199 protein-coding genes, 2 tRNA genes, 5 pseudogenes and 1 riboswitch are annotated in these 195,028 nt (G+C 64.9%); of the genes and pseudogenes, 114 read left to right on the top strand and 92 right to left on the bottom strand.

Annotated elements, in window-relative coordinates; translation table 11 throughout:
* The 4 genes from I6F17_RS13045 to flaF all read left to right on the top strand — a co-directional run.
* The coding region (locus I6F17_RS13045) for a flagellin (RefSeq protein WP_276573261.1) at window positions 1–580 on the top strand (580 nt) is incomplete at its 5' end.
* A 329-nt stretch (window positions 581–909) separates the two neighbouring features.
* Window positions 910–3,189, top strand: a complete 2,280-nt coding sequence (locus I6F17_RS13040) for a DUF1522 domain-containing protein (protein WP_225128817.1) — start codon at window positions 910–912, stop codon at window positions 3,187–3,189.
* 220 nt (window positions 3,190–3,409) lie between these two features.
* The gene (locus tag I6F17_RS13035) at window positions 3,410–5,701 is read left to right on the top strand and encodes a DUF1522 domain-containing protein (RefSeq protein ID WP_128264467.1); all 2,292 of its coding nucleotides are present in this window, start codon (window positions 3,410–3,412) and stop codon (window positions 5,699–5,701) included.
* Between the two features lie 294 nt (window positions 5,702–5,995).
* The gene (gene flaF, locus I6F17_RS13030; RefSeq protein WP_018642830.1) at window positions 5,996–6,364 is read left to right on the top strand and encodes a flagellar biosynthesis regulator FlaF; all 369 of its coding nucleotides are present in this window, start codon (window positions 5,996–5,998) and stop codon (window positions 6,362–6,364) included.
* A gap of 157 nt (window positions 6,365–6,521) precedes the next feature.
* On the opposite strand, the gene I6F17_RS13025 is transcribed toward flaF, so the two are convergent.
* The 4 genes from I6F17_RS13025 to I6F17_RS13010 form a co-directional block, all read right to left on the bottom strand.
* Entirely contained in the window at window positions 6,522–6,881 is a 360-nt protein-coding gene (locus I6F17_RS13025; RefSeq protein ID WP_036027927.1) for a hypothetical protein, read from the bottom strand.
* A 158-nt stretch (window positions 6,882–7,039) separates the two neighbouring features.
* A complete protein-coding gene (locus tag I6F17_RS13020; protein ID WP_225128819.1) occupies window positions 7,040–7,537 on the bottom strand; it encodes a hypothetical protein in 498 nt (165 codons plus the stop codon).
* 11 nt (window positions 7,538–7,548) lie between these two features.
* Window positions 7,549–7,917, bottom strand: a complete 369-nt coding sequence (flgJ, locus tag I6F17_RS13015) for a flagellar assembly peptidoglycan hydrolase FlgJ (protein ID WP_225128821.1) — start codon at window positions 7,915–7,917, stop codon at window positions 7,549–7,551.
* Complete coding sequence (locus I6F17_RS13010) at window positions 7,917–9,041, bottom strand: flagellar basal body P-ring protein FlgI (RefSeq protein WP_036013113.1); 1,125 nt, start codon at window positions 9,039–9,041, stop codon at window positions 7,917–7,919. The genes flgJ and I6F17_RS13010 overlap by 1 nt, the downstream gene beginning before the upstream one ends.
* Before the next feature lie 283 nt (window positions 9,042–9,324).
* Between I6F17_RS13010 and I6F17_RS13005 the strand changes: the two genes are divergently transcribed.
* Window positions 9,325–9,738: a flagellar assembly protein FliX gene (locus I6F17_RS13005; RefSeq protein ID WP_036043758.1), complete on the top strand. Its 414-nt coding sequence runs from the start codon at window positions 9,325–9,327 to the stop codon at window positions 9,736–9,738.
* A 12-nt stretch (window positions 9,739–9,750) separates the two neighbouring features.
* On the opposite strand, the gene I6F17_RS13000 is transcribed toward I6F17_RS13005, so the two are convergent.
* Window positions 9,751–10,122 (bottom strand): helix-turn-helix domain-containing protein, encoded by a 372-nt coding sequence (locus tag I6F17_RS13000; protein ID WP_025037390.1) that lies wholly within the window; start codon window positions 10,120–10,122, stop codon window positions 9,751–9,753.
* A 163-nt stretch (window positions 10,123–10,285) separates the two neighbouring features.
* On the opposite strand from I6F17_RS13000, the gene I6F17_RS12995 reads away from it, so the two are divergent.
* A complete protein-coding gene (locus tag I6F17_RS12995) occupies window positions 10,286–10,897 on the top strand; it encodes an NAD(P)-dependent oxidoreductase (RefSeq protein WP_036043760.1) in 612 nt (203 codons plus the stop codon).
* Between the two features lie 217 nt (window positions 10,898–11,114).
* A complete protein-coding gene (gene dksA, locus I6F17_RS12990) occupies window positions 11,115–11,480 on the top strand; it encodes an RNA polymerase-binding protein DksA (protein ID WP_085966600.1) in 366 nt (121 codons plus the stop codon).
* Between the two features lie 268 nt (window positions 11,481–11,748).
* Here the strand turns inward: dksA and I6F17_RS37935 are convergent.
* A pseudogene (locus I6F17_RS37935) lies at window positions 11,749–12,037 on the bottom strand (helix-turn-helix domain-containing protein); the annotation flags it as partial.
* A gap of 16 nt (window positions 12,038–12,053) precedes the next feature.
* Here I6F17_RS37935 and I6F17_RS12980 point away from each other — a divergent pair.
* The 3 genes and pseudogenes from I6F17_RS12980 (at window position 12,054) to I6F17_RS12970 (ending at window position 15,167) form a co-directional block, all read left to right on the top strand.
* A pseudogene (locus I6F17_RS12980) lies at window positions 12,054–12,654 on the top strand (NAD-dependent epimerase/dehydratase family protein).
* A gap of 83 nt (window positions 12,655–12,737) precedes the next feature.
* A complete protein-coding gene (locus I6F17_RS12975) occupies window positions 12,738–13,517 on the top strand; it encodes a fumarylacetoacetate hydrolase family protein (RefSeq protein ID WP_036043766.1) in 780 nt (259 codons plus the stop codon).
* Window positions 13,518–14,024: 507 nt separating this feature from the next.
* On the top strand, window positions 14,025–15,167 hold the full coding sequence (locus I6F17_RS12970; protein ID WP_036043768.1) for a PcfJ domain-containing protein: 1,143 nt from the start codon (window positions 14,025–14,027) through the stop codon (window positions 15,165–15,167).
* 134 nt (window positions 15,168–15,301) lie between these two features.
* Here the strand turns inward: I6F17_RS12970 and flgH are convergent, their stop codons facing one another.
* From flgH to flgF, 4 genes are read right to left on the bottom strand one after another with little or no spacing between them, the layout of a single operon-like run.
* On the bottom strand, window positions 15,302–16,066 hold the full coding sequence (gene flgH / locus I6F17_RS12965; protein ID WP_036043770.1) for a flagellar basal body L-ring protein FlgH: 765 nt from the start codon (window positions 16,064–16,066) through the stop codon (window positions 15,302–15,304).
* A gap of 4 nt (window positions 16,067–16,070) precedes the next feature.
* Window positions 16,071–17,201, bottom strand: a complete 1,131-nt coding sequence (gene flgA, locus I6F17_RS12960; protein ID WP_225128823.1) for a flagellar basal body P-ring formation chaperone FlgA — start codon at window positions 17,199–17,201, stop codon at window positions 16,071–16,073.
* A gap of 10 nt (window positions 17,202–17,211) precedes the next feature.
* Complete coding sequence (flgG, locus tag I6F17_RS12955; RefSeq protein WP_036013098.1) at window positions 17,212–18,000, bottom strand: flagellar basal-body rod protein FlgG; 789 nt, start codon at window positions 17,998–18,000, stop codon at window positions 17,212–17,214.
* A gap of 16 nt (window positions 18,001–18,016) precedes the next feature.
* Entirely contained in the window at window positions 18,017–18,778 is a 762-nt protein-coding gene (gene flgF, locus I6F17_RS12950) for a flagellar basal-body rod protein FlgF (protein ID WP_036043772.1), read from the bottom strand.
* Window positions 18,779–19,160: 382 nt separating this feature from the next.
* Between flgF and fliL the strand changes: the two genes are divergently transcribed.
* The 5 genes from fliL to I6F17_RS12925 all read left to right on the top strand — a co-directional run bounded on the left by fliL (window position 19,161) and on the right by I6F17_RS12925 (window position 22,879).
* Window positions 19,161–19,658: a flagellar basal body-associated protein FliL gene (gene fliL, locus I6F17_RS12945; protein ID WP_225128825.1), complete on the top strand. Its 498-nt coding sequence runs from the start codon at window positions 19,161–19,163 to the stop codon at window positions 19,656–19,658.
* Window positions 19,659–19,677: 19 nt separating this feature from the next.
* Complete coding sequence (gene fliM, locus I6F17_RS12940) at window positions 19,678–20,880, top strand: flagellar motor switch protein FliM (RefSeq protein WP_036027916.1); 1,203 nt, start codon at window positions 19,678–19,680, stop codon at window positions 20,878–20,880.
* Complete coding sequence (locus tag I6F17_RS12935) at window positions 20,877–21,323, top strand: DUF6468 domain-containing protein (RefSeq protein WP_057030304.1); 447 nt, start codon at window positions 20,877–20,879, stop codon at window positions 21,321–21,323. Before fliM ends, I6F17_RS12935 begins: the two co-directional genes overlap by 4 nt.
* Window positions 21,324–21,332: 9 nt before the next feature.
* Window positions 21,333–22,094: a flagellar protein FlbB gene (locus tag I6F17_RS12930; RefSeq protein WP_036013086.1), complete on the top strand. Its 762-nt coding sequence runs from the start codon at window positions 21,333–21,335 to the stop codon at window positions 22,092–22,094.
* Window positions 22,095–22,681: 587 nt separating this feature from the next.
* Window positions 22,682–22,879, top strand: a complete 198-nt coding sequence (locus I6F17_RS12925) for a hypothetical protein (RefSeq protein ID WP_074448248.1) — start codon at window positions 22,682–22,684, stop codon at window positions 22,877–22,879.
* A 21-nt stretch (window positions 22,880–22,900) separates the two neighbouring features.
* On the opposite strand, the gene I6F17_RS12920 is transcribed toward I6F17_RS12925, so the two are convergent.
* Window positions 22,901–26,992 (bottom strand): VCBS domain-containing protein, encoded by a 4,092-nt coding sequence (locus I6F17_RS12920; protein ID WP_225128828.1) that lies wholly within the window; start codon window positions 26,990–26,992, stop codon window positions 22,901–22,903.
* Window positions 26,993–27,390: 398 nt separating this feature from the next.
* Here I6F17_RS12920 and I6F17_RS12915 point away from each other — a divergent pair, with 398 nt between their 5' ends.
* From I6F17_RS12915 to I6F17_RS12905, 3 genes are all read left to right on the top strand, one after another.
* Window positions 27,391–28,017, top strand: coding sequence for a FecR family protein (locus I6F17_RS12915; protein ID WP_346657033.1), 627 nt, complete (start codon window positions 27,391–27,393; stop codon window positions 28,015–28,017).
* Window positions 28,018–28,082: 65 nt separating this feature from the next.
* Complete coding sequence (locus tag I6F17_RS12910; RefSeq protein WP_225128833.1) at window positions 28,083–28,988, top strand: tetratricopeptide repeat protein; 906 nt, start codon at window positions 28,083–28,085, stop codon at window positions 28,986–28,988.
* Window positions 28,989–29,207: 219 nt separating this feature from the next.
* Window positions 29,208–32,927 (top strand): tetratricopeptide repeat protein, encoded by a 3,720-nt coding sequence (locus tag I6F17_RS12905; RefSeq protein WP_225128961.1) that lies wholly within the window; start codon window positions 29,208–29,210, stop codon window positions 32,925–32,927.
* Between the two features lie 186 nt (window positions 32,928–33,113).
* Here I6F17_RS12905 and fliP read toward each other — a convergent pair whose 3' ends face one another.
* Together fliP and I6F17_RS12895 are read right to left on the bottom strand one after the other, a co-directional pair.
* Entirely contained in the window at window positions 33,114–33,872 is a 759-nt protein-coding gene (fliP, locus tag I6F17_RS12900; RefSeq protein WP_036013079.1) for a flagellar type III secretion system pore protein FliP, read from the bottom strand.
* Window positions 33,869–34,843, bottom strand: coding sequence for a flagellar biosynthetic protein FliO (locus I6F17_RS12895; protein ID WP_225128834.1), 975 nt, complete (start codon window positions 34,841–34,843; stop codon window positions 33,869–33,871). Before I6F17_RS12895 ends, fliP begins: the two co-directional genes overlap by 4 nt.
* 351 nt (window positions 34,844–35,194) lie before the next feature.
* Here I6F17_RS12895 and flgB point away from each other — a divergent pair, with 351 nt between their 5' ends.
* The 10 genes from flgB (at window position 35,195) to I6F17_RS12845 (ending at window position 44,582) form a co-directional block, all read left to right on the top strand.
* Window positions 35,195–35,599: a flagellar basal body rod protein FlgB gene (gene flgB, locus I6F17_RS12890; RefSeq protein WP_036013075.1), complete on the top strand. Its 405-nt coding sequence runs from the start codon at window positions 35,195–35,197 to the stop codon at window positions 35,597–35,599.
* A gap of 19 nt (window positions 35,600–35,618) precedes the next feature.
* Window positions 35,619–36,044, top strand: a complete 426-nt coding sequence (gene flgC, locus I6F17_RS12885) for a flagellar basal body rod protein FlgC (RefSeq protein ID WP_036013073.1) — start codon at window positions 35,619–35,621, stop codon at window positions 36,042–36,044.
* A 16-nt stretch (window positions 36,045–36,060) separates the two neighbouring features.
* Complete coding sequence (gene fliE, locus I6F17_RS12880) at window positions 36,061–36,369, top strand: flagellar hook-basal body complex protein FliE (protein ID WP_036043790.1); 309 nt, start codon at window positions 36,061–36,063, stop codon at window positions 36,367–36,369.
* Window positions 36,370–36,501: 132 nt separating this feature from the next.
* Window positions 36,502–36,765 carry a flagellar biosynthesis protein FliQ gene (gene fliQ / locus I6F17_RS12875; protein WP_025037372.1) on the top strand — a complete coding sequence of 88 codons (264 nt, stop codon included), beginning with the start codon at window positions 36,502–36,504 and terminating at the stop codon, window positions 36,763–36,765.
* A gap of 180 nt (window positions 36,766–36,945) precedes the next feature.
* On the top strand, window positions 36,946–37,716 hold the full coding sequence (gene fliR / locus I6F17_RS12870) for a flagellar biosynthetic protein FliR (protein ID WP_036043795.1): 771 nt from the start codon (window positions 36,946–36,948) through the stop codon (window positions 37,714–37,716).
* Window positions 37,717–37,729: 13 nt separating this feature from the next.
* Window positions 37,730–38,809 (top strand): flagellar biosynthesis protein FlhB, encoded by a 1,080-nt coding sequence (gene flhB / locus I6F17_RS12865; RefSeq protein WP_036043797.1) that lies wholly within the window; start codon window positions 37,730–37,732, stop codon window positions 38,807–38,809.
* A 155-nt stretch (window positions 38,810–38,964) separates the two neighbouring features.
* Complete coding sequence (locus tag I6F17_RS12860) at window positions 38,965–41,553, top strand: PAS domain-containing protein (RefSeq protein WP_036013067.1); 2,589 nt, start codon at window positions 38,965–38,967, stop codon at window positions 41,551–41,553.
* 215 nt (window positions 41,554–41,768) lie between these two features.
* Window positions 41,769–42,797, top strand: coding sequence for a TIM44-like domain-containing protein (locus tag I6F17_RS12855; RefSeq protein WP_225128836.1), 1,029 nt, complete (start codon window positions 41,769–41,771; stop codon window positions 42,795–42,797).
* 144 nt (window positions 42,798–42,941) lie between these two features.
* Window positions 42,942–43,622, top strand: coding sequence for a lectin (locus I6F17_RS12850; protein ID WP_225128838.1), 681 nt, complete (start codon window positions 42,942–42,944; stop codon window positions 43,620–43,622).
* A 252-nt stretch (window positions 43,623–43,874) separates the two neighbouring features.
* Entirely contained in the window at window positions 43,875–44,582 is a 708-nt protein-coding gene (locus I6F17_RS12845) for a glutathione S-transferase (protein WP_225128840.1), read from the top strand.
* Window positions 44,583–44,604: 22 nt separating this feature from the next.
* Here the strand turns inward: I6F17_RS12845 and I6F17_RS12840 are convergent, their stop codons facing one another.
* The 3 genes from I6F17_RS12840 to I6F17_RS12830 form a co-directional block, all read right to left on the bottom strand.
* The gene (locus I6F17_RS12840) at window positions 44,605–45,279 is read right to left on the bottom strand and encodes an isoprenylcysteine carboxylmethyltransferase family protein (RefSeq protein ID WP_225128842.1); all 675 of its coding nucleotides are present in this window, start codon (window positions 45,277–45,279) and stop codon (window positions 44,605–44,607) included.
* Window positions 45,280–45,395: 116 nt separating this feature from the next.
* Entirely contained in the window at window positions 45,396–45,569 is a 174-nt protein-coding gene (locus tag I6F17_RS12835; RefSeq protein WP_167361693.1) for a hypothetical protein, read from the bottom strand.
* A gap of 301 nt (window positions 45,570–45,870) precedes the next feature.
* A complete protein-coding gene (locus I6F17_RS12830) occupies window positions 45,871–46,341 on the bottom strand; it encodes a hypothetical protein (protein ID WP_225128844.1) in 471 nt (156 codons plus the stop codon).
* A gap of 210 nt (window positions 46,342–46,551) precedes the next feature.
* Between I6F17_RS12830 and I6F17_RS12825 the strand changes: the two genes are divergently transcribed.
* A complete protein-coding gene (locus I6F17_RS12825; protein ID WP_225128846.1) occupies window positions 46,552–48,207 on the top strand; it encodes a fumarate hydratase in 1,656 nt (551 codons plus the stop codon).
* A 157-nt stretch (window positions 48,208–48,364) separates the two neighbouring features.
* Here the strand turns inward: I6F17_RS12825 and I6F17_RS12820 are convergent, their stop codons facing one another.
* From I6F17_RS12820 to I6F17_RS12800, 5 genes are all read right to left on the bottom strand, one after another.
* Window positions 48,365–49,282, bottom strand: a complete 918-nt coding sequence (locus I6F17_RS12820; RefSeq protein ID WP_225128848.1) for an SH3 domain-containing protein — start codon at window positions 49,280–49,282, stop codon at window positions 48,365–48,367.
* A 16-nt stretch (window positions 49,283–49,298) separates the two neighbouring features.
* The gene (locus I6F17_RS12815) at window positions 49,299–49,595 is read right to left on the bottom strand and encodes a hypothetical protein (protein WP_036013050.1); all 297 of its coding nucleotides are present in this window, start codon (window positions 49,593–49,595) and stop codon (window positions 49,299–49,301) included.
* A 105-nt stretch (window positions 49,596–49,700) separates the two neighbouring features.
* Window positions 49,701–50,255, bottom strand: coding sequence for a septation protein IspZ (locus I6F17_RS12810; RefSeq protein ID WP_225128851.1), 555 nt, complete (start codon window positions 50,253–50,255; stop codon window positions 49,701–49,703).
* Window positions 50,256–50,480: 225 nt separating this feature from the next.
* Entirely contained in the window at window positions 50,481–50,738 is a 258-nt protein-coding gene (locus I6F17_RS12805; RefSeq protein WP_338107446.1) for a hypothetical protein, read from the bottom strand.
* Between the two features lie 81 nt (window positions 50,739–50,819).
* Window positions 50,820–52,217, bottom strand: a complete 1,398-nt coding sequence (locus tag I6F17_RS12800) for a carotenoid oxygenase family protein (protein WP_225128853.1) — start codon at window positions 52,215–52,217, stop codon at window positions 50,820–50,822.
* Between the two features lie 106 nt (window positions 52,218–52,323).
* Here I6F17_RS12800 and I6F17_RS12795 point away from each other — a divergent pair, with 106 nt between their 5' ends.
* The gene (locus I6F17_RS12795) at window positions 52,324–53,055 is read left to right on the top strand and encodes a TetR-like C-terminal domain-containing protein (RefSeq protein ID WP_225128854.1); all 732 of its coding nucleotides are present in this window, start codon (window positions 52,324–52,326) and stop codon (window positions 53,053–53,055) included.
* A gap of 175 nt (window positions 53,056–53,230) precedes the next feature.
* On the opposite strand, the gene I6F17_RS12790 is transcribed toward I6F17_RS12795, so the two are convergent.
* The gene (locus I6F17_RS12790; protein ID WP_225114263.1) at window positions 53,231–53,464 is read right to left on the bottom strand and encodes a hypothetical protein; all 234 of its coding nucleotides are present in this window, start codon (window positions 53,462–53,464) and stop codon (window positions 53,231–53,233) included.
* On the opposite strand from I6F17_RS12790, the gene I6F17_RS12785 reads away from it, so the two are divergent.
* Window positions 53,430–53,735, top strand: coding sequence for a DUF6321 domain-containing protein (locus I6F17_RS12785; RefSeq protein ID WP_225128963.1), 306 nt, complete (start codon window positions 53,430–53,432; stop codon window positions 53,733–53,735). The genes I6F17_RS12790 and I6F17_RS12785 overlap by 35 nt on opposite strands.
* Here I6F17_RS12785 and I6F17_RS12780 read toward each other — a convergent pair.
* A complete protein-coding gene (locus I6F17_RS12780) occupies window positions 53,732–54,337 on the bottom strand; it encodes a hypothetical protein (RefSeq protein WP_036043820.1) in 606 nt (201 codons plus the stop codon). The genes I6F17_RS12785 and I6F17_RS12780 overlap by 4 nt on opposite strands.
* A gap of 162 nt (window positions 54,338–54,499) precedes the next feature.
* Between I6F17_RS12780 and I6F17_RS12775 the strand changes: the two genes are divergently transcribed.
* Complete coding sequence (locus tag I6F17_RS12775; RefSeq protein WP_036013055.1) at window positions 54,500–55,063, top strand: SET domain-containing protein; 564 nt, start codon at window positions 54,500–54,502, stop codon at window positions 55,061–55,063.
* A 1,082-nt stretch (window positions 55,064–56,145) separates the two neighbouring features.
* Here I6F17_RS12775 and I6F17_RS12770 read toward each other — a convergent pair.
* Window positions 56,146–56,544 (bottom strand): hypothetical protein, encoded by a 399-nt coding sequence (locus tag I6F17_RS12770; protein ID WP_109143195.1) that lies wholly within the window; start codon window positions 56,542–56,544, stop codon window positions 56,146–56,148.
* 33 nt (window positions 56,545–56,577) lie between these two features.
* On the bottom strand, window positions 56,578–56,808 hold the full coding sequence (locus tag I6F17_RS12765; protein ID WP_192893150.1) for a hypothetical protein: 231 nt from the start codon (window positions 56,806–56,808) through the stop codon (window positions 56,578–56,580).
* A 100-nt stretch (window positions 56,809–56,908) separates the two neighbouring features.
* Between I6F17_RS12765 and I6F17_RS12760 the strand changes: the two genes are divergently transcribed.
* Both I6F17_RS12760 and I6F17_RS12755 read left to right on the top strand, forming a co-directional pair.
* Entirely contained in the window at window positions 56,909–57,730 is an 822-nt protein-coding gene (locus I6F17_RS12760) for a helix-turn-helix transcriptional regulator (RefSeq protein WP_225128865.1), read from the top strand.
* Between the two features lie 40 nt (window positions 57,731–57,770).
* On the top strand, window positions 57,771–58,592 hold the full coding sequence (locus I6F17_RS12755) for a helix-turn-helix transcriptional regulator (protein WP_050991976.1): 822 nt from the start codon (window positions 57,771–57,773) through the stop codon (window positions 58,590–58,592).
* Here the strand turns inward: I6F17_RS12755 and I6F17_RS12750 are convergent.
* Window positions 58,580–59,380 (bottom strand): thioesterase family protein, encoded by an 801-nt coding sequence (locus I6F17_RS12750; protein ID WP_225128867.1) that lies wholly within the window; start codon window positions 59,378–59,380, stop codon window positions 58,580–58,582. The two genes, I6F17_RS12755 and I6F17_RS12750, sit on opposite strands and share 13 nt — an antisense overlap.
* Before the next feature lie 171 nt (window positions 59,381–59,551).
* On the opposite strand from I6F17_RS12750, the gene I6F17_RS12745 reads away from it, so the two are divergent.
* Entirely contained in the window at window positions 59,552–60,217 is a 666-nt protein-coding gene (locus tag I6F17_RS12745; RefSeq protein ID WP_036043828.1) for a DsbA family oxidoreductase, read from the top strand.
* Between the two features lie 4 nt (window positions 60,218–60,221).
* On the opposite strand, the gene I6F17_RS12740 is transcribed toward I6F17_RS12745, so the two are convergent.
* The 3 genes and pseudogenes from I6F17_RS12740 to I6F17_RS12730 all read right to left on the bottom strand — a co-directional run.
* Window positions 60,222–61,391 carry a GNAT family N-acetyltransferase gene (locus I6F17_RS12740; protein ID WP_225128878.1) on the bottom strand — a complete coding sequence of 390 codons (1,170 nt, stop codon included), beginning with the start codon at window positions 61,389–61,391 and terminating at the stop codon, window positions 60,222–60,224.
* 155 nt (window positions 61,392–61,546) lie between these two features.
* Window positions 61,547–62,983, bottom strand: coding sequence for a cytochrome c oxidase accessory protein CcoG (ccoG, locus tag I6F17_RS12735; RefSeq protein ID WP_128264502.1), 1,437 nt, complete (start codon window positions 62,981–62,983; stop codon window positions 61,547–61,549).
* Between the two features lie 35 nt (window positions 62,984–63,018).
* A pseudogene (locus I6F17_RS12730) lies at window positions 63,019–63,168 on the bottom strand (transcriptional regulator); the annotation flags it as partial.
* A 48-nt stretch (window positions 63,169–63,216) separates the two neighbouring features.
* On the opposite strand from I6F17_RS12730, the gene I6F17_RS12725 reads away from it, so the two are divergent.
* A complete protein-coding gene (locus I6F17_RS12725) occupies window positions 63,217–63,645 on the top strand; it encodes a YeeE/YedE family protein (RefSeq protein WP_225128880.1) in 429 nt (142 codons plus the stop codon).
* A 5-nt stretch (window positions 63,646–63,650) separates the two neighbouring features.
* Window positions 63,651–64,118 (top strand): DUF6691 family protein, encoded by a 468-nt coding sequence (locus tag I6F17_RS12720; RefSeq protein ID WP_225128882.1) that lies wholly within the window; start codon window positions 63,651–63,653, stop codon window positions 64,116–64,118.
* A 57-nt stretch (window positions 64,119–64,175) separates the two neighbouring features.
* Here the strand turns inward: I6F17_RS12720 and I6F17_RS12715 are convergent, their stop codons facing one another.
* Together I6F17_RS12715 and I6F17_RS12710 are read right to left on the bottom strand one after the other, a co-directional pair.
* Window positions 64,176–64,499: a hypothetical protein gene (locus I6F17_RS12715; RefSeq protein WP_036013014.1), complete on the bottom strand. Its 324-nt coding sequence runs from the start codon at window positions 64,497–64,499 to the stop codon at window positions 64,176–64,178.
* Window positions 64,500–64,601: 102 nt separating this feature from the next.
* Window positions 64,602–65,006, bottom strand: a complete 405-nt coding sequence (locus I6F17_RS12710) for a hypothetical protein (RefSeq protein WP_036043835.1) — start codon at window positions 65,004–65,006, stop codon at window positions 64,602–64,604.
* A gap of 151 nt (window positions 65,007–65,157) precedes the next feature.
* Between I6F17_RS12710 and I6F17_RS12705 the strand changes: the two are divergent.
* Window positions 65,158–65,370: pseudogene (locus tag I6F17_RS12705) on the top strand (hypothetical protein).
* 220 nt (window positions 65,371–65,590) lie between these two features.
* On the opposite strand, the gene I6F17_RS12700 reads toward I6F17_RS12705, so the two are convergent.
* A complete protein-coding gene (locus I6F17_RS12700) occupies window positions 65,591–65,833 on the bottom strand; it encodes a PilZ domain-containing protein (RefSeq protein ID WP_225128884.1) in 243 nt (80 codons plus the stop codon).
* A gap of 194 nt (window positions 65,834–66,027) precedes the next feature.
* Here I6F17_RS12700 and I6F17_RS12695 point away from each other — a divergent pair, with 194 nt between their 5' ends.
* Window positions 66,028–66,321, top strand: coding sequence for an HdeA family protein (locus I6F17_RS12695; protein ID WP_225128886.1), 294 nt, complete (start codon window positions 66,028–66,030; stop codon window positions 66,319–66,321).
* Between the two features lie 114 nt (window positions 66,322–66,435).
* On the opposite strand, the gene I6F17_RS12690 is transcribed toward I6F17_RS12695, so the two are convergent.
* Window positions 66,436–66,900 (bottom strand): PaaI family thioesterase, encoded by a 465-nt coding sequence (locus tag I6F17_RS12690; RefSeq protein WP_225128888.1) that lies wholly within the window; start codon window positions 66,898–66,900, stop codon window positions 66,436–66,438.
* A 362-nt stretch (window positions 66,901–67,262) separates the two neighbouring features.
* On the opposite strand from I6F17_RS12690, the gene I6F17_RS12685 reads away from it, so the two are divergent.
* From I6F17_RS12685 to I6F17_RS12675, 3 genes are all read left to right on the top strand, one after another.
* Window positions 67,263–67,559: a hypothetical protein gene (locus I6F17_RS12685; protein WP_036013030.1), complete on the top strand. Its 297-nt coding sequence runs from the start codon at window positions 67,263–67,265 to the stop codon at window positions 67,557–67,559.
* 98 nt (window positions 67,560–67,657) lie between these two features.
* Window positions 67,658–67,912, top strand: coding sequence for a hypothetical protein (locus I6F17_RS12680; protein WP_036013009.1), 255 nt, complete (start codon window positions 67,658–67,660; stop codon window positions 67,910–67,912).
* Between the two features lie 270 nt (window positions 67,913–68,182).
* Entirely contained in the window at window positions 68,183–68,434 is a 252-nt protein-coding gene (locus tag I6F17_RS12675) for a DUF2798 domain-containing protein (RefSeq protein ID WP_225128890.1), read from the top strand.
* Between the two features lie 521 nt (window positions 68,435–68,955).
* Here the strand turns inward: I6F17_RS12675 and I6F17_RS12670 are convergent.
* Together I6F17_RS12670 and I6F17_RS12665 are read right to left on the bottom strand one after the other, a co-directional pair.
* Window positions 68,956–69,126, bottom strand: a complete 171-nt coding sequence (locus I6F17_RS12670; RefSeq protein WP_225128892.1) for a hypothetical protein — start codon at window positions 69,124–69,126, stop codon at window positions 68,956–68,958.
* A 153-nt stretch (window positions 69,127–69,279) separates the two neighbouring features.
* Window positions 69,280–69,480, bottom strand: coding sequence for a hypothetical protein (locus tag I6F17_RS12665; protein WP_036043863.1), 201 nt, complete (start codon window positions 69,478–69,480; stop codon window positions 69,280–69,282).
* Between the two features lie 324 nt (window positions 69,481–69,804).
* On the opposite strand from I6F17_RS12665, the gene recA reads away from it, so the two are divergent.
* Both recA and I6F17_RS12655 read left to right on the top strand, forming a co-directional pair.
* Window positions 69,805–70,893 carry a recombinase RecA gene (recA, locus tag I6F17_RS12660; protein WP_027577058.1) on the top strand — a complete coding sequence of 363 codons (1,089 nt, stop codon included), beginning with the start codon at window positions 69,805–69,807 and terminating at the stop codon, window positions 70,891–70,893.
* A gap of 98 nt (window positions 70,894–70,991) precedes the next feature.
* Window positions 70,992–71,987, top strand: coding sequence for a hypothetical protein (locus tag I6F17_RS12655; RefSeq protein ID WP_225128894.1), 996 nt, complete (start codon window positions 70,992–70,994; stop codon window positions 71,985–71,987).
* Window positions 71,988–72,116: 129 nt separating this feature from the next.
* On the opposite strand, the gene gcvP is transcribed toward I6F17_RS12655, so the two are convergent.
* The 3 genes from gcvP to gcvT all read right to left on the bottom strand — a co-directional run bounded on the left by gcvP (window position 72,117) and on the right by gcvT (window position 76,662).
* Entirely contained in the window at window positions 72,117–74,981 is a 2,865-nt protein-coding gene (gcvP, locus tag I6F17_RS12650) for an aminomethyl-transferring glycine dehydrogenase (RefSeq protein ID WP_225128966.1), read from the bottom strand.
* A gap of 154 nt (window positions 74,982–75,135) precedes the next feature.
* The gene (gene gcvH, locus I6F17_RS12645; RefSeq protein WP_036043840.1) at window positions 75,136–75,504 is read right to left on the bottom strand and encodes a glycine cleavage system protein GcvH; all 369 of its coding nucleotides are present in this window, start codon (window positions 75,502–75,504) and stop codon (window positions 75,136–75,138) included.
* A gap of 9 nt (window positions 75,505–75,513) precedes the next feature.
* The gene (gcvT, locus tag I6F17_RS12640) at window positions 75,514–76,662 is read right to left on the bottom strand and encodes a glycine cleavage system aminomethyltransferase GcvT (protein ID WP_225128896.1); all 1,149 of its coding nucleotides are present in this window, start codon (window positions 76,660–76,662) and stop codon (window positions 75,514–75,516) included.
* Window positions 76,663–76,808: 146 nt separating this feature from the next.
* A riboswitch (glycine riboswitch) is annotated at window positions 76,809–76,899 on the bottom strand.
* Window positions 76,900–77,133: 234 nt separating this feature from the next.
* On the opposite strand from gcvT, the gene alaS reads away from it, so the two are divergent.
* Both alaS and I6F17_RS12630 read left to right on the top strand, forming a co-directional pair.
* Window positions 77,134–79,815 carry an alanine--tRNA ligase gene (gene alaS / locus I6F17_RS12635; RefSeq protein ID WP_225128898.1) on the top strand — a complete coding sequence of 894 codons (2,682 nt, stop codon included), beginning with the start codon at window positions 77,134–77,136 and terminating at the stop codon, window positions 79,813–79,815.
* 7 nt (window positions 79,816–79,822) lie between these two features.
* Window positions 79,823–81,046: a cyclic nucleotide-gated ion channel gene (locus I6F17_RS12630; protein ID WP_225128900.1), complete on the top strand. Its 1,224-nt coding sequence runs from the start codon at window positions 79,823–79,825 to the stop codon at window positions 81,044–81,046.
* Between the two features lie 82 nt (window positions 81,047–81,128).
* Here I6F17_RS12630 and I6F17_RS12625 read toward each other — a convergent pair whose 3' ends face one another.
* Window positions 81,129–82,343 (bottom strand): NADP-dependent isocitrate dehydrogenase, encoded by a 1,215-nt coding sequence (locus tag I6F17_RS12625; RefSeq protein ID WP_036043844.1) that lies wholly within the window; start codon window positions 82,341–82,343, stop codon window positions 81,129–81,131.
* 335 nt (window positions 82,344–82,678) lie between these two features.
* Here I6F17_RS12625 and I6F17_RS12620 point away from each other — a divergent pair, with 335 nt between their 5' ends.
* Window positions 82,679–83,872 carry a TrmJ/YjtD family RNA methyltransferase gene (locus I6F17_RS12620; protein ID WP_225128912.1) on the top strand — a complete coding sequence of 398 codons (1,194 nt, stop codon included), beginning with the start codon at window positions 82,679–82,681 and terminating at the stop codon, window positions 83,870–83,872.
* Between the two features lie 20 nt (window positions 83,873–83,892).
* Here the strand turns inward: I6F17_RS12620 and I6F17_RS12615 are convergent, their stop codons facing one another.
* Window positions 83,893–85,071: an MFS transporter gene (locus tag I6F17_RS12615; protein ID WP_225128914.1), complete on the bottom strand. Its 1,179-nt coding sequence runs from the start codon at window positions 85,069–85,071 to the stop codon at window positions 83,893–83,895.
* A complete protein-coding gene (gene wrbA / locus I6F17_RS12610; RefSeq protein WP_036043848.1) occupies window positions 85,071–85,697 on the bottom strand; it encodes an NAD(P)H:quinone oxidoreductase in 627 nt (208 codons plus the stop codon). Before wrbA ends, I6F17_RS12615 begins: the two co-directional genes overlap by 1 nt.
* Before the next feature lie 103 nt (window positions 85,698–85,800).
* Between wrbA and I6F17_RS12605 the strand changes: the two genes are divergently transcribed.
* Window positions 85,801–86,709, top strand: coding sequence for a LysR family transcriptional regulator (locus tag I6F17_RS12605; RefSeq protein WP_225128916.1), 909 nt, complete (start codon window positions 85,801–85,803; stop codon window positions 86,707–86,709).
* Window positions 86,710–86,899: 190 nt separating this feature from the next.
* Entirely contained in the window at window positions 86,900–88,171 is a 1,272-nt protein-coding gene (locus I6F17_RS12600) for a tetratricopeptide repeat protein (RefSeq protein ID WP_225128919.1), read from the top strand.
* A gap of 91 nt (window positions 88,172–88,262) precedes the next feature.
* Here the strand turns inward: I6F17_RS12600 and I6F17_RS12595 are convergent, their stop codons facing one another.
* On the bottom strand, window positions 88,263–88,910 hold the full coding sequence (locus I6F17_RS12595) for a TetR/AcrR family transcriptional regulator (protein WP_225128921.1): 648 nt from the start codon (window positions 88,908–88,910) through the stop codon (window positions 88,263–88,265).
* A gap of 247 nt (window positions 88,911–89,157) precedes the next feature.
* On the opposite strand from I6F17_RS12595, the gene I6F17_RS12590 reads away from it, so the two are divergent.
* Genes I6F17_RS12590 through I6F17_RS12580 form a run of 3 tightly spaced genes read left to right on the top strand, consistent with a single transcriptional unit; the run spans window position 89,158 to window position 91,796 of the window.
* A complete protein-coding gene (locus I6F17_RS12590; protein WP_027576569.1) occupies window positions 89,158–89,700 on the top strand; it encodes an OsmC family protein in 543 nt (180 codons plus the stop codon).
* A 35-nt stretch (window positions 89,701–89,735) separates the two neighbouring features.
* Window positions 89,736–90,869, top strand: a complete 1,134-nt coding sequence (locus tag I6F17_RS12585; RefSeq protein ID WP_225128923.1) for an acyl-CoA dehydrogenase family protein — start codon at window positions 89,736–89,738, stop codon at window positions 90,867–90,869.
* 48 nt (window positions 90,870–90,917) lie between these two features.
* On the top strand, window positions 90,918–91,796 hold the full coding sequence (locus I6F17_RS12580; protein WP_036043855.1) for a sulfurtransferase: 879 nt from the start codon (window positions 90,918–90,920) through the stop codon (window positions 91,794–91,796).
* A 117-nt stretch (window positions 91,797–91,913) separates the two neighbouring features.
* Here the strand turns inward: I6F17_RS12580 and I6F17_RS12575 are convergent, their stop codons facing one another.
* On the bottom strand, window positions 91,914–93,860 hold the full coding sequence (locus tag I6F17_RS12575; RefSeq protein ID WP_225128936.1) for a sigma 54-interacting transcriptional regulator: 1,947 nt from the start codon (window positions 93,858–93,860) through the stop codon (window positions 91,914–91,916).
* 160 nt (window positions 93,861–94,020) lie between these two features.
* Here I6F17_RS12575 and I6F17_RS12570 point away from each other — a divergent pair, with 160 nt between their 5' ends.
* The 5 genes from I6F17_RS12570 (at window position 94,021) to I6F17_RS12550 (ending at window position 98,348) form a co-directional block, all read left to right on the top strand.
* Window positions 94,021–95,400: a CmpA/NrtA family ABC transporter substrate-binding protein gene (locus I6F17_RS12570; protein ID WP_225128939.1), complete on the top strand. Its 1,380-nt coding sequence runs from the start codon at window positions 94,021–94,023 to the stop codon at window positions 95,398–95,400.
* Window positions 95,401–95,578: 178 nt separating this feature from the next.
* A complete protein-coding gene (ntrB, locus tag I6F17_RS12565) occupies window positions 95,579–96,418 on the top strand; it encodes a nitrate ABC transporter permease (protein WP_036043475.1) in 840 nt (279 codons plus the stop codon).
* A 5-nt stretch (window positions 96,419–96,423) separates the two neighbouring features.
* Window positions 96,424–97,347 carry an ABC transporter ATP-binding protein gene (locus I6F17_RS12560; RefSeq protein WP_225128940.1) on the top strand — a complete coding sequence of 308 codons (924 nt, stop codon included), beginning with the start codon at window positions 96,424–96,426 and terminating at the stop codon, window positions 97,345–97,347.
* A gap of 13 nt (window positions 97,348–97,360) precedes the next feature.
* Window positions 97,361–97,849: a cyanase gene (cynS, locus tag I6F17_RS12555; protein WP_025037304.1), complete on the top strand. Its 489-nt coding sequence runs from the start codon at window positions 97,361–97,363 to the stop codon at window positions 97,847–97,849.
* Between the two features lie 115 nt (window positions 97,850–97,964).
* Window positions 97,965–98,348, top strand: a complete 384-nt coding sequence (locus tag I6F17_RS12550) for a hypothetical protein (protein WP_225128942.1) — start codon at window positions 97,965–97,967, stop codon at window positions 98,346–98,348.
* Between the two features lie 15 nt (window positions 98,349–98,363).
* Here the strand turns inward: I6F17_RS12550 and I6F17_RS12545 are convergent, their stop codons facing one another.
* Window positions 98,364–98,687 (bottom strand): DUF1476 domain-containing protein, encoded by a 324-nt coding sequence (locus I6F17_RS12545; protein WP_036043479.1) that lies wholly within the window; start codon window positions 98,685–98,687, stop codon window positions 98,364–98,366.
* 321 nt (window positions 98,688–99,008) lie between these two features.
* On the opposite strand from I6F17_RS12545, the gene purC reads away from it, so the two are divergent.
* From purC to I6F17_RS12530, 3 genes are read left to right on the top strand one after another with little or no spacing between them, the layout of a single operon-like run.
* Entirely contained in the window at window positions 99,009–99,776 is a 768-nt protein-coding gene (gene purC / locus I6F17_RS12540) for a phosphoribosylaminoimidazolesuccinocarboxamide synthase (RefSeq protein ID WP_172782948.1), read from the top strand.
* A 13-nt stretch (window positions 99,777–99,789) separates the two neighbouring features.
* Window positions 99,790–100,032, top strand: a complete 243-nt coding sequence (gene purS, locus I6F17_RS12535) for a phosphoribosylformylglycinamidine synthase subunit PurS (protein WP_225128944.1) — start codon at window positions 99,790–99,792, stop codon at window positions 100,030–100,032.
* A 5-nt stretch (window positions 100,033–100,037) separates the two neighbouring features.
* Window positions 100,038–100,223 carry a hypothetical protein gene (locus I6F17_RS12530; protein ID WP_036043481.1) on the top strand — a complete coding sequence of 62 codons (186 nt, stop codon included), beginning with the start codon at window positions 100,038–100,040 and terminating at the stop codon, window positions 100,221–100,223.
* A gap of 19 nt (window positions 100,224–100,242) precedes the next feature.
* Here the strand turns inward: I6F17_RS12530 and I6F17_RS12525 are convergent, their stop codons facing one another.
* Window positions 100,243–101,259 (bottom strand): magnesium and cobalt transport protein CorA, encoded by a 1,017-nt coding sequence (locus I6F17_RS12525; protein ID WP_225128946.1) that lies wholly within the window; start codon window positions 101,257–101,259, stop codon window positions 100,243–100,245.
* A gap of 167 nt (window positions 101,260–101,426) precedes the next feature.
* Between I6F17_RS12525 and purQ the strand changes: the two genes are divergently transcribed.
* Window positions 101,427–102,128 (top strand): phosphoribosylformylglycinamidine synthase subunit PurQ, encoded by a 702-nt coding sequence (purQ, locus tag I6F17_RS12520; RefSeq protein WP_036043486.1) that lies wholly within the window; start codon window positions 101,427–101,429, stop codon window positions 102,126–102,128.
* A complete protein-coding gene (locus I6F17_RS12515; RefSeq protein ID WP_225128949.1) occupies window positions 102,125–103,099 on the top strand; it encodes a tripartite tricarboxylate transporter substrate binding protein BugD in 975 nt (324 codons plus the stop codon). The genes purQ and I6F17_RS12515 overlap by 4 nt, the downstream gene beginning before the upstream one ends.
* Window positions 103,100–103,146: 47 nt before the next feature.
* Here I6F17_RS12515 and I6F17_RS12510 read toward each other — a convergent pair whose 3' ends face one another.
* Entirely contained in the window at window positions 103,147–103,545 is a 399-nt protein-coding gene (locus I6F17_RS12510; protein ID WP_074448244.1) for a RidA family protein, read from the bottom strand.
* Window positions 103,546–103,683: 138 nt separating this feature from the next.
* Between I6F17_RS12510 and I6F17_RS12505 the strand changes: the two genes are divergently transcribed.
* The 3 genes from I6F17_RS12505 (at window position 103,684) to I6F17_RS12495 (ending at window position 105,736) form a co-directional block, all read left to right on the top strand.
* Window positions 103,684–104,289 (top strand): TetR/AcrR family transcriptional regulator, encoded by a 606-nt coding sequence (locus I6F17_RS12505; RefSeq protein ID WP_225128968.1) that lies wholly within the window; start codon window positions 103,684–103,686, stop codon window positions 104,287–104,289.
* 143 nt (window positions 104,290–104,432) lie between these two features.
* Window positions 104,433–105,170, top strand: a complete 738-nt coding sequence (locus I6F17_RS12500; RefSeq protein ID WP_225128952.1) for a tetratricopeptide repeat protein — start codon at window positions 104,433–104,435, stop codon at window positions 105,168–105,170.
* A 140-nt stretch (window positions 105,171–105,310) separates the two neighbouring features.
* Complete coding sequence (locus tag I6F17_RS12495; RefSeq protein ID WP_225128954.1) at window positions 105,311–105,736, top strand: GFA family protein; 426 nt, start codon at window positions 105,311–105,313, stop codon at window positions 105,734–105,736.
* Between the two features lie 13 nt (window positions 105,737–105,749).
* On the opposite strand, the gene I6F17_RS12490 is transcribed toward I6F17_RS12495, so the two are convergent.
* Entirely contained in the window at window positions 105,750–106,712 is a 963-nt protein-coding gene (locus tag I6F17_RS12490) for a DMT family transporter (RefSeq protein WP_225128956.1), read from the bottom strand.
* 76 nt (window positions 106,713–106,788) lie between these two features.
* The gene (locus I6F17_RS12485) at window positions 106,789–107,268 is read right to left on the bottom strand and encodes a PaaI family thioesterase (protein WP_025037294.1); all 480 of its coding nucleotides are present in this window, start codon (window positions 107,266–107,268) and stop codon (window positions 106,789–106,791) included.
* Window positions 107,269–107,454: 186 nt separating this feature from the next.
* Between I6F17_RS12485 and purL the strand changes: the two genes are divergently transcribed.
* On the top strand, window positions 107,455–109,665 hold the full coding sequence (purL, locus tag I6F17_RS12480) for a phosphoribosylformylglycinamidine synthase subunit PurL (protein WP_225131923.1): 2,211 nt from the start codon (window positions 107,455–107,457) through the stop codon (window positions 109,663–109,665).
* A gap of 124 nt (window positions 109,666–109,789) precedes the next feature.
* On the opposite strand, the gene I6F17_RS12475 is transcribed toward purL, so the two are convergent.
* A complete protein-coding gene (locus I6F17_RS12475; protein ID WP_085974758.1) occupies window positions 109,790–110,977 on the bottom strand; it encodes an acyltransferase in 1,188 nt (395 codons plus the stop codon).
* Window positions 110,978–111,152: 175 nt separating this feature from the next.
* On the opposite strand from I6F17_RS12475, the gene I6F17_RS12470 reads away from it, so the two are divergent.
* The gene (locus I6F17_RS12470) at window positions 111,153–111,326 is read left to right on the top strand and encodes a DUF1328 domain-containing protein (RefSeq protein ID WP_007612121.1); all 174 of its coding nucleotides are present in this window, start codon (window positions 111,153–111,155) and stop codon (window positions 111,324–111,326) included.
* Between the two features lie 104 nt (window positions 111,327–111,430).
* Here I6F17_RS12470 and I6F17_RS12465 read toward each other — a convergent pair whose 3' ends face one another.
* Complete coding sequence (locus I6F17_RS12465) at window positions 111,431–111,790, bottom strand: DUF427 domain-containing protein (RefSeq protein ID WP_036043505.1); 360 nt, start codon at window positions 111,788–111,790, stop codon at window positions 111,431–111,433.
* Window positions 111,791–111,987: 197 nt separating this feature from the next.
* Here I6F17_RS12465 and I6F17_RS12460 point away from each other — a divergent pair, with 197 nt between their 5' ends.
* Entirely contained in the window at window positions 111,988–112,224 is a 237-nt protein-coding gene (locus I6F17_RS12460) for a BolA family transcriptional regulator (RefSeq protein WP_036012929.1), read from the top strand.
* Between the two features lie 42 nt (window positions 112,225–112,266).
* The gene (locus tag I6F17_RS12455) at window positions 112,267–113,460 is read left to right on the top strand and encodes a low temperature requirement protein A (protein WP_225131934.1); all 1,194 of its coding nucleotides are present in this window, start codon (window positions 112,267–112,269) and stop codon (window positions 113,458–113,460) included.
* 11 nt (window positions 113,461–113,471) lie between these two features.
* On the opposite strand, the gene egtD is transcribed toward I6F17_RS12455, so the two are convergent.
* The gene (gene egtD / locus I6F17_RS12450) at window positions 113,472–114,443 is read right to left on the bottom strand and encodes an L-histidine N(alpha)-methyltransferase (protein WP_225131924.1); all 972 of its coding nucleotides are present in this window, start codon (window positions 114,441–114,443) and stop codon (window positions 113,472–113,474) included.
* Window positions 114,444–114,491: 48 nt separating this feature from the next.
* The gene (egtB, locus tag I6F17_RS12445) at window positions 114,492–115,787 is read right to left on the bottom strand and encodes an ergothioneine biosynthesis protein EgtB (protein ID WP_225131925.1); all 1,296 of its coding nucleotides are present in this window, start codon (window positions 115,785–115,787) and stop codon (window positions 114,492–114,494) included.
* 239 nt (window positions 115,788–116,026) lie between these two features.
* Between egtB and grxD the strand changes: the two genes are divergently transcribed.
* Genes grxD through I6F17_RS12425 form a run of 4 tightly spaced genes read left to right on the top strand, consistent with a single transcriptional unit; the run spans window position 116,027 to window position 119,502 of the window.
* Window positions 116,027–116,353, top strand: coding sequence for a Grx4 family monothiol glutaredoxin (grxD, locus tag I6F17_RS12440; protein WP_018647423.1), 327 nt, complete (start codon window positions 116,027–116,029; stop codon window positions 116,351–116,353).
* Window positions 116,354–116,356: 3 nt separating this feature from the next.
* Window positions 116,357–116,908 carry an O-acetyl-ADP-ribose deacetylase gene (locus tag I6F17_RS12435; protein ID WP_225131926.1) on the top strand — a complete coding sequence of 184 codons (552 nt, stop codon included), beginning with the start codon at window positions 116,357–116,359 and terminating at the stop codon, window positions 116,906–116,908.
* Window positions 116,909–116,954: 46 nt separating this feature from the next.
* A complete protein-coding gene (locus tag I6F17_RS12430; protein ID WP_225131935.1) occupies window positions 116,955–118,241 on the top strand; it encodes a serine hydrolase domain-containing protein in 1,287 nt (428 codons plus the stop codon).
* A 1-nt stretch (window position 118,242) separates the two neighbouring features.
* Complete coding sequence (locus I6F17_RS12425) at window positions 118,243–119,502, top strand: serine hydrolase domain-containing protein (RefSeq protein ID WP_225131927.1); 1,260 nt, start codon at window positions 118,243–118,245, stop codon at window positions 119,500–119,502.
* Between the two features lie 112 nt (window positions 119,503–119,614).
* Here I6F17_RS12425 and I6F17_RS12420 read toward each other — a convergent pair whose 3' ends face one another.
* From I6F17_RS12420 to I6F17_RS12390, 7 genes are all read right to left on the bottom strand, one after another.
* The gene (locus tag I6F17_RS12420; RefSeq protein WP_225131928.1) at window positions 119,615–120,682 is read right to left on the bottom strand and encodes a threonine aldolase family protein; all 1,068 of its coding nucleotides are present in this window, start codon (window positions 120,680–120,682) and stop codon (window positions 119,615–119,617) included.
* A gap of 87 nt (window positions 120,683–120,769) precedes the next feature.
* Window positions 120,770–121,387, bottom strand: a complete 618-nt coding sequence (gene rpsD, locus I6F17_RS12415; RefSeq protein ID WP_036012915.1) for a 30S ribosomal protein S4 — start codon at window positions 121,385–121,387, stop codon at window positions 120,770–120,772.
* Between the two features lie 222 nt (window positions 121,388–121,609).
* Entirely contained in the window at window positions 121,610–122,377 is a 768-nt protein-coding gene (locus tag I6F17_RS12410; protein WP_036043534.1) for a hypothetical protein, read from the bottom strand.
* 215 nt (window positions 122,378–122,592) lie between these two features.
* Window positions 122,593–123,366, bottom strand: coding sequence for an aldolase/citrate lyase family protein (locus I6F17_RS12405; RefSeq protein WP_225131929.1), 774 nt, complete (start codon window positions 123,364–123,366; stop codon window positions 122,593–122,595).
* 60 nt (window positions 123,367–123,426) lie between these two features.
* The gene (gene murI / locus I6F17_RS12400; protein ID WP_036043538.1) at window positions 123,427–124,224 is read right to left on the bottom strand and encodes a glutamate racemase; all 798 of its coding nucleotides are present in this window, start codon (window positions 124,222–124,224) and stop codon (window positions 123,427–123,429) included.
* Window positions 124,225–124,361: 137 nt separating this feature from the next.
* Window positions 124,362–125,168: a cyclic nucleotide-binding domain-containing protein gene (locus I6F17_RS12395; protein ID WP_036012905.1), complete on the bottom strand. Its 807-nt coding sequence runs from the start codon at window positions 125,166–125,168 to the stop codon at window positions 124,362–124,364.
* 229 nt (window positions 125,169–125,397) lie between these two features.
* Window positions 125,398–126,477, bottom strand: coding sequence for a preprotein translocase subunit SecD (locus tag I6F17_RS12390; RefSeq protein WP_225131930.1), 1,080 nt, complete (start codon window positions 126,475–126,477; stop codon window positions 125,398–125,400).
* Window positions 126,478–126,703: 226 nt separating this feature from the next.
* On the opposite strand from I6F17_RS12390, the gene I6F17_RS12385 reads away from it, so the two are divergent.
* Together I6F17_RS12385 and I6F17_RS12380 are read left to right on the top strand one after the other, a co-directional pair.
* The gene (locus I6F17_RS12385) at window positions 126,704–128,611 is read left to right on the top strand and encodes an acyl-CoA synthetase (protein WP_225131931.1); all 1,908 of its coding nucleotides are present in this window, start codon (window positions 126,704–126,706) and stop codon (window positions 128,609–128,611) included.
* A gap of 168 nt (window positions 128,612–128,779) precedes the next feature.
* Entirely contained in the window at window positions 128,780–130,606 is a 1,827-nt protein-coding gene (locus tag I6F17_RS12380; RefSeq protein WP_225131932.1) for a caspase family protein, read from the top strand.
* Between the two features lie 19 nt (window positions 130,607–130,625).
* Here the strand turns inward: I6F17_RS12380 and I6F17_RS12375 are convergent, their stop codons facing one another.
* Both I6F17_RS12375 and purB read right to left on the bottom strand, forming a co-directional pair.
* Window positions 130,626–131,798, bottom strand: a complete 1,173-nt coding sequence (locus I6F17_RS12375; RefSeq protein WP_036012899.1) for a M20 aminoacylase family protein — start codon at window positions 131,796–131,798, stop codon at window positions 130,626–130,628.
* Window positions 131,799–131,966: 168 nt separating this feature from the next.
* Window positions 131,967–133,274 (bottom strand): adenylosuccinate lyase, encoded by a 1,308-nt coding sequence (gene purB, locus I6F17_RS12370; protein ID WP_225131933.1) that lies wholly within the window; start codon window positions 133,272–133,274, stop codon window positions 131,967–131,969.
* A 555-nt stretch (window positions 133,275–133,829) separates the two neighbouring features.
* Here purB and I6F17_RS12365 point away from each other — a divergent pair.
* Window positions 133,830–134,417, top strand: a complete 588-nt coding sequence (locus I6F17_RS12365; RefSeq protein WP_225130785.1) for a TetR family transcriptional regulator — start codon at window positions 133,830–133,832, stop codon at window positions 134,415–134,417.
* A 34-nt stretch (window positions 134,418–134,451) separates the two neighbouring features.
* Here the strand turns inward: I6F17_RS12365 and I6F17_RS12360 are convergent, their stop codons facing one another.
* From I6F17_RS12360 to I6F17_RS12345, 3 genes and pseudogenes are all read right to left on the bottom strand, one after another.
* The gene (locus I6F17_RS12360; protein WP_225130787.1) at window positions 134,452–134,751 is read right to left on the bottom strand and encodes a hypothetical protein; all 300 of its coding nucleotides are present in this window, start codon (window positions 134,749–134,751) and stop codon (window positions 134,452–134,454) included.
* A 110-nt stretch (window positions 134,752–134,861) separates the two neighbouring features.
* Window positions 134,862–135,512 (bottom strand): response regulator transcription factor, encoded by a 651-nt coding sequence (locus I6F17_RS12355; RefSeq protein WP_225130790.1) that lies wholly within the window; start codon window positions 135,510–135,512, stop codon window positions 134,862–134,864.
* A 7-nt stretch (window positions 135,513–135,519) separates the two neighbouring features.
* Window positions 135,520–136,889: pseudogene (locus I6F17_RS12345) on the bottom strand (histidine kinase).
* Between the two features lie 198 nt (window positions 136,890–137,087).
* On the opposite strand from I6F17_RS12345, the gene I6F17_RS12340 reads away from it, so the two are divergent.
* The 5 genes from I6F17_RS12340 to I6F17_RS12320 all read left to right on the top strand — a co-directional run bounded on the left by I6F17_RS12340 (window position 137,088) and on the right by I6F17_RS12320 (window position 141,435).
* Window positions 137,088–137,858 carry a MotA/TolQ/ExbB proton channel family protein gene (locus tag I6F17_RS12340; RefSeq protein WP_036043554.1) on the top strand — a complete coding sequence of 257 codons (771 nt, stop codon included), beginning with the start codon at window positions 137,088–137,090 and terminating at the stop codon, window positions 137,856–137,858.
* A complete protein-coding gene (locus tag I6F17_RS12335; protein ID WP_036012886.1) occupies window positions 137,855–138,541 on the top strand; it encodes a hypothetical protein in 687 nt (228 codons plus the stop codon). The genes I6F17_RS12340 and I6F17_RS12335 overlap by 4 nt, the downstream gene beginning before the upstream one ends.
* Window positions 138,534–139,139: a hypothetical protein gene (locus I6F17_RS12330; RefSeq protein WP_036027815.1), complete on the top strand. Its 606-nt coding sequence runs from the start codon at window positions 138,534–138,536 to the stop codon at window positions 139,137–139,139. Before I6F17_RS12335 ends, I6F17_RS12330 begins: the two co-directional genes overlap by 8 nt.
* 118 nt (window positions 139,140–139,257) lie before the next feature.
* Window positions 139,258–139,998, top strand: a complete 741-nt coding sequence (locus tag I6F17_RS12325) for a metallophosphoesterase family protein (RefSeq protein ID WP_036043558.1) — start codon at window positions 139,258–139,260, stop codon at window positions 139,996–139,998.
* 3 nt (window positions 139,999–140,001) lie between these two features.
* Complete coding sequence (locus tag I6F17_RS12320) at window positions 140,002–141,435, top strand: bifunctional serine/threonine-protein kinase/universal stress protein (protein WP_036043560.1); 1,434 nt, start codon at window positions 140,002–140,004, stop codon at window positions 141,433–141,435.
* A gap of 27 nt (window positions 141,436–141,462) precedes the next feature.
* Here I6F17_RS12320 and I6F17_RS12315 read toward each other — a convergent pair whose 3' ends face one another.
* The 5 genes from I6F17_RS12315 to rpe are packed head-to-tail and all read right to left on the bottom strand — an operon-like array spanning window position 141,463 to window position 143,418.
* Complete coding sequence (locus I6F17_RS12315; RefSeq protein ID WP_225130793.1) at window positions 141,463–141,618, bottom strand: hypothetical protein; 156 nt, start codon at window positions 141,616–141,618, stop codon at window positions 141,463–141,465.
* A gap of 54 nt (window positions 141,619–141,672) precedes the next feature.
* The gene (locus I6F17_RS12310) at window positions 141,673–141,852 is read right to left on the bottom strand and encodes a hypothetical protein (protein ID WP_036012879.1); all 180 of its coding nucleotides are present in this window, start codon (window positions 141,850–141,852) and stop codon (window positions 141,673–141,675) included.
* Window positions 141,853–141,857: 5 nt separating this feature from the next.
* Window positions 141,858–141,998, bottom strand: coding sequence for a hypothetical protein (locus tag I6F17_RS12305; protein WP_193375097.1), 141 nt, complete (start codon window positions 141,996–141,998; stop codon window positions 141,858–141,860).
* On the bottom strand, window positions 141,995–142,669 hold the full coding sequence (locus tag I6F17_RS12300) for a hypothetical protein (RefSeq protein WP_225130794.1): 675 nt from the start codon (window positions 142,667–142,669) through the stop codon (window positions 141,995–141,997). Before I6F17_RS12300 ends, I6F17_RS12305 begins: the two co-directional genes overlap by 4 nt.
* A gap of 47 nt (window positions 142,670–142,716) precedes the next feature.
* The gene (gene rpe / locus I6F17_RS12295; protein ID WP_036043562.1) at window positions 142,717–143,418 is read right to left on the bottom strand and encodes a ribulose-phosphate 3-epimerase; all 702 of its coding nucleotides are present in this window, start codon (window positions 143,416–143,418) and stop codon (window positions 142,717–142,719) included.
* Between the two features lie 255 nt (window positions 143,419–143,673).
* On the opposite strand from rpe, the gene I6F17_RS12290 reads away from it, so the two are divergent.
* Window positions 143,674–144,426, top strand: coding sequence for an EF-hand domain-containing protein (locus I6F17_RS12290; protein WP_225130795.1), 753 nt, complete (start codon window positions 143,674–143,676; stop codon window positions 144,424–144,426).
* A gap of 13 nt (window positions 144,427–144,439) precedes the next feature.
* Here the strand turns inward: I6F17_RS12290 and I6F17_RS12285 are convergent, their stop codons facing one another.
* From I6F17_RS12285 to I6F17_RS12275, 3 genes are read right to left on the bottom strand one after another with little or no spacing between them, the layout of a single operon-like run.
* On the bottom strand, window positions 144,440–144,652 hold the full coding sequence (locus I6F17_RS12285; protein ID WP_036043565.1) for a KTSC domain-containing protein: 213 nt from the start codon (window positions 144,650–144,652) through the stop codon (window positions 144,440–144,442).
* A gap of 48 nt (window positions 144,653–144,700) precedes the next feature.
* Entirely contained in the window at window positions 144,701–145,699 is a 999-nt protein-coding gene (locus I6F17_RS12280; protein ID WP_225130796.1) for a P1 family peptidase, read from the bottom strand.
* 55 nt (window positions 145,700–145,754) lie between these two features.
* Complete coding sequence (locus tag I6F17_RS12275) at window positions 145,755–148,568, bottom strand: PAS domain S-box protein (protein WP_225130797.1); 2,814 nt, start codon at window positions 148,566–148,568, stop codon at window positions 145,755–145,757.
* Window positions 148,569–148,801: 233 nt separating this feature from the next.
* Here I6F17_RS12275 and I6F17_RS12270 point away from each other — a divergent pair, with 233 nt between their 5' ends.
* Complete coding sequence (locus I6F17_RS12270; protein ID WP_036027801.1) at window positions 148,802–149,188, top strand: response regulator; 387 nt, start codon at window positions 148,802–148,804, stop codon at window positions 149,186–149,188.
* 93 nt (window positions 149,189–149,281) lie between these two features.
* Here I6F17_RS12270 and I6F17_RS12265 read toward each other — a convergent pair whose 3' ends face one another.
* From I6F17_RS12265 to I6F17_RS12245, 5 genes are all read right to left on the bottom strand, one after another.
* Entirely contained in the window at window positions 149,282–150,400 is a 1,119-nt protein-coding gene (locus I6F17_RS12265; RefSeq protein WP_036012868.1) for a branched-chain amino acid ABC transporter substrate-binding protein, read from the bottom strand.
* 151 nt (window positions 150,401–150,551) lie between these two features.
* Window positions 150,552–151,289, bottom strand: coding sequence for an ABC transporter ATP-binding protein (locus tag I6F17_RS12260; protein WP_025037253.1), 738 nt, complete (start codon window positions 151,287–151,289; stop codon window positions 150,552–150,554).
* Complete coding sequence (locus I6F17_RS12255) at window positions 151,286–152,119, bottom strand: ATP-binding cassette domain-containing protein (RefSeq protein ID WP_036043573.1); 834 nt, start codon at window positions 152,117–152,119, stop codon at window positions 151,286–151,288. The genes I6F17_RS12260 and I6F17_RS12255 overlap by 4 nt, the downstream gene beginning before the upstream one ends.
* Window positions 152,116–153,435, bottom strand: a complete 1,320-nt coding sequence (gene livM, locus I6F17_RS12250) for a high-affinity branched-chain amino acid ABC transporter permease LivM (RefSeq protein ID WP_225130798.1) — start codon at window positions 153,433–153,435, stop codon at window positions 152,116–152,118. Before livM ends, I6F17_RS12255 begins: the two co-directional genes overlap by 4 nt.
* A gap of 12 nt (window positions 153,436–153,447) precedes the next feature.
* Window positions 153,448–154,365, bottom strand: a complete 918-nt coding sequence (locus I6F17_RS12245) for a branched-chain amino acid ABC transporter permease (RefSeq protein WP_036043577.1) — start codon at window positions 154,363–154,365, stop codon at window positions 153,448–153,450.
* A 262-nt stretch (window positions 154,366–154,627) separates the two neighbouring features.
* Here I6F17_RS12245 and I6F17_RS12240 point away from each other — a divergent pair, with 262 nt between their 5' ends.
* Together I6F17_RS12240 and I6F17_RS12235 are read left to right on the top strand one after the other, a co-directional pair.
* Window positions 154,628–154,789 carry a hypothetical protein gene (locus I6F17_RS12240; RefSeq protein WP_167361691.1) on the top strand — a complete coding sequence of 54 codons (162 nt, stop codon included), beginning with the start codon at window positions 154,628–154,630 and terminating at the stop codon, window positions 154,787–154,789.
* 230 nt (window positions 154,790–155,019) lie between these two features.
* The gene (locus I6F17_RS12235) at window positions 155,020–155,559 is read left to right on the top strand and encodes a hypothetical protein (RefSeq protein ID WP_225130799.1); all 540 of its coding nucleotides are present in this window, start codon (window positions 155,020–155,022) and stop codon (window positions 155,557–155,559) included.
* Here I6F17_RS12235 and I6F17_RS12230 read toward each other — a convergent pair.
* From I6F17_RS12230 to I6F17_RS12220, 3 genes are all read right to left on the bottom strand, one after another.
* The gene (locus tag I6F17_RS12230) at window positions 155,521–155,913 is read right to left on the bottom strand and encodes a carboxymuconolactone decarboxylase family protein (RefSeq protein WP_024340834.1); all 393 of its coding nucleotides are present in this window, start codon (window positions 155,911–155,913) and stop codon (window positions 155,521–155,523) included. The two genes, I6F17_RS12235 and I6F17_RS12230, sit on opposite strands and share 39 nt — an antisense overlap.
* Window positions 155,914–156,058: 145 nt before the next feature.
* On the bottom strand, window positions 156,059–156,841 hold the full coding sequence (gene pcaD, locus I6F17_RS12225; protein ID WP_225130801.1) for a 3-oxoadipate enol-lactonase: 783 nt from the start codon (window positions 156,839–156,841) through the stop codon (window positions 156,059–156,061).
* Between the two features lie 96 nt (window positions 156,842–156,937).
* Window positions 156,938–158,293 carry a 3-carboxy-cis,cis-muconate cycloisomerase gene (locus tag I6F17_RS12220; RefSeq protein WP_225130803.1) on the bottom strand — a complete coding sequence of 452 codons (1,356 nt, stop codon included), beginning with the start codon at window positions 158,291–158,293 and terminating at the stop codon, window positions 156,938–156,940.
* Window positions 158,294–158,465: 172 nt separating this feature from the next.
* On the opposite strand from I6F17_RS12220, the gene I6F17_RS12215 reads away from it, so the two are divergent.
* The 11 genes from I6F17_RS12215 to adhP all read left to right on the top strand — a co-directional run bounded on the left by I6F17_RS12215 (window position 158,466) and on the right by adhP (window position 167,574).
* Window positions 158,466–158,912: a carbon monoxide dehydrogenase subunit G gene (locus I6F17_RS12215; RefSeq protein ID WP_036012850.1), complete on the top strand. Its 447-nt coding sequence runs from the start codon at window positions 158,466–158,468 to the stop codon at window positions 158,910–158,912.
* A gap of 149 nt (window positions 158,913–159,061) precedes the next feature.
* Window positions 159,062–159,547 carry a (2Fe-2S)-binding protein gene (locus I6F17_RS12210; RefSeq protein WP_014494194.1) on the top strand — a complete coding sequence of 162 codons (486 nt, stop codon included), beginning with the start codon at window positions 159,062–159,064 and terminating at the stop codon, window positions 159,545–159,547.
* A gap of 27 nt (window positions 159,548–159,574) precedes the next feature.
* Window positions 159,575–160,381 carry a xanthine dehydrogenase family protein subunit M gene (locus I6F17_RS12205; RefSeq protein ID WP_225130805.1) on the top strand — a complete coding sequence of 269 codons (807 nt, stop codon included), beginning with the start codon at window positions 159,575–159,577 and terminating at the stop codon, window positions 160,379–160,381.
* A 62-nt stretch (window positions 160,382–160,443) separates the two neighbouring features.
* Window positions 160,444–161,367, top strand: a complete 924-nt coding sequence (locus I6F17_RS12200) for a MoxR family ATPase (protein WP_036012845.1) — start codon at window positions 160,444–160,446, stop codon at window positions 161,365–161,367.
* A gap of 130 nt (window positions 161,368–161,497) precedes the next feature.
* On the top strand, window positions 161,498–162,700 hold the full coding sequence (locus tag I6F17_RS12195) for a VWA domain-containing protein (protein ID WP_036027787.1): 1,203 nt from the start codon (window positions 161,498–161,500) through the stop codon (window positions 162,698–162,700).
* A 10-nt stretch (window positions 162,701–162,710) separates the two neighbouring features.
* Window positions 162,711–163,034, top strand: coding sequence for an XdhC family protein (locus I6F17_RS12190; protein WP_025037240.1), 324 nt, complete (start codon window positions 162,711–162,713; stop codon window positions 163,032–163,034).
* Window positions 163,035–163,036: 2 nt separating this feature from the next.
* The gene (locus I6F17_RS12185) at window positions 163,037–163,738 is read left to right on the top strand and encodes an XdhC family protein (RefSeq protein ID WP_057029513.1); all 702 of its coding nucleotides are present in this window, start codon (window positions 163,037–163,039) and stop codon (window positions 163,736–163,738) included.
* Window positions 163,735–165,339: a molybdopterin-binding/glycosyltransferase family 2 protein gene (locus tag I6F17_RS12180; RefSeq protein WP_225130808.1), complete on the top strand. Its 1,605-nt coding sequence runs from the start codon at window positions 163,735–163,737 to the stop codon at window positions 165,337–165,339. Before I6F17_RS12185 ends, I6F17_RS12180 begins: the two co-directional genes overlap by 4 nt.
* A gap of 203 nt (window positions 165,340–165,542) precedes the next feature.
* Window positions 165,543–165,932: a DUF4189 domain-containing protein gene (locus tag I6F17_RS12175; protein ID WP_036043591.1), complete on the top strand. Its 390-nt coding sequence runs from the start codon at window positions 165,543–165,545 to the stop codon at window positions 165,930–165,932.
* 66 nt (window positions 165,933–165,998) lie between these two features.
* Window positions 165,999–166,409, top strand: coding sequence for a DUF2000 family protein (locus tag I6F17_RS12170; RefSeq protein WP_225130810.1), 411 nt, complete (start codon window positions 165,999–166,001; stop codon window positions 166,407–166,409).
* 139 nt (window positions 166,410–166,548) lie between these two features.
* Window positions 166,549–167,574, top strand: a complete 1,026-nt coding sequence (adhP, locus tag I6F17_RS12165) for an alcohol dehydrogenase AdhP (protein WP_225130812.1) — start codon at window positions 166,549–166,551, stop codon at window positions 167,572–167,574.
* 67 nt (window positions 167,575–167,641) lie between these two features.
* Here adhP and I6F17_RS12160 read toward each other — a convergent pair whose 3' ends face one another.
* Genes I6F17_RS12160 through I6F17_RS12150 form a run of 3 tightly spaced genes read right to left on the bottom strand, consistent with a single transcriptional unit; the run spans window position 167,642 to window position 168,864 of the window.
* On the bottom strand, window positions 167,642–168,055 hold the full coding sequence (locus I6F17_RS12160) for a GFA family protein (RefSeq protein ID WP_225130815.1): 414 nt from the start codon (window positions 168,053–168,055) through the stop codon (window positions 167,642–167,644).
* Window positions 168,056–168,070: 15 nt separating this feature from the next.
* Complete coding sequence (locus I6F17_RS12155; RefSeq protein WP_036027779.1) at window positions 168,071–168,532, bottom strand: SRPBCC domain-containing protein; 462 nt, start codon at window positions 168,530–168,532, stop codon at window positions 168,071–168,073.
* Window positions 168,529–168,864, bottom strand: a complete 336-nt coding sequence (locus tag I6F17_RS12150) for a metalloregulator ArsR/SmtB family transcription factor (RefSeq protein WP_036012825.1) — start codon at window positions 168,862–168,864, stop codon at window positions 168,529–168,531. The genes I6F17_RS12155 and I6F17_RS12150 overlap by 4 nt, the downstream gene beginning before the upstream one ends.
* Before the next feature lie 108 nt (window positions 168,865–168,972).
* Here I6F17_RS12150 and I6F17_RS12145 point away from each other — a divergent pair, with 108 nt between their 5' ends.
* The 6 genes from I6F17_RS12145 (at window position 168,973) to I6F17_RS12120 (ending at window position 174,961) form a co-directional block, all read left to right on the top strand.
* Entirely contained in the window at window positions 168,973–169,668 is a 696-nt protein-coding gene (locus tag I6F17_RS12145) for a TetR/AcrR family transcriptional regulator (protein WP_085969158.1), read from the top strand.
* Window positions 169,665–170,468 (top strand): efflux RND transporter periplasmic adaptor subunit, encoded by an 804-nt coding sequence (locus tag I6F17_RS12140; protein WP_036027776.1) that lies wholly within the window; start codon window positions 169,665–169,667, stop codon window positions 170,466–170,468. The genes I6F17_RS12145 and I6F17_RS12140 overlap by 4 nt, the downstream gene beginning before the upstream one ends.
* A complete protein-coding gene (locus tag I6F17_RS12135; protein ID WP_036027774.1) occupies window positions 170,465–171,397 on the top strand; it encodes an ABC transporter ATP-binding protein in 933 nt (310 codons plus the stop codon). The genes I6F17_RS12140 and I6F17_RS12135 overlap by 4 nt, the downstream gene beginning before the upstream one ends.
* Window positions 171,394–172,557 carry an ABC transporter permease gene (locus tag I6F17_RS12130; protein WP_225130817.1) on the top strand — a complete coding sequence of 388 codons (1,164 nt, stop codon included), beginning with the start codon at window positions 171,394–171,396 and terminating at the stop codon, window positions 172,555–172,557. Before I6F17_RS12135 ends, I6F17_RS12130 begins: the two co-directional genes overlap by 4 nt.
* Window positions 172,558–172,586: 29 nt before the next feature.
* Window positions 172,587–173,894 carry an adenylate/guanylate cyclase domain-containing protein gene (locus tag I6F17_RS12125; RefSeq protein WP_225130818.1) on the top strand — a complete coding sequence of 436 codons (1,308 nt, stop codon included), beginning with the start codon at window positions 172,587–172,589 and terminating at the stop codon, window positions 173,892–173,894.
* Between the two features lie 152 nt (window positions 173,895–174,046).
* On the top strand, window positions 174,047–174,961 hold the full coding sequence (locus tag I6F17_RS12120) for a PhzF family phenazine biosynthesis protein (RefSeq protein WP_225130821.1): 915 nt from the start codon (window positions 174,047–174,049) through the stop codon (window positions 174,959–174,961).
* A gap of 117 nt (window positions 174,962–175,078) precedes the next feature.
* Here the strand turns inward: I6F17_RS12120 and I6F17_RS12115 are convergent, their stop codons facing one another.
* Complete coding sequence (locus I6F17_RS12115) at window positions 175,079–175,540, bottom strand: DUF488 domain-containing protein (protein WP_225130823.1); 462 nt, start codon at window positions 175,538–175,540, stop codon at window positions 175,079–175,081.
* Window positions 175,541–175,547: 7 nt separating this feature from the next.
* Window positions 175,548–176,384: a DUF72 domain-containing protein gene (locus tag I6F17_RS12110; protein WP_225114390.1), complete on the bottom strand. Its 837-nt coding sequence runs from the start codon at window positions 176,382–176,384 to the stop codon at window positions 175,548–175,550.
* Window positions 176,385–176,481: 97 nt separating this feature from the next.
* Between I6F17_RS12110 and I6F17_RS12105 the strand changes: the two genes are divergently transcribed.
* From I6F17_RS12105 to I6F17_RS12090, 4 genes are all read left to right on the top strand, one after another.
* Window positions 176,482–176,862, top strand: a complete 381-nt coding sequence (locus tag I6F17_RS12105; RefSeq protein ID WP_225130825.1) for a hypothetical protein — start codon at window positions 176,482–176,484, stop codon at window positions 176,860–176,862.
* Window positions 176,863–177,004: 142 nt separating this feature from the next.
* A complete protein-coding gene (locus I6F17_RS12100; RefSeq protein ID WP_036043631.1) occupies window positions 177,005–177,208 on the top strand; it encodes a hypothetical protein in 204 nt (67 codons plus the stop codon).
* A 241-nt stretch (window positions 177,209–177,449) separates the two neighbouring features.
* Window positions 177,450–178,577, top strand: coding sequence for a glycosyltransferase family 2 protein (locus I6F17_RS12095; RefSeq protein WP_036043634.1), 1,128 nt, complete (start codon window positions 177,450–177,452; stop codon window positions 178,575–178,577).
* 6 nt (window positions 178,578–178,583) lie between these two features.
* Window positions 178,584–180,086: a glycosyltransferase family 39 protein gene (locus tag I6F17_RS12090; RefSeq protein WP_225130826.1), complete on the top strand. Its 1,503-nt coding sequence runs from the start codon at window positions 178,584–178,586 to the stop codon at window positions 180,084–180,086.
* Window positions 180,087–180,149: 63 nt separating this feature from the next.
* Here the strand turns inward: I6F17_RS12090 and I6F17_RS12085 are convergent, their stop codons facing one another.
* On the bottom strand, window positions 180,150–182,042 hold the full coding sequence (locus I6F17_RS12085; protein WP_225130827.1) for an adenylate/guanylate cyclase domain-containing protein: 1,893 nt from the start codon (window positions 182,040–182,042) through the stop codon (window positions 180,150–180,152).
* 56 nt (window positions 182,043–182,098) lie between these two features.
* Window positions 182,099–182,623: a FecR domain-containing protein gene (locus I6F17_RS12080; protein ID WP_036043640.1), complete on the bottom strand. Its 525-nt coding sequence runs from the start codon at window positions 182,621–182,623 to the stop codon at window positions 182,099–182,101.
* A gap of 662 nt (window positions 182,624–183,285) precedes the next feature.
* On the opposite strand from I6F17_RS12080, the gene I6F17_RS12075 reads away from it, so the two are divergent.
* Complete coding sequence (locus tag I6F17_RS12075; RefSeq protein WP_225130829.1) at window positions 183,286–184,365, top strand: tlde1 domain-containing protein; 1,080 nt, start codon at window positions 183,286–183,288, stop codon at window positions 184,363–184,365.
* 7 nt (window positions 184,366–184,372) lie between these two features.
* Here the strand turns inward: I6F17_RS12075 and I6F17_RS12070 are convergent, their stop codons facing one another.
* Window positions 184,373–185,002: a glutathione binding-like protein gene (locus I6F17_RS12070; RefSeq protein ID WP_036043646.1), complete on the bottom strand. Its 630-nt coding sequence runs from the start codon at window positions 185,000–185,002 to the stop codon at window positions 184,373–184,375.
* Between the two features lie 13 nt (window positions 185,003–185,015).
* On the bottom strand, window positions 185,016–185,609 hold the full coding sequence (locus I6F17_RS12065) for a cysteine hydrolase family protein (protein ID WP_225130831.1): 594 nt from the start codon (window positions 185,607–185,609) through the stop codon (window positions 185,016–185,018).
* Between the two features lie 125 nt (window positions 185,610–185,734).
* Between I6F17_RS12065 and I6F17_RS12060 the strand changes: the two genes are divergently transcribed.
* The 6 genes from I6F17_RS12060 (at window position 185,735) to I6F17_RS12035 (ending at window position 189,672) form a co-directional block, all read left to right on the top strand.
* Entirely contained in the window at window positions 185,735–186,574 is an 840-nt protein-coding gene (locus I6F17_RS12060; RefSeq protein ID WP_225130832.1) for a LysR family transcriptional regulator, read from the top strand.
* 196 nt (window positions 186,575–186,770) lie between these two features.
* Window positions 186,771–186,840 (top strand) — tRNA-Phe (locus I6F17_RS12055).
* Window positions 186,841–186,844: 4 nt separating this feature from the next.
* A tRNA-His gene (locus I6F17_RS12050) sits at window positions 186,845–186,910 on the top strand.
* Window positions 186,911–187,247: 337 nt separating this feature from the next.
* On the top strand, window positions 187,248–188,411 hold the full coding sequence (locus tag I6F17_RS12045; protein ID WP_225114397.1) for a slipin family protein: 1,164 nt from the start codon (window positions 187,248–187,250) through the stop codon (window positions 188,409–188,411).
* A 161-nt stretch (window positions 188,412–188,572) separates the two neighbouring features.
* Complete coding sequence (lepB, locus tag I6F17_RS12040; protein ID WP_225130833.1) at window positions 188,573–189,316, top strand: signal peptidase I; 744 nt, start codon at window positions 188,573–188,575, stop codon at window positions 189,314–189,316.
* A gap of 68 nt (window positions 189,317–189,384) precedes the next feature.
* A complete protein-coding gene (locus tag I6F17_RS12035; RefSeq protein WP_225130834.1) occupies window positions 189,385–189,672 on the top strand; it encodes a GIY-YIG nuclease family protein in 288 nt (95 codons plus the stop codon).
* Window positions 189,673–189,900: 228 nt separating this feature from the next.
* Here the strand turns inward: I6F17_RS12035 and groL are convergent, their stop codons facing one another.
* Window positions 189,901–191,541 carry a chaperonin GroEL gene (gene groL / locus I6F17_RS12030; RefSeq protein WP_057029537.1) on the bottom strand — a complete coding sequence of 547 codons (1,641 nt, stop codon included), beginning with the start codon at window positions 191,539–191,541 and terminating at the stop codon, window positions 189,901–189,903.
* A gap of 45 nt (window positions 191,542–191,586) precedes the next feature.
* On the bottom strand, window positions 191,587–191,901 hold the full coding sequence (locus I6F17_RS12025; RefSeq protein WP_025037205.1) for a co-chaperone GroES: 315 nt from the start codon (window positions 191,899–191,901) through the stop codon (window positions 191,587–191,589).
* 378 nt (window positions 191,902–192,279) lie between these two features.
* Between I6F17_RS12025 and I6F17_RS12020 the strand changes: the two genes are divergently transcribed.
* Complete coding sequence (locus I6F17_RS12020; RefSeq protein WP_036046235.1) at window positions 192,280–192,567, top strand: usg protein; 288 nt, start codon at window positions 192,280–192,282, stop codon at window positions 192,565–192,567.
* A gap of 7 nt (window positions 192,568–192,574) precedes the next feature.
* On the opposite strand, the gene I6F17_RS12015 is transcribed toward I6F17_RS12020, so the two are convergent.
* Window positions 192,575–194,704: a tetratricopeptide repeat protein gene (locus I6F17_RS12015; protein WP_036046231.1), complete on the bottom strand. Its 2,130-nt coding sequence runs from the start codon at window positions 194,702–194,704 to the stop codon at window positions 192,575–192,577.
* Window positions 194,705–195,028 lie beyond the last annotated feature (324 nt).

The following is a 195,028-nucleotide window of genomic DNA, read 5'->3' as shown; positions in this document are numbered from 1 at the left end:
GATCGGCGGCACGCTGACCTCGTCGCTGACGTTCTCGACGGCTTCCAGCCCCGTCCAGGACGTCGTCGCGCAGACCTCGCGTGCCAATCTGGTGTCTCAGTTCAACAACATCCTGAACCAGATCGACTCGACCGCGCAGGACTCCTCGTTCAACGGCGTCAACCTCTTGAACGGCGACCAGCTCAAGCTGGTGTTCGACGAGACTGCAAAGTCGAGCCTCAGCATCACCGGCGTGACCTACAACTCCAAGGGTCTGGGCCTCGCCTCGCTGACCAGCGGTGTCGACTTCATCGACAACGCTGCCACCAACAAGGTGCTGACCAACCTAAACGCCGCCTCGAGCACGCTGCGCTCGCAGGCCTCGAGCCTCGGCTCGAACCTGACGATCGTGCAGGTTCGTCAGGACTTCAACAAGAACCTGATCAACGTGCTGCAGACCGGCTCGTCCAACCTGACGCTCGCCGATACCAACGTCGAGGCGGCCAACAGCCAGGCGCTGTCGACCCGTCAGTCGATCGCGGTCTCCGCGCTGTCGCTGGCCAACCAGTCGCAGCAGAGCGTGCTGCAGCTGCTCCGCTAAGTCGCGGACGACATCGCAAGACGATTACGGCGGCGGGGCTTCGGCCCCGCCGCTTTCTTTTTGTGCACTGTTCGGAGATTTCGAGAGAGCAGGCGCCGCTCGAAAAAGTAACCAGCGGTTATGGTTAATGGATCGTAGTCGCCAGGAATTGCCAATGATTTCAGATGGATTGCGCGCCGTGCGCGCACGGTCCGCCCGCTTATGGTGAACCGGCGCTTATGCGGGCTTCATGCGTTTCACCCTTTGTTAGCCATGTCACGGCACGCTGGCCCCGTCACTCGATCCGGAAGCGATCGAACGAAGACGCGTAAGCCAGAAGGGTAAGAGTCATGTCCGGTATTGTTCTCTCTGCGTCGGTTCGTCAGAACCTGCTCTCTCTCCAGTCCACCGCCGATCTTCTCGCCACCACACAGAACCGTCTGTCGACCGGCAAGAGCGTCAACTCGGCCCTGGACAATCCCACCAACTTCTTCACGGCCCAGTCGCTCGACAACCGCGCCAGCGACATCAACAATCTGCTCGATGGCATCGCCAACGGCGTGCAGGTGCTGCAGGCTGCCAACACCGGCCTGACCTCGCTGCAGAAGCTGATCGACAGCGCCAAGTCGATTGCCAACCAGGCGCTGCAGACCACGGTCGGTTACTCTACCAAGTCGAACGTTTCGACCACGATCGCCGGTGCGACGGCGGCGGACCTGCGCGGCACGACTTCGTTCGCCAGCGCGACGGCGAGCAGCAACGTGCTGTATAACGGCACCGCCGGCGGCACCACGGCCGCGAACGGCACCAGCACGCTCGGCGCCACCATCGGCGTCTTCGCCAGCACGGGCGCAACGGCCGGCGACGGCACCACGGCGCTGGGCGGCACCATGACCCTGATCGCCACCAACGGCACGACCGCGACCGGCCTCGCCGGCAACGCCCAGCCTGCCGACGGCGACACGCTGACCGTGAACGGCAAGACCATCACCTTCCGCAGCGGCTCGGCTCCGGGCGCGTCCTCCGTTCCGGCCGGCTCGGGCGTCAGCGGCAACATCGTCACCGACGGCAACGGCAACAGCACCGTCTATCTCGGCACCGCCGGCGCGCCGGCAGCGAACGTCAACGATCTGTTGAGCGCGATCGATCTGGCAAGCGGCGTCAAGACGGTCTCGATCACCTCGGGTGCGGCGACGATTGCCACGAGCAACGGCCAGACCGCTTCGACCGTCGCTGCGGGCGCCGTAACGCTGAGGAGCTCGACAGGTGCGGATCTGAGCGTCACCGGCAAGGCCGACCTGCTCAAGGCTCTCGCCCTGACGACGTCGACGGGTGCAGGCAACGCCACTGTCAACGTCAACCGGACCACGAGCGCGGCCTCGCTGGGTGCGACCATCACCGACGGTTCGACGCTGAACGTCAACGGTCACGTCATCACCTTCAAGAACGCGCCGGTTCCGGGCTCCACCGGTGCTCCCAGCGTTCCGAGCGGCTTCGGTGTCAACGGCAACGTCGTCACCGACGGCAATGGCAACTCTACCGTCTATCTGCAGTCCGGTACGGTCAACGACGTGCTGAAGGCGATCGACCTCGCCACCGGCGTGCAGACCGCGACCATCAGCGCCGCCGGCGTTGCCACGCTTGCGACGGCCACCGGCCAGTCCAACTCGACGATCAATACGTCCGGTCAGCTCAAGATCTCGACCGGCGTCAACGCTGATCTGTCGATCACCGGCACCGGCAATGCGCTGAACGTGTTCGGCCTCGCCGGCAACACCGGTAATGCGACCGCGTTCACCGCGGCACGCACCTCCGGTATCGGCGGCATCGCCGGCAAGACCCTGACCTTCACCTCCTTCAACGGCGGCACGGCGGTCAACGTCACCTTCGGCGACGGCACCAACGGCACGATCAAGACGCTCGATCAACTCAACACCAAGCTGCAGGCCAACAACCTGTCCGCAACGATCGACGCCAACGGCCTGCTGACCATCACCGCCTCCAACGACTATGCGTCCTCGACGCTCGGCTCGACGGCTGCCGGCGGTGCGATCGGCGGCACGCTCACCTCGGCCCTGACCTTCTCGACCGCTTCCACGCCCGTCCAGGATGGCGTTGCCCAGACGGCGCGTGCCAATCTGGTGACTCAGTTCAACAATATCCTCAACCAGATCGACACCACCGCGCAGGACTCCTCGTTCAACGGCGTCAACCTCTTGAACGGCGACCAGCTCAAGCTGGTGTTCGACGAGACCGCCAAGTCGAGCCTGAACATCACGGGCGTGACCTACAATTCCAAGGGTCTCGGCCTCGCCTCGCTGACGGTCGGCGTCGACTTCATCGACAACGCCGCCGCCAACCGGGTGCTGACCAACCTCAACGCCGCATCGAGCACGCTGCGCTCGCAGGCCTCGAGCCTCGGCTCGAACCTCTCGGTGGTGCAGATCCGTCAGGACTTCAACAAGAACCTGATCAACGTGCTGCAGACCGGCTCGTCCAACCTGACGCTGGCCGACACCAATGTTGAGGCGGCCAACAGCCAGGCGCTGTCGACCCGCCAGTCGATCGCGGTCTCGGCGCTGTCGCTGGCCAACACGTCGCAGCAGAGCGTGCTGCAGCTGCTCCGCTAACAAGCGGCTGAAATCACTGACTAAAATCGAGCGGCGGGGCCTTGGCCCCGCCGCTTTTTCTTTGCGTCCGGGGGCGGGCAGGGGCGTTCATCGGCGGTTAACCCTATCCCTTAAACCGCCGTTAACCATACTTTAAAGGACACCTCGTAAAACTGGACAAAAGGCCGGCTTTCCAGCCCGCGCGGCCGATTCGTATCCGGTTCAAGAGGAAGACTCGCCAATGTCCAACATCGTTCTCTCGGCGTCAGTTCGCCAGAACCTGTTGTCGCTGCAGTCGACGGCCGACTTGCTGGCCACGACGCAGGAGCGGCTGTCGACCGGCAAGAAGGTCAACACGGCGCTCGACAATCCCACCAACTTCTTCACGGCGCAGGGGCTGGACAACCGGGCGAGCGACATCAGCAACCTGCTCGACGGCATCAATAACGGCGTCCAGGTGTTGCAGGCCGCCAACACAGGCATCACCTCGCTGCAGAAACTGATCGACAGCGCCAAGTCGATCGCCAACCAGGCGCTGCAGACCACGGTCGGCTATTCAACCAAGTCGAACGTCTCCACCACGATTCCCGGCGCGACCCCGGCCGACCTGCGCGGCACGACCTCCTATGCGAGTGCGACCGCGAAGAGCAACGTGCTCTATACCGGCGCGGCCGGCGGCGTGACCCCGGTCACGGGAACTGCCGCACTCGGCGCCTCGCTCGGTTCGAGCGCCGGCACCTTCACAGGTACGGCCGCGCTCGCGGCCGACGGCACCACCGCGCTGTCCGGCACGGCGACGCTGGTCGGCACCACGGCATCGACCACCTTCGGCACGCCGCCCGCGGACGGCGACACCATCACGGTGAACGGCAAGACCATCACCTTCCGCACCGGCGTTGCTCCGAGCGCCCAGCCGACCGGCTGGGGCCTCGACGCCAGCGGGCACATCGCCACCGATGGCAACGGCAATTCGATCATTTATCAGGGAACGGCGGCGGCGCCCCTAGCGACCGTCAACGACGTCCTCACCGCCATCGACCTCGCCAGCGGCGTCAAGACCGCAACCATCAGCGCAGGCGCGGCGACATTCGCGGTCAGCGGCTCGGCCGGCCCTGTCGGCACGCTTCAGGTCGCATCCTCCATCACGGCGGGCGCGGTTACGTTGAAGAGCTCGACCGGCGCCGATCTGAGCGTGACGGGCAAGGCCGACTTCCTCAAAGCGCTCGGCCTGACCTCTGCGACCGGCGCGGGCAATGCCAACGTGACCGCGAACCGCTCGACGACCGCGGGTTCGCTCGGCACCCTGGTCCAGGACGGCTCGACGCTGAACATCGGCGGCAAGACCATCACCTTCAAGAACGCGCAGACGCCGCAATCGACAGCGAGCGTGGCCACCGGCTATGGCGTCAGCGGCAACGTCGTCACAGACGGCAACGGTAACTCGACGGTCTACATCCAGAGCGCGACGCTGACCGATCTGCTTAACGCGGTCGACCTCGCCACCGGCGTCAAGACCGCCAGCATCTTCAACGGCGCGGCAACCATCTCGACCACCGCGGGCCAGATCCCGTCGTCGGTCAACAGCAGCGGTCAGCTTGCGCTCTCGACCGGCATCAATGCCGACCTGTCGATCACCGGCACCGGCAATGCGCTCAGCGCCTTCGGCCTCAGCGGCAACACGGGAACGGCGACGGCCTTCACCGCGGCGCGCACTTCGGGCGTCGGCGGCATCAGCGGCAAGACCCTGACCTTCACCTCCTTCAACGGCGGCACGCCTGTCAACGTCACCTTCGGCGACGGCACCAACGGCACCGTCAAGACGCTTGACCAACTCAACGCGCAGCTTCAGGCCAATCACCTGACGGCCACGATCGATGCCAACGGCGTGCTCACGGTGACCACCGTCAATGAATACGCCTCTTCGACGCTCGGCTCGACGATCGCGGGCGGCGCGGTCGGCGGCACGATCACCGGCGTTCTCGCCTTCACCACCGCGCAGCCGCCGGTCCAGGATCCCGTGGCGCAGACCGCGCGCTCCAACCTGGTCAACCAGTTCAACAACATTCTGGCCCAGATCGACACGACCTCGCAGGACTCCTCCTTCAACGGCGTCAACCTGCTCAATGGCGACACGCTGAAGCTGGTCTTCAACGAGACCGGCAGCTCCACGCTGAGCATCAACGGCGTGGTGTTCAATGCGGCGGGCCTCGGTCTCAGCAATCTCGTCAACGGCGTCGATTTCATCGACAACGGTGCCACCAACAGGGTGTTGGCCAGCCTGAACGCGGCCTCGAGCACGTTGCGTTCGCAAGGCTCCACGCTCGGTTCGAACCTGTCGATCGTGCAGGTGCGTCAGGACTTCTCCAAGAACCTGATCAACGTGCTGCAGACCGGCTCAGCCAACCTGACGCTTGCCGACACCAATGAGGAAGCGGCGAACAGCCAGGCGCTGTCGACGCGCCAGTCGATCGCGGTCTCCGCGCTGTCGCTGGCCAACCAGTCGCAACAGAGCGTGCTGCAGCTGCTCCGCTAATTCCGCAGCGCAACTTCGCTATTCGAGATTACGCGGCGGAGCTGATGCTCCGCCGTTCTTTTGAGGAAGATCGCTAAGACGAGATTAGCCGAGATCGACGCGCATCACGCCAGGCGAGTTTACATCGTGCGTGCGTAGATCTAGCGTTGCGCTGACGAAGGACTCCGTGCCCCGTAATTCTGCGGAGTACTTCCAAGCACGATACGTAAGCAAATCTTAAGCGGTGCTGCCTAGGGTTGGGAAAGAAATCCTTAAGCGCGTACAACGCGCTAGGTAACCTCCAGGGTGTGATTGATGTCGAATTCCGCTGCCTCGGCTTATGCGCGTGTTGCAACCACCACCGCATCTCCTCGCGACATCGAGGCGCAGACTCTGCTCAAGGCCGCCAACAAGCTCCAGGACGCGGTGAACAACGCCGATCCGCTCAGCGAGCAGACCATGCAGGCCCTGATGTTCAACCGCAAGCTCTGGACCATCTTCCTGAGCGAGGCGATGCGCGACAGCAATCCGCAGCCGATCGACGTCCGGCAGAAGATCGCCAACATCAGCGTGTTCGTGTTGAGCCAGACCGCCGCGCTGCAGATGAGCCCGCAGTTCGATCACTTCCGTCCGCTGATCGAGATCAACCGCAATATCGCGGCAGGGCTGTCCGGACGGCCGTGACGGAATTCGTGATGGTCGCATCACGAGCACATCGGCGAAACTCGCAATTTAGGCAGGAGCTGATCGCGGCCAGTGGTCTTGCCTCGGCACGCGAACTCCGCGCTGACCGATGACGGCCAGACGCAGAGCAGAAACATCGGCATCGATCGCGTGATCGTTAGGCGCTGAGATCCGTGCTGAGCGGACGCGAGGGCTCGGACTTCATGTCCAGTGCGTGGAAATAGGCACGCCGGCGGAGCATCGCCTCGTCAGGGAACTGGTTCACCACCGTGTCGGTCTTGTCGTTGACGACCTGAAAGACGAAGGACGCGGCCGCCTGGTCGAACACGACCTGGCGCGAGATGTTCTCGTGGTTCGGCAAATCATTGCGCACCGGCGCGCTCGTATCGCTCGCGGCGACCGTTTGTCTCACCGGAAGATCAGTTTGCACAGCCTCGTTCGCCGCCGAATTCGACGTCGGTACGATCTGCACGGGGGCCGGGATCCCCACCGGCCTGATGCTGAAATCTGTACTCATGGCAGCCTCCTGGTTGCCTTACGTGAGTCAAATCCCAACCCCTCTAATCACGCAAGCATGGAACACCAGGACTGAACACCCGGTAAGGAAACGTGCCTAACCGCGCGACGCCATCGCCGCGCGGTTTTTCCTAAAATTGTCGGTTGTTCTTGTGCTGCTCAGAGCGAGCGGCTGACCGCAAGCGGCGTTATATGGCGCGGACCTGGCGCTGCGCTGCGCCCGGCGGCGGTATAGGTGTTCGGCACGTTGCGCTTCTGGATCTCGGCGTTGACGCCGCGCACGACGCTTTCGGAAACCGCGTGCGCGGTCGCGAGCACGGTGAGATTGACCTGGAGCATCGCGCGGAACGAATCGTGATGGCGATGCAGCGTCGAGAGCAGCTCCGGCGCGGACTTCGCGAGCTGGTCCTGGTTTGCCTTCAGCTGGCCGACTGCGCTGACGTAGCTGCGCGACAATTCCTGCTTCTTGCCCTCGAGCGTCATCGCCTCGCGGACCTTGCCGGCGCGGACGAGCTCTGTCTCGCGCTCGATCAATCCGAGCAGGGCGCTCATCGCGTCCATTAGGCCTTCGGCGAGCTTGCGCGCCTCGCTGCTGACGGGCGCGCTGCCCGGGCGCTGGGCCTGCATCGGCTGACGTGAGGCGTTGAAATGGTTCATCTCGTTTGACCTTATGCCGTGCGGATCGTTTTCGCCTGCTGCAGGATGAGGGTACGGTAGACGTCGCTGGCGATGCCGACGCCGCCGGCCTGGGCGAAGTTCTTGGAATATTGCTCGGTCAGCATCGAGCGCCATACGCCGGTGCCGGGCGTGTCGCCGAACGGGCCTTCGCCTTTCAGGCCCGAGGTCATCTGCGCGAACATGCTGTTGAGGAACATTGCCTCGAAGTCGGTGGCGGTCTTCTGGGCCTTGGCCTGTTGCTGCGGCGAGACCTTTTGCAGCGCGGCGGCGAGCTCGAAGTCCGGCCGGCCGTTCCGGCTCTCGACCGAGAAGGCCGAACTGGCGGCGAGGCGCGGGGTGTTGATCGCGCTGGTCTGCATCACATCACCTCGATGTCGGCTTCGATGGCGCCGGCGGCCTTGATCGCCTGGAGGATGCTGATCATGTCGCGGGGGCCGATGCCGAGGCCGTTGAGGCCGTCGACGAGCTGCTGGAGCGAGACGCCGTCCTTGACGAGCGCCAGCTTCTTGCCGTCCTCGGTGACGGTGACGCTGCTGCGCGGCGCGACCACGGTGCGGCCGCGTGACAGCGGATTGGGCTGGCTCACCTGCGGGCTCTCGGAGATGGTGACCGTGAGGTTGCCCTGCGCCACCGCGACGGTGGCGACGCGGACGTCGCGGCCCATCACGATGATGCCGCTGCGTTCGTCGATGACGATCTTGGCGGCGAGATCAGGGTCGACCTGGAGCTGCTCGATCTCGGTAAGGAAAGCGACGACGTTGCCCTTGAACTCGGGCGGGATCGACAGCTGCACCGTCGAGGGATCGATCGGCTCGGCGGTCTTGACGCCGAGATAGTCGTTGATTGCGGCCGCGATGCGCTTGGCCGTCGTGAAGTCGGGGTTGCGCAGCGCCAGGCGGACGTTCGGCAGCCGGTTGAGCGCGAACTCGATCTCGCGCTCGATGATGGCGCCGTTGGCGATGCGTCCCACCGTCGGCACGCCGCGCACGATCTTGGCCGCCTCGCCCTCGGCCTGGAAGCCGGAGATCGCGAGCGAGCCCTGCGCCACCGCATAGACGTTGCCGTCGGCGCCGAGCAGGGGGGTGACCAGCAGGGTGCCGCCCTGGAGGTTCTTGGCGTCGCCGAGCGCGGACACCGTGACGTCCATGCGCGTGCCCTGAGTGGCGAAGGCCGGCAGGTTACCCGTGACCATGACGGCGGCGACGTTGCCGGTGCGAATGGTGGCGCCGCGGATATTGACGCCCATGCGCTCGAGCATCGCCTGCAGCGACTGCTTGGTGAAGGGGATGTTGTTGAGCGTGTCGCCGGTGCCGTTGAGGCCGACGACGAGGCCATAACCGATGAGCTGGTTCTGCCGCACGCCCTCGATATTGGCGAGGTCCTTGATGCGCGAGGTCGCCGCCGCCGTGGTGACCGACAGCGCCAGCGCCGACAGCGCGGCGCAGGCCAACCCAACAATCCTCACCCAACGAACGCCTGGCATCTCTGCTCCCCAAGGCCCCTAGAAAAGGCTCCTCAAATCGGACAGGACTTGCACGACACTCCCATGACGAGCTGGTCCGGCGCTTTCCTTGCGAGCGCTGTGCCAACGCCTGATGGCGAGGTAGGTGGCTGAATAGCTTGAATAAATCTGTTGCGACCGCTGTCAGCACTGGTTCGCCCTGAGGAGCGAAACTGCCGGCTGTCGGCAGATTTTGCCGGGCCGTTTACGCACCGTTAACCATAAGACAGCGAAGGTGAGGCATCGATCACCCGGATTCTTTCCGATGCGCATCTACGGACCGAACGGTACGACGCTTGGCACGCCGGCCAGCCAGGCCAAGCGGACGGGCTCCGGCAGTTTCGTGCTGCCCGACACCTCATCGGCGCAGGAGACGCGGAGCGCTGCCGCACCGAAGGCGGCCGCCAACATCGATGCGCTGCTAGCGTTGCAGGGTGTCGAGGAGGATCCGGTCGAGCGCCGCAAGCGCTCGGTCGCCCGCGGCAGGACTGCGCTGGACGTGCTCGACGATCTCAAGATGGGCCTGTTGTCCGGCAACCTCGACGCCTCGACCGTGATGCGGCTGCGTGATGCGGCGGCCAACCTGAAATCGTCCTCAGGCGATGCCGGTCTCGATGCGGTGCTCTCCGAGATCGAGCTGCGGGTCGAGGTCGAACTGGCGAAGGCCGGGCAGGCGTAGTCACGGAGGCTCTTACGCCGCTTCCTCCTTCAACTGCGCATCATAGCGGCGCTGGGCGGCGAGCACGTCTTTCAGATTCTGCTCGGCCCAATCGCGTAAGGGATCCACAGCCGCCGCCAGTGTCAGGCCGAGCTGGGTGATCGAATATTCCACCGTCACTGGCACGGTCGCGATGGCGCGGCGCCTGATCAGGCCGTCGCGTTCGAGCGACTTGAGCACCTGGCTCAGCATCTTCTGCGAGATGCCTTCAATCGTGCGGCGCAACTGATTGAAGCGCATCGGCTCCTCGCGCAGGAGCAAGAGGATCAGCACCGCCCATTTGTCGCCGACGCGATCGAGGATTTGGCGGGTGGGGCAGTTCGCTGCGTAGACGTCGGGTTTCATCGTCGGTTCTCGGGCATCCATACCGTTGCTTGGGGTCCGCGTGCCGGTTGTAGGCGATCAGTTACCTCTGCGTAATCAGGTAAGCACAAAGTGCTCTCTTAACACCAGCATTCTTTGCGATATCTAGTTTCCGTCAGTTACCAAAGAAGCAAAGGAGCCTTCCATGAAAATCGCAGTCGCCGGCGCCTCGGGCCGGGCAGGGTCGGAAATCACCAAGGAACTGTCCCGCCGCGGCCACACGGTCACGGCCATCGCCCGGAACCCGGAAAAGATTGCGACCCTGCCGAACGTCACGCCAACCAAGGGGGATGTGCTGGACCAGGCGGGCCTCACCAAGCTGTGGGCCGGTCACGACGTCGCCGTGAGTTCCGTGCACTTCCTGGCCAGTGATCCACTTAAGCTGATCAGCGCGGCGAAGGACTCCAAGGTCGGTCGCTACCTCGTGGTGGGCGGCGCCGGGAGCCTCGAGGTTGCCCCGGGCGTGAAGCTGGTCACGACTCCCAATTTTCCGGCCCAATACAAGGCCGAAGCGGAGGCGGGCTCGGCCTTCCTAGACCTGCTGCGGCAGGAAAAGGACCTGAACTGGACCTTCATCTCACCCTCGGCGCTGTTCGAGGAGGGGGAGCGCACCGGCAAGTTCCGGCTCGGGACCGACCAGCTTCTCGCAGATGCGAACGGCAAGAGCTGGATCACCTTCGCCGACTACGCCATTGCGCTCGCCGACGAGATCGAAAAGCCGGCCCACCTGACGCAGCGCTTCACGGTCGGCTATTAAGGACCGCCAGCCGCCCGCAAGCCCTTAAGGATAAACCTTCCTGTGCAAGGGCTTGGGGGCGCGGACCGGGCGGTGAGGGAAATATTGTCTGTCACGGGAGGCCACTATATAAGGCCCGGCTCAACGGACCCCGGTCCGTCCGCGAGTCGTTACTTAAGAAGATAGGCCTCCCTTGGAAAAGTTGAAAAACTACCGACCGACCGACAAAGAGCCTTTCATGAACGACCGGCAGAAGGAGTACTTCCGTTTGAAGCTCCTCGCCTGGAAGGATGAGATCCTCAAAGAATCCAAGCTCACCCTGCAGGCTCTGCAGGAGGAGAACGTGAACCACCCCGATCTCGCCGATCGGGCCTCGTCCGAAACCGACCGTGCCATCGAACTCCGCGCCCGCGACCGCCAGCGCAAATTGATCGCCAAGATCGATGCCGCGCTCCAGCGTATCGAGGACAACACCTACGGATATTGCGAGGAAACCGGCGAGCCGATCTCGTTGAAGCGGCTCGAGGCCCGGCCTATCGCGACGCTCTCGGTGGAAGCGCAGGAGCGCCACGAGAAACGCGAGAAGGTCTATCGCGACGAATAAGGTCCGAGCCGCAGAGATGCGGCTCTTTGTTTTTGGAAGCAAGGCGCGCCACTTCGCGCCGTGCCCGGCATATTGCCCGTGGCTTGCCGTCGCTCCCACCATGGCGACAGCGCGATCGCGAAAAGTGAATCGCGATCAACGGGCTAGACCGGATTGCTCCGAGCTCACGTGAGTTCGGATGAGAAACAGCCTTCACTTCAGGTGCGGGAGATTTTGCGAGTCGCATCAACGAGATCGACTCTGAAGTTGAGGCGCTGATCCAGCTGCATCAAGCATCGCTGCAATCAGGCCTGCTGCGACGTATCGCGAGACGGGCATCCCCATAAAGCCTGGACCAGCTCAATATTTCCTTAAACGCCGGCCACAGGCCGTAGGCCGCATCGGTCAGCTCGTACTCGACCCTCAACGGCCGTTACGCGAAGACAGTGCGCGACACGATGCCGTCCTGCTCGAGCTCGCGCAGCTGCGTCGTCAGCATTGCTGGGTGATGCCGCCGATCGACGCAAGGCGCCGAAACGAACCGCGCCGTTCATCAGCGCAAACAGGATCTCCAGCTTGAGGGGAATGCGGGTCATGAGCACTGTTCTGGTCACCGGCGGGTCGGGCTTCGTCGGCATCCATGTCGTCCTGCAACTTCTGGCCGCTGGCCATGCCGTGCGAACGACGGTGCGCCGGCCGGAGCGCCAGGCCGATGTGCCGCGGGCATTTTCGGGTCCGTGCTGGGGCCGGACTTTTCCGGCTCGATCGAGATCGTCAGATCGCTGCTCGACGGCGCCATGCGCCGGCCGTGCCGCGGGTCTATTTCGGCGTGGTCGACGTCCGCGACGTCGCCGAGCTGCACCTGCGGGCGATGACTGCGCCGGAGGCGAAAGGCGAGCGTTTCATCGCGATCTCCGGCGAGACCATGTCGATCCTCGACATCGCCCGCGTGCTGCGGCGGGAACTCGGGCCGCGGGCGCGCCGGGTTCCGCGGCTCCAGGCCCCGGACTGGCTGGTGCGGCTGGCCGCGCGCCGGATTCCGCTGCTGCGTGCGGTCGTGCCGATGCTCGGAAAGGTCAGGCATTCCACCAGCGCCAAGGCCGAGTCGCTGCTCGGCTAGCAGGCGCGCTCCAATGAGGAGGCGATCCTTGAGACCGCCGAGAGCCTGATCCGGCTCGGCTTCATGAAGGGGTGAGGGCACGCCACCTGCGCTTGTCAGGCCGGAGCGGGGATGCTGAAGTGCCGTCCTTCGACTGCGTAGCGTGGGAGGCGGCGCCGATGGACAAGATTCTCGAAGCCGCAAAGGCGATCGCGCTGGCGCGCCGCAACCACGCCCCGCTCGCGGCGCTGGAGCGGCCCCCTGCGGACGAAGCCGAGGGCTATCAGGTCCAGCGCACCCTGCACGATCTGCTGCTGCCGCATGTCGGCCCGCTCGTCGGCTACAAGATCGGCTGCACCAGCCAGGTGATGCAGGACTATATCGGCATCCCGCACCCTTGCGGCGGCGGCGTGTTCCAGAAGGGCGTCCATGACAGCGGCGCCAAGCTCGCCGCCTCCAATTATGTCCGCGTCGGCGTCGAATGCGAGATCGCGGTGCGGCTGAAGCGGGACCTTGCCGCCGGCGAAGCGCCGTTCACGGCCGAATGGGTCGGCGAGGCGGTCGAGTCCTACCACCCCGCGATCGAGATCGTCGACGACCGCTACGTGAAATGGGAGACGATGGGCGCGCCGACCTTGATCGCCGACGATTTCTTCGCCGCCGGCTGCGTGCTGGGCCCATCGGTCCCGCGCTCGTCGGTGCCGGACCTCAAGGCGGTCAAGGGCCGCGCCATCGTCAACGGCGAGGAGGTCAGCCACGGCACCGGTGCCGACGTGCTCGGCCATCCCCACAACGCGCTCGCCTGGCTCGCCAACCATCTCGCCGCCGAGGGCAAGGGGTTGCACGCAGGGCAGCTCGTGCTCACCGGCAGCCTGGTGAAGACGCTGTGGCTGAAAGCCGGCGACAAGGTGCGGATGGAGCTGGACGGGCTCGGCGTGGTGGAGGCAGAGTTTACGTGAGGGGCATTGGTCCTCTCCGCAGTCATTCCCCGCAAAGGCGGGGAATCCAGTACGCCGCGCAGAATCGATTTAACCACTGACGTCTCGGAATACTGGATCGTCCGCCTTCGCGGACGATGACGGGGCACACGCTTCTGCTTTCATTTTTCCGACGTTGCGAGGAGCCCTCGCGACGAAGCAATCCAGGCTGTCTCCGTTGAGGGATTCTGGATTGCTTCCGCCTTCGCCAAGGCTTCGGCGGACAAGTCGCTGCGCTCGCAATGACGGAGTGTGTTGTCGCGGCGTTGCAATAATGTCGCGGACCTGCCTCGCAGTACGCAGTTTCTGACACATCCCGACAAAGGCATCTTGCGCCCGCCGGCAATCGGGTCTATGAGCCCCGTCCCATTCAACCTGCGCGTTCAAAATTGAGGAGACCAGCCGTGAGTACTTTGTGGCGATCGACACATTCCGTGCCGACGCTCTCAGTGCGTCCGGCTGACAGTCATCCAATCATGTTGAACGACAATGGCACAGTCATTGATTCAGCGCCGGCGGGACGCCGAGCGCACGCGGGTTGAAGCCTACGAGCTGTCGCTGCGGCACGTGTCGCAGCGGACGCGTCCTCCACCGGATTTCGAGAACGCGATCAAAGAGGCCAGGCGTGGCTTCGAGGCGGACATCCTTCGCGATGCTTCGGCATGGAAGCCGCAGCTGAAAACTCGCGACGCCGCGCGTCTTCGTCTTGGCGCCGCCCGCTATCTCTTTGCGCGCTATCCTGTCGCTGAGCATCTGGAGCAGATCTGGATCGACAGCGCGGGACTGAGCCGCGACGAGATCATGTTGCGCAAGCGATGGTATGTCGTGGCGGCCGGCGGCGATTCGCTCTACGCCGCCGGTGCGGCCGAATGGCTGTCTCGCAAGGAGGTCCATGCCTTCCTCAATCCGTTGGGGAAGGTCGGCTTCGAGGCTGCGATCTGGCAGGCGATTGCGCGTTCCTATGCGACCGATCCCGCTGTTGCGATGCGGATCGCGCGCACCAGGATCACGCAGCAGCGCGCTCAGCATCGCTTCTGGCGCGAGGTGGTGCGCTTCTTCTGCGCGTATGCCACCACGGTCGAGGACATGGATGACTTCCATGACTACCTCGCCGATTGCCACCGGCGTGATCCAGAGTACACCCTCAAGGGGCGTTCACTGATCTCGCTTGGGCGGCAGATGCGCGAATGGCATCGCGATCTCGATGCGATTGCTCGTATCGAGGCCGCACGAAACCGTGCGCGGGGGCTGGCAGCAGGCCCCGAGCAGAGCGAGGACCGTTGGCCCGGTGCAGCGATCGCGGATTGGTCATGGACAAAGTCGTCCAAGGACCGCGCCAAGCGCGAAGAATATGTTGTGATCCAGTTGAGGACGGCAGCCGATCTCGTGGCTGAGACGCGCAGCATGCGTCACTGCGTCGCCACTTACGCGACAAAGTGCATTGCCGGGCATGCCTCGATCTGGTCACTCCGTCGCCGTGCCTCGGGTGACGTCCAGCGGCTGCTGACCATCGAGCTTGATACCCGTTCCCGGGCGGTTCAGGTGCGTGGGTTTGCGAACCGTCCGCCGTTTGCCGAGGAGTGCAAGATCCTCCAGCGATGGGCGCAAGCACGCGGGATCATGCTGCTGTGAGAGAAGCCTGCGCCGCTTCGGCGGCGCAGGCAAAATACATGCGGCCCTCGCCAGGGGAGCTAGCGAGGGCCGCGTAGTACATCGTCGTTCGCGCCTTTAGTTCGCGAGCACGATGTGGGAGCTCTTGAAGGGGCTTAGAAGGGCAGCAGCACGTCCATGACCTGCTGGCCGTAGCGCGGCTGCTGCACGTCGGTGATCTGGCCGCGGCCGCCATAGGCGATGCGGGCCTGGGCGATCTTGGTGGAGTCGATGGTGTTGTCGCTCTGGATGTCTTCGGGGCGGACGATGCCGGCGACGATCAGCTCGCGAATTTCGAAGTTGACGCGGATCTCCTGCTTGCCTTCGACCACCAAATTGCCGTTCGGCAGCACCTGGGTCACCACCGCGGCGACGTTGGTCTGCAGGGCTTCCTTGCGGTCGACGCTGCCCTTGCCCTCGCTCGAGGAGGTCGAGTCGGCGGTCAGGATGCGGCCGGGGAGGATCTTGTTGGCCTGGGTGATCGTCTGGGAGCCGATGAAGTCCGTGATCCCGGAATCTTCCTTGTTGCTGCGGCTGCGCGAGGTGTCGTTCTCGATGTTGGCCTTGTCGGTGATGTTCACGGCCACCGTCAGGAGATCGCCGACCTGGCGGGCGCGCTGGTCCTTGAAGAAGGCGCGGCTGCCGTTGCGCCACAGCGAGTTCGGATTGTAGGAGGCGACCTCGGGCTTGGGCATCGGCATCTGCACCGGCTTGTAGCCGGGCTGCGTCGTCGGGTTGTCGATCGCCGACAGCTTCGGCTGCTCGCCGATCTGCGACAGGCGGTCGATCGAGGAGCAGCCGCTCGCCAAGGCGCAAATTGCAAGCAGCAGGGCAGAGATCGCGATGCGACGAAGGCGGGAAACCGAACTGAACGTGGACATGAATCTACTCTGACTTGGCTGGAGCTTGCGAGAGGCGAACTTGCGGAATCTGGGCTTGGGCGATCTCGGCTGCGGACGAGGGGGCCTGGACCAGGCTCTGCGCCAGGGCAGCGGCCGCCGGCACGGCGTCGCGCTTGACCGACGAGGTCTGCTCGACCGCCGGCGCCATCGGCGCGGACTGGCTGGCGCCCTGCACCGTGACCTGGCCGCGGCCGGTGACGATTCCGGTCAGCGTGCGCTTGGAATGCAGATTGAGCACGCTGACAGTGTCGCCCTCGGCGCCGCTCTCGATTGCCTTGCCGCGCGTGGTGAGATAGAGGCCGGGCACCTGGTAGATGATGGTGACAGCCTGGTCGCGCACCACGAAGTCGGGCCTGACGAGGTCGGCGGCGCGGATCGGCGTGCCCGCGCGCATTGCTCGGCGCAGCTGCATGCCGATGCTGCGGTCGCGCGAGGCAGGCTCGCCGGCGACCTCAGCCTTCGGCCGGCGCTCCAACGACAGGTCGGAGGATTTCAGGAGATCGGCGCGGTCGATGTCGCGGGTCAGCACGGCCACCTCCACCGTCTCGATCGCGGTGCCGGTGAAGCGCAGCTTGGTCGGCGCGGCGTTGCCGTCGTTGGCGATCTCGAAGGCGATGTCGAAACGGCCGCTGCGGGCATCATAGCGGGTTGCGACCGGCTGCAGCGCGCCGCTGTTGGAGGCGTCCAGCCGCATCTCGGCGACGCTGCGGTCGAAGGTGACAGTGATGTTGGCGGCGTCTCCGAGGCCGAAGCGGCGCTCGAGCGCGCCGGCGACCGCGTTCTCGATATCCTTGCTCGCGAGCGTGCGAGCGAGGCGGGTGACCTGGACCTCCTTGATGTCCCCGGTCATGACGCCGATCACCTGTTTGGCCCGCAGCACCGACAGCACCTGGCCGACCGTCAGCGTGCCGGTGGTGCCGAGATCGGGCGAGCGGTAGACCGGGATCAGCGCGGCCGATCCGGCGTTGTCGATGAGATCGCCGATCCGCACCACGTCCGAGGTCACCGTGACGCTTGCGCGCAGCGTCGGCGCGGCGATGAAATCGTTGGCGGCTGCTGCCGGCAAAGCCAGCGCGACAAGAGTGGAGATGGCGGCGAGGGTGGCGCGGATCATCGTCATCACCTCAGCGGAACAGCGCCGTGGTCGATTGCATCATCTGGTCGGCGGCGCTGATCACCTTGGCGTTCATCTCGTAGGCGCGCTGGGCGGCGATCAGGTCGCTCATCTCCGAGACGACATCGACATTGGCCTGCTCGAGGCTGCCTTGCGTGAGCTTGCCGTAACCTTCGGTGTTCGCGGTGCCGTCCTGCGGCGCGCCGGACGAGGGCGTCTCGGTGAACTGGTTGTTGCCGACCGGCTGCAGGCCCGCCTTGTTGATGAAGCGCGTGACGCCGATCTGGCCGACGATCGAGGAGGTGGTTGAGCCCGGCAACGTCACCGAGACCTGGCCCTGCTCGCTCACGGAGATGCCCGAGGCGTTGTTGGGAATGGTGATGGTGGGCTGCACCGGATTGCCCTGCGCGGTGACGACGCGGCCCTGATTGTCCATCTGGAAGGTGCCGTCGCGGGTGTACTGGAAGGTGCCGTCGGGCATCAGGATCTTGAAGAAGCCCTCGCCCGAGATGGCGAGGTCGAGGTCGTTGCCGGTCTGCGACAGCGTGCCTTGCGTCATGCTGCGCGGCGTGCCGACGGTCTTGACGCCGCCGCCGATGTCGACGCCGACCGGCAGGATGGTGCCCTGGTCCGACGACTGGGCGCCGACGCGGCGGACGTGCTCGTAGATCAGGTCCTGGAACGCCGCCGTCTGCTTCTTGAAGCCGGTGGTGCGCAGGTTGGCGATGTTGTTGGAGATCACCTGAACGTTGAGTTCCTGTGCCGCCATTCCGGTCGCTGCGGTGTGAAGCGCCTGCATCTCAGTTCTCCTTCAATCAGGCCGGAACGTCGGCGAGCTTCTCGATCGCCGATTTGTGGAGGTCGCTCTGCTGCTGCAGCAGGTTGGCGACCGCGGCGTAGCTGCGCATCACCTCGACCATGCGGGTCATCTCGCCGACCGCATTCACGTTCGACTTCTCGACATAGCCCTGCTGCAGGGTGGACTTGGTGTCGGGCTGCTGGTTCGCCGAGCCGGCGGCATAGAGATTGGCGCCGAGCTTGGTCAGCTTGGCCGGATCGTCGAACGACACCATGCGGATCTTGCCGCGGATCGAGTCGGTCCGCGCCGTGCCCTCGAGCACCGTGACAGTGCCGTCGGGCGCGACGTTGATGTCGTGGTCGGTCGGCTGAAAGGTGATCGGGCCGGCATTGCCGAGCACGAGATTGCCGTCGGCGGTGACGAGCTGGCCGGTGCTGTTGAGCGAGAACTTGCCGTCGCGGGTATAAAACTCGCCGCCGTTGGCCTGCACAGCGAAATAGGCGCCGCCGTTGATCGCCATGTCGAGCGGATTGTTGGTCGGCTCCAGCGGCCCCTGGCCGATGTTGCGGAAGGTGCCGCGGTCCTGGACATAGGAGACCCGGCGGTCGCGGCCGATGAAATTGTCCTCACGCGCGCTCGAGTTCAGATACTCCTCGAACAGCGAATGGTCGGACTTGAAGCCGTTGGTGTTGGCATTGGCGACGTTGTTGGCGATGACATCCATCTGCCGTTCCAACGTCATCTGCCGTGACAAGCCGATCAGACGCGCGTTCTGCATCGGAAATCTCCCCTGAGCGGATCTGCCATTTCGCTCTCCCAAGCGCCTTGGCGGACCCTGTGGCCGAGACCGTCGGGCTCTCCCAAGCCGTGAGGTCTCGGGCCTGTCTCAGCGAAAGCCGTGCCAATCAGGAAAATCACGTAACTTCAATGTGTTGGCGACTTTCGAGGGGCGCGAGCAGGCGGCAGAAAGGTTCTGTTAGCCATGTTTGCCCGGCAGATTTTTCCTAGCGGCGGCCAATCGAAAGATTCCGTTAACCATTATTACCGTAGCGTTTGCGCATCAGAGGAGCGCATTGCGCTGGGGCATTCGTATCGCGTCATTGTCTGCCAGGAGGCTTCGCTCTTTCGACCCCTTTGAGAGATGAACGGGCGCGGCAACCATGGCAGAGAATGAGGAAGGCGGCACAGCCGCTGATGGCGCGGAAGCCGCTCCGCCGAAGAACAAGCTCAAGCTCATCATCATGGTCGTCGGTGCGCTGGCCGTGCTCGGCGGCGGCGCCGCGACCTGGTTCTTCTTCTTCCGCCATGGCGAGAGCGAGCATCATGCCGAGGCCGCGCCGCCGCCGAAGCCGCCGGCTTTCGTCGACGTCCCCGACCTGATGGTCAACCTCGCCGGTTCGCCCGGCGAGCGCGTGCAATATCTGCGGCTGAAGATCGTGCTGGAGCTGAAGGAAGAGAAGCAGATCGAGGCGATCAAGCCGACGATGCCGCGCGTCACCGACATCTTCCAGACCTATGTGCGCGAGCTGCGCCCGTCCGACCTCAACGGTTCGGCCGGCATCTTCCGCCTCAAGGAGGAGCTGACCAAGCGCGTCAACGCGGCGGTCGCCCCGATCCAGGTCAGCGCCGTGCTGTTCAAGGAAGTCGTGGTCCAGTGAGCATGACGGACTAGGGATCATGGCGGGCAACGACCAAGTCGACCAGGATGCAATTGCCGCCCAGTGGGAGGCCTCGCTCGACAGCGAGGATCCCGCCGAGGCGGCAAAGGCTGCTGCCGAGAACGAGCTATCGGAGACCATGGCCCTGCAATGGGCCGCCATGGTCGAGGACGGCAGCCGCGATCTCGGCACCGGCAAGAATTCCGGCGAGCGGGTGCTGTCCCAGGAGGAGATCGACAATCTCCTCGGCTTCACCGTCGGCGACGTCACGCTCGACGACCATTCCGGCATCCGCGCGATCATCGATTCGGCGATGGTCTCCTACGAGCGCCTGCCGATGCTCGAAATCGTCTTCGACCGCCTGGTGCGGTTGATGACGACCTCCTTGCGCAATTTCACCTCCGACAACGTCGAAGTCTCGCTCGACCGCATCACCTCGGTGCGCTTCGGCGATTACATGAACTCGATCCCGCTGCCCGCCGTCCTCACCGTCTTCAAGGCCGAGGAGTGGGAGAACTTCGGCATGGCGACGGTCGATTCCAACCTGATCTATTCGATGATCGACGTGCTGCTCGGCGGCCGCCGCGGCACCAGCCAGCTGCGCATCGAGGGCCGGCCCTACACCACGATCGAGACCGAGCTGGTCAAGCGGCTGGTCGAGGTGGTGCTGGCCGACGCCGAGCAGGCGTTCCGGCCGCTGTCGCCGGTGACCTTCTCGATCGACCGGCTCGAGACCAATCCGCGTTTCGCCGCGATCAGCCGTCCCGCCAACGCCGCAATCCTGGTGCGCCTGCGCATCGACATGGAAGACCGCGGCGGCAATATCGAGCTGCTGCTGCCTTACGCGACCATCGAGCCGATCCGGGGCGTCCTGCTCCAGATGTTCATGGGCGAAAAGTTCGGCCGCGACCCGGTCTGGGAGGGCCACTTCGCCACCGAGATTGTGCAGGCCGAGATCGCCGTCGACGCCGTGCTCTACGAGGCCGACATTCCGCTCAAGCAGCTGATGCGGCTCAAGGTGGGCGACACGCTGCCGCTCGACATGCGCGCCGACGCCAACGTCACCGTGCGTTGCGGCGACGTCACGCTGACCGAGGGGCGGATGGGCCGGGTCGGCGACCGCGTCGCGATCCGTGTGACGAAACCCTTGCGCAAGCCAAGTACGACACTTGCGATGTTCGAGAAGGTGGACGAGCAGAACAAGATGATGGAGGCCCCATGAACCACTCCCTGGGAATGGCGATCGAGACGTTGGTGGCTATCCTGCTGATGCTGACGATCGTCTACTGCGTCACGCTCAACAAGCGCTTGAGGCGGCTGAAGGCGGACGAGCATTCGCTGAAGGCCGTCATCGCCGAGCTGATCACCGCGACCGAGATCGCCGAGCGCGCGATCGGCGGGCTGAAGCTCGCCGTGCGCGACGTCAACGAGAACCTCGGCAGCCAGCTCGCCGCCGCGACGCAGATGTCGGATCAGCTCTACAAGCAGCTCGGTGAGGCCGACAACGTGGTGCGGCGCCTGTCCAAGATCGCGATCGCCGCGCGCCCCGTCACCAATCCGGAGACGGTCGCCGCGCCCGCGGCCAAGCCGTCGTCCGCGAAGGCAGTGGCGGCGGCCGCCGAAGCCTTCTCCGAGCGCCGACGATCCAACGGCCTTGCCGCATGAAGCCTGGGTATGAAGTCATTTCGTAACATCCGCGTCATTCCCGTCGTCCTGGTCGCCGTCGCCGGCCTCGCCACGCTGAAGGTGGCGGGCCTTGCGATCAACGGCGGCTATGTCTTCGACTACAAGCCGAACCAGGGCAAGAAATCCTGGGCGGAAGAGAACCTGAATTTCCCGACCGGCCGCGAGGATCCCGACATCACCGGCTCGACCCCTGCGCCGAAGGAAGCACCCAAGCCAGCAGCGCCCGAGACCAAGATGGAGGGTGGCACCGTCGTCAAGATCGACGAGGGCCAGCCGCAGGTCTCGGCCGCGGAGCGCGCGATCCTGGAACGGTTGCAGGCGCGGCGGCAGGAGATCGAGGCGCGGCAGCGTGAGATCGACATCCGCGAAAGCCTGCTCAAGTCGGCCGAGAAGCGCATCGAGACCAAGGTCGAGGAGATGAAGGCGGTGGAAACCCGCATCTCCGCGACCCAGGCCGAGCAGAAGGCCGCCGAAGCCCAGCGCATGAAGGGCCTCGTGACCATGTACGAGGGCATGAAGCCCAAGGATGCCGCGCGGGTGTTCGACCGGCTCGAAATGGGCGTGCTGATCGAGATCGCCTCGGCGATCGCGCCGCGCAAGATGTCGGACATCCTGGGCCTGATGTCATCGGAAGCCGCCGAGCGGCTGACCGTCGAGATGGCCCGCCGCGCCAATGGCGGCGGCGATCAGTCCGCCTCGGCCGGCGAATTGCCCAAGATCGACGGCAAGCCGACGCAAAAGCCGAATTGAGGGCTCGAGGAGAAGCGCGCTTTCAATCCGCGCGCTGTCGACTGAAGCCCAGAGAAATGCCTCGTGCGCCTAATTCGCGAAGGCCTGTTGCACCCTGCGAACAGGCGGGCGCAACTGCTGCTCCATCTGGGCGAGGATATTGACCTGCTGCTTGATCAGCGCCGCCTTTGAGACGCGGGTCACGAGCTGCAGGGTGCTGTGGCAACAGGCGCATTCATATGTCTTCAGGGCATATCCTCTGGCAATCGGGACGATCGCGACGACCGCTCTTGCTCTGCTACACACAATGCAACCGGCTTCTCCGCTCATTGATTACCCCCAGAGCTAACCAATGCGATTTGCATCGCCGAGATTCACATCTGATTCAGAGTCGCGCGCGAACCGCAACGAGCCGAAGGTTGTGAGTGCGCGCGCTCAGCAACCCGTCAAGGTGGAAATCAGAATCCCGTGGCGGATGCAGCCGGAGCAGGCGGCATCCTCCGGGACTGCGATGACTTGACGCGCGCAGGTGTGAAGTGGCGTACAGTGGTGCTCAAGGCGCCGTCCTACGCTTCGGTCATTCGCAGTCGGCAGCGCAGGAGGAGGCCATGAACTACTCGTCCGCAGCAGAACGCGTCATCGAGGCCGTCAACCGGATGCTCATAGCGGCGATGACATCCGCATGGACATCGGCGCTAAGCCATCAGCATGCCGCGCCGCCGGATGGCGAGGCCGGCAACGATGATCAATCTTCTCTTGGCGAAGAGAGCTCCTCGGCGCCCGATGGCGCCGGCACGCAACACTGAAGAGCCCATTGGCTCGGGGCGTCACAAGATCAGATCGTGCAAGCCGTGGCCGTGAGCCGGACTCGGGCCATGAGGCGGATCAACATCGGGCGGAGATGGTTCAGGCGTGAACGCCAGTTCGAGCCCGTGGAATCCTCCAGCGTGGCCGGGATGACCGGCGAGGTCTAGATGATCCGGCACCACGCTGTGCTGTGAGCCCTGCGAAGCGTTATCCTTGAACTTGAACGACTCGCCGAGCTGCTGCGTCTCGCTTGCAAGCGAATGGTTGGCGCCCCCGCTCGACGACTTCAGAAGGCTCGGATTGAGCGTCGCCTCTGCCATTCCATCGTTGGCACGACCGTGGGCATGCGCCGCCTCGTCGGCGTTTCCTTGAGGCGAGGCGCCGTGATTCCCGGCATTGTTCCCCGGTGCAAGCCCGCGCCCGGCGTGCTGTTCGGCGGCATTCTGGTCAAAATTCAGCGCGGCGATGGCAATGTCAGGCATGTGGCCGCTTCCAGCAATCGTGCCACTTTTGGCCAGCAATGCTGTGTCGGGACCGGCCAGGTGGTCGAAGACAAAACTGGCCTCCGTCGGTGCGGCGACGTATTGCGACATCGTAGACGGTTCGCTGCCCGAAGGAGCTACCGCAACAATACGGAGTGTTTCGGTCGAGGGCGTTTGCATCGGGTCCGAACTGGAGATGCTCGAATATTCAGTTTGTTCGATCTGGTCCGAAGGCGTATCCAGGTTGTGGAGCGGCTCGCTTGACTGGATGTCCGGACTCTCTGCGAGGAGCGTGCCGTCGCCGCTTCCGGAGTCGGACGAGATTTCGGAAGTGATCGTCATTACCCCGGCCGCATCACTCTGCAGGGTTGCGGTGAGGTCGGTCAGCTCGCTGGCGACCGCCACTACAGGCGCCGCTGGCGCCAGGATGAAGTCCGAGGCATCGACGGTTGCAATCCCCTGCAAATGGATTTCGAGCAGACTGGAATCGCCGATGTGCAGGGTCTGGTCCGTTGAGTTGACGTACACGATGGTTTCGTTCGACGCGCTGTCATAGATCCAGGCGATCGTATGTGGCGGCACCGTCGTGTTGGTTGAGCTCAACGCCAGGATGGCAAACCCGAGCGCGCCAAAGGCGGTCAGGTCGATCCTGTCCGCTCCCGATGCGAAGTCGGTGATGGTGTCGAACTGACCGGCACGGGAATCGGCGACGAACAGATATGCGAAACGATCGTTGCCATTGCTGCCGGTGAGTTGGTCCGCACCAAACCCGCCGGTTATGGTATCGGCGCCGTTGTTGCCGTTTACCGTATCGTTTCCCGAGCCGCCGTAGATGGCATCATTGCCATCGTTGCCCTTGATCGTGTCATTGCCCGAACCGCCATAGAGAACGTCCGTCTTGCCGGTCCCATTGACCGTATCACTGCCGGCTCCCGCATAGATGACCTGACCTGTGTCGCCGCCGCCGGCGATGGTTTCGCTCCCCGGCGTTCCGTACACGTTCGGGGGATCGGAGATCACGACGGATCCGGTGGCCAGGTTGTCAAAATCGTTGGGGTCAGCATCGCTAGCGCCATGAATGGCAACGGTCACCGTCTGCGTCGTGCCGTCGATCGCAGTTACCGTGAATGTGTCGGTCAGGGTGTCGCCGGAATCGAGAGCCTCAACCACGCTGTTGTTGTTGTCGAGGGTGTACGTCCATGCGCCGGCTGCGGTCATCGTGAAGGTGCCGTATCCGTCGTCGCTCGCGGTCGGTGAAGAGATCGCGGTGAACGTATTCGGCGCGTTGTCGACGTCGGTATCGGTCAGCGTGCCAGTCGCGATGGGAGCGCCGGGCGAGAAGGTTCCTGCCTCGATCACTGAGCCGGTCGTGGTGCCGGAAATGAGGGCCGCGTCGTTGCTGCCGTGAATGGTGATCGTCACCACCTGCGGCGTGCCGTCGAGGGTCGTGACAGTAAAACTGTCGGTGAGTGTGTCCCCGACATTCAGCGCCTGCACCGCGCCGCTCGCATTGTCGAGCATGTAGGTCCACGCGCCGGCGGCGGTTAGCGTAAAGGTGCCATAACCATTCGTGCTTGCCTTGGGCGAACTCACCGCTGTGAAGGTATTGGACGCATTGTCGACGTCGGCGGCAAACAGCGTGCCGGTTGCGCTCGGGCTGCCCGGTGTCGCATTAGCAACGCCGCCGGCCTCGGTCACCGCACCGGTCGTGGTGCCGGAAACGATGGCGGCATCGTTGGTGCCATGGATGGTGACCGTCACCACTTGGGCGGTTCCATCCAGAGTGGTCACCGTGAACGTGTCGGTCAGCGTTTCGCCGGTATTGAGCGCCTGCACCGCAGCGTTGGCGTTGTCGAGCGTGTAGGTCCACACGCCGGCAGCCGTCATGGTGAAGGTGCCGTAGCCGGCGGCGCTCTGCGTCGGCGAACCGACGGCCGTGAATGCATTTGCGATCGTGTCCACGTCGGTATCGGTGAGGGTGCCGGTCGCGATGGGCGTGCCGGGGTTTGCACTGGCGACGCCGCCAGCCTCGATGACGGCGCCGGTCGTGTCGCCGGAGATGACCGCTGCATCACCGGCTCCCTGGATGGTGATCGTCACCACCTGGGGCGTGCCTCCGATTGTGGTCACCGTGAAGCTGTCGGTTAGCGTTTGGCCGGCATTGAGCCTCTGCACTGCGAGGTTCGAATTGTCCACGGTGTAGGTCCACACGCCGGCAGCCGTCATCGTGAAGGTGCCATAGCCGCCGGTGCTCGTGGTTGGCGAACTCACGGCCGTGAACGTATTTGGTGGGTCGTCGACGTCGGTATCGGAAAGCGTGCCGGTCGCAATCGGCGAGCCGGGCGTTCCATTGGCAATGCCGCCAGCCTCGACGATCGAGCCGGTCGTGGTGCCGGAGATGATTGCGGCGTCGTCGACACCGTTGATGGTGACTGTGAACGTCTGACTCGCAGAACCGAGGCCGTCGGAAACCGTGATGACGAAACTGTCGGTCGTGGGCGCCTTCAGCGCGTTGATCGCGATGCTGTCAGGCACGAACGTGTAAGCGCCGCTCGTACTGTTGACGTAGAGCGTTCCGTACGGACCGGGCTTTGACAGGTCGTATGTCACTCCGCCGAGGACCGTCTCGCCGGCGGTCGCCCCTATGACGCCAAAGGTCAGCTTGGCGCTGCCGCTGGTGCTGCTGGCAGCGAAGATTCCGCTCGTCGCAGTGAATGTATCAAACACCACCGTATCGAGCTCGCTCGGCCCCGCTCCGGTGCTGAGTGTCGGCGGTATGGGGTCGAAAACGGGAATGACGAATGGCGACACAGGCGCCAGCAAATTCTGCAGCGAGGGCGCGTCGGGCTGAATGAAATTGATCGGCTGCAGCGATTGGGTTTTGACGAAGGGAGGCGTGCTCGAGCCATGCGGCCCCTGTCCGTCCAGATTGGCGAGCACGTCCTGCTGTGCGGCGCGCAACTCGTCCATGCGAGCCGCCGAGTTCGCGACCTGATTGACACTGATGGTGGATCCCACTTTCTTGACGATGATCGTTTCGCCGGGATCATCGACGATGATGTGCCGTGGGATCGGCTCCTTGGTCACGAGCTCAAATGCGCCGTGCGCAAGGTCCTTGTAAGTGATGGAGTCGTCATCCAGGAATGTGACGTCCGGGTCCGCGGCCTCGGCATTTTCCGCAACCGAGAAAGTCAATGCTGCAAGCGTCAGCATTCCGAAACCGCCCGCGTGACTTCGGGCGCGAATGCCTGCAATTGGCGTATTCAGCTGGAGAGACCCGGTTTCTGCCAGCCGACCTGGTACGAAACTGAAGCTGCCTCGGGTCACGTCGAACAGGGCTGCAGGTGGCGTGCCTTCGACGTCGAAGACGAATTCGCTTAGCGCGAGGCGAGTGTCGCAGGAGATGTTGAAGAAAGTACCGTCGATAAAGCGAATCGTGGTCTGTCCGTCGGCGTCAGTCTCTATCACGTCAGCCCGGTAGACAGGCGCGCCGGCTACGGCCTGTGTGGCGACGCCACTGGCTCGCGTGAGCGTACCGCAGCCGAGCGCTGTATGAATATGGCCAATGATTTGGACTGGCAGGGCCGCGGCGGCCCTATTGCCAACCTGGACATCGGATGCAACCAACATGGCTCGACCTCGCCTGGGTGATTAATTCAGGCTCGGCGTGCTGCCATGGTCTTTCGGGGCGGCCCTCGCCAAGGGACAAATATCCTGGGCGCTGGCAGCCGAAGGCTTGCCCGCCGAAATCATCAAGTCTGGTCCAGAGAGACGCATGGCACGGGGGACGGCGGCGCGTAATGCCATTCCCGGCGCGTATCCCTCCCGCTAAAGTGATTAAATTGACCAACGAGAGCTTATTTAATTTGTGGCGCTTCCGTAGCGTTACGGTAAATTAGGACGATTAAAATTATTAAACAAGAAATTTATTTATTGCGACCGGCTTCGCGGTTCAAGAAATGAGCCGCCGCTAGGCGATAGGATCTTCTCGGAAAGGGCGGATCATGTGCAGACCTACGACAGCCGCTTTGGCGACCGGCTTGGTCTTGGCGCTAGCCAATTTCTCGCCGAGTGCGGCTCAAGCGCAAGTCGCTTCCACCGGGCCCGCCGTCGCCAACTCGTCTTCCAAACCGATCGGGAAGGTGGCGACGGCCACAGGCTCCGTCACGATCGAACATGCGGGCGCAGTGATCGTTCAAGCGAATGTCTCGAGTGAGCCCGGCCAGGCCAAGAGGGGTGATCCCGTATATCTTGGTGACGTGGTGCTGACCGGAGACGACGGCCGGGTCGGAATAAATCTTAGCGACGGCAGCTCGTTCAATTTATCGAGCAACGCCCGTATGGTGCTGGATCACTATGTGTATGAGCCGGCCGGCAAGTCCAACGCGACCCTGTTCAGTCTTGCCAAGGGAACGTTCACTTTTGTTGCGGGCAATGTTGCGAAGACCGGCGATATGAAGGTCGATACGCCCGTTGCCACGTTGGGGATCCGAGGTACGACGCCGCACATCGAGATTTCTGATGACGGATCGGCCAAATTTTCGACGCTGATCGAAGAGGGCAAAAGCAAGGTCCTGAAGAAGCCGCCGGCCGGCGCGGCGCCGGAGCCCGATCGAAGCGCCAATCGCAGGCTCATTATCTGTCGGGGATGCTGAGAAGTTTGCTCGGCCGAAGCCGCCGTGATGCCGGCGCAGCGTCCGGCCCGGCAGAGAGACGCAACATGAGTGCTTCGTTTCGCTCGCGGAGTTCGGCGCTTGGTGTGAAAATCGCACGGGCCAGTGTCATCAGGGCAGGGATGCTCATTCTGATCGTTGGACTCTCCGGTTCGTCAGGCTTGGCGCAGACGTCGAAGAAGAGCAGCTCACTCAAGAATATCGAGCTATGTAACGGGTCAGATCGGGTCTCGCCCGAAGCTCGCATCGATGCCTGCACGGCCTTCATCGATGCGGGCGAGGGGAGCGCAAATGGCTTTGCCGTCGCCCACAACAACAGGGGCAATGCCCATAGCGCCAAAGCCGACTACGAAGGCGCGATCAAGGATTTCGTCGCAGCGACCCGGCATAACCCGAATTATGCGAAAGCCTTCAACAACCTCGGAGTGGCCTATCTGAGGACGGGCTCGCACGACCTCGCCCTTGGCGCTTTTCAGGAGGCGCTGAAGCTCAACCCCAACTATGCCACTGCCTTTGCCAACCGTGCGGCAGCGTTCTTGAAGAGGAATGCGTACGACCGTGCAGCGCAGGACTATGACGAAGCAATTCGCCTTGACCCGAAGCTGGAGGCGGCCTGGAGCGGACGCTGTTGGGCCCGGGCCATCCTCGGCGCCTTGCAGGCTGCGATGGAGGATTGCGAGATGGTGCTTCGATCGGGAGCGGGCAACGCCGCGACATACGATTCGCGAGCCCTGATAAATCTGAAAATGGGACAACTCTCCGCGGCTATCGACGACTACAACGCGGCGTTGCGGTACGCGCCCAAGCTGGCGAGCGCGCTGTACGGTCGCGGGGTCGCCAGATTCAAGCTCGGTGACACCGATGGCGGCAATAGGGATATCTTAGAGGCCAGAAGAATCGAGGCTGGAATCGCCGAAGACTTTGTCCGCTATGGGGTGCCGCAAAGGGACTGACCAGCCGCGACGGCACCGTCGTGCAGCCGTTAACAACCGCTTAACCGCCTGCGTCTCAAATTCAAACTGGCGGACCGGCCCCCGCTCCATCCGGCACGGCGAGCTGTTCCCGCAAATCAAGACATAGCATTAACAAGTCCTTAATTGGCGAGACCTACAGTCGACGGCACCGCCGGCGCCAGTGCCGGCATGACCGCCGAACCGGAAGAAATGTCGCCAATGGCGCGAGAGGCTGCCGCTGGATTTGTGTCGCGAGCCCGCGCATCGGCGCGGGGCTTGTCGCGTCACGCCCGCGCCGCGGCCTTGCTGGCGGCCTGTCTCCTGCTTGGCCTTGCGGCGCCCGGCCGGGCGGCCGATCCGATCAGGGGCGAGGCGACGTTTTCAGCCGGTGGCGGCTTTGCCCGTCTCGTCATCAAGCTCGGCGAGGACGTTCCCTCCGAGGTGACGACCGCGGGCTCGATCCTCGTCATCCGCTTCGACCGGCCCGTCGATGTTCCCGTCGAGCGCATTCCGGAAGGCGCGCCCGATTACGTCAATTCCGCCCGCCGCGACCCTGACGGCGGCGCCATCCGCCTGTCGCTGGCGCGGCGCGTCGCCGTCAACACCATGAACGCCGGCGAGCGCACCTTCATCGACCTGCTGCCCGAGGGCTGGAAGGGGCCGCCGCCGAGCCTGCCCATGGACGTGGTCAAGGAGCTTGCCGAACGGGCACGCGCGGCCGAGCGTGCGCTGCGCGCCCAGCGTGCCGCCGCGGAGTCCAGGAAGCGTCCGCCGATCCGCGTGCGCGCCTCGGTGCAGCCGACCTTCGTGCGCTTCGTGTTCGAGATGCCCGACGGGGTCGGCGTCTCCTCCGTGCTCAACGAGCAGAAGCTGACGCTCGTCTTCAACGCCAATCTCAATTTCGACCTGGCGGACGCGGTCCTCGCCGCGCCGCCGAACGTCGCCTCGATCAAGCAGAAGTCCGATATCGACCAGACCAATGTCGAGATCGCGCTGATCGGCGATGCCGACGTGCATTCGTTCCGCGACGAGAAGAACTACGTCGTCGACGTCTCCTTCCAGCCCGACAAGGGGAAGTTGGCGGCAACGCCCGAGGCGACGATCGCGCAGATGAAGCCGGTCCGCGGGCCGGCGGCTGCCGCTGCACCTGCACCTGCACCGGAAAAGCCCGCCGCCGAGAAGAAGGACGCCCATCGCGAGATCCCACCGCCGACCTCCGAGACGATCGCGCGCGAGGCCAGGATCGACATCAAGCCCGAGGTGAAGGTGGAAGCGCCCGCCACGCCGCCGCCCGCCGAAATGCCGAAACCGGCAGCCTCTCCCGCGGCCGAAGCGGCCCAACCGCCCAAGGAAGCTGCGAAGCCGGCGCCGGCGGCTGCGGCTGCGCCCGTCGAAGCGCCCAGGGAGGTCGCGAAGGAACCGGTCAAGGATGCCGCCAAGGATGCTGGCAAGGATGCTGCCAAGGCTGTGCCGGCGGAGGTGCCGGTCGCGCCCGCGATTGCCAGCGTCGATGCGCGCCGCGACAGCGACGGCTTGCGCGTGACGTTCCCGTTTCAGGTCGCAACGCCGGCGGCGGCGTTCCGCCGCGGCGACACCGTGTGGCTGGTGTTCGATACGCCGAAGCCCGTCGATATCGAGGCGATCCGCACCAAGGGCGGCGCGATGATCGGCGAGGTCGGCCGGGTCCCGCTCGACAAGGCGCAGGCGGTACGCATCCGTCTCACCCGTCCGCTGGTCTATTCGCTGACGAGCGAGGAGGTCGGCAAGGAGAGCAACTGGATGTTGACGCTCGCCGACAAGATCCAGGCGACGCCGCTGCCGCTGATGATGTCGCGCAACATCACCGATCCCGCGCTCGCCAATATCGCGATCCCCTTCGCCAATCCGGGCCAGCTGCACAAGCTCACCGATCCCGATGCCGGTGACACGCTCTATGTCGTCACCGCGCAGCGGCCGGTGCGCGGCTTCATCAAGCGGCAGGACCTCGTCGATCTCTCGCTGCTGGAATCCGCGCACGGCATCGCGATCCGGCCGAACTCCGACGAGGTCGGCGTCGAGGTCGGCTCCGACAAGGTGATTCTCGGCAAGAAGGGCGGCTTGACGCTGTCGCCGGTCGACATCTCGGCCGAGCGGGCGCCGACCGCCGTGCGCCCGATTTTCAGTCCCGAAGGCTGGCGCAAGGGCCAGTCGGAAAACTTCATGGCGCGCCAGGGCGAACTGATGACGGCGATCTCGGCGGTCGAGCCGGCGCTGCGTTCGCTGCCGCGGCTCGATCTTGCGCAATTCTACATGTCGCGCGCCATGTATCACGAGGCCAAGGCCGTGACCGACGTGATGCTGAGCGATCCGCTCAACAAGGAGGAGAGCGGCGCGCTGATCATGCATGCGATCGCCAACATCCTGATCGGCCGGCCGGCGCAGGGCCTGAAGGATCTCGCCAATCCTGCGATCGGCAATAGCCACGATTCCCAGCTTTGGAAGGCGCTCGCCTATGCGCGCCAGGGCAAATGGGCCGATGCGCGCGAAAAGTTCAAGAACGTCGAATTCGCCATCGCCTCGCTGCCGCTCGACATCCAGCGCATCGTGACGATGGACGCGATGCGCGCATCCCTCGAGGTGAAGGACTATGCCGGCGCCTCCAAGCGCCGCAACGAGCTCGAGGTGGTCGGTGTCCCGCCCGAGGCCGCGCCAGGCTTCGCCGTGCTGCGCGGCCGGCTCGCCGAGGCGCTCGGCCACGACAAGGATGCGCTCGACGATTACAAGCTCGCGGTCGCCTCGAACGACCGTCCGGCTGCGGCCGAGGCCAAGCAGCTCGAGATCGCGCTGCGACAGAAGCGCGACGAGATCGGCAAGGAAGAGGCGCTGCGCGAGCTCGAGACGCTGTCGATGACCTGGCGCGGCGATGCGATCGAGGTCAAGACGCTGCAGATGCTGTCGCGCCTCTATGCCGAGAACGGGCGCTACCGCGATGCGCTCACCGCTGCGCGCACCGCGACGCGGCTGCAGCCGAACGCCGAAGCTTCGCGTCAGGCGCAGGATCTCGCCTCCGAGCTGTTCACGCAGATATTCCTCGGGCCGAAGGGCGACGAGCTGCCGCCGGTCGAGGCGCTCGGGATGTTCTACGAGTTCCGCGAGCTGACGCCGATCGGCCGCCGCGGCGACGAGCTGATCCGCCGTCTCGCCGACCGTCTCGCCTCGATCGATCTGCTCGATCAGGCCGCCGAGCTCCTGCAATACCAGATCGATCATCGCCTCGAAGGCGCCGCGCGCGCCCAGGTCGCCGCGCGCCTCGCCATGATCTATCTCGCCAACCGCAAGCCCGACCTGGCCATCACCGCGCTGCGCGCGAGCCGCATCAGCGATCTCTCAGGCGAGCTCCGGCAGCAGCGTCTGCTGCTGGAGGCGCGTGCGCAGAGCGACGTCGGCCGTCACGATCTCGCGCTCGACATCGTCTCCAACGTCGCGGGGCGGGAAGTGCTCCGCCTGCGCTCCGACATCTTCTGGGCGGCGCGACGCTGGCGCGAGTCCGCCGAGCAGATCGAGCTCTATTACGGAGACCGCTTCCGCGACTTCAAGCCGCTCAATGCGGTCGAGAAGAGCGACATCATCCGCGCCGCCGTCGGCTACGCCCTCGCCGACGACTCGATCGGCCTATCGCGCTTCCGCGAGAAATACGCCCCGCTGATGAGCGAGAGCGCCGACCGTCTCGCCTTCGACATTGCGAGCAAGCCGGCCGCAGCCTCCAGCGCCGAATTCGCCGAGATCGCCAAGCTCGCTGCCAGCGTCGACACGCTCGACGGCTTCCTGCGCGAGATGAAGCAGCGCTTCCCCGACGCCAGCGCCCGCGCGCCCGGCGCGCCGCAGACCAAAGATACGAGCGACCACACCGGCTCGCTGCCCACGATCCCGGTCGTGCGGCAGATCAAGATGACGCGGTAGGACTGTCTCCGCGCGAAGCGCGGCCCGTGATCGCGCCACAAACTCGTCATTGCGAGCGCAGCGAAGCAATCCAGACTCATTCCGCGGCGGCAGTCTGGATTGCTTCGTCGCAAAGGCTCCTCGCAATGACGAGGAGGGAGCGGGGCTGTCGCTGAGAGCGGAAAGGACGCAGCAGCGAACGAAGCCTTACCCCCCGTAACTCTGCACCAGGCTGCCCGCCACCAGCGACCAGCCGTCGACCAGCACGAAGAAGATCAGCTTGAACGGCAGCGAGATCGTCGCCGGCGGCAGCATCATCATGCCCATCGACATCAGCACGGAGGCGACGACGAGGTCGATGATCAGGAACGGCAGGAATAACAGGAAGCCGATCTCGAAGGCGCGCTTCAGCTCGGAGATCATGAAGGCGGGGACGAGAATGCGTAAGGCGAGATCGTCGGGCGTGGCCGGCGGCGGCTCGCCGGAGAGGTCCAGGAACAGCTTCAGGTCCTTTTCGCGCACGTTCTTCTGCATGAAGCCGCGCAGCGGCACGGAGGCGCGCTGGAATGCGTCCTCGACGCCGATCTGGTTGGCGACGAGCGGGCGGATGCCCTCGTCGTAGGATTTCTGCAGCACCGGGCCCATCACGAAGAAGGTGAGGAACATCGCGAGCGCGATGATCACCGAGTTCGGCGGGGCGGTCGCGGTGCCCATCGCGGTGCGCAGCAGCGACAGCACCACCACAATGCGGGTGAACGACGTCATCATGATCAGGATCGACGGGGCGATCGAGAGCACCGTGAGCAGCGCGATCAGCTGGATCGCGCGCTCGGTGACGCCGCCGCCACCAGCGCCGCCGCCGAGATTGATGCTGATGTCCTGGGCATGCGACGGCATCGCGAGCGAAGCCGCGCCGACCAGGACAGAAAGGAAAAGAACTCTACGCGGGAGGGCGGGCAACCTCACGAAGACGGCTTCGGACGGCCGAGCAGGGAGGCCATCTCGTCTTCGAGATTTTCAAAGCTGGTTTTTTCCGCAGCCGGCTTCGCCGGCGCGGCGGGCGGTGCCGGCGGCTCGCTGCGGGCGGCGCGCGCCGGAGCGGGCGGCGGCTCCGGCGCAACCGGAGGCGCGACCGTTTCGCCGGCCGGGCGGCGCAGGGCAGCCTCGAGCCGCTGCGCCATTTCGGCGAGATTCTGCTCGGCGCTCGAGGGCGCGGCAGCCGCTGCCGGCGGCGGAGCCGGCGCGGCCTGCGGCACGGGCGGAGGAGGCGGTGGTGCAGCGGCGCGCTCGGCCCGCACCGGCGGCATCTTCATCGGCTCGCTGCCGCGCGGCGGACGCGGCATCAGCGGCGGCTCGCCGCGGGCGATGCGCGGCGGCAGCGGCTCGGGCCGCGGTTCGCGCTCGGGACGTGGCGCGATCGGCTCCGGCGTAAAGCCGCCCAGAGCCGGCTCGCTGCGGCGTTCGGCCAGTGCAGGCGCAGGCCGGCGCACCTCGTCGGCGAAGGATGGCCGCGCGGGCCGCGGCGGCGGCTCGGGCATTTGCGGCTCGGGATGATCGAGCAGCTCGGGCCGCGGCGCTTCGTCGGCCCAGCCGCCGGCATCGGGCATGGGGGCAAGGCGCGGCGGTTCGGCGGCACTCGGACGTTGCGGGATCTGGTCGCGGCTGGGCGCGGCGCGAACGATGTTGGGCTCGACGACGATGTCGGTTGGGCCGCCGATCATCAGCAGATGCTCGACATTGTCGCGCCGGACCAGGACCAGCCGGCGCCGGCCATCGACCGCGGCGGCGTCGATCACGGCGAGGCGGGGCATCCGGCCGCGCTGAGTGTTGGCGCCGATGCGGCTACCGGCGAATCGGCGAACCAGCCATGCAGCGACGCCGATCAACGCCAGAACGACGATGAACGCGACGATGAAGGTGATAGGGCTGCCTTGCATACTTGTCCCCGACAAATGGCGCTTTTTTCGTGCCCATGGTCAGTCGAATCGACCACCGGCGGACGATGCCCCAAACTGCGATTTCTTAACGTTCCACGGCAAGTTTTGCCGTCCCCAACTCTTAATAACCCATGAATCGCCCGATCCAAAACGACTTCTTGCCCTGTGCACGTCTCGCCAAACGGCTGGGTTAATGCCACTTTTCGCCGCGTCGAATGGCGGGGCGCAAGAATCAGTTTCGGCTGGGGACATGCATCACGACCGGTCCTTAACCAGCTGTTAACCATACAGGCGGCAAATTCTGCCTAGCGGCGGTCCCTAGGGTCCGTCGGGGCGGAGGGAGCCGCGGCGATGTCCATCAACGATATTCCGGAACTGTCGGTGCTTCGCACTAAGATGCAGTGGCATCAGGAGCGCCAGCGCGTCCTGTCCGAGAACGTCTCCAATTCCGACACGCCGAAATTCCGGCCGCGCGACCTGGTCGAGCCGAAGTTCGACAAGGCCGGCGCCGTCACGGGGTCCATGGGGCCCTTGGTCCTGACCCGGACCAGCGCCTCGCATTTGGCGCCGTCGGGGGCCCCTTCCGCCTTCGACCAGAACAAGAATGCGGGCTTCGAGACCCGCCCCGCCGGCAATGCCGTCAATCTCGAGGAGGAGATGATGAAGGCCGCCAGCAACCAGATGGACTACGCGGCGGTGACCTCGCTCTATTCGAAGAGCCTGCGCCTGCTCAAGACCGCGATCGGCAAAGGTTAGGCCCTAAAGGAGGCGGATCATGGCAAATGACAGCAGCGACTTCGCCCGCTCCATGGCAATCGCGACCTCGGGCCTGCGCGCGCAGGCCGGCCGCATGCGGGTGATCTCGGAGAACATCGCGAATGCGGACTCGACGGCGCAGACTGCCGGCGGCGATCCCTACCGGCGCAAGGTGCCGACCTTCTCATCCGCGCTCGACCGCACGCTCGACGCGCAGGTCGTCACCCTCGGCAGGATCAAGCCCGACCAGTCCGCCTTCCGCGTCAGATACGAGCCGAACAATCCGGCTGCGGATGCCAGCGGCAACGTCAAATATCCCAACGTGAACTCGGTGGTCGAGATGACCGACATGCGCGACGCGCAGCGGTCCTACGAGGCCAACCTCAACATCATCAGTGCGACGCGCCGGATGATCCAGCGCACGCTCGACATCCTCAAGAGCTGAACAGGACATTTGAGCCATGGCATCACCGACAATTGCCGCCAATGCTTACGCCAGCCTCGCCCGCGTGCTGGAGAACACCGGCGCCGGCAAAGGCAGCGAACCGAACGGGCAATCCTTCGCCGCGCTGCTGAAGGACGCCGTCGGCAGCGTCGTGGAATCCGGCCGCAAGTCCGACGCGCAGACGGTGGCAATGGCCTCCGGCAAGGCCAACGTGATGGACGTGGTTACGGCGGTCGCAGACACCGATGTCGCGGTGTCCACGCTGGTCTCGGTCCGCGACCGCGTCATCGCGGCCTATGAAGACATCATGAAGATGCCGATCTGACCAGGCTGTCATTCCGGGGCGCGACGAAGTCGCGAGCCCGGAATCCATAACCACGATCGGGAGTATGGATTCCGGGCTCTCGCTACGCGAGCCCCGGAATGACGAAAAACAATTCAGAGTGAGAAATCGAAAATGACCGGACCCGAGACCCTCGACGTCGCGCGCGATGCGATCTGGACCATCGTGATCGTGTCGTCGCCGCTGATGGTGGTCGGCCTCGTGGTCGGCGTCATCGTGTCGCTGTTCCAGGCGCTGACGCAGATCCAGGAGCAGACGCTGATCTACGTGCCGAAGATCCTCGCCATCTTTGCCACGATGCTGTTGGCGCTGCCGTTCATGGCCGATTCGATGCACGCCCACATGCTGCGGATATCGTCGCGAATCATCGGCGGCTGAGGCACTATGCGTCGTGCGGTGGATTTGACATTCGCCCTGGGGGCTCCGCGAGTCGCGTTGGCGAATGTCAAATCCAATAGCCGCACGACTATTGATATTTGCGAATGCCTCTTTGGCTCCAACATTCGCAAAAGTGCCTGCCGCGATGGCATGCGAATGTTGGAGCCGAGGCATTCGATTATGCGCATCGACGTCTCGCTGCTGCCGGCGCTCGCCGCTTCCTTCATGCTCGCCTTCGCCCGGGTCGGCGCGATGGTGATGCTGTTGCCCGGCCTCGGCGAGACCAACATCCCGACGCGGATCAAGCTGTCGATCGCGCTGCTGCTCACGCTCATCATCCTGCCGCTGCATCGCAACGCCTATCAGGTCGACATGGGCTCGCTGGCACCACTATTGGTGCTGATGCTGCATGAGATCGCGATCGGCATCGTCCTGGGTGCGACCGCGCGCGTGACATTGTCGGCGCTCCAGGTCGCGGGATCCGTGATCGCGCAGCAGATGGGGCTCGGCTTCGTCACCTCGGTCGATCCGACGCAGGGCCAGCAGGGCGTGCTGGTCGGCAACTTCCTGACCATGCTGGGGGTGACGCTGCTGTTCGCCACCGACAGCCATCATCTCGTCATTGCGGCGCTGAACGACAGCTACAAGATCTTCTCGCCGGGCGAGACCGTGTCGAGCGGCGACGTCGCCTCGCTTGCGACGCGTGCCTTCGCCGCCGCGTTCCGCCTCGGCTTGCAGCTTTCCGGGCCCTTCCTGGTGTTCGGCCTCGTCTTCAACATCGGGCTCGGGATATTGGCGCGGCTGATGCCGCAGATGCAGGTCTATTTCGTCGGCGTGCCGCTGTCGATCTTCGCGGGCTTCCTGGTGCTCGCCGTGGTGCTCACCGCGATGATGGGCACCTTTCTCGACTACTTCATCGGTGTCATGCACCAGATGATGCCGCTCAAGTGACGGGGATCGATCGATGGCGGAAGACAACGATCCCGAAAGTCAAACAGAAGACCCGACGCAAAAGCGCCTCGACGATGCGCTCGAACGCGGCGACGTCGCCAAGAGCCAGGAGATCAACACCTGGTTCATGATGGCGGGCGGCACGCTCGTCGTGGCGACCTTCTCGGGCTCGGTCGGCAGCGGGCTATTGACGCCGATGCGCAACCTGCTTGCCAATTCCTGGATGATCAAGACCGACGGCAAGGCCCTGCTCGCGCTGATGCAGCAGATCGAGCTCGCCGTGCTTGCTGCGGTCGGCGTACCCCTGTTGATGCTGGTGCTGGCGGCCATCGCCGGCAACATGCTCCAGCACCGTCTGGTGTGGTCGGCGGAGTCGCTCAAGCCCAAATTCAACAAGATTTCGCCCGGCGCCGGCTTCAAGCGCATCTTCGGCAAGCAGGCGGCCGCCAATTTTCTCAAAGGCATCGGCAAGCTGGTCGCTCTCGGCGTGGTCATGACCATGATCCTGTGGCCGGAGCGGCACCGCATGGAGGCGATGGTCAGGCTCGATCCGGCCGCCATGCTCGGCGCCAGCACCAGCATGACCATCCAACTGCTCGGCGCGGTGGTCGCCGCGCTCGCGATTGTCGCCATCGCCGACTACTTCTTCCAGTACCGCAGCTGGTTCCAGCGGCAGAAGATGTCGCTCCAGGAGATCAAGGAAGAGTACAAGCAGTCCGAAGGCGACCCGCACATCAAGGGCAAGATCAGGCAGCTGCGGCAGCAGCGCGCCAAGAAGCGCATGATGGCGGCGGTTCCCAACGCCTCCGTGATCATCACCAACCCCACCCACTATTCGGTGGCGCTGTCCTACGAGCGCGGCATGACCGCGCCGATCTGCGTCGCCAAGGGCGTCGACAATCTCGCCTTCAAGATCCGGGAGATCGCCCGCGAGCACGACATTCCGATCGTGGAGAACGTGCCGCTGGCCCGCGCGCTCTACGCCACCGTCGACATCGACCAGGAAATCCCGACCGAGCACTACCATGCCGTCGCCGAAGTCATCGGCTACGTCATGCGCCTGAAGCGCGGATTCAGCGCCGGGCGGGGATAAAATGCCCGAAAAGTACCGGAAATGGCCGTAATCTGGGAATCAGCGTACCTTTTGCCGCTGCTGCCCTTGCACCTCAGGGTCCGATTCAGGCAGGGAGGACCCCACGCGCCCGGTGGCGCGTTGATTCTCTGCCGACAGGCTGCGCCAGCTCGAGAATGACCGCCGAGACCGACCACGACCTCACACGCGAGCCCGTTGCGGCGCACGAGCCGTCGCCGCGCTCGGGCAGCATTGCGCTGGTGCTGCTGGTGGCCGCCGGCCTCGTCGCCGTGGCCGTTGGGCTGATGACGCTCGGGCGCGCGCAGGCGCAGCCCTATATCCTCGGCATCCTCGCCGTGCTGGCGATGGTCGGCCTGTTCAACCTGTTCGCCTTCGCCGCCGGCATCATCCGCTTCGCCGACCGCAATCTCGACGATCCCGTCATCGGCCGCATCTCCGATCACGCCTTCGACGGGCTCGCGGTCACCGACGCGCGCGGACACGTGGTCTATTCCAATGCCGCCTATCTGACGCTGACCGGCGCCACCGGCCCGCAGGACGTCCGCCCGGTCGAGCGCGTCTTCATCGGTAACCCCGACGTCTCGGAAGCCGTGTTCCGGCTGCTCAAGGCCGCGCGCGAGGGCAAGCGGCAGCAGGAAGAGGTGCGCATCTCCGGCCATGACGGCAATCAGGGCCGCTGGCTGCGCATGCGCGTGCGCCCGCTCGGCACCGGCAAGCGCGAGGCGAAATACGCGGTGTGGTCGATCGCCGACATCACGCGCGACCGCGAACGCCAGGAGGACGTGTTCCAGGAGCTCCAGCACGCGATCGAATATCTCGATCACGCCCCGTGCGGCTTCTTCTCGGTCAATCCGGCCGGCGAGCTGGCCTATGTCAACGCGACATTGGCGAACTGGCTCGACTACGACCTCGCCGAGATCGGCTCCGGCGGCCTGAAGCTTACCGATATCGTCTCCGGCGACGGCGCTTCGCTCTTGACCTCGATCGTGGCGGTGCCGGGCGAGGTGAAGACCGAGGTGTTCGACATCGACCTGCGCATGCGCACCGGCAAGACCATGCCGGTGCGGCTCTATCACAAGCTCGCCTTCGGCGCCGACGGCGCGCCGGGGCCCTCGCGCACGCTCGTGATCAGCCGCGCCCGCGACGAGCGCAGCGACCCTGATCGTGCCGCCGAAGTGCGCTTCATGCGCTTCTTCGACCACACGCCGATGGCGATCGCGACCGTCGATCGCGCCGGCAACGTGGTGCGCGCCAATGCGCGCTACGCTAAGCTCAGTCAGGCGCTGGGGCTCGACACCTCTTCCAAGTCGATCTTCCGCGCGGTCAATTCGCGCGACCGGCACCTCCTGATCGCAGCCATCAACCAGGCCGCCGAAGGCAAGGCCGATATCGCGCCGGTCGAGGTGGCGCTGGAAGGGGCCAAGGAACGCTGGGGCCAGTTCTTCGTGACGCCGGTCGATTCGGCCGAGACCGAGGCGGAAGCCGCCATCGTGCACATGCTCGAGACCACCGAGCGGCGCGCGCTGGAAAACCAGATCAACCAGTCGCAGAAGATGGAGACGGTCGGCCAGCTCGCCGGCGGCATCGCCCACGACTTCAACAACGTGCTGTCCGCCATCATGATGGCGAACGACTTCCTGCTGAACGCGCACAAGCCGACCGACCCGTCGTTCCAGGACATCATGCAGATCAAGCAGAACGCAACGCGCGCCGCCACCCTGGTGCGGCAGTTGCTGGCGTTCTCGCGGCGGCAGACGCTGCGGCCGCAGGTGCTCGATCTCGGCGACGCGCTGTCCGATCTCACCATGCTGCTGCGCCGGCTGATCGGCGAGAAGGTCAAGCTCGACCTCGTCCACGGCCGCGACCTCTGGCCGGTGAAGGTCGACGTCTCCCAATTCGAGCAGGTGATCGTCAACCTCGCGGTGAACGCGCGCGACGCCATGCCCGATGGCGGCAAGCTGATCATCCGCACCGCCAACGTCACCAGCGACGATTCGGGCAAGCTCGCCTACAAGGGCATGCCGGCCGCGGATTATGTCCGCATCGAGGTCGCCGACACCGGCACCGGCATCCCCGCCGATATCCGCGACAAGATTTTCGAGCCGTTCTTCTCGACGAAAGAGGTCGGCAAGGGCACGGGCCTCGGGCTCTCCACCGTCTACGGCATCGTCAAGCAGACCGGCGGCTTCATCTACGTCGATTCCGAGCCGGGGCAGGGCACCTCGTTCCACATCTTCCTGCCGCGCCACATCGCCGAACCGGAGGTGCAGGTCGAGCAGCCCGCAGCCGCGATCGGCGCGACCAGCGGAGCCGCGAAGGAAGCCGCGCCCGCTGCGGCGGCAGAGGCGAAGCCGCGTACCGACCTCACCGGGCAGGGCACCATCCTGCTGGTCGAGGACGAGGAGGGCCTGCGCGCGCTCAATGCCCGCGGCCTGCGCTCGCGCGGCTACACCGTGGTCGAGGCCGAGAACGGCGTCGAGGCCATGGAGGTGCTGGACGAGCAAAGTGGCGCGATCGATCTCGTCGTCTCCGACGTCGTCATGCCGGAGATGGACGGCCCGTCGCTGTTGAAGGCCATGCGCGAGAAGAACCCCGACATCAAGTTCATCTTCGTCTCCGGCTATGCCGAGGATGCCTTCGAGAAGAGCCTGCCCGAAGGCCAGCAGTTCGACTTCCTGCCAAAGCCCTTCACGCTCAGCCAGCTGGTCGCGGCGGTGAAGGAAACGATGACGAAGCAGGGGTGAGACCTGCCGCGGCTGGTGGGCCAGCTCGGCTCGCGGCCCCGGGGAAAAGCGGAAATCGGGTCGTAAACCCGGCGGTAAGCATCCTCCAATGGTTCCCGTAAAACCCCTGTCATATATGGGCTTTTGCCACATCCCCGCGACTGAGGGCCGCAGCCGCAAGTTCCGAAACCGGCTTCACTTTTCGGGAAGTCTGACCATCTTAGGGGCACGTCCCCATGCCGGGGATTTGGGAAACGCACATGACTTTCTCGCTTCGCTCCCGGAAATTCTTCAACACGATTGCCGTCGTGCTGGCGCTTGCGCTGCCGACCGCGCTGACGATCTCGTCGGCCGACGCCCGCGCGGGCGGCGGCATGTCGTCGGGTTCGCGCGGTACGCGCTCCTATTCGGCGCCGCCGTCGACCACGACCGCGCCGGGCTCGGCCTCGCAGTTCAACCGCACCTACACCCAGCCGGGTGCAGGCATGAACTCCGCGGCTGCCGCGCCTGCGCGTGGCGGCCTGTTCGGCCGCGCCGGCGGCTTCATGGGCGGCCTTGCGGCCGGCTTCCTCGGCGCCGGCCTGCTCGGCATGCTGTTCGGCGGCGGCCTGTTCGGCGGCCTCGGCGGCCTGTCCTCGATCATCGGCCTGATCATCCAGATCGCGCTGGTGGTGCTCGTGGTCCGGCTGGCGATGTCCTGGTGGCAGCGCCGTCACGCTCCGCGGGCGGCTTACGCCAATGCTGAGGCCGGCGCAGCGCCCGGACCGCAGACGAACTACCGCAGCGGTCTCGGTGGCAGCGGTCTCGGTGGCGGGCTTGGCAGCGGACTCGGCGGCTTCGGCTTCGGCGCCAACAACGCGCCGCTCGAGATCAAGCCGGACGACTATGAGGCGTTCGAGCGCCTGCTCGGCGACGTCCAGGCCGCCTGGTCGAACGAGGACGTGGCCAAGCTGCACACGGTCGCGACGCCGGAAATGGTCTCCTATTTCGAGCAGGACCTCGCCCAGAACCGCGCCCGCAACGTGGTCAACAAGGTCACGGATGTGAAGCTGTTGCAGGGCGATCTCGCGGAAGCCTGGCGCGAAGGCGAGACCGACTACGCAACGGTGGCGCTGCGCTTCGCACTCACCGACAAGACGCTCGACCGCAACACCGGCGCAATCGTCGCCGGCAGCGAGCAGCCGGGCGAGGCGACCGAGATCTGGACCTTCGCCCGCCGGCCGGGCACAGGCTGGGAATTGTCAGCGATTCAGCAGACCAACTGATCGCGGACGAGATGAGGAACCAGGGCGTCGTGCTTCGGCACGGCGCCCTTTTCTTTTGGGCCTCTCGCAGCACGGCATCGGAATAAGCGGGGGCGCCTCGGGTTGAAGTCAGGCGGCGAACAAAAACAACGTTGGGAGGACAGGATGATCCGTATCGAGAGATCCATGACGATTTCCGGTGTTGCGCTGGCCATGGTCTTGCTTGCTGCCCCATCGGCGCTGGCGCAGTCGGCCGACATGACCTTCTTCGTGACCTCGAACGGGCCCGGCAAGGGCGCCGATCTCGGCGGTCTCGAAGGAGCCGACGCGCAGTGCCAGAAGCTTGCACAAGCCGCCGGCGCCGGCACAAAGACCTGGCGCGCCTATCTGTCGACGCAGGCCGCCGACGGCAAGCCGGCAGTCAACGCCAAGGATCGCATCGGCAAGGGGCCGTGGCAGAACGCCAAGGGCACGGTGATCGCCAAGGACGTCGCCGAGTTGCACGGCGCGACGAACAATCTCACCAAGCAGACCGCGCTCAGCGAAAAGGGTGAGGTCATCAATGGTGCCGGCGACCAGCCGAACCGGCACGACATCCTCACGGGATCGCAACTGGACGGCACCGCGTTTGCCGGGCCGGACGATCGCACCTGCAAGAACTGGACGTCGAGCACGCAAGGCGCCGCGATGGTCGGCCATTTCGATCGCCGGGGTCTGCGCGACGACGAGCCCTCGAAATCCTGGAACAGCTCTCACCCCTCGCGTGGTCCCGACGGCGGCTGCTCGCAGGCCGATTTGAAGACCACCGGCGGCGACGGGCTGCTGTACTGCTTCGCGGCGAATTGAGGCGCTGAGTTCTCTCCACCGTCGCGGAGCTCTCTCCATTCGTCATTGCGAGGAGCTCTTGCGACGAAGCAATCCAGAGTGTCTCCGCGGAGGCATTTCAGGATTGCTTCCGCCTTCGCCAAGGCTTCGGCGGACAAGTCGCTTGCGCTCGCAATGACGGCGTATGTTGAACCGCCGTTCCGCCTCACGCTGACGGAACCTTCAGCCACGTGCTACATTGGTCCGATCGCCTCCACGCTCACGGACCTCCCCATGAAATACGAGCTCTACTACTGGCCCGAGATCCAGGGCCGCGGCGAATATGTGCGGCTGGCGCTGGAGGAGGCGGGCGCCGCTTACGTCGATGTCGCGCGCGGTCCGCGCGGATCGGCTGTGATGATGAAGATGATGGACGCGCAGAAGGGCACGCCGCCCTTTGCGCCGCCGTTCCTGAAAGCGGGCAAGCTCGTCATCGGCCAGACCGCCAACATCCTGTTCTATCTCGGCTCCCGCCATGGGCTTGCGCCGAAGACGGAAGCCGGCAGGCTCTGGGTGCACCAGCTTCAGCTCACGATCACCGACTTCGTCGTCGAGATCCACGACACCCATCATCCGCTCGGGCCCTCGCTCTATTATGAGGATCAGAAGGCGCCGGCTAAGAAGCGCACGGCCGACTTCTGGGACGAGCGCGTGCCGAAATATCTCGGCTATTTCGAGCGGCTTCTCGTCGCAAACGGCGGCGCCTACGTCACCGGTCGCCGCCCGACCTATATCGACCTCTCGCTGTTCCAGATCGTCGAGGGGCTGCGGTATGCCTTCCCCAAACGCATGAAGGCGTTCGAGAAGGATGTCCCGGGCCTCGTCGGCCTGCACGACCGCATCGCCGCGCGGCCCAACATCAAGGCCTATCTCGCAAGCGAGCGCCGCATTCCCTTCAACGAGCAGGGCATCTTCCGCCGCTATCGCGAGCTGGATCGATAGCGGCTTCGTGCAGTTGGCGCGTTCACCAGACGCCGGGGATAAGGCGATAGCGCACCCGCGCCGTATAATCGGCATAGCCGGGCAGGCCCTCGCGCAGCGTGCGCTCCTCGATCGGGATGCGGAGCGCGAGCAAGGCGAGGAGGAGCGGCATCATCGCAAGTCCCCACCACGATCCCAGCAGCAACGGCACGCCGGTGAAGAACAGGATCATGCCGCTGTACATGGGATGGCGGACATAGGCGTAGGGACCGGTCGAGATCACGTGCTGCGCGCGCTCGGCTTGCAGCTTCACCACGGGCGCGGCGAACGAGTTCTCGCGGAACACCCACATGGTGAACAGTGTCGAGCCCAGGAACAGCCCGAGGCCGAACACCTGCAACGCCGTCGACATGTCGGAGGATTGAACGCGCCGGTCGAGTCCCATCAGGACAAGCCAGGCCAGGATGGCGACGATGAACAGCGCCATGAACATCTTGTCGGCGGCGGGCTGATCCTTTTGCAGCACCGGCCGCAGGCGTTCGGCGAGCAGCGCCGGATCGGTCCGGTAGAGCCACCAGCCGCAGAGTGGGCCGAGCAGGGCGGAGGTTGCGAGGAAGGCCCAGGCCGACGGCCAATGCAGCGTCCCGGCGCACGCGAACAGCAGCGCGCCCATGCCGACGATGAACACCGTGTTCCGCAATAGCAGCCGTGCGAACATGCGCAGGTCCCGAGTGAACGGCGCATGATCCTGGTGCAGCTATCCGGCAAAGATGCGGCCGGACACGCCAAAAGCCCGATCGACCGGATCGGGCGCTTCGGTCTCGGGACGCCTGATCAGGCGAGCTGGTCGATCCGCGTGCCCTGACCCGGCGGCAGCGGCGCCGGCGGCTGCGGCTTGAAGGTCGGATTCTCGTCCTTGACCTTGGTCTGATCGTCCTGCGGCTTGGTCGTGTCGTAGTTCGGAACCACGATCGCGATCGGCGGGGGCGCAACGGTAGAAACCTTCATCCGCAAATCCTCACACATGGAAACAATCAAGCCTGCCCTGCGAGGAGCGAAATTTCCTTCAAGCCAATCGTTAAAATATGAGGGAATTGGCGCGGTGAAGGCTGTGCACGCGTGGCATCCGCAAACCGAGACGACGAGGCCTCTCCTCGTCATTGCGAGGAGCCCTTGCGACGAAGCAATCCAGCCTCTCTCCGCGGCGACAGACTGGATTGCTTCGCTTCGCTCGCAATGACGGAGTATGCGGCGGACGCCATCGCGTGATACGCACCCTGCAAGGGTGCGGAAAGAGCTGGCGCGTGCCCTATTCGTCCTTGCCGCGCGTGATGGCGATGGACGCCTCTGTCTTGGTGCGGATGCATTCCATGTTGAGCCGGCGGTAGCGCATGGTGACCTTGTCGCCGCGCAATAGACCCATCCGCTTCAGGCAGCGCGTCGCGCCCGCCGTGGTGTCGTCCTTGGTCACGGTGAAGACGATCGCCGCCATCGAGCCGACCAGCGCGTAGAATTCCGGCTTCGGCTTGCGATCACCCTTGGCGTAGAGCTCGATGGAATATTTGTCGCCGCGGCAACCCACGGACAGCTCCTTGGCCGCCGGGTGCGTCAGGTAAACGACGTTGGCGGCGCGAAAATTCACCTTGAGGCGATCGACCTGGCTCGCCAGCTCCTTGGCGCTGTCGTCGCAGCGATCGGCGCGGGCAGGCGAAGCGAGGGCCACAAGGCCGGTGAAGGCGGCGACCAGGATCGCGCCGCGGACGTTCAAGTTCAATGTCATGATGAAAAGCCCCTTAGCGCGCGCATTCAAGCGTCGGCGGACCAGAAGCGCAAGGGTGGGCAGAGGCATTTCCACGAGCTGTGCCAATGCCTTCCGTGCCGAACCTACCCCTCCCATGCGCACCGCTCCCTTTCTTTTCTGGCTAGAATGCGCTTAGAACGCTTCTATGCTGAGAGGCCCGCCAGGGCTCCAAACCCCGAGATTTGCCCCATGAACGCTCCCACCGCCTTCCCCGACCAGTCCAAGCCCGTTCCGCCCTACAAGCACACCCCGCTGTTCCCGCTGGGCAAGGACGAGACGCCCTATAAGAAGATTTCGTCCGAGGGCGTCACGGTCGAGAAGGTGCTCGGCAAGGACATGCTGGTGGTGTCGCGCGAGGCGCTGCGGGCGCTGTCGGAGGCGGCCTTTGGCGACATCAACCACTATCTGCGCCCCGGCCATCTGAAGCAGCTCCGCGCGATCCTGGAGGACGGCGAGGCGAGCCCGAACGACAAGTTTGTCGCGCTGGACTTCCTTAAGAACGCCAATATCGCGGCTGGCGGCGTGCTGCCGATGTGCCAGGACACCGGCACCGCCATCATCATGGGCAAGAAGGGCTGCAACGTCATCACCGACGGTGACGACGAGGCGGCGCTGTCCGAAGGCGCGCGTGACGCCTACCTGCGCCGCAATTTGCGCTACTCGCAGGTCGCGCCACTCTCGATGTACGAAGAGAAGAACACCGCCAACAACATGCCGGCGCAGTGCGAGATCTACGCCGAGGGTGATGACGCCTACAAGTTCATGTTCATGGCCAAGGGCGGCGGCTCCGCCAACAAGAGCTTCCTGTTCCAGGCCACGCCCTCGGTGCTGACCAAGGACCGGCTGCTCGCGTTCCTGAAGGAAAAGATCCTCACCCTCGGCACCGCCGCGTGCCCGCCTTATCACCTCGCCATCGTGATCGGCGGTACCTCGGCCGAGCTGTGCATGAAGACGGTGAAGCTCGCTTCGGCGCGCTATCTCGATGCGTTGCCGACGCACGGCTCGCCCGACGGCAACGCCTTCCGCGACGTCGAGATGGAGAAGGAAATCCACAAGATGACGCAGTCGCTCGGCGTCGGTGCGCAGTTCGGCGGCAAGTATTTCTGCCACGACGTGCGCGTGATCCGCATGCCGCGCCACGGCGCCTCCCTGCCGATCGGGCTTGGCGTGTCCTGCTCGGCCGACCGCCAGGTGCTCGGCAAGATCACCAGGGACGGCGTCTATCTCGAGGAGCTCGAGCACAATCCCGCGCAATACCTGCCGCAGGTCGAAGAGTCGCTCGGCGGCGAGGTCGTCAAGATCGACCTCAACCAGCCGATGAAGGACATTCTGGCGACCTTCTCGAAATATCCGATCAAGACGCGGGTCTCGATGACGGGCACCATGATCGTCGCGCGCGATAGCGCCCACGCCAAGCTGCGCGAACGGCTGGAGAAGGGCGAGCCGCTGCCGGACTATTTCAAGAACCACCCGGTCTATTATGCCGGCCCCGCCAAGACGCCCGAGGGCTACGCCTCCGGCGCGTTCGGTCCGACCACCGCGGGCCGTATGGATTCCTTCGTCGACCAGTTCCAGGCTGCCGGCGGCTCGATGGTGATGGTCGCCAAGGGCAACCGCGCCCCTAGCGTGCGCGAGGCCTGCAAGAAATACGGCGGCTTCTATCTCGGCTCGATCGGCGGCGCCGCGGCGAACCTCGCCGAGCACTGCATCAAGAAGGTCGAGGTGCTCGAATATCCCGAGCTCGGCATGGAAGCGATCTGGCGCATCGAGGTCGTCGATTTTCCGGCGTTCATCATCATCGACGACAAGGGCAACGACTTCTTCAAGGAGTTGAATTTGGGCTAGTTGCTTCACCCGCACGCGCGCGGGGGAAGATGCTCGTGCCGTAACAATGATCGTCATGCCCGGGCTTGTCCCGGGCATCCACGTTCTTAGTGCCGCAAAGAAGCCGTGGATGGCTGAACAACAAGCCCGGCCATGACGAAGCCAATGCTTCAGCGCCTCAACTGCAATTCGTGACCTGGTTGGAGCACAGCGCGCGCCACCAGCCGCGGACGCCGTCGTGGCTCTCGACCAGACCCCAGAGCCCACTGCAGGCGAAGATGCGCTTCGGGCCGCCGTCGGTGTCGAGCGGCCCGCCGAGCTCGCGCTGGGCCGGCATCCATTTGGCATCGATGAAGGGCGCCTGAAACAGCCCGCCCATGCGCGTGGCGCCATTGGCATAGTTCGCGCCGACCTTGTTCGAGGCGACCCAGCCGCGCCCGGCATAGGGCCTCGGCGCGCTGCGCGGATATCGCGTCTCGTCCTCATAGTCCTTGCCCGGCGGCCTCGCGCCTTCGATCAGGAACCAACCGTCCTTGAAGCCGATGATGCGGAATTCGGTGAGCCAGCCGCCCTCGGGCGTGTTCTCGGCGCCGCCGAGCTTGAGCCGGTAGGGCGGCGGCAGCGTGCCGAACACGCGCGCTTTCACGGAGGGTTTGGAGCGCACGTTGAGGCCGCTGGAGTCCTTGTCGACGGACCAGGCGCCGAGATCGCAGGGCTCGGTGCCAGCAGGCAGCGTTGCGCGCTTGGCGGTGAGCTCGGCGTGCAGCCTGGCGAAATCATCGTCGTCGTTATCAGGGGCCGGCCCGGTGCGCGGCTTCAGCTCGGCTGACGTCGCCTGCGTCGCGTCCGCCGTCAGCGTGACGACCAGAACCTGGCGCGCCGCAAAGGCGCTTCCCGGTGTCTTCGGATCGTTCGATGTCGCGGGATAGACCGCGAGATAGCCGGTCGACCCCTCGGTTCGATAAGCGGTGCCGGCAACATAGCCTGCCGGCACCAAGGCGAGCGCGCTCGCGCGCCACGCCGGTTCGCGGTCATCGGCGCGTGCGGCCTGTGCTGCGACGGACAGGACCGCCGCGATGAGTAGGAGCGCACGCATCGGTGCAGGGCGCGGTTTACGCCCGCGCTCCCGTGAACGGGAAGCTGCCCATCGGGCCGATGCCCATCTCGCCGCTGATGCTATCACCGGAGACCGTGCCGGTGAATTCGAGCGTGAGCGGCATCGGCTTGTCGATCGAGACCTTCCAGGAGACGTTGTCGCCGGAGACCGTGCCGTCGAAGATCTCGGTGGTATTGCCTTCCGCGCCTTGCGTGCCGGTGAGCGTGCCGCCCGCAGCCTTCAGGCTCAGCGTCGCCTGGCGCTCGCCCATCGGCGTCGTCATGGTCAGATTCCAGTTGCCGTCTACGGCCATTCCCGTCTCCCGAACAGATTGCGGCGGTCCGCGACGATCCGCGGCCGTCCCTAGCCGAGCCTATAGCCCAACTCGCAGCTCCTGCCTAACGCTCCGGTAGGGCATTTAGGCGCGGGCAGCGGCACGTCGGCGGTTGGTTACGATCAGCCGCAGAACGAAGTACTGCACGGCAAAAGCCAGGATCTTGGCGCCGCCTGCGACCACCATAAGATAGAACGCCCAGAGCTTCAGATCGCCGGTGGCGGCGACTGCCATCATGCCGGCGCCGATCACGAACATCAGCGCCGCCCAGGCATAGCCCGCGATGGTGACATATTCCGGGACGGTCTCGACGATGACGGGCGGCATGTAGCGCAGCATCCAGCCGCGCTTGAGCATGATCGCGCCGATCGCGAAATGTGCGATCGAGGGTTTTGCCAGCATGAAGCGCGGATCATTGGTCAGCAGTGTGATACCGCCGAGCACGATGACCAGAGCGAGGCTCGCATAGGTCATGTAGTGGAGCGGCTGTCCCTTGAGGCGCGCATAGATCACCTGCGCGAACGCGCCGGCAATCGCCACCGCCGTTGCGAGGATCACGTTGTCGGTGAGGAGATAGACGGCCAGGAAGATGATAACGGAGAGGAGGTCGGAGGCGAGGCGTGCGAATACGTCCTTCATCGTCATTCCTGTTTCGCGGTCGTGGGCAGGGCGCAGACGGGCGCACCCTACTTGATCCGGCGATGCCCGGCATATCACTTTGTGAAGACAACCGCGCTGGTACGAGATGGCGCATCGCAGCCCCCCGAGCAGAATGCCAGGCGGGGACCAGCAGCGCGGGATTCGGAACCGCAACAAGCAGAGCGCGATGCGCGAGACAGGGAGCCGCGCCGGACCACCCGTCTCTTACAATGTCAAGACGACGTAAACGACCTCCAGAAAATGAAGTGCTGCAACGAGCTGGCTGGTCATCTCGTCGACCAACCCCGTCCAGGGCAGGCGCGACACCATCGGGAGTGCGGCCGCGAGCAGAAGGCCGGCAGCGAGCAGGACGCCGCCTTCGAAGAACGTGAGGCTTCGCCGGCGCAGCCGTATCGCCAAGCATGCAAGTACGGCGCCGGCCGGGGCGATGACAGCGGTGGAATACGCGGTGATCGAGAGCATGTGCATCGGGCTTTCTTTGACCACGCAATATCCACGTGGGTTCCGGGATTGCCACCGCCTCGCGCCCCCATTGACGAGGGGCTACGCCGCGCCGACCCAATTGCCGTGGAAGCCGTCGGGGACGCGGTGGCCGAGCTGCACCAAGGCCGCGGGGCCGGCCTCGATGTCGGTGGCATTGAACACGGCGAGATCGCTGCGGTTCTCGCGTGCGCGCCAGACCACCGCGAGCAGCCAGCCGTCGCCTTCGGCAGCATCCTTGGATCGCTCGACGAAAACAGGCTCGGAGATGGTGTCGCCGGCCGGCAGCAGGTATTGGCCGAGCCGCCTGCCGTTGCCGTCGACATGGACGATGCCTGCGAGCGCGCCGAACATCGGCAATTTCGGATTGGCACAGGCGTACCAGCCGTGACGGCTCTTCAGCCCGGCGCGGCGATCGTCGATGCGCGGGAATTCCCCGGTGAGATCGTCGAGATACGTCTGCTGGAAGCGGTCGGTATTGCCTGCGAGATCGAAGGTCCAGCGGCAATGGCGGGCGCGCGATTTCTCGGGATCGGTGGGGCGGCCATCCGGATGCGGAAACAGCGGCGCTTCCTCGAACTGCATGACGTCGGCGACGATGCGGCTCCCGTCCTCCCACGCATTCATGACATGGAAGACGTAGCAGGCTTCGGCACGAAACCAGACGATGTCCTTGGCCGTGCCGCTGCGCTTCATCACGCCGACATAGGCGCCTTTCTCCGGCTCCCAGGCATAGGGCGGCTTTCCGCTCATCGCGCGCTCCATGCTGCCCGTGATCGGCAGGATCGGAAACAGCACATGGTTCGCGGTGACGATGAAGTCGTGCACCATGCTGGCATAGGGCGCCTCGAACCGCTCGAAGCGCGTCGCCTTTCCTGTTGCGTCGATCGATCCGTAGGAGAGGGCAGGCGTCAGCGGGCCCGCCGCGTTGTAGCCGAAGAACACCAGCTCGCCGGTGACGGGATCGATCTTGGGATGCGCGGTGAAACTGCCGGCGACGCGGCCCTGGTAGTTGTGATAGCCGCGCGTCGCCAGCGTGCCCGGCTCGATCTCCGTCGGCAGATGCGCTTCTTCCAGCGCCAGCAGCTTGCCGGCGTGGACGACGATGTTGGTGTTGGCGACGCCGCCGTCGGTCAGGTTTGCCGGCGCATCCGGCAGCTTGCGGCCGAAGCCGCCGAACAGCGCGCGGCCGGCGTCGTGCTCGGCGAGCCATTTCGGCGTGCGGACCCACCGGTTGCGGTAGCTGGCGCGCCCGTTCTCGAGATGGAAGGCGTGCAGCATCCCGTCGCCGACGAACCAGTGCGCGCCGGGCGAATCGAACTGCGGATTGGGGCCGTTGCGATAGAGCGTGCCATTCAGCTCGCGCGGCAATTCGCCGACGATCTTCAGGAAGGGCGCGTCGGCCTCGAACGGGATGGGCGCGATATTATTGCTGCGCTCGGCCATGGCGTCATGCTGCACGGCGAATCCTCCCCTATCTTTACATCGTAAAGATTGGATAGACCCGATCGCAGCTTCCGTCAAGCGAAATCTTTACACTGTCAATATTGCGTCATATAGCTTGCAAATGGCCAAGACAGACACCAACGGCGAGGCGGCGCGCAGCCCGCGTACCCTAAGAAAAACCACCTCGACCGCGGCATCGCGCGCCTCGCGGCGCGCCAGAAGCGCCAAGACCGAGACGCCGTATCATCACGGCGCGCTCCGCGAAGCGCTGCTCCAGGCCGCCGAACGGGTGCTGGAGCGCGACGGGCTTGCCGGCCTGACATTGCGCGCGGTGGCGCGCGAGGCCGGCGTCTCGCATGCCGCCCCCACCCATCATTTCGGCGACCTGACGGGCCTGCTCAGCGAGCTCGCGGCCGTCGGCTTCCGCCAGTTCAACGTGGTCATGGCCGCTTCGTGCGATGCCGCCACCACGCCGCTCGAAGCCGCGCTGGCGCGGCCGAAAGCCTACATCGCCTATGCGCAGGCCCATCCCGGCATGTACGGCATCATGTTCCGCACCGAGCGGCTGGATTATTCGAGGCCGTCGCTGCACGAGGCGGCCGAGGCATCCTTCGCGGGCCTTACCAATGCGATCGGCATGATGCGGCAGGAGCAGATCAGCGGCGACGCGCTGACGCTGAACCAGGGCGCCGCGATCGCGCGAGCCTGGTCGCTGGTTCACGGCTTCACCATGCTGCTGCTCGACGGACGGCTGAAGGACATTCTCGCGCGGCTGCCGGAGGGAACGACGGCCGAGCGGCTGCTCGAGGCGATGCTGACCGCTCCAGTGACCGGTAAGCTGCCCGGCTCCTGATCACCAGGTGTGATGCAACTCTTGCTTTATTCAAGCGTTGATGCGCCATGGCAAAGGCATCGCGCTCTCCCTGGAAACGTGCCAACCCCCGTAAACGCGCGGGTCAGGCATCCAAGCATCTCAGTCCTGCACAGAAATCGGCGGCGAAGGCACGCGCCCGCCGCGCCGGGCGACGCTATCCCAACCTCGTGGACAACATGCGCGTGGCAGCGAAGAAGACCTCCAAGAGGAAGACGCCTTCCAAGTCGAAATCCTCCAAGGCAAAGTCTGCGAAGAAATCTGTCAGGAAAACCGGCAAGCGTAACGCAAAGAAGACCTCAAAGTCCTCGCGCAAGCGCGTCGCCTCCGCGCGCGAAAAGGATCCGCGGGGCGGGCTGACAGCAGCTGGCAGAAAGGCTTTCGCCCGCAAGCAGGGTTCCCATCTGCGACCAGGCGTCACCAAGAAACAATCCGAGATGACCCCGCAGGAAATGCGCCGGAAGGGAAGCTGGGCGGTTCGCTTCTACGGCCGCGCCAAACTGCCACCGCTGGTCGATGCCAAGGGTCAGCCGACCCGGCACGCATTGTCGGCACATGCCTGGGGCGAGCCTGTTCCGAGGACGGTGGCAGCGGCCAGGCGCATTGCCGCGAAGGGCGAGCGCCTGCTGGCGCGCTACCGCCGCATCAAGGACAATGCCTAGCGCATTGTCGCGAGCTCGACGGCGCGGCCGCGTGTGCCGATGATCTTGACCTCGTCCTTGCCGCAAGCGAAGCCGCGGGCGAGATCGTCCGCGGCCTTGCGCGCGAGCTCGTTGGCGTTCGGGTTGGCGGCGGCGTCGACATAGGCGACGTGGCAGACCGGGCCCGGCGGCAGCCGGGTCACGACCAGCATGGCCTTGGTGTTCGGCCGCCCCTGCTTGTCGGGATCGGAATTGTCGGCGATGTGCCAGCGCTGGATGATCGCGAACGGCCTTGCGCCGTCGGCGCGCCATTCGATGGTCGTCTCCGACGAATTGAACGGGGCGAACCAGACTTTTGCCGCCGGTTCCTCAGCTGCTGCCTTGCGGTTGCGTCCGACCGCGACGATCTCGCGAAGGTCGTCCTCGGCGATCAGCACGATCAGGCCGTCCTTGCCCGGACAAACCCGCGTGCTGCTGCCGTCGAGCGCGCCGGGCTTGCCGATCTGCCGGCAATCTTTTGGTGCCGTCGAGGTGTAGCTGCTGCCCAGGGATTGGGCGTCGGCGCTGTTCAGGCCGATGCAAGCCATCAGGACGGCCAAGCCAATAGTAGTGATACGGTTCATGTGAGGCTTTGATGGACTGGGAACTTCGTTCCATCAGACGTCTTGATTGTGGGCAAGGTTCAAACAGGGTTGGGATATACCTGACAGAAGCGCGGAATCGTTCTACAAGAGCGGCTTCGCTTGGGCTCCTCCTGCCTCGTTCGCGTTCTCATTTTCTCGATCATGCCAGCCACCTCGAACAAACCTTATCGCGTCGGCCGCTCCAAGACCGGGCTCGGCCTCTTCGCCACCAAGCCGATCAAGAAGGGGACCCGGATCATCCGCTATTTCGGACCGATTCTGGACTCGCGGATTCCCGAGCACGACGAGATCGAGAACAAATATCTGTTCGAGCTCAACGGGCGCTGGACCATCGACGGCTCGGTGCGCAAGAACCTCGCCCGCTACATCAACCATTCCTGCCGGCCCAACGCCGAGTCCGACGTCCGCCCGCGCGAGCGCAAGGTGTTCATCCGCGCCATCAGGAACATCGAGCCGGGCGACGAGATCAACTACGATTACGGCACCGACTATTTCAAAGCCTATCTGAAGCCGATCGGCTGCAAATGCGATTCATGCGAGAAGAAGCGCAAGAAGCTGCGCGCTGAGGCGCGGGCGGAATCCGCCAAGGTGAAGGCGCGGGCCGAGCGCAAGGCGCAGAAGGCGGGGGCGAAAACCACCGCTACGAAAAAGAAGAAGCTGAACGGCAAGCACTTCCCCGGCAAGGTCGGCCGCGCCAAGGCGTAGCCTCGCGCGGCGGCCGCCGGCTTTCACGAGTCCCCCTGATTGATCCTCAGACTGCCGGCTGAAATGCAGCGGAGTCTCCACGCACTCCGTCATTGCGAGCGCAGCGAAGCAATCCAGAATCCCACCGCGGAAAGGCTCTGGATTGCTTCGCTGCGCTCGCAATGACGCTGTTGATACAGCGCGCTCTGACCGTCACCCTGAGGCGGCCGCCTCTTCGGCGGCCCTCGAAGGGCGACGGCCCGCTTGCATCGGGGTCGTTCATCCTTCGAGGCTCGCTGCGCGAGCGCCTCTGGCCCCGTCGGATGAATTGAGTTCTTGCGAAACCCATCGCTTTCCGCGCCACTCGCCGTACTCGCTGCCTACCGGCGAGGCGTCGGGCAAAACACCCAAAATCTGTCAATCTCGTCGCACAGAAATATATCGCTTTTCCGAATTTCGGATTTATGGCATAGGTCCGCCATCCCGGCCCTGCCAGAGGGGCGCTTCGCGATCGTCACGAGATGCGGGCCGGGGTGCGGTGGACGCGGTAGCGCCGGCGCGATTTGCGTGAGGACAGGGCGGGCAACCGTGAGTCGCACGCGACGCGGTACGACACGGCGCGGTCACAGCGGTTTGGTCGATGGTCTGGGGTGCGCACACTAAGCCCCGGGCGCCGAGGCCAAATCGTCCGCGGACGGAGAAGTCGTGTGGTCCTGACGCCCGGGGTCTGTGCGTCAAGCCTTACGGTGATGCGGCGGCCCGACCGGGTGCGCGCATCAGAAGCCGCAAGGCGACGGGGGCAATAGTGCAACGTTCCCCGAGGAGAGCACGAAGGACACCGTTAAAACCATCCGCGCAGGGAAGGCCGGGCGACCGGCAACACCTGTGGTCCACCCCGTGTGCATTTCCTTGTACACGGACTCGGGTGCCGCCGGCGCCCGGCCTTCCCTGCGCCCTCCGGCAACCGAAGGGCGCAAGCAACGAAGCAAAGCTCGGGCGACATCCGCCGCGAGAACGCGAGGTCATGCATGCATCCGGGTACGATCCGATATGACGAAGCCTTCGCGTTCCCCGGTTTGCGCCGCGGAGCTGGCACGCAAGGATCACGCCGCCACGGCGCGCCCGCTCTTCTTCAAGCCGACATATTGCAGCTCGGCGAACACGCCGGTGGCGATGGCTTGCGCGACGACCATGAGCTGGCCGGCGAGGTTCGGCGACACCGCGCCCGAAAGCAGCAGCGCGATGCTGCCGACGGTCCAAGCGGCATTGCCGATCACGACCAGCAGCACCAGCGACTTCGCGACCGTGGCCCGCGAGGCGAGCCAGCCGACCAGGGCGGTGTAGGCAATCAGGAACAGGCCGCTCTCGCGCAGCAGCGCTTCGGGCAGGTTGAACAGCGCAGCGAATGCGCTCGCGCCGAAGGTGAAGCCGAGCGCGGCGACGCCGCTGAAGACGGCGTCGGCGAAGAGGGCGCGGCGCAGGAAGGTGGATGCATCGATCATCTCAGGTCTCCTTGGTTGGGCTGGGGTGGAACTTTAGCGCCGACCGCGCCACCAGGCGCGGAGCAGACGGGCGAGCCGGAACGGGCAGAGGCTCCTGCCGACGCCGTGCTCGAAGGCGATGACCTGCGCGACCACATAGTCGCCGGTCGAATGCAGCAGCGGCTCCGGCATGTTGAGGCTGCGCGCCAGCATCCGCGTTGCGAACGCCATGGCCCAGGGCAAGACGTGGTCTGCGACGGTCCGGTAGAGCAGCAACGCGATCATGGTCATCTCCTGTTGCGACCAAAGATGCGCGTGCTCGTCCCCCATTTCGATTACCTCGGTGGTAATGGAAGCGCCTAAATTCGCGTGCTAGCTTTTGACCATGAACGCATATGCATCCACCGCACGCACCGAACGCAGCCAGCCGGTCCATATCGGCGACCATTTGCGCGAATGGCGGCAGCGCCGCCGCATGAGCCAGCTCGATCTCGCCGGCGAAGCCGAAATCTCGGCACGGCATTTGAGCTTCGTCGAGACCGGCCGCGCCGCGCCGTCGCGCGACATGGTGCTCAGGCTCGCCGAGCGGCTCGACGTGCCCTTGCGCGAACGCAACGTGCTGCTGGTCGCAGCCGGTTTCGCTCCGGCCTTTCCGCAGCGCCCGCTGGAGGATCCCGCCTTGAAATCAGCCCGTCAGGCGATCGACCTCGTCTTGAAAGCGCATGAGCCCAATCCGGCGCTCGCGGTGGACCGGCACTGGAACCTGGTCTCCGCCAATCGCATGGTGGCGCCGCTGCTCGATGGCATCCCGCAGCACCTGCTCGGCCAGCCCGTCAACGTGCTGCGGCTGGCCTTCCATCCCGAGGCGCTGTCGCCGCGCACGGTCAATCTCGCCGAATGGTGCGGGCACCTCCTGGAACGGCTGCATCGGCAGTGCGAGGCGACAGCGGACCCTGAGCTGATCAAGCTCTACAATGATCTGAAGAGCTATCCGATTCCGGCGCGCTCGGCCCCGCTGTCGAGCGACAACGTCGCGATCCCGTTTAAGCTGCGGCATGGCGGGGAGATCCTCAGCTTCTTCTCCACGACCATGGTGTTCGGCACGCCGGTCGACATCACCTTGTCGGAGCTGGCGCTGGAGACGTTCTTCCCGGCGGACGAGCGCACCGCCGAACGGCTGAAGCAGATGGCGGCCGGGCTGCGCTAGCGCCGTTTACAGGACGGAGCAGCGCTCGCATAATCGGCGGATGGACACACGCGCGTTCCGGCGATTGCGGCCGGCCAATCCCGTCGGTGATCTCCTGCGCGGCTGGCGCACCCGTCGTGCATTGAGCCAGGCGGAGCTGGCGTTCGAGGCCGGCATTTCGGTCAAGCATCTGAGCTATGTCGAGACCGGAAAGGCGGCGGCCAGCCGGGACATCCTGCTGCAGCTCGCGTCCGCGCTCGATCTGTCCTTGCGTGATCGCAATGCGCTGCTCGAGGCCGGCGGCTTCGCGCGGCAATATGGCGAGCGCGAGCTATCGGCGCCGGAGCTTGCCGAGGCGCGGCGTGCCATCGATCTTCTGCTTCTCCGTCACGAGCCGTTCCCCGCAATCGTCACCGACCGGCGCTGGAACGTAATGCAGGCCAATCGCGCCGCCTCGCGCCTGATGACCATGCTGCTTGGTCCTCTACGCATGCAGCGGCCGCTCAACCACATGCGCATGTTCCTCGCTGCCGACGAACTCAAGCCTTTCGTCGAGAACTGGTCGATTGTCGCAGCCGCGCTGCTGGCGCGGGCGCGGCACGAGGCGATGGCCGCGCCGCTCGATGAGGCCCTGCAATCGACCTGGCGCGAATTGATGCGGCTGCCGCAGCTTCCCGCGGCGACCGAGGACAACACCGCCCCGGGGCCGCTGTGCGAGGTGCGCCTGCGCAAGGGTGATATCGGCATTGGTCTGGTCGGTGCGGTGCTGACGCTCGGCACCCCCCAGGACGTGACGCTGCAGGAGCTTCGCGTCGAGATGTTCATGCCTGTTGATGCCGCGTCCGAGGCCGCTCTGATCGCGCTTGCAGCTCAGGACGCCTGAGCCTGCACGGCTTCGCGCCGCTCGAAGCTCATGGCCTGCATCACCTTCGCGAACGGCCCGTTGCGGTCACTCAGCGTCGCCGTGGTGAGGCCCGCGCCATGGGCGCCGACGCGCGTCGCGGCGCGGATCAGGATCCATTCGCCCTCGGGCGGACGGAAGAAATAGAGGCTGATTTCCGGGTTGATGAAGGTCCATTGACGCATGTCGACGATCTGCGCGACGCCGCTGGAGAAGTCGGCGGCCTGCACCGCCTGGAGCAGCGGCGTGTTCGGCTCACCCTCGACCAGCGGCGCATCGAGCCGCATCCAGGCCGCGGCCGGGCCCGGCTTCTCCAGGGCGCCCTCGATGAGCCGCACCGACACGTTCTGGAAATAGCGGCTCCATTTCTGCGCGAAGGCGGGCGGCGGGCTGCCGGCCTCGGGCCCCTTGTCGACGGGGGTGGGCCTCGCGAACGGATCGATGGGCGACTCGCCGCTCGGCGACGTGAGCAGCGCCGTGCAGCGGCCGATCTCGGTCTCGCCGTCCATCAGCCGCACCTGCAGTGTCTTGGCCTTGCGACCGTCGCGCAGCAGCTCGCTGACCGCCCTGAACAGGCGCAGGCCCGCCGGCCGCCACAGATCGAAGGTCAGGCGCCGCACAGCAAAGCCGGATCTGGCGGCGAGGCGCTCGACCTCGCGGGTCATCAGCGCGGTGGTGGCGCTTCCCTGCAGCATGTCCGGCGACCACGGCCCGCCGGCATGCTCGGTGGCCCGGAACAGTTCGCCGTCCGGCTTGAAAATGGCGCTCATCGCGGTCTCCCCTTTGGGCTTGATCGTGGCCGTAAGTATCGGGGCGGGGAGAACCGGTCACAATAACCGCAGAGGTGAAGTCGTGAGCCATGCAGGACGGGTGCCTTGCGCCGCCCCCGGTTCGGCCTATGTTCGGGCGGACCCTCGAAGTGCCCGAAGGAGGCGCCTGACATGAGCACGCTGAAACCGCTCCAGATCGACGTCGTCTCAGATGTGGTCTGCCCCTGGTGTTATATCGGCAAGCATCGCATCGAGAGCGCGCTGGCGCTGGTGCCTGACGTTCCGGTCAAGCTCAATTTCCGTCCCTTCTTCCTCAATCCCTGGGTGCCGCGCGAGGGCATCAGCCGCGAGGCCTATCTCACCCAGAAGTTCGGCTCGGTCGAAGCCTATAAGGGCATTGCGGGACGCGTCGTCGCGGCCGCGAGCGAGGAGGGGCTCGTCTACAAGCCGGAGCTCGTGGCGCGCCAGCCCAACACGACTGACTGCCACCGCCTGATCCTCTGGGCGGAAGCGATCGGCAAGGCGCCTGAGATGAAGCAGCGCCTGATGGAGCTGTACTTCCGCGATGGCGGCGATCTCACCGATGTGAACGTGCTGGTGCAGGCGGCCGCCGACATCGGCCTCGATGCCGACGACGTGCGCAAGCGCCTCGCCACCGACGAGGACGTCGCGCGCGTCTCGGCAGATGCGCAGGAAGCCGCCGACAAGGGCATCTCCGGCGTGCCGACCTACGTCTTTGCGCAGAAGTACGCGGTCTCCGGCGCGCAGGATCCGAACCTGCTTGCCCGCGCCATCCGCCAGGTCTCCGAGGAGATCAACGCGCAGGCGGCGGAGTAGCTTTTTATTTTCGGAGCCGGCGAACCACGCCGCGCGCGGCCTCGTGCGCGGCGTTGAGGCCGACCAGCGCGCCGTGAATGAGCGCCACGACCGTATCGTGCCGCCGCAGCGGGATCAGCACATCGCCGATGGCGAGGCGTCCGCGCCAGATCGGGTTGATCATGGGGTGATCGGCATTCGCCGTCGAGTCCGCGCTGGCGACGGCGGGGTCGGCGCAGAGATGGCGGGTGAGGTCGAGCGTGAGCTGCACGCCCGGCGAATATTTTGCAAAGCGCTCGTCGATCCCAAGCTTGAAGAAGAAGGCGCGATCCTGATGGCGCAACACGATGCCGGCGGCAATCGGCGTCGCGCCGGCGCGAAGGGTGACGATCTCGCACTGCGCGGTCTCTGCCAGCGCGGGAACTGCGCGGCGGATGAAGGTTGCGTCGCCCGCGTGCTGAACCAGCGCGGTGCCGCGCTTGCCTTTCCAGCCGCTCGCTTCGAGCTGCAGGAAGGTTTCGAGCGCACGTCCGATCTCGTCGGAGCTGCGCGCAACCTCGAACACGACGGAGCCGTGCTCCTCGAGACGATGGCGCTGGCGCCGCAGCTCCTTGAGCTTCTTGGCGCCGAGCGCCTCGCGCAACAGTGCGTCTCCATTCTGCGTCGCATCGAGGCTGGCGCGGATGTAGGAGCTGAGGATTCTCGGCTTCAGGCGGTCGCGCTTCAGCACCTGCTTGAGTGATGCCATCGCTGCGCCGTCGAGCGCGACGTCGCTCAGCACGAGCGCATGCGCGCCGGCCTCGCGCGCCTGCTGCAGCAGACGCTTGGCGGCTTCGAGCGGAGCGTCGCGGTCGAGCAGCGGGCTGCACAGCGTGCCATAGGGATGCGCGCTCACCAGGGCGGGCAGGGGGATCTTCAGGGCGCGCCAGAGTGAGACCACCGGCATCAGGCCGATCAGCCGGGCCGAAGTGCCGTCAAATGCGGACAGTGCCGAGGCATCCGTGCGACCGCGCGCAGTTGCGCTGACGGCGAGCTCCCAGGCGGGCAGGTAATATCCGTTCGGCTCGATCGCCCGCTGCGCCAGCGCGCGCCATTGGCCGGTGTCGACGGCGGCGAGCGGGACAGGCGCGCGCGCCATCGCGGCATCCCTTGCCGATGCCGGATTGATCGCAGCCTGATCCGCGATGTCGACCACGTCCCGTCGTCCCCGTTCACACGAGCTGGGCCCGTGCCACCGGTCATGCTTAGCGCAAAGATTGGAAAATACCGTTGGCACGCCGCCGCAATTCGAGCGGTAGTGTTAACATTCCATTCAGCATCCGGCCGCGGCTTGACCCTGAGGAATCGTGGCTAGTCTCCCGGCACGAAATGATCGCGGGTGCTCGCGCGGCCGCCGCTGGCGGTATCGGTGATGGTGATCTCGATGTCGCGGGAGGTCTTCGGCAGGTCGCTGGGCCCGACCTGTACCGAGAGCCTGACCTCGCGGGTCTGATCCTGCCCGACCTCGATGATGGGCTTGCCGCCAGGTTCCGCCTCGATGCCGGCGACGCGAATGGTCGCGCCCGGCAGACCGGAGACTTCGAGCGCAAACGATCGCTGTGCACTCTTGTTGAGGATACGCACGGTGTAGTCGTTGCGCACGCCGCCGTCCGAAAGCTGGACGAAGAGGGGATTGCGCTCGTGCAGTACGTTGACGTCCATCGTCGCGCGAGTGGCGAGAGTGTACAGCATGATGCTGCCCACAATGGCGATGGCCGCGGCATAGATCAGCGTGCGCGGACGGATGATGCGGTAGATCGGCGGCTTGCCCTCGCGTCGGCGCTGCATGTTGATGTCGGTGTCGTAGCCGATCAGGCCCTGGGGCCGGCCGATCTCGCGCATGACGTTGTCGCAGGCGTCGATGCACAGGCCGCACTGGATGCAGCCGAGCTGGATGCCGTGACGGATGTCGACGCCGGTCGGGCAGACATTGATGCACTGATGGCAGTCGACGCAATCGCCGGCGGGATCGCCATGGGCGCGCGCGGCATCCGCCTTCTTCACCGACATGCGCGGCTCGCCGCGGTCACGCCGATAGGTGACGTTGAGCGCCCATTCGTCGGTCAGCGCCGCTTGGATCCGCGGCCACGGGCACATGTAGATGCACATCTGCTCGCGGGCGTGACCGGCAAAGACATAGGTCGTAGCGGTGAGGATGCCGATCCAGAGATAGGCGATGAACGGGGCCTGGAAGGTCGCGAGCTCCTTCACCAGCGTCGGCGCGTCGGAAAAGTAGAGCACCCAGGCGCCGCCGGTCCACCAGGCGATCATGATCCAGAGAAAGTGCTTGAGCGCGACCTTGCGAAGATGGTCGAACGTCCAGTAGCGCTTGTCGCCCTGCATGCGCTCGCGCCGGTCGCCCTCGACCCAACGCTCGACCGCGTAGAACAGGTCGGTCCACACCGTCTGCGGGCACATGTAGCCGCACCACAGCCGTCCCGCGACCGCGTTCATCAGGAACAGAATCATCGCCGCGATGATGAGGAGACCGGTGAAATAATAGACCTCCTGCGGCCACAGCTCGATGAAGAAGAAGTAGAAGCGCCGATGCGGGAAGTCGATCAGCACGGCCTGGTCGGGCAGGCCAGGTCCGCGATTCCAGCGCACGAACGGCAGCAGGTAATAGGTTCCGAGCGTGACGCACAGGATCGCCCATTTGATGCGGCGGAAAGGGCCATGGACCGACTGCGGATAGACCTTCTTCCGCTTCTCGTAGAGAGGTCCCTCGATGAAGGTGTCGTCGGTCATGGCAGTGCTCCCCGCGCCTTGCGAAGGCAAGAGTCCTACCTGGCGGCGCAGAAGAGGCGGTACAAAACCTCTAGCACTGCGCGGACTTCCGGGCTCGCGATGCTGTAGTATATCGTTCGGCCGTCCCGCCTTGGTTTGACCAGGCTCAATGCGCGCATCTTTCCGAGATGCTGGGATAGCGCGGCCATGGTATTTGCGCCCTGCGCAAGGGCGCTCTCGATCAGGAGAGGCTCATGGTCACGACGTCTTTTACGCCGATCGCGTCGCTCGTTGGCGGTGCGATGATTGGCCTCGCGGCCATTCTGCTGATGTGGGCAACGGGTCGGATCGCCGGCGTCAGCGGCATCGCTGCGCGGCTGTTTCCGCCCTATGAGGATCGCGAATTCGCCGGGCGCCTCGCCTTCGTCGCCGGTCTCGCCGCCGCGCCCGTGCTGGTGCGATTCGTCACCGGCGGTCTGCCGGAGCAGACGATCGCGGCGGGGCCGGCTCTCTTGATCGTCGGCGGATTGCTGACGGGTTTCGGTTCGGTGTGGGGCAGCGGCTGCACCTCGGGCCACGGCGTTTGCGGCCTGTCGCGGCTGTCGGTGCGCTCGCTCGTCGCGACCATCACCTTCATGGCGGCCGGCATGGCGACAGTGTTCTTGATGCGGCACTGGAGCTGAAGGCGATGGCAATCCTGGTTCAATTCGCGATCGGGCTGGTCTTCGGCCTCGGCCTCATCATCTCCGGCATGTCGGACCCAGCGAAAGTGCTGAACTTCCTGGACGTCGCCGGCATTCCGGCAGGGACATGGGATGCAAGCCTCGCCTTCGTGATGGCGGGCGCGGTGGCCGTGACCTTCATCGGCTTCAGCCGCGTTCTCAAGCTTCCGCGTCCATTCTTCGCTGATCGCTTCTATCTGCCGACGCGGCGAGACATCGATCCCAGGATCGTCGCAGGTCCGGCGATCTTCGGTTTCGGCTGGGGGCTGGTAGGCTTTTGCCCGGGGCCGGCGCTGACCGCGCTCGGATTTGGCTCGCTCTCCGCCGTCATCTTCGTCGTGGCGATGTGCGCCGGCATGGTGCTCGCCCGCTTCATCGCTCAGCTGCCGTCATCGACGCGCTACATCACGCCGGCCGATCCACTCGAAACCTGAGGTCACGGGACCGGGCGAATAGTCTCGCCCGGTCTCCGACCATCAAGCCTTCATCGCTCACCAGCTACCGACGCCGACGCTGACGCCGGGCGCGCGAATGCCGACGCCGGCGCGCGGGCCGTCATCGTAGTGGCGATGATAGCTCCGGCGCTCATAGTAGCGGTCGCGCGGCATGTAATTGTAGGAATCGCGCACGATCACGCGCGACCCGCCGCGCGTGCGATAGCAGCGACCATCCTCGTCGCAGACGAGTCGCACCTGCTGCACGAGATCCGGATTGGTGTATTCGCTGGTCGTATAGATATCGGAAGCCTTGGCCCCCGAGGCGGCGGCCAAGGCCCCCACGCCTGCCAGCAGCGCAATAGTCAACGTCCTCATCATGTCCTCCTCGAAACTGCCCTCGGCGGTAACAAGAAGGGGAGGCGGTGATCGTTCCGGGTCATCTACAGGTTTTTCCCGGAACCTGTCGTCAGGGGCGGGTTCCTAGATCGGCTCGTAAGTCTCCGTGCCGCAGATGTCGTCGGCGTCGGCGCGGCGACGGTCCACGACCTTGCCGCCGTTGATCGTCACGATGTAGGTTTGGACGCCGAGCGGCGTCCCGGTCGCCGAGGTCAGCTGCGCGCGGACGCACGCGGTCCAGCCCGGTCCTCGCAGCTCACGATGCGGCGGCGCGACGTGAACCTCGCGCGGATAGGATGTTGCAAGAAAGACGACGTCAATCTGCTCGCGCACCACGCGCTTGACGTCCGGCGGCGCTTCCGGCGGCGGCTGCTCGGCCTCCTTCATGCGCATGAACTCCGGCACCGGTGCGCGGCTGTCGGCAAAGCCGCAGGCACCGAGCGCAAGCGCGCCAGCGAGTAGCGCCGCATGAGCAATGATCTGCAACATCCGTGAAGGTCCCCTGCGGGCCAACAGATAGGCACGATTGCGATCCGACGAAGTCCGGGCCGATCAAGATTTGCTGAAGTCTCGGAACCCGCGGCATTGCTATTCCGCGGTTGCGGGCTCGTTTGTACCCCACGCGAGGGGGATTGCTGCAATGCGGATTTTGGCCATCGCGGCCGCGGTGCTGGCGGTGACCGCCGGCTCAGTGCAGGCGCCAGCCCAATGAAGCCGCCAAGCCGATCGACAACAGTCCCAAGATCGACGAGAAGACCTACAAGGCCGCTCTCGAGCGCATTCCGAGCCCAAGGACAGGTACGACCCCTGGGGCGGCGCCCGCCCGGGCGAGCCTGCCAAGAAACCGAAATGACGGGAGGCGGATGGCGCGGACCTGTATTTCAGGTTTGGCGAAGCGTCGTCGCTCCTGTCGCGCGCAATCGATCACCCGGGCGGACGAATCGTTGCGGGCCATCATCGATCGCGATCGTCACGCGCGTGATTGCGCGCCTGCTGGCAACCGTCGCCGTCGTATCGAAGCAATCAGGATCGTGTTGTGCATGCGATGCGAACCTTCGTTCACATCGCGCCCGCTATTGCACGAAAGCGAGGCCGACGCGCTTGTCGCTGCGCCAAACTGTGCGACAATGCCGTACGAAATCGTCACACGCGATCGAGAGCGTGACCGATTGCGGCAACATGACGGGAGTGTCGAGGTCGATCGCCACGCCGCCCGCCGACATGTTTCGCACTGTGCAAGGAATGCCGCTGTTTTCAAAGGTGATCTTTCCGCCCTTGAAAACACGGTGACGTTGCGATGTGCGCTTCTCAATCATCCGCGTTAGTCCTGCCGATGAGTAGGAAATAGTGCAGAGAAATTACGTTGAACTAAACTCAATACTGGCGCTACTTGCACGGCGTTTCAGGCTTTGTTTACGACGTTGGAGCGGCGAGCCGCTCCCACGAACCTGCCCAAAGAGCCTATACAAGTGCCTTTCCTTTATGGTGCGACGCGCCGATGGAGATATTGATGAAGACTTCGCTTTCGATTTTGTTCGCCGCAGCGCTCTCGCTGGCCTCGATGCCCGCCCACGCCGTCAAGTGGGACCTCTCGACCATGACCTGCAAGCAGTTCCTCGAGAGCGGCGAGGACAACATCGGCGTCGTGCTGACCTGGATGGACGGCTGGTACAAGGGCGACGAGGACAACGCGATCATCGACACCGACGTCTTCATCGAGAATGCCAAGAAGTTCGGCGCCTATTGCGGAAAGAATCCGACCGTCAGCGTCGTCACTGCGGCCGACGAGATCCTCGGCAAGTGACATTGCCGTCGCAATGACGGCAAGCGCGATCGCGCTTGCTGTCCCGACACGATTTCCATCGAGAGCCGCGTCGAGCCTTGCGCTTCGCGCGGCTCTCTTGTTTTCAGGGCGCGTTCACCCCGGCAGCATCGCGAACGCGCTCGACACCATCGCGGCCGGCTTGCCGTCGGCGGCCGAGAGCAGCGTGACGCGGCCAAAGCTCATGGTGCGCCCGAGCCGCACCACGCGCGCGTCCGCCAGCACGTCGGACGCGGCGATCGCGCGCATGAAATGCGTGGTCTGATCGACCGTGGTCATGGGACGGTAGCCGCGATTGGCCGCGAGGATCGCGATCACCATTGCGGTATCGGCGAGCGCCATCAGGGCCTGGCCGCAGACCACGCCGCCATTGCGGCACAGCCGCTCCGAAAACGGCATGCGCAGCAGCGCGCCGGGCTGCCAATCCGGGACGTCCGCGCGCGGCACATGCTCGATGCGCTCGACCGCGAGGTTGAGGTCCTGGACCCAGGGCGCAAAGACCTCGCCGAGGATGCGTCTGGCGTCGGCGAGGCCGAACTCGGCTTCTGGCTGCGTTTGCATTGCTGTCGCGCTCTCCTGTGTTGCCGGATGTTTCGCCGCATTGTGCGCGCATCGGCGAGGCAAAGTCACCCGGTCTGGCGCCGGCCGCCTCGGCTTGAAAATGCCTGACTTGGCCCGATATGATGCCTGGCTTGGGTAGGGGTGGATGATGTTGCGTCGCTGTATCCTCGTCTTTGGCATGGGCCTGCTCGGTCTCGCGCTGAGCGGGTGCACCAAATGCGGTCCGATCTGGGACGATTGGCTGCAGTCGCCCAAATCATGCCGATCGGATCGGCACTAGCGGCCACCGGGTCGTGCCGGGCTGACGAGGATGAGACGGCGCGGGGCGATCCGCGCCTCATGGAAGACTTAAGGAGTGGATGATGAAGCTTTTCCGTTTGGCCGCGGTGCTGGCCGTGCTGGCGGGACCTGCCTACGCGCAAATGCCCAACATCAATTTAATGCAGGATGCCCCGAGCAAGTCGCCGGAGGAGAAGGCCATCGAGGCCGAACGTGAGAAGGCCTACAAGGAAACACTGAAGAAGATTCCGGATACCAAGGCGTCCAGCGATCCCTGGGGCGGCATGCGCGCCGAACAGCCGAAGCAGCCGGCGGCGCCGAAGGCGTCGGCCGCGACCAGTGCGCCGAAGAAGGCCAAGAGCGGGACGGCCGCCAACTGACCCGTTCCGGGGAGGCACAATGCTCCTCGGAAGGACTCCTTTTGATCCGGCCCGCGCCCTACATTGTCCGTAGCGTAGTGCGCAGAGGAAGGCAGGACATGGCCGATCGTCCGCGGGATCTCGCCGAGCGGATGGCGCGCCGGCGCAAGGCGGCCGGCAAGCCCGGCCAGTCCGCCGGCGACGGCTATCTGCGCGAGACCTTCACGCTGCCGCGGGCGGCGGCGCGGGAGCGGGCGCAGGCCTTCTTCGCCCGCTACCCCAAGGCCGGCTATATGAGCGAGGTCGAGACCTGGCGCGAATTGCCCGGCGGCGATATCGAGTTCACCATGCGTCGGCTGCCCAGCGCCGACTGACGCCCGCTATGACGCAGAACGCGAAACGGTTCAGGCCGTCTTTCGCCCGATCGCCTTCAGCTCGCCTGCAAACATGTTGGTCGTCGCAATATTCCGCAGAAAGCAAAATGTCGCCCGCGGGCTCCGTGGTTCTCCGACCATGAACAAAGTTCCTGGAGCCCGGCCGCGATGTGTTCGGCAGGCGCGGGTTCAACCAGCGCCGCCGGATCCGCTTTAGGTTAACGGCATGTGCCTTGCTTGCTGATCACGGCAAGCAACCATGGGCGCCTCATGCTCGGCATTCCCCGCCGCTACTCGCATTTCGTCTTCGGCATCATCCAATCCGGTCTGACCTCGCTGATCGCGGCAGGAGTAGCCAGCTTTCCCGCCGGCAGCCCAATGCTGTTCGTGCGGCACTGGATGGCGTCCTGGCTGATCGCATGGGCCGCGATGCTGCCGGTCGTGCTGCTGGCGGCGCCCGCGATCCGCGCCTTCTCGCTGCGCCTGACCCAGGAGGAGCGGGAGCCCCGCGCCGGCCGGTAGCCGGGCGAGCTAGCCGGCTGCTGACGACAGCAGGCGCGCGAGGCCGCACACTGGCCCCGTACCGGTCCCAATTTCGACATCCGTCCGCACCACTGCGGACACACCCGTCGGCAAGATTTTATCCGTTCGGCGCAGCCATGGGGGAAACGTGGCCCGCCGGAAACGGGGTGGCATCATATGGATAACGTAGAGCGGTCATTTGCCGCCGCGACGGCGGCTGGCTTCGTCGTGCTGGTGATAGGCCTGATTCTGCTGGCGGTGCTCTAGCAGCCGGGCCGTCCCATCGACGGCGCCGGCCCGCCTTGCCTCGCAAAAGTGGCAAAACAACCCCATGCACAGTAGGGGTCCTGGCGATTTCATCGCTCGCCAATGGGTCGCTGGTAGTATTTAGCTACCTACTGCATCCGCGGTCGCGGCGCCCCGACCGGCGATGCCCGATCGGAGGTTCCGGCCAAGGACCGGAGCGGAGTGCCGCATCGCGGGCGGGCTTGGCCCGCTCCGGACAGCGGTCCTGGCGGCGCCTAATGAACTTTGATCTCGTTCAGCGGCAGATGGAGCTCGGCGGCGCGCTCTTCGCGGTCCTTCTTGCGGAACTCGTTTTCCTTGCGCTCGAACTTCACCATCTCCTCGTGGGCGGCGTCCAGCAGCGGCTTTCGCCTCAGCGTATCGTGGTGCGTGTCGTTGTTCGTCATGACCAGAGATCCCCAAAAGTTGCGGTCCCATCCCCACAGAAGGCCCGAGACCGCGAAAAGGTTCGGTGCCGCAGGATTACGGAAACATGACGGCGCCCAGTCGCGCGTCGTTGATGTCGGTCAGGGTCGTTTGAGGAACCGGTGCGGGCCCGGCTATTCCGGCGGCTGCAGCCCCGGCGATTTGACCCAATCGTTCAGATGATTGGCAACGTCGGCCTGGCGCGCCTTCTTGAGCAGCGCGTCCCGCTCCGGCCCGGGAGGTAGCTTGGACGCCTGCTCGCGGACCTGCTTCACCCATGCCGACAGCCGGTCCTGAAGGGTCAGTTGCTGCTTGAAACGTCGTCGCTTCAACATGGCGCGCTCTTTCCGTGCGAGGAGGCGGGAGCGCGAGGTCAGCGGTCTCATCACCGATAGTGGCCACGGTCCGCGCGGTGATGATGCATTAGGATCCAGAAACGGATCCGCGTCTGTTCAGTTGTGCACTCAGTGCGGACGGCGTGACGATCCAGCATGGCAGGTTCGACCAGCTCCGTTGTCTGTTGGTCCAGTTAGAAAGACAAAATCCGCAAAAGAACATATTGCGAACTGAGAACAAATAGGGTACATTGCTTTTATCGCCGAGCTGCCTCGCAACCGTTTGTCCCTCACGCGAATCCTCGCCATAAGGAGCACGACCCAATGTCCGCAACTGCCCTGCGTATCGTCGAAGGATCCTCCATGGACAAGAGTAAAGCTCTGGCCGCCGCGCTCTCCCAGATCGAGCGGCAGTTCGGCAAGGGCTCGGTGATGAAGCTCGGCAAGAACGACCGCTCCATGGACATCGAGGCGGTGTCCTCCGGCTCGCTCGGGCTCGATATCGCGCTCGGCATCGGCGGCCTGCCCAAGGGACGCATCGTCGAGATCTACGGGCCGGAATCCTCGGGCAAGACCACGCTGGCGCTGCATACGGTGGCGGAAGCGCAGAAGAAGGGTGGCATCTGCGCCTTCATCGATGCCGAGCACGCGCTCGATCCGGTCTATGCCCGCAAGCTCGGCGTCAACATCGACGAGCTCCTGATCTCGCAGCCCGACACCGGCGAGCAGGCGCTGGAGATCTGCGACACCCTGGTGCGCTCGGGCGCCGTCGATGTTCTCGTGGTCGATTCGGTCGCGGCGCTGGTGCCGAAGGCCGAGCTCGAAGGCGAGATGGGCGATGCGCTGCCGGGCCTGCAGGCCCGTCTGATGAGCCAGGCGCTGCGCAAGCTGACGGCCTCCATCAACAAATCCAACACCATGGTGATCTTCATCAACCAGATCCGCATGAAGATCGGTGTGATGTACGGCTCGCCGGAAACCACCACCGGCGGCAATGCGCTGAAATTCTACGCCTCCGTCCGCCTCGACATCCGCCGCATCGGCGCGATCAAGGAGCGCGACGAGGTGGTCGGCAACACCACGCGCGTCAAGGTGGTCAAGAACAAGCTGGCGCCGCCGTTCAAGCAGGTCGAGTTCGACATCATGTACGGCGAGGGCGTCTCCAAGATGGGCGAGATCCTCGATCTCGGCGTCAAGGCCGGCATCGTCGAGAAGTCGGGCGCCTGGTTCTCCTATGACAGCCAGCGCCTCGGCCAGGGCCGCGAGAACGCGAAGGCGTTCCTCAAGGGCAACCCCGATATCACCGCCAAGATCGAGACCGCGATCCGCCAGAACTCCGGCCTGATCGCCGAGCAGATCCTGGCCGGCACGCCGGAGCGCGACGCCGACGGCGAGGAGCCGGCGGACGAGTAGGACCTAACGCGAAATTTTTCGCGAGGAGCGGGCACTGAGGACGTTGAGTTGCCGACGTCTTCGGTGCCCGTTTCGTGTTGCGTGAGGGCGCGTCGACGATGAAGCGTGTGATTCTGACTAGTTCGTCCGGCGTTGGTCTCACCTATGCCGGTCGTGCTGACATGGTCGTCCCGTTGATCTTTCGGTTCGTTTGGGGGCCGTTGCCTACGTCGCACCACCTCGAGGACTATCTTACGGGAGGCTATTACAGGGGCGATCCGGAGGTGCGGTGGTCCGATCTTGTTGGCCGGTTGCCTCAGACCGGTCTCGCGCACAAGGAGACTGGCCTGGTTTGGTTTTGCGAGACCTATGGCGTCGAGTTCATCGAGCTGTGGTTCGACCCTGAGCCTAACAGTCAATTGCAACTGATCTGGATCCTGGACTATTTGCGGTCCCATCCATCGATCACCCATTGTCTGAGACTGCGACGGGTCAATTTCGATCTGCGCGAAGCGGACGGCCCGCAACTTCGCGATCGTACGGTGCGGGAATCGGAGATCGCAGAGTGCGACTTCGAGATAGCCAACATGGCCTGGGAGGCGTATCGGGCGCCGACGCCTGAACTTTGCTTCGGGTTGCTGACAAGGGATTTACCCAGGCTACCTTTCCTGAAGCCGGCTCTGGAAGCGTTGCTAGCTGAACTGCCGTCACCAATCACCGGATTGGGTGCGACGGAGGCGCGGCTTATCGAGCTGATTGCAAGGGGGCACAACCGTACAAAAGAACTGTTTCAGCCGGGCGGGCTGCTCGAAACGCGCGTGTTCGACCAGTGGGAGCTGGGTCCGTTGCTCGAAGGGCTTGCGTCGGGCCCGATGCCGGCGGTGGCAGGTCTCGATCCGAAACTCGCGACGCTCGCCCCGCACGATGCGCGAGGTCGCAACGCCGCCTATCGTCGGAGCCGGTTGTCGCTGACCGAATTTGGCAAAGCGGTTCTGGAAGGCCGCGAAGATTTCCGTCGCCACAATCCGATTCGACGTTGGTGGGGCGGCACGCTGCTCACCAATGAACGGCTGTGGCGGTGGGATCGCAAAAGCCGGTTGCTGATTGCGCCTTAGCGGCGCACGCAGTGCCGTAGGGCCGAAGGCGTAGTCCACCACCGTTCGGTTCAGCGGACGCAGAAGTGGTGGGTTACGCGTCGCGGACTGCGCTTTGCGCAGCCGCGAGGCTAACCCACCCTACACATCCTACTCCGCAGCTTCTGCGTAATCGCTCACCGGCGGGCAGGAGCACACGAGGTTGCGATCGCCGTAGACGTTGTCGACGCGGCCCACGGGGCACCAATATTTGTCGGTGCGCGAGACGCCGTCGGGGAAGCAACCCTCCGTGCGGGTGTAAGCGCGCTTCCAATCGTCGTCGGCGATGTCGTGCACGGTGTGCGGAGCGTGGCGCAGGGGCGAGGCTGCGATCTCAAAGCGGCCGGCCTCGACCTCGGCGATCTCCTTGCGGATCGCGATCATGGCGTCGCAAAAGCGATCCAGCTCCGCCTTGGATTCCGACTCGGTCGGCTCGATCATCAGCGTGCCCGGCACGGGAAAGCTCATGGTCGGGGCGTGGAAGCCGTAATCGATCAGGCGCTTTGCAATGTCGTCGACGGTGACGCCACTCGTCGTTTTTAGCGGACGGGGATCGACGATGCACTCATGCGCGACGCGGCCCTTCTCGTTCTTGTAGAGCACCGGGAAGTGCGGATCGAGGCGCGCTGCGATGTAATTGGCGTTGAGGATCGCGATCTCGGTGGCGCGCTTCAGGCCCTCACCGCCCATCATCAGGATGTAGATGTAGGAGATGGTGAGGATCGAGGCCGAACCGAACGGCGCGGCCGAGACCGGACCGACCGGGGCGTCTGCCTTCGTCGCGGGGTGGCCAGGGAGGAACGGCGCGAGATGCGCCTTGACGCCGATCGGGCCCATGCCGGGACCGCCGCCGCCATGCGGGATGCAGAAGGTCTTGTGCAGGTTCAGATGGCTGACGTCGGCGCCGTAATCGCCGGGCCTGGAAAGGCCGACCTGCGCATTGAGGTTGGCCCCGTCGAGATACACCTGGCCGCCATGGCCGTGCACGATGTCGCAGATCTCGCGAATGTGCTCCTCGAACACGCCGTGGGTCGAGGGATAGGTGATCATGACCGCGGCGAGGTCGTTCGCATGCTTCTCCGCCTTGGCGCGGAGATCATTGACATCGACGTCGCCGTTCTTCTCGCAAGACACCACCACGACATCCATGCCGACCATCGCGGCCGAGGCCGGATTGGTGCCGTGGGCGGAGGAGGGGATCAGGCAAATCTTGCGATGGCCCTGTCCGCGCGCGGCGTGATAGCCACGGATCGCCAAAAGCCCGGCATATTCGCCCTGCGCGCCCGAATTCGGCTGCAGCGAGATCGCGTCATAGCCGGTGATGTCGCACAGCCATTTTTCCAGCCGCGCAAACAGCGCGTGATAGCCGCGTGCCTGCTCGCGCGGGGCGAACGGATGCAGCGAGCCGAATTCCGGCCAGGTCAGCGGCATCATCTCGGTGGTCGCGTTCAGCTTCATGGTGCAGGATCCCAGCGGGATCATGGCGCGGTCGAGCGCGAGGTCGCGGTCTGAGAGCTTGCGCATGTAGCGCAGCATCTCGGTCTCCGAGCGATGCGCATGGAACACCGGATGGGTCAGGAAGGCCGTAGCGCGCTTCAATTCGTCCGGCAGCGCCTCGCGCGTCTCGGCGTCGATCTCGGCATAGGTGAGCTTGCCGCCGAAGGCGCGCCAGACCGCTTCGACCGTCGCAGGCGTCGTGGTCTCGTCGAGCGCGATGCGAAGCGCGGTATCACCGACGCCGAGATTGATCTTCTCGGCGAGCGCGCGCGCGACGATCTCCTCGCGCTTGCCGCCGGCATCGACGCTGAGCGTGTCGAAGAAGTTCTCGCTGTCAGGCGCAAAGCCGAGCTTGCGCAAGCCGGTCGCGAGCACGGCGGCGCGGCGATGCACATTGCGTGCGATCTGCGAAAGGCCCTCGGGGCCGTGATAGACCGCATACATCGAGGCGATCACGGCGAGCAGCACCTGCGCGGTGCAGATGTTGGAGGTCGCCTTCTCGCGGCGGATGTGCTGCTCGCGGGTCTGCAGCGCGAGACGATAGGCCGGCGCACCGCGCGAATCGACGGACAGGCCGACGATGCGGCCGGGCAGCGAGCGCTTCAGCGCATCGCGCACCGCCATATAGGCGGCGTGCGGGCCGCCATAGCCCATCGGCACGCCGAAGCGCTGCGCCGAGCCGATGGCGATGTCGGCCCCGAGCTCGCCAGGCGAGGCGAGCAGCGTCAGCGCCAGGAGGTCCGCGGCGACGATCGCAAGTGCGCCCTTGGTCTTCAGCGCCGCGATCGCAGGCCTGAGGTCGCGCAACGCGCCGGAGCTGCCGGGATATTGCAGCAGCGCGCCGAGCACGTCCGCTTTGTCGAGATCGGTGAGGGGATCGCCGACGACCAGAGTCCACCCCAGCGGTTCGGCGCGGGTGCGCATCACCGCCAGCGTCTGCGGATGCACGTCCTTGTCGACGAAGAAGGCCTTGGCCTTGACCTGCGAGTGGCGCTCGGCAAGAGCCATGGCTTCGGCCGCCGCTGTCGCCTCATCGAGCAGCGAGGCGTTGGCAACGTCGAGCCCGGTGAGGTCGCAGATCATGGTCTGGAAGTTGAGCAGCGCTTCCAGCCGGCCCTGGCTGATCTCCGGCTGGTAGGGCGTATAGGCCGTGTACCAGGCCGGGTTCTCCAGGATGTTGCGCTGGATCACCGCGGGCAGGATGGTGCCTGAATAGCCCTGGCCGATCAGCGAGGTGAACACCTGGTTTTGACGCGCAAGCTCGGTCATGTGCGCGATCGCCTCGGTCTCGCTGAGCGGCTTGCCGAGATCGAGCGGGGCGGCCTGCCGGATCGAGGCCGGCAGCGTCTCCGCCATCAGCGCGTCCACGCTCTTGGCGCCGACCGCCTCCAGCATCGCGGTGACGTCTCGCGCGGACGGGCCGATGTGGCGGCGGACGAAACTGGCGGTGTCGCCGTTGGATTTGCGGTGCGCGGTCATCATGGGTCCTCGCTAGCAGTTGTTGTCATGCCCCGCGAAGGCGGGGCATCCAGTAACCGCAAGCGTTTCGGCTTGAACCGAGAAGCTGCGGCGTACTGGATCGCCCGCCTGCGCGGGCGATGACACCGAGTGTGAGGTTAGAGTTCTCGTCATCTCACGCCGTATGCGCGTTGTAGGCGGCTTCATCCATGAGGCCGCCTAGCTCGCTTCTGTCGGCCATCTTGATCTTGAAGAACCAGGCCTTGCCTTGCGCGTCCGAGTTCACCAGCGCCGGCTCGGCCACGAGCTCGGCATTGGTCTCGAGCACTTCGCCAGAGATCGGCGCGTAGACGTCGGAGGCCGCCTTGACGGATTCGACGACCGCGGCGGCTTCGGCCTTCTTCAGCGCGCGGCCGACCTTGGGCAGCTCGACGAATACGACGTCGCCGAGCTGCTGCTGCGCGTAATCGGTGATGCCGACGGTGGCGACATCGCCGTCGATCGCCAGCCATTCGTGATCAGAGGTGTACAGCGTCGTGGTCATTTCGAATCCTCAGCGTTTGTAGGTGTTCTTGACGAAGGGCATGGCGGCGACCTGCAAGGGCAGTCGCTGGCCGCGCACCTGGGCGAAGAGTTTTGTGCCAAGCGCGCTCAGATTCGTGGGCACGTAGCCCATCGCAACCGGCGCATTCAGGCTCGGGCCGAAACCGCCCGAGGTGACTTGTCCGATCGGCTCGCCGCCCGCAGCGTCGGCAAACAGCAGCGCGCCCTCGCGCACCGGCGCGCGGCCTTCGGCGCGCAAGCCGACGCGGCGGCGGGATGCGCCGCCATCTAAATGAGCGAGGATCTTCGCAGCGCCGGGAAAGCCACCGGCGCGTGCACCGCCGGTGCGGCGGCTTTTCTGCACCGACCATTCCAGCGCGGCCTCGGCCGGCGTGGTCGTGGTGTCGATGTCGTGGCCGTACAGGCAGAGCCCGGCTTCCAGCCGCAGGCTGTCGCGGGCCCCGAGGCCAATCGGCAGCACGTCGGGATTGTCCAGCAGCATCTTTGCGAGGCGTTCGGCATCGCCTGATGGAACCGAGATCTCAAAACCGTCCTCGCCGGTGTAGCCGGAGCGCGAGACGAAGCACGTGATGCCGGCGACCTCATGCGGGCCGGCATCCATGAATTTCATGGCCGGCGCGTCTGCACAGAATTTCGCCAGCGCCGCTTCCGCCTTCGGGCCCTGCAACGCGATCAGCGCGCGGTCGGCAAGCTGCTCGATCACGCAGTCGTCGGACAGGTTCGCGCGCAGATGCGCCTCGTCCTCGGCTTTGCAGGCGGCGTTGACGACCAGGAACAGGTGATCGCCGAAATTGGCGACCATCAGGTCGTCGAGAATGCCGCCGTCGTCATTGGTGAACTGGGCGTAGCGCTGCCGCCCTGCGGCGATCGCCACGATATCCTGCGGCACCAGCCGCTCCAGCGCGCGGGCGGCGTCCTCCACATTGCCGGATTTCGGCCGGAGCGCGAGCTGGCCCATGTGGGAGACGTCAAACAGGCCCGCTTTGGTGCGGGTATGGAGGTGCTCCTTCAAGACGCCCGCGGGGTACTGCACGGGCATGTCGTAGCCCGCGAACGGCACCATCTTGCCGCCCAGGGACACGTGAAGGTCGTAGAGGGGGGTGGTACGTTTCAGGGAGTCTTGATCGTGCGCTAGCATCTTGAGGGCCCTCGGCGGTTCCCCGGGGAGGATTCCCCGATGGACACCGGTCGAAGCCCCATCTGTCGCTGTGCCTGAGAGTATTATCCCGTCGGCGGACGCTGTCCGGGTCTTAAGCCCGTCGGCGCCTCTTTCCAGATGCTGTCAAAGCCACGCGGTTCTTTTGCCTGAGAGTTTCCGGGGCGGTTGCTCCTTCGGCGCCGGCTACCAAGTGCCGGTCTCTCCCGACGTGGCCGTACGATACAGATGGGTAGAGACCACAGCGGAGCCAAGCCTGTCAACGCGTTCGCGCGCCCTATCCAACGGGATTGCAAGGGGATTGAGCGCCTGCGGCAACCCTCTGATCTCTTTGCACAGTTTCTGGACAGCGAAGCTGGCCTTGTCTAAAAGCGCTTTGGCCCGCAGATATCAGCCTTAACGGTCCGGTTTGGACCGCGAAAAGCGGGCCCAAGCATACCCGATTGGATGAACATGAGCGGCGTCAACGAGATCAGGTCGACCTTTCTGAACTTCTTTGCCGAGAACGGCCACGAGATCGTGCCGTCCTCGCCACTCGTGCCGCGCAACGACCCGACGTTGATGTTCACCAATGCCGGCATGGTGCAGTTCAAGAACGTCTTCACCGGCGTCGAGAAGCGGCCCTATCAGCGCGCCACCACCTCGCAGAAATGCGTGCGCGCCGGCGGCAAGCACAACGACCTCGACAATGTCGGCTACACCGCGCGCCATCTCACCTTCTTCGAGATGCTCGGCAATTTCTCGTTCGGCGATTACTTCAAGGAGCGCGCGATCGAGCTCGCCTGGAAGCTGATCACGAGCGAGTTCGGGCTGAAGAAGGACAAGCTGCTCGTCACCGTCTACCACACCGACGACGAGGCGGCCGGCCTGTGGAAGAAGATCGCCGGCTTCTCCGATGACCGCATCATCCGCATCCCGACCTCCGACAATTTCTGGGCGATGGGCGACACCGGGCCGTGCGGCCCGTGCTCGGAGATCTTCATCGACCGCGGCGAGCACATCTGGGGCGGTCCTCCGGGATCGCCGGAAGAGGACGGCGACCGCTTCCTCGAATTCTGGAATCTCGTGTTCATGCAATACGAGCAGGTGACGAAGGAGGAGCGCGTTAATCTGCCGCGTCCCTCGATCGACACCGGCATGGGCCTGGAGCGCATGGCCTGCATCCTCCAGGGCGTCGAGAGCGTGTTCGAGACCGACCTGTTCAAGAACCTGATCGACGCGACCTCGTCCGCGCTCGGCAGCGGACCGAACGAGCAGAACGTCGCCTCGTTCCGCGTCATCGCCGACCACTTGCGCTCCTCGGCCTTCCTGGTCTCCGACGGCGTGCTGCCCTCGAACGAGGGCCGCGGCTATGTGCTGCGCCGGATCATGCGCCGCGCGATGCGCCATGCGCAGCTCCTGGGCGCGAAGGAACCGTTGATGCATCGGCTGGTCTGGGCGCTGGTGCGCGAGATGGGCCAAGCCTATCCCGAGCTGATGCGCGCGGAAAAGCTGATCGAGGAGACGCTGCGGCTGGAGGAGACCCGCTTCCGCAAGACATTGTCGCGGGGCCTTGCCATCCTCGACGAGAAGAGCGCCGGTCTGAAGAAGGGCGACATGTTCGACGGCGACGTCGCCTTCACGCTCTACGACACCTACGGCTTCCCCCTCGACCTGACGCAGGACGCGCTGAAGTCGCGCGGCATCGGCGTCGACCAGGCGGCGTTCACCGACGCGATGGAGCGCCAGAAGGCCAAGGCGCGCGAGTCCTGGAAGGGGTCGGGTGAGGCGGCCTCCGAGGCGATCTGGTTCCCGCTGCGCGAGAAGCTCGGAGCGACCGAATTCCTGGGCTACGAGACCGAAAGCGCCGAAGGCGTGGTCTCGGCGCTGGTCAAGGATGGCGCCGAGGTCGCGAGCCTCAAGGCCGGCGAAACGGGCGCGATCGTGCTGAACCAGACGCCGTTCTATGCGGAGTCGGGCGGCCAGGTCGGCGACACCGGCGTGCTCTCGGGCGAGGGCGGCATCAAGGTCCGCGTCACTGATACGCAGAAGAAGCTCGGCGATCTCTTCGTCCATATCGGCACGGTCGAGAGTGGTGAAGTGAAGCTCGGCACGGCGCTGCAGCTCGAGGTCGATCATTCCAGGCGCTCGACCATCCGCGCCCATCACTCCGCGACCCACATCATCCACGAGGCGCTGCGCCAGGTGCTCGGCGATCACATCGCCCAGCGCGGCTCGATGGTGGCGCCGGACCGGCTGCGCTTCGACTTCGTGCATCCGAAGCCGATCACGGCTGAGGAGCTCGCCCGGGTCGAGGACATCGCCAACGACGTGGTGTTGGAGAACGACGAGGTCACCACGCGCGTCATGGGCGTCGACGAGGCCCGCGAGGCCGGCGCGCGCGCGCTGTTCGGCGAGAAGTATGGCGACGAGGTCCGCGTCGTCTCGATGGGCAGGACCGCGCGCGAGCGCGGCGCCAACGCGCTCGGCTGGTCGGTCGAGCTCTGCGGCGGCACCCATGTGAAGCGCACCGGCGATATCGGCCTGATCACGGTCACGAGCGAGAGCGCGGTCGCCTCCGGCGTGCGCCGGATCGAGGCGCTGACGGGCAACTACGCGCGAAAACATGCCAACGACACCATGGCGCTGGCGAAGATCGCGGCGAACGAGCTGCGCACCTCGCTCGACGACGTGCCGGCGCGCATCTCGGCGCTGATGGAGGAGCGCAAGAAGCTCGAGCGCGAACTCTCCGATGCCCGCAAGAAGCTGGCGATGGGCGGCGGCGCCGCAGCCGGCAACAACGGCGCAGCGTCGGGCGTGCGCGAGGCCGGCGGCGTCAAGCTGATGGCGCGTGCGGTCGAAGGCATCGAGATGAAGGATCTCAAGAGTCTCGCCGACGACGGCAAGAAGCAGATCGGCTCGGGCGTCGTCGCCATCGTCGGCGTCACCGGGGACGGCAAGGCCGGAATTGTGGTCGGCGTCACGCAGGACCTCACCGCGCGCTTCAACGCGGTCAATCTGGTCCGCATCGCCTCCGAGGCGCTCGGCGGCAAGGGCGGCGGCGGCCGGCCCGACATGGCCCAGGCCGGCGGCCCCGATGGCGCCAAGGCGTCCGAGGCCCTGAGCGCGATCGAAAAAGCGATGGCGGGCGCTTAAGTCCGCCATGGGCCTCGTTCCGCGCGGACGTGGGCTTCGCAATCCGGACCTGAGGGATCGCCTCTACGACTTGCTGGAGCACGATCCCCTAGCCTATTCGGTCGGGTCGCGCTTCATCCAGCTCGTCATCGGCGTCATCGTGTTCAACGTCGCCGCGATGATTCTCGCCTCGGTGCCGGAATTGGACGCGCGGTTCGGCGCGCTGTTTGCCGGCATCACCATCCTCTCCGTGATCGTGTTCGCGCTGGAATATGCCGCGCGGCTGTGGACCGTCGCCGGCCACACCCAGCGCAAGGGCTCGGCGCTGGCCGACCGCCTCGGCTATGCCTTCTCGGCGCTCGGCATCATCGATCTCATGGCCTTCCTGCCTGCCGCTATCGTGCTCGCGACCGGCGAGCACGCGACGCTGGCCGCGCTCGGCGTGCTGCCGTTCTTCAAGCTGATCCGCTATTCGCCGGCGATGCGTTCGCTGCTCGCCGCCGTGCATGCCGAGCGGCGCGCGCTGATCGGCTGCATCGTGATCCTGATTGGCGCGGTCTTGACCTTCGCCTCGCTGCTCTATGCCATCGAGCGCGACGTGCAGCCGGACAAGCTCGGCACCATTCCGCAGGCGATGTGGTGGGCGATCGTGACGCTCGGCACCGTCGGCTATGGCGACGTCGTGCCGGTGACGCCGCTCGGCAAGTTCGTCTCCACCTTCGCCATCATCGCCGGCTTTGCCATGATCGCGCTGCCGGTCGCGATCATCTCCTCGGCGTTCGCAGAAGAGGTGAAGCGGCGCGATTTCGTCGTCACCTGGGGCATGTTGGCGCGCGTGCCGCTGTTCTCGCACCTCTCGGCCGCGGAGATCGCCGACATCATGCGGCTTTTGCGGGCGCGCACCATCGAGCAGGGCGAAATCCTGGTGCGGCGGGGCGATATGGCCTCGTCGATGTATTTCATCACGGCCGGCGAGGTCGAGATCGCGCTGCCGAGCCAGCATGTGCGCCTTGCCGACGGCACCTTCTTCGGCGAGATCGCGCTCCTGCATAAGACGAAGCGCAGCGGCACGGTGACGGCGACGCGCAAGACCCGGCTGCTCGTGCTCGACGCCCAGGATTTTCATGCCTTGATCGCGCGCATGCCGACGCTGGCCGATCACGTCCACGAAACCGCGAAGGCGCGTCTCGCCGATAGCGGCGATCTTGCGCTCGCCGAGCTCGCGCAGGCGAAGGAAGGCACCGACCGCTGAGCGGCCCCCCAAGCAAAGGGGCCGCGCTTGCAGCGCGGCCCGTTGTGGTGTTTCGGCCCGATCGGGCGAAAGTGCGGGCAGCTCAGGCCGCCAGCTCCTTGGTCAGGTTCTCGGCGACCTTGTCGAGGAAGCCGGTGGTCGAGAGCCAGCGCTGGTCGGCGCCGACCAGCAGCGCGAGGTCCTTGGTCATATAGCCGGCCTCGACGGTGTCGACGCAGACCTTCTCCAGCGTGGCCGCGAATTTGGCGAGCTCGGGGTTGTTGTCGAGCTTGGCGCGGTGCGACAGGCCTCGGGTCCAGGCGAAGATCGAGGCGATCGAATTGGTCGAGGTCTCCTTGCCCTTCTGGTGCTCGCGGTAGTGGCGGGTCACCGTGCCGTGGGCAGCTTCCGCCTCGACGGTCTTGCCGTCGGGGGTGAGCAGCACCGAGGTCATCAGGCCGAGCGAGCCGTAGCCCTGCGCGACCGTGTCGGACTGCACGTCGCCGTCGTAGTTCTTGCAGGCCCAGACATAGCCGCCGGACCATTTCAGCGCCGAAGCGACCATGTCGTCGATCAGGCGGTGCTCGTAGGTCAGGCCCTTGGCGTCGAACTCCTTCTTGAACTCGCGGTCGAAGATATCCTGGAAGATGTCCTTGAAGCGCCCGTCATAGACCTTGAGGATCGTGTTCTTGGTCGACAGGTACACCGGGTAATTGCGGAGCAGGCCGTAATTGAACGAAGCGCGGGCGAAGTCGATGATGGAATCGTCGAGATTGTACATCTCCATCGCGACGCCGGCGCCGGGCGCCTTGAACACTTCCTTCTCGATCACGGTGCCGTCCTCGCCGACGAACTTCAGCGAGAGGGTGCCCTTGCCGGGGAACTTGATGTCGGTGGCGCGGTACTGGTCGCCATAGGCGTGCCGGCCGATGATGATCGGCTTGGTCCAGCCGGGAACCAGGCGCGGCACGTTCTTGCAGATGATCGGCTCGCGGAAGATCACCCCACCGAGAATGTTGCGGATGGTGCCGTTCGGCGACTTCCACATCTGCTTGAGATTGAACTCCTTCACCCGGGCTTCATCCGGGGTGATGGTGGCGCACTTGACGCCGACGCCGACCTTCTTGATCGCCTCGGCCGCGTCGATCGTCACCTGATCATTGGTGTGGTCGCGGTATTCCATGCCCAGGTCGAAATAGAGCAGCTCGACATCCAGGAACGGGTTGATCAGCTTGTCCTTGATGTACTGCCAGATGATCCGGGTCATCTCGTCGCCATCGAGCTCGACGACGGGATTGGATACCTTGATTTTTGCCATGATCGGGGGAGCCTCTTGGGAACGGCGCTTTTGGCGCGCCACGGGAATATCCGCCGCCTCTTAGCACCGCCGCGCGGCGGGCGAAAGCCAAGGGATTATGCACTTTTAGCTCATCCAGCTTCCGCAGATGGGGAGCGGCCAGCCGGGCCGCAGCCGGGTCGGGGCTCGCGTTCCCAGCGAGATTCAAAAGTCGAATCCAACCCGTTATTTCCCTTGAGAATTTCGTCAGGACAGGCAAACGACAGGCGGGCGGGGCCGGCCGCAAGGCGCGGCTTGAATCAATTCCTGAGAGCGCCTGGCCAGGGCCTTGAGAGACAGTGTGAAAGCGAAGCGAGATGTCGGGGACTGACAAGAGCAAGGCGGGTCTATCCCTCGACGGTCCCATCGTCATCCTGGTTGAGCCGCAGCTCGGCGAGAACATCGGCATGGCCGCGCGCGCCATGGGCAATTTCGCCTTGAGCCGCCTGCGCATCGTCAACCCCCGGGACGGCTGGCCCAACATCGCGGCCCAGCGGGCCGCGGCCGGCGCCGACCACATTCTGGAACGGGTCGAATTGTTCGGCACGGTCGAGCAGGCGGTTGCCGATCTCGACCTCCTGTTCGCCACCACCGCGCGGCCCCACGACCAGGCCAAGCCGGTGGTCGGGCCGGAGGCTGCAGCGGCCGAGATCGCCGGTCACGTTGCCACGGGAGGGAAGGCCGGCATCCTGTTCGGCCGCGAGCGCTGGGGCCTGACCAACGAGGAGGTCGGGCTCTCCAACCGCATCATCACCTTCCCGGTCAATCCGGGCTTTGCCTCGCTCAACCTCGCCCAGGCCGTGCTGCTGGTCGGCTATGAATGGTTCAAGCGTGCGACCTCGGGCGCGCTGCCGCACGCCATGCCGGAAAGATCCGAGCGCGCCTCGCAGCACCAGATGCAGGCTTTCTTCGACAACCTCGTGCGCGAGCTCGACAAGGTCGAGTTTTTGCGCCCGGCCGAGAAGCGCGACACCATGCTGGTGAACCTGCGCAACATCTTCACCCGCATGGAGCCGACCAAGCAGGACATGCACACCCTGCACGGCGTGATCATGGCGATTGCCGAAGGACGCAAGGGCCCGGCCAAGGGCGGCGTGCTCGACGGCGAGCAAGCCACGCGCCTGCGCGCGCTGCTGGCCGAGCACGGGCAGGGCGGCGGCGTCCCCGACAGCGGCTCGACCGTGCGGGGCCTTGCCCGCCTGCTCCGCCGCAACCCGACCGACGCCGAACGCCTGCTCTGGCAGGCGCTGACGCGTGATCGCCGCTTCGCAGGTGGGTTCAAACGCCAGACCCCGGTGGGGCGCCACATCCCGGACTTCGTCTCCTTCCCGCACCGGATCGCGATCGAGCTGGTGAACCCGGGCGAGGGTGAGGCGATCGCCGCGGACCGCGCGGGGCGGCGGGCCTGGCTGGAAGCGCGGGATTATCGGGTGCTCGACATTCGGGCCGTGGATGTTGAGCGCGATCTGGAGGCGGAGCTGGTGCGGCTTGCCGGGATGTTGGGACAGTAGAATCTCAGCGGGCCCTGGTGTCATCGTCGGGCGGATGCGATGACGATGGCGGCAAGCAGCGCGGCGATCAGGATGATGGCCAGTGCGGCTGTCCACCCATAGGTCTCAACTGCAATCCCAACCGCGACAGGTCCGGCCACCTGGCCGAGATTGCTCCCCTGCATGACCAGGCCGGTGACTACAGGAATGAGTGCGGCGGACGGCGAGAGCAACGGGATCGATGAGATCAGGACGGCGGGCATCAGGCCGCCGACCCCCGCGAACAGGATGCAGAGCAGAAGCGTGGGCGTATCGCCGAAGATCTGCAGGAATATCCCCGGAGCTGAAAACCCCATCGCGAGATAGGCGACCACGAGCAGCACTGAACGACGGGCACCGCGCGCGAGCAGGTAGCCGGCAGCGACATTGCCGATGATGTTGCTTGCGGTGGCGAGAGCACTGAGCATGCCGGCGGTGCCATGTGGGATGTTCATCCGTTCCATCAGCAGCACCGGGAGGAAGCTGAACAGCGCGAAGAACATCAGGCTGTAGAGGGCAAAACATCCGGCCAGCAGAAGCGGGCCCTTGCTTGCTGCCACGTGCACGGCATCGGACATCGTGCGTCGCCACGATGCCGAGATGCGCTTCGGGGCAGCCGGAATACCCATCCACGCGGCAGCGATAGTGATCGCCGCAAGGCCCGCGCTGGCCCACCACAGTGCGCGCCAGTCGCTGAAGAACGGACCGACGAGCATCGCGAGCGCAATGCCGGCCGGCATGAAGCAACTCCACAGGGCCAGCGGAACGTCTTGCTGCCCTGACGGGACTGCTCTGTTCAGGATCGCCGGCCCCGCAACAATGATCAGAAGAAATCCTGCCCCCTCCAAAATGCGCGATGCGAGAAGCACCGCATAGCCGGTCGCGAGCGCGCCGATGACGGCTCCCAGGATGAGCAGCCCGAGGCCGAGAATGAGACTTCGCCGATCTCCAGCGCGAGCCACGAGGGAGCCCGCGAGGATACCGCCCAACAGGCCGAGAACGGCCAGTATCCCGGTCAGCCAGCCGGCAGCGGCGAGATCGAGGCCAAAGTCCTTTTGCAGCATGGGCGTGGCTATGGCAGCCTTCCCCACCTGGATCGCGGCGACGACGCCGGAGCCCACGACGATGCTCACCACATGCCAGTGTTCTCGCACGGACGGGGCAGGCGCTGCCGCCGCCATCAGGCCGCCTCCTTGAGCCGCCCAGCGGCCAGGGCGCGAGCAATCCCGGCGACATGGCGTCCCTGAAAGCGTGCTCCGGCCAGTTCGTTGGCGCTGGGACGACGATCTCCGCCGTTGCCGTCGTCGGCGAGCGTCGATGCGCCGTAGGGCGAGCATCCGGTGACCTCGTCCATGCGCATCTGTCCCTTGAATGTGTAGGGCAGCCCGACCACGACCATGCCGAGGTGCAGCAACACGGTGTGCACGGACAGAATGGTGCTTTCCTGGCCGCCGTGCTGGCTGCCCGTCGATGTGAAGACGCTGCCGACCTTGCCCACCAGCTTGTTCTCGAACCACAGGCCGCCGCACTGGTCGAGGAAGTTCTTCATCTGCGCGGCCATGTTCCCGAAACGCGTCGGCGTGCCAAAGATGATCGCGTCGTAGTCCGGCAACTCGGCCACGGCGGCGGTCTCGGCGCTCTGATCGAGCTTGTATCCGGCCCTTTGCGCGACGTGATCGGGAACAATTTCCGGTACGCGCTTGATGGCGACTTCGGCTTCGGCCTCCCGTGCACCCCGGGCAATCTCTTCAGCCATCGTCTCGATGTGACCGTAGGACGAGTAGTACAGCACCAGGACCTTCGTCATTTTCCTCCTCGCTCTCTTGAGGTGTCGCTAGCAGCCAAAATAGGTCTGTGCTTGATCGGTGGTAGCGCGATAAGATCGATGAGTTCGATCGATTGGATAGATCATGCTGGATGTGCTGACGCTTGATCAGTTGCGGACATTCGTCACGGTGGCGGAGAGCGGGAGCTTTCGCTCAGCTGCGGCTCGGCTGTCCCGTGTTCAGTCCGCCATCAGCCATGCCATTGCCAATCTGGAGGCCGAGCTGGGCGTTGCGCTGTTCGATCGCACGGGTCATCGGCCTGTATTGACGCCCGAGGGGCAGTCACTGCTCGCCAACACGCGCGACATTCTCTTAAGAGTCGATGCGATGCGGGCGAGAGCCCGCGGCCTTGGCGAGGGAGTCGAACTCGAGCTTTCCTTGACAATCGACACATTGTTTCCGATCGGCATGGTCGGCGCGGCATTGACGAAGATGCGCGCTCTCTATCCCTCGGTTTCGATCAGGCTTGCAGTCGAGCCGCTGGGTGGACCGATTGCCTCGCTGATCGACAAGCGCAGTTCGCTCGCGATCGTGGTGGGCGAGGATTTCCGCGATGCGCGGATCGCACTCGAGGCGATCTCGTCGGTCGAGCAGGTTGCCGTCGTTTCCGCTAAGCACCCATTGGCGAGGCGGCAATTGCGCAACAGGATCAGCCTTCAGGATCTGGCGGATCATCTGCAGATCGTGCTCTCCGATCCAACGCCGTTGACCGAAGGGCGCATGTTCGGTGTGCTTTCGCCCCAGACCTGCCGGGTCACCAATCAGGACACCAAGCATGCGATGATTCTCGCCGGTCTCGGCTGGGGCCGCCTGCCGTTCTGGCTGGTGGAGCGCGATCTGAGGGAAAGGCGCCTCGTGCGCCTTGCCACCACCGCCCTCGGACGGCGCAGCCAGGTTGCCGCAGAAGCCTATCTCGCGCACCGGCTGGACCAGCCGCTCGGACCAGCCGCGCTGGCTTTTCGCGAGGCCTTGTTGCAGCTGGCCGAGGCGTAGGCGGACGTGGCTGGAGGCGCGGGATGTCGCGTGCTCGACATTCGGGAGCGTGATTTGGAGGCGGAGCTGGTGCGGCTGCAGGGGATGATGGAGCGGGGCGCGTAAGCCTGCACCCCGCGCCGCAACCAAGGGCTGTGCAGACGCGCAATCGGTTGCTATGAAGTCCCCCGGAAATTGAAATGGGGACTGCATGTCTGGAATAGTGGGCCGCACACTTATTTGTGCGGCAGCAGGCTTCGGGGTTTTGGCGCTGACTGCCTTGCTCGAGATATCAGGCGCACGCGCGGAAATGCCCCTGACCTCCAAGTGCAACGCGGTCGGAAATTTTAGCGTCGATGACAGGATCGCAGGCTGCACCGCCATCATTCAGGCGGCGGGGACGGGCATGCAGCAAGGTGTGGTCATGGCACGCTTCCGCCGCGCCATGTTCTACCGCCAGAAGGGTGAGGTCGACCTTGCGATAGCGGACTACCACCAGATCATCGAGCGCGATCCGGGCAATCTGAACGCGCGCCTCTCTAGAGCTTCCATATACGTCCAGAGGCGCGACCACGAAGCCGCGCTTGCGGATTACGACAAGGTCATCGAGCTCGATCCCAACAATACCTATGCGTATCTTGGGCGTGCGCGGCTGAATCTGAAGGACGATGTCGATCGCGCGATCATCGACTATGACCGGGCCCTTCGGATACATCCAGACAATGTCCATGCCCTTATCGGCCGCAGCTTTGCCTATGAGACAAAGGGCGAGTCGGATCGCGCCTTAGCCGATTGTGCGCGGGCGATCGTGATCGGCCCGAACCATTGGATCGGTCAATTCTGCCGGGCCGACATCTATCTCGCGCGGGGCCAGACCGATCTTGCATTGTCCGACTTCGACCGCGCGGTCCAGCTTAACCCGAAGGACCCGCGGCCCTATGTCGGCCGAGCCAGGGTTTTTCACGTCCAAGGCGATCTCGGAAAGGCATTATCGAACCTGGACCTGGCAATCGAGATCAATCCCAATAACCCCGCCTTCCATCGCTTGCGTGGGGCCGTCCACTTCCAATCCGGCCATCTGACGGAGGCACTTGCCGACCTCCGTCGATCGAACGAACTGGACCGGAAGGATGCCTACACGCAGCTGTGGTTTGATCTCGCGCAGCGAAAGAGCGGCAGCGGGAGTGAGCTCGGTGAAGCCGCAAAGCTGATCGACCCGTCACGTTGGCCCGCGCCCATCGTTCGCTTCTTCCTGGGCGAGATAACTTTCGAAGCATTGCTCAAGTCCGCGCAAGATGACTCCACGCGGAAGACAAGGGAGCAGGTCTGCGAAGCGAACTTCTATGCTGGCGAGCTGGCGCTAGAGCAGGGAGCTGATCAAGCCGTGCGCCTGCTGCGCGCAGCCGCGGACGAGTGTCCGAAGCGCTTTATGGAATGGGCCGCGGCTAACGCCGAGCTTCACAAGCTCGAAACGAAACCCTGATTTGCGACGTAGAGTCTTCCCAGCTTGGAACGAGCGAAGCGCAATCCGGGACGGTGTCCCCGCATTCCGCTGCGCTCCGAAGTAAGAACCGTTAAACCGCCTCGAGCTGATCCGCCGCGCGCTTCTTCTTCGCCTTCGCCTGGCCGAGCAGGGGACCTGCCGTAAGCGCGGCCGTATCCGCGACCCCCGGGTCGCGCGAGATCATCGCGGCGACGATGGCGCCGTCGATGATGAGGCCGAGCTGGTGCGCGAGCACTGCTGGCTCGGACGAGCCGAGCTCGCCGGCGAGCTTCTCGATGTGGCCGAGTACGATCTTCTTGTGCTTCAGCGCGATGTTGCGGAATTGCTTGGCGTCCTTGTCGTGCTCGCCGACGGCGTTGATGAAGGGGCAGCCGTAGAAGCGCTCTTCGGCGAACCAGCTCTTCAGCGCGGGGAAGATGCGCGTGAGTTTCGCCTGCGCATCGCCGCCGCCTTGCTCCATGGCGCCGATGAACCATTCGCGCCATTGCTTGCCTTCGCTCTCCAGCACGGCGTTGACGAGGTTGGTCTTGGAGCCGAACAATTTGTAGAGCGTGGTCTTGGCGGTGCCGGCCTCTTCGATGATCGCGTCGATGCCGGTGGCGTTGATGCCGTTCTTGCAGAACAGATGCGATGCGGCGCTGAGCAGGCGCCCGCGTGCGGATTCGTCGTCGCCGGCAGCGGCGTGGGGCGGATTCTTCTTCGATGACGGCTTTGCCATGAGCGACAACTTAATCGCAGCCGCCTCGCATCAGCAAGCCGCATCTGTTCGGCGCCGAAAAGATTCGCATCCGCGCGCGCGGCTGCTCCGCCTTTGAGCAGGAGTGGGCTGACCAATCCGCAGGCAGCGACGCTTAAGCGGCTCCAAAGCCTCGGCTTTTGTTTTTCGCGGGCTCTGGCACGCTCCATGCAAGGAAACAGACCGTTCGGTATCCTGCCGATTTCCACTTCTGCCAGGGAGAAGATTGATGACTGCCGTCGTTCAGAAGACAGTGCTGACGGGGTGCCTCGCGCCCATCGACAAGAACGGGCTCGAGCAACTGATTGCCAACGGCAAGGCAAACCCGAAGGTCATCAAGACCTTGAAGTGCAAGACGGTCGCGGAGGGCAAATTCCGCCACGCCAACTATATCCGCAACCTGCCGCCCTACATCGTCGACGAGCCGCCGGGGCTTTTGGGTGACGACACCGCGCCCAATCCGTCGGAAGCCTCGCTGGCCGCGCTCGGCTCGTGCCTTGCGGTCGGCCTGCATGCCAACGCCGTGCACCGCGGCTGGATCGTCAACAAGCTCGAGCTCGAGCTCGAAGGCGATCTCAACATCACCGCGGTCTGGGGCACCGGTGACACCTCCGACAAGCCGGTCGGCTTCACCGATGTCCGCGTCAAGGTGGACATGGAATGCGAGGGCATCTCGCCGGACGAGATCAACGCGCTGGTCGCCCATGTGAAGAAATGGTCGCCGGTCGCCAACACCTTCACGCGGCCGGTCAATCTCGAGGTCGGCATCTAGCAGACGGCAATCAGGACAGGGTGCGGGAGACGATCATGGGTTCACTGGCTTTATCGCGGGCCGACGTTCTGGATCAGCCCGCACCGTCCATTGCGGGCGAGGTGGCGCGGATCGCGCGCCAAGAGCTCGCGCCGCTCGCCGCCGGCATCGACGAGGGCACGGTCTATCCGGCCGAGGTGCTGCGCAAGTTCGGCTCGGTCGGGGCGTGGGGCAGCCACGTGCCGCACGAAGGCCCCGCCGATCTGCGTTGTGCGATCCAGGCGATGGCGGCGATCGGGGAGGTCTGCGGTGCCACGGCCTTCATGGCCTGGTGCCAGAATACGCTGGTCTGGTACGCGGCGAACTCGACGAACGTGAAGCTCGCAAAACGCTTCGGCGATGCCTTCTCGACGGGCCGCGTACTCGGCGGCACCGGCCTCTCCAATCCCATGAAGAGCTTCTTCGGCATCGAGAAGTTGAAGCTGAAAGGCCGCAAGGTCGAAGGTGGCTACATCGTGCGCGGTGCGCTGCCCTGGGTCTCCAATCTCGGGCCCGACCATTATTTCGGCACCGTCTTCGAGCGTGAGGACGAGCCGGGCAGCGCAAGTGGCGCGCCGGGCACCGTGATGTTCCTCGCCGACTGCTCGGACCCCGCGATCACGCTGACGCCGTGCAAGCCGTTCCTGGCGATGGACGGCACCGGCACTTATGGCGTGCAGTTCCGCGACGTGTTCGTGCCTGATGAGCTGATCCTGGCCGATCCCGCCGCGCCCTTCGTCAAGAAGATCCGCGCCGGCTTCATCCTGCTGCAGGCCGGCATGGCGCTCGGCGTGATCAAGGACTGCATCAACATCATGGGCGAGGTCGATGCTCCCCTCGGGCACATCAACCGCTATCTGCCGCAGCAGCCGGTGCACTTCCACGAGCTTGCCGCCGAGCTCGAGGCCGAGACCATGGCGCTGGCGCGCGATCCCTATAACGAGGAGGAGACCTACTGGCGCAAGGTGATCGCGCTGCGGCTTCGCGCGGGCGAGGCCAGCGTCGCGGCGGCGCATGCGGCGATGCTGCATTGTGGCGCGCGCGGCTATCTTAGGAGTCACCGCGCGCAGCGGCGCCTGCGCGAGGCCTACTTCGTCGCGATCGTCACGCCGGCCACCAAGCAGCTGCGCAAGATGCTCGCCGAGTCCTGAGTTCTACGAGTCCACCCGAAGACCCCCAACCTCAACGGAGAGGCTGCCATGACTGACGTTCTGATCACTGCCGTCGAACTCGCCGATCTCTTGAAGACCGAGCCGTGTGTCGTCATCGACACCCGCAATCCCGATGCTTACGCCGCCGGTCACCTGCCGGGCGCCGTGAACGTGCACGAGATCTTCACGTTCCTTGCGACCTCGACGCCGGAAGGAATGGCCGAACTTAAGACGAAATTCGCCGATGCGTTCGGCGCTGCCGGCCTTTCAGGCAAGGAGACCGCGGTGGTCTACGAGCAGTCGATGAACTCCGGCTTCGGTCAGTCCTGCCGCGGCTATTACCTGCTCACCATGCTCGGCTATCCCAAGGTGAAGGTGCTGCATGGCGGCTTCGACGCCTGGTCGGCCGCGGGCTTCCCGGTGACCAAGGATGTGCCCGCGCCTGAGAAGGCCTCGTTCTCGATCGTGCCTGAAGCGGGCGAGATCCTGATCGACGCCAAGACCATGCTCGCCGCCGTCGGCAAGCCGGGCATCGCAATCCTCGACGTCCGCGACGTCGACGAGTGGATCGGCGACAGTTCGTCCCCGTACGGCAAGGATTTCTGCCCGCGCAAGGGCCGCATTCCCGGCGCCGTATGGCTGGAATGGTATCGGATGATGAAGCCGACCGCCGAAGGCCCGCGCTTCAAATCGAAGGATGAGATTCTGGCGGAATGCGCCACCGTCGGCATCTCGCAGACCACGCCGGTCTACCTCTACTGCTTCAAGGGCGCGCGCGCCTCGAACACGTTCCTGGCGCTGAAGAACGCCGGCGTGAAGGACGTGCGGATGTATTTCGGCTCCTGGAACGAATGGTCGCGCGATCCGTCGCTGCCGATCGAGCAGGGCCTGCCGATCGCATCGGACGTCACCACCAAGGCAGCCTGAGCGCGCGCCTCGTCCTTCGAGACGACCGCTTCGCGGTCTCCTCAGGATGAGGCTAAGCGGCACCGGTGTCGGTTAATGCTGTTGCCGCGCACTCCGACCTCATCCTGAGGAGCCCGCCTAAAGCGTGCGTCTCGAAGGATGGGCCCCTTGCGGACGAGGCGTAATTCCCAGCGCCTTGATCCGTGAGGCCAGCGTGGTCGGCTTGATGTCGAGGATCTCGGCGGCGCCGCCGGGGCCGAAGACTTTTCCGGCGCAGGCCTCGAGCGCGGCCAGAATGTTGGCGCGCTCGTGGTCGCGCATTTCCGACGACGTCATGATTGCGGGGCGCGCGTCGGGCCTCTGGCGGGCGGCGCCGCTAGGCGCTTGTGCGCCTGAAGTGTCCGGCAGATCGATGCGCAGGCGGCCGTTCTGCGACAGGATCGCGGCGCGCTCGATCACGTTCTGCAGTTCGCGGACATTGCCGGGCCAGTCGTAGCGGGTCAGCCGCCGCGCATCGCCCTCCGACAGACGCAGGTTCGATTTCAGCGCCTTGCTCTCGCGCGTGAGGAAATGCTGGGCCAGCAGGGGAATGTCCTCGCGCCGCTCGCGCAAGGGGACGGTCTCGATCGGAAACACGTTGAGGCGGAAATAGAGGTCTTCGCGAAAGCGACCGCGCTGGACCTCCTGCTTGAGATCGCGATTGGTCGCGGCGATGACGCGAACGTCGACGGCGCGGGTGCGCGCCTCGCCGACACGCTCGAAATGGCCTTCCTGCAAGACGCGCAGCAGCTTGCCTTGCAGCTCGAGCGGGATCTCGCCGACCTCGTCGAGGAATAGCGTGCCGCCGTCGGCGAGCTCGAAGCGGCCGATGCGGTCGCGCGTTGCGCCGGTGAAGGCGCCGCGGACATGGCCGAAGAACTCGCTCTCGAACAATTCGCGCGGGATCGCGGCGCAGTTGACGCGGATCAGCGGCCGGTCGCTGCGGGTGGAATCCTCGTGGATGGCGCGCGCGATCAGCTCCTTGCCGGTGCCGGATTCGCCGGTGATCATCACCGCCGCGGTGGTCGGCGCCACCAGCTTGACCTGGCGCAGCGTCTTCTGGATCGCCTCGCTGCCCCCGATGATGCCGCGCGGGTTGGTTTCGATGCGGATTTCCTCCTGGAGATAGGCGTTCTCCAGCTCGAGCCGCTCGCGCAGACGGTCGACCTCGGCAAGCGCCGCGTGCAGCTTCTCGGCGGCCTCGCGGCGCTGGCTGACGTCGCGAAACACCACGACGGCGCCGACCACGACGCCGCGATCGCGGATCGGCGTCGATGTGTATTCGACCCAGGCGGGCGAGCCGTCCTTGCGCCAAAACACCTCGCCGTCGACCTGGTGCACGGCGCCGTCGCGGAACGCCGCATAGATCGGGCAGTCGTGATTGTGATAGTGCCGGCCGTCGTGGTGGGTGTGGTGGACGATCGGGTGGATCTCCTTGCCGACCAGCTCCTCGGCGGTCCAGCCCAGCATGCGCTCGGCCGCGGGATTGACGAAGGTGGTCTTGCCTTCGGCGTTGACGCCATAGATGCCTTCGCCGGCGGCGCGCAGGATCAACTGGTTCTCGCGCTCGATGTCCTGGAACACGCGCTCGACCCGCTGCCAGGTCGAGATGCCGCCCCGCATATGGTCTTCGGCGGCGGCATCGACATTGCGCCGGCGGCGGGCTTCGAGGTCGGTCAGCGTCAGCAGCAGCAGCGAGCGGCCGTCATGCGGCAGCAGGCAGCCGGCATATTCGAGCTTGAGATCTTGCCCGGTGGCGTGACGGGGATTGAGCGCGGTGGTCCAGTAGGCGCCCTTGTGCAGCACGGCCTGGGTGAAGACAGTGAGGGCAGCAAGCTCGCCGGCGTGGAGCGTGCTGGCCCTGGTCTGCCGCAGCAAAGCGCGGTCGTAACCGAGCAGGGCGCAGGCGGCGGGATTGGCATCGACGATCTGGTCGCCGTAGGGATCGACCAGCAGCATCGCCTCGACCGAGGATTCGAACGCCGCGATGCGCGGGTCGATGACGGGGGCCACCTCGTCGTGGACGGGCATTGGCGTCGTTGCCATTGCGAAATCTCGTAATTGAACTACGAAATCTCGTTTATCACGAGTTTTCGTAGCGGCCAAGCGCGGGTGAAAATGCTGCGTCATCAAGGCAATGTCCGCTTCTTCGTCGGTGGCATGCTCCTTGCGTAATTCCTTCTCGCATTGACGCGCAGGAGGGCCGATGTCCACGTTCGACAATCCGTTTGATCCCGATCGCAAGCTTCGAGCCGGCTGTGTTTGCGGCCAGCATCGTTCCGCAGCTGAGCATGAGCAGGCGACGGCGCTGCATTGCGAGCCGGTCGCAAGCGAAGAGCAGCGCTACGAGGGCGTGGTCGCCTCCGCATTGATGCGCGCGATGTTTCCGCAGGACGTGGCGCGGCGTGCTTTTCTGAAGTCGGTCGGAGCATCGACCGCGCTCGCGGCGCTGTCGCAATTCTTCCCGATGAAGACGGCGACCGAGGTGTTCGCGCAAGCCGGCGCGCCCGAGAAGAAGGACCTCAGGGTCGGCTTCATCCCGATCACCTGCGCGACGCCGATCATCATGGCAGCGCCAATGGGCTTCTATGCCAAGCACGGCCTCAACGTCGAAGTGGTGAAGACCGCCGGCTGGGCCGTGATCCGCGACAAGACCATCAACAAGGAATACGACGCCGCGCACATGCTGGCACCGATGCCGATCGCGATCTCGCTCGGCCTTGGCGCCAACGCCATTCCGTTCACCGTCCCGGCCATCGAGAACATCAACGGGCAGGGCATCGTGCTGGCGAGCAAGCACAAGGACAAGCGCGATCCGAAGGACTGGAAGGGGCTGAAATTCGCCATCCCCTTCGACTATTCCATGCACAATTATCTCTTGCGCTATTACCTCGCCGAGCACGGTCTCGATCCCGATACCGACGTGCAGTTGCGCTCGGTGCCGCCGCCGGAGATGGTCGCGAATCTGCGTGCCGACAACATCGACGGCTTCCTCGCGCCCGACAACATCTGTCAACGCGCAATCTATGACGGCGTCGGCTTCATGCATCTGCTCTCCAAAGAGATCTGGGATGGCCATCCCTGCTGCAGCTTTGCTGCGAGCCGCGAATTCATCACGACGGCGCCGAACAGCTTCGCGGCGCTGACCCGGGCGATCGTCGATGCCACCGCCTACGCTTCGAAGGCCGAGAACCGCAAGCAGATCGCCGAAGCCATCGCGCCTGCGAACTACATCAACGCGCCGGTCACCGTGCTGGAGCAGGTCCTGACCGGCACCTATGCCGACGGCCTCGGCGGGGTGAAGACCGATCCCAAGCGCGTCGATTTCGATCCGTTCCCCTGGCAGTCCTTCGCGGTGTGGATGCTGACGCAGATGAAGCGCTGGGGCCAGATCAAGGGCGACGTCGACTACAAGGCGGTGGCCGAGCAGGTGTATCTGGCGACCGATACCAAGAAGCTGATGACCGAGATGGGCCTCACGCCGCCGGCGAGTGCCTACAAGTCGTTCGCGGTGATGGGCAAGAATTTCGATCCGGCCAAGCCCGAGGACTATCTGGCGAGCTTCAAGATCAGGAAGGCATCGTGATGGGCCGCGCTCTATCTTCACCTCGCCCCGCTTGCGGGGAGAGGTCGGATCGCTCTTGCGATCCGGGTGAGGGGGTACAGGTCTCTCGACAATCTCACGTGTCGAGGGAGGCCCCTCACTCCGACCCTCTCAGCGCGAGCGAAGCTCTTCGCGCCCCCGTAAGAACGGGGAGAGGGAGATGACCGCTTCCCTCCGCCTCCGCGCGGGCCTCGTCTCCCTCGTGCTGCTCGCCGCCTTTCTCGGCATCTGGCATCTCGCCACGCGCTCCACCGCACAGGTGGCGACGATGAGCCCGGAATACGCCAAGCTGATGGGCCTCACGGCGACGCAGGGCAAATCGGCGATGCCCGGGCCGCTCGATGTCGGCGCAAAGCTCTGGGAGCATCTGAAGCGGCCGTTCTACGACAACGGGCCGAACGACAAGGGGCTCGGCATCCAGCTCGGCTATTCCATTGCGCGCGTCGGCACCGGCTATCTGCTGGCCGTGCTGGTGGCGATCCCGCTCGGCTTCCTGATCGGCATGTCGCCGCTGCTGAGCAAGGCGCTCGATCCGTTCATCCAGGTATTGAAGCCGATCTCGCCTTTGGCCTGGATGCCGCTCGCGCTCTACACCATCAAGGACTCCTCGGTCTCGGCGATCTTCGTCATCTTCATCTGCTCGATTTGGCCGATGCTGCTCAACACGGTGTTCGGCGTCGCGAGCGTCCGCAAGGAATGGATCAACGTCGCGCGGACGCTCGAGGTCGGCACCGTCAGGCGGGCCTTCACCGTGATCCTGCCGGCAGCGGCCCCGACCATCCTGACGGGCATGCGCATCTCGATCGGCATCGCTTGGCTCGTGATCGTCGCCGCCGAGATGCTCGTCGGCGGCACCGGTATCGGCTATTTCGTCTGGAACGAGTGGAATAATCTGTCGATCACCAACGTCATCATCGCGATCCTCCTGATCGGGATCGTCGGCATGCTGCTCGACCAGATCCTCGCGCGCTTCACGCGCATGGTCACGTTTCCGGAGTAGAGGCGATGACCGACAAGTTCATCTCGATCGAAGGCATCGCCAAGCGCTATCCCGGCGCGGGCGGCGCGACGACCACCATCTTCGAGAACCTCTGGCTCTCGATGGCGCGCGGCGAGTTTTGTTGCGTGATCGGCCATTCCGGCTGCGGCAAGACCACGGTGCTCAACATCCTCGCCGGGCTCGATGCGCCGAGCGAGGGCGCCGTCATCGTCGACGGGCAGGCGATCTCGGGCACCAGCCTCGACCGCGCCGTGATCTTCCAGAGCCATGCGCTGCTGCCCTGGCGCACGGTGCTCGGCAACGTCGCTTACGCCGTCAGCTCGAAATGGCGCAGCTGGGATCGCGCCAAGATCAAGGCGCACGCGCAGAAATTCATCGATCTGGTCGGCCTGTCCGGTTCCGAGCACAAGCGTCCGTCGGAGCTGTCTGGCGGCATGAAGCAGCGCGTCGGCATCGCGCGGGCGCTGTCGATCACCCCGAAGATGATGCTGATGGACGAGCCGTTCTCGGCGCTGGACGCGCTGACGCGCGGCACGCTGCAGGACGAGGTGCGGCGCATTTGCCTGGAGACCGGGCAGACCGCGTTCATGATCACCCATGACGTCGACGAGGCGATCTATCTCGCCGACAAGATATTCCTGATGACCAACGGTCCCGGCGCGGTGCTGGCGGAGGTGGTCGAGAACCCGCTGCCGCGGGACCGCGGCCGCACCGACCTGCACCGCCATCCGCTGTACTACGCGCTGCGCAACCACATCATCGATTTCCTGGTGACGCGCAGCAAGACCTTCACCACTGAAAAGCCGGATCACGATCCGCGCAACGTGCCGACGGTGCAGATCGGCAAGCCCGGGCTCTCGATCGCATCAAGCGGCGAAGAGCCGCGACAGACCTGGATGCCGGGGACAAACCCCGGATTGAGCGCCTAGCAAGGAGATCCCAATGAAACGCGAAGACCTCACCGAAAAACTGCTCGACATCAAGCGCGAGAAGGGCTGGAGCTGGAAACACATCTGCGAAAAGATCGGCGGCTATTCCGAGGTGCTGATCGTGGGCGCGATCATGGGCCAGATGAAGCTGACGAAGCCGCAGGCCGCCAATGCCGGCGAGCTGTTCGGCCTGTCGAAGGCGGAAGTTGCGATGCTCAACGAGGTGCCGATGCGCGGCACCGGCACGCCGATGCCGCCGACCGACCCGCTGATCTACCGCTTCTACGAGATGGTGATGGTGAACGGTCCGGCCTGGAAGGCGCTGATCGAGGAGGAGTTCGGCGACGGCATCATGTCGGCGATCGACTTCGACATGGGCATCGAGCGCGTCGCCAACCCCAAGGGCGACCGCGTCAAGATCACCATGAGCGGCAAGTTCCTGCCGTATAAATATTACGGCGCCAGCGGCAACGTGCCGGAGTACGGCTTCAAGGAGGAGTGAGACGCGGTTAACCGGTGGTGAAGTGGTGGCTCGGTGTTTGCGGTTCAGGGTTTGCCTGATGACAAGCTCTGGAGTCTAGGTAACGGGGCCTTCGCTTCAACCACAGGTACCCGTCATGAAACTTCGCTCGCGTTTTGTCTTGGCAGGCGTTGGTCTGCTTGTCGTGATTGCTCCCGCCCAGTCCCAGTCCCAGCGTGTCCTGATTGAGCAAGGTAGTGGTGGTCTGCGGCAGGAAGGATCGGTGCGTGTGCAGACCTCGATCAACTTCTTTGTCGCCGGTCCGAGCGGGGATAGCGACGAGGCGCAGAAGCTACGCGAACGCGCGCGCCGCTCGGTCTATGAAATGGCGGCGCGCGAATGCGATCTCCTGCGCGAGGTGCTCGCCCGTGATTGCCGGATGGAGTCGGTCAATACCAACGTCAACCGGCAATTCGGACAGCAACAAACTGAGGGTTTCAATATCAGCGGCACGATGGCATTTCAGATCACGCTGAAATAGCACAAAAGGCGGGGCTCACGTCCCCGCCTTCACCTCGGCGGCGGCGACCGCGAGCAGCTCGCTCATCTTGGCGCGAATCGCCTGCTCGGTGACGGCGACGTTCTTTGCGGCGAAATCGGCCGTGACCTTGCGCAGGACGTCGTCATCCCCGGCTTCCTCGAAGTCGGCCGCGACCACTTCCTTGGCATAGGCGGTGGCGGCATCACCGGTGATGCCGAGCTTTTCGGCCGCCCACAGGCCGAGCAGCCGGTTGCGGCGGGCCACCGCCTTGAACTTCTGCTCCTCGTCGAGGGCGAACTTCTTCTCGAAACCTTCCTGGCGCTTGTCGAACTGGCTCATACCTTGTTCCAAATCCCTGCTGAATGGCGCGGGAGCCTTCCGTTGCGGCGACCCGGCTGCATGCCTACATAGATAGCACGAATCGGCAAAACAACGGGCCGTTAAGCCGCAGGCAAGACGGTATAAGTTGGTGCCGGACGGCCGGATCGATTGTGCTCGGACAGCCAATCGGATAGGTTGCCTAAGGCTTGGTTCCCGTTCTGTTTCCAACAGGTTATAGATGGGTTCCTGGCCGTTCACGGCAGCTCCGCTGTGGGTCGTAATCCTAGTCAACCGGAGCACACCAAATTCATGGATTTCAACAAAACACGGTACATCCCCATGAGCCGTCGGCGTCGCATTTATGAAGGCAAGGCAAAGGTTCTTTACGAAGGCCCCGAGCCCGGTACCCTGATCCAGCACTTCAAGGACGACGCCACCGCGTTCAATGCGAAAAAGCATCAGGTGATCGAGGGCAAGGGCGTCCTCAACAACCGGATCTCGGAGTACCTGTTTCAGCACCTCAACGACATCGGGGTGCCGACCCATTTCATCCGCCGCCTCAACATGCGCGAGCAGTTGATTCGCGAGGTCGAGATCGTGCCGCTGGAGGTGGTGGTGCGGAACGTCGCCGCCGGCTCGCTGTCGCAGCGCCTCGGCATCGAGGAGGGCACGCAGCTGCCGCGCTCGATCATCGAGTTCTATTACAAGAACGACCAGCTCAACGACCCCATGGTGTCGGAAGAGCACATCACCGCCTTCGGCTGGGCGACGCCGCAGGAGATCGACGATATCATGGCGCTCGCCATCCGCGTCAACGACTTCCTCACCGGCCTCTTCCTCGGCATCGGCATCCGCCTCGTCGACTTCAAGATGGAGTGCGGGCGCCTGTTCGAGAACGAGATGATGCGCATCATCGTCGCCGACGAGATCTCGCCGGACAGCTGCCGGCTGTGGGACATCAAGTCGAACGAGAAGCTCGACAAGGATCGTTTCCGCAGGGATCTCGGCGGCCTGCTCGAGGCCTACACCGAAGTTGCGAAGCGTCTCGGCATCCTCATGGAGAACGAGCGTCCCCAGGGCACCGGCCCGGTGCTGGTGAAGAGCTGAGAGGACTTTTGACGTGAAGGCACGTGTCACCGTTACCCTGAAGACGGGCATCCTCGATCCGCAGGGCAAGGCCATCGAAGGCGCGTTGAAGTCGCTCGGCGTCGACGGCGTCGCCAGCGTCCGCCAGGGCAAGGTGTTCGACATCGAGCTCGCCGGCGCCGACAAGGCCAGGGCGGAGGCGGCGCTGAAGGAGGCCGCCGACAAGCTCTTGGCGAACACCGTGATCGAGAATTATGCGATCGAGATGAAAGCCTGAGCGGAGTGGCGGATATCGGCAAAGAGCTGATTTTCGAGCTGCTGAAGCAGATCGAGCAAACGCTCGGTGATGTCGAATACAAGATCGACGAAATCAGGTCTGAGCTGAGCGCCTGTCGAGAAGAGCAGCTTCTCATGCTGCACGACCTTCAGGTGGCGCAGAGCACGTGGTCTGGCAGACGAGGCATGTAACCAGTCTGAGCGTCTGGACTCACAGCCACCCGGCCCGCCGAAAACGCCAGTACAGCGAGCCGCATGCCGTCAGCATCACGCCCAGCAGCATGAAATAGCCGTACTCCCATTCCAGCTCCGGCATGTGCTTGAAGTTCATGCCGTAGATGCCGGCGAGCGCGGTCGGGACCGCGATGATGGCGAGCCAGGATGCGAGCTTCTTGGACACCGCCGTCTCCTGGGCCTGGCCGACCAAAAGGCTCGCCTCGAAGGCGAAGGCCAGCACCTCGCGCATGGAATCGATGCGCTCCTGGATGTTGCGGACGTGGTCGGTGACGTCGCGGAACAGCGGCTGCATGGCCTGCCGCACCATCGACAGGTCGTCATGCTCCAGCCGGCGGCAGACCTCCACCAGCGGGCCGATCGCGGTCCTCAGCCGCAACAGGTCGCGTCGCAGCATGTAGAGCCGCTCGATCTGCGCCTTGCTGATCTGCTTGGAGAGCACGTCATCCTCGATGCTCTCGACCTCGTCGTGGATGCTCTCCAGCACGGGCGAGTAATTGTCGACGATGAAATCGAGGATGGCATAGAGGATGTAGTCCTCGCCGCGCGCGAGCGCCCGCGGGCAGCTCTCGCAGCGTTCGCGCACCGGCGTGTAGGAGGTCGAAGCGCCGTGGCGCACCGAGACTAGATAGCCTTCGCCGACGAAAATGTGGGTCTCGCCAAAGGCAATGCGCCCCTCGATCAATTGCGCGGTGCGCGCGACAATGAACAGGGCCTCGCCATATTGCTCGATCTTCGGCCGTTGATGGGCGTGGTTGGCGTCCTCGATCGCGAGGTCGTGCAGGTCGAACTGCTTCTGCACCGCGCCGAGCAGCGCCATGTCGGGCTCGTGCAGCCCGATCCACACGACATGGCCGGGCTTGGCTCGCCAACTCGAGGCCTCGCTGATGGCGATATTGGCGACCCGGCGGCCGTCGACATAAGCGCCGGCGGCGACGACGCCCTCGGCGGATACTGGTTCGGCGAGAGATGCGGGCAGCGACGGGACATTCATGGCTTCAATCCCGGGCAAATCGAGCGGCCAAAGGCGCGTGGCTATGGCCTGTGTACAAGGGCGCTCCGCAACGCTAGCACTGGTAAAATCCCCGTCAAATGGTTATGTCTGTTCGCGAATTGGCCCGTTGGCCAGCTTCGATTCCCAGCCGCGTCGGAACCTCTGCCATGAAAGCCGCCATCCTCGTCTTTCCCGGAATCAACCGCGAGCGCGACATGGCGCGCGCGTTGAGGCTGATCTCCGGCAGCGAGCCCGCGATGGTCTGGCACGCCGAGACCGCGCTGCCTGCGGGCACCGATCTCGTCGTCGTGCCCGGCGGCTTCTCCTACGGCGATTACCTGCGCTGCGGCGCGATTGCGGCGCGTGCACCGGTGATGGATGCGGTGCGCGACTATGCGGCCAAGGGCGGCCTCGTGCTCGGTGTCTGCAACGGTTTTCAGATCCTCTGCGAGTCCGGCCTCTTGCCGGGCGTGCTGATGCGCAATGCGCGGCTGAAATTCATCTGCCGCGACGTGCATCTGCGCGTCGAGCGTTCCGACACGCCGTTCACGCGCGGTTACAATGCCGGCCAGGTGATCCGCGTGCCGGTCGCCCATGGCGAGGGCAATTACGAGGCGGATGAGGAGACGATCAAGCGCCTCGAAGGCGAGGGGCGGGTGCTCTATCGCTATTGCTCCGCTGCCGGCGAAGTCGACGATTTCAACAACATCAACGGCGCCGCGCATTCCATCGCAGGCATCGTCAACGACAAGGGCAACGTGCTCGGCATGATGCCGCATCCGGAAAACCACGTCGAAGACATCATGGGCTGCACCGATGGCCGCGGCCTGTTCGCCGGCCTTGCCCAGCATCTGGAAAAAGCTGCGTGATCTCGTTCGTGACGAGGCGTGCTCTCGCCGCGTTCGCGGCGCTAGTGTTCGCCAACGTCGCATCCGCGCAGGACTATCCCAAGCGTCCCATCAACATGATCGTGCCGTTCGCGGCCGGCGGCACCTCGGACGTGATCGCGCGCGCGGTGGCCGAGCAGATGGGCATCGCGCTCGGCCAGACCATCGTGATCGAGAATGTTGCGGGGGCCGGCGGCTCGACCGCGCTGGCGCGGGCCTCCCGCGCCGAGCCAGATGGTTATACGATTGCGATCGGCAATGCCGGCACCAATGCCGCGACCTACACGATCTATCCAAAACTGTCGTTCACGCCTGATTCCTTCGTGCCGATCGCGATGGTGGCGAAGACGTTCGGCATCATCGCGCTGCGCAAGGACTTTCCAGCGAAGGACCTGAAAGAGTTCATCGCCTATGCCAAGGCGAATCCGGGCAAGATCAATCTCGGCCATGCCGGCGTCGGCTCCTCGAACTATCTGATCTGCAAAAGCTTCGTCACAGCAGCCGGGATCGACGCGACGCTGATCGGCTATCGCGGCGCCGCGCCGGCGCTGACCGACGCGGTCGGCGGCCAGATCGACGGCGTCTGCGACGCGGCCGCCTCGGTGTCGCAGTCGATTAACGACAAGCTGGTGAAGGGCCTCGTGGTCGGCTCGACCGTTCGGCTCGCCACGCTGCCGGATCTGCCGACCTCGGCAGAAGCGGGCCTGCCCGAGTTCGAGGCACAAGGCTGGAACGGCCTGTTCGCGCCCAAGGGCACGCCGCAGGCCGTGATCGCCAAGCTGAATGCCGCGGCGCGCACAGCCGTCGAGACCGAAGCGGTGAAGAAGCGCTTCGCCGACCTGTCGACCGTCGCGCCCGATGCCGACGAGCACGCGCCCGACGTGCTGCAAAAGCTCGTGACGCGCGACGTCGAAAAGTACCGCAAGATGCTGGCGGACGACGCCAACAAGTAGCCCGGCCAAGTTGTCTGCTGGCGGCCGGCGTATGGCCGCCGGGAAGCTTACTGGAGCACAGGAATGCGGGCGATGACCTTGATCTCGAAGTCGAAGCCGGCAAGCCAGTTCACGCCGACAGCCGTCCAGTTCGGATAGGGAGGATCGCCGATCTCCTCGGCGCGAACGGCCATCACCGTCTCGATCTGGCTCGCCGGATCGGTGTGGAACGTGGTGACATCGACGACATCGTCCAGCGTGCATCCACCAGCGGCGAGCACGGCACGCAAATTGGCGAACGCGCGCCGGACCTGGTCCTCGAATACCGGTTCGGGCGAGCCGTCCTCGCGGCTGCCGACCTGTCCCGACACGAACAGCAGGTCGCCGGAGCGGATCGCCGCGGAGTACCGATGCACTTGATAGAGCGCGTGGCGGTTCGCGGGGAAGATTGCCTCTCGCTGGGGCATGGCAGGTACCTTTCAATCCATGGATGGGGGCGGTTGGACCGTGGGCGCTCCACGGGTGGCGCGTCACGGCAATTTCAGATACGTTTCGTATGTGAGATATCGCTCACATACGAGGCGTATGTCAAGAGGGGGCAGGGCATGGCAAACGGGAAGCGCGCTGCGGCGATGGCGGAAAATCGGGCCAGGCTCATCCGCGCCGCACGCGCGGCATTTGCCACGCAGGGCTACGCAGACGCATCGATGGACGAGATCACCGCGGCCGTCGGTCTGACGCGGGGCGCGCTGTATCACAACTTCGAAGACAAGAAGGGGCTGCTCTGGGCCGTCGTCGAGCAGATCGACGGTGAAATGGCGGAGCGGCTCCGCATCGTCCGGGAGCAAGCGCCCAGCCCGTGGCTGGGTCTGCTCGCGGAGGGAAGCGCCTATATCGAGATGGCGCTCGAACCCGAGATTCAGCGCATCATGCTTCTGGATGGACCTGCGGTGCTCGGCGATCCCTCCAAATGGCCCGGCGAGAACGCCTGTCTCGATATCACCATGCGAACGATCCGTGCGCTGATCGAGGAGGGAATCGTGAAGCCGGTCGATGTCGAAGCGGCGGGGCGGTTGCTGAACGGGGCTGCGCTCAGCGCCGCCTTGTGGGTCGCGGCAGCCGACAATCCCAAGAATGTGCTGAGCAAGGCCGTCGACGCGTTTCGAGTGCTGGCGAGTGGATTGCTACGCGAGGCGCGTGAACCTGCATAGGTTTTGCGGCGACTGACTCCTCGTCACCATTACGGCGCGCGTTCGGGTTCGCTGATCCTTGCCGGCTGAGCAACTCAAAGTTGTTTCATCGGTTCGATTGCGATAGCAGGAGGCTGGCTGTCGTAGTGCTTTCCGGATGTCACATGCCCGTTGCTTTGGTCGTTCTGCTGCTCGATATCACGCTGATCTATCACGCCTCGCGAACTGGACGGTTGCGGCCCTGGGCCTTCATCATCCTGCTGGTGCCGATGATGGGCGCGATCGCCTATATCGCGGTCGAGCTCATTCCCGAATGGTTTTCCAGCCCCGGTGCCCGGCAGGCGCGCCAGCGTGTCGCCAATCGCCTCGATCCCGAGAAGCGCTATCGCGAGCTGTCCGACCAACTCGCCGGCACCGACACCATCGCCAACCGTGCGGCGCTGGCGGAAGAGTGCGCGAATATCGGCCGGTTCGGCGAAGCTGAAGCGCATTATGATCACATCCTGAAGCTGCCGATGGGCCACGATCCCGCCTACGCGCTGCGCAGGGCGCAGGCGCAATTTGCCGCCAGCCGCCCGGCCGATGCGCTGGCGACGCTGGACGATCTGCAGAAGCAATGGCCCGATTTCGATTCCGCCGACGCGCATCTGCTCTATGCCCGCGCGCTCGCCGAGGTCGGACGTGTCGACGAGGCGCTGGAGGAATATCACGCGCTCGCCGGTTACTTCCCCGGCGCCGAGGCGCGGGTGCACTACGGCATGCTGCTGCAAACGGTCGGCCGCACCGCAGAGGCGCGCATGGTCTTCAACGAGCTCCTGATCCAGATGCGGCGAGCGCCGAAATATCTGCGCAAGGCGCAGGCGGAGTGGCTGTTGGTCGCGGAGAAGCAGTTGTCGGCGTGAGGAGTCCGGCCCCCGTGAGTTGTTTTGATGCCTTGGGCGATTCCTTTTGATTGTTCGGCCCACATTTGAGAGAACGTTCCTGCCCGTTGACGTCGCCGAGACGGCCTCGTCGTTCGCACCAACGCCAGGAAGCATGCCACATGGTGATTGACACAAACGTACGGGCTGGTCAGTGCCATTGCGGAGCGGTGCGTTTCGAGGCGACGCTGAGTGACGGTTTCAATTCGATCCGCCGCTGCACCTGCTCTTACTGCCGGATGCGCGGCACCGTCGTCGTCATGGCGGAGATGGGCGGCATCAAGTTCCTGAAGGGCGAGGATGCGCTGACGAGCTACCGCTTCCATACCGGATCAGCGCAGCATTTCTTCTGTTCCCGCTGCGGAATCTACACGCATCATCAGCGTCGATCGGACCAGGATCTGTATGCTGTCAATGTGGCTTGCCTTGACGGGGTAAGTCCGTTCGATTTTCCTGAGGTGCCCGTCATGGACGGTGTCAATCACACCAACGACACCGGCAAACCGACGCGCCGTGCAGGTACCCTCCGCTTTATTTCGGCGGATTGACCATCGCCGTTGGCTACCGCCACTTCAACCGCTCAGCAGGCACCGTCATCGCGGAAACACCGGCCATCACCAGCAATAACCCCAGTGCGAGGTTCGACGGCACGCTCTCGCCGAGCAGCAGCACCGAGAGGCCGACGCCGATCGGAATGCGCAAATAGCCTTGGGCGTTGGTCGTCAGCGTGCCGAGCCGGCCGAGGCAGACGTAGAACAACATCAGGCCGAGCGCGCTCGAGACGATGCCCATGACGATGGTGGCGACGATCGCGGTCGGCGTTGGTTGCAGCGTCCAGGGCTGGTCGATCAGCAGTGAGGGCGGCAGCAGCACGAGGCCGCCGAACAGTAGCGAGCCGGCTGCCACCACCATCGGATCGTATTCGGACAGGCGGAGACCGAAGATCGTCGCGCAGGCAAAGGAGATGGTGGCGAGCAGGATCGCGATCTCTGCCACGATCTCGCTGCCGAGGCCGCGTAGCGCGTCGAGGCCAACGATGGCGACGGTGCCGGCGAGTCCCAAAATCGCACCAGTGAGCTTGAGTAGCGTCGCCGGCTCGTGCCGCGTGATCAGCGAGGTGATCAGGAAGGCGAAGATCGGCGTGGTCGAGGCCAGCACCACCGTGTTCGAGGCCGGCACATATTGCTGCGACCAGGTGATGATCAGGAACGGGAAGGTCGAGTTGATCAGCTGCTGGGTCGCGAACAGCTTCCATGCTTTCGCGTCGGTGGGGATCCTGGTGCCGCGCATCCACAGGATCGCGAACAGGAAGGCGGCGGCGATCAGCGAGCGCGCCGAGATGAAGGTGATGGGCGGGATCGTGGGAAGCGCCAGCTTGGTCAGCGGATAGGTCGAGCTCCAGCAGCAGGCGAGCGCCAGCAGCAGCGCATAATCGCGCCAGTTGCGTGCGCCGGTGGCGATGGACGGCAACGGCGTTGATGCGGCCGCCGTCGCGCGACCCGCCTCGGATGTGCTCTGCGGCACCTTGTTCTTGCTCCCCGGCGCAAACGCGCTTGCCGGCGAGTCTGGGCGAAGGCGCGCGAAAAGGGAAGGCGGAGAGCTATGCGTTTGGCTGAGGGAGTGCCTTCCGCTTCATCCGCTTGATCGTTCCGGAAAAGGTCAGCAGCAGCCGCTCGCCGGACATCATCTTGCCGCGCAGGAAGATCAGCGAGCCGCCGGCGCGGGTGACCTCGCCGGTGCATTCGATCAGCTCGCCCTCGCGTGCCGCATCGAGGAATTCGCAGGCGAAATTGGTCGTCACCGCCCGGCTGTCCAGGACATGGGTGGCGATCGCAAACAGCGAATAGTCGGCAAAGGCCATGTAGCAGCCGCCATGGACGTTGCCGGAGCCATTGAGGTGCTTCTTCTCGACGCGGAAGGCGCTGCGGACGCTGCCGTCGGCCTCGATCCGGTGCCAGAACGGGCCGACATGGGACTCAAAACTGTCGCGAATCCAGGTCCGCCAGCCCACAAATTCGCCCTCGGTGGCGACGTGGAGGTCGGGGCGGCGGGGCGGGGGCGCTTTGGTCAATTCGTGCAAGGAAATAGGCCTTCAATTGCGGGTCTTTAGACCTTAAATCCGATCCGACCGCGCCGTGCAATTCCCGTTCCCGCCGGCCCTGCCGGCGCAAAACGTGGGACAGCGGGAAAATGCGCCATAAAGGGCTTTTCGAAGCCGTCCGATGTTCCTAAGAACGGCCAAACCGCCGCCGAAAGCCTCGAATCCATGAAGAACGAACCCAAGATCACCCCCGAACTGGTTGCCGCCCACGGGCTCAAGCCCGACGAGTATGAGCGCATCCTGAAGCTGATCGGGCGGGAGCCGACCTTCACCGAGCTCGGCATCTTCTCGGCGATGTGGAACGAGCATTGCTCGTACAAATCCTCGCGCATCCATCTGCGCGGCCTGCCGACGAAAGCGCCCTGGGTGATCCAGGGCCCCGGCGAGAACGCCGGCGTGATCGACATCGGCGACGGCCAGGCCGTGGTCTTCAAGATGGAGAGCCACAACCATCCGAGCTATATCGAGCCTTACCAGGGTGCGACCACCGGCGTCGGCGGCATCCTGCGCGACGTCTTCACCATGGGCGCGCGCCCGATCGCCTGCCTCAATGCGCTGAGCTTCGGCGCGCCCGAGCACCCGAAGACGCGGCATCTCGTCTCCGGCGTCGTGGCGGGCGTCGGCGGCTACGGCAATTCCTTCGGCGTGCCGACGGTGGGCGGCCAGGTGCGCTTCCACACCCGCTACGACGGCAACATCCTCGTCAATGCCATGGCGGTGGGCCTCGCCGACGCCGACAAGATCTTCTATGCGGCGGCCTCCGGCGTGAACATGCCGATCGTCTATTTGGGCTCCAAGACCGGCCGCGACGGCATCCACGGCGCCTCGATGGCCTCGGCCGAGTTCGACGACAAGTCCGAGGAGAAGCGCCCGACCGTGCAGGTCGGCGATCCCTTCGCCGAGAAGCTGCTGCTCGAAGCTTGCCTCGAGATCATGGAAAAGGGCTGCGTCATCGCGATCCAGGATATGGGCGCCGCCGGCCTGACCTGTTCGGCGGTGGAGATGGGCGCCAAGGGCGACCTCGGCGTCGACCTCGATCTCGACGCGGTGCCGACCCGCGAGACCGGCATGAGCGCCTACGAGATGATGCTCTCGGAGAGCCAGGAGCGCATGCTCATGGTGCTCAAGCCCGAGAAGGAAAAGGAAGCCGAGGAGATCTTCACGAAGTGGGGCCTCGACTTCGCCGTGGTCGGCTACACGACGCCGAGCAAGCGCTTCGTGGTCAAGCATGGCGGCGACGTCATGGCCGATTTGCCGATCAAGGAGCTCGGCGACGAGGCGCCGGTCTATGACCGCCCGCACGTCCCATCCACCGCGCTGCCGGTCGTGCATGCCCGCGACGTGGCGGCGCCGATGGGCCTCGGACCTGCGCTGGAAAAGCTGATCGGCACGCCGGACATGTGCTCGAAGCGCTGGGTCTGGGAGCAGTACGATCACGTCATCCTCGGCAACACCATGCAGCGTCCCGGTGGCGACGCCGCCGTCGTGCGCGTGCAGGACGGGCCGAAGGGCCTCGCGCTCACTGTCGACGTCACGCCGCGCTATTGCGAGGCCGATCCTTATCAAGGCGGGATGCAGGCGGTGGCGGAAGCCTGGCGCAACATCACCGCTGTCGGCGGCAAGCCGCTCGCGATCACCGACAATCTCAACTTCGGCAATCCTGAAAGGCCCGAGATCATGGGCCAGTTCGTCGGCTGCCTGAAGGGCATCTCGGAAGCCTGCCGCACGCTGGACTTCCCGGTCGTGTCCGGCAACGTCTCGCTCTACAACGAGACCAACGGCCGCGCGATCCTGCCGACGCCCTCGATCGGCGGTGTCGGCCTGCTCGACGATTTCACCAAGTCGGCGTCGCTCGCCTTCAAGGCCGAGGGCGAGGCGATCCTGCTGATCGGCGAGACCCATGGCTGGCTCGGCCAGTCCGTCTATCTGCGCGACATTTGCGGTCGCGAGGAGGGCGCGCCGCCGCCGGTCGATCTCGCGGCCGAGAAGCGCAACGGCGATTGCGTGCGCGGCATGATCCATGCGGGCACTGCGACCGCCGTGCATGATTTGTCGGACGGCGGCCTCCTGATCGCGCTGGCCGAGATGGCGATGGCGGGCGGCATCGGCGCCAAGCTGCTGGCGGCGCCGACTGCGCTGGTGCCGCAGGCCTACTGGTTCGGCGAGGACCAGGCGCGCTATCTCGTCACCGTGCCGGAAACCGAAGCCGGCCGCGTGCTCGCCAAGATGCGCGGCTGCGAGGTGCCCTGCGTGCGGATCGGCACCACCGGCGGCGATGCCATCGCGATCGCCGGCGAGGCGCCGGTTACGATCGACAGCTTGCGCAAATCGTACGAGCGCTGGCTGCCGGAATATATGGGTGGGAAGGCGGCATAAGGCGCTGCCACAAATCAGATCTGTAGCCGGATGGAGCGCAGCGTAATCCGGGACGGCTATCACTTGTGGCAAGGTCCCGGATTACGCTGCGCTCCATCCGGGCTACGGACCGAGAGACCGCGCCTCACAACACCTTCGACGCGCCCGGGATCTGCCGCAACGCTCGCGTCAGCGCCCAGCTCGCTGCGACAGTCAGTACGAACCCGACCGTGGCCTTGACGATCGCCGGCAGGTCATAGTCGAACAGCCAGTATTGCAGCCACAGCGCGATCGGATAGTGCACAAGGAACATGCCGAACGCGTCGCCCTGCATTGGATCGAGCAGCCTGGCTGAGCCTGATTGCTTGAATCTCTGGAAAAGGGCCAGGATCAGAAACATGATGGCCACGCTGAAGACGGTGAAGCAGATGGCATAAAGCGCTTCATACCAGTCCGGCAACGGTGACGGGTTGCCCAGTATTTCGCGCTTGATGAAGATCAGCCCCCACAACAGGCAATACGGAACGATCGCCAGGACCATCCAGTCCCAGCTGACCTTTGCCATGCGGCCGTCGACAGAGAGCAGCCCACGATCCATTTGCGCAACGCCGATGCCGGCACCGAAAAAGAAATAGGTCGCGTACAGCATCACGCGCCCGTGCTGGACCGAGAACGGCCCGAACTCGAACCAGCTGCTGTGTCCGTAGTGAACCAGCCCGGGAATGTAGAACGCGGCGGTGACCGCCAGCATGACCGCAAAGAACACGGCGGGCCGGCGGCGACCATGTAGCGAGAGGCGATTGATCGGATCGAGTAGGTTGGGTGACAGCCGGTACAAAAGGCAGGCAACCAGGTCGAAGGCGAACAAGACCCACAGGAACCAGATCGGCCCGCTCGGCCACGGGCCTTTCGTGACCATATTCCACCAGAATTCCGCAAAACCGATCTCGGGATGCTGCCGCAGGGAGATCGCGTAATAGGCGAGTGGAATCACCGTAAGGGCGCAGATCGCGAAGGGTAGGCCAAGCCGAAGCAGACGATCTGCCAAATAGCTCCGGACTCCCTTCCGGGCGATGCCAGACCAGGCGAACAGTCCCGACAGGAAGAAGAACATCGCCATGAAGAAGCTGTCGGTGGCGAGCACGATCATGTCGAAGCCGAAGAAATAGCTCGGATCGGTATGACCGAAATAGGTATAGGGGATCACCGCGTGATGCAGCAGCACCACCAGAGTGAGGAAGGTGCGCGCGCGATCGATCGCCAGATTGCGAACCTTGCTCGTGGGCGCGGCATGCACCTCCGCGCCGATCGTCGCTGAATGTGACATCGTCATCGTGGCCGCCCCGATCCTGACCTCGGCGGGACTCTGCCGCCGGGAACTCGATTCAGCAAGGGCAGTTTGTTCGGTAGGTCGCCCCCGACCACCTCTAGGAACCAGTTCCTCGCAGCGATGTTAGCGTTCGCCGAAAACAGCGTAGGCCGTGAGACGCGGCAGTTCGGAGCTGGCGATGACGATCCTGAAATGGGCGCTGATCTTCCTCCTTGTCTCGATCGTGGCCGGCGTGCTCGGCTTCACCGGCATCTCGGCCGCCTCGGCCGACATCGCCCGCTTCCTGTTCTACGTCTTCGTCGTGATCTTCCTGGTGCTGCTGATATTGGGACTCACGATCTTCAGGGCGTAGCTGATTCAGCCCTCTCCGCCGTCATGGCCGGCTCGACCCGGCCTCCACGCCTTACCGCGTGCAGAACGTGGATGCCCGGGCATGACGATTGGGGGTTGCGGCGCTTATCCCACTTCCTCGATCTTCACTTTGTCCGGATAGAACGCGAGATGGCCTGAAATCTCCGTCATCGCGGGGAAGGGTGTCTCGTAGGTCCAGATCGCGTTGTCCAGCGTCTTGCCGTCGGCCTTGACGCTGTAATAGTTCGCGTCTCCCTTGTAGGGGCAATGGGTGACACGGTCGGTACGCTCCAACAGGGCCATGTTGGCGTCCTCCCGCGGTACATATTGCACTGCCGGATATCTGGCCTCTTTCAAGGTCAGCGCCTTGCTGGTCTCGGCGATCACGATGTCACCCGCCGTGACGCGGACGCGCCGGGGATTTGGGGTGATGGTGATCGGGTGGTCGGGCCCTGGAAGCTTCATGATTTCACGCCTTTTCGATCAATCTGCCGCGCGCGGCACTTTGTCGTGCCTTTGTCCTGATGGGATCAGGGATATAGTGCCGGAAAGCGTGACGTAGAAGGCCGTTCACGCTAAGTTTGACCTTGCCGGCGAGGGGACCCCCGGCAGCGATTCGATGATGAGGCTGCTTTGCAGCCGAGATAAGGAGCAAGACCCGAATGCCCATGGACGCCCACGATATCGAGGCGATGATCAAGGCAGCGATCCCCGATGCCGAGGTGACCATCCGTGATCTCGCCGGCGACGGCGACCACTATGCCGCGACCGTGATCTCGGAATCCTTCCGCGGCAAGTCGCGCGTCCAGCAGCACCAGATCGTCTACCAGTCCCTGCGCGGCCAGATGGGCGGCGTGCTGCACGCGCTGGCGCTGCAGACCGGCGTACCAGGTAACTGACGAAGCTGCACCTGACCTGACCAGCGCCACGAGGGGACGATGATGGCTGCGGACAATCCGCACGGCGCGATGTTCCGCGTCATCACGCCGAACCGGCACAGCCGCGTGACCTATGCCGAGCTATTCTTCGATCTCGTCTTCGTCTTTGCCGTCACGCAAGTCTCGCACGCCCTGCTGCATCATTTCACGCCGATCGGCGCGGTGCATGTCGCGGTGCTGTTCCTGGCAGTGTGGTGGGTGTGGGTCTTCACGGCCTGGGTCACCAACTGGCTCAATCCCGAGCTGACGCCGGTCCGCCTGCTGCTGTTTGCGATGATGCTAGGCGGCCTCGTGCTGTCGACCTCGATCCCGACCGCGTTCGAGGGGCGTGGCCTGTGGTTCGCCATCGCCTACGCGGCCATGCAGGTCGGACGCACCGCGTTCTGGCTGTTCGCAACGCCGGCGCACAGGACGGCTGTGCGACACAATGCGATCCGCATCCTGGCCTGGTTCTCCGTCTCCGCGATCTTCTGGATTCTCGGCGGCCTCGCCCATCACGAGGCGCGGCTGTGGTTCTGGATCGCGGCGCTTGCGATCGAATACGTCTCGCCCGCGCTCCGCTTCTGGGTCCCCAGGCTCGGCTTCTCCTCGGTCGAGGCCTGGGCCGTCGAGGGCGGCCACATGGCCGAGCGCTGCTCCCTCTTCGTCATCATTGCGCTCGGCGAAGCCGTCATCGTCAATGGCGCGACCTTCGCCGAGCTGGAATGGACCGCCGCCAACATCACGGCCTTCGTCTCGGCACTGGTCGGTGCCATCGCGATGTGGTGGGTTTATTTCCACAAGGGCGCGGAAGCCGGCTCCGAGTGGATCTCCAGGTCCACCGAATCCGGCCGTCTGGCGCGGCTCGCCTACACCTATCTGCACCTGCCGATCGTTGCCGGCATCATCTTGACGGCGGTGTCCGACGAATTGGTGCTGAAGCATCCGACGGGCCATTCCGACGCCCGCACGGTTCTGAGCACGATCGGCGGCCCGCTGGTGTTTCTGATCGGCACCATCCTGTTCAAGCACGCGGTCCGCGGCTTCCTCCAGCTCTCGCACGGCATCGGCATCATCCTGCTGCTGGTGCTGTGGTGGTTCGCGTCGGAACTGTCGCCGCTGTGGTTGTCAATGGTGACGAGCGCCATCTTAATCGTGGTGGCGGTGTGGGAGTCGGTGTCGCTGGGGTCGACGTCCGCAGAGGCTGAGGAGCATTGAAGCCGCGGCTCTTACTCGGCGACCTCCAGCGCGTGCACCGAGAACATCTTCGCCGGGTCCGTCCAGCTCTCGCGCACGCACCAGCCCGCGCCCTGGGCCAGCGCGGCAAAACGCGCGGTGCTGTATTTGTAGCTGTTCTCTGTGTGGATGCTTTCGCCCGGGCGGAACGAGAAGCTGGTGCCGAGCAGGCGCACGGTCTGGCTCTTCCTGCTGATCAGGTGCATCTCGATGCGGTGCCGCTCGCGGTTGTAGATCGCGCGATGGGTGAAGGCGGACAGGTCGAAATTGCCGCCGAGCTCGCGGTTGATGCGCACCAGCACATTGAGGTTGAAGCGCGCGGTGACGCCGGCCGCATCGTTATAGGCGTCGAAGAGGATCCGCTCGTCCTTTTCGAGATCGGCGCCGATGATCATCTGCGCGCCCTTGCCGAGGATCTTGCGCGCGCTTTTCAGGAAGGCCTGCGCTTCTTGCGGCTCGAAATTGCCGATGGTGGAGCCGGGGAAGAAGCCGACCTTCGGCATGGATGCAACCTGCTTGGGCAGCTCGAACGGCGTCGTGAAATCGGCCGCCACCGGATAGATGCCGAGCGCCGGGAAATCCCGCTTCAGGCCGCTCGCCTGAGCCTTCAGGAAGTCGCCGGAGATGTCGACGGGGACATAGGCTGCGAATTTGCAATGATCGAGCAGCAGGCGCACCTTCGTGGTCGCGCCGGCGCCGAACTCCACCAGCGCGGCGTGCTCCGGGATGATGCTTGCGATCTCGCTTCCGCGCTCCTTCAGGATCGATAGCTCGGTGCGCGTCGGATAATATTCCGGCAGCTTGGTGATCGCCTCGAACAGCTCCGATCCGGTCGCGTCATAGAAATATTTCGGCGACAGCTTTTTCGGCTGCTGCGAGAGGTCCTCGATGGCCTCACGGGCGAAAGCGGTGGTCTGCTCGTCGGGAAGATGGGCCTCGGCCAAAGCGCTGGCGTGCACATTCATGATACTCTCCTGAACGCGCTGTCCGGCGCGCATCTGTCGTCGGAATACTTAGTCGTAATCGGCAAGCCGCAGCCCGGTGAACTGCCAGCGGTGGTGCGGATAGAAGAAGTTGCGATAGGTGGTACGACTGTGGCCCTGCGGAGTTGCAAGCGAGGAGCCGCGCAGCACCAGCTGGTTGACCATGAACTTGCCGTTGTACTCGCCGAGCGCGCCTTCGACGGCGCGATAGCCGGGGTAGGGCGCGTAGGAGCTGCGGGTCCATTGCCAGACGAGGCCGAAGGCGTCGTTGAGCTGGCCAGCGCGGGCCGCGACCTCCCATTCCATCTCGGTCGGCAGGTGTTTTCCGGACCAGCGCGCGAAGGCGTCCGCTTCGTAATAGCTGATGTGGCAGACCGGCGCGTCCGGATCGACCGGCTTGAGGCCGGCGAGCGTCATGACCTGCCATGCGCCGTCGACCTCGCGCCAATAGCCGGGGGCTTGCCAATCTTCCTTGCTGGCCGCGGCAAAGCCGTCCATCAGCCACAGGGTTGCGGTCCGGTAGCCGCCGTCCTGCATGAAGGCGAGCCATTCGGCATTGGTGACCAGATTGCGGGCGATCCTGACCGGACCGACCAGGGCGCGGTGCGCCGGCTTCTCGTTGTCGAAATGAAAGCCGTCGTCGACATGGCCGACGGTGTGGATGCCTTCGTTCAGTGCGAGCCAGTCATCGCCGCCGCGTGTTGCGGCCGGGAAGCGCCAGGCCGGGTCATACGCCGGATAGATCGGGTTCTGCGCAAAGGCATGCAGGATGTCGGTGAACATCAGCTCCTGATGCTGCTGCTCGTGATTGAGCCCGACCTCGACCAGCGGCGCGATTGCGCGGAGCTTGTCCGCGCCCGCCTCGCGGAAGAATTTGCCGACGGCCGTATCGACGTATTTGCGATAGGCGCCGACCTCGTCGGCGCTGGGGCGGGTGATGTCGCCGCGATGATTGCGAGCATGTCGCGGGCCGGCGCTGACGTAGTAGGAATTGAACAGGAACGCGAAATCGGGGTGGAAGGGCCGGTAGCCCGCAGCATGCTCGCCGAGCAGGAATTGCTCCCAGAACCAGGTCGTATGGGCCCGGTGCCATTTGGTCGGGCTGGCATCCGGCATGGACTGGATCTGCTGGTCCTCGGGCGACAGCGGTGCGGCCCGGCGTTCGGTCTCATTGCGGACAGTCGAGAACGCCGCTTCCAGCCGCTGGGCGAGGTCGTCCTCGCGGGAGGACCGTGACGAACGCAGGGAGGCCGTGGCTGAGGCTTGTTTCGTCACGTTTTTCTCCAGACAGGACAAGAGAACGTTGTTCGCACGACCCGGTTCCATGAACAGGGTTCGTCCTAGATAGGGGCTCCGTTACGGTATGAAAGTCCTCTGCGGCGATGATATTGATGTCATCAGCCTATGGACCCGGCTGGGGTCAATCCGGCCGCCGGGGACCCGTCGCCGCCATTTTACTTTGGATGCACAACGGTTTGGGCTACATATATGGGCAGGTATCGGGTTAAATCGGCTGAGCCGGCCCGAAGCAATTGGTGAGGGCTCTGCCCCAGAAGGACACGGATATGAGCATCGCGGAATTCATCGACAATGAAGTGAAGTCGAACGACGTGGTTCTGTTCATGAAGGGGACGCCGCAATTTCCGCAGTGCGGTTTCTCCGGCCAGGTGGTCCAGATCCTCGACCATATCGGTGTCGGCTATAAGGGCCTCAACGTTCTCGAATCCGCCGAGCTGCGCAACGGCATCAAGGAATATTCGAACTGGCCGACCATTCCGCAGCTCTATGTGAAGGGCGAGTTCATCGGCGGCTGCGACATCGTCCGCGAGATGTTCCAGGCCGGCGAATTGCAGCAGCTCTTCTCCGAGAAGGGCGTCGTCGTCGCGGCCTGACACGTGACCGTGCTGACGCGCCGGATTGGCGGCGCGGAGCTCGAGGTCATCGTCGCCGATATCACCACACTCGGCGTTGACGCCATCGTCAACGCCGCGAACACGTCGCTCCTTGGCGGGGGCAGCGTGGATGGCGCGATCCATGACGCCGCTGGTCCCGAGCTTCTCGCCGAATGTCAGACGCTCGGGGGATGCCCGACCGGCGATGGCAAGATCACGAAGGGCTATCGTCTGCCCGCCCGATACGTGATCCATGCCGTCGGTCCGGTCTGGCACGGCGGCACTCGCGGCGAGGCGGCGGCGCTTCGTTCCTGTTACCGCCGTGCGCTGGAGCTCTCCCAGGCCAATGGGCTGACTTCGCTGGCGTTCTCCGCGATCTCGACCGGCGTATATCGTTTTCCTGCCGACCAGGCGGCAAAGATCGCGGTCCATGCCGCCATCGAAGCCCTGCCTGCTGCGCCGCTGGTTGCGCACGTCATATTTTGTTGTTTCTCGGAGGCAAGCGCCGCCCTCCATTCGGATGTCTTGGCGCGGTACGGCAGCCCTTGTGCCTGATGACGCGGTCGGTACACTCCGAGGCGCCATGTTCCGGGGAGGGGATATGATTTCACAATTTGGACTGCGTGCGCTCGCCTGCGGCGCGTTGGTGTCGCTTGCCGCGATGTCGCCGGCGCACGCGGAGGGCACTTACGAAATTCCGGCCGGCGCGCATTTCAATCAGGAGAAGCTCGGCAGGATCACCGACTTCTTCAAGAACGAGGTCGCGACCGGCAAGATCGCCGGTGCAAACGTGCTGATCCAGCAGCATGGCAAGCCGGTCTATCACGAAGTCTTCGGCGTTCAGGACGTGGTCAGCAAGGCCCCGATCACGGACAAGACCATCTTCCGCCTGTCGTCGCTAACCAAGGTGATCACCTCCGTTGTGGCGATGCAACTGATCCAAGACGGAAAGATCAAGCTCGACGATCCCGTTTCGAAATACATTCCCTCCTTTGCAAATGTGAAGGTCGGTGAGGAGAAGAAGGCCGAGGACGGCACCAAGACGCTCGAGCTGGTACCACTGGCCCGGCCCATTACCATTCTCGATCTGATGCGCCATACCTCCGGGATAACCTACGGTTTCTACGGCGATAGTCTGGTTCGCAAGGCCTATCGCGACGCTAGCATCTACGCGGGCGAATTCGATCTCGCCGAGTTCGCCGAGCGGATCGCCAAGCTGCCGCTGCACAATCAACCCGGCGCACTCTGGCAGTACGGCCATTCCACTGACATTCTGGCGCGGATCATGGAAATCGTGTCCGGTAAGACATTGTTCGAACTCGAGAAGGAAAAGCTGCTCGATCCGCTCGGTATGACCGATACAGGCTTCTTCGTCACCGAACCGGAGAGACTGAAACGGCTCGCCCAGCCGCTGCCGAACGACAGCAATTTCCGGGTCGGCCGCGAGTACAGGACTGAGGTTCGCCAGAAGTGGGAATCCGCCAGCGGCGGCATGGTTTCGACTATGGCGGACTTTTCCCGCTTTGCGCAGATGCTGGTCAATGGAGGAACGTTCGAGGGCAAGACCTATCTCAGCCCGCAGACGTTTGAGCTAATGGCATCGGACCATGCAGGCAAGGACTCCGGCGTTGAGCGGGACTACTTCTATTTTCCCGGTGACGGTTTTGGCATGGGACTTGGGTTTGCCGTGCGCACCGATCCCGGTAATGCCAAACCTCCGCCGCCCGGCGATCTCGGGGAATTGAAATGGGACGGCGCCAGCGGTTGCTATTTGGTGGTTGATCGCAAGCAGGACATGTTCTTCCTGGTGCTGCAGCAGACCCCGAGCGAGCGCCAGCGCGTGCAGCGGACATTGAAGCAGCTGGTTTATGAAGCCATGGAGAAGTGACATGAACGGGCGCCGCGCGCTGTTCGCGGCGCTCGTTCTTTTGTTCGGCGCCGTAAGTGCGCGGGCGGGCTCGGAGGGCCGCGCGCACAGATTCACGCCCGAAGGCCTGGCAAAAGTCTCCGACTACATCAGGAACGAGATCGCGACCGGCAAATTTCCGGGGGCGATTCTGCTGCTCCAGCAACACGGCAAGCCGGTCTACTGCGAGAATTTCGGCGTCCGCGACGTCGCGACCCAACTTTCGATGAGCGCGGACACGATCTTCCGCCTCTATTCGATGTCCAAGCCGATCACCTCGGTCCTGGCGATGATGCTGGTCGAGGAGGGTAGGCTTGCGCTCAGCGATCCCGTCTCGAAATACATTCCGGCCTTTGCCGGCATGAAGGTCGGCGTCGAGAAGAAGGCCGAAGACAACAAGGTCTCGCTGGAGCTGGAGCCGCTCAAACGTCCGGTGACGATCGAGGATTTGATGCGGCATACCGCCGGGATCCCTTACGGCTATTATGGCGGGGACCTGGTGAATAAGCTCTATGCCGACGCCGGACTGTTCGACAGGAATTCGACCAACGCCGAACTGGTCGCGAAGATCACCGCGCTGCCGCTCGCCGAACAGCCCGGAGCGATCTGGGACTACGGTCACTCCACGGACGTGCTCGGACGCATCATCGAGCTGATCTCGGGGACATCGCTGCTCGAGTTCGCGAAGACGCGGCTGCTCGATCCACTCGGGATGAAGGACACGGCGTTCTACGTCGCCGATCCCGCCCAATGGCCGCGTATCGCCGAGCCGATGCCGCAGGATCGGGCGATCAGCCCGATCACGCAGGTTCGCGATATCAGGAAACCGCTGCGATGGGAGTCGGGCGGCGGCGGCCTCGTCGGCACGGTCGGCGATTATGCCCGCTTCTCGCAAATGCTGCTCAACGGCGGCACGCTTGAAGGTCGACGTTATCTGAAGCGGGAAACCATCGCCTTGATGGCGAGGGATCATATCGGTCCCGAAACCCGCGTCGAGCGCGACAAGCACTACTATCCGGGTGAGACCAGCGGCTACGGCCTCGGCTTCGCCGTGCGTATCGCGGTGCCGCCGGGCACGAACTGGCCGCTTGGCGAATATCGCTGGGACGGCGTTGGCGGCACCTTCTTCTTCATCGATCCCGAAGACGACCTGTTCGGAATCTTCATGGTGCAGACCCCCTCGCAGCGCGGCCGGATCCAGGTCGAGCTGAAGACGCTGATCTATCAGGCGATGGGGCGGTGAGACCTCTCCCCCTTTGCGTAGCCGGATGGAGCGAAGCGCAATCCGGGACGTCCTCACCGCGTGGATAGATCCCGGATTTCGCTGTGCTCCATCCGGGCTGCGTGGCCGAGCCTTACGCCCCGCGCACGATCTCGCGCACGTACCCGATCGTCTCCTCGATCTGGCTCGCATTGACGTCCAGATGGGTGCAGGCGCGGATGCGGCCGTCCATCATCGCGAGCGTCACGCCGCGCTGACGGAGGGCCGAGACCATCTTGTCGCCGGGAATGCCGGCGCCGTCGGGCTTGAAGAATACGAGATTGGTTTCGGGCTCCTGCACCTCGATGCCCGAGATCTGCGACAGGCCGCGCGCGAGCGCGCGCGCATTGGCGTGGTCGTCGGCCAGGCGCTCGACGTGGTGGTCGAGCGCGTAGATGCAGGCTGCCGCGCAGATGCCGGCCTGTCGCATCGAGCCGCCGAGGCGCTGCTTCCACTGCCACACTGCGTCGATGAAGGCGCGCGAGCCCGCAAGCACGCCGCCGATCGGCGCGCCCAGGCCCTTGGAGAAGTCGATCCAGGCCGAGTCCCAGCCTGCGGTCATGTCGCGCGGCGAGATGCCGCTCGCAACGGTGGCGTTGAGCAGGCGCGCACCGTCCATATGGGTGATGAGGCCGTGCTGCCTGGCGATTGCGACGATCTCGTCGAGCACCGCCTTCTTCCAGATCGTGCCGCCGCCGATATTGGCGGTCTGCTCGACGCTGACGACGGTCTGCGGCGGCTGGTAGCGCGAGCGCGGATGCAGCGCCTTGCGAAGAGTCTCCGGCGTGAACTGGCCATCGGGACCCTTGAGCTGGGTGACCTGGAAACCGCCGATCGCGGCATGCGCGCCGCCTTCGCGCGCGATGATATGCGCGGTCTCATGGGCGAGGATCTCGTCGCCGGGGCGGCAATGCACCAGCGTCGCGGTGACGTTGCACATCGTGCCCGAGGGCATGTAGACCGCAGCTTCCTTGCCGAGCAGATCGGCCACGCGCTCGCACAGCGCGTTCACGGTCGGATCGTCGCCGACCTGTTCGTCGCCGACTTCCGCCCGCGCCATCGCCTCCCGCATCCCTGCCGTCGGCTTGGTCTGCGTGTCCGAGAGCAGATTGATGCGCACCGGCGGCGCCTTGGGATCGACGGGGGGAGGGGTGTAGAGCATGCGACGGCTCCTTAGCAGTGCGGCCACTGAAGTGTGGCTCTTAAGCAAAAAGGCCCCGGCGAACCGGGGCCTTTCGATATTCAGATCTTAGCGCGAATAGAATTCGACGACCAGATGCGGCTCCATCTGCACCGGGAACGGCACGTCGGAGAGGCCGGGGATGCGGGCGTACTTCGCGGTCATCTTGCCGTGGTCGACTTCGAGATAGTCGGGGACCTCGCGCTCGGGAAGCTGGCTGGCTTCGAGCACGTGGGCGAGCTGCTTGGAGGCTTCCTTGACCTCGACCACGTCGCCGACCTTGAGCTGATAGCTCGAAATGTTGACCTTGCGGCCGTTCACCTTGATGTGGCCGTGGTTGATGAACTGGCGTGCGGCGAAGATCGTGGAGACGAACTTGGCGCGGTACACGACCGCGTCGAGACGACGCTCCAGCAGGCCGATCAGGTTCTCGCCGGTGTCACCCTTGAGGCGGCTGGCCTCGACATAGATGCCGTGGAACTGGCGCTCGCTGATGTTGGCGTAATAGCCCTTCAGCTTCTGCTTGGCGCGCAGCTGCACGCCGAAGTCGGAGAGCTTGCCCTTGCGGCGCTGGCCATGCTGGCCGGGGCCGTATTCGCGGCGGTTGACGGGGCTCTTCGGGCGGCCCCAGATGTTCTGGCCCATACGGCGATCGATCTTGTACTTCGCCTCACTGCGCTTAGTCATCGCGTCCTCTTCAGGTCATGGTTTGAGGAAACGCGCCCTCCTGTGTGACGGGATGATCCCGGCACCGACAGGTCCGATCCCCAAAGCTTAAGGGAGAGGACCACGGGTCGCGAAACGCTTCGCGGGCCGAAATCGGCCCGCGAGCAGGCGGCTTTTAGGGGAGTTTGGGGTTGGCTGTCAATTCTTTAGCTTGTCAGTCCGGGGCGTGCGACGACGGTATTCTCACGTCCTGACCGCCCGGACCGGCTTTGACCCCGCCGCCCGCAATTCGGCAGCAATTTCAGTGTTCAGGACCTGTTCCAGCCGGGTCAGGACTCTCGCGATCGGGGCGGCGTCGGTGACGCGGTGGTCCCAGCGGATCACGACATGGATAGTCTGGTCCGGCTCGACCAGCCCATAGCTCATGACAAAGGGGCCCGGCGTGATCGGGTGGAGCTCGCCGCCCCCGTAGGCAGCTACCGAGCTTACCGCGAAGCTGCCGAACCAGTTACCGCGCTGACGGCCGAAATTCAGACCGATGGCCAAGGACAGGCGCCGCAAGGGCAACGGCAGGCGGGTCGCCCGCATGATCTTGCGGAACATCGGGATGTCCTCGATCGGGGCCGTCTTGCCGCGTCGGATTTCCGTATCGACGTCCGCCAGCGAAAGAGCCTCGGGACCCGCGATTCGCTGCAGCAGCACGCATTCCTCGCCATCCTCGATCCGGGCGATCGCGACCGTCGCCACGCTCTTTGGCAGCTCATACAGAGCCGGCCAGGGCCATTTGACGTAAAGGGTGCGCAGGATTGGCTCGTCCTTTGCAACCAGGGCGAAAGCCTTGACGAACATCGCGGCCCAACCGGCGGGCGCGGCTGCGTCCGCGCGGGCCTCCAGCAGGGGGCGGATATTGAGCGAACGGGCCAATGAAACGAAAGGTACGCCCTTCGAGGCGTGCATGAGGTCGCAGATCACACGACGATGCAGCGAAATGGGCTTGGGCGTCCCGCGCATAGGCCTCCGGTTCCAAATCAAAAGATCAAAAAATGTGCAGCGAGCGAGGCCCGCCTGCTCGCTCTAGCACGAACCAACCCGCTTGGGGCCGGTCGGTTCGCCGCACCAGGAATGCCAGAGACAAGCCTCGGGTTTGACAAAAACCATCTATTTTCAATTAGTTATATCACGATCGGGCGGGTCGTGGCGGCGCCGGCCGGCCATCATCGGCTGGATCAGCGCCTGACCCCCTCGGAGGCCGCCATGATGCCGCGCTGGAACAGCGACCAGTCGAAGCCCAGGGCGATCGCGCGGTAGCCGCGGTCGATCAACGCGTTGGCCTGGTCGGCGGTGCGCGCCACGCCGCCGATCGGCACGCCGCTCTTGAGGATGCCGGCCTCGGCGCGCGCGATCAGGTCCAGCAATTGCGGATCGTCCATCTGGCCGCGCTTGTTGATGGAGGTGGCGAGATCACCGGGACCGATGACCGCGACGTCGATACCGGGCGTTGCCATGATCTCGTCGATGCGATCGACCGCATCGACGTGCTCGATCGTGATCATGCAGATCATCTCGTCGTCGGCAGAGGCCATGTAATCAGGCATCGACTGGCCCCAGCGGAACGGCGCGTGGAAGGGACCCCAGAGCCGATCGCCGCGCGGCGGGTAGCGCACGCTGCGCACCGCTTTCTCGGCATCCGCGCGGCTCGTGATCATCGGGAAGTTGATGCCGAAGGCACCGATGTCCATCGGCGCTTTCGCCAGCCACGGCTCGTTGGCGGCGATCCGCACCAGAGGCGTGCACGGCGTGCCCGTGGTCGCGGCGATCATCGCGTGGGCTTCGGTCAATCCGATCGGGCCGTGCTCGAGATCCACGATGATCCAATCGAGCGAGCGCGCCATGATCTGCACCATCTGCACGCTCGGGATGGTCGCGATCGCACCGAAGGCGGGGCGACCCTCGCGCCAGAGCTGACGGAGACGGTTGAGCGGCGGAGTCGGGACCGACATGGAAAACCTGCGGGACGATGGCGACGGCAAAGCCTAGCAGCGCGCCGCCGAGGCGCAAGCTCAGGCCACCGCGCGTCCGCCGAAGAACGGCGTCAGTGTGGCGCTGAGACCATGCACGCGGTTCGATGTAAGAATCATCTCGGCGCCGGACTGCGCGATGCCGCCGGTCGTCGGGCCGAGCAGGTCGGAGACGCGGCGGGCGATCGCGGGCGCCGGATCGATCCAGTCGACCGGCCAGGGCGCGAGCTTCTTCATCCGGTCGAGCAGAAGCGGGTAGTGCGTGCAGGCGAGCACCACGGTGTCGGTGCGCGCGCTCGCATCCGAGGCGTCGCCGACGAAGCAGGGAGCGAGCTCGGCGAGGATGGCTTCGTCGCTGATCGGGCTACCGCCGAGCGCGGCTTCGGCCAGCGAAGCGAGCTCGGGCGAGCCGACCAGCGTCACCTCGCATCCTTGTGCGAAATCGCGGATCAGCGCCTTGGTGTACTCGCGCTTCACCGTGCCCTTGGTGCCGAGCACCGAAACGCGGCGGGTCCTGGACTGCGCACAGGCCGGCTTGATCGCCGGCACCGTGCCGACGAAGGCTACGGAATAGGCGGCGCGCAAGTGAGACAGGACCAGGGTGGACGCCGTGTTGCAGGCGATGACGACGAGGTCTGGACTATGCCGGCCGATCAGCTCCCCCATCAGCGGCACGACGCGGGCGATGATCTCGTCCTCGCTGTGGTGGCCATAGGGGAAGAAGGCGTCGTCGGCGACGTAGACGTAATGCGCGTCGGGCCGCGCCGCCACGACCTCGCGGAGCACCGTGAGCCCGCCAAGGCCGGAATCGAACACCAGGATCGTCGGAGAATTGGTCACGTCGCCACCCTAGCCCGGCATGGTTACCATTCGGTTTTTAGGGCGATTTTGCGGCGATCCCGCAAAGACCCGGGGGGCGTCTCGTGTCACGGACGCGCTGCGTCGTCATCCCCGGCGTCACATCGGCCGCGCGGCGCTCACGCGATCCTGTTGGTGGTGGTCCCGCGCTCGGTTGCCAGCTGCTTCTGCAGGCGATCGATGTTCTGCAACAGGCGCTGGCTGGTCAGCACCAGGAAGTAATAGCCGAATTGCGGATCCTGGAAGTAGATCTCGAGCAGCCGGTCATAGGTGATGGTCAGCACCTGGCCGTCCTCGATGCATTCGACCGTCCCCGTGCGCCGGTTGTCCGGCGTGAGGAAGCCGAGCTCGCCCATCAGCGCCCCGGGCCCGATCTCGACGTTGATCTCCTTGACCAGGAACTTGCCGGTGACGGTGAGGAACATTTCGTTGGCTGGGTCACGCATCTTGAAGAGGATGTCGCCGCGCCGGTATCTGCGCTCGGTCATGAATGGCTTGAGCCATTCGATCGACATGTCCCCTTCGGCCGCATGGCGCGCCTTCTTGACCAGCTTCAGCATCTGCCGCAGGCGCAGCGCATTGATCGGAAGCATCAGGAGATAGAGCAGGAACGTCGCGACGTTGGCGGAGAGCGCGCCGAAAAGAGCGAAGAACGCGCAGCCGATCATGTTGGCGACGCGCAGCGGCACCATTGTCCGCATCAAGAGGGTGGCGACGAAGAAGACCGCCCCGACCACGGCGAACAGATTGGCGAGCGTGATGTTGTGGACGAAGATCTCCAGGAGCCGGTTGAAGATCGCCTCGTAGGTGACGCTGTCGGGATCGAGGCCCATCTGGACCAGGATTTTCGCGATCCTGAGGTTGTCCGTGGCCGCTTCGAGGATGCGGTCGAGGATCGACGAAACGTCTGCGCTGCCGGACGGCATGGTACTAACCCCACGTAAGGCATTCAGGCCTGGTCGGCACCCGTATAGCCGAATTCGAATGACGACCGCTTGAATGACGCTTCCGGCCATCGTGCCGCAAGGGGCAAATTTTAGCCTGATCGGGCGTTTCGGCAATTGCCCGTTGGTTGCGCGTCCGGCCGCGGGCAGCCGTGATTCGGGCCATCCCTGCGGGCTTGAGCGTCGCTGACGGGCCCGAAGCGACCTTCGTTTACGGCTTGGCGGCGGGTTGCACGACCCGCTGCTCGACGAGGCCGAGCCGCCCCGGCAGCGAGCCGGCGCGCAGCAGCATGGCGACGCTGTTGGCCTCTTCCAGGGTGAAATTGCCGGAAATCCGGCCGGAGCCGCCGGTGATGGGCTCGCGGATCACGGGCGCGGAGATCACCTTGTCGTCGAGCACGATGGCAAAGGGCTTTCCGACATTCTCTGCCGTGATATGGGCAAAGCGCCGCGTGCCGCGGCCGTTGAAGCGGAACGATGCGATCGGCTCCTTGCTGTCGCCGGTCAATCCCGGGCCGGCATAGCTGATCTCGCCGCCCTCGAGGGCGCTGTCCTTGGCGACGAGATAAGGAAGCTTGTCCTTGAAGCCGAGCAGGACTTCCGTGCCCGCCGGCGGCGTGCCCGATTGCGCCTGCTCTGCGGACATCGAGAGGTCGATCAAGCGGAAGCCGACCTTGACCTTCCTGGCGAAGATCGCGGTGACTTGCTCGGGCTCCATCAATCCGGGCAGGAAAATGCGGATACGGTCCATTCCCTCGGGCTGGACGCTGGCGAGCTTGACGCCGGCGTCCTTGAGGCGCTGCTCGATCATGGCGATGGAATCTTCGACGAGGTCGCGCAGCCGCGCGGCGGATGCGGCATCGGTCGGCGCGAGCCTGAGCAGCCCATCGCCGGCGTCGGTGACGTTGAGCGCGTGTGTCGGCAACCCCTCCGCCGCCGCGACGAGCTTGCGCGTGAGCTGTTCGCGGCCTTTGGCGTCAGCGATCTTCACGTCGACGCCGCCGTCGCGGATCGCAAGTCCGGAGAACGCGATGCGGCCCTCGCGCAGGATCTTGTAGACGTCGTCGCGCAAATCCGTGACGACCGCCTCCCGCAAGGCATCGGTGTCGACCCTGTAGACGATCCACGATCCGCCCAGCTTCTCCATCCTGTCGGCGATGAAGGCGGCGACCTTGACTCGCACCTTGTCGAGTTGGCTATCGGCAAGCGCGATACCTGGCAGGGCGATCGCGGATACCATTGTGAACGCAGCGACCAGCCGTGCGATCCGGTTCCGCAGGGGCGTCGTCATGATGACCTCTTGTCTTGCGGCAGGGCGCTGGCGAGTGAAGTCAGCGGCAGTTCTTGGTCCCTCGATCAGGCGCAGAGGTTCAATTGGCGCAGCGGGTAGGCAATGGACGAACGGCAAATCATCCATCATTCTGGTCCGGCTCGGCCGAACACGGCCGAGACCTCGCCGAACCAAACTGTCAAAAGATTCGGCGGCGGGGACATGCATCTGAGGGAGGACGGAATTCATGGCGGGCATCCACGCGCTCGATCGGTTGATCGGCAACGACTATCCGGAACTGTTGACGGACGAGGAGGTCCGGGCGTTCGAGCAGGTCCCCTACGCCGACCGCGTCGCGGCCGAGAGCACCTATGACGCCATCAGGCTTGGTGCCGAGCGCAATCCCGACGGGGCGGCGATCCAGTTCCTGCAAAATGCCGATCCCGCCGACACGCCGCTGGTCGTCACGCACCGCGATTTCATCGCGCGCGTCACCCAGGCCGCCAACATGTTTCACGCGCTCGGCGCCGAGAAGGGCGACGTCATCAGCTTCATGCTGCCCTTGGTGCCGGATGCGTTCGTCACTCTGTTCGGCGCCGAGGCCGCCGGCATCGCCAATCCCGTCAATCCGCTGCTCGAGCCGCACCAGCTCGCCGAAATCCTGGAAGCTGCGAACACCAAGATCCTGGTGGCGCTCGGGCCGATGCCGGGCACCGACATCTGGCAGAAGGTCGAGCAGATCCGCCCGCATCTGAAGCGTCTGAAAGCCATCGTGCAGGTGTTCGGCGGCGGCGATCCGGCCAATGGCATCTTCGCCTTCAGCGACCTGATCAAGCAGCAGCCGTCGGATCGGCTGGTCAGCGGGCGCAAGATTCGCGGCAGCGACATCGCAGCCTATTTCCACACCGGCGGCACCACGGGTACGCCCAAGCTGGTGCGGCATACCCATGCCAACCAGGTCTATCAGGCCTGGGCTCTCAATCTGCTGCTCAAGGGGAAACCCGGCGCCAATCTGCTGTTCGGCATGCCGCTGTTTCACGTCGGCGGATCTCTGACGCAGGTGCTGACGACTTTGTCGGGCGGGGGTTCGCTGGTCGTGCTGTCGCCGAGCGGCTGGCGCAACCCGAATGCGGTGAAGAACATCTGGCAGCTCGTCGCGCGCTTCAAGCCTGAAGCTCTGTCGAGCGTGCCGACCGTGCTCGCAGCGACGCTCGCGGTGCCGCCTGGGAATGCGGATATCTCGAGCCTGAAATATGCGGCCGGCGGCGGCTCGGCGATTCCGGTCGCGGTCGGCTCGGCGATTCAGGAGACGCTGAAGCTGCCGGTGGTCGAGGTCTACGGCATGACCGAGACCTCGAGCGTGCACACGCTCGCTTATCCGAGCCGGCCGATCCGGCTCGGCTCGGTTGGCCTTCCCATGCCCTATGCGCGCGTGCGCATCGTGCAGCTCGACGCCGACGGCCGCCTGATCCGCGACTGCAAGCCGGACGAGATTGGTGTCGTCATCATGGCCGGGCCCGGCGTGTTCGGCGGCTATCTCAACGACGAGCACAACAAGGGTGCCTTCATCGACGGGGTCTGGGTCAATTCCGGCGATCTCGGCCGGCTCGATGCCGACGGCTATCTGTGGATCACCGGCCGCGCCAAGGATCTCGTGATCCGCGGCGGCCACAACATCGATCCGGCGCCGATCGAGGAGATCATGTTCCGCCATCCCGCCGTCGGCTTCGCCGCGGTGGTTGGCCAGCCCGACGCTTACGCCGGCGAATTGCCGGTAGGCTACGTGCAGTTGAAGCCCGGCGCAAAGGTTGAGCCGGGCGAGCTGGAAGCCTGGGTGCGCGAGCGCACGCCGGAGCGCGCCGCCGTTCCTGTGCAGGTCATCCCGATCGATCCGATGCCGGTGACGGGCGTCGGCAAGGTGTTCAAGCCGCAGCTGCGCTGGGACGCGGCCGCGCGCGTGTTCACCAAGGTGCTGGCGCCGCTGGTCGAGCGCGGCATCGATTGCAAGGTGAAGGTCGGTCCGCACGGCAGCCACGGCTCGATCGCGACCGTGACGCTGACGGGCCTGCCGGCTGGGCAGCGCGAAGCGGTGGAGGGGGAGGTGCACGCACTGCTCGCACCCTTCGTGATGCGCCACGAGGTGGTGCAGGCGTAGGTCCGCGCCTGCGGGGCGAGGGCTGACTGCATTAGCTATAAGCCGCGATCGAGGAGTTTATGTGATGGGCCTCACATAGAAAAATTTGGCTTTCATCGACGCTCCGAATAGTCTCAGGGAATTGCATCCGAGGGGGCTGCAGTGATTCCGTTTCGGCTATTTGGTTTATTGATTTTTGCGACCTTACTGGCCTGCGGATCGGCACACGCCGATCGGCGGGTCGCGCTCGTCATCGGCAATTCCGCCTACAAGAGCGCGCCCAAGCTCACCAATCCCGCGAACGATGCCACGCTGATTGGCGGCATGTTCAAGAAGGCGGGCTTCGATTCCGTCGACGTCAGGCTGGATCTCAGTGCGAGCGAGATGAGGCGCATGTTGCGCGAGTTCGCCGGCAGGTCACGCGATGCGGACATGGCGGTGATCTACTATGCCGGCCACGGCATCGAGCTCGACGGCAACAATTATCTCATTCCGACCGACGCGACGCTGGAGACGGATGGCGACGTTCTCGACGAAACCATTCCTGTCGAGCGCGCATTGTTCGCGGTCGAGCCGGCCAAGCAGCTGCGCCTGATCATCCTCGATGCCTGCCGCGACAACCCCTTTGCGAAGACGATGAAGCGCACGCTGGCCTCGCGGGCGATCGGACGCGGCCTCGCTAAGGTCGAGCCAACCAGCCCGAACACGATGATTGCCTTCGCCGCGAAGGCCGGCTCGACTGCATCCGACGGCGATTCTCGCAACAGTCCGTTTGCTGCCGCGCTGGTCGAGCACCTGCCGAAGCCGGGCCTCGATCTGCGCAAGGCGTTCGGCTTCGTGCGCGACGACGTGCTCAAGACCACCGGCTACAAGCAAGAGCCCTATGTCTATGGCTCGCTCGGCGGCGACGACGTGCCGCTCGTAATGAAGCCGGCCGCAACCGGTCCGCAGGCAAATCCCCAGGACGCGGTTCGCAGGGACTACGAGCTCGCGCTCCAGCTTGCGACGCGCGATGCCTGGGAAGCCTTTTTGGCGACCTATCCGGACGGCTTCTATGCCAGCCTCGCCAAGGGGCAGTTGAACAAGATCGGTGCCGAAGAGACGCGTCTGGCTGCCGAGCAAAAGGCCAAGGCGGCCGAGCAGGAAAAGGCAAGGCTAATCGCCGAGCGCGCCCAGAAAGCCGAGCAGGAGAAGGCGGCTGCTGCTGCGAAGGCCGCTGAAGAGGCGCGAATCGCTGCGGAGAAGCAAAAGCAGATTGAACAGGCCAGGGCGGAAGCGGCCGAGCAGCAGCGCAAAGCTGCCGAGGCGGCGGCCGCGAAAGCGCTGGCCGAGAAACAGGCGGCAGAGAGGGCCAAGGCCGAGCTGGCGGCCAAGCAGGCCGCCGAGAAAGCGGAGCAGGCCGCCAAGCCGGCCGCCGATCGGCAGATGCCCGAAGTCGAGAACCAGAAAGTGGCTGCGCTCTCGCCCGGACCCACATCCACATTATCGGCGGCCGAGCTTTCCAAATCGGTACAAAGCGAACTGCGCCGCGTCGGTTGCCTGACCTCGTCTGCGGAAAGCGAGTGGAGCTCGGCCGCGCAGCGCTCGCTGACGCTGTTCAACAAATATTCCGGCACCAAGTTCGACGTGAAGCTGGCCAGCGTCGACGCACTCGATGCTTTGAAGGCCAAGCCGGGACGGGTTTGTCCGCTGGTGTGCAATTTCGGATTCAAGGCCGACGGCGACCAATGCGTGAAGATCACCTGCCGGGCCGGTTATCGTGTCAACGACGATAACGAATGCGAAAAGGTGCAGGAGAAGAAGCCGGTTGCGACGCGCGAGAATTCCAGACCGCGAGACGATGAGCGGAAGGCAAGCGAGTCCGCGCCGTCAAAACCGCAGGCGACCGGTCAGGTCTTTTGCAACAGTGCAGGGTGCCGGCCGGTCCGGCAGGGTTGTCGGCTCGAGACGTGGGGCAATAGGACTGCCGGCCAAACGGCCGGCGGCGGCACCAGCATGGTCGAAGTCTGCAACTGAGCTGGTGATTGCCCGCCTGCTACCCCGCAGGCATTCGTGTTTCCACCAGCCGCGCCCAGAACGAGGCGCCGTGACCCAGAATGTTGTCGTTGAAGACGTAAGCCGGGTGGTGACACTCGTTGCCGTCGCCCATGCCGACCAGCACCATCGCGCCGGGGCGTGCTTCCAGCATGAACGAAAAGTCCTCGGCGCCCATCATCGGGACGAACTTGTCGTTGACGCGCTCAGTGCCGACGATGTCGCGCGCGACGTCGGCGGCGAGTGCGGCCTCGCGGGCATGGTTCATCGTCACCGGATACATCCGCGTGTATTTCGTTTCGGCCGAGCCACCATAGGCGCGGGCGATGCTGTCGGCGACTTCGCCGATGCGGCGTTCGACGAGATCGCGCACTTCGGGGTCGAGCGTGCGCACGGTGCCGGCGAGCTCGGCGACCTCCGGGATGATGTTGAAGGCGGTGCCGGAGTGGAATTGTGTGATCGAGATCACCGCCGATTTCAGCGGATCGACGTTGCGCGCCACGATCGATTGCAGCGCGTTCACGATTTGCGAGCCGATCAGCACGCTGTCGACAGATTTGTGCGGACCGGCGCCGGCGTGGCCACCCTTGCCGCGGACCGTGATCTGGATGTTGTCGGAGGAGGCGAGCATCGCACCTGGCGTGGTGGCGAAATGGCCCTCGGGCAGGTTCGGCATGTTGTGCATGCCGTAGACCTCCTGGATGTTCCAGCGCGTCATCAGTCCGTCCTCGACCATCGCCTTGCCGCCGCCACCGCCTTCCTCGGCGGGCTGGAAGATCATCACGGCCGTGCCGTCGAAATTGCGCGTCTCGGCGAGATATTTGGCCGCGCCCAGCAGCATCGCGGTGTGGCCGTCATGGCCGCAGGCGTGCATCTTGCCGGGGACTTTTGATGCATAAGACACGCCCGACGTCTCCATGATCGGCAGCGCGTCCATGTCGGCGCGCAGGCCGATGGTCTTGCCGGAGGCCGACTTGCGGCCGCGGATCACGCCGACCACGCCGGTGCGGCCGATGCCCGTCACCACCTCGTCGCAACCGAATTCGCGCAAGCGATCGGCGACGATGCCGGCGGTGCGGTGGACTTCGTAGAGCAACTCCGGGTTCTCGTGGAAGTCGTGGCGCCAGGCGGCCATTTCGTCGGAGAGGGCGGCGACGCGGTTGACGATGGGCATGAGGGAATCCGCTTTCTGGTTGTCGTTTGTAGGGTGGGTTAGCCCCGTGGATGCGCAAGCGCATCCACTTGGCGTAACCCACCACGGTTTCCGTGGGAGCGAAAGAGGTGGGTTACGCCCAGCGGACTGCGCTTCGCGCAGGCCGCAAGGCTAACCCACCCTACGATCCTACGCTTCCCCGAACACGCGCTTGAAGATCGTGTCGACGTGCTTGAGGTGATAGCCGAGGTCGAACTGCTCCTCGATCTCGGCGTCGGTGAGATATGTCTTCACCTCACTGTCCTTCTTCAGCAGCTGGAGGAAATCGCCTTCGCCGCGCCAGACCGGCATGGCATTGCGCTGCACGAGCTTGTAGGCGTCCTCGCGGCTGGCGCCCTTCTGCGTCAGCGCCAGCAGCACGCGCTGCGAGTGCACGAGGCCGCCAAGGCGGTCGAGGTTCTTCTGCATGTTGGCGGGATAGACCAGCAGCTTGTCGATCAGGCCGGCGAGACGCACCAGCGCGAAGTCGAGCGTGACGGTCGCGTCCGGGCCCATCATGCGCTCGGCCGAGGAGTGCGAGATGTCGCGCTCGTGCCAGAGCACGACGTTCTCCAGCGCCGGGGTCACATAGGCGCGCACCATGCGGGAGAGGCCGGTGAGATTCTCCGATAGCACCGGGTTGCGCTTGTGCGGCATCGAGGAAGAGCCCTTCTGGCCCTCCGAGAAGAACTCCTCGGCCTCCAGCACCTCGGTGCGTTGCATGTGGCGGATCTCCACGGCGATGCGCTCGATCGAGGAGGCGATCACGCCGAGAGTCGAGAAATACATCGCGTGACGGTCGCGCGGGATCACCTGGGTCGAGATCGGCTCGGGGACAAGACCCATGGCCTTGGCGACGTGCTCTTCGACGAGCGGGTCGATCTGCGCGAAAGTGCCGACGGCGCCGGAGATGGCGCAGGTTGCGACCTCCTTGCGCGCTGCGATCAGACGGTCCTTGGCACGGGTGAATTCGGCATAGGCATAAGCGAGCTTGAGGCCGAAGGTGACGGGCTCGGCATGGATGCCGTGGCTGCGGCCGATGGTCGGCGTCAGCTTGTGCTCGAAGGCGCGCTTCTTCAGCGCGGCCAGCACCTTGTCGAGGTCGGCGAGCAGAAGGTCGGCGGCACGGGTGAGCTGGACGTTGAGGCAGGTGTCGAGCACGTCGGACGAGGTCATGCCCTGGTGCACGAAGCGCGCCTCGGGGCCAACGATCTCGGCGAGATGGGTGAGGAAGGCGATGACGTCGTGCTTGGTCTCGCGCTCGATCTCGTCGATGCGGGCGACGTCGAATGTGGCGTCCTTGGCCTTGGCCCAGACCGTTTTGGCCGCTTCCTTGGGGATGGTCCCGAGCTCAGCCAGGGCGTCCGCCGCATGCGCCTCGATCTCGAACCAGATCTTGAACCGGGTCTGCGGTTCCCAGATCGAGGCCATTTCCGGGCGGGTATAGCGGGGAATCATCTGACGGCTCCAAAAGGTGGGCGGACGGTCCATGGGACGGCGCCGGCCAAAATGCTTTTTACGCCGTGATGTAACAGAGCGGGCAGGGTGAAACAAACGGTCTGGGCCGCGGGAGGGCGGGGGGCGCCGGGCTATCCACCGGACCGGTCAGCAGGGGCGCCCCCCGCTGCAAGAAAGAGCTGTCAATCACGGATCATTGACTGACAGATATTGAAATCTGTCAGCGAGACATGTATATCCGTTCTCGGACGCTCCGATCGAGCGTCCCGCGACAAGCCCCGGGGAGCCCGACATCCGAGCCACGCTCGGATCGGAGGGCGGATTGAAGAGCGCGGACCGCGGACGAATGGAGACTTAGACAATGACCACCGAAATCCTCAATTTCACCGGCGTGATTGGGCACTGGCTCAATTTGCTGGTGGCGCGCCAGATCGCGGCGCAGGCTGCAAAACTGCCTCATTAAGGCATAGGCTTTCCGAACGACCGGCCAGGGCGCTTCGGAAGCGGCCCCGACTGCCGGAGTAACTGAGCCCTGAACGGGAATATGGTGCTGGCATGAATGAAGCCGTTGTCTTGACGCCGGAGCGGATCCTCGAAGTCACTGAGGACGTGCTCAGGCGCTACGGACTTGCCAAGGCCACCGTGGTCGACGTTGCCCGTGCGCTCGATGTGAGCCACGGCAGCGTCTACCGCCATTTCCCCAGCAAGGCCTCGCTGCGCGAGGCCGTTGCCAAGCGCTGGCTGGACCGCATCGACGCTCCGCTGCTGGCGATCGCCAGGGAGCAGGGGCCGGCGCCGGACCGGCTCGACCGCTGGCTGCGCACGCTGTTCGCGGCCAAGCGTTCGCGCGTGCTCGACGACCCCGAGATGTTCGACACCTATCTGACCCTGGCACGCGAGGCCTGCGCGGCAGTCAAATGCCACAAGGACACCATGATCGACCAGATCGCGGCGATCCTGACCGACGGCGTGAAGCAGAGTGAGTTCGCCGTGGACGACGTCAAGACGACCGCGCGCGCGATCTTCGATGCGACCGTCCGCTTCCACCATCCGGCCCATGCCGAGGAATGGAAGGACGCCGATCTCTCCGCGCGCGTCGACGCGACGCTGGCGCTGCTGCTGCGCGGGCTGAAGGCGGCCTGAGGCCGTAGAACCGTTCAGCCCTGGGTGCTGTCAATCAACTTCGTGTTTTGTGCAGAGCGGCACCGTCCCTGGGCGTGGATGCCGGATGTCTTCGCGTGTGGAAGGCAGGATCGGACGACGGCACGACCGGCGGACTGTCCGGATAGGCGTTGACCGCGATTTCGACGGCGTCCTTCGACCGCCTTCGAAGCCGGTAGAATGTCAGCTCCTGATCGAACATCGGGCAGCGAAAGTGGACGATGGCGGTGTCCGGCAGGCGGCAAAGTTCGTCGATGAGCTCGCCTACTGTGATGATGGGGGGATGGTCGACTGCTTTGGGGTGACCCTTACTCATGACCCTTTACTCCTTGTCTGCCGTACCAACCGGAGCCGGATCGGAACCGTTCCAATTTCGTTCAGCAGATTGAGGATCGCGAAGGATGAGGCTGTGCGGCAGCTTTGCTGCTAGATCCTCGTCAGCCCGCAGGTCGCGGCGAGCCGCACCAACTGCGCATCGGTGCGCGCGCCGGTCTTCGACTTGATCAAGTAGTGATAATTCTGCACGGTCTTGACGCTGAGATTGAGATGCGCCGCGATCTCCTCGGTGGTGGCGCCGCCGGCGAACTGGCGCAAGATCTCGATCTCGCGCTCACCGAGCTGATCCAGCACCGAACCTGCCGACAAGCTGTCCTCGGCCAGAATATGCGCGATGTCGTCGCTCATAGCGCGCTCGCCGCGAGCCACGCTGCGAATGGCGTTCACGACCGCGGACGGCTCGCTGCTCTTGGTGACGAAGCCGGAGGCGCCGGCGCCGAAGGCCGACTTCACCAGCACGGCCTCGTTGTGCATGGTGAAGACAAGAATGCGCGCCCGCGGTCTGCGGGCGCGGATGTTGCGGATCGCCTCCAGCCCGCTCGCGCCGGGCATTGAAATGTCGAGCACGACGACGTCGGGGTCATGCGCCTTGAACGCGCCGTAGGCATCGGCGGCGTTGTCGGCTTCCGCCACGACATGCAGATCGCCCTGGCTCTCGAGCACGCGCCGATAGCCTTGCCGGACGATCGGATGGTCGTCGACCAGCAGCACGGAGATGCCTGTTGCTGCAACCTCGCTCATTCCCGCCTCACGCAGCGAGTGGGATGGTGGCGGCGATGCTGAGGCCGCGGTTCGCGGGCAGGATCGACAGCGATCCGCCGGCCGCCGTGACGCGCTCGCGGATGCCGGTGAGGCCGAAGCCGGCCGATTGCGCGACACGCTCCGCATCGCCGCCGCCATCGTCCTCGACGCGGATTAGCAGCGCATCGTCCTCGCCGGCGCGCCGCTCGACGCGCAGCGAGATCTCGCGCGCGGCACTGTGGCGCAGCGCGTTGGTCAGGCATTCCTGTGCCACGCGATAGGCCGTGGTGGCGGCCGGACCGCTGATGTCGGTGAGGTCGCCCCTGAGGTCGAGCTGGATCGCCGGCCGCGCCGCGCTGTGCGAGCGCCAGCTGTCGACGAGATTGACGAGGCTGGCTTCGAGCCCGAGCTCCTCCGGCAGCGGATTGCGCAGCCGCTTCAGCGCATCGCGCAGCGAGGCCATCAGATGGTGCGTCGCCTGCGAGATCATGCGCGCGTCCTGCGCGACCCATCATCCTTGTGCCGCTTCGTGCTCGCCGTCTCGATCGTGTTGGCGAAGGCGAGAATGGCGGACAGATTCTGTCCGAACTCGTCGTGCAGCTCGCGGGCGAGCGCGCGGCGCTCGTCGTCGCGGATCTCGATCAGGCGCCGCGTCAGCGCGGCGCGCTGCTCGGTTGCTTCCTCCAGCCGGCCGCCGAGCTCGCCGACGGCGCTGCCGATCATCGCCAACTCCATCGAGCGGAAGCGCGGCAGTCTGGTGCGATATTGGCCGCGCGCCATGCGCTGAAGCGCGGTGACGATGGCACGCGCCGGCGCCAGCGCGTGCGCGATGGCGAGCGAAGCGAGCAGGGCGATCGCCGCCGCCATCAGCAGCGCGACGTCGATGACGTTGAGGACGTAGTCCCAGGCGAGCGCGATCGCGGCGGCCGCATGGGGCGTCGCAACGACGGCGCCGGCGGCTGCGGCGCGGGGACTGACGGGCCGAACCACCTCGGCGTGGCTGCCGAGGAAGGTCGGCACGATGGCGGCGAACCAGCGCGGCGGCGTCTTGCCCAGCCCCTCGCTCTGGCCGCAGAGCGGCTTCTCGAAGGCCGCGGCCGGCTGGAACTCGACGCAGACGCCGGGCGAGATCAGCTTCATCGTCTCCAGCGTGCGCCAGTCCGGAACCGGCAGGAGATGCTCGCGCGCCCTGCTGCTGCGCAACAACAGCTCGCGCCAATACAGCGCCTGAAGCGCCTGCGCGACCCGCTGCGCCGACGCCGCCGTCGCCCGATCGACGCTGCGATAGGCATCGAACGTGGCCCATACGGTCGCGGCTCCCAGGCACAGCGCTACGATTAGAAGCAGGCGGGCTACAAGCTGAAGCACGAGGCGCATGCGATCACCCCCGACGTTTGCTAAGGTCAGCCTAACAACGCCGCCGTGCCTTGCCAATCGCAGAACGCTAGGGATTGCAGCTCGGGCAAATTTCCCAAGCCGGATTGGGCATGGGTCTTTGGACCTGAAACGGCGGCTTTGATCTAATCGGTGAGGACACGTTGCAGGCCGGCGCCTGCAAGCCAGGAGCGGTGCAGCATGAGTTCGATAACGATTGGACCAATCGCAAGCCAGGCTGCCGATCCATCCGAGCGCAGCGCGCTGCTGTACTGGATGATCTTCACCGGGCTGTCGATCTTCGCTGTCGTGCTGCTGTGGCGCTTCGGCCTGATTCACCTGATGCTGACCTCGGACCGCACCTACATTTCAGCGGTGATCGCGGCGCTCTACGTCCTCACCTGCGGCCACTGCTTCCTGCGGACCCGGGCCATCGCGCGGGAAGGGGCGGCGACGCGGCGCTGCCGCGCGGTGCTGTCGGCAGCGGGCGGCAGCAAGGCGCTCGATGCGAGCGCCGTGGCGCTGCCGCGCGGTCTGGTGCGCGACCACATCGAAAGCCTGGTGACCAAGGCCGCGGCGCAGGACTACCGGCCGGTCGACCAGACGCTGCTGCTACGTAATCTCGCCGATCGCTTGCGCGGCTCCAACGGGTTCGGCGCCTTCGTCTCCGATACGCTGATGAAGCTCGGTCTGCTCGGCACCATCATCGGCTTCATCATCATGCTGGCGCCGATCGCGGGGCTGGACGCCGCCGACAAGGTCGCGATGCGCTCCTCGATGGGCTTGATGAGCGACGGCATGGCGATCGCGATGTACACGACGCTGGCCGGCCTTGTCGGCTCGATCCTGATCCGCATCCAGTACTACATGCTCGACGCCGCGACCCAGCGGGTGTTCTCGGACGCGGTGGTGCTGACCGAGACCTATGTGACGCCGGTGCTGGAGCGCAAGGGTTCGGGAACGCCGTCATGATGGATGATTTCGGTCTCTATCCGCGCGAGGAGCCGTTCGACCCGCTGGGCGTGATGCTGTTCAAGGCGCTCCAGGTGATCGCCTTCCTGTTCTTCCTGGCGCTGCTGGCGGTCTCCCCCGACGCCAAGGACGGCAAGATCGATTCCAAGGCGGAGTTCATGATCACGCTGGACTGGCCGGACAACCACCCCGACGATCTCGACCTGTTCGTGCAGGATCCCGCCGGCAACATCGCCTGGTATCGCCACCGCGAGGCCGGCTTCCTCACGCTCGACCGCGACGACCGCGGCGGGGCCAACAATTTCATCATCGTCAACGGCAAGAAGATCGCCTCGCCGATCCGCGAGGAGATCGTCACCGTGCGTGGCATCCTCGCCGGCGAGTACGTCGTGAACGTCTCGCATTTCGTCGCCACCACCGGCGAGCCTGTGACGGCCGGTGTGAAGGTGCAGAAGCTCAATCCGACCGCGCAGGTGATCTTCGACAACAAGTTCACGCTGGACCACACCGGCGACGAGAAGACCGCGGTCCGATTCCGGATCGATGCGGAAGGCAAGGTCGTCGATGTCGATCAGCGGCCGAAATCGCTGTTGGAGACGTTCCGCAGCAGCTGGCGCAACGGCGGCGATCTCGATGCCAGGACCGGTGTGAGCAGGAACGCTACGAGGGTACGCCGTGAGTAACCTGCAAACGGTCATCCTGACGCTGTCGGTCGCCTATGCCGTCATCGGCGCGCTGCTGCTGGTCGTTCTGGTCTATGCGCGGCTGCACTGGTCGCTGAAGGCGGTCGCCGTGGTCGTGACCAGCACCTTCTACATCGTCAGCTTCACCGAAATGCGCGGCCTGCTCGGTTGGGCCAGCACGGAGCGGCTGCCGACCACCTTCAAGCTGCTGAAGGCCCGCATCGTCGAGCCGCATTCGCTTGAGGGCGATCCCGGCTCGATCTATCTCTGGGTCGAGGCGCTGGACGAGGACAATCGCCCGAGCGGCATCCCGCGCGCTTTTCGTGTGCCGTACAATGACCGGCTGGCCGACAAGACCCACGCCGCCGAGAACGAGATCGCGGCCGGACATCCGCAAGGAGGGCGCGCGGCGGATTTCGGCGGCGGCGACGGCAGCCTGATCGACTTGGTTCGAGAATATGTGACGCCGAAGACCATCCTGGAGACCAGCGGCGGCGATTCCTCGACCGGCGAGTTCACTGCGCCGCCGGCCGGTGCCCAGGACGCGGTGTTCACGCCGATTCCGCCGCCCCGGATGCCGCCGAAGGACGAGCAATAGGCCCATCACCATCATCGTAGAGCAGCGCTGGCAAACGGCCCAGTGCTGGCGCATCCTGTTGACCTCCCTCAATTTGGCCTCATCGGCCCCGAATAAGAATTTGAGGGGTGGAGGGTGCGTGCTTCTCGCTGTCTTCTCGGATATCCATGGCAACAGGCAGGCGTTCGAGGCCTGCCTGAAGATCGCGCGTGCGAAGGGCGCGGAGGGCATCGTCCTGCTCGGCGACTTCGTCGGCTATGGCGCCGATCCGGAATGGGTGGTGGACACCGCGATGGAGCTGGTCGCGCAGGGCGCCGTCGCGGTGCGCGGCAATCATGACCAGGCGATCAATTCCACGGCCGAGACGATGAACGCCGAGGCGCAGATCGCGATCGAATGGACCCGCGGCCGCCTCGACACGGCGCAGCGGCGGTTTCTGGCCGAATTGCCGATGCAGGTGGAGGACGATGGCCGCCTGTTCGTGCATGCGGAAGCCTCGCATCCCCAGCGCTGGCACTATGTCCGCTCGACCGTGGACGCCGCCAAGAGCCTGATTGCGACACGGGCCCACGTCACCTTTTGCGGCCACATCCACAGGCCGGCGCTCTATTCGATGTCGGTGACGGCGAAGATGACGAGCTTCGTGCCGAAGACCGACGTCCCCGTGCAGCTCCTGCGCGGACGGCAATGGCTCGCCGTGCTCGGTTCGGTCGGCCAGCCCCGCGACGGCGATCCGTCGGCGGCCTTCGTGCTGTTCGACACCGAGTCGTGCCAGATCACCTATTGCCGCGCGCCCTATGACGTCGAGACGGCAGCGAGCAGGATCCGCGACAACGGCCTGCCGCCTTGGCTTGCCGACCGCTTGTTGCAGGGGCGCTGACGGATGCCCAAACCCCTGGTCAAGTCAGGCGCGGAGATCGACGGTTTTACGATCGGCGAATGCGTTCATGCCGGCGGCATGGCGACGCTGTGGACCGTCACCCATCCCGGCATCGACGTGCCCTTGCTGATGAAGATCCCGCGGGTGTCGGAGGGCGAGGACGCCGCCGCGATCGTTTCCTTCGAGATGGAGATGATGATCCTGCCGCGGCTGGCGGGGCCGCACGTGCCGGCCTGCTTCGGCACCGGTGATTTCGCCCGCCAAGCCTATGTCGTGATCGAGCGCATTCCAGGTGCCACGCTGTACAAGCGGCTCCCCGACCTGCCGCTGCCCTATGACGAGGCGCGGCAGCTCGTCGCCAGGATCGCCACGGCGCTTGCGGATCTGCACCGGCAGAACGTGATCCACCACGACATCAAGCCGAGCAGCATCATGCTCCGCGAGAGCGGCGAAGCGGTGCTGATCGACTACGGCCTGTCGCATCACAACCACCTGCCGGACCTGTTGCAGGAGGAATTCCGCCTGCCTTACGGCACCGCGCCCTATATGGCACCCGAGCGGCTGCTCGGGGTGCGCGACGATCCGCGCAGCGATCTGTTTTCGCTCGGCGTGCTGCTCTATTTCTTTACCACCGGCGAGCGGCCGTTCGGCGAGGGCGAGACGCTGCGGGCGATGCGGCGCCGGCTGTGGCGCGATCCGCATCCGCCGCGGAAGCTTCGTGCGGATTATCCGCCCTGGCTTCAGGAGGTGGTGTTGCGCTGTCTGGAGATCGAGCCGGTGTGGCGCTATCCGACCGCGTCCCAGCTTGCCTTCGATCTCGCTTATCCGGACCAGGTCAAGCTCACCGCGCGCTCGGAGCGGGTGAAACGCGATTCCCTCGGCATCGTCTGGCGCCGGCGCTTCAACCAGGGTGTCATGGCGCCGCGCGCGAAATCGGATGTCGCAGCCCAGATCGCATCGAGCCCGATCCTTGCCGTTGCGCTCGACACGGCGGAGGGCGCTCCGGAGCTGAACGAGGCGCTGCGCGTGACCACCGAGCGCATCCTCGCCACCTTGCCCTCGGCGCGGCTTGCCTGCGTCAACGTGCTCAAGCTGAACCGGATTGCGATCGATCGGACGTTGGACGAGCAGGGCTCCAACAAGCATATCGATCGCCTGGTCGCGCTCAGGCATTGGGCAACGCCGCTCAAGCTGGACGAGAGCCGGCTGTCGGCTCATGTGCTGGAGGCGGTCGATCCCGCCGCCGCGATCCTGGACTTTGCCAAGGCCAACCAGGTCGACCACGTCATCATCGGCGCGCGACAGAGCTCGTTCCGGCGCATGCTGCTCGGCAGCGTGTCGGCCAAGGTGGCCTCGGAGGCGAGCTGCACCGTCACCGTGGTGCGGCCGCCGCGATTGGCGGGGGACGTCGGCGGACCGGAGGCCGGCGAAGGTTAGGCCGGCCGGGGCGATTTGCGGGCCGGATCAGGCCGCGTGGACGGCAAATGCGCGCTTGCGGCGGATCGGCCAGGAGAATTGCGGTCCCGGCTCGCCGTGATCCGCGCTGCCGCCGAAATACTGGATGATCTCGCGGCAGGGCTCGCAGTTGAACAGGTTACGCGACGCGGACGCCTTAGTCATTTCCTTCAGGCAGTTCGGGCAATGCGGTTTCATGGGCGGTCCGGAAAAGAGGTCTTAGTGTCGGCGCGGCGAGCCAAGCGAACGGTCGAGGTCCGAATTGTCGAGCCCGGCATCGTCGTCCAGCGTGCCATCGGCGCGCTCGAGGCGGCCGAAGAAATAATCGAGGCTCGGATGCGGGCGCCGTGGAATCCGGCACCGGCGCTTCGGCTGACGCCTCACGAGTGCGATCTGCATGGACGTCAGCCCCTGGTGCGGTCGCGACGGATGTTGCGGGCCGGACGTGCCGGGGCCTCGACCGGTCCGGCCGAGGGACCGAACACCACAAACGCACTGAAAACAATCCACAACGCCACGCCAGTCCAAACCAGGGTCGTCGTCATGATGTGCTCCCGCGAAAACAGGCAGGAATCACTTGCAGTGATTTGCGCGAATCAGGGAAGTCCGGATGAGTACGGACCAAGGCTACAATTTTAAGCTTTGCGCCTTGCAGAACCCGTGGAAGCCGCAGTTCTTCCCGCGTGCGACGCGCATGATCGAGGATATCCCGGATGCGCGGTGCGTCTCGAACACAGCGAAACCCATAGCGCCCGGTGTAGTCGGTATCGGGCGAACGGGTCGAGCGCCCTGACGCAAAGTTGAGGTGGCCTACGCCGCCGCCGATGTCGAGGATTTCGAACACTTCATCCATGGCGTCGAACGAAGTAGCGGTCACGCTGCGTCTGCTCCAGGCCGTGCGCACGATCAGCGCGCGGCGGTCGGTGATCACATAAAGCGTCTGCAGGTCTTGCAGCAGCATCACGAACGGAGCTGCAATCATCCCAACTCCAATCATTGCCAGTGGTTGGGTCGCTTGGTCGATCCAATCGTTGCTGACGGCGATGACGGTCAGCAACAACCAGGGAAATCCGATCCACCAGAGAAATCGCCACATTATCGCGTTGGCGATGGCGTCGGGCTGCCCGTGCCAGACCACTTGCTCTCCATCCTGAAGGGACTCGGCGAGAAGACGAAGCAGGCCGGCAGTAAACGGAGTGGCGCGGAGTTTATCCATTCCACTTGGTCGTAGCGGCCGCGGCTCCGGTTCGGATAGCGATGGTCTCAGATCGCCTCGCCGCGTGCCCCAAGTGCCGCGTTGCGGATTGCGGCGATGTTGGTCTTGTAGGCCTCCTGCGTGCCGCCTTTGAACACCGAGGTGCCCGCGACGAAAGCGTTGGCGCCGGCCGCGGCGAGCGCACCCGCGACATCGGGGCCGACCCCGCCGTCGACCTCGATGTCGATCGGGCGGCCCGCAACCATCGCGCGGATGTCCCGGATCTTGTTGATCGCGGAGGGGATGAAGGCCTGGCCGCCGAAGCCGGGATTGACCGACATCACCAGCACGAGGTCGACGAGGTCGAGAACGTATTCGAGCGCGCTGATCGGCGTCGCCGGATTGAGCGAGACGCCGGCCTTCTTGCCGAGCGCGCGGATGGCCTGGAGCGAGCGGTGCAAGTGGGGACCTGCCTCCGCGTGCACGGTGATGTGGTCGCAGCCGGCTTTCGCGAAGGCCTCGAGATAGGGATCGCAGGGCGAGATCATCAGATGCGCGTCGAAGATCTTCTTGGTGTGCGGGCGCATCGCCCTGATGACGTCAGGGCCGTAGGAGATGTTCGGAACGAAGTGCCCGTCCATCACGTCCAGATGGATCCAGTCGGCGCCGGCGGCGTCGACGCTGCGCACCTCCTCGCCGAGCTTCGAGAAATCCGAGGCCAGGATCGAGGGCGCGATGGCCAGGGGGCGGGGGGCGAAAGCTTGGGTCATGGCGCGTTTTCCCGGAGGCGGACGGACGACGAATGGCCTCGCCTAACATGGGCTCTTGTGGCGGGCAATGCAGGAGGGGCGCGCTTCCTGTGGGCGGAAATTTCTGCCGCCGGCGGCATGAATTGCCGATGTTCCCGCGGCCTGCACGACCCGACGGATGCGGAATTCGTTGAGCTTTTCGCGATGGCACGGCGCTTGCTGAGTTCAGCCGCAGAACATTGGTCGCGGCATGCCGCATCCTGTTGGAGTTGTGCAATGTTGTTCGCCCTTGGTGCGGTATCGAGCGCGCTCGACGCGATCCAGTCGCTGACAAACGCGAAATCGTCGTCGGCGGCGCACAAGACCGGCTCCTCGCAGAGCGCGCCGACCAATCCGTTCGCAATCGACAGCGGCAGCAGCAGCACGACCGGCGCGACCTCGTCGGTCAATGCAGGTAAATATCCGCAGATCTCAGCGGAGACGATGAATGCGCTGTTCGCGGCGCAGGGCCAGTCGGCCAACGGCACATCCTCGTCGTCGAAGGGCCGGGAGGCTGCGCTGAAGGATCTGTTCTCGCAGATCGACGCTGACGCCGACGGCAAGATCACCAAGTCCGAGTTCGAGGACGCGCTCGGCGCGGGCGGCACCAACCTGGCCCAGGCCGACGACGTGTTCTCGAAGATGGACGCGAATGCGGATGGCAGCGTCAATCTCGGCGAGATGACGAAGGCGCTGAGGGGCGGTCACGGCCGTGATCACGCGGAAGGCGCGGGCGATGGCTCGGATTCCTCGTCGCAATCCAGCCGCGGCTCGACGTCGACCACGACGACCAATGCCGACGGCTCGACCACCACCACCGTCACCTATGACGACGGCTTCAAGATGTCGACCACGGTGCCGGGCGCCGCCAGCTCGTCGCATGCGAAAGGCGGCGGCAATTCGCCTTATGACTGGTTCGGGCAGATGATGCAGCGCCAGGCGCAGGCCACTGCGGGATCAGCAGCTTCATCGATGTCGATCAGCGTGTGAGCACATCCCGAAGTTACCCGGCAAGTTCGTGCGTGATGTCACGACAGGCATAGCGGTCGCGGATCTCGCGATTGAAGAACGTTCCCTTTGCGCGCGAATCCCCAAACGCGGCGGCGACCTCGGGCGGAACATCCTCATAGACATAGAGGCGCCCGCTGACGAACGTCACCTTCAGCTCGCGTTTCTCTGGCGAATAGCGAAAGAAGCGGATCACGGAAGAGGGCATGGCCGCACACCTTGTCCGCCGGGTAACGCTTGGGTGACGGTTTCGTTTCTAGCCGAACCGGTCTTGCCAGGTTGGCTGCGCGCCCGGAAACGGTAGGGACGTCGCGCTGTAGACGCCGCGGGCGATCGCGCGGGCGACCACGTTGGCGGCGATCGTGCCGAGCTCGGTGAGGCCAACCAGCGGCTCGATCGGCGTTTCGCAGGTGGCGGCGGCGAACAGCACGTCGCCGTCGGTCGGCGCATGCACCGGATAGATCGCGCGCGCGAAGCCCGTATGCGCGATCATCGCCAGCCGCTTGGCCTGGGGCTTGGTCAGCACCGCGTTGGTCACGACGGCGCCGATGGTGGTGTTCTCGCGCGCGCTCGCGGCAGGACCGCCCTTGATGCGCATGCGGAGCATGTCCTCGGTGAACTTGTCCGGCAGGCCGCGTCCGCCGAATTCGCTGTCCACCTCGAACGGCGCCGCCCAGAACCACGGGCCATTGCCGACGGTGACGCTGCCCACGGCGTTGACGGCGACGATCGCCGCGACCTTGATTCCGCTCGGCGTCACGGCCGATGCCGAGCCAAGCCCGCCCTTGAACGTCGCGGTGGTGGCGCCGAAGCCGGCGCCGGCGCTGCCAAGCGCGAAATCCGCGCTGGTGGCGGCAGTCGCCGCGGCATAGCCGAGGTCGCGATACGGCGAGAAGCGTCCCCAGGCCTTGTCGCCGCCATTGAGCAGGTCGAACAGGATCGCCCCCGGCACGATCGGGATCAGCGCATCGCGAACCCGGTGGCCGCGGCCCTGCTCGGCGAGCCAGGCCTGTACGCCGCCGCCGGTGTCGAGGCCGAAGGCCGAGCCGCCCGACAGCGCGATAGCGTCGACGCGCTCGACCGTGTTGGCGAGATCGAGCAGTGCATCCTCGCGCGTGCCGGGGCCGCCGCCGCGCACGTCGATCGCGGCGATCGCAGGAGAATCGAAGATGATGGCGGTTGCGCCGGAACCGACTTTCGGATCTTCGGCGTGGCCGACCCGGACGCCGGCGATATCGGTGAGAAGGTTCTTCAAGGCGGCCTCGTGTTTGAGAATTCACGATCTGCGATAGCGCAGCAATGCCGCAGGCTCAACCGGCGAGCGCGGTTCTCAGCATCTTGGCGAGCTCGGACTTGCGGTAGGGCTTGGCCAGCAGCAGCACGCCGGAATCGAGCCGGCCGTGATGGACGATGGCGTTCTCGGTGTAGCCCGAGGTGAACAGCGTCTTCAGGTCGGGGCGGCGCTTGTGGGCTTCGTCGGCCAGCTGGCGGCCATTCATGTTGCCGGGCATGATGATGTCGGTGAACAGCAGGTCGATGGTCTCGTCGCTGTCGATGATATTGAGCGCCTCGGCGCCGTTGGCGGCCTCGAGCGCGGTATAGCCGAGGCTCTTGACCTGCGTCACGACATACTGCCGCACCAAGGCATCGTCCTCGACGATCAGGATCTTCTCGTTACCGCCGGTGATTGGCGCATTCTGGAGCGATTCGAACTCGGTCTCCTGCACACCGGTCGAGCGCGGCAGGTAGATCTTCACGCTCGTGCCGTGGCCTTCCTCACTGTAGATCTTGATGTGCCCGCCCGATTGCTTGACGAAGCCGAACACCATGCTGAGGCCGAGGCCAGTGCCCTTGCCAACCTCCTTGGTCGTGAAGAAGGGATCGAACACCCGGTCGATCAGCTCGGCAGGAATTCCGGTGCCGGTGTCGCTGACCGCGATCATCACGTAATTGCCGGCAACGACGTCGGGGTTCATGCTGGCATAGCCGTCGTCGAGGAAGATGTTGCGGGTCTCCAGCACCAGGGTGCCGCCCTCGGGCATGGCGTCGCGCGCGTTCAGCGCGAGATTGAGGATCGCGGTGGAGAGCTGGCCCGGGTCGACCAGTGTCGGCCAGGCATCCTCGGTGAGCTGCGGCATGATGGTGATCTGCTCGCCGAGCGTCGGATGCAAGAGCTTGGCGGCTTCGAGCGCCAGTGCGTTGACGTCGATCTCGCGCGGCTGCAGCGGCTGCTTGCGGGCGAAGGCGAGCAGGTGCTTGGTCAGCTGCGCGCCGCGCTCGGCGGCGTCGTCGATCAGCTTGGTGATCGCGGCAAGATCGGGCCGGTCGGCGACCGCGTCGCTGAGAATGCCGATCGTGCCCGTGATCACGGTCAGCACGTTGTTGAAGTCGTGGGCGACGCCGCCGGTCAATTGGCCGATCGAGTCCATTTTCTGGACCTGCCGGAGCTGGGCTTCGGCGGCCTGCTTGTCGGTGAGGTCGCGGCCGATGAAGAAGTGGCGTTTCACCGGCTCGGACCAGGTGCCCATCCAGTTCAGCGTGACCTCGTGACCGTCGTAATGGTAGTAGCGCGCCTCGAAGCTGCGCTTGACCGCGCCGCGACGGGCCGCGCGCATCTCGCTCCGCGTCTTCTCGAGATCGTCGGGATGGATGAACTCGATCGCGCTGTGCCCGACCATGTCCTCGGGGCTGTAGCCGAGAATGTTCTGCACGCTCGGGCTGACCTGGACGAAATTGCCGTAGCCGTCGGTGACCAGGATCAGGTCCTGCGATGTCTCGAAAATCCGCTGGCGTTCCTCGGTCTCGCGGCGCAGCTTCTCTCTAGCCTGCTTTTCTTCCGTGATGTCATGGGCGATCTTGGAAGCGCCGATGATCTCTCCATCGTCGGTCCGCAGCGGCGAGACGTTCAGGACGACGTCGAGCGGGCGGCCGTCTTTGCGGATTCGGACCGTCTCGTGCTGGGCGATCGATTCATTGCTGGCGATCTGGTTGAGGGTGCTTCTGATCTCGCCCTTGCGATCCGGCGGCACGATGATGTCGATCGGCTTGCCAACGGCCTCGGCGGCGGAGTAGCCGAATAGGTTTTCGGCGGCCTTGTTCCAGCTGGTGATGATGCCGTCGAGCGACTTGGTGATGATCGCGTCATTGGAGGATTCGACCACGGCGCCGTACAGCGCGAGGCGCTTGCCGAAATAGTCGCGTTGCGAGGCCGATTGCTGGCGCAGCTTTCCGACGAGGCCCACTGTATGCGCCTGGAGGCGGACATTCTCGATCAGAAGCACCGCGAGCACGAAGGTCGCCGCGGCGAGGCCGTAGAGCCGGCCGGCATAGAATCCGAGATCGAAGCGCGCGACGTTGACGATCGCCGACAGGGCGATGTCGAACAGCCAGGCGCACATGACCACCATCAGCCAGATGTCGATCACCGTATGCGGCTTGCGGAACCAGAGCGAGACCAGCGCGGCAAAGCTCAGCGACCACACGAAGGACACGACGCCGATCATGGTCGCCGTGTAGCGGCCCTCGCTCAACAGGACCGGCAACAGATCGTGCTGCGCGGTGACGATCCAGGCGAAGACCGCCATCGCGGCGACGACGCCGAGCCCGCAGGCATAGATCGCGGTGCTTGCCGCGCCGCGGATCCGGGGTCCACCGTCCTTTTCCTTCAGCCAGGCATATGCCATCACGCAGAGCGGAAAGCCGGCGTGCCAGATCATGTAGAGCCACACCGTGGTCTGCCGGCCCGCGCCCAGGAGTCCGGTCGGGGCGAACAGCCCTGGGAAGGTGAGGGCATGAACCAGCGCCGCCGCGGCGGTGAAGAGATAGCCGCCGGCGAGCCACAGCAGCGCGCGGGTGCGCAGGATCGCAAATTGCGACAGCAGCAGCACCGCCGTGACGATGTCGCTCACGGCCAGCGCGGATTGATAGCTGGCGACGAAGGCTGGCACCGGCAGGAGCGGGGTACCGGCGAAGGGCACGGCTGCAGCGAACAGGAGCGAGGACACACCGACAATCGTCAATGCTGCAGTGCGGTCGGTCGAGGTGGCCGGCAGGGTCGACAGAAATGTGCTTCGGTCGATCGGCGCAGGCACGTGCATTTCGCGCGAGTCGATGGGCTTGAGCATCTCCGCTAGTCTCATTCGCCGGCAGTCCGTTCATCGTAGCGGGTTCTGGGCGCAGGTTGTCACGGAACCGCTTTACGACTCAACCGAGGGTTACAGCTTACCTAATTTCGGTGAGAGCACGGAACAGGGATTGGTAAGGGGCACTTTACTGGGCGGTGTCATAATGCCCTGCCGCTGCGGCCGGTTCCAGGCTTGAAACAGGCGATTTTGATTTCGAGATCGGGAGTTTGCCCATGCCCCGCGTTCTCATCATCGACGACCAGAAGGACGTCCGCGCGATGGTGGCGATCGTGCTTCGGGTCAACCATTTCGAGGTCGTGGAGGCCGAAACCGGCGCGGCGGGGCTGAAGGCCTTTGCGGAAAGCCGCTTTGACGCGGCGATTGTGGACATCTTCCTCGGTGATACCAGCGGCGTCGACGTCATCACCGCCTTGCGCGAACGCGCGCCGGCGCTGCCGGTGATTGCGGTATCCGGGATGACGGCACTCGATTTCATGGACCAATCGCCCCACCTCGCCAACGTGGTCGGCCTGCAAAAGCCGTTTCGGCCGAACGATCTGCTGCAGGCCCTGCGGAAGGCCCAGGCCGCGGCCGGCGACGAGATTTCGGCCGCGGTCTGACCGGCAAAAGAACGCCCCGGCAAGCCGGGGCGTGGTCGCGATGGCGGGAGCCTTCGGGGATCGCTGATCGGGATCCCCGAAGAGCATTCTGGATCAAGAGCCCTTGGCGCCGAGCTCGGCGTAATTGCCCTTGGCGTCCCACTTGTAGACGACATAGTCGATCTGCTTGAGGTCGCCCTTGGCGTCAATTTCGATCGGGCCGAGCACCGTGTCCCACTTGCCGGCCTTGATGGTCTCCATGACCTTCTTGGCGTCGGTGGTGCCGGCCTTCTTGACCGCCTGCGTCCAGACCTGCAGCGCAGCGTAGGTATAGAGCGTATAGCCTTCCGGATCGATGCCCTTGGCCTTGAACGCCTCGACGATCTTCTTCGCGGTCGGCTTGTTGCGCGGGTCGGGACCGAAGGTGAACAGCGTGCCTTCGCCGGCGGGACCGGTGATGGAGGCGTACTCCTTGTCGGCGAGCGCGTCGCCCGACATCAGCACCGTCTTCATGCCCTGATCGCGCATCTGGCGGAGGATGAGGCCGGCTTCCTGATGGTAACCGCCGACATAGACGAGCTCGACATTGTCCTTCTTCAGGCGCGAGACGATCGCGTTGAAGTCCTTGTCGCCCTTGTTGTAGGATTCGTACATCTTCTCGGTGATGCCGGCCTTGTTGAGCGCCTTCTTGGTCTCGTCGGCAAGACCCTTGCCGTAAGTGGTCTTGTCGTTGAGGATCGCGATGTTCTTGCCCTTGTAGTTCTTGGCGATGTACTGCGCGGCGATCAGGCCCTGCTGGTCGTCGCGGCCGCAGACTCGCGCCACGTTCCACAGCTTGCGCTCGGTGAACAGCGGGTTGGTCGAAGCCGGGGTGATTTGCAGGACGTTGCCGTCCGCATAGGCTTCAGAGGCCGGGATCGAAGACGACGAGCAGAAATGGCCGGCGACGAACGGGATCTTGGCGCCGGCGATCTTTTCCGCGATCGAGCGGGCCTGTTTCGGATCGCAGGCGTCGTCCTCGGCGTTGAGCGCGAGCTTCTTGCCGTTGACGCCACCGGCGGCGTTGATGTCGGCGACGGCCATCTCGGCGCCGTTCTTCATCTGGCGGCCGAAGGCGGACTCGCCGCCGGTCATCGGGCCTGCGACTGCGACGGTGACATCCTGCGCGAATGCCGCGCTCGATAGCGCGAGCGATGCGCCGAATGCCAGACCGATGAGCTTCAGTGATTTCATGAGATACCTCGCGGGTGGTCGCCTGTGGAAGTTGCCGGGCATGCCCGGTTCAAACCGGCGCCATTCTTGAATGAATTCGAGGAGAAGTCACCGGCAAAATACGGGCATACGCCAAGATATCTAGCCGCATTCTCGCGCAGGGCGGGGCCGGTCAGTGCCGGCCGCCTTCCAGATAAGCGGCGCGGATTTCGGGGCGCTGCAGCAATTCGGCGCCGCTGCCGGCCAGCGTGATCAGGCCGTTGACCATGACATAGCCGCGATGGGCGAGCTTGAGGGCGTGGTTGGCGTTCTGCTCGACGATCAGCACGGTCAGGCCGTCCTGCCGGTTCAGCGTGCGGATGGCGTCGAAAATCTGCCGCGCGATCAGCGGGGCGAGCCCCAGCGAGGGTTCATCGAGCAGGAGCAGGCGAGGGCGGCTCATCAAGGCGCGGCCGATCGCCAGCATCTGCTGCTCGCCGCCGGACAGGGTTCCGCCGCGCTGGGCGAAACGTTCCTTCAGGCGGGGAAACAGGGCGAACACGCGCTCGAGCGTGCTCTCCCGTTCCGCCGGCGTGCTCTCGGTGACGTCGGCCCCCATCTGGAGGTTCTCGGCGACGCTCATGCGCGGGAAGATGCGGCGGCCTTCGGGCGACTGCGCGATGCGCAAATGGGCGATCTCGTGGGTCGGGACGGCCGTGATGTCCTTGCCCTCGTACAGGATCTGCCCGGCGCGGGCGCGCGGCTTGCCGAAGATGGTCATCATCAGCGTCGACTTGCCGGCGCCGTTGGCGCCGATCAGCGCCACGATCTCGCCGGAATTGATGTCGACGTCGACGCCCTTCAAGGCCTCGATCTTGCCGTAGGCCGCGCGCAGGCCCCGGATCGCGAGCAGGGGGGATGCCGCCGTCACGATCCGCTCTCCATGACGGCCACGGCCTCTTCCTCGTCGGTGCCGAGATAGGCGGCGATCACCTTGGGATCGTCGCGTACCTCGCGCGGCGTACCTTGTGCGATCTTCACGCCGTGATCCATCACCACGATGTGGTCGGAGATCTCCATCACGACCGACATGTCATGCTCGATCAGGAGGATCGACGTTCCCAGGTCGTTGCGGATCGAAAGCAGGAGCTCGTTCAACGCGGCGCTCTCTCGCGCGTTGAGGCCGGCAGCCGGCTCGTCGAGGCACAGGAGTGCGGGCTCGGTGCACATCGCGCGCGCGATCTCGAGGCGGCGCTGATCGCCATAAGCGAGATTGCCGGCCGCGTCGTCGGCGCGGTCCAGCAGGTTGACCCGCTTCAGCCAGTCGGAGGCGAGATCAATCGCGCGCTTTTCTGCGTCGCGATAGGCGGGCGCGCCGACGAGGCCGAGCAGAGTGAAGCCTGAGGCGCGCATCAGCATGTTGTGCTGCGCCACCATCAGGTTTTCGAGCACGGTCATCCCGGGAAACAGGCGGATGTTCTGGAACGTGCGCGCGACCTTGGCCTGCTTGGCGATACGGAAGTCGTTGAGCCGCTGGAGCGCGATTTCCTTGCCGTCATCGTGGGTGAGGCGGATGGCGCCGCCGGTCGGCTTGTAGAAGCCGGTGATGCAGTTGAACACCGTGGTCTTGCCGGCGCCGTTCGGCCCGATCAGCGCGGTGATCTTCTTCCGCTCCGCGGCGAACGAGAGATCCTGCACGGCGACGATGCCGCCGAAGCGCATGGTCAGCCGGTCGACGCTGAGGATCTTGTCGCCGCTCATCCGTGTCCTTCCTTGACGAGGTCGGAGGAGATGGCCTGCGCCTTCTTCAGATAAACGGTCGGCGCGCGATGGCCGACCAGGCCGCGTGGCCGCCAGATCATGATCAGCACCATGGCCCAGCCGAACACCAGCATACGATAGGTCTCGAGGCCGCGGAACAGCTCGAAGCCGCCGATCATCGCCAGCGCGGCGAGCGCGACGCCCAGCTGCGAGCCCATGCCGCCGAGCACGACGATGGCGAGCACCAGCGCCGATTCCTGGAAGGTGAAGGATTCCGGGCTGATGAAGCCCTGCCGGGTGGCGAAGAAGGCGCCGGCGAAGCCGCCGAACATGGCGCCGGTTGCAAATGCCGTGAGCTTGGTCGTCGTGGTGTTGATGCCGAGCGCGCGGCAGGCGACCTCGTCCTCGCGCAAGGCTTCCCAGGCGCGCCCGATCGGCAGCCGGCGCAGGCGGATCGTCACCCAATTGGTGAGCAGCGCGAGCGCCAGGATCAGGTAGAACAGGAAGACAATACGGTGGGTCGCCGAGTACTCGATCCCCAGCTTGGTGGCCAGCCCATCGTCGGTGTTGGTCAGCGGAATGCCGAACAGGGTTGGACGCGGAATCCCGGATACGCCGTTCGGTCCCCCGGTCAGATCCTGCCAGTTGATCAGGACGAGGCGGATGATCTCGCCGAAGGCGAGCGTCACGATGGCGAGGTAGTCGCCGCGCAGGCGCAGCACGGGGAAGCCGAGCAGCACGCCCCAGAACGCGGCGAGGATGCCGGCGAGCGGCAGGCAGATCCAGAACGACCAGCCGAAATTGGTGGCGAGCAGCGCGTAGGAATAGGCGCCGACGGCATAGAACGCGACGTAGCCGAGATCGAGCAGGCCGGCGAGCCCGACCACAACGTTGAGGCCCCAGCCCAGCATCACATAAGTGAGCACGAGAATGGCGAGGTCGAGGATGTAGCGCTGGTTATAGAAGATCACGGGCACCAGCAGCGTGAAGATCAGCAGCGCGGGCGCAAGGTAGCGGCCGACCAGCGACACGCCCTTCTGCAACGCTGGCGGCACCAGCCTCTCGGTGCCGGCCGGGCCGATCCATTGCCTGAGCAGCTCGATCACGATCGAGCCGCCGAACACCGCGGCGACGAGGGAGGCGAGCTCGCCGAATCGCGTCCAATAGGTGAGCTGGCCGTCGGAGCCCGCCTCGGTGCGGATGCCGACCATCAGCGAGAACAGCACCAGCGCGATGAGGGCGTTGACGACGGCGGTCTTCAGGAGGGCGGCGATGCCCGTTGCAGGTTTGGTCGTGTGGGTCGAGGGTGCTGTCACGCGGCCGGTCCGTCAGACTTTTTCGACTTCGGGACGGCCGAGCAGGCCGGTCGGCATGAAGATCAGCACGACGATCAGGATCGAGAACGCCGCGACGTCCTTGTACTCGACCGAGAAATAGGCCGACCAGAACGTCTCGATCAGGCCGATCGCAAGGCCGCCGAGCATGGCGCCGGGCAGCGAGCCGATGCCGCCGAGCACCGCGGCGGTGAAGGCCTTGATCCCGGCGACGAAGCCCATGAAGAAGTCGACCAGGCCGTAATAGAGCAGGTACATCAGGCCCGCGACGGCGGCGAGCGCCGCGCCGATCACGAAGGTCATGGAGATGGTGCGGTCGACGTTGACGCCGAGCAGCGCCGCCATGGTCTGATCCTGCTCGCAGGCGCGCATGTCGCGCCCGAGCCGGGTGCTCGACACCAGCCAGGTGAAGATCGCCAGCAGCACGATGGTGGTGATGACGACCATGATCTGGATGTTGGAGAGCTGGATCACGAACCCGTCCGGGCTCTCATGCAGCGTGTGGCCGCCGGTGATGAAGGGTGGGATCGGCTTGACGCGGGCGCCTTGCGCCACTTGCGAATAATTCGTCAGAACGAACGACATGCCGATGGCCGACAGCATCGGGGCGAGGCGGAAGGAATGGCGCAGCGGCCGGTAGGCGATGCGCTCGATGGTCCAGCCATAGAGCGCCGTGATCGCCATCGAGACCAGCAGCACCACGAGCAGGATCAGGGGAATGGCCGTGAGGCCTAGCGAGATCAGGATCAGGAAGGTGATGAGGGCGATGAAGCCGCCGATCATGAAGACGTCGCCATGGGCGAAGTTGATCATGCCGACGATGCCGTAGACCATCGTGTAGCCGATCGCGATCAGGCCATAGATCGAGCCGAGCACGAGGCCGTTGATGAGCTGCTGGGCGAAATAATCCATAAGCTGCCGTACCCAAACTTGACGCGGCTCAAAGGGAGCTCTTGCAGAGAGTTCTTGGGCCCCGGCAGCCCTTGAGCATTTGGGTTTTGTAACAGGAGGGAACTGGCGGCTGCAACTGGCCCGGTCTCCACCTTAAGGCTTGTACAGAGATCATTTCGGCGCCGGGTTCCCTGGGCCCTGCGAGGAACCCGGTTCCCGAGGCAACCAAAGCGGATGCCGGCCGTTGTCTCCCCTCTGACGTCCAACAAGGGAGTTTCCCCGAATGACGAAGCAGCAGAACCAGAATCCGGGTCAGCAGAGTCAGAATCCCGGCCAGCGCAACCCGCAGCAGGGTGGTGGCCAGAAACCCGGACAGCAGCAGCAGGACCCGCGCCAGGGCGATCGCCCGGGCCAGCAGCAGGGCGGCCAGCGCGACCAGGAATAGCGAGTTTGGGAGCCAGGAGTGAGGAGAGGCCCCGCCGGAAGGCGGGGCCTTTTTTCTTTGCGGAAGAGTCATTCCGTGTCTGGTGCTGCGCACCATCCCGGAACGGCGCCGCGCGAGGGGGCAGTTAAGGTAAACAAACAGTTTAAATTGCCGCCACAGTCTGATGCGAGTTAGCTCCGGCATGGCCGCCGCCTTCCATCGAAGGCTCGGCAAATCAGGCGGGAAGCGGCATGTTCAGGAATTGGCGGATCGGCTCGGTCAACGGCGCGCTGCTGGCGGCCTATTTCATTCCCGTATGGAGCCTCGTCGCCTTCAGCATCATTGTTGCGCCCGTGCGCGGCCTCTACGAGCGGCCGAGCGTCGCGGTGGCGCTGTACCTGAGCGACCATCTGCAGATGGCGGGCATGGACACGGTGCGTGCCGCCTGGCTGCTGGCGCTCGGACGGCTGACCGTGGTGGCGTTCTTTGCGATCTACCTCGTGCTGCTCTGCATTCCCCGCACCCGCAAGGGCGGCGGCAGCGACGAGGCGCTCGGGATTGCGCTTGGGATCGGCAGCGTGATCTCCTTTGCCAGCATGGTGATGGCCTCGAAGGTCGGCGAGATGGCGGCGCTTCGGCTGCACGCCACCGAGCTTCTGCTCCTGCTCGGTGCCGCGGTCGTGGTCGTGATCGAGAAGCCGGACGCAGCGGCGAAGGTGGCCGAGGTCGCTGCGCCGCCGAATCTTCAACCTCTAGGTCTTGAGCAGGCCGAGCTCCTGCACAATCGCTGAGGCTTCCTTGACGGCGTGGTTCGCGGCCGGCACGCCGCAATAGATCGCCTGCTGTAGCAGGATCTCCTTGATGTCGTCGGGCGTGAAGCCGCCCTCGGCCAGCGCCGCACGCACGTGCAGGCGGAATTCGTCCCATTGCCCGAGCGCGACCATGGTGCCGATCACCAGCACCCGGCGCGTCCGCTCGTCGAAATGCGGCCGCGTCCAGATCTCGCCCCAGGCGTAGCGGGTGATCAGGTCCTGGAAGTCGGTGTTGAAGGCATTGCGGTTCGCGATCGACTTGTCGACCCAGGCATTGCCCAGCACCTTGCGGCGCACATTCATGCCGGCATCGCGGCGCTTCTGGTCGTCCATTCCATCCTCCTCTTTCGTCATTGCGAGCCAACGGGTCCGCGCGAAGCGCGGCCCGATGACAGGCTCCGCGAAGCAATCCAGAAATGTGTCCGCGGAGACGGACTGGATTGCTTCGTCGCTACGCTCCTCGCAATGACGGTCGTTGCTAGCGCTGCGTCAGGAACCCCACCACCGCATCCGTGAACGCATGCGGCTGCTCGACGCTCGAAATGTGCGCGGCGTCGATGATGGTCATGCTGGCGCCAGGAATGCTGGAGCGGATCAACTCGGCCGCCGAGATCGGCGTCGCCGCGTCGTGGCGGCCGGCGATCACCAGCGTCGGGCTCTTGATCTTCGGCAGCAGAGCGCGCTGGTCCAACGTCGACAACGCCTCGCAGCAGGCGAGATAGCCCTCGACCGGGGACGCCAGCAGCATTGCTTTCATCTTCGCGGTGATCGCAGGCTCGCGCTCGCGGAAATCCTGCGTCAGCCAGCCCGCGATCACGGCGTCCGCGACGGCGGCGATGCCGCCCTCCTTTACCGCCTTGATGCGATTGTGCCAGTTTGTTGGATCGGGATAGTAGCAGGACGTGTTGGCGAGGATCAGCTTGCCGAACCGTTCGGGCGCATTGGCGCCGAGCCATTGCCCGACCATGCCGCCCATCGACAGGCCGCACCAATGCACCTTCTCGATGTTGAGATCGTCGAGGATCGCGAGCACGTCGCGGCCGAACCGCTCCATCGTGTAGGGGCCAGGCGGGACGTTCGACTTGCCGTGGCCGCGGCGATCGTAGCGGATGACACGGAACACCTGCGTCAGCGCCTTCATCTGCGGCTCCCACATCTGCAGCGTGCAGCCGAGCGAGTTCGACAGCATCAAGGTCGGCCCGCCGTCGCGGCCTTCGACGGAGACGTTGAGGAGGCATCCGTCGGCATCGATCATGGGCATGGCATGCTCCTTGTCATGCGCGGGCTTGATCCGCGCATCCATCTAAAAAGAATCTTCCCTAAGTGATGGATTGCCGGGTCAAGCCCGGCAATGACATCAGGAGAGATCCAATGAATCCAGCAGGCGATCGATCAGCGCCTGTGACGTCCCTTGATAGGCCATCGGCTCGAACAATGCCGCAATTTTTTCCGGCGAAAGGTGCGCGATGACTTGCGAATCGGCCGACAGCACCTCGCGCAGATGCTTCTTCTCGGCGACGGCACGCTTGCTCGCGGCCTCGACGAGATGATGCGCGTTGCTCTTGCCGATGGCTTCGGCGAGCGCGAAGGTGACGGCCTCGGCCATGATCAAGCCATGCGTCGCATCGAGATTGCTGCGCATGCGCGCCGCATCGACCTCGAGACCCTCGGCGATGTCGACGACGGCCGCCAACGCGCCTGATGTGACCAGCATCAATTGCGGCAGCGTCGGCCATTCCGCGTGCCAGGGACCGGCACTGCGTTCGTGGTCCTGCACCTGGGCGGCGAAGATCGTCGCGGCGAGCTGCGGGGCCATGGTGGCAGCGCCCAGCGCGCTTGCGGCGGCGACCGGGTTGCGCTTGTGCGGCATGGTCGAGGAGCCGCCGCGGCCTTCGCCGGCGGGCTCGAACGCTTCGGCGACGTCGGTCTGCATCAGCAGCGAGACGTCGCGCGCGATCTTGCCGCAGCTGCCGGCGAGAATGGCAAAGCAGGATGCGGCCTCGGCGATGCGGTCGCGATGGGTATGCCAGGGCGCCTCGGGCAGCGGCAGGTCGAGCTCCTGCGCCAGCCGTTCGGCCACCGCGAGCCCCTTGTCGCCGAGCGCAGCGAGCGTGCCGGCAGCGCCACCGAATTGCAGCGCGAGGCCCTCGCGGGAGAGCCGCCGCAGGCGGCAGCGGGCGCGGGCAAGGCTCGAGGCGTATTCGGCGGCCTTCAGCCCGAACGGCATCGGCAGCGCATGCTGGAGCCAGGTCCGCGCCACCATCGCGGTGTTGCGATGGCTGCGCGCCATCGCGGCAAAGCCCTTGATGGCACGGCTGAGGTCGGCATCCAGCGCCGCGATGCCGGCGCGCAGCATCAGCATGGTCGCGGTGTCGATGACGTCCTGGCTGGTCGCGCCCCAATGCACGTAGCGCGCGGCCTCTGCGTCATTCTTGCCGACATTGGCGGTTAGCATCTTGACCAGGGGAATCGCGAGATTGCCCGACCGCGTCGCGGCCTCGGCCAGTGCGGCCATGTCGAAGCCATCGGCCTTGCACGCCGCCTCGATCGGTCCGACGGCGGATGTGGGAATCACGGCGGTGGCCGCCTCCGCAAGTGCCAAGGCTGCCTCGAAATCGAGCATGTTCTGCAAGGTCGACCGATCGTCGCAGACCACGCGCATGGCGGCGCTCGACAGCATCAGTGCGAGCAGGGGGGAGAGGGATGTGCTCATGTTGCGCGCGACCTAATCATCATGGCCCGGCCGTGCCAATCCCCCACCGCCCGCACACGTCATTTTGCAGTTGCGAATATGCATTGCACGTGACCGGGCGCCGGCCTTTTCTTTGCCGCGCCGCTGCGTTACTTGATCAGCACTATAGTTACGCGATCCGGGAGGCACCCTCATGGCCATGACGATGAACGGCGAAGTCCAGCTTGCAGCGCCGCGCGAGGCCGTGTGGGCCAAGCTCAACGATCCCGAGGTGCTGAAGGCCTGCATCCCCGGCTGCGAGGAGCTGGAGAAGACCGACGACGGCGGCTTCCGCGCGACGGCGAAGATGAAGGTCGGCCCGGTGTCGGCGCGCTTCAAGGGCAAGGTCACGCTGTCCGATCTCGACCCGCCGAACGGCTACAAGATCTCCGGTGAGGGCGAAGGCGGGGTGGCCGGATTCGCCAAGGGCGGTGCGGCCGTCAAGCTCGCCGAGAAGGACGGCGGCACGCTGCTCTCCTACGACGTCGAGGCGCAGATCGGCGGCAAGTTGGCGCAGCTCGGCCAGCGCCTCATCAACGGCGCCGCCAAGAAGCTTGCCGACGAGTTTTTCGCGAACTTCGCCAAGGCCGTACAGGGCTGAAGGTCCAATACCTTTAGGGTAGCGCCTTCGGCATGGCGCCTTGCGCCCGGGGCGATGTTGCCCCGGGGCATAATGGCCCATATGATGGGTTGGAATAATTATAAGAACCGCTTCGACGGGACCCGTCGGGGCGCTGACAGAGAGTGCTTATGGCAAAAATCTCCCTCATCGTGAACGGCAATCCAGTCACCGCCAATGTCGATCCCCGCACGCTCCTGGTGCAATTCCTGCGCGAGAATCTGCGGCTGACCGGCACCCATGTCGGCTGCGACACCTCGCAGTGCGGCGCCTGCGTCGTGCATCTCGACGGCAAGGCCGTGAAGTCCTGCACCACGCTTGCGGTGATGGCCGATGGCCACGAGGTCAAGACGATCGAGGGGCTGGCTGCGGACGGCGCGCCGCTGCATCCGATGCAGGAGGCCTTCCGCGAGCACCATGGCCTGCAGTGCGGCTTCTGCACGCCCGGCATGATCATGACCGCGATCGACATCGTGCACCGCAAGGGCCACGAGCTCGACGACCACACCATTCGCGAGGAGCTCGAAGGCAATCTCTGCCGCTGCACGGGCTACCAGAACATCGTCGCCTCGATCTCCGCCGGCGCGAAGGCGATGGCCAAATCCGACCTCGCGTAACGCGCCTCCCGCGATCAGGACATACAGATGTACGAATTCAAATATCATCGCCCTGGGACCGTTCGCCAGGCGGCCAACCTCCTGGTGAAGAACGAGGACGCCAAGGTGATCGCCGGCGGCCACACGCTGATTCCCGTCATGAAGCAGCGCCTCGCCAGTCCCCCGCATCTGGTCGACCTCTCCCACATCGAGGGGCTCAACACGATCGAGATGAAGGGCCGCTCGCTGGTGATCGGCGCCACCGCCAAGCATGCCGAGGTCGCGACCTCCGCCATCGTCGGTGAAGCCATTCCGGCGCTGGCGAATCTCGCCGGCGGCATTGGCGATCCCGCCGTGCGTCACAAGGGCACGATCGGCGGCTCGCTCGCCAACAACGATCCGACTGCCGATTATCCGGCCGCGGTGCTCGCGCTCGGGGCCACCATCGTCACCAACAAGCGCCGCCTCAAGGCGGAAGAGTTCTTCCAGGGCCTGTTCACGACCGCGCTCGAAGCGGATGAGATCATCACCAAGGTGATGTTCCCGCTGCCGAAGAAGGCCGCTTACGTCAAGTTCCGCAACCAGGCCTCGCGCTATGCGCTTGTCGGGGTGTTCGTGGCGCGGCGTCCTTCGGAGGTGCGCGTTGCGGTCACCGGTGCGGGCTCCGAAGGCGTGTTCCGCGTCACCGCATTCGAGGAAGCCTTGAAGAAGCGCTTCGCCTCGAAGGCGCTGGAGGGCATCGCGGTACCGGCAGAAGGCCTCAACAGCGATATCCACGGCAGCGCCGAATACCGCGCGCATCTCATCGGCGTGCTGACGCGGCGCGCCGTCGACGCCGCCAATGCCAAGGAATGAGCTGACCTCATTCCTCGGTCCAGACCTGTCCCCGGTGAGGGCGTAGCGAGACTGGCTTTTTCATGACTTCAGCGGCCACTTCTTCCGGTGCTTTGCCGGCATCGGTCGATGCGATGCTCGAACTCCTGACGTCGCGCGGCTATCTCGCTGAGCGCTCACTGGCGACGGTGGCGTATCTATCGCTGCGTATGGGCCGACCGCTGTTCCTGGAAGGCGAGGCCGGCGTCGGCAAGACCGAGATCGCTAAGGTGCTCTCGGCGGCGCTGGGGCGGAAGCTGATCCGCCTGCAGTGCTATGAAGGCCTCGACGTCTCCTCCGCGGTGTATGAGTGGAACAGCGCGTCGCAGATGATCGCGATCCGGATGGCGGAAGCCGCCGGCGACACCGATCGCGATCAGCTTTCGAGCGACATCTTCGCCGACCGCTACCTGATCAAGCGGCCGCTGCTCCAGGCGCTGGAGCCTGATGTCGCCGGTCCGCCGGTGCTGCTGATCGACGAGCTCGACCGTGCCGACGAGGCGTTCGAAGCCTACCTGCTCGAGATCCTCAGTGACTTCCAGGTGACCATCCCCGAATTCGGCACCGTGAAGGCGCCGCACCCGCCGATCGTCATCATCACCTCCAACCGCACCCGCGAGATCCACGACGCGCTGAAACGGCGCTGCCTCTATCACTGGGTCGATTATCCCGCCGCCGAGCGCGAGCTCGCGATCGTCAAGACACGTGTGCCCGGCATCTCCGCCAAGCTTTCGCAGCAGGTCGTGCGCTTCGTGCAGGCGCTGCGCAACCAGGACTTCTACAAGTCGCCGGGCGTTGCCGAGACCATCGACTGGGCCACGGCGCTGTCGGAGCTCGATGCCCGCTCGCTGACCCCGCAAGTGGTCGGCGACACGCTGGGCGCGCTGCTCAAATACCAGGACGACATCACCCGCATGCAGGGCGACACGCTGCAGAAGGTGCTGAAGGACGCGACGAGCGAGAATTGATCTTCACGTCATTCCGGGGCGCGCGTTAGCGCGAACCCGGAATCCATCGGGCCGCAGAGTTGGTGGATGAATGGATTCCGGGCTCGATGCTGCGCATCGCCCCGGAATGACGACCGAGGGTGCTGAACCAATGGCCATCAACCACCTTGCCCCCGAAAAGACCGAGCAATTCGCCGACAACATCGTGGGCTTCGCACGCGCGCTGCGTGCGGCCGGCCTGCCGGTCGGGCCGGGCGCTGTCATCGATGCCATGAGCGCGCTGCAGGTGATCGACATCGGCAGCCGATCCGACGTCTTCACCACGCTGGAGGCGATCTTCGTCAAGCGCCATGAGCATGCGCTGATCTTCAAGCAGGCTTTCAACCTGTTCTTCCGCGCCTCGGAAGAATGGAAGCACATGCTGGATTCGGTGCCGCTGCCGGACGAGGCCAAGAAGAAGCCCCAGGCCGGCGCCCGCCGCGTCCAGGAGGCGATGGCGCAGCCTCGCATGACCGAGACGCCGCAGCACCAGGAGCAGGATCTGCGCCTGTCGGTCTCCGACAAGGAGATCCTGCAGAAGAAGGATTTTGCGCAGATGAGCGCGGCGGAGATCGCCGAGGCGCTCCGTGCCATCGAGCGGATGAGGTTGCCGCAGGCCGAGCTCTTGACGCGCCGGCGCCGGCCCGATGCGCGCGGCCTGCGCCTCGACCTCCGCCGCACGCTGCGCGCCTCCTTGCGCACCGGCGGCGACATCATCGACATCCATCGCCTCGGGCGCATCGAGAAGCCGGCGCCGATCGTGGCGCTGCTCGACATCTCGGGCTCGATGAGCGAATACACCCGTCTGTTCCTGCACTTCCTGCATGCGATCACGGATGCTCGAAAGCGCGTCTCGGTGTTCCTGTTCGGCACGCGCCTCACCAATGTCAGCCGCGCGCTGCGCCAGCGTGACCCGGACGAGGCGCTGGCGAGCTGCTCGGCCTCGGTCGAGGATTGGGCCGGCGGCACCCGGATCTCGGCCTCGCTGCACAACTTCAACAAATTGTGGGCGCGGCGGGTGCTGAGCCAGGGCGCCATCGTGCTCCTGATCTCCGACGGGCTGGAGCGGGAGGCCGATTCCAAGCTCGCCTTCGAGATGGACCGGCTGCACCGGTCCTGCCGGCGGCTGATCTGGCTGAACCCGCTGCTGCGGTTTGGCGGCTTCGAGGCCAAGGCGCAGGGCATCAAAATGATGCTCCCCCACGTTGACGAATTCCGCCCGGTACATAATTTGAGTTCGATCCAGGAGCTGATCACGACGCTCTCCCAGCCGCTGCCGCCGCATCACCGCAGCCTGATCCGCTCCGCAGCTTGAGAGGCCAGCCATGCTCGATCGCGACGAGGACATCCTGAAGGCGGCGGAGGACTGGCAGAAGGCCGGCCGTGGCGTCGCACTGGCGACGGTGGTGGAAACCTGGGGCTCGGCGCCGCGCCCGGCGGGCTCGAGCCTCGTTATCAACGACGAAGGCACGTTCCTGGGGTCCGTCTCCGGCGGCTGCGTCGAGGGCGCGGTGGTTACGGAGGCCATGGATGTGATCCAGAGCGGCAAGCCGAAGATGCTGGAGTTCGGCGTCGCCGACGAGACCGCCTGGAACGTTGGGCTGTCCTGCGGCGGCACCATCCGCGTCTTCGTCGAGAAGGTCGGTTAGCCGTGAAGCTCGACATCCTGCACGAACTCAATGCCGAACGCGCCGCGCGCCGGCCGGTCATCCTGGTGACGGACACCGAGAGCGGCGAGCAGCGGCTGGTGAAGGCGAAGGATTTCGCCAAGGATCCGCTGCGCGCCGAGCTCGAGAAGCAGCTTCGCATAGGCAAGAGCGCCAATGTCGAGGCCGGCGGCAAGAAGCTGTTTCTCAACGTCTACGCCCCGACGGCAAAGCTCGTCATCATCGGCGCGGTCCATATCAGCCAGGCGCTCGCGCCGCTGGCGCGCTCGCTCGGCTATGACGTCACCGTGGTCGATCCGCGCACGGCCTTTGCGAGCCCCGAGCGCTTCCCCGACATTCCGCTGATCGCCGAATGGCCCGATACTGCGCTGCCGCCGCTCAATGTCGATGCCTACACCGCGTTCGTGGCGGTGACGCACGATCCCAAGATCGACGACCCCGCGCTGCTGCACGCCTTCGAGCGCAACTGCTTCTATATCGGCGCGCTCGGCTCGCGAAAGACGCATGCCAAGCGTGGCGACCGGTTGCGGGCGCAAGGCGCCAAGGAAAGCGACATCGCGCGCATCCACGCGCCCATTGGGCTAGCGATCGGCGCGGTCTCGCCGTCCGAGATCGCGGTGGCGATCATGGCCGAGATCACGGCCGTGCTTCGGCTGCCTCCCAAGGAAAAAGAAGAAGCGGCATGAAGTTCGGCCCGGCGAGCCCCAGGGATGCGATTGGCGGGGTGACCGTCCACACCCTGCGCCAGGGATCGCTGGTGCTGAAGAAGGGCACGACGATCGGACCTGCCGAGGTCGAGGCGCTGGAGCGCGCCGGCATCAAGGACATCGTCGTGGTGCGCATGGAGGCGGGCGACGTCTCCGAGGACGTTGCCGCCGCCAGCATCGCGCTCGCCATCGGCGGCGAGGGCATCCATGTCGAGCGCGCTTTCACCGGCCGTGCCAATCTGTTCGCCGCGCGAGCGGGCGTGCTGGTGATCGATCGCGCCGCGGTCGACCGCATCAACAACATCGACGAAGCCATCACTTTTGCCACGCTCGCCGCCTACAAGCCGGTGGTCGAGGGCGAGATGGTCGGTACCGTCAAGATCATCCCGTTCGGCGTCGAGGCGAGTTTGCGCGATGCCGCGGTGAAGGCGGCGGGCAAGGACGTGCTGAAGGTCGCGCCTTACGTGATCAAGCGCGTCGGCGTGGTCTCGACGCTGCTGCCGGGCCTGTCCACCAAGGTGATCGACAAGACGCTGCGCGTCACTGCCGAACGGCTGGCGCCAGCCGGCGCCAGCATCATCGCCGAGCGCCGGGTCCCGCACGAGGAGCAGGCGCTGTCGGCCGCGATCAAGGAATTGCTCGGCCTCGGCGCCGAGCTCGTGATCGTGTTCGGTGCATCCGCGATCGCTGACCGCCGCGACGTGATTCCGGCGGCCGTCACCGGAATCGGCGGCGAGATCGAGCATTTCGGCATGCCGGTCGACCCCGGAAATCTCCTGCTGATCGCCCGCGCCGGCGAGGTGCCGGTGCTGGGCGCGCCGGGCTGCGCGCGCTCGCCGGTCGAGAACGGTTTTGACTGGGTCTTGATGCGGCTTCTCGCCGGCATCAAGGTGACCCGCTCCGAGCTGATGGGCATGGGCGTCGGCGGCCTCTTGATGGAGATCGTGACGCGGCCGCAGCCGCGCGCCAAGCCGGAGACCGAGGGCAACCGCCAGGTCGCGGCCATCGTGCTCGCGGCGGGACGCTCGACCCGGATGGGCGGGCCGAACAAGCTGCTCGCCGAGCTCGACGGCAAGAAGCTGGTGCGCCTCGCGACCGAGCAGGCGCTGGCCTCCAGGGCATCCGAGGTGATCGTCGTCACCGGCCATCAGGCCGAGCTCGTCGAGCAGGCGCTGCAAGGCCTGAAGGTGACATTCGTCCGCAATCCGGACTTCGCCGGCGGCATCGCCAGTTCGGTGAAGGCCGGCATCGCAGCCGTTCCCGAGACCTGCGATGGCACCGTCGTGTGTCTCGGTGACATGCCGCTGATCGACGCCGGCCTGATCGACAGGCTGATCGACAGTTTCGCGCCCGACCGCGGCAATCTCATCGTCGTTCCCGTCAGCGAGGGCCGCCGCGGCAACCCCGTGCTGTGGTCGCGCCGCTTCTTCAAGGAGCTGATGACGCTCGACGGCGACGTCGGCGCGCGGCATCTGATCGCCAAGCACACCGAGGCGGTCGCCGAAGTGCCCGTGGACGGCGAGAGCGCCTTCCTCGACATCGACACGCCGCAGGCGCTGGAGGCGGCACGGCGGGGCTGAAGGTGCGTAGGGCGGATTAGCCGAAGGCGTAATCCGCCGCTGTGTTTCTCCGCGGAAACAAAAGAGGCGGATTACGCTTCGCTAATCCGCCCTACGGGACTACGGCATCCTGCAAGCCTGCCGATTTCAACCCCCCGTTCACCATCTGGAAACGACCGCCGCTTAGAGTTGCCGCCACCTGCCTTGGGGGGAGGGGTTTTTCCATGGCTTCGAACGTCGTCGCGCGCCGTTGCGCGATGTTTTTCCTTGCGCTGTCCGTTTTTGCATCCGGCGCGCGCCATATGACAGAAGCCCAGGCCGCCGGCGCTTTCGCGGTCGGCAAGTGCGGCGCTTATGGCCAGGCCTATGATTATGGCCACGAGCACGAGGCCCGCGCCGCCGCGCAGAAGCAGTGCAAGGGCGATTGCACCACCATGACAATGAAGCGCGCCTGCGCTGCGATGTCGGTCGATATGACCAATCCCTGCGGCGCCTACGGCTATGCCGTCAAGCCGAATATTTCCGCCTCGCTCAACGCCGCCACGCGCGAATGCTACAAATACGGCGGCAAGGAATGCGTGATCCGCGCCTGGGCCTGTGACGCCAAAGGGTGATTTTCTCTTGCTGTCGTGATCGGGCGTTGCGTAGCATCGCCTCGGGAATGACAGTGGAAGGCATACATGCAGTTCGACACCAAGATCGCGGTCGTGATCCGTACCGATCTTCAAGCCTGGCAGAAGCTGAACGTAGCCTCCTTCCTCACCAGCGGCATCGCCGCGGCCTTTCCGGAATGCATCGGCGAAGCCTATGAGGACGCCTCGGGCACGAAGTATCATGCACTGATCGGCCAACCGATCCTGATCTATGGCGCCGACGGTCCGGCGCTGTCGCGCGCGCTGGACCGCGCGCTCGCCCGCAACGTCAAGGCGGCGGTCTATACCGAAGACATGTTCAAGACGACACATGATGCCGCCAACCGCGAGGCGGTGAGGGCGGTTGCGCGCACCGATCTCAATCTCGTCGGCATTGCGATACGCGCCGAGCGCAAGGTGATCGACAAGATCGTCGACGGTCTCAAGTTCCATAGCTGACAGATCGAGAGCACCGCGCGGCGTCATCGGGGTGTCATGATGGACCCGCCCTTGCGCAAACATTGTGCTTTTTGACTCTCCTCAAGGGTGCGCCGGGCGGCGTCGCTATTCTGCTTCACAAAGCACAAGGAGCAGACCGATGCCGACCATGAAAGCCGCAATCGTCAAGCAATTCGGCAAGCCGCTGGTGATCGAGGACGTGCCGGTGCCGCAGCCCGGTCCGGGCGAGGTTCTGGTCAAGGTCAAGGCCTGCGGCGTCTGTCACACCGATCTGCACGCCGCCTCCGGCGACTGGCCGGTGAAGCCGGTGCCGCCCTTCATCCCCGGCCATGAAGCCGCCGGCATCGTCGCCGCGCTCGGGCCCGGCGTGAAGAATCTGAAAGTCGGCGATGCCGTCGGCGTCGCCTGGCTGCACGACGCCTGCATGTCGTGCGAATATTGCGAGACCGGCTGGGAGACGCTGTGCGAGCACCAGCACAACACCGGCTACAGCGTCAACGGCGGCTTTGCCGAATATGTCATCGCTTCGGCCGCGTTCGCCGCCAAGCTGCCGGCGACGATCGATTTCGCGGCCATCGCGCCGATCCTCTGCGCTGGGGTCACCACCTACAAGGGATTGAAGGAAACCGAGGCCAAGCCCGGCGAGTGGGTCGTGATCTCCGGAATCGGCGGGCTCGGCCATGTCGCGATCCAATACGCCAAGGCGATGGGGCTGAAGGTCGCCGCGGTTGATATCGCCGAGGACAAGTTGCAGCTGGCGCGTGAAACCGGTGCCGATCTCGCGGTCAACGCGCTGGCGGATGGTGCAGTGGAGAAGGTGCTGACGGCGAGTGGGGGAGGCGCGCATGGCGTGCTGGTGACGGCGGTGTCGACTGCTGCATTCGCTCAGGCGCTCAAGATGGTGCGTCGCAAGGGCACTGTCAGCCTCGTCGGCCTGCCGCCGGGCGAATTCCCGACACCGATCTTCGACGTCGTGCTCAAGCGCATCACCGTGCGCGGCTCCATCGTCGGCACGAGGCGTGACCTCGACGAAGCCATCGCGTTCGCCGCCGACGGCAAGGTCAAGGCCGAGGTGACCAAGGTGCCGCTCGCAGCGATCAACGACGTCTTCGACCGGATGAGGGCCGGCAAGATCGACGGTCGCATGGTGCTGGATTTTGGCTAAAGCGTTTTCGAGCGAAGTGGACACCGGTTCGCGTTAAGAAAACGCGTCAAAACAAGAATCTGGCGCTTTACCCTGGCGGCATGCCGTCGAACTTCACCAGGCCACGGTCGAGAGGATCCCACTCATGGCCGCGCGCGGCGAAGGTCACCGCCTGCGGCCTGTAGCGGGCGGGCTCGTCGAGGCTTGCCGCGCGGATCGTGAAGACGTCAGGCTGCGCCGCGAAGGTCATGTAGACGGCTACGCCGCATTGTGTGCAGAAGCCGCGGGTCTTCACCTTGCCGTTGTCGGCGACCATGTCCCAGTGCCTGGCATCGCCCGTCAGCGTGACGCCGGCGCGCGCGAAGGTCGCGTACGAGCCATGGCCGCTGCCGCTTTCCCGCTGGCAGTCGCGGCATTGGCAGTGATTGCTGAAGAGGGGCTCCCCTTCAATCGAATAGCGGATCGCGCCGCAGGCGCAGCCGCCGGTATAGGGCTTCTCCATCGCAATATCTCCCACTCAACCTTCGCCGCTGATCTCGTCGAGCTTGCGAACGACCTTCTTCCAGCCGCCGCTCATCACCGTGTAGGCCGACTCGTTCCTGGGCAGGACGAAGCCCGCATGCACGAGGCGGATCCGCGTGCCGGCTTCGACCGGGGTGAGGGACCAGGTCACGACGGTGTCGAGCGGGGCGCCATAGCCGGTGTTGCGCTCGTCGCCGCCTTTCCAGGCGTAGACGAGGCGGCTGAAAGCCACGACCTCCAGAACCCGGCAATGGATCACGCCGTCCCAGTTGCCCCCCGGGGTGGTCTGGAAGGTGAAGGCCTTGCCTTCGACGGCTTCGAAGCCGGTCGGCTGCATCAGCCAGCGCCCGATCAGCTGTCCGCTGGTCAGCGCCTTCCAGATCGTCTGGGCTGTGTGAGGGAAGACCTCGTCGATGACGATGTCTCTTGTGTCGGCTTTCAACGCGGCAGCACTCACGGGTCGATCTCCTTCAAGAGGTCACGCAGGTTCCGGAAACGCTCGCGCCAGAAGACGCCGTAATGGTCCATCCAGGTGACCAGCGGCTCGAGTCCCTGCGGCGCGGCGCGGTAATAGACGTTGCGGCCCTCGGCGCGCTCGGCGACGAGGCCCGCTTGCTTCAACGATTTCAGGTGTTGCGAGACGGCTCCTTGCGTGACGCCGCTGCCGCGCGTCAGCTCGGCGACGCTGATCTCTTTGCTCTCGAACACACGCTCGAACACGGCGCGGCGGGTCGGATCGGCAAGGGCGCGCATCACGGTGGTGACGGGGTTTGGGGTGGCTTCGATCATGCCATCAAATTAGCGGATACTAATGCATTAGTCAACACTAATTCGTCTGGACAGTCGCCGCCCCCGCGCGCTCTTGACTATGACTGACCAGTCAGTCATATATATCGAATGACGAAGAAGCCGACCAAAGCCGCCTTGCCCTCCGCCGCTCCCACCGGAGCGAACGACCCTGGGACTGCTGGCCCCGATGCAGCGCCTGCCTCGAACCGCGCCTCGCGTGCGGCGGAGCGGCGTGCGGCGATCGTGGAGGCGGCGATGGAGGAGTTCATCGCGCGCGGCTTTGCCGCCACCAGGCTCGACGACATCGCCAAGCGCGCCGGCGTCGCCAAGGGCACGATCTACCTGCACTTCAAGGACAAGGAATCGATGTTCGAGGAGCTGGTGCGCATCGTCATCGTTCCCGTGGTCGCACGGCTGACCACGCTGCCGCCGCCGGCAGGCTCGGTGCGCGACCTCATCGAGACGTTCGCCGGCAACTTCCTGAAAGAGGTGATCGGCACGAGACGGGGCGATCTGGTGCGTCTGATCGTGGCGGAGGGGCCGCGCTTTCCGTCCGTCGCCGACTTCTACTACCGCGAGGTGGTCTCGCGCGGGATCACTGCCATGCGCGCGCTGATCGAGCTCGGCATCGCCCGCGGCGAGATCCGGCAGAAGGACCTCGCGCGCTATCCACAGATCCTGGTCGCGCCCGCGATGATCGCCGTGATCTGGCAGAGCCTGTTTGCGCGGCATGCGCCGCTCGACGCGCAGGAGATGCTGCGCGTTCATCTCGATTTGATTTTTGGCGAACGGAGGACGACATGAGGTCGTCGCAAGTGATTTCTTTCTTGGCATTGGTCCTTGTGCTCGCAACCGGGCTTGCGGGGTGCAAGGAGAAGCGCGATCCCGGCTTCCAGGGCTGGGTCGAGGCCGACATGATCTTCGTCAGTCCGGACGAAGCCGGGCGCGTCACCAAGCTCAACGTCCGCGAAGGCGACGAGGTCAAGGTCGGCGATCACCTCTATTCCGTCGATGACGATCTCCAGCTTGCCGACCTCAACCAGCAGAAGGCGACGCTTGCGAATGCGCAGCAGACCTATGACCGTGCGGCCTCGCTGAACAAGACCGGTTCGGGCACGCAGGCCAATCTCGATTCCGCCGTGTCCGCCTTGCGCGTCGCGGAGGCGCGGGTGGCGACCTCGGAGACGCGGATGGCGCGGCGCAAGGGCTTTGCGCCGGTCGCCGGCACCATCCAGCAGATCTATTTCCGCGAAGGCGAGATGGTGGCGGCGCAGCGGCCGGTGCTCTCGATCATGCCGCCCGGCAACATGAAGCTGCGCTTCTTCGTGCCGGAGACCGAGCTGCCGAAGCTCGCGATTGGCGACACGGTGCGTGTCTCCTGTGACAATTGCGCCGCCGACCTCACCGCGAAGATCTACTTCATCGCGACCTCGGCCGAATACACGCCACCCGTCATCTACAGCCTCGAAGAGCGCAACAAGCTGGTCTATCTGATCCAGGCGCGACCCTCGCGGCCCGATGCCTTGCGCGTCGGACAGCCGATCGACATCCACCTCAATCCCAAAACTCCTGAGACCAAGACACCGGTGGCGGACAAGCGATGAGCAACGGCAACGGCATCGCAATCGACGTCAAGGGCCTGACCAAGTCATTCGGCGGCCGCGAGGTCGTGCACGATCTGTCGATGCAGGTGAAGCGCGGCTCGATCTACGGCTTCCTCGGTCCCAACGGCTCGGGCAAGACCACCACCATCCGCATCCTCTGCGGCCTGCTGACGCCCGACAGCGGCGAGGGCACCTGTCTCGGCTATGACATCCGCCGCGATGCCGAGAAGATCAAGCGCCAGGTCGGCTACATGACCCAGCGCTTCAGCCTGTACCAGGACCTCTCGGTGCGTGAGAACCTCGAATTCGTGGCGCGGCTCTATGGCCTCGCTGACGCGCGCGGCGCCGCGCGCGACATGATCAAGCGGCTCGGGCTCTCGGGGCGGGAGGAGCAGCTCGCCGGCGAGCTCTCGGGCGGCTGGAAGCAGCGGCTGGCGCTCGGGGCCTGCACGCTGCCCAATCCACAATTGTTGCTGCTGGACGAGCCGACCGCCGGCGTCGATCCCAAGGCGCGGCGCGATTTCTGGAACGAGATCCATGCGCTGGCCGCCGAGGGCCTCACGGTGCTGGTCTCGACCCATTACATGGACGAGGCCGAGCGCTGCCACGAGATCGCCTACATCGCCTACGGCTATCTGCTGGCGCACGGCACGGTGGAGGAGGTGATCGCGAAGTCGGCGCTGACGACCTATACCGTCACGGGCGACGACCTGAACGAGCTTGGCGCGGCGCTCACGGGCAAGCCCGGCATCGACATGGTGGCGCCGTTCGGCACTTCGCTGCATGTTTCCGGCCGCGACGTCCCGGCGCTCGAAGCCAGCATCGCGCCCTGGCGCGAGAGAGGCGGCCTGCACTGGCAGAAGTCCAAGCCCTCGCTCGAAGACGTGTTCATCGAGCTGATGGGACGCTCCAAGGACAATTTCCAATGACCGCGGTAGAACATCCCGAACCACGGCGCGAAATCCGCGAGCGTTTCGGTTTCCTGCGGCGCTCCTACGCGATGCTGGTCAAGGAGTTCATCCAGCTGAGGCGCGACCGCGTCTCGTTCGCGATGATCGTGATGCTGCCGGTGATGCAGCTGATGCTGTTCGGCTATGCCATCAACACCACGCCGCGCCATCTGCCGAGCGCGGTGCTGCTCCAGGAGGATTCCGATCTCGCCCGCTCGGTGCTGAAGGCGCTGGAGAACACCAAATATTTCCGCTTCCTCTACGAGGTTCACGACGTCGACGATTTCGACAACCTCCTGAAGTCCGGCAAGGTGCTGTTCGGGGTCGAGATCCCGCGCGGCTTCGAGCGGGCGGTGCGGCGCGGCGACAGGCCGGCGCTGCTGGTCGCGGCCGACGCCACCGATCCGGTCGCCGCAAGCGCTGCGCTCGGCTCGCTCGGCATGATCGTGCAGACCGCGCTCGCGCACGATCTCTATATCGGCGAGCCCCCGGAGATGCCGTTCGAGATCCGCGCCCACGCCCGCTACAATCCGGCCGCGAATTCCAGCCTCAATATCGTGCCAGGCCTCGTCGGCACCATCCTCACCATGACCATGCTGATCTTCACCGCGCTCTCGGTCACGCGCGAGGTCGAGCGCGGCACCATGGAGAGCCTGTTGTCGATGCCGATCAAGCCGGTCGAGGTGATGTTCGGCAAGATCGTGCCCTACGTGCTGGTCGGCTTCGTCCAGGCCTTCCTGATCATCAGCATCGGTGTCGGCCTGTTCGGCGTGCCCCTGCTCGGCAATCTCGTCCTGCTGGCGTTGCTGTCGACGCTGTTCATCACCACCAATCTGGCGGTCGGCTACACCATCTCGACGCTGGTTCAGAACCAGCTCCAGGCCATGCAGATGTCGATGATGTTCTTCCTGCCGAGCATTCTGCTCTCCGGCTTCATGTTCCCGTTCGCGGGCATGCCGGCCTGGGCGCAATATCTCGGCGAATGCCTGCCGCTGACCCATTATTTGCGGATCGTCCGCGCCATCATGCTGAAGGGCGCGACCATGGAGAATTTACGCTTCGATACGCTGGCGCTGGCGGCCCTGATGCTGCTCGCCATGACCATCGCGGTGACGCGCTTCCGCCGCACGCTGGATTGAGGCACAATACCCCGGAATCGAGGGGCGGAATGGCCAAGTTTGCGAGCAGGAAAGCGCGGCAGCATGCCGTCTTGTCGGAGGACTTCGAGCGCGAGCTGACGCGGGAGGTGCTGCGCACCGAGCTGTTGCGGGTCCGGGCGCTGATCGCGACCGGCTGCGTCATGACGCTGTTCCTCACCGCGATCTATCTGATCGACCCCGCCGTGGTGAACCGGGTCTGGCGCGGCACCGAAGGGCTCGCCGAAGTCTACGGCCTGCTCGTCGGGTTCATTTTGTTCGAGGTCTGGGTCCACACCCAGATCAGGAAGAACCTCCGCCTCGATCGCGACGTGCCGGTGGCCAGGCGCTATATCGGCACGCTGATCGAGACGTCGCTGCCAACCGTGATCCTCATCCTGCAGATCCGGACCATGGGCGCGACCCAGGCCCTCGGCTTCGCCGTGCCGCTGATGTATTTCATTTTCGTCATCCTCTCGACGCTGCGGCTCGATTTCTGGCTCTCGACCTTCACCGGCTTCGTCGCTGCTGCCGAGCTGTTCGCGGTCGCACGGGTCTACGATGCCTCGAGCAGCGTCGGCGAGCCCCAGCTCTATTTTCACGCGGTCCGCAGCACCATCATCCTGATCTGTGGCGTGCTCGCCGGCGCCGTCGGCGCGCAATTGCGGCGGCAGTTCGCCGCGAGCATCGCGGCTGCCACCGCGCGCGACCGGGTCACCAATCTGTTCGGCCAGCACGTCTCGCCGCAGGTGGTGGAGCGGCTGATGACGGCGGGAACGGGCGCTAGCGGCGACGTCCGCCGCGTCGCGGTGATGTTCGTCGATTTCCGCGGCTTCACGGCCGGTGCGCAGTCGCGCAGTCCGCAGGAGGTGGTCGACCGGCTCGACGGCGCCTTCGCCGTCCTGGTCGACATTCTCGACCGCCAGGGCGGCATCGTGAACAAGTTTCTCGGTGACGGTTTCCTCGCGCTGTTCGGCGCGCCGCTGGAAGCATCGGACGCCGCGCACCGCGCGGTCGCCGCCGGCCGCGAGATGCTCCGGGCAATGGACCGCATCAACGCGGAGAGCAGCTGGCCGCTGCGGATCGGCATTGGCATCCATTTCGGCGAGGTCGTCGCCGGCAATATCGGCTCGCCCCGGCGCAAGGAATACACGGTCATCGGCGACACCGTGAACTTCGCCTCGCGACTCGAGGCGCTGAACAAGGATTTCGGCTCGCAGCTCCTGATCTCGGCGTCCGTGCGCGAGGCGCTGGGAGCCGACGGCAGCGATGCCGTCGCGCTCGGCGAGGTCGAAGTGCGCGGCTACGAGCAGAAAGTACCGGTGTTTCAGCTGGGGTAATGTGCATCACGCATCGGCGCGCGCAGTTCTCTTTCATCCAAGCGATTGCTCCGATTGCACTCAATTTTGGGGCATGACGAGCGATGTTTTCGGCTTGTAGAGTGCTGCGCGATGCGGCCGGTCGCGGCCGCGACTTGCATGAGGAAGTGACGATGCAGCGCCGCTACATCACCGTCGACGTCTTCACCGACCGCGCCTTCGGCGGCAACCAGCTCGCTGTGGTGCTCGATGCCGGCGGGCTGACGACGCAGCAGATGCAGGCGATCGCGACCGAGTTCAATTATTCCGAGACCACTTTCGTGCTGCCGCCGCGCGACAAGGCCAACGACGCCGAGGTGCGCATCTTCACGCCGGTGCAGGAGATCGCCTTTGCGGGCCATCCCAATGTCGGCACCGCCTTCGTGCTGGCCGCGATGGCGAAAGAGCCGAAGCCGCGCCTGCTGTTCGAGGAGAAAGCCGGTTTGGTTCCGGTCGAGATCGTGCGAGAGCAGGGCAGGGTGATCAGAACCGAGCTCACCGCGCCGCAGCCGCTGCAGCGGCTCTCAAGGCTGTCGGCAGCAGAGGTCGCGAGCTGCATCTCGCTCGTTGCCGACGACATCAGGACCGACAATCACGAGCCTGAGGTCGTCACCGTCGGAAACGCGTTTCTGGTGATGGAGCTGCATTCGCGCGAGGCGCTGAAGCGGGCCCGGCCCGATGCTGCAGCCTTTGGCAAGGTCTTGCCACGCGATGGTGCCCGCGCGGTGTGGTTCTATACGCGCGATGTGCCGGCGACGGAGGCGCCTTGCGAGCGACAGGCGCGCATGTTCATGCGCGGTGCCAGCGGTCTCGTCGAGGATCCCGCCACCGGCAGCGCCACGGTTGCCGCCGCCGCGCTGTTCGCCGATCTCGATCCCGCGCGCGATTGTGAGCTCAAGCTCACACTCGGCCAGGGTTTTGACATGGGTCGCCCAAGCATCCTCTCGACCCGCGTGCGCAAGCAGGACGGCAAGATTGTAGCCGCTCACGTCGGCGGCGCTTGCGTGCAGATGATGGAGGGGACGTTCCGGCTGGCGGGAGAGGGGTAGGTCGTCATTCCGGGGCGCGACGAAGTCGCGAACCCGGAATCCATCCATACACCATCTCTGCCGCTTGATGGATTCCGGGTTCGCGCCAAGAGGCGCGCCCCGGAATGACGGCGACAACTACACCTGCCGCCCCGCCAAATTCTTCACCGCAACCCCATCGCGCTCCTCGATGATCTCCGCGATCATCTGGCGGTGGCAGTGGGTGTGGTCGCGCTCGTAGCAGAGCAGGCACACCGGGCCGGCCTTTTTCACCAGCGCAGAAAGCTCGTCCATCCCTTCCCTCGCCTGCGGCGTCTTCAGGTGCTTGGAGAAGATCTTCTCCAGCACGTCGTATTGACCGCTGCGGGCGGCGAGGCGGCCTTCCTTCGGCGTGCCGAGCGCGGCGAGATGGACATAGCCGATGCCGCGCTCGTCGAGGCCCGCCGCAAGCTGCTTCTTGGAAAAGCCCGGCCGGCGCGACGACGTCACCGCGCGCACGTCGACCACGAGCTTGACGCCGGCCCGTTCCAGCTCGTCCAGCACGGCCTTCGGCGGCGTCTGCTCATAGCCGATGGTGAACAGCTTCTTCGCCTTTGCCATGGGACCCTCAACTCACCCGTGCGATCAGTTCCATGGCGCCGTGCGGTGCGCGCACCTTGCCCTCGTGGATGACATAGGCGAACACGTCGCGCGGCTCCTTCTTCGGCTTGGCCTTGTCAACCTTCGGGAGATCGTCGGGTTCACCGCCCGAAGCCCAGTCCTGGAAGCGCTCGGCCCAGGCGTCGAGCTGCTTCGGCGGATAGCAGGTCTTGATCTCGTCATTGCCCTTCTGCAGCCGCGCATAGACGAAATCGCCGGCGACATCTGCAATGGCGGGATATTTGCCGTGCTCGGCGAAAACCACGGGCGTCTCGAACTCGCGGATCAGCGCCACGAAGTCCGGCGTGCAGAAGCTGTCATGGCGCACTTCCACGACATGGCGCAGCGCGCGCCCCTCGAGCTTGCGCGGCAACAGCTCCAGGAACTTGCCGAAATCGGCACCATCGAACTTCTTCGTCGGCGCAAACTGCCACAGCACCGGCCCGAGATGATCGCCGAGTTCCAGCACGCCGGAATCGTAGAACCGCTTGATGGAATCACCGGCCTCGGCGAGCACGCGGCGGTTGGTCGCGAAGCGCGGTCCCTTCACCGAGAACACGAAGCCGTCAGGCACCTCGCTCGCCCATTTGCGAAAGCTCTCCGGCTTCTGCGAGCCGTAATAGGTGCCGTTGATCTCGATCGAGGTCAGCTTCGAGGCGGCATAGGACAGCTCCTTCGCCTGCGCGAGCTTCTCCGGATAGAACACGCCGCGCCAGGGCTCGAAGGTCCAGCCGCCGATACCGATGAAGATGTTGCCGGATTTTTTGGACGCAGTTTTTGCTTTGGCCACGGGAGGATCTCGCATCGACGGGAGGGATCTCATCCTAATCAAACCGGATGTGATTGGCCAGTTGGCCGGTCCGGTCTAAGCTCGCGACGGGCCCGCGAAGAAGGAGAACAGGATGCGGATGCTGTTGGTGGGGGTCGCGCTCGTCATGATGACATCTGCTGCCATGACAAGTTCTGCCGTGGCGGATGACGACGACACGAAGGGCGCGCAGAAGCTCGCTCAGCAGGGCCGCGACGACTATTGGCATTGCCTCGCGCGGGAATATTCGCGCGAGTCCAATCAGGGCCTGTCGGAGCAGGATTTCGGCCGCTCGGTTGCGGGCGCTTGTCCGTCGGAGCGGCAATATTACCGGGTGACGCTGCTCGATTATCTCACCACGCAATATCCTGATATCGATTCCGGCGCTCATCTCGCCACCGCGAACAGGGCGGTGGAGGCGGCGCAGAAGGACATCGTGATGGCCTTCGTCAAGCACCGGCCGCCCCAGAAGTAGGGGAGTGGCGAATGGCGAATAGCGAATAGGGCGACAAGGCAGGCCATGCTCATTCGCCACTCGCCATTCGCGATTCGCCCTGGGCCTTCCAGTCGCGCGCTCATCCATGGTATCAGTGAGCCCGTCTGGAGCAGGAACTTGCATGTCGTCTGAGTCGGTGGGTGGCATTCTGGGAGCGATCGTCGCGGCGGTCGTCCTTGCGGTTGCCGTCGTGTTCGGGCCGATCGGCCAGTACGGCAAGCCGCCCAAGCCGGCGAAGGCCGAGCCGGCTCCTGCGGCGGCGCCCGCAGCCCCGGTCGCGCCCGCGCCGCGCGGGCCGGTCATCCGGGAAGTGCCCAACCAATAGGGTTTGAAAATCGGATTTCCGCCCCCTTGCGGAACGCTTTTGCCATTCCCATCTAGCTTCTAACGGCGACGTTGAGCGTAAAGACCTCCGTCGCTGGAACGACCTTGGAATAGCTTAAGGCTTGCGCCGGATGCACGCGCGGCCCGCCGTTCCGGGGTCGTTGGCATTTTAGGCCCCTTTTCGGCCATTCCCCAGACCCCCGGCTTGGCAGCGCAGGATGCGGCGGATATACGCTGCCGTCATGAACGAAGCGATCAGACCGGGCATCGACAACCAAGCCCACGAGGGGCCGGAACTGTCGGTCATCGTCCCAACTTTCAACGAGCGCGACAACGTCACCGTGCTGTACCGGCGCCTCGAGGCGACGCTCGCCAACGTCGTCTGGGAAGTCGTGTTCGTCGACGACAATTCGCCCGACGGCACCTGGGATGTCGTGCGTGAGCTGGCGCAGCGCGACAGCCGCGTGCGCTGCGTCCGCCGCATCGGCCGCCGCGGCCTGTCGGGCGCCTGCATCGAGGGCATCCTTGCCTCCAGCGCGCCCTATGTGGCCGTGATCGATGCCGACCTCCAGCACGACGAGACGCAGCTGCCCAAGATGCTGCTCTTGCTCGCGAGCGATCAGGCCGACCTCGTCGTCGGCAGCCGCTACATCGAGGGCTACAAGAGCGAAGGCTTCAACAGGCAGCGCGCCGGCGCCAGCGCGGTCGCGACCGAGGTCGCCAAGAAGATGCTGCGGGTCGAGATTGCCGATCCCATGAGCGGCTTCTTCATGATCCGCCGCGACCGCTTCGAGCAGCTCGCGCCAAAACTCTCCGTGCACGGCTTCAAGATCCTGCTCGACATCGTCGCGACCGCGCACGGCAGCTTGCGGGCGGTCGAGATTCCCTACACCTTCGGCGCCCGCCAGCACGGCGAGAGCAAGCTCGATTCCATGGTCGCGCTCGACTTCCTTGGCCTCGTCTTCGCCAAGCTGACCAACGACATCGTCTCACTGCGCTTCATCCTGTTCGCGATGGTTGGCGGCATCGGCCTCGTCGTGCACCTGACCACGCTGTTCATCGCGCTTCGCCTGTTCAACGTGCCGTTCCCGGAGGCGCAGGCCGCCGGCGCCATCGTCGCCATGACCAGTAATTTCATCCTCAACAACTTCCTCACCTATCGCGACCAGCGGCTGAAGGGCTTTGCGCTGCTGCGCGGCCTGATCGCCTTCTACATCGTGTGCAGCGTCGGCCTGCTCGCCAATGTCGGCGTCGCCTTCTCGGTCTACGACCAGGAGCCGATCTGGTGGCTGGCCGGCCTGGCGGGCGCGTTGATGGGCGTGGTGTGGAACTACGCGATGTCCGGACTGTTCGTCTGGCGCAAGAAATAGCGCGTGATGGGCGGGGCCGATGCGCGGATCGTCCGCAACACCGCGCTGCTGATTGTCGCGCTGGTGGGATTGCGGCTCGTCGCAGCCGCCTTCACGCCGATCACGTTCGACGAAGCCTATTACTGGATGTGGTCGAAGAGCCTCGCCGGGGGGTATTACGACCACCCGCCCATGGTCGCTTATGTGATCCGCGCCGGCACCATGATCGCGGGCGATACCGAGCTCGGCGTTCGCCTGGTCTCGATTCTGCTCGCGCTGCCGATGAGCTATGCGGTCTATCGCTCGGCCGCGATCCTGTTCGGCGGCACACGCCTGGCCGCGACCAGCGCCATCCTGCTCAACGTGACGCTGCTGGCCTCCGTCGGCACCCTGATCGTCACGCCAGATGCGCCGCTGCTGGTCGCCTCCAGCTTCGTGCTGTTCTTTCTCGCCAAGGTGCTGGAGACCGGACGCGGCGCCTGGTGGCTCGCGGTCGGCGCCGCAGTCGGCGCGGCGCTATTGTCGAAATACACCGCGATGTTCTTTGGCGCCGCGATCCTGATCTGGCTCGCTTGCGTGCCGAAGCTGCGGCGCTGGTTCCTCTCGCCCTGGCCCTATCTCGGCGGCCTCGTGGCGCTGGCACTGTTCTCGCCGGTGATCCTCTGGAATGCCGACCATCAATGGGTCTCGTTCGCAAAGCAGCTCGGGCGTGCCAAGATCGAGGACTTCCGCCCGGTCTTCATCGCCGAACTGATCCCGACCCAGATCGCGTTCGCAACCCCGCTGGTCTTCATCCTCGGCGCCATGGGCCTGCATGCGCTGACCTGGCAGCGCGTCGGCGCGCTGCCCTCGCGCGTGCTGATCGAGACGATGTTCTGGACCATCGTCGTCTATTTCGTCTGGCATTCGCTGCATGCGCGCGTCGAGGCCAACTGGTTCGCGCCGGTGTATCCGCCGTTCGTCATAGCCGCGGCCGCCGCGGCCAATCTTGCGCAATGGAAGCCCCGTCAGCGGCGCCTCGTCGACGTTTGCCTGCGCTGGGCCGCGCCTGTGGGCATCGTCATGTTTGCCGCCTTGATCGTGCAGGCCAATACCGGCTGGTTGTCCGGATATCGCCGCGATGCCACCGTGCGCAGTGTCGGTGTCGGCTGGCGCGAGCTCGCGGCCGGAATCGAAGCGGTGCGCGCGCGCAGTGGCGCCACCTGCGTGCTGGCGCAGGATTACGGCACCACGAGCTGGCTCGCATTCTATCTGCCGCGCGGCACCTGCGTCGCGCAGCAAAGCCAGCGCATCCGCTGGATCAACATGGCGGAGCCCGATCCCAAGCTGCTCGCCGGCAAGCTGCTCTATGTCGACGAGCTGCGCGCCGACGGTCATCCCACCCTCAATGCTCTCTTTGCAAAGGTGACGCAGGTGGCGCAATTGCAGCGCAAGCGCGGGCCGCTCGTGATCGAGACCTACGGCATCGACCTGCTGGAAGGCGCCAAAGGCGAGGTGCTGGACCGCTCGCCGCCGCCGGAAGCGCGCTAAAGCGCGATGCGATTAGGATGAATCATCGTCGCGCTTTAGGTTTTCCGGATCATCTCTAACGGCTTAATCGATCATCTCGGCCTTGTCAGCATCCTGTCCCGGCCCATCGCGATCGCGCCAGAACCAGACGGTGACGACGCCGGAACGGCCGCGAACCCGGGCCAGCAGAGGGCCGGACAGAACGCCGTCGGGCGCGCCCTGGAAGTCGGCCGCATCCAGCAGCGTGTCGCTCAGCGCGAGGCGCGCATCGTTCTGGGCGGCAATCTCCATCAGCCGGCTTGCGACGTTGACGGTGTCGCCTGTCGCCGTGATGTGCTGATGGCTTTCGCCGAGTCGCGAGGCGACGATCGGGCCGCAATGCGCGCCGATCTTGTAGCCGAGCTGACCTGCGATCGCCGGCGGCAGCGAGGCGATCCAGCGTGCGAGGCCGCGATGCAGATCGACCGCGCATTTCAGCGCGCGCGCCGAATCGTCGGGCATCGCGCGCGGCAGCCCGAACAGGATCATGGCGCCGTCGCCGAGAAAGCCCGTGATCATGCCGCCGCAATCGATCGCGATCCGGTCGATCAGCGCATGAAACGCCTTCAGAATATCCGTGAGCTCGTCCGGATCGATCCGCTCGCTCAAACCGGTGAAACCGGAGAGATCGACGAACACCACGGCTGCATCCTGCCGCACCGGCTTCGAGAGGAAGTTCGGATCTCGCGAGAGCCAATCCCGCAGCGCCGGAGCCTGGAATTGCGCAAGCGACCTGCTCTTGGCGGCGAAATATTGCGTGCGGCGGCCTCCGGCCCACAGCTGCACGCCGGCAAAGACCGCAACCGGCGGCACGGCGGCGGCGAGCGTGGTCGCGGCGTTCAGCCAGACGCCGTGCGTGAACGCGAACAGGTTGAGCCCGGCCCAGGCCATCATCACCGCGCCTGCCGCCATGATGCCGAGCGCGCTCCGCCGCCAGGCGAGCAGGCCGACCAGCAACATCGGCAGCAGGATCGCAGTGAGTGCATCAGCGATGCGGACCCTGCGGTCGCGCAGGATGCCGTCGCCGGCGACGAGATGCGTGATCGCCGTCGAGATCACCTCGACGCCGGGCATCAGGGAGTCGAACGGCGTGGGAAAGAAGTCGCCGCCGCCGGCGACCGAGGCGCCGATCACGACGATCCGGTTCTCGATCGCGGCGCGGTCGAGCGTGCCGTCGAAGATGCTTTGCGCGCTGACGGTGCGGATCGTGCGGCGTGGGCCGTAATAGGTGATCGGCAGCGCGAAGTGGCTGTCGGTCGGCACGACGCGGTCACCCAGTCTCAGATGGTCCGGCGCGACCGTCAGCGGCTCGTCGAGCGCGCGGGCGGCCACGCGCAACGGAAACGACAATTCGACCTTGTCCCGCGTCCGGAACAGCATCGGCACCGAGAGCGGCGAGCCGGATTGTCCTGTGGCGACGTTGACGACACCCACCTCGGCATGATCGGTGAATGCGGGCAAGGGCTGCAGGAAGCGTTCGGCCTGCGGCAGAACGGCGAGGGGCCCGTCTTCACTGCCGGGTGTCACGGTTTCGCTGTCGGAGGGGAAGATCGCGGCGGCGGCGAGCACCATGGGGCCGGTGGCGAGCGTGTTGGCCAGCGTCGCATCGCCGATCGCGGCGCTGCGGTCGACCAGCAGCAGGTCGATCGCCACGACCTTCGGCTTGAACTGCACGATGGTATCGACCACGCGGGCAAGATCGGCGCGCGGCAGCGGATAGGTGCCGCCGCGCTTCACCACGGTGTCGTCGATCGCCACGATGGTGACGAGATCCGGCGGACGCCGCACGCCGCGCGCCTGCGTCCGCCAATCCGTCAACGTGGCTTCGAGGCGGTCCAGGAAGCGCAGATGGCCGTGGGCGTGCGTGGCATAGATGCCCGCGCCCCACAGCGCGGTGAGGACGAGTGCCACCAGGATCTGAACGCGTCGGCTGCGCATGCGGTCTTGCAATCGTATAATCCAAATCTCATGGGCCGGGCCTTGCCGGCCCCGGCTCATTGCCCGAGTCTGGCCATGAGCGCGTCGACGCGCGGCTGGCCCCAGGTCTTGACCGTCAACGGGCCGGTTGGCTCGACATCGACGCCTTCCCCGGGTCCAAGCACGACGCCGCGTCCACGAGCCCTGCGGCTCACGCCGACCCGGCCGTCTGCGACGAACACGGAAGTCTTGGTGTCGGCGACATCGACCGCCCATTTCGTGCCGCGTACTGCGGCAATCGCTTGCGGCGTCAGCACCTTGAAGGGATTGCCGCGCGGCTTCTTGGGTACCTCGATCAGCAGCGCTTTGCTGCTCAACTCCACGGAGTCTATATGTCCGTCGCGGTTGGCGTCCTTAAGTTCAAATCTGGCGCCGTTTTCCGCAACGATGGTGATGCCGTTGTCGCAGCGCCAGGTCTGCGTCCCGGCAGCCGACGGCGATGCCGTGCAGCCCGCATTCGCCGCAGGCTGCGCAGTCGCAGATCCGATCAACAGAAACGACCCCGCCAGGGCGAAAAACCCCGCGCGCGCGATTCCTCTCATGCCAGCCTCCGTTTGCGTGCTCGGCACAGCTCAGGGCAGGATGATACGGTACCGTATCACGCGCAGAGGCTGCTGAAAAGTGCCGAAGTGGGAGCTATTTTCTCGCGGCGGTGATGTCCAGAACCGAGGCGATCAACTTTCAATCACGGCGCCGTGCCGCGTGAGGTCGCCCGGCGCGCCATAAGCATGCAACATTCCCGCGCGGCCGACGAGGCCAATCCGACGCGTCGTCCACCAGCCTCGCGCAACGCTGGCGCGTTACGTTCGGGGGCAGTTGAGGACCACGAAAATAACGTTCTCAAGTGCGTCATGGATGTGGCCGCAGACGTCCGCAGAGCCTGCTGAACCGGCCGAGAATTATAGTTAACAGACCCGACTAAGTCCGTAGTTCTGCGGGCTTTTTTCTCAAAATGGGACAGCGTTAACGAGTTGTCGCAGATCCGCCCGAACTTAATCCGCATTTAACTAAAAGTCGCCTTAATGACGCTCCGACCCTCTGCGAGATGCTGTTCCAGGATCGTGACCAGCGGCACTTCGAAGGGGGACTGAGTGACACCGTCCTGGACGCAAGGCGAATGAGTACGAGTATCGCTGCGCAGAGTAACGCGGCACGGAAGTCCAAGAATTTCTCGAAGAACAATTCGCGGAAATCTTCCCGGAAAATGACCACGACCAATTGGCTTGGCGCCGCGGCGATCGGCTGCGCCGTGATGGGCGCCGGCTGGACCATCCACAGCAACATCTTCGGCGCGAGCGTCTATCCCTCAGTCGGCAGCGTCGGCTACGACGAGCCGGTGACCAAGCGCGCGCCCAGGGTGGCGCTGCGCGAGGCCGGCGAGGCCGTCAAGGATACCTTCGCGCTGCTGCCCGACCGCCTCCAGGTCGCAGCTCCGATCTCGCGCGAAATGTTCAACGAGCGCTTTGCGGCGGCCGCAACGCAGGGCGTGCCGTCGAATGCCACAAGCGCCGCACCCCCGGCGCAGGTCGTTGCGGTGGCCAAAGACGCCCCGAAGCAGGGCGTGATCGCGAAGGTCGCGGAGGCGCTGAAGCCGGCAGCCAAGGGCGCCGACAACGCCGCGGACAAGACCAAGCGCGCGCCGGCTGCCCAGCTGCAACTCGCCTCGGCCGACCCGGCCGAGATCGTGCCGGCGCCCGAAGCCAAGCAAAAATCCTTCGCCGACCGTGCCAAGGCCGCGGTGATGTCGATCACCGCTCCGCGCCAGTCGATGGTGGAAAAGCTGTGGGGCAAGCGCGAGTCGTCCGGCGGGCTGCTCGCCTACGCCTCGGCCGATGCCAGCATCACTGCGTCCATCGCCCCGAAGGAGCAGAACCCGATGTTCGGCGGCGCTCCGCCTTATGAGCGGGACACCGCGGTCTACGACATCACGGCCAAGATGGTGTATCTGCCCGACGGCACCAGGCTCGAGGCGCATTCCGGCCTTGGCGCCAACCGCGACGATCCGGACTCCCGCCGCCTGCGCATGCGCGGCGTGACGCCGCCGCACATCTACACGCTGAAGCCGCGCGAGGCGCTGTTCCACGGCGTGCCGGCGCTGCGCCTGACCCCGATCGGCGGCGAGAGCGCGATCTACGGCCGCGACGGCCTGCTCGCTCACACCTTCATGCTCGGGCCGGGCGGCGATTCCAACGGCTGCGTGTCGTTCAAGGACTATTACGCGTTCCTCGACGCCTACCGCAACAAGGGCATCCGCAAGCTCGCGGTGCTGGCGCGGGTGGAGTGAGGTGAGCTCAGGCCGCAACGGTCTTGCGCAGCGCCATCTCGATTGCGATCGCGCGCCGTACCGCGGGCCGCGCCTGCATGCGCTCGAGATAGGCCGCTAGCGGCGGCCATTGCGCGATGTCGATCCCTGCGGGACGGAGCAGCAGCAAGGTCCAGGTGAGATGGGCATCGGCCACGGTGAAGGCGTCGCCGACGAGGAATTCGCGGCCCGCCAGATGCGCTGCCGGCACGGACAATGTCTCTATGATTCTCGCGCGCGGCTTGGCCAGCGAGCCGTCGTCCTTGTACCAGAAGGTTGGAAACAGGAACGCCTTGTGGATCTCGGCGCCGACGAAGCTCAGCCATTCCTGCAGGCGATAACGATCGATGTCGCCGGGCCGCGGCGCAAGGCGTACCTCCGGCTTCACATCGGCGATGTATTGCAGCACCGCTGCGCTTTCCGTCAGCCGCTCGCCGTTCTCCAGCACCAGGACCGGCACCGCGCCCTTCGGTGACACGCGGAGGAAATCGCCGCCGTCGTCCACGAGCCGCTTGGTCCAGATATGGGCGAGGTGATACTGCGCCTCGATTCCGGCCTCCAGCAGCGCGATGCGGCTCGAGAGCGAGCAGGCCATCGGAAAGAAATAGAGCTGCAGCATCGGGAAGGTCTCCTCAGGTCAGCACGTCGCTCTGCGCGATGATCGCGAAGCGGTCGGACAATTCGGCCAGAGCGACCTCGTGAATCATTCTCGCCGGCAGCGTGCCGCCGCGCCCATCGGGAAGATCGCGCGTGGCGCAGGCATCCGCCGCGATCGTCGTGCGCAGGCCGAGATCGAGCGCGGCGCGCGCGGTCGAAGACACGCACATATGCGTCATGAAACCCGCGAGCACGATGTTCTTGCGTCTGGTCGCGGCCAGCCGGGCCTGCAGGTCGGTGCCGGCGAAGGCATTCGGCAGCGCCTTCTCGATCACGGGCTCGGTCGCGAGCGGCGTCAGGCGTTCGACGATCGCGCCGCGCGCCGCCTCGCGGTCGAACAGGCCGCCGGCGCGACCCTTGTGCGCGACGTGGAAGATCGCAGCTCCGCTCTCCCGTGCGCGCGCGAGCAGGCGCGCAGCCGCGGCGATCGCTGCTTGCGCATCGGGCAGGGCGAGTGGGCCGGCGCAATATTCGTTCTGGATGTCGATCAGAACGAGGCATGTCTCGTTGAGCTCCGGCGGATCGAGATCGGCGCCGGCGAGTTCGAGCAGCGTCTTTGGAGTGTTCATGCCGTCAGCCTTCGTGAATTCGGATGCTTCGACACTAGCGCAGCAGCAGCCTGCCATTGTGCAGGACTATTGCAGCTGATGGCTGCAAATTTGCAGGCAGCGGCGCCGCCTGCTAAGCTCGCCCGATGAACTGGGACGATCTGCGCATCATCGCCGCGGTCAGGGACGAGGGCACCTATGCCGGCGCCAGCGCGCGGCTGCGCATCGACGAGACCACCGTCGGCCGCAGGCTTGCGCGCATCCAGCGCGATCTCGGCGTGAAGCTGTTCGATGCGGTGGACGGCGTGCGGCGGCCGACGCGTCAATGCGAGGCGGTGCTCGCGCATGTCGGCGCGATGGCCGCGCATGCGGCGGCGATCGACCGCATCAAGGAGGGCCAGGTCGGCCCGGTCGGGCGGCTGCGCATCGCCTCGACCAATGCGGTCGCCGAAGAGCTGCTGGCGCCGCGTGCGAGCAGCTTCCTGCGCGATCATCCGGGGCTGACGCTGCAATTCCTCACCGCGAGCGGCAACGTCAAGTTCTCGCGCTGGCAGGCCGATCTCGCCATCCGCCTGCGCAAGCCGGAGAAGGGCGACTTCACCATCTCCAAGCTCGGCGACGTCAGGCTGTACTTCTTCGAGCCCGCGGACCGCGGCGGCCGCGAGCCCGTTGCGTGCGTCTATCCGGACGAGCTCGACGCGATTCCGGAAGCGCAGTTCTTGCGTGCGAAGCGGCTGACCAACATGCGCTGCGTCACCGACAATATCCGTATCATCCGTACCATGATCCAGTCGCATCAGGCCATCGGCGTGCTGCCCGAGCACAGCTGCGCACCCCTGCTCGCCGACCGCAGCCTGCGCGCCACCCTGCTGCCGAAGCGCCGCGACGTCTGGCTGCTCGTGCAGAACCACCTCAAGCGCGATCCCGCGACACGCGTGACGATCGCGTGGGTGAGGGCGTGCTTCCAGGACATCTCGCGCAATTGATGTCGCATATCGCCGCAATCATCGCGCCACGCAGCGCACGCTGCGACGAAAAAACTTCAGCCGCCCCCTTGCAACCCGAACGTGCCTGGTCTATTAGCGCCGTCCTTCGCTAGGCCATGGGTTCGGGCTCGCTGAGATCCCGACTGGCGCGGGCCGGGTCTTGCCGGTTTCGTGTTCCGCCGAATGAAGGAGAAACGCAGGACGTAGCTCATGGAGAGCGTCGGATTGAACACCCGAAGGCATCGGTTCGATTCCGGTCTCTTGCACAAAGGATAGCTCAGTTTGGTAGAGCAGATGATTGTGACTCATCCTGTCGCGGGTTCGAATCCCGCTCCAGCGCTCCGTTTCAGCCTGAAACGCTGATACCTCTGACGAGGACCGGACGCGCGCTTCAGTCGCGGTCCGGCCGTTTTGCCGCAAGGCTTTCCGTCCGAACCTAGACACTGTGAGACCGGCTTTGCGCCGCGGGTAGATACCGCTTGCGCTGATGCCGGGTGGCTCCGCACGGCCGCGCGACAGGCGTCGCGCGATCGCGCGCGTGCGCCCGTCGTCATGCAAGCTCAAGCCCCGGCCCGCCGATTTCGCGGGAAGCGTCGTCCGCGTCCTCACATCCTTTGCAAAACGAAACCTGTCGTCCGGCATCCGGCCGGGCGCAAATGTAAGGAGGCGTGCCATGACTTTGAACAAGACCTGGCATTTGCTGATGCTGAACGTGACGGTGAAGGATGGCGAGCGTGCGTTGCTGACGCGCAACGGGCAGCTCGTGCGCGTGCTCGCGCCCGGCAAGCATCGCCTGTTCGATCCCCTGCACGAGCTGAAGGCCGAGGTGCTCGACGTGGTCCGCAGCGAATTTCCTGCGGAGCGCTACGCAGTGCTGAAGGCCGCGCGACCTGATCTTGCCGCCGAGCTGTTCGAGGCGGTCGAGACCAAGGCGGACGAGATCGCCATCGTCAGCCTCGACGGCCGGCCCGTGCATCTGATGACGCCTTGGCAGGTGCGCGTCTACTGGAAGGTCGCAACGCGCATCGATGTCGAGCGCATCGATGTGTCCAGCGACGTCAGGGTCGACGCGCGGCACCTCACCATGATCGAGCGCAGCCGCTCGACCGTCATGAGCGAGACTGTGGTCGAGAACCACGAAGCGGGCCTGCTCTATGTCGAGGGCCGGCTCGTGGAGCGGCTCGCGCCCGGCCGGCACGCCTTCTGGACCGTCGGCCGCAAGATCGAGGTGAAGCGCCTCGATCTGCGGCCCCAGGCGGTCGAGATCACCGCGCAGGAGATGCTGACCAAGGATCGCATCGCGCTGCGGGTGACGCTGACGGCGTTCCGCCGCATCGTCGATCCCGAGCGCACGGTGGCGACCGTGCCCGACGTGGATGCGTGGCTGTACCGCCTGGTGCAGTTCGCGATCCGCGAGGCGGTGGCGGGCCGGACGCTGGACGAGGTGCTGTCTGCGAAGGCGGCGCTGGATGCGGAGCTGCGCGACTATGTGCGTGCACGCGTGGCGGTATCAGGCGTGGAGGTGACCGAGCTCGGCGTCAAGGACGTGATCCTGCCCGGCGAGATCCGGGAGCTGGTGAACAAGGTGGTGGAGGCGGAGCGGGTCGCGAAGGCGAACCTGATCCGCCGGCAGGAGGAGACCGCGGCGACGCGTTCGCTCCTGAACACTGCCCGCCTGATGGAGGAGAACCCCCTGCTGCTTCGGCTCAAGGAGCTGGAGTCGCTGGAGCGGCTGGTCGAGAAGGTCGGCCGCATCGACCTCCATGCCGGTGAAGGCCAGGGCCTCGATGCCCTCCTGACCCGGCTCGTGCGTCTGAAGGCGCCCGAGAGCGCATGAACCGAAGGGCCGCCCACGGGCGGCCCTTCACATCGGCGTTGCTGCCGTCTGCGATGAACGCGATCGGCGCGGGGCGCGACCAAATTTGAGCTCGTCGGGGATTGAGCGCGCTCGCAGGTTGCGTCATCTTGGGGCCGCAACGTCTTGATCAGGGAAGGCCCATGACCGTTCTTCAGGAATCGATCCGCCCCGCGGCACGATCCAGCGACTGGAAGGCGATCGTCGTCCTGATCCTCATGATCCCGGTGCTGTGGTCGCCGGTGATCCTGTTTCGCTTCGTCCTGTATCAGCCGTTCAACATTCCGTCCGGGTCGATGACACCGGCGCTGATGGTCGGCGACTACGTCTTCGCCGCGAAATACACTTACGGGTATGGCCGCTATTCACTCCCATTCGCGTCGTCCTGGATCTCGGGCCGCGTCCTCGCCGCCGATCCCGAATACGGGGATATCGTGGTATTCCGGACGGCGAAGGACAGTTCTGCCGACTACGTCAAGCGCGTCGTCGGCCTGCCCGGAGACCGCATCCAGATGCGGCAGGGCCGGCTCAGCCTCAACGGCCGCCCGGTGACCCGCGTCGCCCTGGAGGCGACATTTGCCGGCGACGCCTGCGGTGTCGACGACCGCGCGGCCGTCAAGCGCTGGCGCGAGACGCTGCCGAGCGGTGCGTCCTATGTGACCTACGACTGCCTCGACAACGGCTATCTCGACAACACAGACGTCTTCACGGTGCCGCCGGGCCACATCTTCGTGCTCGGCGACAACCGCGACAATTCCACCGACAGCCGCATGTCGACATTCGGCTTCGTGCCGATGGACAATCTCATCGGCAAGGCGACGCGGATCTTCTGGTCGCTGGATGAAGACGGCGAGCCGCGTTTCGAGCGGCTCGGGAAGGTGGAGTAAGGCTTGCTCCGTCATTCCGGGGCAGCGCGTAGCGCTGAGCCCGGAATCCATAACCACAGGCGGACGGAATGGCCTACTATGTCTACATCCTCGCGAGCAAGAAACACGGCACGCTCTACATCGGCGTGACCAATGACCTCGTGCGCCGCGTGCATCAGCACAAGACAAAGGCCATGCCTGGCTTCACGACGAAGTACGGAGTTGACAAGCTCGTGCTGTTCGAAATCTATGACGATCCCGCGACGGCCATCGCCCGCGAAAAGGAGCTCAAGAAATGGCGGCGGGATTGGAAGACGCGCCTGATCGAGGAGCAGAACCCGAATTGGGATGATCTCTATCCGGGGATAGCCAAATAAGGCTCATCCTGCACTCCTTGTCATTCCGGGGCGGCGCGCAGCGCCGAGCCCGGAATCCATAACCACAGGCGGATGGAATGGCCCGCTATGCCTCTCGCCCGTGAGTTTCGTGGTTATGGATTCCGGGCTCGCGCCCAAGGGGGCGCGCCCCGGAATGACGTGCCACAAACAAAAACCCCGGCATCGCTGCCGGGGTTTCGCGATTCGTATCGTGCCTGAGAGGCTGGATCAGAAATCCATGCCGCCCATGCCGCCGCCCGGAGGCATCGCGGGGCCGGCGCCGCCCTTCTTCGGCAGCTCGGCGACCATGGCTTCCGTGGTGATCAGGAGCGCGGCCACCGAGGCAGCGTTCTGGATCGCGGTGCGGACCACCTTGGTCGGGTCGATGATGCCCTTCTTGACGAGGTCGGCATATTCGCCGGTCTGGGAGTCGAAGCCGTAATTGTAGGCCTTGTTCTCCAGGATCTTGCCGACGATCACCGAGCCGTCTTCACCGGCGTTGATCGCGATCTGGCGGGCGGGGGCCGACAGCGCCTTGCGCACGATCTCGACGCCGGTCTTCTGGTCGTCGTTCTTGGTGCGCAGACCCTTGAGCTGCTCGGAGGCACGGAGCAGGGCGACGCCGCCGCCCGGAACGATGCCTTCTTCCACGGCCGCGCGGGTCGCATGCATCGCGTCATCAACGCGATCCTTGCGCTCCTTCACCTCGACCTCGGTCGCGCCGCCGACGCGGATCACCGCGACGCCGCCCGCGAGCTTGGCGAGACGCTCCTGGAGCTTCTCACGGTCGTAGTCCGAGGTGGTCTCCTCGATCTGCGCCTTGATCTGGGCCACGCGCGCCTCGATGTCGGCCTTCTTGCCGGCGCCGTTGACGATCGTGGTGTTCTCCTTGTCGATCATCACCTTCTTGGCGCGACCGAGCATGTTGAGCGTGACGTTCTCGAGCTTGATGCCGAGGTCTTCCGAGATCGCTTGGCCGCCGGTCAGGATCGCGATGTCCTGCAGCATGGCCTTGCGGCGATCGCCGAAGCCCGGAGCCTTGACGGCCGCGACCTTGAGGCCGCCACGCAGGCGGTTCACGACCAGGGTCGCGAGCGCTTCGCCTTCGACGTCCTCGGCGACGATGACCAGCGGCTTGCCGGTCTGCACCACGGCCTCGAGCAGCGGCAGCAGCTCGTTCAGCGAGGAGAGCTTCTTCTCGTTGATGAGGATGTAGGCGTCGTCCATCTCAACGCGCATCTTGTCGGCGTTGGTGACGAAGTAGGGCGAGATGTAGCCGCGGTCGAACTGCATGCCCTCGACCACGTCGAGCTCGGTCTCGAGCGACTTGGCTTCCTCGACGGTGATGACGCCCTCGTTGCCGACCTTCTTCATGGCGTCGGCGAGGAACTTGCCGATCTCGGCATCGCCGTTGGCCGAGATGGTGCCGACCTGGGCGATCTCGTCGTTCGAGGTGACCTTCTTCGAGTTCTTCTCGAGGTCGGCCACGACGGCTTCGACCGCGAGGTCGATACCGCGCTTGAGGTCCATCGGGTTCATGCCGGCGGCAACGGACTTCGCGCCTTCCTTCACGATCGCCTGGGCGAGCACGGTGGCGGTGGTGGTGCCGTCGCCGGCCGCGTCAGCGGACTTGGAGGCGACTTCGCGCACCATCTGCGCGCCCATGTTCTCGAACTTGTCGTCGAGCTCGATCTCCTTGGCGACGGTGACGCCGTCCTTGGTGATGCGGGGAGCGCCGAACGACTTGTCGAGCACGACGTTGCGGCCCTTCGGACCGAGCGTGACCTTCACCGCGTTGGCGAGTACGTCGACGCCGCGCAGCATCTTGTCGCGCGCTTCAACCGAGAATTTGACTTCTTTGGCTGCCATCTGGATTTTTCCTTGAGGGTTTGACTGGAGGGAGGAGAGGGGCTCTTAAGCCGCCTTCTTCTTGGACTCGCTGACTTCGAGAACGCCCATGACGTCGCTCTCCTTCATGATCAGCAGGTCCTGGCCGTCGATCTTGACCTCGGTGCCGGACCACTTGCCGAACAGCACGCGGTCGCCGACCTTCAGGTCGATCGGGATCAGCTTGCCAGCTTCGTCGCGGCCACCGGGGCCAACGGCGACGACTTCGCCCTGGGAGGGCTTTTCCTTGGCAGTGTCGGGAATGATGATGCCGCCAGCGGTCTTCTCTTCTGCGTCGATGCGCTTGACCACGACGCGGTCGTGAAGCGGACGGAATTTCATGCAGTCCTCCTAAGCATTTGCTCGGGTTGAGGTTTCGAGATTGTTAGCAATCGCTGCCCGTGAGTGCTAGCACGAGCGAGCCTGAAATAGGACAGGAATTTTGCGGGGGCAAGGGTTTGTAGCAGAAAAATTAGCAGCCGAAAGCGCGGACTGCCAGAAACCCCTAACCATCGTTAACCGGGCAGTCGTGACCGTATTAGCACGGAGTCGTCTCTGCTGCTAAAGCATTGAATTTCAACAGCTTGTTAAACTTTTGGGCTTGAGATGAGTTGTCAGTTTGCGTCACATTTCTCTCATGTGAGCGCATCGTTTCCGGGTGGCTCCCCGGGGCACGGACCAAGCCACTCGCCGAATGCGCTCCTGCAAAGGAGGTTTGGCATGGGACTGCGCGTTGGGGGCGTTTCCGAGGAATTCCGGAAACAGATGCTGGGCTACGGGCTGACGACGGCACAAATTCTCTATCGAATGCCGGATCATCCCTCGCTGCTCCAGACCTATGTCTGGCAGAACTACGACATGTTTCCGAAATTTCCGGCCCTGAAGGATTTCCTGGCGTTCTGGCAGGAGAAGCTCGACGGCCCTCTCCATTCGGTCACGGTGGCGCATTCCAAGCTGATCAAGCCGGCCGAGCTCCGCGCCGTCGACGGCGTGTTCCGGCTGCATTGAGCAGAGGTCAGACGCCGCTGCTGCAGTAGCGCCTCCACATCGCGCGATAGGCCTCGTCCACCGCGCGTGCATATGAGATGGGGTTGCCTGCGGGTGCGGCGTCGATCGTTGCCGGCAATTCGCGGCGCAATTTGTCGAGCGCGCCAATCTCGGCCGCACGGCTGGCCGCGATCTCGACATAAGCCTCCTCGCTGTCGGCGACCCAGTCCGGCAGGCCGAGTGCGGTGAGGATGGCGCCGGCAGCGCGGCCGGGCAGGCTGTTGCCGAGCTTCGCCACCACAGGCACGCCCATCTGCAGGGCTTCCCAAGTGCTGACGCCGCCGTTCTGCGGGAAGGTGTCGAGGCAAATATCGACGCGATTGAACGACGCCAGGTGGTCCTGTCGGGACGTTGCGCCGAGCAGCTCGACCCGATCGGCCGGCAGGCGGCACGCGGCGAACCGCGCCAGCAGGTTGTCGCGCACCAAAGGATCGTCCAGCGCAAAATCCTTCACCAGCAGCCGCGCCCCCGGCACTCGCTCGAGGATTCTCGACCATGCCTCCGCCGCCTCATCCGAGATCTTGCTGATGCGGTTGAAGACACCGAACGTGACGAAGCCGTTCAAGAGCGCCGGCGTCTTGCCCTGCGCAATCCCGGCCGGCAGCGGCGCCAGCGTCACGAAGCACGGCAGGTCGACGACCGTCTCTGCAAACAGATGCCGAACGTCGTGCGGAATCCCGACCGGATCCGAGAACAGATAGTCGATCGTCGGCAGCCCGGTGCCGGTGCCGTGGCCCCAGCCGTGCGCCTGGATCGGCGCCGGCTTGCGCGCAAATACGCCGAGGCGATTTCCTCTGGTGTGGCCGGACAGATCAATCAGGATATCGATGCGATCGTCGCGAATCTGGTCGGCGAGGCGATCATCGCTCCATTGCGAGGCGTCACGCCAGCGATCGGCGATGCCTTGAAATTCGCGTGTCGTCGCGTCCACTTTCGCCGAGCACGAATAGCACACGATCTCGAACTGGGCCCGGTCATGGTGTTGCAGAACGGGCTTGAAGACGAACGCAGCCGAATGCGCGTTGAAGTCCGACGAGACGTAGCCCAGCACCAGGCGACGATCCGGATCGCGGCTGTTGTCATGCGGTGCCCCCGCTTCGGAAGCGATTTTCGCGCCGATCCGCTCCCACCAGACGCGTCGCGCCTCTTGATGCTGCTCGACGCTGGCGTCCGGCACGAAGTCGAGCGTGAAGATCTTGCTGGAGATCGCGCTCTCGAGGTCGGGCCGGATGTCGAGGGCTCTGTCGAAACTGGCGAGGGCTTCGTCGACCCGGCCGAGTGCGGCAAGACAAAGGCCCAGCACCAGGTGAGCCTGATCGGAATCGGGCGCGATCGCGAGCGCCTTTTCGCAATCGGATAGTGCCTCGGCCATCTGCCGGGTCTGGAGCAAGACATTGGCGCGCCAGAGCCATCCGTTCACGTCGTCAGGGGCGAGGGCGATTGCCCGGTTGCAATCCGCCATGGCCTCGTCGAATCGCTGCAGCTCCCGGAGTGCCACGGCGCGGTTCGCCAGTGCCGCCGCATAGTCGGGCTTGATCGCGAGCGCGCGGTTCAGGCTTGCAAGAGCCTCGTCGTAGTTGCGCAGACGGCAGAGCGTGGAGCCGCGGCCGTTGTGGGCTTCGGCAAGGTTTGCGTCGATGGCGAGCGCCCGATCGTAGCTGTCGAGCGCTTCCTGGTAGCGATCAAGCGCCGCGCTCGCGTTCCCGAGGTTGGAGAGGGCGAGGGCGTAGTTGGGCCGCAAGGCGAGCGCCTTGCGATAGCTCTCGCGGGCCTCGGCGTGACGTTTCAGCCCGTTCAGCGCGACGCCCAGACTCATATGGGCTTCGGCCGAGCGCGGATCGACGACAACCGCCCGGCTCAGCAGGATCTCGGCCTGCTGAAAGTGCCCGGCATCGGACTCCAGCGCGCCGAGCATATGTAGCGCGATGAATTGATTGGGCGCGATCTGCAGGAGCTGGCGATAGGCAGCCTTGGCCTCGGGCAGGCGGCCCTTCTTGTGCAATTCGAGCGCTTGCCCGAGCAATGGCAGCACGTCGGCCTTTTGCCGCTTCTGAAGCCGAGCATTTTGAAATGCACGCTGACCGACATTGCTGCCCATGAATCAATTCCCCCGGAGGTCCCGGGCGAGACTAGTTCAGCGCGAGAACGAAGACGAGACGAGGGCCGCTCGCCACGCCAGCTTGGGGCAAGCTACGAAGCGATGCGGTGATCGCGTGACTGGGCAAAACATCTTCTTACCCTCCCTGGGGGGGAGGGTCGATCGCGCGCAGCGCGAGCGGGGTGGGGTGATCTCTCCACACGGGCAGTATGCGACGTGGAGAGAACGTCACCCCACCCCGTCTCACATTTCGCTGCGCTCAATGTGAGCCGACCCTCCCCCTCCAGGGCCCCTCCAGGGGAGGGTGCGAGCGTGGATGCGGCG

This window comes from Bradyrhizobium sp. NBAIM18 (genome assembly GCF_020193825.1).
Taxonomy (GTDB): domain Bacteria; phylum Pseudomonadota; class Alphaproteobacteria; order Rhizobiales; family Xanthobacteraceae; genus Bradyrhizobium; species Bradyrhizobium yuanmingense.
This window is presented reverse-complemented; position numbering and strand designations above follow the sequence as displayed.

Bases quoted from the DNA above. Each gene is read 5' to 3' on its own strand.
- I6F17_RS13040 (WP_225128817.1), top strand. From the start codon at position 910: ATGTCCGGTATTGTTCTCTCTGCGTCGGTTCGTCAGAACCTGCTCTCT.
- I6F17_RS13035 (WP_128264467.1), top strand. From the start codon at position 3,410: ATGTCCAACATCGTTCTCTCGGCGTCAGTTCGCCAGAACCTGTTGTCG.
- flaF (WP_018642830.1), top strand. From the start codon at position 5,996: ATGTCGAATTCCGCTGCCTCGGCTTATGCGCGTGTTGCAACCACCACC.
- I6F17_RS13025 (WP_036027927.1), bottom strand. From the start codon at position 6,881: ATGAGTACAGATTTCAGCATCAGGCCGGTGGGGATCCCGGCCCCCGTG.
- I6F17_RS13020 (WP_225128819.1), bottom strand. From the start codon at position 7,537: ATGAACCATTTCAACGCCTCACGTCAGCCGATGCAGGCCCAGCGCCCG.
- flgJ (WP_225128821.1), bottom strand. From the start codon at position 7,917: ATGCAGACCAGCGCGATCAACACCCCGCGCCTCGCCGCCAGTTCGGCC.
- I6F17_RS13010 (WP_036013113.1), bottom strand. From the start codon at position 9,041: ATGCCAGGCGTTCGTTGGGTGAGGATTGTTGGGTTGGCCTGCGCCGCG.
- I6F17_RS13005 (WP_036043758.1), top strand. From the start codon at position 9,325: ATGCGCATCTACGGACCGAACGGTACGACGCTTGGCACGCCGGCCAGC.
- I6F17_RS13000 (WP_025037390.1), bottom strand. From the start codon at position 10,122: ATGAAACCCGACGTCTACGCAGCGAACTGCCCCACCCGCCAAATCCTC.
- I6F17_RS12995 (WP_036043760.1), top strand. From the start codon at position 10,286: ATGAAAATCGCAGTCGCCGGCGCCTCGGGCCGGGCAGGGTCGGAAATC.
- dksA (WP_085966600.1), top strand. From the start codon at position 11,115: ATGAACGACCGGCAGAAGGAGTACTTCCGTTTGAAGCTCCTCGCCTGG.
- I6F17_RS12975 (WP_036043766.1), top strand. From the start codon at position 12,738: ATGGACAAGATTCTCGAAGCCGCAAAGGCGATCGCGCTGGCGCGCCGC.
- I6F17_RS12970 (WP_036043768.1), top strand. From the start codon at position 14,025: ATGGCACAGTCATTGATTCAGCGCCGGCGGGACGCCGAGCGCACGCGG.
- flgH (WP_036043770.1), bottom strand. From the start codon at position 16,066: ATGTCCACGTTCAGTTCGGTTTCCCGCCTTCGTCGCATCGCGATCTCT.
- flgA (WP_225128823.1), bottom strand. From the start codon at position 17,201: ATGATCCGCGCCACCCTCGCCGCCATCTCCACTCTTGTCGCGCTGGCT.
- flgG (WP_036013098.1), bottom strand. From the start codon at position 18,000: ATGCAGGCGCTTCACACCGCAGCGACCGGAATGGCGGCACAGGAACTC.
- flgF (WP_036043772.1), bottom strand. From the start codon at position 18,778: ATGCAGAACGCGCGTCTGATCGGCTTGTCACGGCAGATGACGTTGGAA.
- fliL (WP_225128825.1), top strand. From the start codon at position 19,161: ATGGCAGAGAATGAGGAAGGCGGCACAGCCGCTGATGGCGCGGAAGCC.
- fliM (WP_036027916.1), top strand. From the start codon at position 19,678: ATGGCGGGCAACGACCAAGTCGACCAGGATGCAATTGCCGCCCAGTGG.
- I6F17_RS12935 (WP_057030304.1), top strand. From the start codon at position 20,877: ATGAACCACTCCCTGGGAATGGCGATCGAGACGTTGGTGGCTATCCTG.
- I6F17_RS12930 (WP_036013086.1), top strand. From the start codon at position 21,333: ATGAAGTCATTTCGTAACATCCGCGTCATTCCCGTCGTCCTGGTCGCC.
- I6F17_RS12925 (WP_074448248.1), top strand. From the start codon at position 22,682: ATGAACTACTCGTCCGCAGCAGAACGCGTCATCGAGGCCGTCAACCGG.
- I6F17_RS12920 (WP_225128828.1), bottom strand. From the start codon at position 26,992: ATGTTGGTTGCATCCGATGTCCAGGTTGGCAATAGGGCCGCCGCGGCC.
- I6F17_RS12910 (WP_225128833.1), top strand. From the start codon at position 28,083: ATGAGTGCTTCGTTTCGCTCGCGGAGTTCGGCGCTTGGTGTGAAAATC.
- I6F17_RS12905 (WP_225128961.1), top strand. From the start codon at position 29,208: ATGGCGCGAGAGGCTGCCGCTGGATTTGTGTCGCGAGCCCGCGCATCG.
- I6F17_RS12895 (WP_225128834.1), bottom strand. From the start codon at position 34,843: ATGCAAGGCAGCCCTATCACCTTCATCGTCGCGTTCATCGTCGTTCTG.
- flgB (WP_036013075.1), top strand. From the start codon at position 35,195: ATGTCCATCAACGATATTCCGGAACTGTCGGTGCTTCGCACTAAGATG.
- flgC (WP_036013073.1), top strand. From the start codon at position 35,619: ATGGCAAATGACAGCAGCGACTTCGCCCGCTCCATGGCAATCGCGACC.
- fliE (WP_036043790.1), top strand. From the start codon at position 36,061: ATGGCATCACCGACAATTGCCGCCAATGCTTACGCCAGCCTCGCCCGC.
- fliQ (WP_025037372.1), top strand. From the start codon at position 36,502: ATGACCGGACCCGAGACCCTCGACGTCGCGCGCGATGCGATCTGGACC.
- fliR (WP_036043795.1), top strand. From the start codon at position 36,946: ATGCGCATCGACGTCTCGCTGCTGCCGGCGCTCGCCGCTTCCTTCATG.
- flhB (WP_036043797.1), top strand. From the start codon at position 37,730: ATGGCGGAAGACAACGATCCCGAAAGTCAAACAGAAGACCCGACGCAA.
- I6F17_RS12860 (WP_036013067.1), top strand. From the start codon at position 38,965: ATGACCGCCGAGACCGACCACGACCTCACACGCGAGCCCGTTGCGGCG.
- I6F17_RS12855 (WP_225128836.1), top strand. From the start codon at position 41,769: ATGCCGGGGATTTGGGAAACGCACATGACTTTCTCGCTTCGCTCCCGG.
- I6F17_RS12850 (WP_225128838.1), top strand. From the start codon at position 42,942: ATGATCCGTATCGAGAGATCCATGACGATTTCCGGTGTTGCGCTGGCC.
- I6F17_RS12845 (WP_225128840.1), top strand. From the start codon at position 43,875: ATGAAATACGAGCTCTACTACTGGCCCGAGATCCAGGGCCGCGGCGAA.
- I6F17_RS12840 (WP_225128842.1), bottom strand. From the start codon at position 45,279: ATGTTCGCACGGCTGCTATTGCGGAACACGGTGTTCATCGTCGGCATG.
- I6F17_RS12835 (WP_167361693.1), bottom strand. From the start codon at position 45,569: ATGAAGGTTTCTACCGTTGCGCCCCCGCCGATCGCGATCGTGGTTCCG.
- I6F17_RS12830 (WP_225128844.1), bottom strand. From the start codon at position 46,341: ATGACATTGAACTTGAACGTCCGCGGCGCGATCCTGGTCGCCGCCTTC.
- I6F17_RS12825 (WP_225128846.1), top strand. From the start codon at position 46,552: ATGAACGCTCCCACCGCCTTCCCCGACCAGTCCAAGCCCGTTCCGCCC.
- I6F17_RS12820 (WP_225128848.1), bottom strand. From the start codon at position 49,282: ATGCGTGCGCTCCTACTCATCGCGGCGGTCCTGTCCGTCGCAGCACAG.
- I6F17_RS12815 (WP_036013050.1), bottom strand. From the start codon at position 49,595: ATGGCCGTAGACGGCAACTGGAATCTGACCATGACGACGCCGATGGGC.
- I6F17_RS12810 (WP_225128851.1), bottom strand. From the start codon at position 50,255: ATGAAGGACGTATTCGCACGCCTCGCCTCCGACCTCCTCTCCGTTATC.
- I6F17_RS12805 (WP_338107446.1), bottom strand. From the start codon at position 50,738: ATGCTCTCGATCACCGCGTATTCCACCGCTGTCATCGCCCCGGCCGGC.
- I6F17_RS12795 (WP_225128854.1), top strand. From the start codon at position 52,324: ATGGCCAAGACAGACACCAACGGCGAGGCGGCGCGCAGCCCGCGTACC.
- I6F17_RS12780 (WP_036043820.1), bottom strand. From the start codon at position 54,337: ATGAACCGTATCACTACTATTGGCTTGGCCGTCCTGATGGCTTGCATC.
- I6F17_RS12775 (WP_036013055.1), top strand. From the start codon at position 54,500: ATGCCAGCCACCTCGAACAAACCTTATCGCGTCGGCCGCTCCAAGACC.
- I6F17_RS12770 (WP_109143195.1), bottom strand. From the start codon at position 56,544: ATGATCGATGCATCCACCTTCCTGCGCCGCGCCCTCTTCGCCGACGCC.
- I6F17_RS12765 (WP_192893150.1), bottom strand. From the start codon at position 56,808: ATGATCGCGTTGCTGCTCTACCGGACCGTCGCAGACCACGTCTTGCCC.
- I6F17_RS12760 (WP_225128865.1), top strand. From the start codon at position 56,909: ATGAACGCATATGCATCCACCGCACGCACCGAACGCAGCCAGCCGGTC.
- I6F17_RS12755 (WP_050991976.1), top strand. From the start codon at position 57,771: ATGGACACACGCGCGTTCCGGCGATTGCGGCCGGCCAATCCCGTCGGT.
- I6F17_RS12750 (WP_225128867.1), bottom strand. From the start codon at position 59,380: ATGAGCGCCATTTTCAAGCCGGACGGCGAACTGTTCCGGGCCACCGAG.
- I6F17_RS12745 (WP_036043828.1), top strand. From the start codon at position 59,552: ATGAGCACGCTGAAACCGCTCCAGATCGACGTCGTCTCAGATGTGGTC.
- ccoG (WP_128264502.1), bottom strand. From the start codon at position 62,983: ATGACCGACGACACCTTCATCGAGGGACCTCTCTACGAGAAGCGGAAG.
- I6F17_RS12725 (WP_225128880.1), top strand. From the start codon at position 63,217: ATGGTCACGACGTCTTTTACGCCGATCGCGTCGCTCGTTGGCGGTGCG.
- I6F17_RS12720 (WP_225128882.1), top strand. From the start codon at position 63,651: ATGGCAATCCTGGTTCAATTCGCGATCGGGCTGGTCTTCGGCCTCGGC.
- I6F17_RS12715 (WP_036013014.1), bottom strand. From the start codon at position 64,499: ATGATGAGGACGTTGACTATTGCGCTGCTGGCAGGCGTGGGGGCCTTG.
- I6F17_RS12710 (WP_036043835.1), bottom strand. From the start codon at position 65,006: ATGTTGCAGATCATTGCTCATGCGGCGCTACTCGCTGGCGCGCTTGCG.
- I6F17_RS12700 (WP_225128884.1), bottom strand. From the start codon at position 65,833: ATGATTGAGAAGCGCACATCGCAACGTCACCGTGTTTTCAAGGGCGGA.
- I6F17_RS12695 (WP_225128886.1), top strand. From the start codon at position 66,028: ATGAAGACTTCGCTTTCGATTTTGTTCGCCGCAGCGCTCTCGCTGGCC.
- I6F17_RS12690 (WP_225128888.1), bottom strand. From the start codon at position 66,900: ATGCAAACGCAGCCAGAAGCCGAGTTCGGCCTCGCCGACGCCAGACGC.
- I6F17_RS12685 (WP_036013030.1), top strand. From the start codon at position 67,263: ATGAAGCTTTTCCGTTTGGCCGCGGTGCTGGCCGTGCTGGCGGGACCT.
- I6F17_RS12680 (WP_036013009.1), top strand. From the start codon at position 67,658: ATGGCCGATCGTCCGCGGGATCTCGCCGAGCGGATGGCGCGCCGGCGC.
- I6F17_RS12675 (WP_225128890.1), top strand. From the start codon at position 68,183: ATGCTCGGCATTCCCCGCCGCTACTCGCATTTCGTCTTCGGCATCATC.
- I6F17_RS12670 (WP_225128892.1), bottom strand. From the start codon at position 69,126: ATGACGAACAACGACACGCACCACGATACGCTGAGGCGAAAGCCGCTG.
- I6F17_RS12665 (WP_036043863.1), bottom strand. From the start codon at position 69,480: ATGTTGAAGCGACGACGTTTCAAGCAGCAACTGACCCTTCAGGACCGG.
- recA (WP_027577058.1), top strand. From the start codon at position 69,805: ATGTCCGCAACTGCCCTGCGTATCGTCGAAGGATCCTCCATGGACAAG.
- I6F17_RS12655 (WP_225128894.1), top strand. From the start codon at position 70,992: ATGAAGCGTGTGATTCTGACTAGTTCGTCCGGCGTTGGTCTCACCTAT.
- gcvP (WP_225128966.1), bottom strand. From the start codon at position 74,981: ATGACCGCGCACCGCAAATCCAACGGCGACACCGCCAGTTTCGTCCGC.
- gcvH (WP_036043840.1), bottom strand. From the start codon at position 75,504: ATGACCACGACGCTGTACACCTCTGATCACGAATGGCTGGCGATCGAC.
- gcvT (WP_225128896.1), bottom strand. From the start codon at position 76,662: ATGCTAGCGCACGATCAAGACTCCCTGAAACGTACCACCCCCCTCTAC.
- alaS (WP_225128898.1), top strand. From the start codon at position 77,134: ATGAGCGGCGTCAACGAGATCAGGTCGACCTTTCTGAACTTCTTTGCC.
- I6F17_RS12630 (WP_225128900.1), top strand. From the start codon at position 79,823: ATGGGCCTCGTTCCGCGCGGACGTGGGCTTCGCAATCCGGACCTGAGG.
- I6F17_RS12625 (WP_036043844.1), bottom strand. From the start codon at position 82,343: ATGGCAAAAATCAAGGTATCCAATCCCGTCGTCGAGCTCGATGGCGAC.
- I6F17_RS12620 (WP_225128912.1), top strand. From the start codon at position 82,679: ATGTCGGGGACTGACAAGAGCAAGGCGGGTCTATCCCTCGACGGTCCC.
- I6F17_RS12615 (WP_225128914.1), bottom strand. From the start codon at position 85,071: ATGGCGGCGGCAGCGCCTGCCCCGTCCGTGCGAGAACACTGGCATGTG.
- wrbA (WP_036043848.1), bottom strand. From the start codon at position 85,697: ATGACGAAGGTCCTGGTGCTGTACTACTCGTCCTACGGTCACATCGAG.
- I6F17_RS12605 (WP_225128916.1), top strand. From the start codon at position 85,801: ATGCTGGATGTGCTGACGCTTGATCAGTTGCGGACATTCGTCACGGTG.
- I6F17_RS12600 (WP_225128919.1), top strand. From the start codon at position 86,900: ATGTCTGGAATAGTGGGCCGCACACTTATTTGTGCGGCAGCAGGCTTC.
- I6F17_RS12595 (WP_225128921.1), bottom strand. From the start codon at position 88,910: ATGGCAAAGCCGTCATCGAAGAAGAATCCGCCCCACGCCGCTGCCGGC.
- I6F17_RS12590 (WP_027576569.1), top strand. From the start codon at position 89,158: ATGACTGCCGTCGTTCAGAAGACAGTGCTGACGGGGTGCCTCGCGCCC.
- I6F17_RS12585 (WP_225128923.1), top strand. From the start codon at position 89,736: ATGGGTTCACTGGCTTTATCGCGGGCCGACGTTCTGGATCAGCCCGCA.
- I6F17_RS12580 (WP_036043855.1), top strand. From the start codon at position 90,918: ATGACTGACGTTCTGATCACTGCCGTCGAACTCGCCGATCTCTTGAAG.
- I6F17_RS12575 (WP_225128936.1), bottom strand. From the start codon at position 93,860: ATGGCAACGACGCCAATGCCCGTCCACGACGAGGTGGCCCCCGTCATC.
- I6F17_RS12570 (WP_225128939.1), top strand. From the start codon at position 94,021: ATGTCCACGTTCGACAATCCGTTTGATCCCGATCGCAAGCTTCGAGCC.
- ntrB (WP_036043475.1), top strand. From the start codon at position 95,579: ATGACCGCTTCCCTCCGCCTCCGCGCGGGCCTCGTCTCCCTCGTGCTG.
- I6F17_RS12560 (WP_225128940.1), top strand. From the start codon at position 96,424: ATGACCGACAAGTTCATCTCGATCGAAGGCATCGCCAAGCGCTATCCC.
- cynS (WP_025037304.1), top strand. From the start codon at position 97,361: ATGAAACGCGAAGACCTCACCGAAAAACTGCTCGACATCAAGCGCGAG.
- I6F17_RS12550 (WP_225128942.1), top strand. From the start codon at position 97,965: ATGAAACTTCGCTCGCGTTTTGTCTTGGCAGGCGTTGGTCTGCTTGTC.
- I6F17_RS12545 (WP_036043479.1), bottom strand. From the start codon at position 98,687: ATGAGCCAGTTCGACAAGCGCCAGGAAGGTTTCGAGAAGAAGTTCGCC.
- purC (WP_172782948.1), top strand. From the start codon at position 99,009: ATGAGCCGTCGGCGTCGCATTTATGAAGGCAAGGCAAAGGTTCTTTAC.
- I6F17_RS12525 (WP_225128946.1), bottom strand. From the start codon at position 101,259: ATGAATGTCCCGTCGCTGCCCGCATCTCTCGCCGAACCAGTATCCGCC.
- purQ (WP_036043486.1), top strand. From the start codon at position 101,427: ATGAAAGCCGCCATCCTCGTCTTTCCCGGAATCAACCGCGAGCGCGAC.
- I6F17_RS12510 (WP_074448244.1), bottom strand. From the start codon at position 103,545: ATGCCCCAGCGAGAGGCAATCTTCCCCGCGAACCGCCACGCGCTCTAT.
- I6F17_RS12505 (WP_225128968.1), top strand. From the start codon at position 103,684: ATGGCAAACGGGAAGCGCGCTGCGGCGATGGCGGAAAATCGGGCCAGG.
- I6F17_RS12500 (WP_225128952.1), top strand. From the start codon at position 104,433: ATGCCCGTTGCTTTGGTCGTTCTGCTGCTCGATATCACGCTGATCTAT.
- I6F17_RS12495 (WP_225128954.1), top strand. From the start codon at position 105,311: ATGGTGATTGACACAAACGTACGGGCTGGTCAGTGCCATTGCGGAGCG.
- purL (WP_225131923.1), top strand. From the start codon at position 107,455: ATGAAGAACGAACCCAAGATCACCCCCGAACTGGTTGCCGCCCACGGG.
- I6F17_RS12475 (WP_085974758.1), bottom strand. From the start codon at position 110,977: ATGACGATGTCACATTCAGCGACGATCGGCGCGGAGGTGCATGCCGCG.
- I6F17_RS12470 (WP_007612121.1), top strand. From the start codon at position 111,153: ATGACGATCCTGAAATGGGCGCTGATCTTCCTCCTTGTCTCGATCGTG.
- I6F17_RS12465 (WP_036043505.1), bottom strand. From the start codon at position 111,790: ATGAAGCTTCCAGGGCCCGACCACCCGATCACCATCACCCCAAATCCC.
- I6F17_RS12460 (WP_036012929.1), top strand. From the start codon at position 111,988: ATGCCCATGGACGCCCACGATATCGAGGCGATGATCAAGGCAGCGATC.
- I6F17_RS12455 (WP_225131934.1), top strand. From the start codon at position 112,267: ATGGCTGCGGACAATCCGCACGGCGCGATGTTCCGCGTCATCACGCCG.
- egtD (WP_225131924.1), bottom strand. From the start codon at position 114,443: ATGAATGTGCACGCCAGCGCTTTGGCCGAGGCCCATCTTCCCGACGAG.
- egtB (WP_225131925.1), bottom strand. From the start codon at position 115,787: ATGGAACCGGGTCGTGCGAACAACGTTCTCTTGTCCTGTCTGGAGAAA.
- grxD (WP_018647423.1), top strand. From the start codon at position 116,027: ATGAGCATCGCGGAATTCATCGACAATGAAGTGAAGTCGAACGACGTG.
- I6F17_RS12430 (WP_225131935.1), top strand. From the start codon at position 116,955: ATGATTTCACAATTTGGACTGCGTGCGCTCGCCTGCGGCGCGTTGGTG.
- I6F17_RS12425 (WP_225131927.1), top strand. From the start codon at position 118,243: ATGAACGGGCGCCGCGCGCTGTTCGCGGCGCTCGTTCTTTTGTTCGGC.
- I6F17_RS12420 (WP_225131928.1), bottom strand. From the start codon at position 120,682: ATGCTCTACACCCCTCCCCCCGTCGATCCCAAGGCGCCGCCGGTGCGC.
- rpsD (WP_036012915.1), bottom strand. From the start codon at position 121,387: ATGACTAAGCGCAGTGAGGCGAAGTACAAGATCGATCGCCGTATGGGC.
- I6F17_RS12410 (WP_036043534.1), bottom strand. From the start codon at position 122,377: ATGCGCGGGACGCCCAAGCCCATTTCGCTGCATCGTCGTGTGATCTGC.
- I6F17_RS12405 (WP_225131929.1), bottom strand. From the start codon at position 123,366: ATGTCGGTCCCGACTCCGCCGCTCAACCGTCTCCGTCAGCTCTGGCGC.
- I6F17_RS12395 (WP_036012905.1), bottom strand. From the start codon at position 125,168: ATGCCGTCCGGCAGCGCAGACGTTTCGTCGATCCTCGACCGCATCCTC.
- I6F17_RS12390 (WP_225131930.1), bottom strand. From the start codon at position 126,477: ATGACGACGCCCCTGCGGAACCGGATCGCACGGCTGGTCGCTGCGTTC.
- I6F17_RS12385 (WP_225131931.1), top strand. From the start codon at position 126,704: ATGGCGGGCATCCACGCGCTCGATCGGTTGATCGGCAACGACTATCCG.
- I6F17_RS12375 (WP_036012899.1), bottom strand. From the start codon at position 131,798: ATGCCCATCGTCAACCGCGTCGCCGCCCTCTCCGACGAAATGGCCGCC.
- purB (WP_225131933.1), bottom strand. From the start codon at position 133,274: ATGATTCCCCGCTATACCCGCCCGGAAATGGCCTCGATCTGGGAACCG.
- I6F17_RS12365 (WP_225130785.1), top strand. From the start codon at position 133,830: ATGAATGAAGCCGTTGTCTTGACGCCGGAGCGGATCCTCGAAGTCACT.
- I6F17_RS12360 (WP_225130787.1), bottom strand. From the start codon at position 134,751: ATGAGTAAGGGTCACCCCAAAGCAGTCGACCATCCCCCCATCATCACA.
- I6F17_RS12355 (WP_225130790.1), bottom strand. From the start codon at position 135,512: ATGAGCGAGGTTGCAGCAACAGGCATCTCCGTGCTGCTGGTCGACGAC.
- I6F17_RS12340 (WP_036043554.1), top strand. From the start codon at position 137,088: ATGAGTTCGATAACGATTGGACCAATCGCAAGCCAGGCTGCCGATCCA.
- I6F17_RS12335 (WP_036012886.1), top strand. From the start codon at position 137,855: ATGATGGATGATTTCGGTCTCTATCCGCGCGAGGAGCCGTTCGACCCG.
- I6F17_RS12320 (WP_036043560.1), top strand. From the start codon at position 140,002: ATGCCCAAACCCCTGGTCAAGTCAGGCGCGGAGATCGACGGTTTTACG.
- I6F17_RS12315 (WP_225130793.1), bottom strand. From the start codon at position 141,618: ATGACTAAGGCGTCCGCGTCGCGTAACCTGTTCAACTGCGAGCCCTGC.
- I6F17_RS12310 (WP_036012879.1), bottom strand. From the start codon at position 141,852: ATGCAGATCGCACTCGTGAGGCGTCAGCCGAAGCGCCGGTGCCGGATT.
- I6F17_RS12305 (WP_193375097.1), bottom strand. From the start codon at position 141,998: ATGACGACGACCCTGGTTTGGACTGGCGTGGCGTTGTGGATTGTTTTC.
- I6F17_RS12300 (WP_225130794.1), bottom strand. From the start codon at position 142,669: ATGGATAAACTCCGCGCCACTCCGTTTACTGCCGGCCTGCTTCGTCTT.
- rpe (WP_036043562.1), bottom strand. From the start codon at position 143,418: ATGACCCAAGCTTTCGCCCCCCGCCCCCTGGCCATCGCGCCCTCGATC.
- I6F17_RS12290 (WP_225130795.1), top strand. From the start codon at position 143,674: ATGTTGTTCGCCCTTGGTGCGGTATCGAGCGCGCTCGACGCGATCCAG.
- I6F17_RS12285 (WP_036043565.1), bottom strand. From the start codon at position 144,652: ATGCCCTCTTCCGTGATCCGCTTCTTTCGCTATTCGCCAGAGAAACGC.
- I6F17_RS12275 (WP_225130797.1), bottom strand. From the start codon at position 148,568: ATGCTCAAGCCCATCGACTCGCGCGAAATGCACGTGCCTGCGCCGATC.
- I6F17_RS12270 (WP_036027801.1), top strand. From the start codon at position 148,802: ATGCCCCGCGTTCTCATCATCGACGACCAGAAGGACGTCCGCGCGATG.
- I6F17_RS12265 (WP_036012868.1), bottom strand. From the start codon at position 150,400: ATGAAATCACTGAAGCTCATCGGTCTGGCATTCGGCGCATCGCTCGCG.
- I6F17_RS12255 (WP_036043573.1), bottom strand. From the start codon at position 152,119: ATGAGCGGCGACAAGATCCTCAGCGTCGACCGGCTGACCATGCGCTTC.
- I6F17_RS12245 (WP_036043577.1), bottom strand. From the start codon at position 154,365: ATGGATTATTTCGCCCAGCAGCTCATCAACGGCCTCGTGCTCGGCTCG.
- I6F17_RS12240 (WP_167361691.1), top strand. From the start codon at position 154,628: ATGACGAAGCAGCAGAACCAGAATCCGGGTCAGCAGAGTCAGAATCCC.
- I6F17_RS12235 (WP_225130799.1), top strand. From the start codon at position 155,020: ATGTTCAGGAATTGGCGGATCGGCTCGGTCAACGGCGCGCTGCTGGCG.
- I6F17_RS12230 (WP_024340834.1), bottom strand. From the start codon at position 155,913: ATGGACGACCAGAAGCGCCGCGATGCCGGCATGAATGTGCGCCGCAAG.
- pcaD (WP_225130801.1), bottom strand. From the start codon at position 156,841: ATGCCCATGATCGATGCCGACGGATGCCTCCTCAACGTCTCCGTCGAA.
- I6F17_RS12220 (WP_225130803.1), bottom strand. From the start codon at position 158,293: ATGAGCACATCCCTCTCCCCCCTGCTCGCACTGATGCTGTCGAGCGCC.
- I6F17_RS12215 (WP_036012850.1), top strand. From the start codon at position 158,466: ATGGCCATGACGATGAACGGCGAAGTCCAGCTTGCAGCGCCGCGCGAG.
- I6F17_RS12210 (WP_014494194.1), top strand. From the start codon at position 159,062: ATGGCAAAAATCTCCCTCATCGTGAACGGCAATCCAGTCACCGCCAAT.
- I6F17_RS12205 (WP_225130805.1), top strand. From the start codon at position 159,575: ATGTACGAATTCAAATATCATCGCCCTGGGACCGTTCGCCAGGCGGCC.
- I6F17_RS12200 (WP_036012845.1), top strand. From the start codon at position 160,444: ATGACTTCAGCGGCCACTTCTTCCGGTGCTTTGCCGGCATCGGTCGAT.
- I6F17_RS12195 (WP_036027787.1), top strand. From the start codon at position 161,498: ATGGCCATCAACCACCTTGCCCCCGAAAAGACCGAGCAATTCGCCGAC.
- I6F17_RS12190 (WP_025037240.1), top strand. From the start codon at position 162,711: ATGCTCGATCGCGACGAGGACATCCTGAAGGCGGCGGAGGACTGGCAG.
- I6F17_RS12180 (WP_225130808.1), top strand. From the start codon at position 163,735: ATGAAGTTCGGCCCGGCGAGCCCCAGGGATGCGATTGGCGGGGTGACC.
- I6F17_RS12175 (WP_036043591.1), top strand. From the start codon at position 165,543: ATGGCTTCGAACGTCGTCGCGCGCCGTTGCGCGATGTTTTTCCTTGCG.
- I6F17_RS12170 (WP_225130810.1), top strand. From the start codon at position 165,999: ATGCAGTTCGACACCAAGATCGCGGTCGTGATCCGTACCGATCTTCAA.
- adhP (WP_225130812.1), top strand. From the start codon at position 166,549: ATGCCGACCATGAAAGCCGCAATCGTCAAGCAATTCGGCAAGCCGCTG.
- I6F17_RS12160 (WP_225130815.1), bottom strand. From the start codon at position 168,055: ATGGAGAAGCCCTATACCGGCGGCTGCGCCTGCGGCGCGATCCGCTAT.
- I6F17_RS12150 (WP_036012825.1), bottom strand. From the start codon at position 168,864: ATGATCGAAGCCACCCCAAACCCCGTCACCACCGTGATGCGCGCCCTT.
- I6F17_RS12145 (WP_085969158.1), top strand. From the start codon at position 168,973: ATGACGAAGAAGCCGACCAAAGCCGCCTTGCCCTCCGCCGCTCCCACC.
- I6F17_RS12140 (WP_036027776.1), top strand. From the start codon at position 169,665: ATGAGGTCGTCGCAAGTGATTTCTTTCTTGGCATTGGTCCTTGTGCTC.
- I6F17_RS12135 (WP_036027774.1), top strand. From the start codon at position 170,465: ATGAGCAACGGCAACGGCATCGCAATCGACGTCAAGGGCCTGACCAAG.
- I6F17_RS12130 (WP_225130817.1), top strand. From the start codon at position 171,394: ATGACCGCGGTAGAACATCCCGAACCACGGCGCGAAATCCGCGAGCGT.
- I6F17_RS12125 (WP_225130818.1), top strand. From the start codon at position 172,587: ATGGCCAAGTTTGCGAGCAGGAAAGCGCGGCAGCATGCCGTCTTGTCG.
- I6F17_RS12120 (WP_225130821.1), top strand. From the start codon at position 174,047: ATGCAGCGCCGCTACATCACCGTCGACGTCTTCACCGACCGCGCCTTC.
- I6F17_RS12115 (WP_225130823.1), bottom strand. From the start codon at position 175,540: ATGGCAAAGGCGAAGAAGCTGTTCACCATCGGCTATGAGCAGACGCCG.
- I6F17_RS12110 (WP_225114390.1), bottom strand. From the start codon at position 176,384: ATGCGAGATCCTCCCGTGGCCAAAGCAAAAACTGCGTCCAAAAAATCC.
- I6F17_RS12105 (WP_225130825.1), top strand. From the start codon at position 176,482: ATGCGGATGCTGTTGGTGGGGGTCGCGCTCGTCATGATGACATCTGCT.
- I6F17_RS12100 (WP_036043631.1), top strand. From the start codon at position 177,005: ATGTCGTCTGAGTCGGTGGGTGGCATTCTGGGAGCGATCGTCGCGGCG.
- I6F17_RS12095 (WP_036043634.1), top strand. From the start codon at position 177,450: ATGAACGAAGCGATCAGACCGGGCATCGACAACCAAGCCCACGAGGGG.
- I6F17_RS12090 (WP_225130826.1), top strand. From the start codon at position 178,584: ATGGGCGGGGCCGATGCGCGGATCGTCCGCAACACCGCGCTGCTGATT.
- I6F17_RS12085 (WP_225130827.1), bottom strand. From the start codon at position 182,042: ATGCGCAGCCGACGCGTTCAGATCCTGGTGGCACTCGTCCTCACCGCG.
- I6F17_RS12080 (WP_036043640.1), bottom strand. From the start codon at position 182,623: ATGAGAGGAATCGCGCGCGCGGGGTTTTTCGCCCTGGCGGGGTCGTTT.
- I6F17_RS12075 (WP_225130829.1), top strand. From the start codon at position 183,286: ATGACCACGACCAATTGGCTTGGCGCCGCGGCGATCGGCTGCGCCGTG.
- I6F17_RS12070 (WP_036043646.1), bottom strand. From the start codon at position 185,002: ATGCTGCAGCTCTATTTCTTTCCGATGGCCTGCTCGCTCTCGAGCCGC.
- I6F17_RS12065 (WP_225130831.1), bottom strand. From the start codon at position 185,609: ATGAACACTCCAAAGACGCTGCTCGAACTCGCCGGCGCCGATCTCGAT.
- I6F17_RS12060 (WP_225130832.1), top strand. From the start codon at position 185,735: ATGAACTGGGACGATCTGCGCATCATCGCCGCGGTCAGGGACGAGGGC.
- I6F17_RS12045 (WP_225114397.1), top strand. From the start codon at position 187,248: ATGACTTTGAACAAGACCTGGCATTTGCTGATGCTGAACGTGACGGTG.
- lepB (WP_225130833.1), top strand. From the start codon at position 188,573: ATGACCGTTCTTCAGGAATCGATCCGCCCCGCGGCACGATCCAGCGAC.
- I6F17_RS12035 (WP_225130834.1), top strand. From the start codon at position 189,385: ATGGCCTACTATGTCTACATCCTCGCGAGCAAGAAACACGGCACGCTC.
- groL (WP_057029537.1), bottom strand. From the start codon at position 191,541: ATGGCAGCCAAAGAAGTCAAATTCTCGGTTGAAGCGCGCGACAAGATG.
- I6F17_RS12025 (WP_025037205.1), bottom strand. From the start codon at position 191,901: ATGAAATTCCGTCCGCTTCACGACCGCGTCGTGGTCAAGCGCATCGAC.
- I6F17_RS12020 (WP_036046235.1), top strand. From the start codon at position 192,280: ATGGGACTGCGCGTTGGGGGCGTTTCCGAGGAATTCCGGAAACAGATG.
- I6F17_RS12015 (WP_036046231.1), bottom strand. From the start codon at position 194,704: ATGGGCAGCAATGTCGGTCAGCGTGCATTTCAAAATGCTCGGCTTCAG.